The sequence below is a fragment of the Streptomyces herbicida genome (assembly GCF_032656585.1).
GTDB classification, from domain to species: domain Bacteria; phylum Actinomycetota; class Actinomycetes; order Streptomycetales; family Streptomycetaceae; genus Streptomyces; species Streptomyces herbicida.
On the sequence record NZ_JAUYWJ010000001.1, the window covers coordinates 456,824 to 681,243 of the forward strand.

The 224,420-nt window shown below is 70.8% G+C and carries 209 protein-coding genes, 2 tRNA genes, 8 pseudogenes and 1 riboswitch (2 of these 220 running past the window's edge); of the genes and pseudogenes, 129 read left to right on the forward strand and 90 right to left on the reverse strand.

Annotated features, from left to right (window positions below; all coding sequences use genetic code 11):
- The 5 genes from Q8A52_RS02030 to Q8A52_RS02050 all read left to right on the forward strand — a co-directional run.
- Window positions 1–324, forward strand: partial view of a hypothetical protein gene (locus Q8A52_RS02030; protein WP_316748093.1) — the 3' end only. 1,959 nt of this gene lie to the left of the window's left edge; the window shows 324 of its 2,283 coding nt (coding positions 1,960–2,283); its start codon lies beyond the left edge, outside the window; its stop codon occupies window positions 322–324.
- 137 nt (window positions 325–461) lie between these two features.
- Window positions 462–1,388 carry an ABC transporter ATP-binding protein gene (locus Q8A52_RS02035; protein ID WP_316748095.1) on the forward strand — a complete coding sequence of 309 codons (927 nt, stop codon included), beginning with the start codon at window positions 462–464 and terminating at the stop codon, window positions 1,386–1,388.
- On the forward strand, window positions 1,385–2,125 hold the full coding sequence (locus tag Q8A52_RS02040) for an ABC transporter permease (RefSeq protein WP_316748096.1): 741 nt from the start codon (window positions 1,385–1,387) through the stop codon (window positions 2,123–2,125). Before Q8A52_RS02035 ends, Q8A52_RS02040 begins: the two co-directional genes overlap by 4 nt.
- A gap of 5 nt (window positions 2,126–2,130) precedes the next feature.
- Window positions 2,131–3,327: a sensor histidine kinase gene (locus Q8A52_RS02045; protein ID WP_316748743.1), complete on the forward strand. Its 1,197-nt coding sequence runs from the start codon at window positions 2,131–2,133 to the stop codon at window positions 3,325–3,327.
- Window positions 3,324–3,938 (forward strand): response regulator transcription factor, encoded by a 615-nt coding sequence (locus Q8A52_RS02050; RefSeq protein ID WP_316748098.1) that lies wholly within the window; start codon window positions 3,324–3,326, stop codon window positions 3,936–3,938. Before Q8A52_RS02045 ends, Q8A52_RS02050 begins: the two co-directional genes overlap by 4 nt.
- A 170-nt stretch (window positions 3,939–4,108) precedes the next feature.
- Here Q8A52_RS02050 and Q8A52_RS02055 read toward each other — a convergent pair whose 3' ends face one another.
- Complete coding sequence (locus tag Q8A52_RS02055; protein WP_316748100.1) at window positions 4,109–4,960, reverse strand: transglutaminase-like domain-containing protein; 852 nt, start codon at window positions 4,958–4,960, stop codon at window positions 4,109–4,111.
- Between the two features lie 55 nt (window positions 4,961–5,015).
- Window positions 5,016–6,113, reverse strand: a complete 1,098-nt coding sequence (locus Q8A52_RS02060) for a GNAT family N-acetyltransferase (protein WP_316748102.1) — start codon at window positions 6,111–6,113, stop codon at window positions 5,016–5,018.
- Between the two features lie 140 nt (window positions 6,114–6,253).
- Here Q8A52_RS02060 and fdxA point away from each other — a divergent pair, with 140 nt between their 5' ends.
- Entirely contained in the window at window positions 6,254–6,574 is a 321-nt protein-coding gene (gene fdxA, locus Q8A52_RS02065) for a ferredoxin (RefSeq protein ID WP_263212261.1), read from the forward strand.
- A gap of 120 nt (window positions 6,575–6,694) precedes the next feature.
- Complete coding sequence (locus tag Q8A52_RS02070; RefSeq protein ID WP_316748106.1) at window positions 6,695–7,792, forward strand: bifunctional succinyldiaminopimelate transaminase/glutamate-prephenate aminotransferase; 1,098 nt, start codon at window positions 6,695–6,697, stop codon at window positions 7,790–7,792.
- Window positions 7,793–7,869: 77 nt separating this feature from the next.
- On the opposite strand, the gene Q8A52_RS02075 is transcribed toward Q8A52_RS02070, so the two are convergent.
- On the reverse strand, window positions 7,870–8,316 hold the full coding sequence (locus Q8A52_RS02075) for an ATP-binding protein (protein ID WP_316748108.1): 447 nt from the start codon (window positions 8,314–8,316) through the stop codon (window positions 7,870–7,872).
- 311 nt (window positions 8,317–8,627) lie between these two features.
- Entirely contained in the window at window positions 8,628–9,626 is a 999-nt protein-coding gene (locus Q8A52_RS02080) for a heavy metal transporter (protein ID WP_316748110.1), read from the reverse strand.
- Window positions 9,627–9,718: 92 nt separating this feature from the next.
- Between Q8A52_RS02080 and dapE the strand changes: the two genes are divergently transcribed.
- The 4 genes from dapE to Q8A52_RS02100 all read left to right on the forward strand — a co-directional run bounded on the left by dapE (window position 9,719) and on the right by Q8A52_RS02100 (window position 12,227).
- Window positions 9,719–10,795 (forward strand): succinyl-diaminopimelate desuccinylase, encoded by a 1,077-nt coding sequence (gene dapE / locus Q8A52_RS02085; RefSeq protein WP_316748112.1) that lies wholly within the window; start codon window positions 9,719–9,721, stop codon window positions 10,793–10,795.
- Window positions 10,796–10,909: 114 nt separating this feature from the next.
- Window positions 10,910–11,668, forward strand: a complete 759-nt coding sequence (locus Q8A52_RS02090) for an LOG family protein (protein ID WP_316748114.1) — start codon at window positions 10,910–10,912, stop codon at window positions 11,666–11,668.
- A 44-nt stretch (window positions 11,669–11,712) separates the two neighbouring features.
- Window positions 11,713–11,979 carry a type II toxin-antitoxin system prevent-host-death family antitoxin gene (locus Q8A52_RS02095; protein WP_316748116.1) on the forward strand — a complete coding sequence of 89 codons (267 nt, stop codon included), beginning with the start codon at window positions 11,713–11,715 and terminating at the stop codon, window positions 11,977–11,979.
- A complete protein-coding gene (locus Q8A52_RS02100) occupies window positions 11,976–12,227 on the forward strand; it encodes a type II toxin-antitoxin system RelE family toxin (RefSeq protein ID WP_316748118.1) in 252 nt (83 codons plus the stop codon). The genes Q8A52_RS02095 and Q8A52_RS02100 overlap by 4 nt, the downstream gene beginning before the upstream one ends.
- Window positions 12,228–12,261: 34 nt before the next feature.
- On the opposite strand, the gene folP is transcribed toward Q8A52_RS02100, so the two are convergent.
- Window positions 12,262–13,122 (reverse strand): dihydropteroate synthase, encoded by an 861-nt coding sequence (folP, locus tag Q8A52_RS02105; RefSeq protein WP_316748120.1) that lies wholly within the window; start codon window positions 13,120–13,122, stop codon window positions 12,262–12,264.
- 137 nt (window positions 13,123–13,259) lie between these two features.
- Between folP and Q8A52_RS02110 the strand changes: the two genes are divergently transcribed.
- Together Q8A52_RS02110 and Q8A52_RS02115 are read left to right on the forward strand one after the other, a co-directional pair.
- The gene (locus Q8A52_RS02110; protein WP_316748122.1) at window positions 13,260–13,616 is read left to right on the forward strand and encodes a DivIVA domain-containing protein; all 357 of its coding nucleotides are present in this window, start codon (window positions 13,260–13,262) and stop codon (window positions 13,614–13,616) included.
- A complete protein-coding gene (locus Q8A52_RS02115; RefSeq protein WP_316748124.1) occupies window positions 13,613–14,209 on the forward strand; it encodes a DNA-3-methyladenine glycosylase I in 597 nt (198 codons plus the stop codon). The genes Q8A52_RS02110 and Q8A52_RS02115 overlap by 4 nt, the downstream gene beginning before the upstream one ends.
- An 86-nt stretch (window positions 14,210–14,295) precedes the next feature.
- Here the strand turns inward: Q8A52_RS02115 and chcB are convergent, their stop codons facing one another.
- On the reverse strand, window positions 14,296–15,099 hold the full coding sequence (chcB, locus tag Q8A52_RS02120) for a 2-cyclohexenylcarbonyl CoA isomerase (RefSeq protein ID WP_316748125.1): 804 nt from the start codon (window positions 15,097–15,099) through the stop codon (window positions 14,296–14,298).
- A gap of 372 nt (window positions 15,100–15,471) precedes the next feature.
- Between chcB and Q8A52_RS02125 the strand changes: the two genes are divergently transcribed.
- Window positions 15,472–15,639 carry a DUF3117 domain-containing protein gene (locus Q8A52_RS02125; RefSeq protein ID WP_018544333.1) on the forward strand — a complete coding sequence of 56 codons (168 nt, stop codon included), beginning with the start codon at window positions 15,472–15,474 and terminating at the stop codon, window positions 15,637–15,639.
- 108 nt (window positions 15,640–15,747) lie between these two features.
- Here the strand turns inward: Q8A52_RS02125 and Q8A52_RS02130 are convergent, their stop codons facing one another.
- Window positions 15,748–16,446 (reverse strand): O-methyltransferase, encoded by a 699-nt coding sequence (locus Q8A52_RS02130; protein ID WP_316748745.1) that lies wholly within the window; start codon window positions 16,444–16,446, stop codon window positions 15,748–15,750.
- Between the two features lie 235 nt (window positions 16,447–16,681).
- Here Q8A52_RS02130 and sigE point away from each other — a divergent pair, with 235 nt between their 5' ends.
- From sigE to Q8A52_RS02155, 5 genes are all read left to right on the forward strand, one after another.
- Window positions 16,682–17,398 carry an RNA polymerase sigma factor SigE gene (gene sigE, locus Q8A52_RS02135; RefSeq protein ID WP_316748747.1) on the forward strand — a complete coding sequence of 239 codons (717 nt, stop codon included), beginning with the start codon at window positions 16,682–16,684 and terminating at the stop codon, window positions 17,396–17,398.
- Entirely contained in the window at window positions 17,395–18,366 is a 972-nt protein-coding gene (locus Q8A52_RS02140; protein WP_316748147.1) for an anti-sigma factor family protein, read from the forward strand. Before sigE ends, Q8A52_RS02140 begins: the two co-directional genes overlap by 4 nt.
- A 110-nt stretch (window positions 18,367–18,476) precedes the next feature.
- Complete coding sequence (locus Q8A52_RS02145) at window positions 18,477–20,270, forward strand: trypsin-like peptidase domain-containing protein (RefSeq protein ID WP_316748149.1); 1,794 nt, start codon at window positions 18,477–18,479, stop codon at window positions 20,268–20,270.
- 203 nt (window positions 20,271–20,473) lie between these two features.
- Window positions 20,474–20,917, forward strand: a complete 444-nt coding sequence (locus tag Q8A52_RS02150) for a sec-independent translocase (protein WP_316748151.1) — start codon at window positions 20,474–20,476, stop codon at window positions 20,915–20,917.
- Window positions 20,918–21,160: 243 nt separating this feature from the next.
- Complete coding sequence (locus tag Q8A52_RS02155; RefSeq protein ID WP_316748153.1) at window positions 21,161–21,832, forward strand: hypothetical protein; 672 nt, start codon at window positions 21,161–21,163, stop codon at window positions 21,830–21,832.
- A gap of 69 nt (window positions 21,833–21,901) precedes the next feature.
- On the opposite strand, the gene Q8A52_RS02160 is transcribed toward Q8A52_RS02155, so the two are convergent.
- The 3 genes from Q8A52_RS02160 to Q8A52_RS02170 are packed head-to-tail and all read right to left on the reverse strand — an operon-like array spanning window position 21,902 to window position 25,005.
- The gene (locus Q8A52_RS02160; RefSeq protein WP_316748154.1) at window positions 21,902–23,035 is read right to left on the reverse strand and encodes an Mrp/NBP35 family ATP-binding protein; all 1,134 of its coding nucleotides are present in this window, start codon (window positions 23,033–23,035) and stop codon (window positions 21,902–21,904) included.
- Between the two features lie 43 nt (window positions 23,036–23,078).
- On the reverse strand, window positions 23,079–23,684 hold the full coding sequence (locus tag Q8A52_RS02165) for a DUF1003 domain-containing protein (protein ID WP_316748156.1): 606 nt from the start codon (window positions 23,682–23,684) through the stop codon (window positions 23,079–23,081).
- A complete protein-coding gene (locus tag Q8A52_RS02170) occupies window positions 23,674–25,005 on the reverse strand; it encodes a magnesium transporter MgtE N-terminal domain-containing protein (RefSeq protein ID WP_316748158.1) in 1,332 nt (443 codons plus the stop codon). Before Q8A52_RS02170 ends, Q8A52_RS02165 begins: the two co-directional genes overlap by 11 nt.
- A 199-nt stretch (window positions 25,006–25,204) precedes the next feature.
- Here Q8A52_RS02170 and Q8A52_RS02175 point away from each other — a divergent pair, with 199 nt between their 5' ends.
- Entirely contained in the window at window positions 25,205–25,960 is a 756-nt protein-coding gene (locus tag Q8A52_RS02175) for a hypothetical protein (RefSeq protein ID WP_316748160.1), read from the forward strand.
- A 666-nt stretch (window positions 25,961–26,626) separates the two neighbouring features.
- On the opposite strand, the gene Q8A52_RS02180 is transcribed toward Q8A52_RS02175, so the two are convergent.
- Window positions 26,627–27,142 (reverse strand): hypothetical protein, encoded by a 516-nt coding sequence (locus Q8A52_RS02180; RefSeq protein WP_316748162.1) that lies wholly within the window; start codon window positions 27,140–27,142, stop codon window positions 26,627–26,629.
- A 40-nt stretch (window positions 27,143–27,182) separates the two neighbouring features.
- The gene (locus Q8A52_RS02185; protein ID WP_316748164.1) at window positions 27,183–28,316 is read right to left on the reverse strand and encodes a magnesium and cobalt transport protein CorA; all 1,134 of its coding nucleotides are present in this window, start codon (window positions 28,314–28,316) and stop codon (window positions 27,183–27,185) included.
- A 489-nt stretch (window positions 28,317–28,805) separates the two neighbouring features.
- Here Q8A52_RS02185 and Q8A52_RS02190 point away from each other — a divergent pair, with 489 nt between their 5' ends.
- The gene (locus Q8A52_RS02190) at window positions 28,806–29,390 is read left to right on the forward strand and encodes a suppressor of fused domain protein (RefSeq protein ID WP_316748166.1); all 585 of its coding nucleotides are present in this window, start codon (window positions 28,806–28,808) and stop codon (window positions 29,388–29,390) included.
- 51 nt (window positions 29,391–29,441) lie between these two features.
- Here Q8A52_RS02190 and Q8A52_RS02195 read toward each other — a convergent pair.
- Window positions 29,442–29,962: pseudogene (locus Q8A52_RS02195) on the reverse strand (MFS transporter); the annotation flags it as partial.
- 222 nt (window positions 29,963–30,184) lie between these two features.
- On the opposite strand from Q8A52_RS02195, the gene Q8A52_RS02200 reads away from it, so the two are divergent.
- The 3 genes from Q8A52_RS02200 to Q8A52_RS02210 all read left to right on the forward strand — a co-directional run bounded on the left by Q8A52_RS02200 (window position 30,185) and on the right by Q8A52_RS02210 (window position 32,456).
- Window positions 30,185–30,826, forward strand: coding sequence for a DUF6758 family protein (locus Q8A52_RS02200; RefSeq protein WP_316748169.1), 642 nt, complete (start codon window positions 30,185–30,187; stop codon window positions 30,824–30,826).
- Window positions 30,827–30,937: 111 nt separating this feature from the next.
- Window positions 30,938–31,795: a PHP domain-containing protein gene (locus Q8A52_RS02205; RefSeq protein WP_316748170.1), complete on the forward strand. Its 858-nt coding sequence runs from the start codon at window positions 30,938–30,940 to the stop codon at window positions 31,793–31,795.
- A 55-nt stretch (window positions 31,796–31,850) separates the two neighbouring features.
- The gene (locus Q8A52_RS02210; RefSeq protein ID WP_316748172.1) at window positions 31,851–32,456 is read left to right on the forward strand and encodes a MarC family protein; all 606 of its coding nucleotides are present in this window, start codon (window positions 31,851–31,853) and stop codon (window positions 32,454–32,456) included.
- A gap of 94 nt (window positions 32,457–32,550) precedes the next feature.
- On the opposite strand, the gene Q8A52_RS02215 is transcribed toward Q8A52_RS02210, so the two are convergent.
- The gene (locus tag Q8A52_RS02215; RefSeq protein ID WP_184968404.1) at window positions 32,551–32,703 is read right to left on the reverse strand and encodes a hypothetical protein; all 153 of its coding nucleotides are present in this window, start codon (window positions 32,701–32,703) and stop codon (window positions 32,551–32,553) included.
- A 171-nt stretch (window positions 32,704–32,874) separates the two neighbouring features.
- Between Q8A52_RS02215 and Q8A52_RS02220 the strand changes: the two genes are divergently transcribed.
- The gene (locus tag Q8A52_RS02220) at window positions 32,875–33,768 is read left to right on the forward strand and encodes an NYN domain-containing protein (protein WP_316748178.1); all 894 of its coding nucleotides are present in this window, start codon (window positions 32,875–32,877) and stop codon (window positions 33,766–33,768) included.
- Window positions 33,769–33,791: 23 nt separating this feature from the next.
- On the opposite strand, the gene Q8A52_RS02225 is transcribed toward Q8A52_RS02220, so the two are convergent.
- Both Q8A52_RS02225 and Q8A52_RS02230 read right to left on the reverse strand, forming a co-directional pair.
- Entirely contained in the window at window positions 33,792–34,673 is an 882-nt protein-coding gene (locus Q8A52_RS02225; RefSeq protein ID WP_316748180.1) for an alpha/beta fold hydrolase, read from the reverse strand.
- Window positions 34,674–34,791: 118 nt separating this feature from the next.
- The gene (locus Q8A52_RS02230) at window positions 34,792–37,305 is read right to left on the reverse strand and encodes a DEAD/DEAH box helicase (RefSeq protein WP_316748182.1); all 2,514 of its coding nucleotides are present in this window, start codon (window positions 37,303–37,305) and stop codon (window positions 34,792–34,794) included.
- 481 nt (window positions 37,306–37,786) lie between these two features.
- On the opposite strand from Q8A52_RS02230, the gene Q8A52_RS02235 reads away from it, so the two are divergent.
- Window positions 37,787–38,545: a ferritin-like fold-containing protein gene (locus Q8A52_RS02235; RefSeq protein WP_316748184.1), complete on the forward strand. Its 759-nt coding sequence runs from the start codon at window positions 37,787–37,789 to the stop codon at window positions 38,543–38,545.
- 142 nt (window positions 38,546–38,687) lie between these two features.
- On the opposite strand, the gene Q8A52_RS02240 is transcribed toward Q8A52_RS02235, so the two are convergent.
- The 4 genes from Q8A52_RS02240 to Q8A52_RS02255 form a co-directional block, all read right to left on the reverse strand.
- Window positions 38,688–38,957 (reverse strand): hypothetical protein, encoded by a 270-nt coding sequence (locus tag Q8A52_RS02240; RefSeq protein ID WP_316748186.1) that lies wholly within the window; start codon window positions 38,955–38,957, stop codon window positions 38,688–38,690.
- A gap of 186 nt (window positions 38,958–39,143) precedes the next feature.
- Entirely contained in the window at window positions 39,144–39,371 is a 228-nt protein-coding gene (locus tag Q8A52_RS02245) for a DUF3107 domain-containing protein (RefSeq protein WP_316748187.1), read from the reverse strand.
- Between the two features lie 234 nt (window positions 39,372–39,605).
- Window positions 39,606–40,250, reverse strand: a complete 645-nt coding sequence (locus Q8A52_RS02250; RefSeq protein ID WP_316748188.1) for a TetR/AcrR family transcriptional regulator — start codon at window positions 40,248–40,250, stop codon at window positions 39,606–39,608.
- A 170-nt stretch (window positions 40,251–40,420) separates the two neighbouring features.
- The gene (locus tag Q8A52_RS02255) at window positions 40,421–40,645 is read right to left on the reverse strand and encodes a hypothetical protein (RefSeq protein ID WP_316748189.1); all 225 of its coding nucleotides are present in this window, start codon (window positions 40,643–40,645) and stop codon (window positions 40,421–40,423) included.
- Between the two features lie 168 nt (window positions 40,646–40,813).
- Between Q8A52_RS02255 and Q8A52_RS02260 the strand changes: the two genes are divergently transcribed.
- The 7 genes from Q8A52_RS02260 to moeZ all read left to right on the forward strand — a co-directional run bounded on the left by Q8A52_RS02260 (window position 40,814) and on the right by moeZ (window position 49,686).
- Window positions 40,814–41,827, forward strand: a complete 1,014-nt coding sequence (locus Q8A52_RS02260) for an alpha/beta fold hydrolase (RefSeq protein WP_316748190.1) — start codon at window positions 40,814–40,816, stop codon at window positions 41,825–41,827.
- Window positions 41,828–41,835: 8 nt separating this feature from the next.
- Window positions 41,836–43,356, forward strand: a complete 1,521-nt coding sequence (locus Q8A52_RS02265) for a DUF3152 domain-containing protein (protein ID WP_316748191.1) — start codon at window positions 41,836–41,838, stop codon at window positions 43,354–43,356.
- Between the two features lie 217 nt (window positions 43,357–43,573).
- On the forward strand, window positions 43,574–45,247 hold the full coding sequence (locus Q8A52_RS02270) for a DUF3492 domain-containing protein (RefSeq protein ID WP_316748193.1): 1,674 nt from the start codon (window positions 43,574–43,576) through the stop codon (window positions 45,245–45,247).
- Window positions 45,244–46,554 (forward strand): hypothetical protein, encoded by a 1,311-nt coding sequence (locus tag Q8A52_RS02275; protein ID WP_316748195.1) that lies wholly within the window; start codon window positions 45,244–45,246, stop codon window positions 46,552–46,554. The genes Q8A52_RS02270 and Q8A52_RS02275 overlap by 4 nt, the downstream gene beginning before the upstream one ends.
- A 193-nt stretch (window positions 46,555–46,747) precedes the next feature.
- Window positions 46,748–47,704, forward strand: a complete 957-nt coding sequence (locus Q8A52_RS02280; protein ID WP_316748197.1) for an NAD-dependent epimerase/dehydratase family protein — start codon at window positions 46,748–46,750, stop codon at window positions 47,702–47,704.
- Window positions 47,692–48,444: a spherulation-specific family 4 protein gene (locus Q8A52_RS02285; RefSeq protein ID WP_316748199.1), complete on the forward strand. Its 753-nt coding sequence runs from the start codon at window positions 47,692–47,694 to the stop codon at window positions 48,442–48,444. The genes Q8A52_RS02280 and Q8A52_RS02285 overlap by 13 nt, the downstream gene beginning before the upstream one ends.
- A 63-nt stretch (window positions 48,445–48,507) precedes the next feature.
- A complete protein-coding gene (moeZ, locus tag Q8A52_RS02290; protein WP_316748200.1) occupies window positions 48,508–49,686 on the forward strand; it encodes an adenylyltransferase/sulfurtransferase MoeZ in 1,179 nt (392 codons plus the stop codon).
- A gap of 186 nt (window positions 49,687–49,872) precedes the next feature.
- Here moeZ and Q8A52_RS02295 read toward each other — a convergent pair whose 3' ends face one another.
- Complete coding sequence (locus tag Q8A52_RS02295; protein ID WP_316748202.1) at window positions 49,873–50,259, reverse strand: hypothetical protein; 387 nt, start codon at window positions 50,257–50,259, stop codon at window positions 49,873–49,875.
- 373 nt (window positions 50,260–50,632) lie between these two features.
- Between Q8A52_RS02295 and Q8A52_RS02300 the strand changes: the two genes are divergently transcribed.
- Window positions 50,633–51,640, forward strand: coding sequence for a DUF6414 family protein (locus Q8A52_RS02300; protein ID WP_316748204.1), 1,008 nt, complete (start codon window positions 50,633–50,635; stop codon window positions 51,638–51,640).
- An 865-nt stretch (window positions 51,641–52,505) separates the two neighbouring features.
- On the opposite strand, the gene Q8A52_RS02305 is transcribed toward Q8A52_RS02300, so the two are convergent.
- Window positions 52,506–52,898, reverse strand: a complete 393-nt coding sequence (locus Q8A52_RS02305; RefSeq protein WP_316748205.1) for a hypothetical protein — start codon at window positions 52,896–52,898, stop codon at window positions 52,506–52,508.
- 765 nt (window positions 52,899–53,663) lie between these two features.
- Between Q8A52_RS02305 and Q8A52_RS02310 the strand changes: the two genes are divergently transcribed.
- The gene (locus tag Q8A52_RS02310; protein ID WP_316748206.1) at window positions 53,664–54,518 is read left to right on the forward strand and encodes a nuclease-related domain-containing protein; all 855 of its coding nucleotides are present in this window, start codon (window positions 53,664–53,666) and stop codon (window positions 54,516–54,518) included.
- A gap of 4 nt (window positions 54,519–54,522) precedes the next feature.
- Here the strand turns inward: Q8A52_RS02310 and Q8A52_RS02315 are convergent, their stop codons facing one another.
- The gene (locus Q8A52_RS02315) at window positions 54,523–54,987 is read right to left on the reverse strand and encodes an NUDIX hydrolase (protein WP_316748207.1); all 465 of its coding nucleotides are present in this window, start codon (window positions 54,985–54,987) and stop codon (window positions 54,523–54,525) included.
- 18 nt (window positions 54,988–55,005) lie between these two features.
- Here Q8A52_RS02315 and Q8A52_RS02320 point away from each other — a divergent pair, with 18 nt between their 5' ends.
- The 14 genes and pseudogenes from Q8A52_RS02320 (at window position 55,006) to Q8A52_RS02385 (ending at window position 63,205) form a co-directional block, all read left to right on the forward strand.
- Entirely contained in the window at window positions 55,006–55,785 is a 780-nt protein-coding gene (locus Q8A52_RS02320) for a GntR family transcriptional regulator (protein WP_316748209.1), read from the forward strand.
- A gap of 139 nt (window positions 55,786–55,924) precedes the next feature.
- Window positions 55,925–56,282 (forward strand): annotated as a pseudogene (locus Q8A52_RS02325) (SCO3933 family regulatory protein).
- Between the two features lie 2 nt (window positions 56,283–56,284).
- Window positions 56,285–57,643 (forward strand): FtsK/SpoIIIE domain-containing protein, encoded by a 1,359-nt coding sequence (locus tag Q8A52_RS02330; RefSeq protein WP_316748211.1) that lies wholly within the window; start codon window positions 56,285–56,287, stop codon window positions 57,641–57,643.
- An 86-nt stretch (window positions 57,644–57,729) separates the two neighbouring features.
- On the forward strand, window positions 57,730–57,936 hold the full coding sequence (locus tag Q8A52_RS02335) for a hypothetical protein (protein ID WP_316748214.1): 207 nt from the start codon (window positions 57,730–57,732) through the stop codon (window positions 57,934–57,936).
- Window positions 57,936–58,583: a DUF2637 domain-containing protein gene (locus tag Q8A52_RS02340; protein WP_316748216.1), complete on the forward strand. Its 648-nt coding sequence runs from the start codon at window positions 57,936–57,938 to the stop codon at window positions 58,581–58,583. Before Q8A52_RS02335 ends, Q8A52_RS02340 begins: the two co-directional genes overlap by 1 nt.
- Before the next feature lie 20 nt (window positions 58,584–58,603).
- Window positions 58,604–58,789 (forward strand): hypothetical protein, encoded by a 186-nt coding sequence (locus tag Q8A52_RS02345; RefSeq protein WP_316748218.1) that lies wholly within the window; start codon window positions 58,604–58,606, stop codon window positions 58,787–58,789.
- A 6-nt stretch (window positions 58,790–58,795) separates the two neighbouring features.
- Window positions 58,796–58,987, forward strand: coding sequence for a mobile element transfer protein (locus tag Q8A52_RS02350; RefSeq protein ID WP_316748220.1), 192 nt, complete (start codon window positions 58,796–58,798; stop codon window positions 58,985–58,987).
- A gap of 13 nt (window positions 58,988–59,000) precedes the next feature.
- Window positions 59,001–59,156: a hypothetical protein gene (locus Q8A52_RS02355; RefSeq protein WP_316748222.1), complete on the forward strand. Its 156-nt coding sequence runs from the start codon at window positions 59,001–59,003 to the stop codon at window positions 59,154–59,156.
- 20 nt (window positions 59,157–59,176) lie between these two features.
- Window positions 59,177–59,485, forward strand: coding sequence for a SpdD-like protein (locus Q8A52_RS02360; RefSeq protein ID WP_316748224.1), 309 nt, complete (start codon window positions 59,177–59,179; stop codon window positions 59,483–59,485).
- A 94-nt stretch (window positions 59,486–59,579) separates the two neighbouring features.
- Window positions 59,580–60,131, forward strand: coding sequence for a GGDEF domain-containing protein (locus tag Q8A52_RS02365; RefSeq protein WP_316748227.1), 552 nt, complete (start codon window positions 59,580–59,582; stop codon window positions 60,129–60,131).
- A gap of 85 nt (window positions 60,132–60,216) precedes the next feature.
- On the forward strand, window positions 60,217–60,402 hold the full coding sequence (locus tag Q8A52_RS02370) for a hypothetical protein (RefSeq protein WP_316748229.1): 186 nt from the start codon (window positions 60,217–60,219) through the stop codon (window positions 60,400–60,402).
- Entirely contained in the window at window positions 60,395–61,771 is a 1,377-nt protein-coding gene (repSA, locus tag Q8A52_RS02375; protein ID WP_316748231.1) for a replication initiator protein RepSA, read from the forward strand. Before Q8A52_RS02370 ends, repSA begins: the two co-directional genes overlap by 8 nt.
- A 52-nt stretch (window positions 61,772–61,823) precedes the next feature.
- Window positions 61,824–61,970 carry a helix-turn-helix transcriptional regulator gene (locus Q8A52_RS02380; protein WP_316748749.1) on the forward strand — a complete coding sequence of 49 codons (147 nt, stop codon included), beginning with the start codon at window positions 61,824–61,826 and terminating at the stop codon, window positions 61,968–61,970.
- The gene (locus Q8A52_RS02385; protein ID WP_316748234.1) at window positions 61,970–63,205 is read left to right on the forward strand and encodes a tyrosine-type recombinase/integrase; all 1,236 of its coding nucleotides are present in this window, start codon (window positions 61,970–61,972) and stop codon (window positions 63,203–63,205) included. Before Q8A52_RS02380 ends, Q8A52_RS02385 begins: the two co-directional genes overlap by 1 nt.
- Before the next feature lie 145 nt (window positions 63,206–63,350).
- Here Q8A52_RS02385 and Q8A52_RS02390 read toward each other — a convergent pair whose 3' ends face one another.
- The 3 genes from Q8A52_RS02390 to Q8A52_RS02400 all read right to left on the reverse strand — a co-directional run bounded on the left by Q8A52_RS02390 (window position 63,351) and on the right by Q8A52_RS02400 (window position 69,383).
- On the reverse strand, window positions 63,351–64,895 hold the full coding sequence (locus tag Q8A52_RS02390) for an alpha/beta hydrolase (protein WP_316748236.1): 1,545 nt from the start codon (window positions 64,893–64,895) through the stop codon (window positions 63,351–63,353).
- A 133-nt stretch (window positions 64,896–65,028) separates the two neighbouring features.
- Window positions 65,029–66,567: an alpha/beta hydrolase gene (locus Q8A52_RS02395; protein WP_316748239.1), complete on the reverse strand. Its 1,539-nt coding sequence runs from the start codon at window positions 66,565–66,567 to the stop codon at window positions 65,029–65,031.
- A gap of 74 nt (window positions 66,568–66,641) precedes the next feature.
- Complete coding sequence (locus Q8A52_RS02400) at window positions 66,642–69,383, reverse strand: lysylphosphatidylglycerol synthase transmembrane domain-containing protein (RefSeq protein WP_316748241.1); 2,742 nt, start codon at window positions 69,381–69,383, stop codon at window positions 66,642–66,644.
- Between the two features lie 186 nt (window positions 69,384–69,569).
- Here Q8A52_RS02400 and Q8A52_RS02405 point away from each other — a divergent pair, with 186 nt between their 5' ends.
- The 5 genes from Q8A52_RS02405 to nudC all read left to right on the forward strand — a co-directional run bounded on the left by Q8A52_RS02405 (window position 69,570) and on the right by nudC (window position 79,850).
- A complete protein-coding gene (locus Q8A52_RS02405) occupies window positions 69,570–69,956 on the forward strand; it encodes an MGMT family protein (protein ID WP_316748243.1) in 387 nt (128 codons plus the stop codon).
- Window positions 69,957–70,214: 258 nt separating this feature from the next.
- Window positions 70,215–73,637, forward strand: coding sequence for an ATP-dependent helicase (locus tag Q8A52_RS02410; RefSeq protein WP_316748245.1), 3,423 nt, complete (start codon window positions 70,215–70,217; stop codon window positions 73,635–73,637).
- Between the two features lie 145 nt (window positions 73,638–73,782).
- Complete coding sequence (locus tag Q8A52_RS02415) at window positions 73,783–77,298, forward strand: ATP-dependent DNA helicase (protein WP_316748247.1); 3,516 nt, start codon at window positions 73,783–73,785, stop codon at window positions 77,296–77,298.
- Between the two features lie 47 nt (window positions 77,299–77,345).
- The gene (locus Q8A52_RS02420; RefSeq protein ID WP_316748249.1) at window positions 77,346–78,749 is read left to right on the forward strand and encodes a dipeptidase; all 1,404 of its coding nucleotides are present in this window, start codon (window positions 77,346–77,348) and stop codon (window positions 78,747–78,749) included.
- 156 nt (window positions 78,750–78,905) lie between these two features.
- A complete protein-coding gene (nudC, locus tag Q8A52_RS02425; RefSeq protein WP_316748251.1) occupies window positions 78,906–79,850 on the forward strand; it encodes an NAD(+) diphosphatase in 945 nt (314 codons plus the stop codon).
- A gap of 75 nt (window positions 79,851–79,925) precedes the next feature.
- Here nudC and Q8A52_RS02430 read toward each other — a convergent pair whose 3' ends face one another.
- Window positions 79,926–80,168 carry a mycoredoxin gene (locus tag Q8A52_RS02430; protein ID WP_263212324.1) on the reverse strand — a complete coding sequence of 81 codons (243 nt, stop codon included), beginning with the start codon at window positions 80,166–80,168 and terminating at the stop codon, window positions 79,926–79,928.
- 180 nt (window positions 80,169–80,348) lie between these two features.
- Between Q8A52_RS02430 and Q8A52_RS02435 the strand changes: the two genes are divergently transcribed.
- The 5 genes from Q8A52_RS02435 to Q8A52_RS02455 all read left to right on the forward strand — a co-directional run bounded on the left by Q8A52_RS02435 (window position 80,349) and on the right by Q8A52_RS02455 (window position 84,241).
- Window positions 80,349–82,544, forward strand: coding sequence for an ATP-dependent DNA helicase UvrD2 (locus Q8A52_RS02435; RefSeq protein WP_316748254.1), 2,196 nt, complete (start codon window positions 80,349–80,351; stop codon window positions 82,542–82,544).
- 164 nt (window positions 82,545–82,708) lie between these two features.
- A complete protein-coding gene (locus Q8A52_RS02440) occupies window positions 82,709–83,032 on the forward strand; it encodes a hypothetical protein (RefSeq protein ID WP_316748256.1) in 324 nt (107 codons plus the stop codon).
- Between the two features lie 175 nt (window positions 83,033–83,207).
- A complete protein-coding gene (locus Q8A52_RS02445) occupies window positions 83,208–83,576 on the forward strand; it encodes a WhiB family transcriptional regulator (RefSeq protein WP_316748257.1) in 369 nt (122 codons plus the stop codon).
- Entirely contained in the window at window positions 83,573–83,896 is a 324-nt protein-coding gene (locus tag Q8A52_RS02450; protein ID WP_316748258.1) for a hypothetical protein, read from the forward strand. The genes Q8A52_RS02445 and Q8A52_RS02450 overlap by 4 nt, the downstream gene beginning before the upstream one ends.
- 135 nt (window positions 83,897–84,031) lie before the next feature.
- A complete protein-coding gene (locus Q8A52_RS02455; RefSeq protein ID WP_316748260.1) occupies window positions 84,032–84,241 on the forward strand; it encodes a hypothetical protein in 210 nt (69 codons plus the stop codon).
- 6 nt (window positions 84,242–84,247) lie between these two features.
- Here the strand turns inward: Q8A52_RS02455 and Q8A52_RS02460 are convergent, their stop codons facing one another.
- Together Q8A52_RS02460 and Q8A52_RS02465 are read right to left on the reverse strand one after the other, a co-directional pair.
- Complete coding sequence (locus Q8A52_RS02460; protein WP_316748262.1) at window positions 84,248–85,609, reverse strand: ABC1 kinase family protein; 1,362 nt, start codon at window positions 85,607–85,609, stop codon at window positions 84,248–84,250.
- A complete protein-coding gene (locus tag Q8A52_RS02465) occupies window positions 85,602–86,816 on the reverse strand; it encodes a TOMM precursor leader peptide-binding protein (protein WP_316748264.1) in 1,215 nt (404 codons plus the stop codon). Before Q8A52_RS02465 ends, Q8A52_RS02460 begins: the two co-directional genes overlap by 8 nt.
- A gap of 225 nt (window positions 86,817–87,041) precedes the next feature.
- On the opposite strand from Q8A52_RS02465, the gene Q8A52_RS02470 reads away from it, so the two are divergent.
- The 4 genes from Q8A52_RS02470 to Q8A52_RS02485 all read left to right on the forward strand — a co-directional run bounded on the left by Q8A52_RS02470 (window position 87,042) and on the right by Q8A52_RS02485 (window position 90,941).
- A complete protein-coding gene (locus tag Q8A52_RS02470) occupies window positions 87,042–87,638 on the forward strand; it encodes a M48 metallopeptidase family protein (RefSeq protein WP_316748266.1) in 597 nt (198 codons plus the stop codon).
- Between the two features lie 137 nt (window positions 87,639–87,775).
- Complete coding sequence (locus Q8A52_RS02475; RefSeq protein ID WP_316748268.1) at window positions 87,776–89,473, forward strand: TerD family protein; 1,698 nt, start codon at window positions 87,776–87,778, stop codon at window positions 89,471–89,473.
- 11 nt (window positions 89,474–89,484) lie between these two features.
- Window positions 89,485–90,168, forward strand: coding sequence for an AIM24 family protein (locus Q8A52_RS02480; RefSeq protein WP_316748270.1), 684 nt, complete (start codon window positions 89,485–89,487; stop codon window positions 90,166–90,168).
- 17 nt (window positions 90,169–90,185) lie between these two features.
- Window positions 90,186–90,941 carry an AIM24 family protein gene (locus tag Q8A52_RS02485; protein ID WP_316748272.1) on the forward strand — a complete coding sequence of 252 codons (756 nt, stop codon included), beginning with the start codon at window positions 90,186–90,188 and terminating at the stop codon, window positions 90,939–90,941.
- Between the two features lie 58 nt (window positions 90,942–90,999).
- Here the strand turns inward: Q8A52_RS02485 and Q8A52_RS02490 are convergent, their stop codons facing one another.
- Together Q8A52_RS02490 and Q8A52_RS02495 are read right to left on the reverse strand one after the other, a co-directional pair.
- Window positions 91,000–91,527 carry an NUDIX hydrolase gene (locus Q8A52_RS02490; protein WP_316748274.1) on the reverse strand — a complete coding sequence of 176 codons (528 nt, stop codon included), beginning with the start codon at window positions 91,525–91,527 and terminating at the stop codon, window positions 91,000–91,002.
- A complete protein-coding gene (locus tag Q8A52_RS02495) occupies window positions 91,524–92,963 on the reverse strand; it encodes a zinc-dependent metalloprotease (protein WP_316748276.1) in 1,440 nt (479 codons plus the stop codon). Before Q8A52_RS02495 ends, Q8A52_RS02490 begins: the two co-directional genes overlap by 4 nt.
- Before the next feature lie 192 nt (window positions 92,964–93,155).
- Here Q8A52_RS02495 and Q8A52_RS02500 point away from each other — a divergent pair, with 192 nt between their 5' ends.
- The 3 genes from Q8A52_RS02500 to Q8A52_RS02510 all read left to right on the forward strand — a co-directional run bounded on the left by Q8A52_RS02500 (window position 93,156) and on the right by Q8A52_RS02510 (window position 96,365).
- Window positions 93,156–94,268: an SDR family oxidoreductase gene (locus Q8A52_RS02500; RefSeq protein ID WP_316748278.1), complete on the forward strand. Its 1,113-nt coding sequence runs from the start codon at window positions 93,156–93,158 to the stop codon at window positions 94,266–94,268.
- A 196-nt stretch (window positions 94,269–94,464) separates the two neighbouring features.
- Window positions 94,465–94,926 (forward strand): molybdenum cofactor biosynthesis protein MoaE, encoded by a 462-nt coding sequence (locus Q8A52_RS02505; RefSeq protein WP_316748281.1) that lies wholly within the window; start codon window positions 94,465–94,467, stop codon window positions 94,924–94,926.
- A 341-nt stretch (window positions 94,927–95,267) separates the two neighbouring features.
- Window positions 95,268–96,365: a YlbL family protein gene (locus Q8A52_RS02510; protein WP_316748282.1), complete on the forward strand. Its 1,098-nt coding sequence runs from the start codon at window positions 95,268–95,270 to the stop codon at window positions 96,363–96,365.
- 75 nt (window positions 96,366–96,440) lie between these two features.
- Here the strand turns inward: Q8A52_RS02510 and Q8A52_RS02515 are convergent, their stop codons facing one another.
- On the reverse strand, window positions 96,441–96,983 hold the full coding sequence (locus Q8A52_RS02515; protein WP_316748285.1) for a PPA1309 family protein: 543 nt from the start codon (window positions 96,981–96,983) through the stop codon (window positions 96,441–96,443).
- 143 nt (window positions 96,984–97,126) lie between these two features.
- Here Q8A52_RS02515 and Q8A52_RS02520 point away from each other — a divergent pair, with 143 nt between their 5' ends.
- From Q8A52_RS02520 to Q8A52_RS02535, 4 genes are all read left to right on the forward strand, one after another.
- Window positions 97,127–100,114 (forward strand): UPF0182 family membrane protein, encoded by a 2,988-nt coding sequence (locus Q8A52_RS02520; RefSeq protein ID WP_316748287.1) that lies wholly within the window; start codon window positions 97,127–97,129, stop codon window positions 100,112–100,114.
- Window positions 100,115–100,157: 43 nt separating this feature from the next.
- Window positions 100,158–100,231: transfer RNA gene (locus Q8A52_RS02525), tRNA-Met, on the forward strand.
- Between the two features lie 205 nt (window positions 100,232–100,436).
- Complete coding sequence (locus tag Q8A52_RS02530; protein WP_316748289.1) at window positions 100,437–102,305, forward strand: tetratricopeptide repeat protein; 1,869 nt, start codon at window positions 100,437–100,439, stop codon at window positions 102,303–102,305.
- A gap of 351 nt (window positions 102,306–102,656) precedes the next feature.
- Window positions 102,657–102,730, forward strand: a tRNA-Met gene (locus tag Q8A52_RS02535).
- 130 nt (window positions 102,731–102,860) lie between these two features.
- Here the strand turns inward: Q8A52_RS02535 and Q8A52_RS02540 are convergent.
- Entirely contained in the window at window positions 102,861–103,277 is a 417-nt protein-coding gene (locus tag Q8A52_RS02540) for a Fur family transcriptional regulator (RefSeq protein ID WP_316748291.1), read from the reverse strand.
- Window positions 103,278–103,403: 126 nt separating this feature from the next.
- Between Q8A52_RS02540 and Q8A52_RS02545 the strand changes: the two genes are divergently transcribed.
- Window positions 103,404–104,873, forward strand: coding sequence for a catalase (locus tag Q8A52_RS02545; protein ID WP_316748293.1), 1,470 nt, complete (start codon window positions 103,404–103,406; stop codon window positions 104,871–104,873).
- Between the two features lie 76 nt (window positions 104,874–104,949).
- Here the strand turns inward: Q8A52_RS02545 and Q8A52_RS02550 are convergent, their stop codons facing one another.
- A complete protein-coding gene (locus tag Q8A52_RS02550; protein WP_316748295.1) occupies window positions 104,950–105,345 on the reverse strand; it encodes a CBS domain-containing protein in 396 nt (131 codons plus the stop codon).
- A gap of 546 nt (window positions 105,346–105,891) precedes the next feature.
- On the opposite strand from Q8A52_RS02550, the pseudogene Q8A52_RS02555 reads away from it, so the two are divergent.
- Window positions 105,892–106,008: pseudogene (locus Q8A52_RS02555) on the forward strand (helix-turn-helix domain-containing protein); the annotation flags it as partial.
- A 203-nt stretch (window positions 106,009–106,211) separates the two neighbouring features.
- Here the strand turns inward: Q8A52_RS02555 and Q8A52_RS02560 are convergent.
- A complete protein-coding gene (locus Q8A52_RS02560) occupies window positions 106,212–106,694 on the reverse strand; it encodes a hypothetical protein (protein ID WP_316748296.1) in 483 nt (160 codons plus the stop codon).
- A 46-nt stretch (window positions 106,695–106,740) separates the two neighbouring features.
- Window positions 106,741–107,181 carry a hypothetical protein gene (locus Q8A52_RS02565; RefSeq protein WP_316748298.1) on the reverse strand — a complete coding sequence of 147 codons (441 nt, stop codon included), beginning with the start codon at window positions 107,179–107,181 and terminating at the stop codon, window positions 106,741–106,743.
- Window positions 107,182–107,491: 310 nt separating this feature from the next.
- Here Q8A52_RS02565 and Q8A52_RS02570 point away from each other — a divergent pair.
- Window positions 107,492–108,028: pseudogene (locus Q8A52_RS02570) on the forward strand (tyrosine-type recombinase/integrase); the annotation flags it as partial.
- A gap of 37 nt (window positions 108,029–108,065) precedes the next feature.
- Here the strand turns inward: Q8A52_RS02570 and hisN are convergent.
- Window positions 108,066–108,866: a histidinol-phosphatase gene (hisN, locus tag Q8A52_RS02575; RefSeq protein ID WP_316748300.1), complete on the reverse strand. Its 801-nt coding sequence runs from the start codon at window positions 108,864–108,866 to the stop codon at window positions 108,066–108,068.
- Between the two features lie 220 nt (window positions 108,867–109,086).
- Between hisN and Q8A52_RS02580 the strand changes: the two genes are divergently transcribed.
- Window positions 109,087–109,695: a TetR/AcrR family transcriptional regulator gene (locus tag Q8A52_RS02580; protein WP_316748302.1), complete on the forward strand. Its 609-nt coding sequence runs from the start codon at window positions 109,087–109,089 to the stop codon at window positions 109,693–109,695.
- 370 nt (window positions 109,696–110,065) lie between these two features.
- Here Q8A52_RS02580 and Q8A52_RS02585 read toward each other — a convergent pair whose 3' ends face one another.
- From Q8A52_RS02585 to Q8A52_RS02600, 4 genes are all read right to left on the reverse strand, one after another.
- Window positions 110,066–110,389, reverse strand: a complete 324-nt coding sequence (locus Q8A52_RS02585; protein WP_316748304.1) for a DMT family transporter — start codon at window positions 110,387–110,389, stop codon at window positions 110,066–110,068.
- 76 nt (window positions 110,390–110,465) lie between these two features.
- Window positions 110,466–111,476 (reverse strand): ribosome small subunit-dependent GTPase A, encoded by a 1,011-nt coding sequence (gene rsgA / locus Q8A52_RS02590; RefSeq protein ID WP_316748306.1) that lies wholly within the window; start codon window positions 111,474–111,476, stop codon window positions 110,466–110,468.
- Between the two features lie 13 nt (window positions 111,477–111,489).
- Window positions 111,490–112,815, reverse strand: coding sequence for a 3-phosphoshikimate 1-carboxyvinyltransferase (gene aroA, locus Q8A52_RS02595; protein ID WP_316748307.1), 1,326 nt, complete (start codon window positions 112,813–112,815; stop codon window positions 111,490–111,492).
- A 119-nt stretch (window positions 112,816–112,934) separates the two neighbouring features.
- On the reverse strand, window positions 112,935–113,657 hold the full coding sequence (locus Q8A52_RS02600) for a M50 family metallopeptidase (RefSeq protein WP_316748309.1): 723 nt from the start codon (window positions 113,655–113,657) through the stop codon (window positions 112,935–112,937).
- 102 nt (window positions 113,658–113,759) lie between these two features.
- On the opposite strand from Q8A52_RS02600, the gene Q8A52_RS02605 reads away from it, so the two are divergent.
- From Q8A52_RS02605 to Q8A52_RS02650, 10 genes are all read left to right on the forward strand, one after another.
- Window positions 113,760–114,575, forward strand: coding sequence for an SOS response-associated peptidase (locus Q8A52_RS02605; protein WP_316748311.1), 816 nt, complete (start codon window positions 113,760–113,762; stop codon window positions 114,573–114,575).
- A gap of 1 nt (window position 114,576) precedes the next feature.
- Complete coding sequence (locus tag Q8A52_RS02610; RefSeq protein ID WP_316748313.1) at window positions 114,577–115,203, forward strand: alpha/beta hydrolase family protein; 627 nt, start codon at window positions 114,577–114,579, stop codon at window positions 115,201–115,203.
- Between the two features lie 300 nt (window positions 115,204–115,503).
- The gene (sigR, locus tag Q8A52_RS02615; RefSeq protein WP_316748314.1) at window positions 115,504–116,187 is read left to right on the forward strand and encodes an RNA polymerase sigma factor SigR; all 684 of its coding nucleotides are present in this window, start codon (window positions 115,504–115,506) and stop codon (window positions 116,185–116,187) included.
- Window positions 116,184–116,495, forward strand: a complete 312-nt coding sequence (rsrA, locus tag Q8A52_RS02620) for a mycothiol system anti-sigma-R factor (protein WP_316748315.1) — start codon at window positions 116,184–116,186, stop codon at window positions 116,493–116,495. The genes sigR and rsrA overlap by 4 nt, the downstream gene beginning before the upstream one ends.
- 137 nt (window positions 116,496–116,632) lie before the next feature.
- Window positions 116,633–117,940, forward strand: a complete 1,308-nt coding sequence (locus Q8A52_RS02625) for an HD-GYP domain-containing protein (protein WP_316748317.1) — start codon at window positions 116,633–116,635, stop codon at window positions 117,938–117,940.
- On the forward strand, window positions 117,937–119,205 hold the full coding sequence (locus tag Q8A52_RS02630) for an HD-GYP domain-containing protein (RefSeq protein WP_316748319.1): 1,269 nt from the start codon (window positions 117,937–117,939) through the stop codon (window positions 119,203–119,205). The genes Q8A52_RS02625 and Q8A52_RS02630 overlap by 4 nt, the downstream gene beginning before the upstream one ends.
- A 111-nt stretch (window positions 119,206–119,316) precedes the next feature.
- The gene (locus Q8A52_RS02635) at window positions 119,317–120,297 is read left to right on the forward strand and encodes a hypothetical protein (protein WP_316748321.1); all 981 of its coding nucleotides are present in this window, start codon (window positions 119,317–119,319) and stop codon (window positions 120,295–120,297) included.
- 188 nt (window positions 120,298–120,485) lie between these two features.
- Window positions 120,486–121,136: a peptide deformylase gene (gene def, locus Q8A52_RS02640; protein ID WP_316748323.1), complete on the forward strand. Its 651-nt coding sequence runs from the start codon at window positions 120,486–120,488 to the stop codon at window positions 121,134–121,136.
- 295 nt (window positions 121,137–121,431) lie between these two features.
- Entirely contained in the window at window positions 121,432–122,517 is a 1,086-nt protein-coding gene (gene cyc1 / locus Q8A52_RS02645; RefSeq protein ID WP_316748751.1) for an epi-isozizaene synthase, read from the forward strand.
- Window positions 122,514–123,884 carry a bifunctional albaflavenone monooxygenase/terpene synthase gene (locus tag Q8A52_RS02650; RefSeq protein WP_316748325.1) on the forward strand — a complete coding sequence of 457 codons (1,371 nt, stop codon included), beginning with the start codon at window positions 122,514–122,516 and terminating at the stop codon, window positions 123,882–123,884. Before cyc1 ends, Q8A52_RS02650 begins: the two co-directional genes overlap by 4 nt.
- Before the next feature lie 21 nt (window positions 123,885–123,905).
- Here the strand turns inward: Q8A52_RS02650 and Q8A52_RS02655 are convergent, their stop codons facing one another.
- The 8 genes from Q8A52_RS02655 to Q8A52_RS02690 all read right to left on the reverse strand — a co-directional run bounded on the left by Q8A52_RS02655 (window position 123,906) and on the right by Q8A52_RS02690 (window position 132,418).
- Window positions 123,906–124,871, reverse strand: a complete 966-nt coding sequence (locus tag Q8A52_RS02655) for a helix-turn-helix domain-containing protein (RefSeq protein WP_316748327.1) — start codon at window positions 124,869–124,871, stop codon at window positions 123,906–123,908.
- Window positions 124,872–125,118: 247 nt separating this feature from the next.
- Window positions 125,119–126,132: a ribonucleotide-diphosphate reductase subunit beta gene (locus Q8A52_RS02660; protein WP_316748328.1), complete on the reverse strand. Its 1,014-nt coding sequence runs from the start codon at window positions 126,130–126,132 to the stop codon at window positions 125,119–125,121.
- Complete coding sequence (locus Q8A52_RS02665; RefSeq protein ID WP_316748330.1) at window positions 126,132–128,495, reverse strand: ribonucleoside-diphosphate reductase subunit alpha; 2,364 nt, start codon at window positions 128,493–128,495, stop codon at window positions 126,132–126,134. Before Q8A52_RS02665 ends, Q8A52_RS02660 begins: the two co-directional genes overlap by 1 nt.
- Before the next feature lie 125 nt (window positions 128,496–128,620).
- Window positions 128,621–128,758, reverse strand: a riboswitch (cobalamin riboswitch).
- Window positions 128,759–128,810: 52 nt separating this feature from the next.
- Complete coding sequence (locus Q8A52_RS02670) at window positions 128,811–129,317, reverse strand: GNAT family N-acetyltransferase (protein WP_316748332.1); 507 nt, start codon at window positions 129,315–129,317, stop codon at window positions 128,811–128,813.
- 74 nt (window positions 129,318–129,391) lie between these two features.
- Window positions 129,392–131,020 carry a monocarboxylate uptake permease MctP gene (gene mctP, locus Q8A52_RS02675; RefSeq protein WP_316748334.1) on the reverse strand — a complete coding sequence of 543 codons (1,629 nt, stop codon included), beginning with the start codon at window positions 131,018–131,020 and terminating at the stop codon, window positions 129,392–129,394.
- Window positions 131,017–131,289 (reverse strand): DUF3311 domain-containing protein, encoded by a 273-nt coding sequence (locus Q8A52_RS02680; RefSeq protein ID WP_316748335.1) that lies wholly within the window; start codon window positions 131,287–131,289, stop codon window positions 131,017–131,019. Before Q8A52_RS02680 ends, mctP begins: the two co-directional genes overlap by 4 nt.
- A gap of 140 nt (window positions 131,290–131,429) precedes the next feature.
- Window positions 131,430–131,564, reverse strand: a complete 135-nt coding sequence (locus Q8A52_RS02685; RefSeq protein WP_316748337.1) for a CstA-like transporter-associated (seleno)protein — start codon at window positions 131,562–131,564, stop codon at window positions 131,430–131,432.
- An 89-nt stretch (window positions 131,565–131,653) separates the two neighbouring features.
- Window positions 131,654–132,418 carry a GntR family transcriptional regulator gene (locus tag Q8A52_RS02690; protein ID WP_316748339.1) on the reverse strand — a complete coding sequence of 255 codons (765 nt, stop codon included), beginning with the start codon at window positions 132,416–132,418 and terminating at the stop codon, window positions 131,654–131,656.
- Window positions 132,419–132,855: 437 nt separating this feature from the next.
- Here Q8A52_RS02690 and Q8A52_RS02695 point away from each other — a divergent pair, with 437 nt between their 5' ends.
- From Q8A52_RS02695 to Q8A52_RS02710, 4 genes are all read left to right on the forward strand, one after another.
- On the forward strand, window positions 132,856–134,139 hold the full coding sequence (locus tag Q8A52_RS02695; RefSeq protein ID WP_316748341.1) for an extracellular solute-binding protein: 1,284 nt from the start codon (window positions 132,856–132,858) through the stop codon (window positions 134,137–134,139).
- A gap of 190 nt (window positions 134,140–134,329) precedes the next feature.
- Window positions 134,330–135,316 (forward strand): carbohydrate ABC transporter permease, encoded by a 987-nt coding sequence (locus tag Q8A52_RS02700; protein WP_316748343.1) that lies wholly within the window; start codon window positions 134,330–134,332, stop codon window positions 135,314–135,316.
- Window positions 135,313–136,155: a carbohydrate ABC transporter permease gene (locus Q8A52_RS02705; protein ID WP_316748345.1), complete on the forward strand. Its 843-nt coding sequence runs from the start codon at window positions 135,313–135,315 to the stop codon at window positions 136,153–136,155. Before Q8A52_RS02700 ends, Q8A52_RS02705 begins: the two co-directional genes overlap by 4 nt.
- A 9-nt stretch (window positions 136,156–136,164) precedes the next feature.
- Entirely contained in the window at window positions 136,165–137,670 is a 1,506-nt protein-coding gene (locus Q8A52_RS02710) for a glycoside hydrolase family 3 protein (RefSeq protein WP_316748347.1), read from the forward strand.
- Window positions 137,671–137,752: 82 nt separating this feature from the next.
- On the opposite strand, the gene nagB is transcribed toward Q8A52_RS02710, so the two are convergent.
- A complete protein-coding gene (gene nagB / locus Q8A52_RS02715) occupies window positions 137,753–138,538 on the reverse strand; it encodes a glucosamine-6-phosphate deaminase (protein ID WP_316748349.1) in 786 nt (261 codons plus the stop codon).
- Between the two features lie 266 nt (window positions 138,539–138,804).
- Window positions 138,805–138,978 (reverse strand): annotated as a pseudogene (locus Q8A52_RS02720) (SDR family NAD(P)-dependent oxidoreductase); the annotation flags it as partial.
- Between the two features lie 95 nt (window positions 138,979–139,073).
- Here Q8A52_RS02720 and Q8A52_RS02725 point away from each other — a divergent pair.
- The gene (locus tag Q8A52_RS02725) at window positions 139,074–139,706 is read left to right on the forward strand and encodes a TetR/AcrR family transcriptional regulator (protein ID WP_316748351.1); all 633 of its coding nucleotides are present in this window, start codon (window positions 139,074–139,076) and stop codon (window positions 139,704–139,706) included.
- Between the two features lie 346 nt (window positions 139,707–140,052).
- Complete coding sequence (locus Q8A52_RS02730) at window positions 140,053–141,519, forward strand: sensor histidine kinase (protein WP_316748753.1); 1,467 nt, start codon at window positions 140,053–140,055, stop codon at window positions 141,517–141,519.
- 433 nt (window positions 141,520–141,952) lie between these two features.
- On the opposite strand, the gene Q8A52_RS02735 is transcribed toward Q8A52_RS02730, so the two are convergent.
- A complete protein-coding gene (locus Q8A52_RS02735) occupies window positions 141,953–142,210 on the reverse strand; it encodes a WhiB family transcriptional regulator (RefSeq protein WP_003992873.1) in 258 nt (85 codons plus the stop codon).
- A gap of 319 nt (window positions 142,211–142,529) precedes the next feature.
- Complete coding sequence (locus tag Q8A52_RS02740) at window positions 142,530–143,498, reverse strand: diacylglycerol/lipid kinase family protein (protein ID WP_316748353.1); 969 nt, start codon at window positions 143,496–143,498, stop codon at window positions 142,530–142,532.
- A 116-nt stretch (window positions 143,499–143,614) separates the two neighbouring features.
- Here Q8A52_RS02740 and Q8A52_RS02745 point away from each other — a divergent pair, with 116 nt between their 5' ends.
- A complete protein-coding gene (locus tag Q8A52_RS02745) occupies window positions 143,615–144,070 on the forward strand; it encodes a hypothetical protein (RefSeq protein ID WP_316748355.1) in 456 nt (151 codons plus the stop codon).
- A gap of 290 nt (window positions 144,071–144,360) precedes the next feature.
- Here Q8A52_RS02745 and Q8A52_RS02750 read toward each other — a convergent pair whose 3' ends face one another.
- The 3 genes from Q8A52_RS02750 to Q8A52_RS02760 all read right to left on the reverse strand — a co-directional run bounded on the left by Q8A52_RS02750 (window position 144,361) and on the right by Q8A52_RS02760 (window position 146,412).
- On the reverse strand, window positions 144,361–145,491 hold the full coding sequence (locus Q8A52_RS02750; RefSeq protein WP_316748358.1) for an RNA polymerase sigma factor SigF: 1,131 nt from the start codon (window positions 145,489–145,491) through the stop codon (window positions 144,361–144,363).
- Complete coding sequence (locus Q8A52_RS02755; RefSeq protein ID WP_004925829.1) at window positions 145,488–145,901, reverse strand: ATP-binding protein; 414 nt, start codon at window positions 145,899–145,901, stop codon at window positions 145,488–145,490. The genes Q8A52_RS02750 and Q8A52_RS02755 overlap by 4 nt, the downstream gene beginning before the upstream one ends.
- 250 nt (window positions 145,902–146,151) lie before the next feature.
- Window positions 146,152–146,412: a UBP-type zinc finger domain-containing protein gene (locus Q8A52_RS02760; RefSeq protein WP_316748368.1), complete on the reverse strand. Its 261-nt coding sequence runs from the start codon at window positions 146,410–146,412 to the stop codon at window positions 146,152–146,154.
- Window positions 146,413–146,472: 60 nt separating this feature from the next.
- On the opposite strand from Q8A52_RS02760, the gene Q8A52_RS02765 reads away from it, so the two are divergent.
- Window positions 146,473–148,068, forward strand: a complete 1,596-nt coding sequence (locus tag Q8A52_RS02765; protein ID WP_316748369.1) for a Na+/H+ antiporter — start codon at window positions 146,473–146,475, stop codon at window positions 148,066–148,068.
- A gap of 13 nt (window positions 148,069–148,081) precedes the next feature.
- Here Q8A52_RS02765 and Q8A52_RS02770 read toward each other — a convergent pair whose 3' ends face one another.
- Complete coding sequence (locus Q8A52_RS02770; protein ID WP_316748372.1) at window positions 148,082–148,996, reverse strand: 1-aminocyclopropane-1-carboxylate deaminase/D-cysteine desulfhydrase; 915 nt, start codon at window positions 148,994–148,996, stop codon at window positions 148,082–148,084.
- 19 nt (window positions 148,997–149,015) lie between these two features.
- Window positions 149,016–149,474 (reverse strand): annotated as a pseudogene (locus tag Q8A52_RS02775) (N-acetylmuramoyl-L-alanine amidase); the annotation flags it as partial.
- 206 nt (window positions 149,475–149,680) lie between these two features.
- On the opposite strand from Q8A52_RS02775, the gene Q8A52_RS02780 reads away from it, so the two are divergent.
- The 3 genes from Q8A52_RS02780 (at window position 149,681) to Q8A52_RS02790 (ending at window position 153,232) form a co-directional block, all read left to right on the forward strand.
- Window positions 149,681–151,087, forward strand: a complete 1,407-nt coding sequence (locus tag Q8A52_RS02780; protein ID WP_316748374.1) for a family 2B encapsulin nanocompartment shell protein — start codon at window positions 149,681–149,683, stop codon at window positions 151,085–151,087.
- Between the two features lie 112 nt (window positions 151,088–151,199).
- On the forward strand, window positions 151,200–152,339 hold the full coding sequence (locus tag Q8A52_RS02785; protein WP_316748376.1) for a family 2 encapsulin nanocompartment cargo protein polyprenyl transferase: 1,140 nt from the start codon (window positions 151,200–151,202) through the stop codon (window positions 152,337–152,339).
- 305 nt (window positions 152,340–152,644) lie between these two features.
- Window positions 152,645–153,232: a GNAT family N-acetyltransferase gene (locus Q8A52_RS02790; protein WP_316748756.1), complete on the forward strand. Its 588-nt coding sequence runs from the start codon at window positions 152,645–152,647 to the stop codon at window positions 153,230–153,232.
- A gap of 9 nt (window positions 153,233–153,241) precedes the next feature.
- Here the strand turns inward: Q8A52_RS02790 and Q8A52_RS02795 are convergent, their stop codons facing one another.
- Window positions 153,242–153,832, reverse strand: a complete 591-nt coding sequence (locus tag Q8A52_RS02795; RefSeq protein ID WP_316748379.1) for a TetR/AcrR family transcriptional regulator — start codon at window positions 153,830–153,832, stop codon at window positions 153,242–153,244.
- Window positions 153,833–153,956: 124 nt separating this feature from the next.
- Between Q8A52_RS02795 and Q8A52_RS02800 the strand changes: the two genes are divergently transcribed.
- The 5 genes from Q8A52_RS02800 to Q8A52_RS02820 all read left to right on the forward strand — a co-directional run bounded on the left by Q8A52_RS02800 (window position 153,957) and on the right by Q8A52_RS02820 (window position 156,869).
- Window positions 153,957–154,541: a dihydrofolate reductase family protein gene (locus Q8A52_RS02800; RefSeq protein WP_316748381.1), complete on the forward strand. Its 585-nt coding sequence runs from the start codon at window positions 153,957–153,959 to the stop codon at window positions 154,539–154,541.
- 53 nt (window positions 154,542–154,594) lie between these two features.
- A complete protein-coding gene (locus tag Q8A52_RS02805) occupies window positions 154,595–154,792 on the forward strand; it encodes a hypothetical protein (protein WP_316748383.1) in 198 nt (65 codons plus the stop codon).
- An 84-nt stretch (window positions 154,793–154,876) separates the two neighbouring features.
- Window positions 154,877–155,293, forward strand: a complete 417-nt coding sequence (locus Q8A52_RS02810) for a YciI family protein (protein ID WP_316748385.1) — start codon at window positions 154,877–154,879, stop codon at window positions 155,291–155,293.
- Between the two features lie 25 nt (window positions 155,294–155,318).
- Entirely contained in the window at window positions 155,319–156,527 is a 1,209-nt protein-coding gene (locus Q8A52_RS02815; RefSeq protein WP_316748387.1) for an RNA polymerase sigma factor, read from the forward strand.
- 9 nt (window positions 156,528–156,536) lie between these two features.
- A complete protein-coding gene (locus Q8A52_RS02820) occupies window positions 156,537–156,869 on the forward strand; it encodes a DUF952 domain-containing protein (RefSeq protein ID WP_316748388.1) in 333 nt (110 codons plus the stop codon).
- 12 nt (window positions 156,870–156,881) lie between these two features.
- Here Q8A52_RS02820 and Q8A52_RS02825 read toward each other — a convergent pair whose 3' ends face one another.
- The 6 genes from Q8A52_RS02825 to Q8A52_RS02850 all read right to left on the reverse strand — a co-directional run bounded on the left by Q8A52_RS02825 (window position 156,882) and on the right by Q8A52_RS02850 (window position 161,648).
- On the reverse strand, window positions 156,882–157,658 hold the full coding sequence (locus Q8A52_RS02825) for a VOC family protein (RefSeq protein ID WP_316748390.1): 777 nt from the start codon (window positions 157,656–157,658) through the stop codon (window positions 156,882–156,884).
- A gap of 55 nt (window positions 157,659–157,713) precedes the next feature.
- Window positions 157,714–158,130, reverse strand: a complete 417-nt coding sequence (locus Q8A52_RS02830) for a VOC family protein (RefSeq protein ID WP_316748392.1) — start codon at window positions 158,128–158,130, stop codon at window positions 157,714–157,716.
- A gap of 37 nt (window positions 158,131–158,167) precedes the next feature.
- Entirely contained in the window at window positions 158,168–159,475 is a 1,308-nt protein-coding gene (locus Q8A52_RS02835) for a Clp protease N-terminal domain-containing protein (protein WP_316748394.1), read from the reverse strand.
- A complete protein-coding gene (locus tag Q8A52_RS02840) occupies window positions 159,465–160,787 on the reverse strand; it encodes a caspase family protein (protein ID WP_316748396.1) in 1,323 nt (440 codons plus the stop codon). Before Q8A52_RS02840 ends, Q8A52_RS02835 begins: the two co-directional genes overlap by 11 nt.
- A 1-nt stretch (window position 160,788) precedes the next feature.
- Entirely contained in the window at window positions 160,789–161,163 is a 375-nt protein-coding gene (locus Q8A52_RS02845; RefSeq protein WP_316748397.1) for an effector-associated constant component EACC1, read from the reverse strand.
- Between the two features lie 86 nt (window positions 161,164–161,249).
- On the reverse strand, window positions 161,250–161,648 hold the full coding sequence (locus Q8A52_RS02850; RefSeq protein WP_316748400.1) for a helix-turn-helix transcriptional regulator: 399 nt from the start codon (window positions 161,646–161,648) through the stop codon (window positions 161,250–161,252).
- A gap of 115 nt (window positions 161,649–161,763) precedes the next feature.
- Between Q8A52_RS02850 and Q8A52_RS02855 the strand changes: the two are divergent.
- Both Q8A52_RS02855 and Q8A52_RS02860 read left to right on the forward strand, forming a co-directional pair.
- Window positions 161,764–161,927: pseudogene (locus Q8A52_RS02855) on the forward strand (inorganic phosphate transporter); the annotation flags it as partial.
- 16 nt (window positions 161,928–161,943) lie between these two features.
- Window positions 161,944–162,129: pseudogene (locus Q8A52_RS02860) on the forward strand (polyphosphate kinase 2); the annotation flags it as partial.
- Between the two features lie 82 nt (window positions 162,130–162,211).
- Here Q8A52_RS02860 and sodN read toward each other — a convergent pair.
- The gene (gene sodN, locus Q8A52_RS02865; protein ID WP_020136639.1) at window positions 162,212–162,607 is read right to left on the reverse strand and encodes a superoxide dismutase, Ni; all 396 of its coding nucleotides are present in this window, start codon (window positions 162,605–162,607) and stop codon (window positions 162,212–162,214) included.
- 145 nt (window positions 162,608–162,752) lie between these two features.
- On the opposite strand from sodN, the gene sodX reads away from it, so the two are divergent.
- Window positions 162,753–163,187: a nickel-type superoxide dismutase maturation protease gene (sodX, locus tag Q8A52_RS02870; protein WP_316748758.1), complete on the forward strand. Its 435-nt coding sequence runs from the start codon at window positions 162,753–162,755 to the stop codon at window positions 163,185–163,187.
- On the opposite strand, the gene Q8A52_RS02875 is transcribed toward sodX, so the two are convergent.
- Window positions 163,091–163,720 carry a CGNR zinc finger domain-containing protein gene (locus tag Q8A52_RS02875; RefSeq protein ID WP_316748405.1) on the reverse strand — a complete coding sequence of 210 codons (630 nt, stop codon included), beginning with the start codon at window positions 163,718–163,720 and terminating at the stop codon, window positions 163,091–163,093. The genes sodX and Q8A52_RS02875 overlap by 97 nt on opposite strands.
- A gap of 103 nt (window positions 163,721–163,823) precedes the next feature.
- On the opposite strand from Q8A52_RS02875, the gene Q8A52_RS02880 reads away from it, so the two are divergent.
- Entirely contained in the window at window positions 163,824–164,594 is a 771-nt protein-coding gene (locus tag Q8A52_RS02880) for a class I SAM-dependent methyltransferase (protein ID WP_316748406.1), read from the forward strand.
- 118 nt (window positions 164,595–164,712) lie between these two features.
- Here the strand turns inward: Q8A52_RS02880 and Q8A52_RS02885 are convergent, their stop codons facing one another.
- From Q8A52_RS02885 to Q8A52_RS02895, 3 genes are read right to left on the reverse strand one after another with little or no spacing between them, the layout of a single operon-like run.
- Entirely contained in the window at window positions 164,713–165,513 is an 801-nt protein-coding gene (locus tag Q8A52_RS02885; RefSeq protein ID WP_316748407.1) for an amino acid ABC transporter ATP-binding protein, read from the reverse strand.
- The gene (locus Q8A52_RS02890) at window positions 165,510–166,439 is read right to left on the reverse strand and encodes an amino acid ABC transporter permease (protein WP_316748408.1); all 930 of its coding nucleotides are present in this window, start codon (window positions 166,437–166,439) and stop codon (window positions 165,510–165,512) included. The genes Q8A52_RS02885 and Q8A52_RS02890 overlap by 4 nt, the downstream gene beginning before the upstream one ends.
- Before the next feature lie 32 nt (window positions 166,440–166,471).
- A complete protein-coding gene (locus Q8A52_RS02895) occupies window positions 166,472–167,431 on the reverse strand; it encodes an ABC transporter substrate-binding protein (protein WP_316748410.1) in 960 nt (319 codons plus the stop codon).
- Window positions 167,432–167,986: 555 nt separating this feature from the next.
- Here Q8A52_RS02895 and Q8A52_RS02900 point away from each other — a divergent pair.
- The 4 genes from Q8A52_RS02900 to Q8A52_RS02915 all read left to right on the forward strand — a co-directional run bounded on the left by Q8A52_RS02900 (window position 167,987) and on the right by Q8A52_RS02915 (window position 171,267).
- Window positions 167,987–169,210 carry an NAD(P)-dependent malic enzyme gene (locus Q8A52_RS02900; protein ID WP_316748412.1) on the forward strand — a complete coding sequence of 408 codons (1,224 nt, stop codon included), beginning with the start codon at window positions 167,987–167,989 and terminating at the stop codon, window positions 169,208–169,210.
- Window positions 169,211–169,400: 190 nt separating this feature from the next.
- Window positions 169,401–170,366, forward strand: coding sequence for a zinc-binding dehydrogenase (locus Q8A52_RS02905; protein ID WP_316748414.1), 966 nt, complete (start codon window positions 169,401–169,403; stop codon window positions 170,364–170,366).
- Window positions 170,367–170,500: 134 nt separating this feature from the next.
- Window positions 170,501–170,710, forward strand: coding sequence for a helix-turn-helix domain-containing protein (locus Q8A52_RS02910; RefSeq protein ID WP_316748415.1), 210 nt, complete (start codon window positions 170,501–170,503; stop codon window positions 170,708–170,710).
- Complete coding sequence (locus Q8A52_RS02915) at window positions 170,710–171,267, forward strand: Clp protease N-terminal domain-containing protein (RefSeq protein ID WP_316748417.1); 558 nt, start codon at window positions 170,710–170,712, stop codon at window positions 171,265–171,267. Before Q8A52_RS02910 ends, Q8A52_RS02915 begins: the two co-directional genes overlap by 1 nt.
- Before the next feature lie 60 nt (window positions 171,268–171,327).
- Here Q8A52_RS02915 and Q8A52_RS02920 read toward each other — a convergent pair whose 3' ends face one another.
- Both Q8A52_RS02920 and Q8A52_RS02925 read right to left on the reverse strand, forming a co-directional pair.
- A complete protein-coding gene (locus Q8A52_RS02920; RefSeq protein ID WP_316748419.1) occupies window positions 171,328–172,410 on the reverse strand; it encodes a PadR family transcriptional regulator in 1,083 nt (360 codons plus the stop codon).
- A gap of 1 nt (window position 172,411) precedes the next feature.
- Window positions 172,412–173,476, reverse strand: coding sequence for a DUF4097 family beta strand repeat-containing protein (locus Q8A52_RS02925; protein ID WP_316748421.1), 1,065 nt, complete (start codon window positions 173,474–173,476; stop codon window positions 172,412–172,414).
- 152 nt (window positions 173,477–173,628) lie between these two features.
- On the opposite strand from Q8A52_RS02925, the gene Q8A52_RS02930 reads away from it, so the two are divergent.
- The gene (locus tag Q8A52_RS02930; protein ID WP_316748422.1) at window positions 173,629–174,486 is read left to right on the forward strand and encodes a hypothetical protein; all 858 of its coding nucleotides are present in this window, start codon (window positions 173,629–173,631) and stop codon (window positions 174,484–174,486) included.
- A 34-nt stretch (window positions 174,487–174,520) separates the two neighbouring features.
- Here Q8A52_RS02930 and Q8A52_RS02935 read toward each other — a convergent pair whose 3' ends face one another.
- Complete coding sequence (locus Q8A52_RS02935; protein WP_028420339.1) at window positions 174,521–174,700, reverse strand: DUF6104 family protein; 180 nt, start codon at window positions 174,698–174,700, stop codon at window positions 174,521–174,523.
- An 823-nt stretch (window positions 174,701–175,523) separates the two neighbouring features.
- On the opposite strand from Q8A52_RS02935, the gene Q8A52_RS48945 reads away from it, so the two are divergent.
- The 8 genes from Q8A52_RS48945 (at window position 175,524) to fxsT (ending at window position 189,165) form a co-directional block, all read left to right on the forward strand.
- Entirely contained in the window at window positions 175,524–176,303 is a 780-nt protein-coding gene (locus Q8A52_RS48945) for a CU044_2847 family protein (RefSeq protein ID WP_408649161.1), read from the forward strand.
- Window positions 176,300–178,429, forward strand: coding sequence for a VMAP-C domain-containing protein (locus Q8A52_RS02945; protein ID WP_316748424.1), 2,130 nt, complete (start codon window positions 176,300–176,302; stop codon window positions 178,427–178,429). The genes Q8A52_RS48945 and Q8A52_RS02945 overlap by 4 nt, the downstream gene beginning before the upstream one ends.
- A 111-nt stretch (window positions 178,430–178,540) precedes the next feature.
- Complete coding sequence (locus Q8A52_RS02950) at window positions 178,541–179,563, forward strand: AAA family ATPase (RefSeq protein WP_316748426.1); 1,023 nt, start codon at window positions 178,541–178,543, stop codon at window positions 179,561–179,563.
- Between the two features lie 7 nt (window positions 179,564–179,570).
- The gene (locus tag Q8A52_RS02955; protein ID WP_316748428.1) at window positions 179,571–182,972 is read left to right on the forward strand and encodes an SAV_2336 N-terminal domain-related protein; all 3,402 of its coding nucleotides are present in this window, start codon (window positions 179,571–179,573) and stop codon (window positions 182,970–182,972) included.
- A gap of 41 nt (window positions 182,973–183,013) precedes the next feature.
- Window positions 183,014–183,214: an FxSxx-COOH cyclophane-containing RiPP peptide gene (gene fxsA, locus Q8A52_RS02960; protein ID WP_316748430.1), complete on the forward strand. Its 201-nt coding sequence runs from the start codon at window positions 183,014–183,016 to the stop codon at window positions 183,212–183,214.
- A 139-nt stretch (window positions 183,215–183,353) separates the two neighbouring features.
- Window positions 183,354–184,550, forward strand: a complete 1,197-nt coding sequence (locus tag Q8A52_RS02965; protein ID WP_316748432.1) for an FxsB family cyclophane-forming radical SAM/SPASM peptide maturase — start codon at window positions 183,354–183,356, stop codon at window positions 184,548–184,550.
- Entirely contained in the window at window positions 184,550–186,013 is a 1,464-nt protein-coding gene (locus Q8A52_RS02970) for an aKG-HExxH-type peptide beta-hydroxylase (protein WP_316748760.1), read from the forward strand. Before Q8A52_RS02965 ends, Q8A52_RS02970 begins: the two co-directional genes overlap by 1 nt.
- Before the next feature lie 140 nt (window positions 186,014–186,153).
- Window positions 186,154–189,165 (forward strand): FxSxx-COOH system tetratricopeptide repeat protein, encoded by a 3,012-nt coding sequence (gene fxsT, locus Q8A52_RS02975; protein WP_316748434.1) that lies wholly within the window; start codon window positions 186,154–186,156, stop codon window positions 189,163–189,165.
- Window positions 189,166–189,251: 86 nt separating this feature from the next.
- Here the strand turns inward: fxsT and Q8A52_RS02980 are convergent, their stop codons facing one another.
- The 4 genes from Q8A52_RS02980 to Q8A52_RS02995 form a co-directional block, all read right to left on the reverse strand.
- Window positions 189,252–193,049, reverse strand: coding sequence for a multifunctional oxoglutarate decarboxylase/oxoglutarate dehydrogenase thiamine pyrophosphate-binding subunit/dihydrolipoyllysine-residue succinyltransferase subunit (locus tag Q8A52_RS02980; RefSeq protein WP_316748435.1), 3,798 nt, complete (start codon window positions 193,047–193,049; stop codon window positions 189,252–189,254).
- A gap of 281 nt (window positions 193,050–193,330) precedes the next feature.
- Window positions 193,331–194,440, reverse strand: coding sequence for a sensor histidine kinase (locus Q8A52_RS02985; protein ID WP_316748437.1), 1,110 nt, complete (start codon window positions 194,438–194,440; stop codon window positions 193,331–193,333).
- A complete protein-coding gene (locus Q8A52_RS02990) occupies window positions 194,437–195,177 on the reverse strand; it encodes a response regulator transcription factor (RefSeq protein ID WP_263212538.1) in 741 nt (246 codons plus the stop codon). Before Q8A52_RS02990 ends, Q8A52_RS02985 begins: the two co-directional genes overlap by 4 nt.
- 124 nt (window positions 195,178–195,301) lie before the next feature.
- Window positions 195,302–195,979 carry a spermidine synthase family protein gene (locus Q8A52_RS02995; protein ID WP_316748443.1) on the reverse strand — a complete coding sequence of 226 codons (678 nt, stop codon included), beginning with the start codon at window positions 195,977–195,979 and terminating at the stop codon, window positions 195,302–195,304.
- A gap of 222 nt (window positions 195,980–196,201) precedes the next feature.
- On the opposite strand from Q8A52_RS02995, the gene Q8A52_RS03000 reads away from it, so the two are divergent.
- From Q8A52_RS03000 to Q8A52_RS03010, 3 genes are all read left to right on the forward strand, one after another.
- Window positions 196,202–197,158: a rhomboid-like protein gene (locus Q8A52_RS03000; protein ID WP_408649162.1), complete on the forward strand. Its 957-nt coding sequence runs from the start codon at window positions 196,202–196,204 to the stop codon at window positions 197,156–197,158.
- A 233-nt stretch (window positions 197,159–197,391) separates the two neighbouring features.
- A complete protein-coding gene (gene lon, locus Q8A52_RS03005; protein WP_316748445.1) occupies window positions 197,392–199,830 on the forward strand; it encodes an endopeptidase La in 2,439 nt (812 codons plus the stop codon).
- A 213-nt stretch (window positions 199,831–200,043) separates the two neighbouring features.
- Complete coding sequence (locus tag Q8A52_RS03010) at window positions 200,044–202,122, forward strand: hypothetical protein (protein WP_316748447.1); 2,079 nt, start codon at window positions 200,044–200,046, stop codon at window positions 202,120–202,122.
- A gap of 81 nt (window positions 202,123–202,203) precedes the next feature.
- Here Q8A52_RS03010 and Q8A52_RS03015 read toward each other — a convergent pair whose 3' ends face one another.
- Entirely contained in the window at window positions 202,204–203,028 is an 825-nt protein-coding gene (locus tag Q8A52_RS03015) for a lysozyme (protein WP_316748449.1), read from the reverse strand.
- 219 nt (window positions 203,029–203,247) lie between these two features.
- Between Q8A52_RS03015 and Q8A52_RS03020 the strand changes: the two genes are divergently transcribed.
- Window positions 203,248–203,739: a MarR family winged helix-turn-helix transcriptional regulator gene (locus tag Q8A52_RS03020; protein ID WP_316748450.1), complete on the forward strand. Its 492-nt coding sequence runs from the start codon at window positions 203,248–203,250 to the stop codon at window positions 203,737–203,739.
- A 79-nt stretch (window positions 203,740–203,818) separates the two neighbouring features.
- Here Q8A52_RS03020 and Q8A52_RS03025 read toward each other — a convergent pair whose 3' ends face one another.
- Entirely contained in the window at window positions 203,819–204,607 is a 789-nt protein-coding gene (locus tag Q8A52_RS03025; RefSeq protein ID WP_316748452.1) for a protein phosphatase 2C domain-containing protein, read from the reverse strand.
- Between the two features lie 411 nt (window positions 204,608–205,018).
- Here Q8A52_RS03025 and Q8A52_RS03030 point away from each other — a divergent pair, with 411 nt between their 5' ends.
- Genes Q8A52_RS03030 through Q8A52_RS03050 form a run of 5 tightly spaced genes read left to right on the forward strand, consistent with a single transcriptional unit; the run spans window position 205,019 to window position 210,823 of the window.
- Window positions 205,019–207,982 carry a sensor histidine kinase gene (locus tag Q8A52_RS03030; RefSeq protein ID WP_408649163.1) on the forward strand — a complete coding sequence of 988 codons (2,964 nt, stop codon included), beginning with the start codon at window positions 205,019–205,021 and terminating at the stop codon, window positions 207,980–207,982.
- The gene (locus Q8A52_RS03035) at window positions 207,979–208,482 is read left to right on the forward strand and encodes a roadblock/LC7 domain-containing protein (protein WP_316748456.1); all 504 of its coding nucleotides are present in this window, start codon (window positions 207,979–207,981) and stop codon (window positions 208,480–208,482) included. Before Q8A52_RS03030 ends, Q8A52_RS03035 begins: the two co-directional genes overlap by 4 nt.
- Window positions 208,479–208,901 carry a DUF742 domain-containing protein gene (locus Q8A52_RS03040; RefSeq protein WP_316748458.1) on the forward strand — a complete coding sequence of 141 codons (423 nt, stop codon included), beginning with the start codon at window positions 208,479–208,481 and terminating at the stop codon, window positions 208,899–208,901. Before Q8A52_RS03035 ends, Q8A52_RS03040 begins: the two co-directional genes overlap by 4 nt.
- Window positions 208,882–209,529, forward strand: coding sequence for a GTP-binding protein (locus tag Q8A52_RS03045; RefSeq protein WP_316748460.1), 648 nt, complete (start codon window positions 208,882–208,884; stop codon window positions 209,527–209,529). Before Q8A52_RS03040 ends, Q8A52_RS03045 begins: the two co-directional genes overlap by 20 nt.
- 28 nt (window positions 209,530–209,557) lie before the next feature.
- A complete protein-coding gene (locus Q8A52_RS03050) occupies window positions 209,558–210,823 on the forward strand; it encodes a styrene monooxygenase/indole monooxygenase family protein (protein ID WP_316748462.1) in 1,266 nt (421 codons plus the stop codon).
- Here the strand turns inward: Q8A52_RS03050 and Q8A52_RS03055 are convergent.
- The 4 genes from Q8A52_RS03055 to Q8A52_RS03070 form a co-directional block, all read right to left on the reverse strand.
- Window positions 210,784–211,920, reverse strand: coding sequence for a C40 family peptidase (locus tag Q8A52_RS03055; protein WP_316748464.1), 1,137 nt, complete (start codon window positions 211,918–211,920; stop codon window positions 210,784–210,786). The genes Q8A52_RS03050 and Q8A52_RS03055 overlap by 40 nt on opposite strands.
- Window positions 211,921–212,032: 112 nt before the next feature.
- On the reverse strand, window positions 212,033–212,347 hold the full coding sequence (locus tag Q8A52_RS03060) for a hypothetical protein (protein ID WP_316748466.1): 315 nt from the start codon (window positions 212,345–212,347) through the stop codon (window positions 212,033–212,035).
- A gap of 10 nt (window positions 212,348–212,357) precedes the next feature.
- Window positions 212,358–213,011, reverse strand: a complete 654-nt coding sequence (locus tag Q8A52_RS03065; RefSeq protein WP_316748468.1) for a TetR/AcrR family transcriptional regulator — start codon at window positions 213,009–213,011, stop codon at window positions 212,358–212,360.
- Window positions 213,012–213,848: 837 nt separating this feature from the next.
- Complete coding sequence (locus Q8A52_RS03070; RefSeq protein ID WP_316748470.1) at window positions 213,849–214,787, reverse strand: AurF N-oxygenase family protein; 939 nt, start codon at window positions 214,785–214,787, stop codon at window positions 213,849–213,851.
- A 123-nt stretch (window positions 214,788–214,910) separates the two neighbouring features.
- Between Q8A52_RS03070 and Q8A52_RS03075 the strand changes: the two genes are divergently transcribed.
- Together Q8A52_RS03075 and Q8A52_RS03080 are read left to right on the forward strand one after the other, a co-directional pair.
- Window positions 214,911–216,017 carry a ferritin-like domain-containing protein gene (locus Q8A52_RS03075; RefSeq protein WP_316748472.1) on the forward strand — a complete coding sequence of 369 codons (1,107 nt, stop codon included), beginning with the start codon at window positions 214,911–214,913 and terminating at the stop codon, window positions 216,015–216,017.
- Window positions 216,018–216,129: 112 nt separating this feature from the next.
- Window positions 216,130–216,729 (forward strand): Uma2 family endonuclease, encoded by a 600-nt coding sequence (locus Q8A52_RS03080; protein WP_316748474.1) that lies wholly within the window; start codon window positions 216,130–216,132, stop codon window positions 216,727–216,729.
- Here Q8A52_RS03080 and Q8A52_RS03085 read toward each other — a convergent pair.
- From Q8A52_RS03085 to Q8A52_RS03110, 6 genes are all read right to left on the reverse strand, one after another.
- The gene (locus Q8A52_RS03085; protein ID WP_316748475.1) at window positions 216,726–217,235 is read right to left on the reverse strand and encodes a DUF3291 domain-containing protein; all 510 of its coding nucleotides are present in this window, start codon (window positions 217,233–217,235) and stop codon (window positions 216,726–216,728) included. The genes Q8A52_RS03080 and Q8A52_RS03085 overlap by 4 nt on opposite strands.
- 44 nt (window positions 217,236–217,279) lie before the next feature.
- Complete coding sequence (locus tag Q8A52_RS03090) at window positions 217,280–218,737, reverse strand: penicillin-binding transpeptidase domain-containing protein (RefSeq protein WP_316748476.1); 1,458 nt, start codon at window positions 218,735–218,737, stop codon at window positions 217,280–217,282.
- A complete protein-coding gene (locus Q8A52_RS03095) occupies window positions 218,734–220,095 on the reverse strand; it encodes an FtsW/RodA/SpoVE family cell cycle protein (protein ID WP_316748478.1) in 1,362 nt (453 codons plus the stop codon). Before Q8A52_RS03095 ends, Q8A52_RS03090 begins: the two co-directional genes overlap by 4 nt.
- A gap of 78 nt (window positions 220,096–220,173) precedes the next feature.
- Complete coding sequence (locus tag Q8A52_RS03100; RefSeq protein ID WP_316748479.1) at window positions 220,174–221,451, reverse strand: HAMP domain-containing sensor histidine kinase; 1,278 nt, start codon at window positions 221,449–221,451, stop codon at window positions 220,174–220,176.
- A complete protein-coding gene (locus Q8A52_RS03105; protein WP_316748481.1) occupies window positions 221,448–222,170 on the reverse strand; it encodes a hypothetical protein in 723 nt (240 codons plus the stop codon). The genes Q8A52_RS03100 and Q8A52_RS03105 overlap by 4 nt, the downstream gene beginning before the upstream one ends.
- 168 nt (window positions 222,171–222,338) lie before the next feature.
- Window positions 222,339–222,842: a protein-tyrosine phosphatase family protein gene (locus tag Q8A52_RS03110; RefSeq protein ID WP_316748483.1), complete on the reverse strand. Its 504-nt coding sequence runs from the start codon at window positions 222,840–222,842 to the stop codon at window positions 222,339–222,341.
- 100 nt (window positions 222,843–222,942) lie between these two features.
- Here Q8A52_RS03110 and Q8A52_RS03115 point away from each other — a divergent pair, with 100 nt between their 5' ends.
- The gene (locus Q8A52_RS03115) at window positions 222,943–223,746 is read left to right on the forward strand and encodes a nuclease-related domain-containing protein (protein ID WP_316748485.1); all 804 of its coding nucleotides are present in this window, start codon (window positions 222,943–222,945) and stop codon (window positions 223,744–223,746) included.
- Between the two features lie 107 nt (window positions 223,747–223,853).
- Here the strand turns inward: Q8A52_RS03115 and ligD are convergent, their stop codons facing one another.
- A protein-coding gene (ligD, locus tag Q8A52_RS03120) for a non-homologous end-joining DNA ligase (RefSeq protein ID WP_316748487.1) crosses the window boundary here: on the reverse strand, window positions 223,854–224,420 show its 3' portion. The gene runs 315 nt beyond the window's last position; 567 of the gene's 882 nt are visible here — the last part of the coding sequence; the start codon falls outside the window, past its right edge; the stop codon is at window positions 223,854–223,856.

The following is a 224,420-nucleotide window of genomic DNA, read 5'->3' on the forward strand; positions in this document are numbered from 1 at the left end:
CGCGAGATGAAGGCGTTCGCGGAGCCGGCGATGTCCGCCAAGGTCACCGTGCAGACGGACGCCGCGCACTCGGTCCCGATGAGCCCGCAGAACTCGCTGTGGAAGTTCCTCCGGGTGCAGGCGACACCCGACGGCAAGCTCACCGACTCCCCGGACCTGAATGCCCTGAAGCAGCTGTACGGTCAGGCGTTCGACGGGGTGCTCATCACCCGGGCCAACGGCAAGAAGACGGCCGTCACGCCCCAGGACGTGTACGGCGCCCTCCGCCAGGCACTGACGAGCAGGACCAACCGGATCGCGGTCATCGACACCACCCCGAACTAGTCCGGCCCGAAGAGGGGCGTCCGGTGTTCACCGGGCGCCCCTCCCGCATGTCACGGCGTCGGTATGACATCTGTCATCCGGCACTCAGGACCCCCGACACTGCCCGGCACCCGGCCCCCACGGCCACCATGGTCGCCATGACAACGACAGCGGTGACCACCGGCGCCCCGGTGGTCGGGTTCGACCAGGTGAGCAAGACCTACGGGAACGTGCGGGCGGTGGACGGGCTGTCGCTCACGCTGCACCCGGGGGAGACCGTCGCCCTCCTCGGTCCTAACGGCGCCGGCAAGTCCACCACCCTCGATCTGCTGCTCGGCCTCAAGCAGGCCGACGGCGGCACGGTGAGCGTCTTCGGCACGAGCCCGCGGGAGGCGATCGTCGCCGGGCGGGTCGGCGCCATGCTGCAGAGCGGCGGCCTGATGGACGAGGTCACGGTCACCGAACTGGTCAGGCTCGCCTGCGCTCTGCACCCGAGGCCGTACAAGGTCACCGATGTACTGGCCCGCGCCGGCATCTCCCAGATCGCCGACCGCAAGGTCAACAAGCTCTCCGGCGGCCAGGCCCAGCGCGTCCGCTTCGCCCTCGCCACCGCCGGCGACAGCGACCTGATCGTCCTGGACGAGCCGACCACCGGCATGGACGTCTCCGCCCGCCAGGCCTTCTGGGCCACCATGCGCGAACAGGCCGACCAGGGCCGTACGGTCCTCTTCGCCACCCACTACCTCGAAGAGGCCGACGCCATCGCGGACCGCGTCCTCGTCCTGCATCGCGGCCGGCTCCTCGCCGACGGCACCGCCGCCGAGATCAAGGCCAAGGCGGGTGCCCGCAGGGTCTCCTTCGACCTGGAGGGCGAGATCGACGAGTCGGCCCTGCGCGGGCTGCCCTTCCTGGCCTCGGTCAGCGTCTCCGGCCAGACCGTCCGCATCCAGTCCACCGACGCCGACGCCACGGTCCACGCCCTGTACGGCCTCGGTGTCTACCCCCGCAATCTCGAAGTCGCCGGGCTCGGCCTGGAGCAGGCGTTCGTCGCCATCACGGAGGCCGAGGAGGCCAAGCAGTCGTGAACTCACTCATCAAGCTGGAACTCGCCCGCGCCCTGCGCAACCGCAAGTTCCTGTTCTTCTCGGTGATCTACCCCTCCGCGCTGTTTCTGCTCATCGCGGGCAACGCCGACAGCAAGACCAAGATCGACGGCACCGGGCTCACCCTGCCGACGTACATGATGGTCTCCATGGCCTCCTTCGGCGCCCTGACCGCCGTCCTGATGGGCAACAGCGAGCGCATCGCCAAGGAGCGCGAGAGCGGCTGGGTACGGCAGCTGCGGCTGACCACCCTGCCGGGGCGCGGATACGTCCTCGCCAAGACCGCGAGCGCGGCCGTCGTCAGCCTTCCCTCCATCGTCATCGTCTTCGTCGTCGCCGCGGCCGTGAAGGACGTCCGGCTGGACGCCTGGCAGTGGCTCGCCCTCACCGGCGCCATCTGGGCCGGCAGCCTGGTCTTCGCCGCGCTCGGCGTCGCCATCGGCTACCTCGCCAGCGGGGACGCGGTCCGCCCGATCACGATGATCACCTACTTCGGCCTCTCGATGCTCGGCGGTCTGTGGATGCCCACCACGACCTTCCCGCAGTGGCTCCAGGACATCGCCAAGTGGCTGCCCACGCACGCGTACGCTGCCCTGGGGCGGTCGATCGAGCAGAGCCAGACCCCGCACGCCCAGGACATCGCCATCCTCGCCGTCTTCTTCGTCCTCTTCGCGGGAGGCGCGGCCTGGCTGTACCGGAAGGACACGCTGAAGGCGTGAGCGCCATGACGGAAGACCCGCTGACCGAGGAAGCCCGCCGGGAGCAGCTGATCCCCCTGGGACAGTCCCCCCGCAGCCGGCGCGACCTGTTCCTGCGCAAGATGCTGTGGATCGGCGTCTGGCTGGTCTTCCTCAGCGCCCCGGTCCACGACCTCGTCTCCGGGAAGCACACCACCACGGGCACCGTGGGCGGGTGGCTGGGCCTGGCGGTCTTCGTCGGGGTCTATCTGACCCTGGTCTTCCGGGACATGGGCAGCCCGGCCACCCCGGGGCGGGTCGGCGTCCTGATCGCCGTCCTCGGCGTCCTCGCGACCCTGCTGTCCTTCATGCTCGGCGCGCCCTGGCTCGCCCTGTACTGCTACGTCTCCGTCGCCTGCGGGGCGACCCTCCCCCTGCGGGCCGCCTGCTGGGCGATCCCGGGGACGGCGGGCGTGCTGCTGCTGGTCGGCCTGCACGTCGGCGAGCAGCACGCCCTGGACCTGCTGATCCTGGTGATCCTTATCGGGTTCGCCATGACCGGCGTCGTCCAACTCGTCCGTACCACCATCGAGTTGCGCAAGGCCCGCGCCACCGTCGCCCAACTGGCCGCCAACGAGGAGCGGCTGCGCCTGGCCCGGGACCTGCACGACCTGCTCGGCCACTCGCTCTCCCTCATCACGCTGAAGAGCGAACTGGCCGGGCGGATGCTCCCCGACCACCCCGACAAGGCGGCGCAGCAGGTCGCCGACATCGAACAGGTCAGCCGCCAGGCCCTGGTCGACGTGCGCGAGGCCGTCACCGGCTACCGGCGCCCCCGGCTGGCCGCCGAACTCGCCGGTGCCCAGGTCGCCCTGACCGCCGCCGGGGTCACCGCCGAGGTGCCCGCCGAGCCGGCCCTGAACGGCGTGCCCGAGGACGGCGAGTCCGCTCTCGCCTGGGCGCTGCGCGAGGCGGTCACCAACGTCGTACGGCACAGCGGCGCCGGACGCTGCACGGTGGAGCTCCTCAGACGCCAGACCCTGGACGGCCTCGTCCTCGAACTCTCCGTCGAGGACGACGGATCGGGAGGCTCGGGCAAGGGGCCCGGCAATGGCTTGACCGGTCTGACCGAGCGGCTGGAGAAGGTCGGCGGCACGCTCGAGGCGGGCCGGGTCAGGCATGGGTTCCGGCTGGTCGCCCGTGTGCCCACGGCCACCGGGGTGGACGTAGTATCCGGGGCATGAGCAGCACGATCAAGGTTCTCCTCGCCGAGGACCAGTCGATGGTCCGCGAGGCGCTGGCAGCCCTGCTCGGCCTCGAGGACGACATCGAGGTCGTCGCCCAGGTCTCGCGCGGCGACGAGGTGCTGGCGGCCGCCCGGCAGCACGGTGTGGACGTCGCCCTGCTCGACATCGAGATGCCCGGCTGCACGGGCATCGAGGCCGCGGCCCGGCTCCACAAGGAACTTCCCGCGGTCAAGCTGGTCGTGCTCACCACCTTCGGCCGCCCCGGCTATCTGCGCAGCGCCATGGAAGCGGGCGCCGACGCCTTCCTGGTCAAGGACGCCCCGGCCGCCCAACTCGCCGAGGCCGTCCGCAAGGTGCTGGCCGGCGAGCGGGTCATCGATCCCACGCTCGCCGCGGCCGCTCTGGCCGAGGGCGCCAACCCCCTCACCGACCGCGAACGCGAGGTCCTGCGCGCCGCGGCCGACGGCTCCACCAACGCCGAACTGGCGGCCGCCCTGCACCTGTCCCAGGGCACGGTCCGCAACTACCTCTCGACGGCGATCCAGAAGCTGGCTGTGCGGAACAGGGCGGAGGCGGTACGGACAGCGCGGGAGAAGGGCTGGCTGTAGCCCGCCGGGACAGGTCCTGGGGGGTGTCGTTTGGATCAGGCCGGCTATGACGGACGGTGCGGGTTCGCGGACCCGAGCGGGGTCATGGGGGCCCCTGCTCGAGCGCAGTCGAGAGCTTGGGGGAGTGCGTGCCAGACCCCGCGACGCCGGGATGATCCAAACGGCACCCCCTAGTTGAGCATGGACCGCGCCGTGTGCGCCTGACGCCGTACCCGCTGCGCGGTCGGTTCGTCCACCTCGGCCACCACCTCGGCGTACGCCTCCAGCTCCGCCGCCCCGGCGAGGAACTCGCCCCGCTGTACGAGGAGTTGCGCCCGCTCGTACCGCAACCGCGCCGGATGCGAAGGCAGCAGCAGGGACAGCTCCACCGCCCACAGCGCCACGTCCGACCGCTCCGGCCGGGCCGCGGCCCACGCCCGGATGTTGTTCAGGATCCGCAGGACGACCTCCAGCGGATCCGCGGGTACCAGCATGCCCGGATCCAGCGGAGCCCCCGTCGCCCCGACGACGAGCAGCTCGGCGTCCGTCCCCGTGAGCACCCGGCCCCCGTCGAAGGGATCGGCGAGCACCTGCTCCTCGGCCGCCCCGAACCCGACCACGAAGTGTCCCGGCAGCGCGACCCCGTACACCGGGGCGCCCGCCCGTCGCGCCACCTCCATCCACACCACCGACAGCAGGATCGGCAGCCCGCGCCGCCGCCGCAGCACCTCGTGCAGCAGCGAGGACTCCAGACGGTGGTAGTCCGCGGCCGAGCCGCGGAATTCGCAGCGGACGCCGAGCAGGTGGTGCAGCGCCGTCGCCCAGGCCAGGGGCCCGCCGGGCCGGAACGGCAGCTGTCCCGCCAGCCGGTCCAGCTCCATCTGCGCGGCGTCCATGCCCGCCTCGTCCAGCGAGCCGTCCGCCTCCGCGCCGAGCAGCAGACACAGCGCCGAGAGGTCGGGCCGCTCGGACCGGGCCTCCTCGGCGAACCGGTGCCGCAGCTCGGCCGACCGCTCCGGCGATGGGGGGTAAGGGGGACGCATAGCAGGCTCGTGCCCTTTCACGGTGATCCGTACCACCAACCGGCGGTGATCCGTATTACCGGCCGGCGCCGGAGGCACCCGGCTCGCGGTAGTGGTGATACGCGTGATGCGCCGCGAAGCCCATTTCGGCGTACAGCGCTCGAGCCGCCTCGTTGTTCTCCTCGACCTGCAGCCAGGCGGCCGAGGCACCCTCGGCCAGGGCCTGGCGGGCGAGCGCGGCCATCACGGCGCTGCCCAGGCCGCGTCTGCGCTGCTCAGGGGCCACTTCGACAGCCGCGAAGCCGGCCCACCGTCCGTCCACGACACACCGTCCGATCGCGGCCGGAGCACCCCCGCCCTCACCCGGGACGGTCGCGAACCACACCGACGGCCCACTGCCCAGCACCTTCAGGGCCACCTCGCTCACCCCCTTGCGCCGATACCGGGCCAGCCAAGTCTCGTCCGCCTGCCGGGACAGCACCACCTGGGCACCCTCTTCCCGGTCGGCCACCGGCGCCAGTGCGCCGATCCACAGTTCGGCGGTCACCTCGCGCACCCAGCCGCGCCGCTCCAGCTCCGCGCACAGCAGTTCCTGCGTGCCCTCGGCGCCGGTCGCGGTCTGGATGTACGCGGGCAGGCCGCGCTCGCCGTACCAGCGTCGTACGGCCTCCAGCGCCGCGTCGAGCGGAAGGCCGGGGTCGCCGAGCGGCAGCACGCTGTTGGCCCGCCGCGTGAAGCCCACCCGTCGCCCGGCCACCGCCCCCCACGGACGCTCCCCCAGAGCTGAACGCCTGGGGGGACCCCCATCGCGCGGAACCTCCTGCACTGCGGCCCGCAGCTCCCACTCGCCCAGCCGCTCGCTCTCCACCGGCCGCCAGGCCCGCGAGACGACATGCGCGAGCTCCTCGTAGGAGGCGGCGGGGCCCCGCCGACGCGCCGGGGCGGCCGGTACGACTTTGCCCGCGACCAGCGAGGATTCCAGAATCCGGACGGCCTCCCCGTTCTTGCGGGTGATCAGCAGCACACCCTTGTCCCATGATGTGAGAACACCCACCGTGTCGGTGAACTTCTCACCCCGTGTTCCAGGTTCGCTCAAGCGCCGTACGGAGACTCGTTTACCCACGTCAGCAGCGGTGATACGGACCTCGAGTCGCCCGGCGGCAGAGATTTCCACAGGTCGGTTCACCCCTCCTGTTCGGATCATGCCCAAGAACGGAGATACTAGGGGCGGGCATCGACGACGCCGCGCTCCCGCGCGCCAGGCGGCGGAGCCTACGGAGGCCCGCCAGCGCCCAATCGAGGAGGAACGACAGCGTGACCTACGTCATCGCGCAGCCTTGTGTCGACGTGAAGGACAAGGCGTGCATCGAAGAGTGCCCGGTCGACTGCATCTACGAGGGCCAGCGGTCCTTGTACATCCACCCGGACGAATGCGTCGACTGTGGTGCCTGTGAGCCGGTCTGCCCGGTCGAGGCGATCTTCTACGAGGACGACACTCCGGAGGAGTGGAAGGACTACTACAAGGCCAACGTCGAGTTCTTCGACGAGCTCGGCTCTCCCGGTGGCGCCAGCAAGCTGGGCCTGATCGAGCGCGACCACCCCCTCATCGCCGCGCTGCCGCCGCAGGCCGAGTAATCCGCAGGCGGCCGAGCAGCCCGCAGCGCGCCGCCTCGGTCCCGTACGGCCCGATCGCCTTGATCACCGCCGTACGGGACCGAGGCGTTTGCCGTACCGACGAAAGTGAGCCAGAACATCGTGTCCGCAGTCTCCGACCGTCTGCCCACCTTTCCCTGGGACAAGCTGGAGCCGTACAAGAAGACGGCCGCGGCCCACCCGGAGGGCATCGTCGACCTGTCCGTCGGCACCCCGGTCGACCCGGTCCCCGAGCTGATCCAGAAGGCCCTGATCGCCGCCGCCGACTCACCGGGCTACCCGACCGTCTGGGGCACGCCGGCACTGCGCGACGCGATCACGGGCTGGCTGGAGCGCCGCCTGGGCGCCCGGGAGGTCACCCACCGCCATGTCCTGCCGATCGTCGGCTCCAAGGAACTGGTGGCCTGGCTCCCCACCCAGCTGGGCCTCGGCCCCGGCGACCGGGTCGCGTACCCCCGTCTGGCCTACCCGACCTACGAGGTCGGCGCCCGCCTGGCCCGCGCCGAGTACGAGGTCTACGACGACCCGGCCGAGCTCGACCCCACGAACCTGAAGCTCCTCTGGCTGAACTCGCCGTCCAACCCCACGGGCCGGGTGCTGGGCAAGGACGAGCTCACCCGGATCGTCGCCTGGGCCCGCGAACACGGCGTCCTGCTGTTCTCCGACGAGTGCTACATCGAGCTGGGCTGGGAGGCCGACCCGGTCTCGGTCCTGCACCCGGACGTCAACGGCGGCTCTTACGAGGGCATCGTCTCGGTCCACTCGCTCTCCAAGCGGTCCAACCTGGCGGGCTACCGCGCGGCCTTCCTGGCCGGCGACCCGGCCGTCCTGGGCCCCCTCCTGGAGATCCGCAAGCACGGCGGAATGATGACCTCGGCGCCCACGCAGGCGGCGGTCGTCGCGGCCCTGTCCGACGACACCCACGTCCGCGAGCAGCGCGAACGCTACGCCGCCCGCCGCACGGCCCTGCGCGACGCCCTGCTGGCCCACGGCTTCCGCATCGAGCACAGCGAGGCCAGCCTGTACCTGTGGGCCACCCGGGACGAGTCCTGCTGGGACACGGTGGCCCGGCTGGCCGAGCGGGGCATCCTGGTCGCCCCCGGCGACTTCTACGGCACGGCGGGCGAGAAGTTCGTCCGCGTGGCCCTGACGGCGACGGACGAGCGCGTGGCGGCCGCGGTGGCGCGGCTGGCGAGCTAGCTCGGCCCGGAAAGCACGGCGCGAAGGGGCCCAGGGAAGTCTCCCTGGGCCCCTTCGCGCCGTCGACGCCGACGTGCCTAGCCGAGCGGCAGGCTGCTCACCGGCAGCGTGGACGTCGGCAGCCCGCCCTTGGTGAGGGAGTCCGTGGGCAGCCCGCCCTTGGTCGCGGTCCCGGCCGTGGCGCCGAGGACGTCCCCGGCGGATCCGGCCGCCCTTCCCGCGGCCTTCTGTGCGGCGGGCGCCACCTTCTTCACGGCCTTGCCGCCGGTCTTGCCCGCGGCCGGCACCGCCTGCTTGACCGCCTGGCCGCCCGCGTCGCCCGCGAGACCGGTGACGTGCTGCGTGGCACCGTCGGCCGTGTTGCCGACCTGCGACCCGTCCAGGGCGGTCAGGCCGCCGAGGTTCGGGGTGGCCGGCAGATCGGCGGCAGCGCTCGCGGAGCCGGCCGCACCGACCCCGGCGGCCGCTCCCGCTGCGACGAGCAGCGCGGCACGGGCGATCCGGCGGGTCAGGGGGAGGGACATGATGCTCCATTCGACGGGAGAGAACGTTGAAGTGTCCGACCGTGTCCGGCAGTTGATCTCCGGGCTCGGACGCAGTGACTACCGCTCGAAGCCCACGAAGGTTGCGGAGCCCAAAGGTAAAGAGTTGGCAACGCATCGCATTATCTGTTGTGGATAAAAACGGGCAAAAGTCACCCGCCGTACGGCTTCGCAGAATCCTTACGGCCCTTTGTTTCCAAGGGCCTTTGCGACCAGGAGAGTGACCGCACGAAAACCTGCGCACACCGCCGCGGCACCACCCGCCGGGTGACCCCCGCGAGTGAACCCCCGTACTACTGCCCGGTCACGATCCGAACGGACCCCGCCGACTTCTCCGCACCCGCGGTCCCCGTCGTACCGGCCGCGCGCCACTGGCTGTCCGTGCTCCCGGCGGACCACACCCGCCCCGCGTACGAGACCCGTGCGATGTGCAGCGCCGAGGAGTTGGCCACCGCCCAGTGGGCCAGCTGCCAGCCGCGCTCCCGCTCGGTCCGCCCGGTCCGGTCGGACTTCGAGCCGTCGGGCACCGGCACGGTCACGGTCCTGCCGTGCGCCTGGGTGGTCATGGTCGGGGACGGATCGGCCGGGGCCGCAGTGCTCACCTCGGCGCCGGCCACCTGGAGCGCGTCGCGCCCGAAGTCCCGTACCAGCGCGGCCCGTACGGCGTCCGGACCGGTCGCCGCCGCCTCGGCGGAGGTGCCCGTCGCGGGGCGTCCCTGGCAGGTCAGCGTGGCCGCCGACTGCCCGGTCAGGGCCGCGGCGAGCAGCTTGGCGTCCGGCTCGTGCTTGGCGTACGCCTCCGGGAAGCCGCTGCGCTGTACCCGCTGCGCGGCCACCGTGAGCGGGAGTTCCGTGTAGTCGGGCACCTTGGCCAGGTGCTCGTAGAAGATGCCCGCCGAGTAGGCCGGGTCCATGATCTGCTTCTCGGTGCCCCAGCCCTGCGAGGGCCGCTGCTGGAACAGGCCCAGCGAGTCCCGGTCGCCGTGCTCGATGTTGCGCAGCCCCGACTCCTGCAGCGAGGTCGCCAGCGCGATGGTCACGGCACGCTCGGGCATGCCGCGCCCGGTACCGACGGCGGCGATCGTCGCCGCGTTCACCGCCTGCTCGGGCGTGAACTCGTACGGGGTCTCGCCGCCTTCGGCCGAGATCACCTTGCAGCCCGGGGCTCCCGTGCCACCCGTGACGTACTGCACCACGAGATAGCCCGCGACGGCCAGCAGGACGACGAAGGCCGCGCCGAAGCGGAAGAGGCGGCCACGACGCTTGGGAGTAGTGGGGGACGGCTCTGGCACCCGTACAAGGTACTGGAGGCCTCCTGGGCCCGGGCGGCGGGTGGGGCGTCGGTGCGGTCCGGTCGGGCCGGGGGAGCGTTAGGGTCGTCACCATGGCCGACACGCTTGACCTCACGCTGGATGCCGCCGCGCTCACCGCGCAGCTGGTCGACTTCCCCTCGGAGAGCGGCACGGAGAAGCCCCTCGCCGACGCGATCGAGGCCGCCCTGCGTGCCCTGCCGCATCTGACCGTCGACCGGTACGGCAACAACGTCGTCGCCAGGACGCAGCTGGGCCGGGCGCAGCGGGTGATCCTGGCCGGCCACATCGACACGGTCCCGATCGCCGACAACGTCCCCTCGCGCCTCGACGCGGACGGCGTCCTGTGGGGCTGCGGCACCTGCGACATGAAGTCCGGCGTGGCCGTCCAGCTGCGCATCGCGGCCACCGTCCCCGCCCCGAACCGCGACCTGACCTTCGTCTTCTACGACAACGAGGAGGTCGCCGCCGACCTGAACGGCCTCAAGCACGTGGCCGAGGCGCACCCCGACTGGCTGGCGGGCGACTTCGCGGTGCTGCTGGAGCCCTCCGACGGCCAGGTCGAGGGCGGCTGCCAGGGCACCCTGCGGGTGCTGCTGAGGACGAAGGGCGAGCGGGCCCACTCGGCTCGCGGCTGGATGGGCTCCAACGCGATCCACGCGGCGGCCCCGATCCTGGCCCGTCTGGCGTCCTACGAACCGCGCTACCCGGTGATCGACGGCCTGGAGTACCGCGAGGGCCTGAACGCGGTGCGCGTCTCCGGCGGGGTGGCGGGCAACGTCATCCCCGACGAGTGCGTGGTGGCGGTCAACTTCCGCTATGCCCCGGACCGCTCCGAGGAGGAGGCGATCGCGCACGTGCACGAGGTCTTCGCGGACTGCGGCGTGGAGGAGTTCGTGGTGGACGACCACAGCGGCGGGGCGCTGCCCGGACTGTCCCACCCGGCCGCGGCGGCCTTCATCGAGGCGGTCGGGGGCACCCCGCAGCCGAAGTACGGCTGGACGGACGTCTCCCGTTTCTCCGCCCTGGGCATCCCGGCGGTCAACTACGGTCCCGGAAACCCTCACTTGGCGCACAAGAGGGACGAAAGGGTCGAAATCGCCAAGATCCTGGCGGGTGAAGAGCGCCTGCGAGCGTGGCTGACGAGCTGAGGCGTACGAAGGGCGTGGGCCCGGCGCTTCATTGCGGACATGCTCACGTCCCCCGTGCGTAACCCGGCTGGATCTACTCTGGCGTGGAAACACCTGCACGCGGAGGGAGCGCACATGGCTACTGGCAACCCCGAGGGCAAGAAGCAGCCACCGGAGGAGCAGCGCCTGGGGCCGGTCCTCCGGCGGCGGGGTCAGGTCACCGCGAGCACGACGGACCAGCGCCTGCTGGACGCGGGCGGCCCGTCCGACTGGGTCCACACGGACCCCTGGCGGGTCCTGCGGATCCAGTCGGAGTTCATCGAGGGCTTCGGCACCCTGGCCGAACTCCCGCCCGCGATCAGCGTGTTCGGCTCGGCGCGCACTCCGGTGGACTCGTCGGAGTACGACGCCGGTGTGCGGCTCGGCCGCGGGCTGGTGGAGGCCGGCTGGGCGGTGATCACCGGTGGCGGTCCCGGCGCGATGGAGGCGGCCAACAAGGGCGCCTGCGAGGCGGGCGGCACCTCGGTCGGCCTCGGCATCGAGCTGCCCTTCGAGCAGGGCCTCAACCCCTATGTCGACATCGGCCTCAACTTCCGGTACTTCTTCGTCCGGAAGATGATGTTCGTGAAGTACGCGCAGGGCTTCGTGGTGCTTCCCGGCGGCCTCGGCACCCTGGACGAACTCTTCGAGGCCCTCACCCTCGTGCAGACCCAGAAGGTCACGCGCTTCCCCATCGTCCTCTTCGGCAGCGAGTACTGGGGCGGACTGGTCACCTGGCTGAGAAGCACCGTGATCACCCAGGGCAAGGCCTCCGAGAAGGACCTGCTCCTCTTCCACGTCACGGACGACGTGGAGGAGGCGGTGGCACTGGTGTCGAAGGAGGCGGCGCGTTAGGTGCGGGCTCGAGGTGAAGTGTAATCTGGGTGTACAGTAGATTAATGTCTGCTACGTATCCCATCGCTGAGGCGAGGGGCAAGCTCGGCGAGCTTGCCCGCCGGGCTGCCCAGCATGAGCACATCACCTTGACAGACCGTGGCATCCCGACCGCCGTGCTCGTCTCTCCGGCGGAACTCGAAGACCTCGAGGATGCTCTGGCACTGGCCCGCCTCGAGCGTGACCGCGCTATGGGGCGCACCGAAGTCCCTGTCCCCCATGCCGAGGCTCGGCGGATACTCCTCGAAGCCGCGGGGAGGAGTACGGAGTGACCTGGGAGGTCCAGTGGGAGCCGGTGGCGCTCGACGAAGCCACCGGTTTCCTCAAGGACGACCCCCAGGGAGTGGACACCCTCCTTCAGGCGACCGACCAACTCGCCGAGGACCCCCGGCCTGAAGGTTCCAGGGCCTGGGGTACCCACCACCGCCGTCTCCACCGCGGCCCTTGGCGCATCCCGTACCGCGTCGACCCGGAGGCGCGGACCCTTCACATCGAACACATCGGGCGCGCGCTCGAGTGAGCGGCAGTGGGGCGTCAGCCCGGGCGGGGAGCGCCTACGCCAACCCCCTGCGCGCGACCGCCGGCGGGCGGTGGCCCGCGATCGACGCCACCATGTCCAGGACCTGCTTCGTCTCGGCCACCTCGTGCACCCGGTACACCTGAGCCCCGAGCCACGCGGACACCGCGGTCGTCGCCAGGGTCCCCAACACCCGCTCCTTCACGGGACGGTCCAACGTCTCCCCGACGAAGTCCTTGTTGGACAGCGACACCAGCACCGGCCACCCCGTGGCCACCATCTCGTCCAGCCGCCGGGTCGCCTCGAGACTGTGCCGCGTGTTCTTCCCGAAGTCGTGACCGGGATCGATCATCACCGACTCACGGGGCACGCCCAGCGCCACCGCACGTTCGGCCAGGCCCACGGTCACCCGGAGAATGTCGGCCACGACGTCGTCGTACGTCACCCGGTGCGGCCGGGTCCGCGGCTCCGCGCCGCCCGCATGCGTGCACACCAGCCCCACCCCGTACCGCGCCGCGACCTGAGCCAGCCCCGGATCGACCCCGCCCCAGGCGTCGTTCAGCAGGTCCGCCCCGGCCTCGCACACGGCCTCCCCGACCTCGGCCCGCCAGGTGTCCACACTGATGATCACGTCGGGGAACCGCCGCCGTACCTCGGCCACGAAGCCGACCGTCCGCCGCGCCTCCTCCTCGGCGGTCACCTCGTCCCCGGGCCCGGCTTTCACTCCGCCGATGTCGATGATCGCGGCTCCTTCGGCCACCGCCTGCTCCACGCGCGCGAGCGCCGGCTCGTCACGGAAGGTCGCCCCCTGGTCGTAGAAGGAGTCGGGGGTCCGGTTCACGATCGCCATGATCACCGGCTCGTGCGGCTCGAATTCCCGCCTGCCCAGCCTGAGCATCGCCTGTGACCTCTTCCAGTGAGTCCTGCTCGTGTCCCGCCCCGCGCCCGCCTGTGACCCTAACTGTCAGACTCGCATGGCACGATCGGAGCGAGAGACTTTCGAGACCGAGTACTACAGAGCGTGGGGACCCAGCGATGGTTATGTTCTTGTTCCTGGTCGTCGCGCTCGCCGTCGTGGTCGCCGCGGTGACACTCGCCGTGGTGGGCGGCGGCGAGGGCGCCACCGGCCCCCTGCCCGAGGTCGCGCCCGAGCGCCTCGAAGACTCGCTGCCCCCGGACCGCCCCGTCGGCCGCGCGGACGTGGAGAGCCTCCGCTTCCCGCTCGCCCCCCGCGGCTACCGCATGGCGGACGTGGACGACGCCCTCGGCCGCCTCGGCGCCGAACTCGCCGAGCGGGACGCCCGAATCGCCGACCTGGAGTCCGCGCTCGCCGGTGCCCAGGCCGCCGCGCACGTCCGGCTGGACAAGCCCGCGCAGGAGGACCAGCGGTGAGCGACGGCACCGCCGTGGCCGGCCCCGACGGCGCGCTGCGCTGCCCCTGGGCGCTGTCCACCGACGACTATGTGACGTACCACGACGAGGAGTGGGGCCGCCCCGTCCACGGCGACGACGCCCTCTACGAGCGCCTCAGTCTGGAGGCCTTCCAGTCGGGCCTGTCGTGGATCACGATCCTGCGCCGCCGCCCCGGCTTCCGGGCCGCCTTCGCCGACTTCAGGATCGAGAAGGTCGCGGTCTTCACGGACGACGACCGCGAACGCCTCCTGGTGGACCCCGGCATCATCCGCAATCGCGCCAAGGTCGACGCCACCCTCGCCAACGCGCGCGTGCTCGCGCAGTGGTCCCCGGGTGAGCTGGACAGCCTGATCTGGTCCCACGCCCCCGACCCGGCCGACCGCCCGGCTCCGAAGTCCCTCTCCGACATCCCCGCGGTCACCCCTGAGTCCACGGCCCTGTCCAAGGCCCTCAAGAAGCGGGGCCTGCGCTTCATAGGCCCGACGACGGCGTACGCGCTGATGCAGGCGTGCGGACTGGTCAACGACCACCTGGAAAGCTGCGCAAGCCGGAACAGCTCGTCCGGCGGTTGAGGGCGAGGCCGTTGCCGCTCAGGCGGAGGCGGGGGTCCGCGGACTGCGGCCCCCGGCACCCGCCCGTCTCGGCCGGCCGCCGTCCGTCACCGGCCCAGATACTTCGGCTTCTCCTTGTTCACGAACGCCTGCACCGCGATGGCGTGGTCCTCGGACCTGCCCGCACGGGTCTGCAGCTCGTCCTCCTTGTCCAGCGTCTCGTCCAGGGAGTGCGTGAGCCCGAAGGCGACCGACGCCTTGAGCGCCGCGTAGGCCACCGTCGGCCCGTCGGCCAGTTTCCGGGCGACCTCCTCGGCCTCGGTCCGCAGCTCGGCGGCCGGCACGAGCCGGTTGGCGATGCCGAGCTCGTACGCGTCCTGCGCGCTGATGTTGCGCGGGAAGAGCAGCAGGTCCGCGGCGCGCGCGGCGCCCACGACCCGCGGCAGCGTCCAGGAGATCCCGGAGTCGGCGGTCAGCGCCACCCCGGCGAACGACGTGTTGAAGGCCGCGGTGTCCGCCACCACCCGGTAGTCCGCCGCCAGCGCGAAGCCGAAGCCCGCCCCGGCCGCGACCCCGTTCACCGCCGCGACCACCGGCTTCGCGGCCCCCGCGAGGGCCCGCACGATCGGGTTGTAGTGCTCCTTCACCGTGGTCATCGTCTGCCCGGCCCCCGTCTCGCGGTCGGCCGCCAGCAGCCCGATGTGCTCCTTGAGGTCCTGGCCCACGCAGAACGCCCGGTCCCCGGCTGCGGTGAGCAGGATCGCCCGCACAGACCCGTCGCCCGCCGCCTCCTGTGCCGCGTCCCTCAGGGCGACCTTGGCCGCGATGTTCAGCGCGTTCATCGCCTCGGGGCGGTTCAGCGTGATCGTCGCGAGCCCGTCGGTCACCTCGTAGAGCACGGTGTCGGCCATGGCGCATCCCCTCTGCTGTGGCGGCTCTGACGTACCGCTCGGTACGCCGATGTCTGAAGGACAGCATGGCGGAGAACACCGTCCACCGGCCGGACCCGACGTGTGACCTGCGTCAAAGAAATCCGCCACGGTTTTCGTCGGCAGATGTCCGTGCGGTGGCGCAGTATCGCAGTCACATCGCCGAATTGAGTGGTTTTGCTCGCGCGCGTTGCCCAAGCGATGCCGACTGATGTTGGTCATCGGGTCCTGAGATGCGGGATAATGGCTTGGAAGCAATGTGTTCGATGCCGGTGTCGCGTGTCCCACACGGATGGCGCGTGCCCTCCAGGGCCGTCGGCAGACGATGAGCTGGTTTCAGGAAGGGGAACGAGCATGGCGGCCATGAAGCCGCGGACGGGCGATGGCCCGCTCGAGGTGACCAAGGAGGGGCGGGGCATCGTCATGCGCGTTCCGCTCGAAGGCGGCGGTCGGCTCGTCGTCGAGCTGACCCCTGACGAGGCCGAGGCGCTCGGCGACGCCCTCAAGAAGGTCGTCGTCTGACGCGCAAGCGACCACACCCTTTCAGCTGCCCCGGCGCCATAAGCGGTGCCGGGGCGGTTCCTTTCCCGGGCGTACGTCCCTCAACCGCACATACCGTCGGGCGCGCGGTCAGCGCTTGACGGCGCACAGCAGGCCGTCGCCCACCGGCAGCAGCGAGGGCACCAGTTCCTGGCTCTCCCGCACCGTCCGCAGCAGCTCGCGCAGCCGCAGCACCTCCGTGGGCTGCGGCCCCGAGTCCACCGTCCGGCCGTTGCCGAAGACGCCCTCGAAGACCACCACACCACCCGGCCGCAGCAGCCGCAACGATTCAGCGAGGTAGTCGAGGTACTCCAGGCGGTCGCCGTCGCAGAAGACGAGGTCGTAGCCGGCGTCCGCGAGCCGGGGCAGTACGTCCAGGGCGCGGCCCGGAATGAAGCGGGCCCGGTTGCTGGCGAAGCCGCAGGCGCGGAAGGCCTGCCGGGCGAACTGCTGGTGCTCCGGCTCGGGGTCCACGGTGGTCAGCACGCCGTCCGGCCGCATGCCGTGCAGCAGATGGATCCCCGACACCCCGCAGCCGGTGCCGATCTCCGCGACCGCCTTGGCGTCCACGGTGGCGGCGAGCAACCGCAGCGCGGCGCCCGTGCCGGGCGCCACCGAGCGCAGGCCCGCCTCCCGGGCCCGATCACGGGCCCAGCGAAGCGCGTCGTCCTCGGCGACAAAGGCGTCGGCGAACGCCCAGCTCGTCTGCCGGTTGCCGGTAATGACCCTCTCCTGTCCCCGTGGTTGCCTGGGCGTGACTGTATCCGTTGCCCCCGGGAACCCGCAGATGGGACCGGGCGTTTAAAGGGATGAGCGAGTGGTGGGGGGACCCGACGGGGGGTAAGGGATGGTTCAGGACGCCGAGCAAGTGCTGACGCAGCCGTATGAGCCGTATCAGCCCAGATCAAATTCTCGTAAAACCGCTTATCCGGAGCTAACGGGCGAGGTGGCTATGGTAGGGGCTCCACTGGACACCACCAGAGCCGACAGGGGAGGTGCGGCTGAGCCCGTGGATCGGGGAGGAGTGCTACGGCGCTTTCTCGGATCAGCAGGCAGGCCGAAATCCGTGAACGACACCGCTGCTGACCCCAGCCAAGCCGCTGGTTCCGCCGCCGGCCTTGCCCAGACCGCGACGTTCTCCACCGACGCGGACGCTCAGGCATGGACTCCGCCCACGTGGGAGGAGATCGTCAGCACGCACAGCGGCCGGGTCTACCGTCTGGCCTACCGCCTCACGGGCAACCAGCACGACGCCGAGGACCTCACCCAGGAGGTCTTCGTCCGTGTCTTCCGCTCCCTGTCGACCTACACGCCGGGCACCTTCGAGGGCTGGCTGCACCGCATCACCACGAACCTGTTCCTGGACATGGTCCGGCGCAAGCAGCGCATCCGCTTCGACTCCCTGGGCGAGGACGCGGCAGAGCGTCTGCCCAGCAAGGAGCCGACCCCGCAGCAGGTGTTCAACGACGCCCACTTCGACGCGGACGTCCAGCAGGCCCTCGACACCCTCGCGCCCGAGTTCCGCGCCGCGGTCGTCCTGTGCGACATCGAAGGACTGTCGTACGAGGAGATCGCCGCGACCCTCGGCGTGAAGCTGGGCACGGTCCGCTCCCGGATCCACCGCGGCCGCTCACAGCTGCGCAAGGCCCTCGCCCACCGCTCCCCGGAGGCCCGGGCCGCCGAGCGGCGCTCGTTCGTGGCCCGCGTGCCCGCACTGGGGGGAGGGGGCGCGCCCGCGTGAGTGGATCACGGCCCAAACCTGCCGAGGCACGCCTCGCAGAGCAGCACCTGGGAGACCGGCTCTCCGCCCTCGTGGACGGGGAACTCGGTCATGAGTCGCGCGACCGCGTCCTGGCCCACCTGGCCACTTGCGCCAAGTGCAAGGCGGAGGCGGACGCCCAGCGCCGGCTGAAGAACGTTTTCGCGGAGGCTGCCCCGCCGCCGCCGTCCGAGAGCTTCCTGGCCCGTCTCCAGGGACTCCCCGCGGGCGGCGACGATGACGACAGCGGGTCGCCGCTGGGCGGCACGGGCCTGTCCGGGCGCACCTCCGACACCGGGGTCTTCGGAGTGAGACGCCCCGACCGGTTCGAGTTCGGCTACGTCCCCGCCACCCACCCCGCACCCTCCGCCGCCGACCGCGGCTTCCGCATCCACCCCGTCGGCCGCCCCGACGCCGACCGGTCCGCCTCGCGCGGGCTGCGGTTCGCGTTCGTCGCGGCCGGGGCGGTGTCCCTGGCCGCGGTCGCGCTGGGCGGCGTGACCACGGGCATCCCGGGCGACACGGCGGCGGACGCCCGCGGTGGCTCCGGCAGCGGCAGCAATGTCACCCCGGCCCGCACCCAGGGCGGCGGACCCGCGTCGGCGCCCGACACCCAGCGCCGCCGTTCGGTCGGACCATTGCTCGCCCAGGGCACGCTGCTCGGGGAGACTCCCGTGGTACCGACCTCGATGTCCGCGCCTCTCGTGCCCGGGGTGCCGTCCCCCGCCGCCGGGCAGGGCCAGGACACCATGCACAAGCTGACCGCGCCCGTCGTGGCCGGCGCGGCCGCCATGTCCCCGTTGATACATCCACTCGGCACGACCCCGCCGGTCGCCCTGACCTCGTGGTCCTCGGCCCCCGAGGTCACCGGCCCCGGCATGCTCGCCGCACCCGTCCCCGACACCACCTCCGCTCCCACTCCCTCCTCCTCGTCCCGCACGGCCCCCTGACCGGCCTCTGCGCGCCGTCCCTCGAACCTGGTTGAATCCGGTGAGGGCCGTGCCCGCGGCGGAGTTTCCGGGCGCGGAGTCGACGTTCCGCGGCCAGCTGTGGGGAGAGCATGAACGAGGGGAAACCGACGAAGCCCGCCAAGGCGAAGTGGTGGAGTCGGCCTCGGCCGCAGGTTCCGGAGGCCGGGGACGCCACGGCCGCGGTTCCGGTGCCGGACGACAGCGAGGGCGACTTCGAACTGGCCCGCCCGGCGCCTCCCGCCGACGGCGACTTCGAGCTCGAGGCGCCCTCGTCTCGGGGTGCCGGGCCGGCCGTGCGGGACGCGGGTTCTCCCGGGCAGGGCGTAGTGGAGCGAGTCGACACACCGCCCGCGCTCGACGCCCAGCCCTCGGCCGAGCCCGCCTCGACTGCGCCCGAGCCCGGCACTCCCGCCGTACCGTCCGCCACCGACCGCCCCAGACCCCTGCACGACCCCGACCCGTACAGCACGCCGCCGTACGGCGAGCCGGGCCCCTGGGCACTCGCTCCGCCGGTCCAGCACCCGGCGACCGCACCGGTGCACGGCACGGAGATGCCCACGTCCGGCCCCGCGCCGGTGCCGCCGCACGCGGCACCGGTGCCTGCCCCGGCGGCCTCCGTGCCCCACGACGCGCCGCTCCCGTCCCCCGCGGCGCAGTCCGGCACCCCGCATCCGGACCCCTGGCACCGCTACGACCCCTGGTCCGCCCAGGCCTCCGCCCACGCCCCTCTCCAGCAGAACGGCGCCGCGGTCCCCACCGAGCAGCAGCGCCGCAAGCGGGCCAGGCGGGCCCTGGTCGGCGGGGCCCTGGTGCTCGCTCTCGTCTCCGGGGGCGTCGGCGGGGCCGTGGGGGCCTATCTGGAGCGCAACGGCGGTGTGGGGGGCATCCAGCTGCCTCAGTCGGGCGAGGTGCCGGCCGGGCGGGCGCCGGACAGCGTGGCCGGGATCGCCGCCCGTGCGCTGCCCAGCGTGGTCACTCTGCATGTGACCGGCACCAACGAGCAGGACACCGGCACGGGCTTCGTGCTCGACGCGCACGGCCACATCCTCACCAACAACCATGTCGTCGAGCCCGCCGCGTCGGGCGGCGAGATATCGGTGACCTTCAGCAGCGGGGACACCGCCAAGGCCAGGATCGTCGGCCGGGACACCGGCTACGACCTTGCCGTCGTGCAGGTGACCGGTGTGCACGGGCTCAAGCCCCTGCCGCTCGGCAACTCCGACAACGTCCGGGTCGGCGACCCCGTCGTCGCCATCGGCGCCCCCTTCGACCTCGCCAACACGGTCACCTCCGGCATCATCAGCGCCAAGGAGCGGCCCATCACGGCCGGCGGGGAGAACGAGGACGGGAGCGACGTGTCCTACGTCGACGCCCTGCAGACCGACGCGCCCATCAACCCCGGCAACTCGGGCGGACCCCTCCTCGACTCGCAGGCCCATGTCATCGGCATCAACTCCGCCATACGGTCCGCCGACAGCGGCTCGGACTCGGCAGACGGCCAGGCCGGCTCCATCGGCCTCGGCTTCGCCATCCCGGTCAACCAGGCCGGGCGGGTCGCCGAGGAACTGATCAACAAGGGGAAGGCGACCCACCCGGTCATCGGGATCACCCTCGACATGGGCTACACGGGCGACGGCGCCCGTATCGGCACCAAGGGCGCCAAGGGCTCAGCCGCGGTCACCACGGGCGGCCCCGGCGACCGGGCCGGACTCCGCTCGGGCGATGTCATCACCGAGGTGGATGGCCGGCCCGTCCACACCGGGGAGGAACTGATCGTGAAGACCCGGGCCCACCGCCCCGGCGACCGGCTGCGGCTGACCGTCGAGCGCGACGGCACGCACAGGTCGGTCTCGCTGGTGCTCGGATCGTCCGACCGCCACTGACAGAAACCTCACAGGTGAAGCCCGGCACATGGCCCCACAAGGCAAACAACGCCAAAAACCGGTGCGCTACACGCACTCGGACACCTCGGGACGGTACCGGTCGGACAGGTACGCCGGGTACCGTGGACCCGGCCCGGACCACGGAACACCAGTGACACAGACCGCCGAGGGCCGAGGACCGAGGACATCGCAAGGAGCTTCAGGTGTTCAATGACATAGGACCGCTCGAGCTGATCACGATCGTCGTGCTCGCCGTGCTCGTCTTCGGTCCGGACAAGCTCCCGAAGGTCATCCAGGACGTCATGCGTACGGTCCGGAAGATCCGAGAGTTCTCGGAGAGCGCCAAGCACGACATCCGCGCCGAGCTGGGCCCGGAGTTCAAGGACTTCGAGTTCGAGGACCTCAACCCCAAGACGTTCATCCGCAAGCAGCTGGACAACGACGAACTGGGGCTGAAGGAGATCCGCAACGGCTTCGACCTGAAGAAGGAGATGGCCGAGGTCACGGACGCGGTTCACAGCCGCGACACGGACTCCTCGTCCTCCTCGTCCTCGTCGTCCGCGTCCGGTGGCCGAATCGACATGACGAAGAAGCCCGAAGACCCCGCCAAGGACGAGCGCCCGCCCTTCGACGCGGACGCCACCTGACCGTCGTACGCCCGTGAACTGCGCGTCCCGGTGCGCCCCCGCGCCGGGACGTGACGCGTTTCATACCGCGCATGCGCCCCGTGCGGCGTGAACCGGCCGCGCGTACGACCCACGCGGCGGGCGGTTTCCCTGCTGCTCGTGGCGGTGTGGCTATGCTGCCGAGTTGTTGTGCGGACCGGACGAGTACGCCCGAAGGGGGGCGGGCCACCCCGGTCCGACGAGAGCGAGGAGGCGTCCGGGCACATGGAGACGACAAGTCGGGCAGTCGCGCAGGCTCCGGATGCGGAGGGTGGCCGGCAGGTCCCCTACGCCCGGCGTACGGTCGACGGCTACCTGCTGGCGCCCTTCCCGTGGTACGGCCTCGACGAGGCCTTCACGGGGCCGCGCTGGCTGATGCAGGTCGGTACGGCGGCCGACGGCGCCGTCGAGCACGGTTCGATCGGGCACGGGGACGAGCCCTCCGTGAAGAACGAGTACGCGGTCGGCTCCGCGACGGAGCCCCGGGAGAAGTTCGCCGTCGTGGTGACCGTCGCGGCGAACCCCTCCCGGCGCAGCGCGGACGGCACGGGCTTCCTGGAGGCCACCACGGTCTCTTCGGCGGCCTGGCTGGCCGGGGTGGGGCTCCTGTCCTTCACCTGGCCCGGCCAGATGGATCACAGCCTCCGTGACGACTGGCTGGAGCAGCAGACCGAGACGGCGTGGGTCCTCGCGGACGACCTCACCGGCCCGGACTGGTCGACCCTGTCCTTGCCGGTCGACGGCGTGCCGACTCCCTTCCACTACCGGGAGTCCGAATTCGGCTGGGTGCTCGCCGGGTCGACGCAGGAGGGGGTGCACGTGGGGGCGTACGGGAGAGGCATGAGCGCGTACGGCCTCGGCTTCGCCGTGATCAAGGACATCTCGGCGTACGCCTAGCCGACAGGGCCCAGCGAAAAGGGGCGCCGCAGCTTTGCGGCGCCCCTCGTCACAGGGCTGGAGAAGACCCTAGAACTTGTTCTTCGGGGTGATCCCCAGCGACAGCCCGGAAAGGCCGCGCTGGCGTCCGCCGAGCTTGCCCGCGATCGCCCGCAGTGCCGCGCCCGCCGCGGAGTCGGGGTCGGTCAGGACGACCGGCTTGCCCTCGTCGCCGCCCTCGCGCAGGCGGACGTCGATCGGGATGTTGCCGAGGACGGGGACGGTCGTGCCCGTGGTGCGGGACAGGCCGTCGGCCACCAGTTGGCCGCCGCCCGTGCCGAAGACGTCGACCATCTCGCCGCAGTGCGGGCAGGGCAGGCCGGACATGTTCTCGACCACACCGACGATCTTCTGGTGGGTCTGGACGGCGATGGAGCCGGCGCGCTCGGCGACCTCCGCGGCGGCCTGCTGCGGGGTCGTCACGACCAGGATCTCCGCGTTCGGGATCAGCTGGGCGACCGAGATGGCGATGTCGCCCGTGCCGGGCGGCAGGTCGAGCAGCAGCACGTCCAGGTCGCCCCAGTACACGTCGGCCAGGAACTGCTGGAGCGCGCGGTGGAGCATCGGACCGCGCCAGACGACCGGGGCGTTGCCCGGGGTGAACATGCCGATCGAGATGACCTTCACACCGTTCGCGGACGGCGGCATGATCATGTTCTCGACCTGGGTCGGACGGCCGTCCGCGCCCAGCATGCGCGGCACGCTGTGGCCGTAGATGTCGGCGTCGACCACGCCCACCTTCAGGCCGTCCGCGGCCATCGCCGCCGCCAGGTTCACCGTCACCGAGGACTTGCCGACGCCGCCCTTGCCGGAGGCGACCGCGTACACCCGGGTCAGGTTGCCCGGCTTGGCGAAGGGGACCTCGCGCTCGGCCTGGCCGCCGCGCAGGGCGCTGGCCAGCTCCTTGCGCTGCTCGTCGCTCATGACGTCCAGCGTGACGTCGACGCGGGTGACGCCCTCGACCCGGGAGACCGCGTCCGTCACGCGCTGCGTGATCGTCTCGCGCATCGGGCAGCCGGAGACCGTCAGGTACACGGTGACCGCGACCGCCCCGTCCGCTCCGATCTCCACCGACTTGACCATCCCCAGTTCGGTGATGGGGCGGTTGATCTCGGGGTCGTTCACCGTCGCCAGTGCCTCGCGCACCGCGTCTTCCGTAGCCATAAGGACGATGGTACGGCGATCCGAGGGGCGTCCGGGTAGTCCCTCAGCGGTCTTCTGCGTCACGCCCCGCCGACCGGTCTGTCCGTTCTGCCGGGAATACGGGGTGCCCGTCGTGGTGCCGCCGCTGCTCCAGGTCCTTGATGACGTCCTGCAGCTCGGAGCGGATCCAGTCGCGGGTCGCCACCTCGCCCAGGCCCATGCGCAGGGCGGCGATCTCCCGGGTGAGGTATTCGGTGTCCGCGATGGACCGCTCGTTCTGCTTGCGGTCCTGTTCGAGGTTGACGCGGTCGCGGTCGTCCTGCCGGTTCTGCGCGAGCAGGATCAGCGGGGCCGCGTAAGAGGCCTGGAGGGACAGCATCAGGGTCAGGAAGATGAAGGGGTAGTTGTCGAAGCGCAGGGCAGCAGGCGCGGTGATGTTCCACAGCACCCACAGCACGATGACGACCGTCATCCAGACGATGAAGCGTCCGGTGCCCAGGAAGCGCGCGATCTTCTCCGACAGCCGTCCGAAGGCCTCCGGGTCCCACTCGGGCATGATCCGGCGCCGCGGCGGCCGCGGCTGGTCGAGCCGGGGCGTGCGCGGCCGGGTGGCGGCGGTGGCGCCGACCGGGGTGCGCTCGCGGGCGGCGCTCTCGCGCTCAGGAACCATGCGCACTCGCCCCCTGGTCCGCTCCCGTTCCCTGGTCCGCTCCCGTTCCCTCTTCGGTCTCCTCGTCCAGGTGGAACTCCGTCTCGCGCCAGTCGTCGGGGAGCATGTGGTCCAGTACGTCGTCCACGGTCACCGCGCCGAGCAGTGACCCGGACTCGTCGACCACGGGCGCCGCCACCATGTCGTACGTGGCGAAGAACCCGGCGATGATCGGCAGGGTGGCCTCGGGGTCGAGCGTCTGCAGGTCGTCGTCGACCAGGGAGCTGACCAGGGTGTACGGCGGGTCGCGCAGCAGGCGCTGGAAGTGGACCGTGCCCAGGTACTTGCCGGTCGGTGTCTCGTCGGGCGGGCGGCAGACGTAGACCTGGGCGGCGAGGGCGGGGGACAGGTCCGGGTTGCGCACGCGGGCGAGTGCGTCGGCGACGGTCGCGTCCGGGCGCAGCACGATGGGCTCGGTGGTCATGAGGCCACCGGCGGTGTGTTCCTCGTACGACATCAGGCGCCGCATGTCGGCCGCGTCGGAGGGCTGCATCAGGCTCAGCAGCCGTTCCTTGTCGGCCTCCGGGAGCTCGGACAGCAGGTCGGCCGCGTCGTCCGGGTCCATGGCCTCGAGGACGTCCGCGGCGCGCTCCTCCTTCAGCTTGCCGAGGATCTCGATCTGGTCGTCCTCGGGGAGCTCCTCGAGGACATCGGCGAGGCGGTCGTCGTCGAGGGCGGCGGCGACCTCGGCGCGCCGCTTGGGGGAGAGGTGGTGCAGGACGTTGGCGAGGTCGGCGGGGCGCAGCTGCTCGAAGGTGGCGAGCAGGCTCTCGGCGCCCTGCCCGTGCTCCTCGAGGGAGAACCCGGTGACGGCGGACCACTCGACGGTGAGCGTCTCCCCCTTGGCGCGCCGGAAGGCGCTGCCCTTCTTCCCCTTGCGGACGAAGACCCGGTCGACCTCCCAGTCCCGGCGGGCCGGCAGCTGCTGCACGGACACGTCCAGGACGGTGACCTCCTCGTCGGTTTCGACGAGCTTGACGCGCCGGTCGAGCAGTTCTCCGAAGACGAGCCGCTCGGTGGGCCGGCGCTCGAAGCGGCGGACGTTGAGCACGCCGGTGGCGATGACCTCGCCGGACTCGATACTGGTCACCCGGGTCATGGGCAGGAAGATGCGGCGCCGGGTGGTCAGTTCCACGACCAGCCCGAGCAGCCGCGGGGGACGTCGTCCGACCCGGAGGATGACCACCAGGTCGCGCACGCGGCCCACCAGGTCTCCGTTCGGATCGAAGACGGGGACACCGGCGAGATGCGAGACGAAGATCCGGGGGGCGCCGGCTGCCATGACTGTGCTCCCTTTACGTACAGGAGTGCTGTGGATCGCGTTCCTTTCCCGAATTGCCCGCTCGGTGGGCTTCAGGCTAGCCCGTCCTGATCGGGCACGCCCTGGTGAGCGGTCCGGACGGACTGGCTCCGCCTGGCGGTGCGGCCCCGGGTACGCTGCGGTACGCCGCTCAGGACCCGTCAGAAAGGCAGCCCCACCTGTGACTGCGATTTCCCAGGGCCGTATCCGCCGCGCCGTGCTCGTGAGCGCGACGTGCGCACTGGTGATGACGGGAACGGCGGCGCTCGCGGCGTGCAACGAGGATCCGGACGCGGGCACCAACGGGGTGGGCAAGCTGTCCGCGGCGAAGATCCAGAGCAAGACCAAGGCGGCCGCGGATTCCGTGGACACGGTGCGGCTGTCCGGAACGGTCGTCACCCGCGGGCACACGTACCGGCTCGACATGCGCCTGAAGTCGCAGGGCGGCATCGGGTCGGTCACCTCGGAGGGGACGACCTTCCATGTCCTGCGGATCGGTTCGCAGCTGTATCTGAAGGCCGACGCGGACTTCTGGCGCCACGCGGACGACGCCGGCGGCAAGGGCGGGGACACGGCGGCCGCGGACAAGCTCGACGGCAAGTACGTGAAGGTGCCGCAGGGCGATCCCGCGTACAAGAAGTTCAGCGGCTTCACGGACAAGACCGTCCTCCTCGACGGCCTGCTGACCCTGCACGGCGCGCTGGCCACGGACGGGCACCGCGAACAGTCGGGCACCCGCACCATCCGCATCACCGGCGACAAGGGCTCCGGCGGCACGCTGGACGTCTCCCTGGAGGGCAAGCCGTACCCACTCCGCCTGGTCCGGGGCGGCGGCGCGGGGACACTCAGCTTCTCCGACTGGGGCAAGGACTTCGCTGTGACCCAACCCCCGAAGAACGAGACCGTCGACTACGGGAAGCAGCTTCCAACCTCGTAGGGCGGCAGGACCGGCACCGACCAAGTCGCACGACGACGGCGCTGCTTGAGCTTGCGCCGCTTTGTCAGGAGCTGCGGCTGGGGTCTGGGGTTCGCGTCGCTCATCAAGGCGGCGTGGAGGCCGAATGGGATCGGCGGGCGGCGCGCCGGACAGCACACCGGCATTCACGGGCCCGGGGGTTTGTCGGCGTCTTGGCCGCGGCGACGTTACTTCCGCTCGCGCCGCATTGTGACGAGCCGTGGGAGTGCGGCGGCGATCAGGCGGCGGGCGGTGGCCGGGGAGGGCGGGGGACCCGGGCCGGGCGGGCCTCGGGTAGCGGCGCCGCGGAGCCTGCGGGGTCCGGGGCGGGATGCCGTTGGGGAGCGCCGTTGTCGATCCCGCGGGCGCCGGGCGGTGCGTGCGGTGCTTGGGCCGAGGGGTGGTCGTCGCGTCGCCGCGGTGGCATTGCGAGCTCGCGTCGCTCACCGAGGCGGGCGCGGGAGGACGACGGGGACAGGTCGGCGGGCCAGGCAGCACACCGGCCTTCACACTCGGCGGTTGGCCGTCGCGTTGGTGCGGCGGTGCCAGTGCTTGCTTCGCTCTGCCGAGCCGCGAGCGGCCGGTAGGTACCGGTAGGTATCGGTCGCCGTCAGGCACAGCACCGGCGCTCACGGCCCGGCGGCGGAGTTACTTGCGCTTGCGTCGCTTTGTGAGGAGGCGGGGGAGTGCCGCGGGGATCGGGTGGCGGGTGGTGGCCGGGGACGACAGGGGGGCCTGGGCCAGGTTGGTGTCGGGGAGAGGGGTCGTGGAGCCCGTCGGGGTAAGGCGCAGCACCCGGCACTCGCGGGCCCAGCGGGCGGTCATCGCCTCGCCGTCCGGTGCGTTCAGGCGCTTGCCCTTGAGCTCGGCCACCGCGGCCTCCCACTCGGCGGAGCCGGACGGCAGCTCGGACACGGACGCCGTCCAGGAGACGAGCCGGCCGCCCTTGTCCTTGCTGCGCACGGTCACCTCGGCGGAGCCCCCGTCGGCCAGCCCGGGCAGCGGCTGCTCCCCGGGACCGTCACCGACCAGGCACACCGCACCCTCGTGCCACACGTGCCAGAGCGCACGGGCGGCCGGGGCGCCGGTGCCCTTGACCCAGATGAGGCCGGACTTCTTCGTGGCCTCCTCGACGAGGGCCTGGTCGAGCAGCTCGCTTGTCATGCGCTCAGCCTATCCGCGCGCCCCGCCGCCGCGGCCGCCCTCACAGCCAGCCGTTGCGCTTCAGCGTCCGGTGGATGCCCAGACACAGGACCACCGTGATGCCCATGATCACCGGGTAGCCGTACTTCCAGTGCAGCTCGGGCATGTACTTGAAGTTCATGCCGTACACCCCGCACACCATCGTCGGCACGGCGATGATCGCCGCCCAGGCCGTGATCTTGCGCATGTCCTCGTTCTGCGCGACCGAGGCCTGCGCGAGGTTGGCCTGGAGGATGGAGTTGAGAAGCTCGTCGAAGCCCAGCACCTGCTCCTGGACGCGGGCGAGGTGGTCGGCGACGTCCCGGAAGTACTTCTGGATGTCCGGGTCGACCAACCGCATCGGGCGCTCGCTCAGCAGCTGCATCGGCCGCAGGAGCGGCGAGACCGCGCGCTTGAACTCCAGCACCTCACGCTTGAGCTGGTAGATCCGCGCCGAGTCCACACCACGCGACACCCCGCCCTTGCGGCCGGGCGAGAAGACCTCGGTCTCCACCTCGTCGATGTCGTCCTGCACCGCGTCCGCGACCGCGATGTAGCCGTCGACGACGTGGTCGGCGATGGCGTGCAGCACGGCCGAGGGACCCTTGGCGAGCAACTCGGGGTCGTCCTCGAGGCGGTGGCGCAGCGCCCGCAGCGAGCCCTGCCCGCCGTGCCGGACGGTGATGAAGAAGTCCCGGCCGGTGAAGCACATGACCTCACCGGTCTCCACGACCTCGCTGTTGGCGGTCAGCCGGTCGTGCTCGACGTAGTGGATGGTCTTGAAGACGGTGAAGAGGGAGTCGTCATAGCGCTCCAGCTTCGGGCGCTGGTGCGCCTGCACCGCGTCCTCGACGGCCAGCGGGTGCAGCCCGAACTCGCTCGCGATACCGGCGAATTCCGCCTCGGTCGGCTCGTGCAGACCGATCCACACGAACCCGCCGTCACGGCGCACCAGCCGCATCGCCTCCTGCGGGGTCATCGGCTTGGCGCTCTCGATCCGGGCGCCGTCGCGGTAGACCGCGCAGTCGACGACGGCCGAGGGCGTCGAGGGGTCGCGAGTGGTGTCGTACGCGCCCGTGTCCATTCGCAGGCTGCTCTTGCGCAGCGAGGGACGGGAGGGACGGACCACGGCACGCAGGTCGCGGATCATCGACATGGCAGGCTCCTTCGCAACGAGCAGCGAGGCGCGCAAGGGCCGCTGCGGCGGGTGGAACTGCCCGGAATGGGGACGTCCGTGCTGCGTGATGTTTGGCACGTCCACAAAGCGGGGAGCACCGCTCCGTCGCGGTGGCGGGCTTCGCTGCTGATTCGGCTACTGATACAGGTCAGACAGATCAGGCAAAACGAAACGAAGTGCTCTTCCGTACGACGACTGGAACGCGCACGCATGCGAGAGGCGGCAGCCAGGCAGACGAGCCGAAGCAGCTAGTTCAACGGCAGGAAGAGCGGGTGGTACTGCACGGTCGACTTCGGTCCATCGCAGCCCCACCTCCTCCGGCCGGTCCCTCGTGAGGGAGTCTCGTCGGCGTCGGGACCCGATCGCGACGCTTCTGCGTGCTGTCCCGAACCACCGGCTCAGAGTATCAGCCGCCCATAGTGTCAAGGCGCGGCTTTGCCCGGTACTGACGAGTTCTATGCTCACCGCATGGTTGATGTTCTTCCTCTTGTCGAGGCGCGGTTGAGCACCACGTTCGGAGAACCGGACGCGCGCGCCGCGGTCACCTTTCTCGGTACGGACCGCCTCGAGGTGCTCCGTTTCCAGGAGGGCGACATCGTCCGCTACGCCACGCTCGGCATGTCCGCGCACCCCATGACGGATCCCACGGCAATGCTCGCCGACCCGGTCAAGGGACCCCGCGCCGAGCTGGTCCTGTCCGTCCGCGCCAGCCTCGCCGACACCGACAAGGTGCTCCGCCCGCTTGCCGTCCTCGGTGCGTCCCCGCAGGTGGAGGGCGTGGTCGTGGCTCCGGGTGCCTCCCTCGACGTGGGCGAACCCCTGTGGCCCGGAGCGCCGTTCACCTCGGTCCTGGTCGGTGAGCCGGGCGGGCTGGTCGAGGATCTGGAACTCGACGAGCCGATGGATCCCGTACGGTTCCTGCCGCTGCTCCCGATGACCCCGAACGAGGCCGCCTGGAAGCGCGTGCACGGCGCCCAGGCGCTGCAGGAGCGCTGGCTCGCGAGCGGAACGGATCTGCGGGATCCCGCCCGCCGATCCGTCCCGCTCGACTGACGCCGGACCTCGCGAGAGTGACCGATCTCACCAACGCAAGTCCGGAATCGGTCAGTTGGCAAAGTCCGTGACGCCGTCCTCGGTCGCGTGCGCGGTCGCCGGCTTCCCGGCCTCGTTCGTGAGGGCCTCGCGTCGTACGAGCACGACGAGCGCGCCCAGCACCGCGGCGACCGCCGCGACCACGAACGGGATGTGCGCGTCGGTCCACTCCTCGATCTTCGGCGCGAAACATGGCGCCGCGGCGGCCGCGAACCACCGCACGAAGTTGTGGCCCGCGCTCGCCACGGGGCGCGGCGCGTCCGACACGCCCAGGGCCAGTTCGGTGTAGACCGTGTTGTTCACGCCGATGCAGGCGCCGGACATGGATCGTGATCAGCGAGAAGACGGCGAGCAGCGCGCCCCGGGCGAAGAACACGGCCCCCGAGTGGTAGGGGGTCATGTTCAGCACGAACGGGGTGAAGGCCGGCACGGTGAAGAACGTGTAGTTGTAGAAGAACGCCGAGTCGGCCGGAGGCGAGTCCGCCGTGGCCCAGTGCCCTGATCGGATCCGGGACGGAGCTCTTGCGTGCGGGGACCGCTCGGGCTGCCGCAGGATGCCGCCCGCACCCGCGTCGAAGGCGTCCATGTTCTCTCCCATCCCGAGGGTCGCGACGAGGAGATGATTGCTATGCGCGCCCGGTAAATTAGCTCAACTAACTAATGAAAGATACATCTTGTTTCGTGTGGTGACCGGTTCCGTCCGGACGGGTGATCGTCCTTGACGTGGGGGAGCGGGGGTAGGACCGTGGGGCCCTATGAGGGGCGAACCCAGTTGCCCGAAGTGTGGTGGCCGGGTCAGGGCTCCCGGACTCTTCGCCGATTCGTGGCAGTGCGATGTGCACGGGACCGTGCATCCGGTGCAGCCCGTGATCCCGCCCAGCGTCGAGGCCCTCGGCGTGGTGGTGCACCGCACCCAGGTGCCGGTCTGGATGCCGTGGCCGCTGCCGGTGGGATGGCTGTTCACAGGCGTGGCCTGCGCGGGTGACGACCGCAGTGGCGGCCGGGCGACCGCGGTGGCCTGCTCGGGGCCCGGCCCGCTCGGCGGCATGGGCGAGATGATCCTGGTCGCCGAGGAGTTGGGGGTCGGTCTGGGTGCGCGCTACGCGGGCATCGACGGCCCGGACCCGGGGCCGTACATGAACGTCGAGAAGCCACCCCAGGCCAAGGTTCTGGCCGCCGGCCGTCCGACTCCGCTCTGGCATGTCACCGGCTCCCCGGACGACCGCGCCGTGTTCGCCGGCGAGGCGCGCGGGCTGTGGCTGTGGGCGGTGGTCTGGCCCGAGCAGACCGGTCTGCTGATGTACGACGAGCTGGTGCTGACCGATCTGCGGGATGCGGGCGCGGAGCTGGACCTGGTGCCGTGCGGTGCGCTGTCGCCGCGGCTGCTGCAACCCTGAGCGTTGCCTGTAGGGGGCGTATGGCGGGTGCGGGTGTGACAGGGCACCCTTGGACCCCGGCTATCCTTAGGTGTCCCCTTCCGTCCCGTCACCGCTTGGAGTGTCCGCGTCGTGCGCATCGATCTGCACTGCCACTCCACGGCCTCCGACGGCACGGACACCCCGGCCGAGCTCGTGCGCAAGGCCGCGGCGGCCGGTCTGGACGTCGTTGCGCTGACCGACCACGACACCACCCGCGGATACGCCGAGGCCCTCGCGGCGGTGCCGGCGGGGCTCACCCTCGTCACCGGCGCCGAACTCTCCTGCCGTGTCGACGGCGTCTCCATGCACATGCTGGCCTACCTCTTCGACCCCGAGGAGCCCGATCTGCTCGCCGAGCGCGAACTGGTCCGGGACGACCGGGTGCCGCGGGCCAAGGTCATGATCGCCAAGCTGAACGAGCTGGGCGTGCCGGTCACCTGGGAGCAGGTCTCACGGATCGCCGGCAACGGCTCCGTCGGGCGTCCGCATGTCGCCTCCGCGCTCGTCGAGCTCGGTGTCGTACCGACGGTGAGCGACGCGTTCACACCGCAGTGGCTGGCCGACGGCGGCCGGGCCTTCGTGGAGAAGCACGAGACCGACCCCTTCGAGGCGATCCGGCTCATCAAGGGTGCGGGCGGCGTCGCCGTCTTCGCGCACCCGGCCGCCGCCAAGCGCGGCCGCACGGTTCCCGAGCCCAGGATCGCGGAGCTGGCCGCGGCCGGTCTGGACGGCATCGAGGTCGACCACATGGACCACGACGCCGACGCCCGGACGCGTCTGCGCGGGCTCGCCGCCGACCTGGGGCTCCTGGTCACGGGGTCCTCGGACTACCACGGCAGTCGCAAGACCGTGGCGCTGGGCGAGTACACGACGGACCCCGAGGTGTACGGGGAGATCACGCGACGAGCCACCGGGGCGTTCCCGGTGCCGGGGACCGGCGGAGCCTGAGGCCCACCTCCTCACGCCCACCTTCACCCTCTTCACCGGCAAGGCTTGCTCACCCATGTTCGACGTCGCCGTCTTCGGTTCCCTCTTCCTCACCCTTTTTGTGATCATGGATCCCCCCGGGATCACCCCGATCTTCCTTGCGCTGACCGCCGGACGCCCCGGCAAGGTGCAGAAGCGGATGGCCTTCCAGGCCGTCTGCGTGGCCGGCGGTGTGATCACCGTCTTCGGGCTGCTCGGCCACCAGATCCTGAACTATCTGCATGTCTCCGTCCCGGCGCTGATGATCGCGGGCGGGCTGCTGCTTCTGCTCATCGCGCTGGACCTGCTCACCGGCAAGACGGACGAGCCCAAGCAGACCAAGGACGTCAACGTCGCGCTCGTACCGCTGGGCATGCCGCTGCTGGCCGGCCCGGGTGCGATCGTCTCCGTCATCCTGGCCGTGCAGAAGGCGGACAGCGTGGCCATGCAGATGTCGGTGTGGTCGGCGATCCTCGCGATACATGTCGTGCTGTGGCTGGTGATGCGCTACTCGCTGCTGATCATCCGGGTCATCAAGGACGGTGGCGTGGTCCTGGTGACGCGCCTCGCGGGCATGATGCTCTCCGCCATCGCCGTGCAGCAGATCATCAACGGGATGACACAGGTGATCAAGGGCGCGTGAGCCCCGGGCGCGCAGAGCCCGCATATGCGCAGAGCCCCCGTACGGCGTCGGTGCCGTACGGGGGCTCTGAAGCTTCAGCGGTGATCCGCGTCTGTTACGAGGCCGTGGTCTCGGCCGGTCGGATCCACAGGCGCTGGCCGATGGCGGCGGCCTGCTGGACGATCCGGTTGACGGAGGCGGCGTCCACAACGGTGCTGTCCACGGTCGTCCCGTCGACCTCGTCGAGTCGCATGATTTCGAAGCGCATGGCCTCTCCCTTCGTCTTGCTGTTCCGTCGTAGTCAACGGGCTGCGTGTTACAAACATTCCCTACGCTAATGAAATTTTTCGAACGGCTAATTACCAACTGGTAAGAGGGTGTCGCGAGACTGACCGGGACCGGTTGTGTTCGCAGCGTGACCGCCAGGACAATGGAGGCGATGAATGACGACCTCGCGGCCCTGCAGGCCCGCATCGACCGCACGAACGAGCTGCTGCAGCGCATGCTCGCCGAAGTGGCGAAGACGCCCTCGACCCATGCGATCTTCGTCGACGCGGGGTATCTGTACGCGGCCACGGGCCGACTGGTGGCCGGGACCGAGGACCGGCGCGCCTTCGACCTCGACGCCGAGGGCCTGATCGAGGCGCTCATCGACCGCGCCCGCACGATCTTCGCGGACAGCAGACTGCTGCGCGTCTACTGGTACGACGGCGCCCGGCGCCGCATCCACACGGCCGAGCAGCAGTCCATCGCCGAACTCCCGGACGTCAAGGTCCGCCTCGGCAACCTCAACGCCAACAACCAGCAGAAGGGCGTCGACTCGCTGATCCGCACCGATCTGGAGTCGCTCGCCCGCCACCGCGCCATCAGCGACGCGGCACTCATCGGCGGCGACGAGGACCTGGTGTCGGCGGTGGAGGCCGCGCAGGGTTACGGCGCGCGCGTCCATCTCTGGGGCATCGAGGCCCCGGAGGGCCGCAACCAGGCGGAGCCCCTGCTCTGGGAGGTCGACAGCCAGCGCACCTTCGACCTCGAGTTCTTCAAGCCGTACGTCTCCCGGCGCACCGCGCCCGCGTACGAGGCCACGGCCAACCGGCCGACCCGCGAGGACGTCCGCTTCGTCGGCGCCCAGATCGCCGCCAAGTGGCTGTCCGCCCGCGGCCGCGAGGCCCTCGTCGAGCTGCTGCCGGGCCACCCCTATCTACCCGGCTCCGTCGACCAGGACCTCCTCGTCGAGGCCGAGGGTCTGCTCCAGTACTCCCTGCGCGGCCAGGCGGACCTGCGCCGCGCGCTGCGGGACGGCTTCTGGGAGCACCTGCAGACGCAGTACTAGCCGTCCTGAACTAGCCGTCCTGACTAGCCCTCCTGTGCGACCCGGTCCCAGAAACCGGCGATCGCACGGGCGGTGGCGAGCGGCTGGTCGGTGTTGGGCGAGTGCTCCGCGCCCTCGACGACCGTCCGCCGGGCCCCGAGCCGTACTGCCATCTCGTCGAGGAGCGTCACCGGCCAGGTGTCGTCCAGCGCGCCCGACAGGACATGGAACGGCAGTGGTACGGCGGCGAGTTCGGCGACTCGGTCCGGCTCGGTGCACAACTGACGCCCCGTGGACAGGAGTTGGGCGGGCTTGTTGCCCAGCCAGCGGCGCCGCAGGTCCTCCCGGTCGTCGAGGCCGCCGTCGAGCTCGCCGGTCTCCGTCTCCTCCGGCGCCTCCATCGCCTGTATCGCGTCCCACACTTCGGCCATCGGCATCACGGCGAGGGCATCGCGCAGGAGCTTTACGCGCTGCTGCTGGGAGATGGAGATCTGCGCCGGCCCGGAGGCCATCAGGGTGAGCGACAGAAAGGGGGTGTGGTCGATGAGCACGGCGGCGCGCGAGATCTGCCCGCCGAGCGAGTGCCCCAGCAGATGCACGGGCGTGCCGAGCGCCTCCGCCTGGGCCAGCACGTCGCGTGCCAACTCTTCCTGCGCGTAGACCGATTCGTCGTGCTCCGGGCCGTCGGACTCGTACTGTCCGCGCCCGTCCACGGCGACGGTGCGGTACCCGCGCTCGGCCAGCGGCACATGCAGCGGGTTGAAGTCCTCCTTGCTTCCGGTGAAGCCGGGCAGCAGCAGCGCGACGCCCCTGGGCTCGACACCGGCGGCCACGGGAGCGTCGACGACGGCGAACTCACCTCGCGCGGTGCGCAGCAAGTACGCGCGGGCGCCGGTGGGCGGGACGAAGGTGGGAGGCCTGCTCATGAGCAGAGGCTATCGGGCGCCCGCCCGCCGCGGTGGGGCAGGGACGCCAACGGCCCGGTCCCACACGAGGTGGGCCGGGCCGTCAGGGTGTTTCTCGGGTAGCTGCCCGGTTGCCGGATCAGGCCTCCGGGGCCTCCACGGCCGCCGCGGCCTTGCGGGTCCGGCGCGCCCTGGGCTTCGCCTCGGCCGGGTCGCCGGTGGCTTCGGCGGTGGCGGCGGCCTTGCGGGTGCGGCGCGGCTTGGCCGCCGGCTCCTCGGTGGCCTGCGCCGGAATCCCGGCGCTCACCGCGGCGGCGGCCTTGCGGGTGCGGCGCACGGCTGCCTTGGCCTCCACACCGTCGACCACGTCCACGGCTGCCGTCGCCTTCCGGGTGCGGCGCGGCTTGGCCTCGGCCTCGACGGCCTCCGGCGCTTCCACGGCGGCCGTGGTGGCCTTGCGGGTGCGGCGGGGCTTGGCCTCGGTGCCTTCGGCCGTGTCCACGGCGGTTTCGGCGGTGGCGGCGGCCTTGCGGGTGCGGCGCGGCTTGGGCTCCGTCGCCTCGGCGGTCTCCACGGTCGCCTCGGGGGCGGCTGCGGTCTTCCGCGTGCGGCGGGGCTTGGCCTCGGTGCCTTCGGCCGTGTCCACGGCGGTTTCGGCGGTGGCGGCGGCCTTGCGGGTGCGGCGCGGCTTGGGCTCCGTCGCCTCGGCGGTCTCCACGGTCGCCTCGGGGGCGGCTGCGGTCTTCCGCGTGCGGCGGGGCTTCGCCTCGGTGGCCTCGGCCGTGTCGACCGCGGCCTCGGCCGCCTTGCGCGTACGACGGCGCGGCGCGGCCTCGACGGCCTCGGCGGCGGTCTCCGGCGCTTCCACAGCGGCCGTGGTGGCCTTGCGGGTGCGGCGGGGCTTGGCCTCGACGGCCTCGGCCGTGTCGACCGCGGCCTCGGCGGCGGCCGCCGGCTCCGCGGCCTTGCGGGTGCGGCGGCGCGGCTTCGTCTCCGGCGCCTCGGCGGGGGCCGTGACCACCGGCGCCTCGGGCTCGGTGGCGACCTCGGCCGTGCTCTCGGCCGGAGTCACCGTCTGCTCCGCCGACTTGCGGGTACGGCGGCGGCGCGGCTTCTCCGGGGTCTCGAGCGCGGCAGGCCCCTCCGCCGTGGTCACCGCGGCCTCGGCGGCCTCGGCCACCGGCGGCTGGGCGGCCTCGGCCACCGGCTGCTCCGCGAACGCCCCACCGCGGGTGCGGCGACGGCGGCGCGGGGTCCGGGTGGACGTCGGCTCCTCCGCCCCGACGGCCTCGGCGGCCGGCGACGCGGAGTCGACCGGCGTCGTACCGGCCGTGGAGTCCTGGGCCTCTCCGCCACGCGTACGGCGGCGACGACGCGGCGTACGCGCCGGACGCTCACGCTCGGCGGAACGGTCCTCGCCACGACCACCCCGGCCACCGCGACCGCGCGCACCGCGGCCACCGGTCTCGCCGAGGTCCTCCAACTCCTCCGCGTCCAGACCGGCGCGCGTACGCTCCGAGCGCGGCAGAACACCCTTGGTGCCCGCGGGGATGCCGAGGTCCTCGAAGAAGTGCGGGGAGGTGGAGTACGTCTCCACCGGGTCGTTGAAGCCCAGCTCCAGCGCCTTGTTGATCAGCTGCCAGCGCGGGATGTCGTCCCAGTCGACGAACGTGATCGCCGTACCCTTCGCACCCGCGCGGCCCGTACGGCCGACGCGGTGCAGATAGGTCTTCTCGTCCTCGGGGGACTGGTAGTTGATGACGTGCGTCACGCCCTCGACGTCGATGCCGCGCGCGGCGACGTCGGTGCAGACGAGGACGTCCACCTTGCCGTTGCGGAAGGCGCGCAGCGCCTGCTCGCGGGCGCCCTGGCCGAGGTCGCCGTGAACCGCGCCGGAGGCGAAGCCGCGGCGCTGGAGCTGCTCGGCGATGTCGGCCGCCGTGCGCTTGGTACGGCAGAAGATCATCGCCAGTGCGCGGCCGTCGGCCTGCAGTATGCGGGCGATCATCTCCGGCTTGTCCATGGAGTGCGCGCGGTAGACGAACTGCTTGATGTTCGCGACGGTCGCGCCCTCGTCGTCCGGCGCGGTGGCGCGGATGTGGGTGGGCTGCGACATGTACCGGCGCGCGAGGCCGATGACCGCGCCCGGCATGGTCGCCGAGAACAGCATGGTCTGACGCTTGGCCGGAAGCATGTTGATGATCTTCTCGACGTCGGGCAGGAAGCCCAGGTCGAGCATCTCGTCGGCCTCGTCGAGGACCAGGCACTTGACGTGGCTCAGGTTGAGCTTCTTCTGGCCCGCGAGGTCCAGGAGCCGGCCCGGGGTGCCGACGACCACGTCGACGCCCTTCTTCAGGGCCTCCACCTGGGGCTCGTAGGCCCGGCCGCCGTAGATCGCGGTGACGCGCACATTGCGCACCTTGCCCGCGGTCAGCAGGTCGTTGGTGACCTGCGTGCACAGCTCGCGCGTGGGGACGACGACGAGCGCCTGCGGGGCGTCGGTGAGGGATTCGGGGGCGGCGCGTCCGGCCTCCACGTCGGCGGGGACGGTCACGCGCTCGAGGAGCGGGAGGCCGAAGCCCAGCGTCTTGCCGGTGCCGGTCTTGGCCTGGCCGATGACGTCCGTGCCCGAGAGGGCGACGGGGAGCGTCATCTCCTGGATGGGGAAGGGGGTGATGATGCCGACGGCTTCCAGGGCCTCGGCGGTCTCGGGAAGGATCCCGAGTTCTCGGAACGTCGTAGTCAGGGTGCTGCCTCTTCTGTGAGTCGCGGCGCGAGGCGAGCGCGGGGGTCTTTGACGGACCGTGCCGGGGACGTCGGCTGCCTTACGGGCAAACCACTCGGGCAAGCCGTATGGCACGGGACCACTGTCGACGCTCTAGCGCTCGTACCGCTGAGGGTGTCCCTCCGGTTGTCGTACGCACAGTGCCGTACGGCCAGGAGGGCTGTCTGGTCGGAGCCGATCGGGCCACCGACCGGGCATCCTCATACGTGCGGCCTGTCGAGGTACGACGTACCAGCAGGCGCATTACCACCATACCCCGGAATCGCGCACACGCGATGGCCGAATTGGTCACGTAGTCGTCGTCACAGTGGTTGACCAGGGGCTTCCGAGTGGCGACGGGCGGGCTATTGTGCGCTTCATGACGAGCTCTGACAAGCCTGACAACGCCCCCGAGGGGGCCTCGCCCGAGGCCACCGGAGTCGCCGCCCAGGACTGGGCGAAGGCCTCCACCGACCCGCAGTACCGCGCCGCGGTCGTGGACCTGCTCGGCGCACTCGCCTACGGGGAGCTGGCGGCGTTCGAGCGGCTCGCGGAGGACGCCAAGCTGGCGCCCACGCTGGCCGACAAGGCGGAGCTGGCCAAGATGGCCTCGGCCGAGTTCCACCACTTCGAGCAGCTGCGGGACCGGCTCACCGAGATCGGCGAGGAACCCACTCGCGCCATGGAGCCCTTCGTCGCCGCCCTCGACGGCTTCCACAGGCAGACCGCGCCCTCGGACTGGCTGGAGGGCCTGGTCAAGGCGTATGTGGGCGACTCGATCGCCAGCGACTTCTACCGGGAGGTCGCGGCCCGCCTCGACTCCGACTCGCGCGAGCTCGTTCTGGCCGTCCTGGACGACACGGGACACGCCGGCTTCGCCGTCGAGAAGGTGCGCGCCGCGATCGACGCGGACCCGCGCGTGGGCGGCCGTCTCGCTCTGTGGGCGCGGCGTCTCATGGGTGAGGCGCTCTCGCAGTCCCAGCGGGTCGTCGCCGACCGGGACGCGCTGTCCACGATGCTCGTCGGCGGCGTCGCGGACGGCTTCGACCTCGCCGAGGTCGGCAGGATGTTCTCCCGTATCACCGAGGCGCACACCAAGCGGATGGCGGCGCTGGGGCTGGCGGCGTAGCCGCTTCACCCGAAGAGGCGGTAGCCGCTTCACCGGAAGAGGCAGGGGCGTCGGTGGACCGTCGGGCCGCGGGCCGGCCGTGGCCGGGCACGCGGTTCCCGCGCCCCGGGCGGGGTGCTGGCGCAGCGGCGCGGGTCAGGTCCTACGCCGGGGCTGATCGTCGGCGGAGTCTCCCGGCCGGGCGCAGCAGCAGCGACAGCGAGGCCGCGGAGACGACCGCCGCGCCGAGAAGGCTCAGCAGGACCGTGCCGGGGCCCAGCGCGCTGTGGGTGACGAAGTCACCGAAGAGGGCTCCGGCCACGCCCGTGCAGAACACCAGGGGACGGGCGGGCAGCCGGTGGGACAGACGGCGGACCGCCGCCCACGCGAGGACCGCGCCGAGCAGGGCTGAGCCGAGAGCTTCCAGGATCATTACGGGTCCCTCCCACACGGCCGGCCTGCGCTTCACAGTCGTAGCCCGTCATACCCGTGACCTGCGGAATGCAATCCTCCCCTGTGGGTGACTTGTGCTCCGCATGTGGGGCTCTTCCGCGCAGGAGTCGACACGGAAAGGGGCCCGACGGCGTACAGCCGTCGGGCCCCTTTCCGTCAGCTGTGACTACAGCGCGCTGAAGCCCACCTTGCGGACCGTCGGCTCGCCGAGCTCGACGTACGCCAGCCGGTCCGCCGGCACCAGCACCTTGCGGCCGCGCTCGTCCTCGAGGCTGAGCAGCTGCGTCTTGCCGGCCAGGGCCTCGGACACCACGCGCTCGATTTCCTCCGCACTCTGACCGCTCTCCAGAACGATCTCGCGGGGCGCGTGCTGCACGCCGATCTTGACCTCCACGGCTATGTCCCTCCGACGGTCAGTGAAGTGCGCGGACTTCCGCGCCGTACCCAGCACACATTAGCCCGGTGAGGGGACCTACACGCTGCGCGCAAGAACGCCAGGAGCGAACAGCGGCCGGGAACAATCCCGGCCGGCGGGCCCTCGCCCCTCGACGGCTCTGTTCGGTCGGTGGTCGTGTCCGGCCCGGTCAGCGGTTCTGTCCGGCCCGGTCAGCGGTTCTGTCCGGCCCGGTCAGTGGTTCTGTTCGGTCCCGTGCAGCGGGAAGCCGGCGATGCCCCGCCAGGCCAGCGAGGCCAGCAGCTGCACCGCCTGGTCCCGCGGGACACTGCGGTCGCTGTGCAGCCAGGAGCGCGCGACCACCTGGGCGAGGCCGCCGAGGCCGGAGGCCAGCAGCATCGACTCGGCGCGCGACAGGCCGGTGTCCTCCGCGATGACGTCGCAGATCGCTTCGGCGCACTCGTTGGTCACCTTGTCGACGCGCTCGCGTACCGCGGGCTCGTTCGTCAGGTCCGACTCGAAGACCAGGCGGAACGCGCCGCCGTCGTCCTCGACGTAGGCGAAGTAGGCGTCCATCGTCGCCCGAACGCGCTGCTTGTTGTCGGTCGTCGACTCCAGCGCGCCCCGGACAGCCTGGATCAGGGCGTCGCAGTGCTGGTCCAGCAGGGCCAGGTAGAGGTCGAGCTTGCCGGGGAAGTGCTGGTAGAGCACCGGCTTGCTGACGCCGGCGCGCTCGGCGATGTCGTCCATCGCGGCAGAGTGGTAGCCCTGTGCCACGAAGACTTCCTGGGCGGCGCCCAGCAGCTGGTTGCGTCGGGCACGGCGCGGAAGGCGAGTGCCCCGCGGGCGTGCCGCCTCTGTCTGCTCGATGGCTGTCACGCCGCCGCCTCCCAAAGTCGTCCACATGCGGTGTGCGCCGCGCGGCCATCGTACTTTTCGGTAACCGTGGTGTGCGCGGTGCGAGCGCAGAATTTCACGTACCGGACGGCGGCGAAAGCCCGTCGAAGGGCATCAAACGGGGCAGGTCACTCCCCGTGTCCTTTCCGGTGTCAACGGTAGTCGTCCTCGTCGAGGGACACGACACGCCTCTGTTCGAGGAGATCGGCCTCGTTCGCGACGGCCGGGTCGACGTTCTCCAGAGGGTCGTCCCGGTCCGGTGCGATGTCCGCGTGCTGTTCCGCGGCGTCGTTCTCGGGCGCCTCGACGTCGATCTCCGCGGCCTCGTCGTCGGCGAGTTCCTCGAAGACATCCGGATCGGTGGGGTCAAGGGCCATGGCGGGCTCCCTTCCGTGGAATGTTGTCCCTGGGATAAATCAGGGGCGACAAGCGGGTGCCCTCTGTAAGAGCGTAGGAGACACCCGATTCGGACGCTATGCGATTCGGGCCTGTTCTGTGACCGCGAACACACGATCCACTGCGTGATCGTCTCGTAACATTGCCGCATGTCTTCGACCGAGCTGCCGTTCGTGCCGGCCACCAGCGTGCTCCCGAAGGTGGCGCGCGTCAGGGTCGCGGAGGGCGAGCGACTCGGTTCTGTGACGCTTCCCGGTGTCACACTGTCCATTCGGTCGAGACCACCCGCGCGCGAGGGACTGCCGCCCGCGCTGTACGTCCACGGGCTCGGCGGTTCCTCGCAGAACTGGTCGTCGCTCATGGAGCGGCTGGACGGTGTCGTCGCCGGCGAGGCGGTCGACCTGCCGGGCTTCGGCGACTCCCCGCCGCCCGACGACGGCGACTACTCCATTACGGGACACGCGCGCGCGGTGATCCGCTATCTCGACGCCACCGGGCGCGGCCCGGTCCACCTCTTCGGGAACTCGCTCGGCGGCGCCGTCACCACCCGCATCTCCGCCGTGCGTCCCGATCTCGTACGGACGCTCACGCTCGTCTCGCCCGCGCTGCCCGAGCTGCGGGTGCAGCGGACCGCGCTGCCGACGGGGCTGTTGGGGGTGCCCGGAGTAGCCGCGCTGTTCACCCGGCTCACCAGGGAGTGGACGGCCGAGCAGCGGGTCCGCGGAGTCCTGGCGCTGTGCTACGGCGACCCCGGACGGGTGACGCCCGAGGCGTTCGGACACGCCGTGGACGAACTGGAGCGGCGGCTGCAACTGCCCTACTTCTGGGACGCGATGGCGCGCTCCGCGCGCGGGCTGGTCAACGCGTACACGCTGGGCGGGCAGCACGGGCTGTGGCGCCAGGCCGAGCGCGTCCTGGCCCCGACCCTCCTGATCTACGGCGGCCGCGACCAGCTCGTCGGCTACCGCATGGCCCAGCGGGCGGCCCGAGCCTTCCGCGACTCCCGCCTGCTCTCCCTGCCCGACGCCGGGCACGTCGCGATGATGGAGTACCCGGAGACGGTGGCCGCCGCGTTCCGTGGACTCCTCGCGGACCTGGGGGAGCCGGTGCCGGCCGCGGCCGACGGCGGATCCGGCGCAGTCGACGCGAGCGCGGGGAGCTGAGGGCCGACGTGGGACGCCACAGCCGTCGCGGGTCCTCCGCCAAGAGCGATGCCGCGGACATAGGGGGAAGGCGGGGCGCACGAGGCTCCGCCGGGGACGAGGGACGGCCGGGTGCGCCCGGTCCGGGGACCGGTCAAGTACCGCTGCCTGGGCAACGGCAGGCACCGGCGGGCGGGGGGAGCGGTTTCGCCGACGGTACGCCCGCTCGTGGGGTGCCGAGTTTTGCCGAGGGGACGCCGGCGCGTGGGGTGCCGCGTCTGCCTGATGGGACTTCGGCGCGTGGGGTGCCGCGTCTGCCCGACGGGACTCCCGCGCGCGGGGGGCCGCGTTTCCCGGACGGTACGCCCGCCCATGGCACCCCCCGCCTCCCCGACGGCGCCCCCCGATCGCGCGGCGGGCATCCCGAGCAGCGTGAGGCCGGTGGCGGGTGGGGTGAGTTGAGGGGGCGCGGCGGCGCGCCCGGAGCCGCTGCGGCGGGGCCCGGTGTGGCGGCGCCCGGCGTGGCCATACCGCGGCAGCGGCAGGCGGTGCCGGGCGTACCGCGGCAGGACTACCTCGACGCCTTCGACGCGGACGACGACGTCTTCACACCCCGGCCCGGAGCCGGTATCGGCGCCCAGCGCACCGAGTCGCCCACCCTCACCCCCGGCACGGCCCCGACAGCCCCCGAGCCCGACGCGGACGACGACGCGCCCCCGGCGGCCCCGTCCGGGGAGACGAAGAGCACCAAGGGCCGGGCGTTCACCGGCATCGCGGCCGCCGCCGTCACCACCGTGCTCGCGGTGATCGTGGCCGGCCAGGTCGCCGAGAGCCGCGACGACGCCGACGTGCGGTCGCAGTCGGCCACCGACCAGGCCCGCGCCGACCAGGACTCCACCTCGCGCGGCCACGGCCGGACCACCCCGTCCGCGGCGCCGAGTGTGGCGACGCTGACGTACGAGCAGAAGATGGGGGAGAAGTACCCGCTCAGTGCCACGCTCAAGGCCTCGGGGAAGTTCGAGGCCGTACCCGGCGTCGCCAAGGCGCCCGGCAAGGGGCAGAAGTACACCTACCGTGTGGACGTGGAGCAGGGGCTCGGCCTGGACGCCGAACTCTTCGCCCAGGCCGTGCAGAAGACGCTCAACGACAACCGCAGCTGGGCCCACGGCGGCACCCGAACCTTCGAGCGCATCTACTCCGGCAAGCCGGACTTCGTGATCACACTGGCCAGCCCCGGCACCACCGCGCAGTGGTGCGCCAAGTCCGGTCTCGACACGACGGAGGACAACGTGTCGTGCGACTCCGCCTCCACCGAGCGCGTGATGATCAACGCATACCGGTGGGCGCAGGGCAGCAAGACGTACGGGGACGAAATCCACGCCTACCGGCAGATGCTCATCAATCACGAGGTCGGCCACCGGCTGGGCTACGGCCATGTGAGCTGCGACAAGAACGGCGAGTTGGCCCCGGTCATGCAGCAGCAGACCAAGTTCCTGGACCACGACGGAATCCACTGCCTGCCCAACCCCTGGCCCTACCCCAAGAGTTGAGCAGGAGTCTCGCGCGCCGTGGTGTGACGTTCCGCGTTCGAACCACCTCTTAGCGCCAGCGAACGTCACTCGCACGGGAAAGTTACTCCCGTTCACCCCTTTTGGTGGCGCGATGGACAACCGTCCGTCGCGCCACCGTCATGTCCGCATACGTTCGTCCCGCTGCGAGCCGCCGGCGCAACGGCGGCTCCTCACACGGGAGATCGGGGGTGCGTTCGTGCGCATCGGACTGCTTACGGAGGGTGGCTATCCGTATCTGAGCGGTGATGCCAGGCTCTGGTGCGACCGGCTCGTGCGCGGGCTCGGGCAGCATGAGTTCGACATCTACGCGCTCAGCCGTAGCCGGCAACAGGAGGACGAGGGCTGGATCCCGCTTCCTCCGCAGGTCAGCCGGGTCCGCACGGCCCCGCTGTGGACCGCCGAGGACGACGGGGTGGTGCACGGGCGGCGCGCACGCCGGCGCTTTGCCGACTGCTACGGAGAGCTCGTCGCAGCGGTTTGCGCCGGGTCGGATGATCAGGCGGACCGTTTCGCCACTGCGTTGTACGGGCTTGCGGAACTGGCGCGTGACGAGGGCGGACTGGTCGGCGCGCTCCGCTCCGAAACCGCCCTGCGCGCGCTGGAACACGCCTGCCGCACACCCGGCGCACCGCGCACGGCGCGCGAGGCCCGCGTCCCGGACCTGCTCGCTGTCGCCGCGCACCTCGAGCGCAGCCTGCGCCCCCTGTCCCTCGACTGGTTCGAGGACGACGGCCTCGGCTCGGTCGACCTGTGCCATGCGACCGCCGGCGGCGCGGCGGCGCTGCCCGGACTGCTCGCCGGTCACTTCTCCGGCGTACCGCTGCTGGTGACCGAGTACGGCGTGCGCCTGCGCTCGCACTACCTCGCCTCTGCCGAGGCCGCTCCCGCCGTGCGCGCGCTGCTCGCCTCCTTCCACGGCAGGCTCGCCGCCGAGGTCTACACCCGGGCCGCGATCCTCACGCCGGGCAACGCGCACGCCCGCCGCTGGCAGGAACACTGCGGCGCGGACCGCACCAGGATCCGCACGGTCTACCCGGGCATGGAGGCGTCCCGCTTCGCGGAGGTGGGCGAGTCGGCCGACCACGCCGACCCGGGCACGCTGGTGTGGGTCGGCCGGGTTGAACCCGCCAAGGACCTGGTGTCCCTGCTGCACGCCTTCGCCGAGGTCCGCAAGGAGGAGCCCAAGGCACGGCTGCGCGTCGTCGGCGCGGCGGCGGGCGCCGAGGGCGAGGCGTACCTGGGCCACTGCCGGGCGCTCGCCGCGCAACTCTTCCCGGACGAGGCAGAGGGCGTGCATGCCGTCGGCGACAACCCGGTCTCCTTCGAGGAGATCGGCGAGCCCGACGCCCCGACCCTCGCCGACGTCTACGCCTCCGGCGCCGTGACCGTCCTCTCCAGCGTCGTCGAGGGCTTCCCGATCAGCCTGGTCGAGGCCATGTTCTGCGGCCGCGCGACGGTGTCCACGGACGTCGGCGCCGTGGTCGAGGTCATCGGCGGCACGGGACTCGTCGTGCCGCCGCGCAATCCGCGGGCGCTCGCCGAGGCGTGCGTGGCTCTGCTGCGCGATCCCGGGCGCCGTGGGCGCCTCGGCGCCGCCGCCCGTGCCCGGGCGCTCGAACTGTTCACCGTCGAGCAGAACATCACGGCATTTCACGGCATTTACCTGGAGATCCTCTCGCACTGCCCCGTCCGCCGGGTCGTCCTCGGTGAGGCCGGCGAACCCCTCCCGTTCGCCGTCCCGGCCGAGGCCCATCTCCCCGGGCGCTGGACCGGTTCCGCGTCCCACGTCCTGGCGCGCGGCGGTCCCGCCTGGGCCTCCGGCCCACCGGTGCGAGCCACCTCCCTGACGGCCACGGAGGGAGCCCGATGAGCGACCTGGGTGAACTGGACCGCCCCGGAACCCCGAGCAGCCCCCGCGCGTGGGACACGCGCTCGGAGGGGTGGCTCGCGGGGGAGGAGCCGGAGCCCGCTCCCGGAGACGGGCGTACACAGGACTCCTCGCGTCGGGCCGAACCGCCGGTGACGGCGGGCGGCAGAACCGGGGCGGGCACCAGCAGGAGCCGTGGACCCGCCCTCCGCCGGGGCGCCGCGGACCCCGTGAAGGCACTGATGCACCGTCACCGCGAGCTGTGCGAACGCGCGGTGGACCCGCTGGAGATCGCGGCGGGGCTGGAGGCGCACGGCGTCACCGACCGCACCGCCGCACGCTTCCGCCACCGCGACGTCTTCTCGCTCGCCGAGGAGATGTACGCGCGCGTGCCCCGCGACGACGACCCGCTCCCGCCCCCCGACCCCGCTGCCGCGCCCCGCGCGCGCGTCGACTGGGCCCTGCTCGCCCTGCTGCCCGGAGCGCTGAGCGCGGCGGTCGTGACCGCCCTGCACCTCACCCACGGCCGAACGCGCCTCGTGGCGGCCGCCGTGGGCGTCCTCGCCGTGACCCTCGGCGTGCGCGCGGCACTCCGCCGCGGCCCGCTCGCCACGCCACCCGACGGCCACATGTGGCGCACACCGGCACGCACGCGCGCGTCCGCCCACTGGCTCCTCGCCTACGCCCTCCTCGGCGACGGCCTGCTCCACGCCGTCCTGCACGGCGGTCCCGACGGGCCGCCCACCGGCGCTCCCGACGGCCCCTGGCCCCTGGCCACCGCACCGGTCCTGGCCCTCACCCTGGCCTGCGCCCCGGCGGCCTGGACCGCCCACCTCTTCGCCGCCCGAGTCCACCGAAGGCTCACGGCCAGCCGCGGCCTGGAGGAGTTCACCGCCGCCGCACAGCCGCTGCTGCTTGGCACGGTCGCCCTGTTCCTGAGCGCCCTCACGGGCCTGGCAGCCCTGTCCGGCACGGCCCTGCACGAGTCCATCGCTCTCCCGCAGGTCCTCACCCTGGGCGCCCTCCTCCTGCTCGCCCGCCTCCTCACCGTCCACCACCACGCGCACGCCCCGGCCCACGCCCTCACCGCCGCGGCCGCGGTCGAGGCGGCGGCCCTGGCCCTGGTCCTCGGCGGCCGGCTCCCCGGCTGCGCCTTCCTGGCGACCCCCCTCGAGACCCTCGTGGACACCTGGGGCGAGGGCAGCGTCCCCGCGCTCGCCTGCGGAACTGCCGCCCTGGCCCTGTTGCTCCACGCGGCCCGCACACTCACCCGCGCCTCGGCACACACGCCGACGGGAGAGCAGCGATGAGCGGTACGCCACAGCTGCCTTCGCGGCGGAGCCGCCCACCAGAACCCGGACCTTTTCCAGCCGCAGGCGCCCTGCTCAGCCGCCGGAGGCAACCGCACCATCCCTTCGAAGGAGAACACCAGATGACCACCTCCCGACCCGGAGCGCCCGGAGCCACCGGAGCAGCCGGAACGCACACCCCGGGAGCCGCACGATGAGGGTCCTGCTGATCGGAGCCAACGGCTACCTGGGCCGCTTCGTCGCCGACCGCCTGCTCGCCGACCCGGCCGTCCAGCTCACCGCGCTCGGCCGCGGCGACGACGCCGACGTCCGCTTCGACCTCGCGTCCGGCAGCCCCGGCGCACTCACCCGCTTCCTCGACGCGGTGCACCCCGGCGTCGTCGTCAACTGCGCCGGAGCCACCCGCGGCGGCGCCCGCGAACTCACCCGGCACAACACCGTCGCCGTCGCCACCGTCTGCGAGGCCCTGCGCCGCAGCGGCTGCGGCGCCCGGCTGGTGCAGATCGGCTGCAGCGCCGAGTACGGCCCCAGCCAGCCCGGCTCCTCCACGGCCGAGGACGCCGTCCCCCGCCCCGGCGGCCCGTACGGCGTCAGCAAACTCGCCGCCACCGAACTCGTGCTGGGCTCGGGTCTGGACGCCGTGGTCCTCCGCGTGTTCTCGCCCGCAGGACCCGGCACACCGGCCGGCTCCCCGCTCGGCCGCCTCGCCGAGGCGATGCGCCGCGCCATGCAGTCCGGCGACGGCGAGCTCAAGCTCGGCGGCCTGGGCGTCCAGCGCGACTTCGTCGACGTCCGCGACGTGGCCCGCGCCGTGCACGCGGCCTCGCTCTCCGCCGCGCAGGGCGTCATCAACATCGGTTCGGGCCGCGCCGTCCGCCTGCGTGATGCCGCCGCCGTTCTCGCCCGCGTCGCCGGATACGGCGGCGCCCTGCACGAACTCGACGGACCGCCCGGACCCCTGAGGGCCGCCATCGGCCACCCCCGCGCCGACTCCGACCACGCCCCAGTCGCATACCCGTACCCCGACGGCTGCGGCAGCTGGCAGCAGGCCGACGTGCGCACGGCACGCGACCGGCTCGGCTGGCGGCCCCGTATCAACCTCGAAGAGTCCCTCGCCGACATCTGGATGGAGGCGGCATGCCGCATCTGACCAGCACCAAACCTGGCACCGCGGGCACCGTCGTCCGCACCGGCTTCGGCATCCCCGGCTTTGCGCATCCCCTGGTCGCCCCGATGGAGTGGGGCGAACTCACCCGCCCGGGCACGCCCCTGCACTGGGTCGTCCTCAACGTGTCGGGCGGCGGTCCCGGCACGCGCCCCGATCCGCACTGCCTGGAAGCGGCCGGCCGGCTGCGCAACGCGGGCGTCCGTGTCCTCGGTCACCTGGACACAATCTACGGCGCCCGCGCCTACGCCGACCTGCTCTCGGACGCGCACCGCTACCTCGACTGGTACCGGGTCGACGGCTTCCTCCTCGACCGCTGCCCCGGCGAGCGCGCCGCGCTTCCCGAGGTCCGCCGCACCATCAACGGGCTTCGCGCCATCCGCGCCGACACCCACGTCGTCCTCGGCCACGGCACCCACCCCCACCCGGGCTACGCCGAGAACGCCGACCAGTTGGTGACCTTCTCCGGCTCCTGGGCCGACTACCGCTGGTCGCAGGTGGCCGAGTGGACCGGAGACCATCCGCCCGACCGCTTCTGCCACTTCGTGCACGGCGTGCCCCGCGGCCACCTCGACGAGGCGCTGCGCATCGCCCGCTGGCAGGGCGCGGCGACGATCTACTTCACCGACCGCACCGATCGCGGCGGTCGGGCCGACCCCTGGGAGACCATGCCCGGCTACTGGGACGAAATCGTCTCGCGGATCGGAACAGGTGTCTCGGAATGAAGAAGGCCATGGCAGTGTTACAGGGAGAACAACTGTAGTGATTGACCGACCAACGGAGTCCCCGTGTCGTTGCCACCCCTGGTCGAGCCAGCCTCTGAGCTCACCGTAGACGAGGTCCGCAGGTACTCCCGCCACCTGATCATCCCCGATGTCGGGATGGACGGGCAGAAGCGGCTGAAGAACGCCAAGGTGCTCTGTGTGGGCGCGGGCGGCCTGGGCTCGCCGGCGCTGATGTACCTGGCCGCGGCGGGCGTCGGCACGCTCGGCATCGTGGAGTTCGACGAGGTCGACGAGTCGAACCTGCAGCGCCAGATCATCCACAGCCAGTCCGACATCGGCCGTTCCAAGGCCGAGTCCGCCCGTGACAGTGTCAAGGGCATCAACCCGTACGTGAACGTGATCCTTCACGAGGAGCGGCTCGAGGCCGACAACGTGATGGACATCTTCAGCCAGTACGACCTGATCGTCGACGGCACGGACAACTTCGCGACCCGCTACCTGGTCAACGACGCCTGCGTGCTGCTCAACAAGCCGTACGTGTGGGGCTCCATCTACCGCTTCGACGGCCAGGCCTCCGTCTTCTGGTCCGAGCACGGCCCCTGCTACCGCTGCCTCTACCCGGAGCCCCCGCCGCCCGGCATGGTCCCCTCCTGCGCCGAGGGCGGCGTCCTGGGCGTGCTGTGCGCGTCGATCGGCTCCATCCAGGTCACCGAGGCGATCAAGGTCCTCACCGGCACGGGTGAGCCGCTGGTCGGCCGGCTGATGATCTACGACGCCCTGGAGATGCAGTACCGCCAGGTCAAGGTCCGCAAGGACCCGAACTGCGCGGTCTGCGGCGAGAACCCGACCGTCACCGAGCTCATCGACTACGAGGCCTTCTGCGGCGTCGTGTCCGAGGAGGCCCAGGAGGCGGCCGCCGGTTCGACGATCACTCCGAAGCAGCTCAAGGAGTGGATCGACGACGGCGAGAACATCGAGATCATCGACGTCCGTGAGATCAACGAGTACGAGATCGTCTCGATCCCCGGCGCCAGACTGATCCCGAAGAACGAGTTCCTCATGGGCACTGCCCTGGAGACCCTCCCGCAGGACAAGAAGATCGTCTTGCACTGCAAGACGGGTGTCCGCAGCGCCGAGGTCCTCGCCGTGCTGAAGTCCGCGGGCTTCGCGGACGCCGTGCACGTCGGCGGCGGCGTGATCGGCTGGGTCAACCAGATCGAGCCCCACAAGCCGGTCTACTGATCACGGACCTCGCCGACCAGCGAGGCTGAAGAAGCCCACGGCTCTGAGCTGCTCGGATGCCGTGGGCTTCTGTCGTTGTCGGTCGACGTTGGGCGCCTTCGCACGGCCCAGAGACGGCCCAGACCCCGCGCAGCCGCCGTCACACGGCTCGACCTTTGAGTCTGGAACGCGGCTAGCGGTTCCCTGCTACCAGCCTCCGCCGAACAAGGGTTGCAATGTGGCCGCTACACCTGACGTGACGGCGAGTATGCCGCCCAGGCTGGCCAGGGTGGTGGTCGCGTTCTGGAACAGCTCCTGTCGGAGCCGTGCCCACCGAGCCCTCCAGAAGATCATCTTGAGCTTCTGCCACTTGTGTTGGCGGAGGTGACAGCCCATGAGCGCGCCGTGGCTGTTGTTACGGCACGAGCCACCGCGTCCCTCGGCTCCGCACCAGACGGGCACGTTGAAGAAGAAGTAGAAGGCGCTGATCCCAGACAGGACAAGGAGCACGACCGGCCCGAAGTCGAAAGTCAGCCAGCCCGTGATGAGCACGGCAAAGACCACCCAACCCCAGTACTTTCCGAATCCCCTCATGCGCGCCGATGATCCAGTCGTGCTTGGACCGGGGGAGCGGCGCGGCGGGGGCGCACGGAAGCATCACCTCGGTGCGGCCAGCAGGGTTCGCGTCAGTGCTGTTACGCAGTTGGACACTCACCCAAGGTTGGCGGCCAGGAAGTCCCCGCAGGGTGGTTCGCCGCTAGGGACAGAGAGGGCCCAGCGCCCCAAGTACGAGGCGCACGTACCGAAAGGGAGGGCGCCAGTGTTACCGGGGGTGTGCGTGGGCTCCGTTCGGTGTGCTTTCGCCGGTGGCAGCCCCTTCGGCACTCGGTGTCAACATCTGTAATTACCCTGCAGCGTCACTGGTTCGGATATAGCATCACACTTCGAGCTCGATGAGGGGTGCCGCTTGATTTTGCGCGAGTTTTTGTATGTAGACACCGACAAGGTGCGGGCGATGCTGGCTCAGCTCGACGGTGGCGTTGCAGAAGAAGAGCGAGAAACGAGTACGCACGAGAAGAGGTCCACGGTCGGACCGCGAAGCTTCGCCCAGCATCTCCAAGTGGCCGGCAGTGAGAGGTACACTCAAAAATCCCTTGGTGATGCCCTATTTCCTATGCTGGAAGAAGCGTTGGAGTCTGAGAGTCTGCTCAAGGATGTTTCGGAAGAGGTGTCTGATTCATCCCAGTGGGCATCGGGGGCTATCAAAAAAGTCGCCCCACCTGGTTCGCTCGTTCGCATTACCGCCATGGGATCTCTCTTCGACACTCGATATGCAGCCACTGTCTTCTCGGCCTTCGCTTCTGTCGCGCTAGGCCTTCAAGGCATGGGTGTGGACTTGGGTCCTGCCGCGGTCAAGGCGCCCCCGGGCAAGGGGAAAAGCAGGGGTGGGCAGCAAGGGACTAAGCAGCCGAGGCCTGGTCAAGCGCAGTCCGAACGTCAACTAGAGGACTCGATCCCCGACTTTAAGGGAATCGGGGGGATTGATGGAGATTCACTCCGTGCGATTATCCGCATGGCAAGAGGAATCTTTGCTCCAGGTCTGCATGTCAACCTTTCGCCTGTCGAATCGGGAGGAGTGCTGATCGGTTCCCGTTTGCAGGAAGGGCGACAGTATCTGGATTCGGAAGCAGATATTCTCTTTGCGCGGTATGGGACAGAGCCGCAGGAGTGGACGCTAGTGGGCAGCGTGGGAAGCTATGGTCCTGAAGATACAACTGTGCCAGACTTTGATTTCTTCAATTCCGACGGGACCGTGAATAGGATTAGATTTGCGGGCAGCGTCAATGGCCTAATGAAAAACTTGGGAGGAATGGGGTTTATCGATCTTCCTCAGCATCCCGGTTTTTCTGTGATTCCGCTCGCTGTCTATCGAACAATTCCGCGCGTTGCCAACCTTGTTGCGGTGCGTGACTAGATAGGTGGCGAAGCCTCGATGGGTGGCCAGCCCCACGAGCGATCTTGAAAACCGTCGTGGCAGCGATGTCACTGTGGGTTCAAATCCCACCGCCTCCGCTCTGAGAGCAGTGCGAACAGCCCCTGACCTGGTTAGTTAGGTCGGGGCCGTTCTCGTGTCTCGCTCTCGTGAGTGCCCGTTGTCCTCCGTGGTTTCCCGCTGGACCGGGCACGCGAAGGGCACGGGCCCGTCGACCACCGCTTTAGGGGCGAGGTGGGGCGAGTTGAGGCCTGACCTGCGGGATACTGACTTCGGCACCTACTGGCTGCCGCCCCGTCGGCGACCGCGGTTCCCTGTGAGTCCCCGCCCCATCTGGCGCGGTTGTGGCACGGGGAAGAACGGCAGAACCGGTGTGAAGGTTCGAGCGGTTGGTGGCTGGGCCGGTTAGAGCAGCAGTGCCCAAACGCTCAACAAGCAGCCCCCCACGGCGATGCCTGTGTGAAGAGCCACCCACAGCATGAATAGACGCACTCTGAATAGCCGAGGGAACTTCGCTTGTTGATCGCGTTGGACCTCGGCCCACGCTGCACCTATAGAAACAGCGGGGTGCAGAGCGTCAAGCTTTTTCCGGAGGCTAACGGCCTGTGCATTGTGTAGAGCATTCCGCTCCCGGTACTTCATGCATGCTAATGCCCCGTACGACCCGAGCAACGTCATGGGAACCGTGACGACCAGGACTGAGGGTCGCAGACCTTGTTGTGCGATGAACCCCAGCCCGGCCGCTGCTACCAGAATCACGATGTTGGTCAGGACCGCGCGTTGGTTCTCCACCTGCCGCGCCTGGTCACACTGCGACTTCCAGAACTCAATAAGGACGTCACTGTCATCAGCCATGGCCCCCCCGATGCCCGTCTCCGCTTTGGTCCCCCTGGTAGCTGTAGCCAGGAGGTGGAAGTGTCAGGTCAGCTTCCGGAATCGACAGGCTCTCTCGCATCAGGAGGAGCATCTTAAGTTCAGCATCGTCGAACTTCTGCTGCCGTTCATAGAAGCTAGGGTCGTCGGGAGCATCGTGTACACCGTACTGACCCCACGACCAGGCGGCGCTGTAGGCAGCGGAAGCAGCAGCGGCTACGGCCCGATCGGCGTAGAACTGCAACTGTGCGAGCTTGGCGAAAGCATCAGACTGCCAGCCCTCTTTTAGCTCAGGCCCTTCTGTGAAGCCGTAGCAATGGTTGTAAGCGGTCCTGGCCAGAGCTTTTACCGCTTCATAGAACTCCACGTACGCCTGTCTGCGGTGCTCGAACGTACGGGCCTCGTCCTCACGAGCCCAGCTTTCGCGCTCACGCTGTCGCTCACGCTCCCAGGCGACTCTTTCGCGACGGTCTGACCAGCGCTGCGTGATCAAAGCACCAACGGTCCCTGCGACCAGCGTCGCTACGACACCGACACCAGCGACTACTAGCGGTACCCATAGGGGAGTTGAGGTCACTCCTCAATGGTCGCAGTCGTGACCTGGCCAAGTGCAGCATTCCCCGACAGTGACAGATCCTCCATGCCTCAACCCACTACTCACCCCAGCTCCCATCCCGTCTGCCGTCGACCCACACACCGTGGAGCGGGCGTGGTTCATGGCGTCCAGGTGGAGCGCGCCACTGTACGAACGACCTGGACGCCATGGGCCACGTCTGCTCGGCTCTGCCTGGGTCGACGGCAGGCGGGATGGGAGCTCCCCGCGCACGCCACCACTCGGCCGGCACACGCGAACGGCGCCCCCGCCATCTCGGAGCCTGAGAGCCCCCGCCGGAGGCATGTCTTTGGCCCGCGGGTGATTTCCTTGCTTCTGCCCGCTGCACGTAGCGCGCCGCCGGGCGCGGCCAGCCGGGGCGCAGACAGGAGGCAGGCCGCGCCGCAGAGGCGGCGCGCGCCCGCGCCGTGCGCGGGCCTTGATGAAGTAGGGAAAGTTCTATCCCGATCGCGCTCTTGTGGCCGGACGCTCCCGCTGTTGGCATGGCGGCATCGATGCTGCCGAGTCTCAGGGGGGACCATGGTCGAGCTGACAGTCACGCGCTGGAAGAGGCACGGTCACGACCGTCTGTACGCCAACCTTCCGGACGGCACAGCTGCCGGGTGGGCTGACTGCAAGACGGGTCAGATCACTGTTCTGCTCAGGCAGTACCAGGATGCCGTGATCGTCACGTTGCAGCGGCACTTACCCTGCCTGGGCCAGGCGCCGGCACCCGGGCCCAAGCCATCGCACCGGATCCCCGTCCTGCCGCCGCTGAGTCCAGACGACGACCTCGCCGCGAACCCTCCTGGCAAGGCCTTACAGAAGCGGCTCGCGACAGAGACTTCGGGGCTCGCGGCTCGGCTCATGGCCCGGCTCCTGCGACGCCCCGCCCCTGGGGACTCATGGCGCAAGGGCCTGGCTGGAGAGCGACGTGTGGGCGCCGAACTCGATCGACTCCGACGCCAAGGGTGGCGTGTGCTGCACTCCATACCGCTGCCCCGAGATGTGGACCTCGACCACCTGCTGATCGGGCCAGGTGGGGTGTTCAGCATCAACACGAAGCATCACCCGAAGAAGGCGGTCTGGGTCGGTGACGATGCCGTCAAGGTCAATCACGGGCCTGCGGAACCCTACGCCCGCAAGAGCCGGGCAGAGGCCCAGCGCGTACAACGAGTGCTTGAGCGCTACTGCGGCATTGCTGTGCCGGTGGAGCCGGTCTTGGTCTTCGTCGGCGTTACCGACCTGAAGGTGGTGGCCACGCAGCTGACGGTGAGGGTGTATCGCGAGCGGGAGGTTTCGGCCCTGGCTCCGCTCACCGGCAGGCTGTCCGTCGACCAGGTCGAGGAGATCTACAGCGTGGCCCGACACCGACAGGCATGGCTCGCAGCATGAGCCTTTAGGCGCTGAGGAGCCTTCGGCCGTCGTGGCTCCGTACGTGGGGGCCGGTGCCGTCCAACGCGTCCAGCAGGCGAATCGCGAAGACCTCGGACATGCACTCGCTGACCTCTTCGGGCGTGAGCCAGGAAACGGCCGTCGACTCGCTCGATGTGCGCTCGGTGCCGCCGGAGGGCTTGCAGCGAAAGACCAGAGCGACGATGCCGCGCGTCGTGTTCTTGTAGACCCCGGTGAGCTCGTCTACCTCGACGTGGATGCCCGTCTCCTCCAGGACTTCGCGGGCGACGCCCGCTTCTGGAGTCTCCTCAAGTTCGAGTACGCCGCCGGGGAGCTCCCAAGTGCCATTGTCGGCGCGGCGGATCGCCAGGAGGCGGCCGTCTTCGCGCACCACCACTCCAGCCACAGATACGGAGTGCAGCGGCATCGATGACCTTGCTTCCTGTGATGTACTCATGTACAGGAGCATAGGAGGCAGAGAAGGACTATGGGAACCGCAGTAGGAGGAGAGCGGTCCGTACCTCGGTACGTGCAGATCGCCGACGAGATCGTGCAGCAGATCCGGGCAGGCATCCTCAAGCCTGGTGAGATGGTGCCGAGTGAGTCAGAGCTCGTCGATCGCTACGGCGTCTCCGGCGGCACGATCCGAAAGGCCATGGTCGAGGTGCGCGCGAGCGGCCTGGTCGAGACCCGGCACGGCAAGGGCTCGATCGTGAAGGATCGGCCGCCGGTACGGCACCGCTCCTCCGATCGCTTCCGGCGCTCGCACCGGCAGGGCGGCAAGGCCGCGTACCTCGCCGAGTCCGCACAGTCCGGCGCTACGGCCAAGGTGAGCGTCCTCTACATCGGGCCGACAGAGGCCCCGGAGGATGCCGCCCAGCGATTGGGCGTCCCCGCCGGCACTCAGGTGCTCGCCCGGCGTCGGCTCTACTTCCGTAACGGCACGCCCGTGGAGACCGCGACGTCGTACCTCCCGTGGGACGTCGTGAAGGAGATCCCGGAGTTGTTTGCCGAGAACCCCGGCGGTGGTGGCATCTACGCCCGACTCGAAGACCACGGGCACGAGTTCGCCGAGTTCGTCGAGACCCTGCAGGCGCGTCCGGCCTCCAAGGCGGAGGCGTCCGAACTGGCGCTCAGCCCCGGTGCACCAGTGGTTCATCTGATCCGTGAGGCCCGTACGACCGAGGGTCTCGTGGTCGAGGTCTGCGACACGCTCATGGCCGCTGACCAGTTCGTTTTCGAGTACCGGATCCCCGCCGCCGACTGACGCGCGCTCAACTTCACGCAGCCCGTCGCGAGTTCGTCTTCGCGGCGGGTTGACTCATGTATAGGAGTCAGGCACTCTTCTTCATGTCACTCATATACATGAGTGACGGAGTCCAACCTCTATAGAGGAGTGATCTGCTGTGCGTCAGATTCCCGTCGACACCTCCACCCGCGACCGTGATGGTCGCCAAGACCCCGCAGCCCAAGGTCAAGGATCGCCGTACGGGCGAGATCGCCACCGACGCCGAGACCGGCGCGACGATGATGACCGTGGACGTGATGTTCGCGGCGAACGACGCGGTCGAGATCCTGTCCATCACCGTCCCGGAGCCGGGCATCTCCGGTGAGCTGGCCATGGGTACGCCGGTCGCGCTCACGGGCCTGATCGCCCGACCGTGGGAGAACGACTTCAACGGGCAGAAGCGGCACGGCATCGCCTTCCGCGCGGTCGCGGTCACCTCGCTCGCCGCCGCTGCCGCGAAGCCGAAGGCGGCCTGATCGTGACCGCGTTCACGGTCACGCTGGTGCTGGTCGTCGCCGCTGCGGGTCTCCTGCGGTGGCGGCGCCCCGCCTGGTACTGGATGACCTTCGGGGTCACCTTCGCCGCGCTGCGGGTCCTGGTCCGCTACGCCTCGGTCATGGACGCCTGCGGGCTGACGGTCCCGCCGTCCCGCTGGCGCCTGGCCTTGGCCCGGGCCGCCAACCGGCCCGTCCCCGAGTCCCGTCCGCCGCGGATCCTGCGGCTGCGCCCGACTCGGACCGGCCTGGTCCTGCGGCTCAAGCTCCGCCCCGGTCAGGACGCCTTCGACATCGCCGCCGCCTCGGACCGGCTGCGGCACTCGTTCGCGATGTACGGCGTCACCTCGCGTGAGCTGCGCTCCGGCGTGGTGGAGCTGCGGATGACCGGCTACGACGTGCTCAAGCGGGTGCAGATGCCCACCCAGACCGACACCATCCGCCCGATGCGGATCCCGGTCGCGCTGCGCGAGGACGGCGGCGTGCACTACCGCGACTACCGTGCCGTCCCGCACGCGCTCACCCTGGGCGCCACCGAGTCCGGCAAGTCCGTCTACCAGCGCAACCTGGTCGCCGGGCTCGCCCCGCACGACGTCGCCCTGGTCGGCATCGACTGCAAGCAGGGAGTTGAACTCTTCCCGCTGGCCCGCCGGTTCTCCGCGCTGGCCGACAACCCCGACACCGCGCTGGAACTGCTCGAAGCGCTCGTCACGCACATGGAGGAGGTCTATCAGCTCATCCGCGCCGAGCAGCGCATCAGCGTGATCGTGCCCGATGCGGAGATCGCCGCCGACATCTGGGACCTGCCCGAACGCCTGCGTCCGGTCCCGGTCGTGGTCCTGGTCGACGAGGTCGCCGAACTCGCCCTCTACGCCACCAAGGATGAGGAGAAACGCCGGGACCGGATCATCACTGCCCTCGTGCGGCTCGCCCAGCTCGGCCGCGCGGCCGGGATCTACCTCGAAATCTGCGGGCAGCGCTTCGGCTCCGAACTCGGCAAGGGCATCACCATGCTCCGCGCCCAACTCACTGGCCGCACTGCGCACCGGGTCAACGACGAATCCAGCGCCAATATGGCCTTCGGGGACATCTCCCCGGACGCCGTCCTCGCCGCCATCCAGATCCCGACCGACACGCCCGGCGTCGCCGTGACCGGTGATTCCTCCGGCGGCTGGGCCCGGATCCGTGCCCCGCACACTTCGCTGCGCGCGGCCGTGAACATCTGCAACCGGCACGCCGACCGCACCCCGGACCTGCCTGCCCTCGCGGCCTTCCGCCCGGCTGTCGCTCCGGTGCCGTCCGCCCGGGTGTCGCTATCCAAGACGGCCCCCGCCACGGTCTGACCCTCTCCCGCTTCTCCGGTCGGCGTGACCGCCTTCACGCCAGGTCCCTACCCCCGCCATGCCTCACGAAGGGAGGAAGCCCCGCTATGTGCCCCGATTGCGAGGACTTCGCCCGCACCGTCCGGATGCTCGGCCAGCTCGCCCTGTACGGCGACCCGGCCGGAGCCGACTCCGACTTCATCGAGATCGTCGGTACGTCCCTGGCGGCCTCGCTGCCCGCGCCGCCGCCGGGGACGTTCCCGCCCGGCTACGACCCCAACGGCGGCCCGCCCTACCCCGGCGGCGAGTCCTGATGGCCCGCCCCGCCCTGCGCGTCGACGCGGTCCTGGTCCAGGCCGTCATCGCCGGAGCCCTGTCCTTCGCCCACCTGCACGACCTTGCCGCAGCTGCCGGACAGGACGGATGGAAGGCATGGGCCTACCCGGTCAGTGTCGACCTGCTCCTGGTCGCCGCCTGGCGACGGCTGCGCTCGGACGGTCCGTCCCGGCTGGCCTGGTGCTGGTTCCTGATCGCCCTGGTCGCCTCGCTCGGCGCGAACATCGCCACCGCCGGATTCCTGAACCTGGCCGACCCGCCCGCCCTGCTCCGCCTCGGCATCGCTGGATGGCCCGCCCTCGCCTTCCTCGGCGGCACGCTCCTGGCCCACTCGGCCGGGGACCAGGTCCCGGTTCCGCCGGCACCCGCAGCCCCGGCCCCCGAACCGGCTCCAGAACGCGAGGCCGTCACGACGGACGACGACACCCCCGCTCTGCCGGTCGCCACTGCGGCATCTGCCCCGGCTCCGGCCGTGCCCGTCCCGGCCGCCCTGGTCGACCACGCTCGCAAGGTTGCCGAGGCACATCAGGCCCGCACCGGATCGCCGATCGACACCGACACCCTGCGCGCCCGGCTCGGTGTACCGCCGCAGCTCGCCGAAGCCATCGCCGCCCAACTCGCCTGACCAGAACGGAGGAGACAGAGATGACCTATGACCCCGCCAACCTGACGGTCGCCGACTACCTCGACGGAGCACGGGAGATGGCCGCCGCCGGACGCCCCTACCTCGCCTACCTGCTCGCCGAGGAAGCCGCACACCGCGTCGATGACCCGGCCATCGCCCTCAGCATCCGCGCTCAGTTCCCCGACCCCACCGCACACAAGGACTGATCAGACATGCCTGCCCGCGACCACTTCCACTCCGTGATGAGCATCGGCCCGGTGCAGATCGGCACCCACCGCGACCGCCACGGCCAGACCAAGCACGCCGCCGTATGCACCGCCGACCGCTGCGGCTGGTCCGCCGACTACTCCAGCCAGTCCGCGGCGCAGCTCGCCGCACGTACCCACCGCTGCCGCGTCCGCTAGGAGACCGCCCGCCATGCAGGTCCCGCTCTGGTTCGCCCTGCTCGTCGTCGGCTGGCTCGGCGTCAAGCTCATCCGCCCGCCCTGGTGGCTCGTCGCTGTGCTCCTCCTGGGCGGCTACCTCCTCGCCGACAGCCTCCTCGCCCCCGTGATCGACCCCGCCGTCAAGTAGCCACGGAAGGAAGACCGACCATGCTCCGGCCCAAGATCCCGACCATGCCCGTCCCCACGGGCATCGTCCTCCCGCCCGCACCCGTCACCGAGCAGACGGCCACGATCCACCAGCCTGCCGCCACCGCCCCGGCCGCGCCCTCCCGCCCCACCATCCAGCTCACGCCCGGCAGCGTGCTCGCCCTCGTCGGCGGCGGTACGGCCGTGGTCCTGGTCGTCGGCGCCGTCCTGGTCTCCATGCTCCTCGCGGTCGCCATCACCGGTGCATCCGTCGCCGTCTGCGCCCTGGTGATCCGCTCCCTGATCACCGCCGAAGCCAAACGCCGCTGACCGGGCTCCCGGGGCGACGCACAAGCCGCCAAGCACGCCGCCGCCTCCCAGACCGATCAGCCCGAGCCAACCGCCATCGTCAAGGAGAGAAGCCATGGATCTGCAGATAGCCGCAGGCATCGTGCCGTTACTCGGCTGGGCCGTGCACGGCGGCATCCTCACCCGCCGCCTCGCCAGCGCCCGCCGCGACCCGCTCACCGGCCTCCATACCCGCGCCGGATGGACTGCCCGTGCCGAATACCTCATCCGCCGGCACCCGACCACCGCCGTGCTTCTGATCGACCTCGACCACTTCAAGACCCTCAACGACACCCACGGCCACGCCGCCGGAGACGCCGCCCTCATCGCCACCGCTGACCGGCTGCACGCCTGGTGCGGACGCAATGGCACTGCCGGACGCCTGGGCGGTGACGAATTCGTCGCTGCCATCCGGCACCTGACCGCCTCCGACCTCGACGCGCTCACGTCCGCACTCCATCAGCCGCTGCACTACGACGGGGTGTCCCTGCCGCTCGCTGCCTCGGTCGGAATCTGCCCCATCGCCGAACTGCCGGTGCCGCTCCTGACAGAGGCACTCGCTGCCGCTGATGCGGCCATGTACGCGGCCAAGGGCCGCGGCCGCCGGGGCACGCACATCTCTCTCTGACCGGCCGCCGGGTGGCGCACAAGCCGCCAAGCACGCCGCCACCCGGGGCCGTTCCTTCCAACCGCAATCGAAAGGAACCACCATCATGGCCCGCCACACTCCGCCCCCGCCGAGGATCTGCCCGGCCTGCGACGGCTTCGCCTCCGCCGCCGTCACCCTCGGCGGCCGAGACCGTCACGGCCACCTGCGTACCATCACCGCGCACTGCCCGGCCTGCCACGGCACCGGCACCACTCGCCCCCGCCGCATCCGGGAGGGCGCCCGTGCCTGACACGCTGCTCGACCCGACCACCCTCCGCGATCTGCTCAGGGTGGCTTCGGCCCCCGACTACAACCGCTGGGAAGACCAGATCCGCCGCACCGGCGGCTGCGCCGACCCCATCCACCTGCGCGGTTGGATCCTCCACAAGGACAAGACCACCGGCGAGACCCTGCACCACTACAGCACCGAGAACGAGCCCGGCGGACGCCTCCGCCTCGCCTGCGGCAACCGCCGCGCCTCCCGCTGCCCCGCCTGCGCCTGGACGTACGCGGGCGACACCTACCACCTCATCCGCGCAGGCCTGGCCGGAGACGAGAGCCGCGACATCCCCACCACCGTCCGCGACCACCCCCGCGTCTTCGCCACCCTCACCGCCCCCTCCTTCGGCCCGGTCCACAATCGCCCCGACCTCGGCGTCTGCCGCTGCGGCACCCGCCACGCCGCCGACGACTCGGCGGTCGGTACAGCGCTCGATCCGGTGTCGTACGACTACGCGGGCGCCGTCCTCTTCAACAACCATGCGGGCGACCTGTGGATGCGATTCACCACCCGACTGCGCCGCGAGATCGCCGCCCGCGCTGGACTCACTCGCCGCGAACTGCCCAACCACGTTCGCGTCTCGTACGGCAAGGTCGCCGAGTTCCAGAAACGTGGTGCCCTTCACTTCCATGCCGTGATCCGCCTCGACGGTCCCGAGGGACCCGACACCCCACCGCCCGCCTGGGCCTCGGTCGATCTCCTCGCCGACGCCATCCGCGCCGCCGTCGGACACTCGTACACCTCGGTCTCGGTCCCGGCCGCCGACGGCCAGCCCACTCGCACCTTCCGCTGGGGCAAGCAACTCGACGTCCGGCCCGTGAAGGCCTTCGGAGACCGCTCAGACATCACCGAGCAAAAGGTGGCCTCCTACGTCGCCAAGTACGCCACCAAAGCAGCCGAGAACACCGGAACCCTCGACCGCCGCATCGGCGAACTCTCCGAACTCGACCGCTACCAGGTCCCGGACCACACCCGTCGCCTGATCGAAGCGTGCAAGACCCTCGATCCGCTGTACCCAGACCGCCGCCTCTGGGCCTGGGCCCACATGCTCGGCTTCCGCGGCCACTTCTCCTCCAAGTCCCGCCGCTACTCGACCACCCTCGGCGAACTCCGCCAGGCCCGCGCTGACTACCGCGCCGCCCAGGAGCACGCCGCCCTCGGCCTGGAGGGCCACGAGCCGGACACCGTACTGGTCCTCGCCGACTGGCAGTACGCCGGTCACGGCCACACCCCCGGCGAATCCGCGCTCGCCGCCACGATCGCCCGTGACCTCCAGCTCAACCGTGAAACCGCCCGCGAAGCCCTACGCGACGAGCCCATCCAGGAAAGGGAGTGGTGACGTGCCCTCTGAGCTGCCGAACCGCTTCCTTACGCCTGACGACCTGGTGGAGATGTTCGAGCTGCCCAGTGTCGAGACGGTCTACCAGTGGCGCCGCAAGCGCACGGGTCCCCGCGGCTTCCGAGTCGGCCGGCACCTTCGCTTCGATCCGAACGACGTGCGGGCCTGGGTCGACTCCCGGATCGGGGAGGCTGCCTGATGGCTGGACACATCCAGGACCGTTGGTTCCGCAGCGAGGTCGGCCCGGACGGCAAGACCCGTAGGGCCAAGACCGACCGCCACGGCAGCGGCATGCGCTACCGCGCTCGCTATATCGGTCCCGACGGTACGGAGAAAAGCAAGTCCTTCCCGGACCGACAGAAGAGGCTCGCTGAACAGTGGCTCGTTCAGATCGAGGCGGACATGTCGCGCGGACAGTACATCGATCCGCGTGCCGGTCGCCTGACTGTGAGGCAGCACGCTGAGCGGTGGCTCGCGTCGCTCACGATGGACCCTGGCACCTTTGTCGGCACAGAGATGCGCATTCGGCGGCACGTTCTGCCGTACCTAGGCAGTCGCACGCTCGGTGCGCTCCGTCCTACGCATATCCGTGAGTGGCTGCGGAAGCTGGAGGATGCGGGAGTGGCGCCCGCCTATCAGCGGGTCATCTTCGCGAACCTCGGCACCATGCTGACGGCGGCTGTCGACGACCGGCTCATAACGGACAACCCTTGCCGCTCGTCATCGGTACGGGCACCCAAGGCGGACGTGAGGCGAATCGTTCCTTGGTCGCGTGAGCGCGTTCTCGCGGTGCGTTCGGCGCTGCCGGAGCAGTACCGGCCCATGGTGGACGTGGCTGGCGGATGCGGCCTCCGTCAGGGCGAGGTGTTCGGGCTCGCCGTTGAAGACGTGGACTTCGTCGAGGGCCTGGTCCACGTCGTCCGCCAGGTGAAGCTCATCCACCACCGCCCGGTGTTCGCCCTGCCCAAGGGAGGCAAGACGCGTACGGTCCCTCTGCCTGAGAGCGTCGCCCGGTCCCTGGAGGAGCACATAACCCGGCATCCGCCCGTGGCCGTGACCCTGCCGTGGCGGACGGTCGACGGCTCGCCGGTCACGGCGTCCGTGTTCTTCCGCAGCGACAAGGGCGGTGAGGTGATCCGCAACGACTTCAACCGAGCAGCCTGGCGGCCCGCCCTGGATGCGGCTGGGGTACCGCGCGGGCGGGAGAACGGGATGCATGCGCTCAGGCACTTCTACGCGTCGGTCCTGCTGGACGCGGGGGAGAGCGTCAAGGCCGTGTCCGAGTACCTGGGGCACCACGATCCCGGCTTCACCCTCCGCACGTACACCCATCTCATGCCGAGCAGCGAGAAGCGCACACGCGAGGCAGTGAATCGGGCCTTCGGTGACGGCCCCAGCACCGATGACGGCCCCACGACGGCCCAAGAGGGGTGAGAGGGGGGAGAAACCGCAGGCCAATGCCTATGTGGACCTAATTGCCGGTCTATTAGACACACGCCTTCCCCGGTCCCGGAGGGGCTCGGCACCACCAGTGCCGGGCCCCTTTCCGCTGCCCGGGGCCCTGAGCCCGGCGTGGGCGCTACGAGCAGACCTTGCCGTCCTTGGGTACCGCCCCGTCGAGCAGATACGCGTTCACCGTCGAGTCGACGCAGTCGCTCCCGTTGCCGTACGCCCCGTGTCCCTCGCCCTTCCAGGTGAGTTCCACGCCGATGCCCTTGCCCAGCTCGTCCGCCATTCTGCGGGCGCCCTCGTACGGCGTCGCCGGGTCCCCGGTGTTGCCGACCAGCAGGATCGGCGCCGCACCCGGCGCACTGACCTCCGGGGTGTCGTACTGCCCTGCCACCGGCCAGTCGTGGCACCAGCCGGCCGTGTCCCAGCCCAGGAAGTCCCCGAACACCGGCGAGATCTTCTCGAACTCCGGCAGCAGCTTCTTCGTCTCCGTCAGCGTGGGCCGCTGCTTGTCGTCCAGGCACGATATGACCCGTTGTGCGTGGGCCGTTGTGCCGTAGTGCCCCGAGGAGTCGCGCTCGTTGTAGTTGTCGGCGAGCGACAGCAGCTTCGAGCCGTCACCCTGCTCGGCGGCCTTCAGGGCGCTGGTGAGCGTCGGCCAGCTGGCCTCGCTGTACAGCGGCAGGACGATTCCGGTGACCGCGAGCGTCTGTGTCAGCTTGCGCCCGGACGACGTCGGGAGCGGTTTGGCGTCGATCCCGTCCAGCAGGTTCACGATCTTCTGCGAGCCCTGCTTCGGGTCCTGGCCCGTGGACTTGAGGTAGTCGTCCAAAGCCCGCTGGAACCCCCTCGCCTGGTTCTCGGCGTGGCCCACCGAGTCGGCGCTCGGGTCGACCACCGCGTCCAGGATCAGCCGCCCCACGTTCTTGGGGAACAAGTGGGCGTACACACCGCCCAGTTCGGTGCCGTAGGAGATGCCGAAGTAGTGCATCTTCGCGTCGCCGAGGACCTGGCGCATCAAATCCATGTCGCGGGCCGTGTCGGTCGTCGACACATGCGCCATCAGCTTCCCGGCGGCCTTCTCGCAGCCCTTGCCGAAGTCGGTGGAGTCCCGGAAGTAGGCCTGCTCCTCGGCCGACGTGTCCGGGGTGGCGTCCACCGTCTCGGCGGACTGGATCTCCCGGTCGCCGCGGCAGCGGATGCCCTCGCTCGCCCCGACCCCGCGCGGGTCCCAGCTCACCAGGTCGTACCGCTGGCGCAGCTTGGAGACCGTGGCGGCGTAGTACGGCATCATGGACACGCCCGAGCCGCCCGGGCCGCCGAAGTTGAACAGCAGCGAGCCGATGTGGTCGCCCCCGGTGGCCTTGGCACGGATCAGCGCCAGACCGATCGTCTCGCCGTCCGGCTTCGCCCAGTCCAGCGGCACCTTCAGCGTGGCGCACTGCCAGTCGGCGCTCGGCGCCGGGGAGTCTCCCGTGGCCTTGCAGCCACCCCAGGTGAGCTTCTGTGCCGTGAGTGAGGCGGGCAGGGCGGCCGACGTGGCGGTCGGCGACGCCGACGGTGTATCGGACCGGCCCTTGCCCTCGTTCCCGCCTCCGCCGGACGATCCGCTGCTGCATCCGGCCAGCAGCACCGCTGCCGCGACCGTGGCGGTCCATCGTGCGAAACGCGACATGCACACCCCCCTCACGAGCTCCCCGCACGGAGCCGCGGGGAGCAGTCAGGCCATAGTAGGCGGATCAAGCCGAGCCCGTGCCAGCCTGTGGATAACCCTCTGACCTGCGACTTCTATCAGTAATCCCGATGCGTCAGGAGCAGACCGTCCCGGTCGGCGGCACCTTCCCATCCAGCAGATAGCCGTTCACCGCGTCCTGCACGCACTTGTTCTTGCTGTCGTACGCGCCGTGCCCCTGCCCCTTGTACGTCAGCTCCACGCCGACGCCCTTTCCCAGCGCGTCCACCATCTTCCGCGCGCCCTCGTACGGGGTCGCCGGGTCGCCGGTGTTGCCCACGACGAGGATCGGCGCCGCCCCGGGCGCACTCACGTCGGGATGGTCGGCGGCACCCGGCACCGCCCAGTCGGTGCAGCTGAGCATGCCCCAGGCCAGGAAGTCCCCGAACAGCGGGGAGGCGGAGCGGAACTGCGGCAGCCTCTGCTCCACGAAGTCGGCGGTGTACCGCGGCTTGTCATCGGCACAGTTGATGGCGGTGTTCGCCGCGGTGATGTTGCTGTACTCGCCGTTCTCGCTGCGGCCGTTCATCGAGTCGGACAGCAGCATGAGGATCTTGCCGTCGCCGTCGTAGGCCTGCTCGAGGCCCTCCGTGAGGTACTCCCAGAAGTCCTTGGAGTACAGGGACTGCGCGATGCCGTTGGTCGCGGCGGTCTGGGTCAGCTGGCGCGGGAAGATGCCCGGGATCGGCTTCTTGTCGAGGTCGCTGAGCAGCTTGGCGATGCGATCCTTGACGTCCTGCGGGGTGTCGCCGATCGGGCACTCGGTGGTTTTCGATGTGCAGTCCTCGGCGAAGTTGTCGAGCGCGAGCTGGAAGCCCTGGGCCTGCCCGAGCGAGCTCTGTTCGGGGTTCTGCGTGGGGTCGACGACCCCGTCGAAGACGGCCCGGCCCACGTTCTTGGGGAACAAGTGGGCGTAGACGCCGCCGAGTTCGGTGCCGTACGAGATGCCGAAGTAGTGCATCTTTTCGTCGCCGAGGACCTGACGCATGAGGTCCATGTCGCGGGCGGCGTCCGTGGTGCGCACGTGCGGCAGGACGCTCTTGGAGTTCTTCTCGCAGGCTCCGTTGAACTGCTTGGTGCGGTCCAGGAGCTGGGCGCGCTCGGCCGCGTCGTCGGGCGTCGCGTCCTGCTGGAAGTACTCGTCGAGCTGTGCGTCGCTCTTGCACTCGACCGGGTCGCTGCGGCCGACCCCGCGCGGGTCGAAGCTCACCAGGTCGTAGCGGGTGCGCAGCTTGGCGTAGTCCTCACCGAAGGCGGGCAACGTGGTGACGCCGGAGCCGCCGGGGCCGCCGAAGTTGAAGATCAGCGACCCGATCCGCTTGCTCGGGTCGCCGCTCGCCTTCGCCCGGATCAGCGCGAGGCCGATGGTCGCGCCCTTGGGGTTGTTCCAGTCGAGGGGCGCCTTCATGGTGGCGCACTGCCAGGTGCCGCCGTTCGGCAGCGGCGACGGGGGGCTGCCGCCGCCCTCCGCCGGGGACGGCGCCGGGCAGTCCTTCCAGTCCAGTTTCTGCGCGGTCAGGTCCCCGTTGCCGGAGCCGCTGCTACAGCCCGCCACCAGGGAGGACAGCAGTACGGCGACGGTCATGGCGGCGCGGATCCGGAAGGGCTTCGGCATGATCCCATCCTGGGGCGGCGCACGGTGGGGCGCTCGGGGCGCGGGCCGTACGAGGTACTCCCGCCAGCGTACGGCTACAAGGCGCCCTTGCGCGTCAGGTGGTTGAAGGCCAGCCAGCCCGGCAGCACCGGCAGCCACAGCGTCAGGAGCCGGAACAGCAGGACGGCCGGTGCGGCGACCTCCTTGGGCAGGCCGACGGCGATGAGGCCGACCGTCAGGGTCGCCTCCACGGCGCCCACGCCGCCCGGGGTCGGCGCCGCGGACCCGAGCGCGTTTCCGGCGAGGAAGACGACGGCGACGCTGGCGATGCTGAGCGAGGTGGAGTTGTCGCCGAAGGCCCGGATCGACGCGTCCAGGCACATCACGAAGCAGGCGGTGAGCAGGAGCATGCCGCCGATTCCGGTCACCAGCTTCTGCGGCCGCTGCAGCACGTCCAGCATGCGCGGCACCACACCCGCGAACAGCGACCTCACGCGCGTGACGACGAATTTCCGCAGGAACGGCACCGAGGTCACCACGAGCACGAGCACCGCCACCGTGAGCAGGCCGGCGATGACCGTCCGGGACGGCGACAGCGACGGGGTCTTCTCGGTGCCGGTCAGATAGCCGAAGGACAGCAGCATCAGGATGTGGCAGCCGAGGCCGAACAGCTGCGAGGCGCCGACGCTCGCCACCGCGAGGCCGGGCCGTACTCCCGCGCGCTGGAGGAAACGCGTGTTCAGAGCAACACCGCCGACCGCGGCCGGTGCCACGATCTTCACGAACGACCCGGCGACCTGCGCCGCCACGGTCCGCACGAACGGCACCCGCTCGGGCACGAACCCCAGCAGCGCCATGGCCGCCGCGACATAGCTGAGCGCCGAGAACAGCACCGCCGCGATCACCCAGCCCCACTGGGCCTGGGCGAAGAGGGTGCCGAACTCGATGTGCGTGAGCTGGGTCAGCAGGTAGTACGCGCCGATGGCGCCCGCGATGAAGCTGATCAGCGTGCGTGGCCGCACCCGCTCCAGGCGGGCCGGCTCCACGGGCGCCTGCGGCCTGATCAGCAGCACCTCGTGCCGGATCTGCGTCAGCAGATCCTCTTCGCGGGCCTCCTCCAGAGCCTCGTCGATGGCCCGTTTTTCGGCACGCTGTTCCGCGCGCACCGTCTTCTTGTCGGGCTTCTCGAGTACGGGTCCGCTGTCGTCCGAGCCCTCCTCCAGACGGGCCTGCTTGTCCTGCCGTGATGCCTCGAGGACCGCCTCGCGCTCCCGCTGCGCCCGCTCACGGGCCAGTTTTCGCAGCGTCGCGCGCGTGGAGCGGGTCAGGGCGATCGGCTGGAGCATCGGCAGGCAGTCGGCGACGGCGTCCGGGCCGAGGACGCGGACCGCGGAGGCCACGGCCCGCTCGGCGCCGACCCGCAGGCCGAGCGTGGTGACCAGCTGGGCAACGTCCATGCGCAGCAGTAGATCGCCGGCCGCGATCTCGCCACCGCGCAGATCGGTGAGGATCACCCTGCCGGAACGATCCACCACGATCGCGTCACCCGCCAGCCTGCGGTGCGCGATGCGCCGCGACTGCAGTGCCTGCACCTGGTGCCAGGTGTTGCGCAGCAGTTCGTCGGTGATCTCCTCGTCCGCCAGCGTGTCCAGCGTGCGCCCGCCGGTGTGCTCGTAGATGAGCATCACGGCGTCGGGGCCCAGCTCGGAGGTCGCGATGAGCTTGGGTGCGTTGGCGCCGGCCGCGATGGCCGCGTATGCGAGCAGCGCCTCCTGCTCCAGTGCCTGGCGCAGCGACTGCAGGCTGCTGCGGGTGGCGAAGCCACGCAGGGTCAGATTGCGCCAAGCGCGGTAGAAGAAGCCCTGCGCCTGCTGCTCCCGGTCGACCACCGTGACGTCGAGCGGCGGGCCGTCCTCCAGGGTGACGAAGTAGCGTCGGCCTCGGTCGCCGTTCTCCGTGTCCGCGGCCTCCTCGCGGGCCGCCGAGACGGGGTGGAACCCGACGTGCCGCAGGCCGGCCATCAGGGTCTGTCCCGTGGGGCGGACGTTGGGGGAGCCGACCGCGTACAGCGTCCCGTAGGCCACGGTCCAGCCGATCAGCACCGTCAGGATGATCGAGAACGGCGTCGTGTAACCGGTGACCAGCATCGAGAACGCGTCGAGCATCAGCACGATCCACAGCACGGCACGCCAGCGGGGCCGTCGGGACATGCCGACGGCTGTCATGTACGCGATGACGGGTGCCAGGTATCCGTGCACCGGGTCGGTCAGGGCGTGGATGTCACCGGGGGAGGGCTGGGTGAGCGCCTCCTGGATCGAGTCGGGGGCGGCCCTGGCCACCCATAGGTCGGTGGCGAGGGTCACTCCGTGTGCGAGGACCGCGGCGAGCACGCCGTCTGCGATGCGCAGCCCGTCCCGTTTGATCAGCCGCTCGATCGCGAACGCGACCGGCACCAGGAGGATCGCGATGCTCGACGCCAGCCCCGCGATCTTGATCAGCAGATCGGGCGCCTGGCCGGTGCCCTTGTTGATGTCCTGCTCGAGTCCCGAGGTCGTTCCGTGTGCGAACGCGGCGATCGCGAGCAGGACGACGACGGCGAGCACGCCCACCAGGAGCCGCATCAGGTCGGACGGGCGGTGCACGCGCGCGGGGAGCAGCGGTTCGTCGCCCTCGACCTCGTCGACGTGAGCGTCGTCCGGACCATCGGCCCGGTTCTGCGGATCCTTCGTGCGTGCGGCCTCTTCAGGGCTCTTTTCGTGCACGTCGGCGGCGTCCGGACGTGAAGGGACGGCAGAGCCGCCCTCCGCGCCTTCGGCGTGCACGCCCTGCTGCTTCATCGTCTCTTCTTGGTCTCGTATCACCAGTCACCGCCCGCACGATGGTGGCATGCCCCACCGGCACACGGGGGCATCAGGGTGCAAATGCGGGGGCGCACAGTCTGCCGGAAGCCCCGCTCCAGGGCGAGAGATGCGTCCGGTGCCGAGTGCGTCACGTTGTCGGTGGGGTGGGGCAGGATGGGGCGAATGAGCGAGGAGAACCTTCCCGAGGGCGCCCGGGCGGGAGGCACGGAAGCGCTGCCGGAGTACGCCGAGCGGGTTCTCGACGTCGCCGAGCAGATCCCGCCCGGTCGTGTCATGACGTACGGGGACGTCGCCGAGTGGCTGGAGGCGGGTGGTCCGCGCCAGGTCGGCCGTGTGATGGCCCTCTACGGGGGAGCCGTGCCGTGGTGGCGCGTCGTGCGCGCCGACGGGGTGCTGCTTCCGGGCCACGAGCTGCGGGCCCTCGACCACTATCGCGCGGAGGGCACCCCGCTGAAGGAGGCGAGCAGGGCCGCCGAGGGCCACCTGCCGCGGCTCGACATGCGACGTGCGCGGTGGGACGGCGACGAGGGCGCGGAGGGTCACACCTGACAGCTTCCGCCATCGGACCCCTGTGAGGGGAACCTGTGGCCCGTACGGGGGACACGAGGGACGTCCGTGGCATGCCGTACGTTCGTGAGGCGTGGGACGCGCGTGTCGCAAGAGCCGGGAGGGAAGAAGCGGAAGCCCCGCTTCCGTCCCGTTCGGCGGCGTAGCGTCGACGGAACGCGCCCCCCTCACCCCGCGGCCTCCCGCTCTGCACGCGCGGCGGCCCGACAACCAGTACGACCACCAGGACCGGCGAACCACGTGAGCTCCTCTTTCTCCACCAGACGCCTGCCGCACCCCCAGGTGCGGCAGGGGAACCGTGGCGCTTACCGACTGGTGCGTACCCCGCCGACCGAACAGGATCCCCCTCGACTTGACGCCGCCCAGCGCGCGGTGGTTGACCACCGGTCCGGTCCGTTGCTCGTTCTCGCAGGTCCCGGCACCGGCAAGACCACCACGCTCGTGGAGTCCGTGGCCGCGCGGATCGCCCGCGGCGGGGACCCCGCACGGATCCTCGTGCTGACGTTCAGCCGCAAGGCGGCCGTCGAACTCCGCGACCGCATGGCCCTGCGCATGGGGGCGGCCCGGGCGCCCCGGGCGACCACGTTCCACTCGTACTGCTATGCCCTGGTCCGCGCCCACCAGGACAGCGACCTGTTCGTGGAGCCGCTGCGGCTGCTCTCCGGCCCCGAGCAGGACGTCACCGTCCGCGAGCTGCTCGCGGGCGAGCCCGACCTGGAGCGGCTCGGCCTCACGCACGTGCGCTGGCCGGACGAGCTGCGTGCCTGCCTGACCACCCGCGGCTTCGCCGACGAGGTCCGCGCGGTGCTCGCCCGCAGCCGGGAACTGGGCCTGGGCCCCGACGCCCTGGACGCCTTCGCCCGCCGGATCGGGCGTCCCGACTGGCGGGCCGCCGCCGCCTTCCTCGCCGAGTACCTCGACGTGCTCGACATGCAGGGCGTGCTCGACTACGCGGAACTCGTCCACCGCGCGGTGCTGCTGGGCCGCCGCCCCGAGGCCGCGGCCCGGCTCGCCGCGCAGTACGACGCCGTGTACGTCGACGAGTACCAGGACACCGACCCGGCTCAGGTGCGCCTGCTGCACGCCCTGGCCGGCGGCGGCCGCACCCTGGTCGCCTTCGGTGACCCCGACCAGTCGATCTACGCGTTCCGGGGCGCGGACGTGAACGGCATCCTCGACTTCCCGGCGGCCTTCCCGCGCGCGGACGGCCTTCCGGCTCCGGTCGAGGTCCTGCGGACCTCTCGCCGCTCCGGCGCCGCCCTGCTGGCCGCCACCCGTCTGGTGACCCAGCGCATGCCGCTGACCCGCCTGCCCGCCGACAAGGTGCGCGCCCATCGTGAGCTCGTCCCGGCCCGGGACGGCGGCCGAGTCGAGGTGTACACGTATCCCACGGCCGGTACGGAGCTGGACAACGTCGCCGACATCCTCCGCAGGGCGCACCTGGAGGACGGCGTTCCCTGGGGCGAGATGGCCGTCCTGGTGCGTGCCGGATCCCGCACCATCCCGACGGTCCGCCGCGCCCTCACGGCCGCAGGCGTCCCCCTGGACATCGACGGTGACGACCTGCCCCTGCGCCACGAGCCGGCGGTGGCACCGCTGCTCACGGCGCTCCGGGCGGTGGCGACGGCGGAGGCGGCACGGGGCGTACGGGGCAACGCCGAGGCATCCGCGCCAAGGGGCGACGCCGAGGCGCCCGCAGAGACCGCAGAGACCGTGGAGACCGTGGAGACCGTGGAGACCGACGGGCAGTCCGCCGAACGATCCGCCGAGGACCCGGCTCCGGACACCTCCTGGCTCACCACCGAGACCGCCCTGACCCTGCTCACCTCCCCCCTCGCCGGCATGGACGCGGCCGACCTGCGCCGTCTCGGCCGGGCCCTGCGTGAGGAGGAGCGCGCGGCAGGCAACCCGCTGCCGCCGCCCTCGGACGAACTGCTCGCCCAGGCCCTCGCCGAGCCCGAGCGCCTGGTCGCGCACGACCCCGTGTACGCCCGCGGCGCCCAGCGGCTCGGCGCGCTGCTCAGGAAGGCAAGGGAGTGCCTCGCGGGCGGCGGTACGGCCGAGGAGGCGCTGTGGGAGCTGTGGCAGGGCACTCCATGGCCCGCCCGTCTGGAACGGGCCGCGCGGCGTGGTGGCGCGGCCGGCCGCAACGCCGACCGTGACCTGGATGCCGTGTGCGCCCTGTTCGCGACAGCCGCGCGCGCGGAGGAGCGCACCGGCGGCCGGGGCGCCCTGAACTTCCTGGAGGAGATCGAGGCCGAGGACATCGCCGCCGACACGCTCACCCGGCGTGCCGTACGGCCCGACGCCGTCCGTCTGATGACCGCGCACCGCTCCAAGGGCCTGGAGTGGCGCCTGGTCGTGGTCGCCGGCGTCCAGGAGGGCCTCTGGCCGGACCTGCGCCGCCGCGGCTCCCTCCTTGAGGCCGACCGCATCGGCCGCGACGGACTCGCCGAACCGCTCACCCCCGGCGCCCTGCTCGCCGAGGAGCGCCGCCTCTTCTACGTCGCCGCCACGCGCGCGCGTGAACGCCTCGTCGTCACCGCGGTGAAGGCGCCCGCGGACGACGGCGACCAGCCCTCCCGTTTCCTCACGGAACTCGGCGTCGAGCCGCGGGACGTCACCGGCCGTCCCCGCCGTCCGCTGGCCGTGGCCGCGCTCGTCGCCGAGCTGCGTGCCACGACCGTCGACCCGCGCGCCTCCGCCCCCCTCCGCGAGGCCGCCGCCCGCCGCTTGGCCAGGCTTGCGGCGCTCGCCGACGAGGACGGCCGCCCACTGGTCCCCTCGGCGCATCCCTACCGCTGGTGGGGGATGTTCGAGCCGACCGAGAGCAAGGTGCCGCTGCGCAACCGCGATCAGCCCGTGGTCCTGTCCGGCAGCGCCCTGGACCAGCTCGCCAACACCTGCGCCCTCCAGTGGTTCCTGGGGCGCGAGGTGAAGGCCGACGCGCCCGCCACCGCTGCCCAGGGCTTCGGCAACGTCGTGCACGTCCTCGCCGACGAGGTCGCCTCCGGACGCACCCCCGCCGACCTCGCCGTCCTCATGGAGCGCCTGGAGTCGGTGTGGAACGCGCTCGCCTTCGACGCGCCCTGGAAGTCGGCGCAGGAGATGGAGCACGCGCGCGTGGCGCTCGAACGCTTCCTGAAGTGGCATGTGCTGGACCGCACCGGGCGCACACCCGTGGCGAGCGAGCACGACTTCGACGTCACGCTCGAAGCGGGCGACTACGAAGTGCGCATCCGCGGCCAGATGGACCGCGTGGAGAGGGACAGCGAGGGACGCGCGTACGTCGTGGACTTCAAGACCGGCAAGCAGCCGGTCAGCGCGGCGGAGGTGGCCCGCCATCCGCAGCTGGCCGTCTACCAGTTGGCCGTCGGCGCGGGAGCCGTGGACGACGCCTTCGACGGCGTACGCCCCGAAGCGGGCGGCGCCGAACTCGTGCAGCTGCGCCAGGGCGCGGCCAAGCGCGACGGCGGCGAAACCCTGCCCAAGGTGCAGGCTCAGGAGCCGCAGGAGGGGGAGTGGGTCGGCGACCTATTGGCCACCGCCGCCGGAAAGGTCCTCGACGAGCGGTTCACGCCGAGCACCGGCCAGCACTGCACCCACTGTGCGTTCCGGGCGTCGTGCAGCGCGCGGCCGGAGGGGCGGCACGTGGTCGAGTAGCGGGTGACACGCGGTCGGTCAGTCGGCGTGACGTGTTCGGGCAGCGGGCGTGACGCATCGCACCACCCGCGCCGACCTGCGTCTCTCCTCGTCCCGTCGGCCGATCGGGCATCCGCTGTCAGTGCCCGCCGCTAGCCTCTCCGACATGCCCGCCCGAATCACCGACCCCGAGCAGCTCAAGGAGCTCCTCGGCATCCCGTTCACCCCGGAGCAGACGGCCTGCATCATCGCGCCGCCCGCCCCGCAGGTGATCGTGGCCGGCGCCGGATCGGGCAAGACCACGGTGATGGCGGCACGGGTGGTGTGGCTGGTCGGCACCGGACAGGTCGCCCCGGAACAGGTCCTCGGTCTGACCTTCACCAACAAGGCCGCCGGTGAACTCGCCGAACGCGTCCGCAAGGCACTGGTCAAGGCCGGTGTCACCGACCCCGACGTGATCGACCCGGACAACCCGCCCGGCGAACCGGTGATCTCCACGTACCACGCCTTCGCGGGCCGCCTCCTGACCGACCACGGCCTGCGCATCGGACTGGAGCCCACGTCCCGGCTGCTGGCCGACGCCACCCGCTACCAGCTCGCCGCACGCGTACTGCGCGACGCCCCCGGCCCCTACCCGGCGCTGACCCGCTCCTTCGCCGACCTGGTCAGCGACCTGCTCGCCCTCGACTCCGAACTCGCCGAACACCTGGTACGCCCCGAGGACCTGCGCGCCTGGGACGCCGACCTGCTGGGCAGCCTGGAGGGCGCCAGGCTCACCAACTCCGACCTGCGCAAGGTCCCCGAGACGGCCGCCGCCCGCCGTGAACTCGTCGAACTCGTCGTGCGCTACCGAGCCTCCAAGCGCGAGCGTGACCTGCTCGACTTCGGCGACCAGATCGCCCTCTCGGCAGCCCTCGCCCGGATCCCCGAGGTGGGCCGCGTGCTGCGCGACGAGTTCCGCGTGGTGCTCCTCGACGAGTACCAGGACACCTCGGTGGCCCAACGCGTCCTGCTGGCCGGTCTCTTCGGCGAGGGCACGGGCCACCCGGTGACCGCCGTGGGCGACCCCTGCCAGGCGATCTACGGCTGGCGCGGCGCCTCCGTGGCCAACCTCGACGACTTCCCCGAGCACTTCGCCGACGGCGAGGGCCGACCCGCCACCCGTCAGGCACTCAGCGAGAACCGCCGCAGCGGCGGCCTCCTCCTCGACCTCGCCAACGGCCTCGCCGAGCCGCTGCGCGCCATGCACGCGGGCGTGGAGGCCCTCCGCCCGGCCCCCGGCGCGGAACGCGACGGCATGGTCCGCTGCGCCCTGCTGCCCACCCACGCCGAGGAGATCGGCTGGATCGCCGACTCCATCGCCCACCTCGTACACACCGGCAAGGCGCCCGGCGAGATCGCCGTCCTGTGCCGCACGGCCACCGACTTCGCCGAGATCCAGGGCGCGCTCGTCGCCCGCGACATCCCCGTCGAGGTCGTCGGTCTCTCCGGGCTGCTGCACCTGCCCGAGGTCGCCGACCTCGTCGCCGTCTGCGAGGTCCTCCAGGACCCCGGCGCCAATGCCTCCCTGGTCCGTCTGCTGACCGGCCCGCGCTGGCGCATCGGCCCCCGCGACCTCGCCCTCCTCGGGCGGCGCGCCCGGCTTCTCGTGGCCCACGCGCGCGTGGGCGCGGACGACGACCCGGACCGCCGGCTCGCCGAGGCCGTCGAGGGGGTCGACCCGTCCGAGGTGATATCGCTCGCGGACGCCCTCGACACGTTCCTGGAGACACCCCTCAACGGCGCCGACGCCGAGGGGGACGACGACGGGCTGCCGTTCTCCCCGGACGCACGGGTGCGCTTCGCCCGCCTGGCCACAGAACTGCGCGAACTGCGCCGCTCGCTGGCCGACCCGCTGATGGACGTCCTGCACCGCGTCCTCGCCGTCACCGGCCTGGAGGTGGAGCTGGCGGCGTCACCGCACGCGCTCGCCGCCCGCCGCCGCGAGACCCTGTCGAACTTCCTGGACATCGCCGCGTCCTTCGCCGCGAACGACGGCGAGGCCACCCTCCTGGCCTTCCTCGGCTTCCTGCGCACCGCCGCCCAGTACGAGAAGGGCCTCGACAACGCCCTTCCCGGCGGGGAGAACACTGTCAAGGTGCTCACCGCGCACAAGTCCAAGGGCCTCGAGTGGGAGGTCGTCGCCGTGCCCGGCCTCGTCACCGGCACGTTCCCCAGCACACAGGGCCGCGAGAAGTGGACCTCCCAGGCCAAGGTGCTGCCGCACGCGCTGCGCGGCGATGCTGACACGCTGCCCGACATCGAGGCCTGGAACTCCCGGGGGATGAAGGCCTTCCACGAGGCGATGAAGGAACACCAGCACACCGAGGAGCTCCGCCTCGGCTACGTCACCTTCACCCGCCCCCGTTCCCTTCTCCTCGGCTCCGGCCACTGGTGGGGACCCACCCAGAAGAAGCCCCGCGGACCCTCCGACTTCCTGCTGGCCCTGCACGACCACTGCGCCGCCGGGTACGGCGAGATCGAGGCCTGGGCGGACGAGCCCGCGGAGGACGAGGAGAACCCGGCCCTGCACCGGGCGACCGCCGACCAGGTCTGGCCGCTGCCCCTGGACGCCGCCGCGCTGGCCCGCCGCCGCGCCGCCGCCGAGACCGTACTCGCCCACCTGGAAGACCTCGCCACCCACCAGGACAGCCACCCGGCGGCCACCCACGACCCCGACACCTACGACGACCCGGACTGGCCCCTGCCACCGGACGACGAGGCGCCCTACGAGGACCCGTTCTTCGAGGACGACCCCGAGGACTGGGAGTCCTGGAGCACGGACGGCCCCGCCGTCCCGCACCAGGCCGGCCCGAGCGAGCGGCCGGCCGTTCGCCTGCCCGAGCCGGAGCCCGAGCAGAAGCCCGAGCCCGAGCCCGAGCCGGAGCCGGAGCCGCGGCGGGAGACGGACCCGGAGCGCACGCCCTTCACTCCCGAAGAAGCCCGCGCCATCGCCTCCTGGGACCGCGACCTCGACGCGCTCACCGGAGAGCTCCTGCGCGCCCGCCGGAGCGTCACGGACGTCGTCCTGCCGGCCACGCTGACCGCGACCCAGCTGCTGCGCCTGGCCGAGGACCCGGACGGTCTCGCGCAGGAACTCGCGCGCCCCATGCCGCGCCCTCCGCAACCGGCCGCGCGTCGAGGCACCCGATTCCACGCCTGGGTGGAGGCCCGGTTCGAAGAACTGACGCTGCCCATGCTGGAGCCCGAGGACCTGCCCGGCAGCGAGGCCGAGATCACCGACGAACGCGATCTCGAAGCGCTCAAGGACGCTTTCGAACGCACCGAGTACGCCCACCGCACACCCCACCGCGTCGAGGCCCCCTTCCAGCTCGCCCTCGCGGGCCGCGTCGTACGGGGCCGTATCGACGCCGTCTACAAGAACGGCGACGGGGACGACGCGACGTACGAGATCGTCGACTGGAAGACCAGCCGCGGCCGCGCTGCCGACCCGCTGCAGCTCGCGGTCTACCGGCTCGCCTGGGCCGAGCAGCAGGGCGTGCCGCCGGAATCGGTCACGGCCACTTTCGTGTACGTCCGCAGCGGAGAGGTCGTACGGCCGGACGGCCTGCCGGACCGGGCCGCCCTCGAGCGGCTGCTCCTGGGGGAGCCGGAGTGGCACTCGGGCGGACCCCCAGTGTGACGAACCGCCCGATCAGAATGTCCGCACGGGCCGATAGGCTCGTGGACATGAGCCAGACCCCGGACAGCGCCGTCCGTACGTACATCGAGCAGCACCGCGCCGCCTTCCTCGACGACCTCGCCGCATGGCTGCGCATCCCCTCCGTGTCGGCCCAGCCCGACCACGCTCCCGATGTCCGGCGCAGCGCCGACTGGCTCGCCGCCAAGTTCAAGGAGACCGGCTTCCCGGTCGCCGAGGTCTGGGAGACGCCGGGCGCCCCGGCCGTCTTCGCCGAGTGGCCCGCAGAAGACCCCGAGGCCCCCACGGTCCTCGTCTACGGCCACCACGACGTGCAGCCCGCCGCCCGCGAGGACGGCTGGGACAGCGAGCCCTTCGAGCCCGTCGTCCGCGGGAACCGTCTCTACGCGCGCGGGGCGGCCGACGACAAGGGCCAGGTGTTCTTCCACACACTCGGCGTCCGCGCCCACCTCGCCGCAACCGGCCGTACCGCCCCGGCCGTCAACCTGAAACTCCTGATCGAGGGCGAGGAGGAATCCGGCTCCCCGCACTTCCGGTCCCTCGTCGAGGAGCGCGCCGGCCGGCTGTCCGCCGACGCCGTGATCGTCTCCGACACCGGCATGTGGTCCGAGGACACCCCGACGGTGTGCACCGGCATGCGCGGCCTCGCCGAGTGCGAGATCCGGCTCCACGGCCCCGAGCAGGACATCCACTCGGGCTCCTTCGGCGGTGCCGTGCCCAACCCGGCGACCGCGGCCGCCCGCCTCGTCGCGGCCCTGCACGACGAGCACGCACGCGTGGCGGTCCCCGGTTTCTACGACGGCATCGTCGAGCTCACCGACCGCGAGCGCGAACTCTTCGCCGAGCTGCCCTTCGACGAGCGGCAGTGGCTGCGCACCGCCAAGTCCCACGCCACCCACGGCGAGGCCGGACACACCACCCTGGAACGCATCTGGGCACGCCCCACCGCCGAGGTCAACGGAATCGGCGGCGGCTACCAGGGCCCCGGCAGCAAGACGATCATCCCGTCCTCGGCCATGGTGAAGCTCTCCTTCCGGCTGGTCGCCGGCCAGGACCCCGACCACATCGAGAAGGCCGTCCGCGCCTGGGCCGCCGAGCAGGTGCCCGCCGGAATCCGCCTCGAGATCACCTTCGGGTCGGCCACGCGCCCGTGCCTGACCCCGCTCGACCACCCCGCCCTGCAGTCGGTGGCCCGTGCCATGGGCCGCGCCTTCGAGGGGCCGGTCCGCTTCACCCGCGAGGGCGGCTCCGGACCTGCCGCGGACCTGCAGGAGGTCCTCGGCACGCCCGTCCTGTTCCTGGGCATCTCCGTCCCCTCCGACGGCTGGCACGCCCCGAACGAGAAGGTCGAGCTCGACCTCCTCCTCAAGGGCGTCGAGACCTCCGCGTATCTCTGGGGCGATCTCGCGGAGAGCTGGCGCCATGCGCCCTGACCGACCCGCCCCGAACGGAGCGGTACCGCGCGCGGGGCACACTGGAGGGAGCGCCCCGCCCGTCCTGCCCGCACCCGGCCCGGTCCCCTCCTGCCCTTCGTCCTGCTGAACCGCCCGCCGAAACAAACCGTTCCACTGGGGGAGTTGCAAGCACCCGTGACCACCTGGACCGACCACACCGCCGACCGACCCGTCTCGCTCACCGCCCCGAGCGGCATCGACCGCGCCGCCCACCACCGGCTCGACGAGGCCTGGCTCGCGGCGGCATGGAGCCACCCCACGACCCGCTGTTTCGTGGTCTCCGGCGGCCAGGTCCTCATCGACGAGACGGCGGACGGCCGGACCGAACTCGTGATGACCCCCTCCTTCGAGGCTCCGCTCACCGAGGCGCACCGCTACTTCCTGGGCACCGACGAGGACGGCATCAGCTACTTCGCGCTCCAGAAGGACGCCCTGCCCGGCCGCATCGACCAGTCCGCCCGCCCGGCGGGTCTGCGCGAGGCCGGTCTGCTGCTGTCGCCGCGGGACGCGGGCCTCATGGTGCACGCGGTCGGCCTGGAGAACTGGCAGCGCACCCACCGCTTCTGCTCCCGCTGCGGCGAGCGCACCGTCATCGCCGCGGCCGGCCACATCCGCCGCTGCCCGGCCTGCGGCGCCGAGCACTATCCGCGCACCGACCCCGCCGTGATCATGGCTGTGACCGACGAGGACGACCGCATTCTGCTGGGTCGGCAGGTCCACTGGCCCGAGGGTCGCTTCTCGACGCTCGCCGGCTTCGTCGAGCCCGGCGAGTCCATCGAGCAGGCGGTGCGCCGAGAGGTCTTCGAGGAAGCCGGCATCACCGTCGGCCAGGTCGAGTACGTCGCCAGCCAGCCCTGGCCGTTCCCGTCCAGCCTCATGCTCGGCTTCCTGGCCCGCGCCACCTCGACCGACGTGAATGTCGACGGCGACGAGATCCACGAGGCCCGCTGGTTCTCCCGCGAGGAATTGCACACCGCGTTCGAGTCGGGCGAGGTGCTGCCCCCGTACGGCATCTCGATCGCGGCCCGCCTGATCGAGCTCTGGTACGGCAAGCCGCTGCCGACGCGGAGCTCCATCTGACGAGATCCACGAAGAAGGCGGCTCCTGAGACATCTCAGGAGCCGCCTTCTCAGTACAGCGTCAGCCGTGCAACGGTCACACGCCGATCTTCTGCTTCACCTGCGCGAGCGAGGGATTCGTCAGCGTCGAGCCGTCGGCGAAGCGCACCGTGGGGACCGTCTGGTTTCCGCCATTGGCCTTCTCCACGAACGCCGCGGACTCCGGGTCCTGCTCGATGTTGATCTCGGTGTACGCGATGCCCTCGCGGTCCAGCTGGCTCTTCAGCCGGCGGCAGTAGCCGCACCACGTGGTGCTGTACATCGTCACAGTGCCCTGCATCTCGCTCGCGCTCCTCTGGCAGCTCGGGGAAGGTCGTCCAGCACAGGAACGTACGCGACCGGGCCGCCATTCCCGCCAGGGGTATGCGGGGACGTGACGCCTGCCGCATTCGTACGACTGCAGGGACTTCCCTGTGGACAACCGGCACAGCCGTCTCCGGCGACCTGGCAGCATGGCCATGTGACAGCAGCAACGCACTCCTCCCTCTTCCCGCCGGTACCGGACACGGCCGACGCGGTGCTCGAAGGGCTCGACCCCGAGCAGCGCGAGGTGGCCACCGCCCTGCACGGACCGGTGTGCGTGCTGGCCGGCGCCGGCACGGGCAAGACACGGGCGATCACCCACCGCATTGCCTACGGAGTGCGCGCCGGTGTCCTCCAGCCCTCCAGCGTGCTCGCCGTCACCTTCACCAACCGCGCCGCGGGCGAGATGCGCGGCCGCCTGCGCCAGCTCGGCGCCCAGGGCGTCCAGGCCCGCACGTTCCACTCCGCCGCGCTGCGCCAGCTGCAGTACTTCTGGCCGAAAGCGATCGGTGGCTCCATGCCCCGGCTCGTCGACCGCAAGATCCAGCTCGTCGCGGACGCGGCCGCCGCCTGCCGGATCCGCCTCGACCGCGGCGAGCTGCGAGACGTCACCGCCGAGATCGAATGGTCCAAGGTCACCCAGACCGTCCCCGCCGACTATCCGCTCGCCGCCGTGAAGGCCGGTCGCGAGGCCCCGCGCGACCCGGCCGAGATCGCCCAGCTCTATTCGGTCTACGAGGACCTCAAGCGTGACCGCGCCGTCATCGACTTCGAGGACGTCCTGCTGCTGACCGTCGCCGTCCTGCAGGACCGGCACGACATCGCCGACCAAGTCCGCTCCCAGTACCAGCACTTCGTGGTCGACGAGTACCAGGACGTCAGCCCCCTCCAGCAGCGACTGCTCGAGCTCTGGCTCGGCGACCGGGACAGCCTGTGCGTCGTCGGTGACGCCAGCCAGACGATCTACTCGTTCACGGGAGCAACCCCCGACCACCTCATCGACTTCCGCACCCGCCACCCCGGCGCCACCGTCGTCAAGCTCGTCCGCGACTACCGCTCCACCCCCCAGGTGGTCCACCTCGCCAACGGCCTGCTCGCCCAGGCCCGCGGCCGAGCCGCCGACCACCGTCTCGAACTGGTCTCCCAGCGAGCCCCGGGCCCCGATCCCGTCTTCAGCGAATACACGGACGAGCCCGCCGAGGCCGAAGGCGCCGCCCGCCGGATCCGGGAACTCATCGACGCCGGCGTGCCGGCCGCCGAGATCGCCATTCTGTTCCGCACGAACTCCCAGTCCGAGACCTACGAGCAGGCCCTCGCCGACGCCGGAGTCTCCTACCAGCTGCGCGGCGCCGAGCGGTTCTTCGACCGCCCCGAGGTGCGCAAGGCCGGCGTGGCACTGCGCGGCGCGGCCCGTTTCGGCGGCAACGACTCCCTCCTGGACGACGCCGTGACCCTGCCCTCCCAGGTGCGCGCCGTCCTGTCGGGCGAGGGCTGGACCACCGAGCCGCCGGCCGGCTCCGGGGCCGTCCGGGAACGCTGGGAGTCACTGGCCGCCCTGGTCAACCTCGCCCACGACTTCGTGGCCGCCCGACCCGACGCCACCCTGAGCGACTTCGTCGCCGAGCTCGACGAGCGCGCGGGCGCCCAACACGCCCCCACCGTCCAGGGCGTCACCCTGGCCTCACTGCACTCCGCCAAGGGCCTGGAGTGGGACGTGGTCTTCCTGGTCGGCATCGCCGAGGGCATGATGCCGATCACCTACGCAAAGACCGACGAGCAGATCGAGGAGGAACGCCGACTGCTCTATGTCGGCGTGACCCGCGCCAGAGAACGGCTCAATGTCTCCTGGGCCCTGGCTCGAGCGCCCGGCGGACGTCCGAGCCGCCGCCCCAGCCGTTTCCTCGACGGACTGCGCCCCGGCTCCACCGCCACCATGGGCCGCTCGGCCGCCGGAACGTCGGGAGGCGTCGAACGCGGCTCCACGAGTGGCACCGTGGCGGCTCCCCGTCGTACCCAGCGCACCCCCGCTCGCTGCCGAGTCTGCGGCCGGACGCTCACGGACGCGGGCGAGATGAAACTGATGCGCTGCGAGGACTGCCCCTCCGACATGGACGAGGGGATCTACGAGCGGCTGCGCGAGTGGCGCGCGGACCAGGCCCGGCGCAGCGGGCAGCCCGCCTTCTGCGTCTTCACCGACAAGACGCTGATGGCCATCGCTGAGGCTGTCCCCGAAGACGACGGCGAACTGGCCCGCATCCCCGGTGTCGGCGTGCGTAAACTCAACCGCTACGGAGCCGAAGTTCTGGCCATCTGCGCGGGCCGGGAAGTCGTGGGAGGCGACGAGCGCGACTGATACGAACTCGTCGAAAAAATAGTTTGCGCATGCCCCAGCAATCCCCATAGGTTCTAGGCACGGAAACCGCGGCCTTCTCGGAGGCCCTGATTCCGTGTTGTACTTGCATATCCGAACGGACTGGCTCACCCCAGTCCCAGAGACGCCGAGAGGAGGCGAGTCCAGTGATCAGCATCAACACCAGCTCTGTCAGCACGGTCAAAATGACCGATCGCTCGGCCGTCTCCCTGTGCATGCTCGGCGCCTCGAACCCGGGCACCGGTCTGTCCGGCATTCGTGCCGCGCGTCCGGCGTCCTCCTCCGTTTCTCTCGCGGGTCTTCCCGTCCGTGAGCGCAGCGAGCGACCGATCAAGGCACTGGAAGCAGTAGTGGCACAGGCCAAGGCCTATGCCTTTACGGCGGCCGGTGCCGGATTCCGGAAGCAGACGAAGCAGCACCACCTGATGTGGGCCTTCCGTGGGCCAGAACCCTGGAGTGATCCAGCCTGATCGCCGATCAGGCCGGCGCCTTCAGGGCCGCGGAACCCCATCCGGGATCCGCGGCCCTTCTGTTTTCCCCGAACGGGGACGACGGAGCGAAGGAGCCTCGGGACAAGAAAAGAACCCGGTACCAGCCGCCACCCGGTCCAACCGGACCGGAACGACCAGACGAGGAAGACGAACCGTGCAACTCGAAGCGCACGCCCCGTCCGTACCGCCTTCCGAAACGATCCCCCCGCCCGGCCTCACGGAGGACCCCACCTTGACCCCGCTCACTGCGCTCACCGCGCTCGACGACGCCATCGAGAACCTCGGCGTACCCGTCCCCTGCCGCTCCTACGACCCGGAGGTCTTCTTCGCCGAGTCGCCGGCCGACGTCGAGTACGCCAAGTCCCTCTGCCGCACCTGCCCGCTGATCGAGGCCTGCCTCGCCGGCGCCAAGGAGCGTCGTGAGCCCTGGGGCGTCTGGGGTGGCGAGCTGTTCGTCCAGGGCGTCGTCGTCGCCCGGAAGCGGCCGCGTGGTCGCCCGCGCAAGAACCCGGTCACGGCATGAACACCGCAGGAACGATCGACCGCCCCCTCACGCACGACCCCAAGAAGCAGGCCCCGATGAAGCCGTCCACCAGCGAGCCCGCAGGCTCCGCAACCACAGACTTCACCACCACCGGCGCGACCGACTCGCGTCAGAACAGGACCCGAGAGATGCAACTCATCCCAGAAGCCCTGGCTCGTGCGCATATGCACGACCGGCTGCACGAGGCCGAGCGGGAACGCCGGGCCCTGCGCCTGGCGTCCGCTCGCCGGATGCAGCGCCGGGCCGAGCGCGCCTCGATGCGCGCCCGCCGTGCGCTCGCCATGGCCGTCATGCAGTAACCCACCACACCTGAAGCGGTGGCCTCCCGGGAACGGGAGGCGATAGCTCCCCGCGGGGGCCGGTCCGTCCGAACGGACCGGCCCCCGCGGTGCGTTTACGCGCACATTGTCCGGTCACGGCGTTATCGTCACCAGGTGACGAGTCGTCCCGGAGACAGTGACCACGGCGGCTCCCCCGCGGAGCCCCCTTTCCTGGTGTGCGCCCGCTGCGGCGCCCGGGCCGAGGCCCCGCAGCCCACCTGGACCTTCTCCGTGGAGAACGGCGTGCGTCAGTACTTCTGCGACGCCTGTGCCCGGGAGAACCTCAGAGCGATCGAGGGCCGGCTGGACTCGGCCTGGTGGTGACGGCTTTCAGGCGCCCGCCGCCGAGTCGTCCGCCTCCCCCGGCACGAAGCCCGGCAGCCACTCCTCCAGTTCCTGGCGCAGCCGGACCGTCGCGCCCAGCTGGCACAGGACGCCGATGGTGCTCAGGGTCACCCGATGTATCAGGAGGTACGCGGGAGGCAGGTTGAGTTGTTTGCCCAGTTGGTAGGCGGGAGAGCGGGGGTCCGCGACGCGGGCCGCCTGGCTGCGCATCCAGGTGCGGGTGAAAGTGAACTCGTCCACCAAGGCCGGCTCGATGATCGGCAGTAGGTAGTCGAGGACCGCGTCCGGGTCCAGCTCTATGGACGACTTGACGAACCCCTCGGCGCACAGCAGCTCGTAGACCGCCTCGGCCTCGCCGATCAGGGTCATGCGCAGGGAGTCGCCGATCGGCGTCGGCAGGCCTCCGGGGAGGCGGTCGACGGTGCCGAAGTCGAGGACGCCCAGGCGCCAGTCGTCCTCGCCGTCCGGGCCGCCGGGAAGCAGGCGGAAGTTGCCCGGGTGCGGATCGGCGTGCAGCAGACCGGTGCGCGCCGGGCCCGAGAAGAGGAAGCGGGCCAGGAGCTGGCCGGCGCGGTTGCGTTGTTCCGTCGTGCCGCCCGCGATCACCTCCGAGAGCGGGATCCCGTCGATCCACTCCGTGACCAGGATCTGGTCGCACTGGTGGACCACCGCGGGGACCAGGACGTCGGGGTCGTCCTGGAACTCGTCCGCGTGCACCTGCTGGGCCTGGGCCTCCAGGCCGTAGTCGAGCTCCTCCGAGACACGGTCCCGGAGCTCGGCGATCAGCGGCTTGATATCCATGCCCGGGATGAGCGGCCCCAACAGCCGGGCGAAACGGCTCAGTTGGGTCAGGTCGGAGAGGAGGGCCTCGCCGGCTCCGGGGTACTGCACCTTGACCGCCACCTCGCGGCCGTCGTGCCACACTCCCCGGTGCACCTGTCCGATCGAGGCTGCCGCGGACGGCTTGTCCTCGAACTCCAGGAACAGATCCCGCCAGTCCGCGCCCAGCCGCTCCTCGAGCGCGAGGTGCACCGTGCGGGTGGGCATCGGCGGGGCCGCGTCCTGGAGTTTGGTCAGAGCGGCGCGGTAGGGGCCCGCGACCTCCTCGGGCAGCGCAGACTCGAAGACGGACAGAGCCTGTCCGAACTTCATCGCACCGCCCTTCAGCTCGCCGAGCACTTTGAACAACTGCTCCGCCGTGCGCTGTTGCAGCTCGCGGCCGACGATCTCCGCGGACTCGCCCACGATCCGCTTGCCCAGGCCCCAGGTCGCCCGGCCGGCGAAGCCGAGCGGGAGCGCGGCGAGCTTGGCGGTCCGGGTGACCGCCTTCCGGGGAAGATCAGACATGCGCCCTCCAAGTCCCAGCCGGCCGAACCGCGTCTGCCTTGCGTGGCTGCTCCGCCGACGGCCGTTGCCTCGCCATTGTCTCGTGCTCTTCCCCATTCGTTGAGGTGTGTTCCCCCATACCTCTCTCCGCGGCTCCGCACGGGCATGCGGGATGCGGCCAGACCGGTCGCGCATGCCAGTGGAGACCCGGCAGGGAGACCTCCCATCGGGCGCCCGTGCTCGACGGCGACTCACCGTCCAGGAAGGCGAGCGCGTGGGCGGCGGCGAGTCCGGCGACGGTCGTCGCCAGCGTCAGATCGCACGCACCCACCCGGCGTGCCCTGCCGGAGCGCCACTGCGCGACCAGGCGGGGCCAGGCCGGATCCCGGTCCGTGCGGTCCTGCTGCAGACAGCCGGCGCAGCCGGTCCCGCCCGGCAGGACGAAGGGCCCGACGACACCGGTTCCCTCCACGACACCCGCGTAGAGATGGGGGGTTCCGGCACTCATCAGCGCCTCGGCGGAGGACGGGTCGGGTGTGTGGACGGACACGTCGTCCCTGGGGGCGAGGATCACCAGGGAGAAGCCGGGGTCCTCGGCGCCGGACGGTGCAGGGCGGCTTCGGCGGGGTGCGCGGTCCGGCGCCGCTCTGCGGACCGCCTGGCGCGCCGCCTCGTTCCTGCGCTCGCCGACCGACTCCGGTGGCAGTCCGCCCGGTGCCACGTCCCACGGCTCGACGTGGCCGATGTCACGCACCTCCACCCCACCGACCCCCGCCCCGGACAGCAGCGCGGCCAGCACACAGCCGACCCGGCCCGCACCCCTCACCTGCACGCGCAGGGAGCGGCGGGCCGCCATGCGGCCGATCGCGCCGCCCGGTTCGGACGTCATGAGAGACAGCGACGCCAGATCGGGGCGCAGCCGGTCGAGAACGTCCGTCTTCTCCCGCAGCGCATCGGCCCCAGGGCCGCCGCCCCGGGCGTCGTCGAGCAGGCCCGAGCGCGACAGCCGCTCCACGAGGGCGTCGACATGGCCGTCCGGCAGCTCCATGCGGTGTCCCTCTTCGCGCAGGAGCGGAAGCCCGCGTGTGCCGTTGAGCAGGTCCAGGAAGCTGCCCGTCGCCGTGTCCATCGGACCGAGAGTCATCGCGTGCGCCGGAGTCATCCCGAACTGCACGGTATTGAGGTCGCGCCAGCCGCGCCTGAGCGCGGGCTTCACCATCGGATGCATGGCAGATCCCCCGTTGCGTCAGAAAAATCCCGGAACATCCCTGTTCGCCGGGGAACCGGTCGCGTTCCGCCGACAAGTGCCAGCATGCCCGGTGGCGCGGGGCGGCGCCGAAAGTTGTCCACAGGCGGTGGGTTTTCGTCGTACAAATCAAACGCATGTGGGGGATCGGCATCGAACCGTCCCGGAGCCGGGACTTCACGCGCATGCAGCGGGTAACGTCGGGGCGTGCCCGCCGACCCCCTGCACCGCGCCGGAAAGCCACAGCGCAGCACGACGAGCCTGCCGCCGAGCGGCTCGGGGGCGAGCGCGATCGAGGTTCGCAGGAGTGCCCGGCGACGCCGGACGGTCTCCGCGTACCGCGAGGGCGATCGCACCGTCGTGCTGATCCCCGCCCGGATGTCCGAGGCGGAGGAGCAACGCTGGGTGACCGTCATGCTCGACAAACTCGCTGCCCAGGAGAGCAAGCGGGTGCTGGGCGACGCCGAACTGGCCGAGCGGGCCCAGCGGCTGTCGGACCAGTACTTCGACGGCCGGGCCCGGCCCACCTCTGTGCGCTGGGTCACAAATCAGAACACGCGCTGGGGGTCGTGCACCCCGGCCGAGGGCAGCATTCGCCTCTCGCACCGGTTGCAGGGCATGCCGGAGTACGTGGTCGACTACGTGCTGTGCCATGAGCTCGCGCATCTGCTGGTGCCCGGGCATGGGCCACGCTTCTGGCGGCTGTTGGAGGCGTACCCGCGGACCGAGCGGGCCCGCGGCTATCTCGAAGGTGTGGTTGCGGCGGGGCGTTTGCCTCATTTGCCCGATGTGCGCGGTGAGTGACCTGCCCGGCGGGCGGGGCGTCCTACGCCGCTGAGCGCGGTTGTGTACCGGGTCTGTACCGACGTCGTCCGGTGTCCGGTTTTGCCGTTAGCCTGGCGCGACGCACTCACATTCGGGATGGGGGACGGTCGTTACGTATGGCCAGGGAATTCCAACGCGGCCACAAGGCCAGGATCAGTGACCTCACCGCGGGCACGGATCTGTACGTAGGCGTGCAGATTTCCGCCCCCGGACTGACCTTCGACATCAGCTGCTTCGGCCTCGACGCCGACGAACGTCTCTCGGACGACCGGTACTTCGTCTTCTTCAACCAGCCGAAGTCCCCCGAGGAGTCCATCCAGCTGCTGGGTACCCAGGCGGGCGACACGGAGTCCTTCCGGATCACGCTGGACAGGATCCCGCCGCAGATCCAGAAGCTGTCGTTCACGGCGACCATCGACGGCGCCGGGCAGATGTCGCAGATCAACCCCGGATATGTCCGCATCGTCGCCGGCGGTGAGGAGGTGGCCCGGTACTCCTTCAGCGGCTCGGAGTTCTCCACCGAGCGGGCCGTGATGCTGGGCGACTTCTATCTGAAGGACGTGTGGCGGTTCGCCGCCGTCGGCCAGGGCTTCGACGGCGGTCTCGAGGCGCTGCTGAAGAACTTCGGCGGCGAGGTCCTCGAAGAGGAGGCACCCGCGGCCCCGCAGCAGCCGCAGACCGGCGCCGCTCCGGGCTTCGCCGCGCCCGCCCAGGCAGCGGCCCCTCCCGCGTTCGGTGCCCCGACCGCCCAGGCTCCCGCGCCCGCTCCGACCCCTCCTCCCGCACCGGCACCGGCCCCCGCTCCACAGGGATTCACACCGCCGCCGGGAACCACGCCGCCCGTGCCCAACGTGCACGCCGCGCCGACCCTCATCGCCCCCCTGGCCCCGCCCGCCGGCGGCACGGTGCCTCCTCCGGCCCCGGCGCCCGCCCCCTACGGCCAGCCCCAGCCGGCGTACGGACAGCCGCCCGCTCCGAACGCCCCCATGCCCCCCGGCTACGGCCAGCCCCCGGCGCCGCAGGCCCCTGCGCCGCCCCCCGGCTACGGCCAGCCGACCCCGCCCCCGGGCTACGGTCAGCAGCCGCCGTTCGGGCAGGTCCCCGGCCAGCAGCCCGCCCCCTACGGAGTGCCGCAGGGCGCTCCCCAGGGCGGCGCCGGTGTGACCGCCGCGCTCCAGCAGTTCAAGGAGACGCCCACCGGGCAGCGCTGGACGCAGCAGAACAAGAAGCTGATCCGGGTCGACCTCGGCATCGGCGGCCAGCCCGTACTCGCCCGCCAGGGCAGCATGGTGCTCTACCAGGGCAAGGTCGACTTCAGCTACAAGGGCGCCGGCTTCGCCGGCCGGATCGTGGGCAACGCGACCGGCCAGGAGATGCAGCTGATGCGCTGTACCGGCCAGGGCCAGGTGTTCCTCGCCGAGAACTCCACCCACCTGCACCCCGTCGAGCTCCAGGGCGACGCGATCTGCGTCTCCGCGGAGAATGTCCTCGCCTTCGACGAGAGCCTCCAGTACGAGGTCCGCCGCGTCGAGGGCCACGGCATCCCCGGGGGCGCGCTGTTCACGATGCAGTTCCAGGGGACCGGCACGATCGTCGTGAAGACGCACGGCACGCCCGTCGTCCTGCCGGTGACGCCCACCACGTTCGCCGACTGCAACGCGGTGGTCGCGTGGTCCGCCGCCTCCCAGGTGATCGTCTCCAGCCAGGTCCGGATGCGCCGCAACGCCTATCCGGGCGACACCGGAGAGAGCGTCAACCTCCAGTTCCGGGGAGCACCCGGCAACTTCATCGTCGTCCAGCCGTACGAGGTCTGAGGGAGCCCGTCATGAACCAGCCACCACTTGCGGGCTACGCCCCCGCACCTGTCACCGCCCGCATGGAGAACCACGGCAACCACATGCTGAAGGTCGCCATGCAGACCGGGAACGACCTCCTCGCGCGCGTGGGGTCGATGGTCGCCTACGAGGGCTTCGTCCAGTACGAGCCCAACCCGCCGGCCGTGCGCCAGATCGCACGCGACTGGATCACCGGCGAGGGCGCCCCCCTGATGAAGTGCTCCGGCGACGGCCTGCTCTACCTCGCCGACTACGGGGCGAACGTCGTCGTGATCAACCTCAACGGCGACGGCATCTCCGTCAACGCCACCAATCTGCTCGCCTTCGACGCCCACCTCACCTGGGGCGTGGAGCGGGTCAAGGGGCTGGCGAAGTTCGCCGGACAGGGTCTGTGGAACACGAAGATCTCCGGTCAGGGCTGGGTGGCCCTGACCTCGCGCGGCAAGCCGATCGTCGTCGACTGCGGTGGCGGTGAGGACGAGACGTACGTCGACCCCGACGCGCTCGTCGCCTGGTCCCCGAACCTCAAGGTGAAGGGCAAGCGCAGCTTCAAGGCGCAGTCGCTGATCGGCCGGGGCAGCGGTGAGGCCTTCCAGATGGCCTTCTCCGGCCAGGGGATCGTCGTCGTCCAGCCCAGCGAGGACAGCACCGACCGCCTCCGGATCCGGGGCTGAGGGGGATCAGAGACACCATGCAGAGCCCGCTTTTCGCCTTCAACGACTCACAGGCCCAGGAGCGCTACAGCCTGCAGAACAAGCAGATGCTGCGCGTCGTCCTGGAGGGACACGACGACATCCTCGCCCGCAAGGGCACCATGGTCGCCTACCAGGGCCTCGTCGAGTTCGATGCCGAGTACCAGAGCAACAACCAGGCACGCGCGCGTGCCTACACCGGCGAGGGCCTCAACCTGATGCGCTGCCACGGGCAGGGCACGGTCTACCTCGCCAACCTCGCCCAGCACATCCACGTGGTGGACGTGGAGCAGGACGGGCTGACCGTCGACAGCAGCTATGTCCTGGCCATGGACTCCTCGCTGCACCACGAGGTCATCGCCGTCGACAGCCTGTACGGCATCTCCGGCTCCGGGAAGTACCAGCTCAACATCACCGGTCGCGGCAAGGTCGCCCTGATGACCTCCGGTGCGCCGCTGATGATGCAGGTCACGCCCGACAAGTACGTCAACTGCGACGCCGACGCGATCGTCGCCTGGTCCACCGGGCTGCGTGTGCAGATGCAGGCCCAGACGCACTCCTCCGGTGTGTGGCGGCGGCGCGGCAACACCGGCGAGGGCTGGGAGCTGAGCTTCATGGGCAGCGGCTTCGCGCTCGTCCAGCCCAGCGAGCTGCTGCCGCCGCAGAACGCGGTGATCGGCCAGGGCCTCGCCGCGCAGTTCGGCATGGGGCAGCACGGGGCGCGAGCGCAGAACCAGGGCAACGTCTGGAGCTGAGCGTCCAGTAAGCCAACGTAAGGGGCGGCCGCCCAAGCGGTCGCCCCTTACATGTGGCTCAAGCACCGAGCCTGGCGCGCGTCGCCTCCAGCAGCCGTACGACCGAGTCGTCGGCGACCTCCGCCACCTCGTCGTAGCCGAACCAGCGCACGTCCAGCGACTCGTCGCTGACGGCGTGCTCGGCGTCGCGCGGGGCGAGGACCGCGTACTGGACGTCGAAGTGCCAGTGGCACGGTGCGGGGATCGGATGCCGGTCCAGGCGGACCGGACCGCCCGGAAGCAGCGTCAGACCCCGGATGCCGGACTCCTCGGTCGCCTCACGCAGCGCCGCCGCCTCCAGTGTGGCGTCGCCCGGCTCGCAGTGGCCGCCCATCTGCAGCCACATGCGCAGCTTCCGGTGCAGCGTGAGCAGCACACGGCCGTGCTCCGGGTCGATCACCAGGGCGCTCGCCGTGATGTGGCCCGCATGGCAGGCCTTCCACATGCCGTCCGGATGTGCCGCCAAGTGGTCCAGGTAGGACTGGCACAGCTCTTCCTGGCCCTCGAAGCCCTTCAGCACGAGGACCGCGTTGTCGTGCAGGCTCACTCGGCGTCGTCGCCCTTGTCGTCCTCGGTGTCCTTCTTCAGGTTCGGCTTTTCGCCGGAGCCGCCCGCCGCCTCACCGAGGATCTTGTCCAGCTCGGAGAAGTCGAGCTGCTCGCGGTGTACGAAGCCGTCCGGGTCGTCCAGGTCGGTGGCCGTCGGCAGCATGTCCGGGTGGGCCCACAGGGCGTCCCGGCCGTCGACCCCGCGGGCGTCGGTGAGCGAGGCCCACAGGCGGGAGGCGTCGCGCAGCCGGCGCGGGCGCAGCTCCAGGCCGATCAGCGTGGCGAACGTCTGCTCGGCCGGGCCGCCCGTGGCGCGGCGGCGGCGCAGCGTCTCGCGCAGGGCGTCGGCGGACGACAGACGCGGCTTCGCGGCCGCGTGGACCACCGCGTCGACCCAGCCCTCGACGAGCGCCAGAGCCGTCTCCAGACGGGCCAGAGCGGCCTTCTGCTCGGGCGTGTCCTCCGGCTGGAACATGCCCTGCTGGAGCGCGTCCTGCAGCTGCTCCGGGTTCTGCGGGTCGAACTGGCCGACGACGTCCTCCAGCTTGGCCGTGTCGACCTTGATCCCGCGCGCGTACCCGTCGACCGCGCCGAACAGATGCGAGCGCAGCCACGGCACATGCGCGAACAGGCGCTGGTGGGCGGCCTCGCGCAGGGCGAGGTAGAGCCGCACCTCGTCCTTCGCCACGCCCAGGTCCTTGCCGAGCGCCTCGATGTTCACCGGCAGCAGGGCGGCCCTGCCCGCCGGGCCGAGCGGCAGCCCGATGTCGGTCGAGCCGACGACCTCGCCCGCGAGCACGCCCACGGCCTGCCCGATCTGCGTGCCGAACATGGCACCGCCCATCGAGCGCATCATGCCGATCAGCGGGCCGGCCATGGCCTGCATCTCCTCCGGCAGGACGTCGCCCATCGCCGCGCCGACGCGCTCCGCGACCGGGTCGACGAGCTCCTTCCACGCGGGCAGGGTCGCCTCGACCCACTCCGCGCGCGACCACGCGACCGCGGAGCCGGCACCGGACGGCAGGGACGTCGCGTCGTCCAGCCACAGGTCGGCCAGGCGGACGGCCTCCTCGACCGCGGTGCGCTCGGCCGGGCCGATGCTCGGGTCCTTGACGCCGTCCTGCGTGCCCTGGGAGACCGTCTGGCGGGCGATCTGCTTGGCCATGTCCCAGTTCACCGGGCCGCCCTCGTAGGAGAGCATCTGGCCCAGCTGCTGGAACGCGGCGCCCAGGTCGGTGGGGTTCAGTGAACCGAACATGGCAGCGAGCGGATTGTCCGCACCCGGGCCGCCGAAGCCGCCGGCTCCGGGCAGCCCGAAACCGAACGGGTTGTCCGGTCCCTGCCCACCACCGCTCTGCTGGTCCTTCTTCTTGCCCTCGTCGCCGTCTTCCGGCTCCTCCGGCGGAAGGCCGAATCCGAATGGGGTGTCACTCACGGGGTTCCTCGGCTGGTAAGGCCGCCGGTTCTCTCCGGCGGCGCGGCTGCCCGACAACACCACCCAGCGTAGACACCCGGGCCCGTTCGGGCCTCGGTGCTTCGCCGACTCTTGGCCTGCGGCAGGATGGATGCCACCTGGTACGTACGCGTCACTCGCGCCCGTACTGAAGACAACCGCTGGAGACGCCCGGTGAGTTCCCCAGATCCGCAGGTTCGCGGAGCGCGAAACCATTCCACCCCTCCCGCGGTGCGCGGGCCCGTTGTCGCGGTCACCGGTGCCGCGACCGGGGTCGGCGCGCTGCTGACCGAGCGGCTCGCCGCGTCCGACGCGATCAAGCAGGTCGTCGCCATCGACGAGCGGCGCGGGGAGTGCGCGGGGGCGCAGTGGCACATTCTCGACGTGCGGGATCCGGCCATCGCGGACAAGCTGCGGGGCGCGGACGTGGTGGTTCACCTGGCGCTCGACCTCGACCTGGGGAGTGACGCTGCCGCCCGGACGGCCTACAACGTTCGGGGGACGCAGACCGTGCTGACCGCCGCGGCGGCGGCAGGGGTGCACCGTGTGGTGCTGTGCACGTCGTCGATGGTCTACGGGGCGCTGCCGGACAACGAGCTGCCGCTGTCGGAGGACGCGGAGCTGCGGGCGACGGCCGAGGCCACCGGTGTGGGGGACCTGCTGGAGATCGAGCGGCTCGCGCGGCGCGCTCCGCGGGCGCATCCGGGGCTCAACGTCACCGTGGTGCGGCCCGCGGTGCTGGTCGGGGGCACCGACACCGCGCTGACCAGGTACTTCGAGTCGCCTCGGCTGCTTGTCGTAGCCGGGTCGCGGCCCGCTTGGCAGTTCTGCCACGTCGAGGACCTGTGCAGTGCTCTGGAGTACGCGGTTCTGGAGAAGGTCGACGGTGAGCTGGCCGTCGGCTGCGACGGGTGGCTGGAGCAGGAGGAGGTCGAGGAGCTCACCGGGATCCGGCGGATGGAGCTGCCGTCGGCCGTCGCGCTGGGTGCGGCGGCACGGTTGCACCGGATCGGGCTCACTCCGTCCCCGGCCGGAGACCTGGCTTACACGATGTACCCCTGGGTGGTGAGCGGGAGCCGGCTGCACGACGCCGGGTGGCGGCCGCGGTGGACCAACGAGGAGGTGCTCGCGGAGCTGCTGGAGGAGGTGTCCGGGCGGCACACGGTCGCCGGGCGGCGGCTCGGACGCAAGGACGCCACGGCCGCGGGTGCGGCGGGGGCGACGGTGGCTCTGCTGGGCGCTGCCGCTGTGGTCCGGCGGGCTCGGAAGGCTCGGCGGCGGCTGTGAGCCAAGGGGCTCTGTCCCCTCGGCCGAGCCAGGGGGCTCCCGTCCCCCGCTCCCTGGACCGGCGGGAAGCCGGCCGAGAAGGACCCGCGGGAATCCGGCCGAGAAGCGGCTCTGTAGGACACTCCAAATCGCCCCACGCGCGTGCCTGATGAAAGCCGCATTCCGTGTCGTCGGAGGCATGCGGCACGATGGAGGCATGGCACCCACGAACGATCACCCCGGCGAGCAGGCGGCTCACGAGCCCATCAAGCTGATCGCCATCCGCGAGACCGCGCTCTCCGTGGACGAGGTTTTCCGGGCCGTCGGGGACGACGCGGCGGGCGGCATCGCGCTCTTCGTGGGGACCGTGCGCAATCACGACGGCGGGGCCGACGTGGACGAGCTCGGGTACTCGTGCCACCCCAGTGCCGAGGCCGAGATGCGGAAGATCGCCGAGAAGGTGGTCGCGGAGTTCCCGGTGCGGGCGCTGGCCGCCGTCCACCGTGTGGGGGACCTCGGGGTCGGGGATCTCGCCGTCGTCGTCGCGGTCGCGTGTCCGCACCGGGGCGAGGCCTTCGAGGCCTGCCGGAAGCTGATCGACGACCTCAAGCACGAAGTGCCCATCTGGAAGCACCAGAAGTTCTCCGACGGGACCGAGGAGTGGGTCGGGGCCTGCTGAATTCACCCCGCTGTTCTCCGGTTGCGTAACCACACCCCCGGCGTGAGCGTTGTCAGTGCGGATGGTTAATCTGCTGATCAGTCAGTCGCGGACGCTCATAGGGGTCGGGAGGTCGGCATGGCGGCGCTCGCCTGGTTGCTTATTCCGCTTGTCGCTGCGATAGGCGCCGGTCTGTGGGGAAGTTGGGCCAACCGGACCCGGAAGGCCCGCAGCGACGGCCCGGAACTCGACGGGTACGCCCGGTTCCGCGAGGCCATGGAGAGGTCCCACTCCAGTACCTGAGGCATGTGACGGGGGTGCCCTGACGGTGTGCTGACAGACGCGTCCCGTACTGTCGAGACATGCCACGCCGCACCGCGACGATGCTCGCCTCCACCCTGATGCTGATCGCGCTCCTGTGCGCGGGAGTGCTCATCCCCGTGCCGTACTCGGAGATGTCCCCCGGGCCGACCGTGAACACCCTCGGGGACCATGACGGCGAGCCGGTGCTGCAGGTCTCCGGGCACAAGACCTACGCCACCTCCGGGCATCTCAACATGACCACCGTGCGGGTCACCAGCGCCGACTACAAGATGAACCTCGTCGAGGCCGTCTACGGCTGGCTGGCACATGACAACAAGGTGGTGCCGCACGACACGCTCTACCCGGACGGCAAGACGGAGGAGCAGTCCACCCAGGAGAACGCCGAGGAATTCAGCCAGTCCCAGGAGAGCGCCAAGGTCGCCGCCCTGAAGGAGCTCGGCATCCCCGTGAAGTCCTGGGTGATCGTCTCGACGGTGGTCAAGAACTCCCCGGCCGAGGGCAAGCTGCACGCCGGTGACGTGATCAAGGCCGTCGACGGCACGGCGATCAAGCAGCCGTCCGAGGTCGCGAAGCTGGTGACCAAGCACACGCCCGGCCAGGACGTCGTCTTCACCGTCGTCCCGGCCAAGGAGCAGGCCGCCGCCGAGAAGGCGAACAAGCCGGCGACCAGGACCCAGGACGTCACGATCACCACCACGACGTCCAGCGACAATGGCGCCAAGCGCGCCATCGTCGGGATCTCCGCCGGGACGGACCACACCTTTCCGTTCACCATCGACATCAAGCTCGCCGACGTCGGCGGGCCCAGCGCCGGGCTGATGTTCTCGCTCGGCATCTACGACAAGCTCACCCCGGGCAGCCTCACCGGCGGCAAGTTCGTCGCCGGCACCGGCACCATCGACGACGAGGGCACCGTCGGGCCGATCGGAGGCATCGAGATGAAGACCGTCGGCGCGCGCAGCAAGGGCGCCCAGTACTTCCTCACGCCCGCCGAGAACTGCGCGGCCGCCGCGAAGGACACCCCGAGCGGTCTCACCCTCGTCAAGGTGAAGACCATCAACGATGCCCTCGGCGCCCTCAAGGACATCCGCAGCGGCGACACCGCGGCCCTGCCGAAGTGCACCACCAAGGGCTGACCGCCGGCACCCGCACACGGCTGGGGGCGCTCCTCGTCACGAGGGGCGCCCCCAGTGCCGTACCGGAGGAGGACTTCAGTCCTCGAACGTCGCCTTCAGAGCCTCAGCCAGACCGGGCACCAGGTCGGGGCCGGTGAGAACCTCCGTCGGGGTGTCCTTCTCGCGCAGCCGCACCGCGGATTCGCGGGTGCCGTCGCGCAGGACGGCGACCGTCATCCGGACCTCCTGGCGCTCGGGATGGCTCGCCACCCACTTGGCCAGCTTCGCCTCGCTCATGCCCTGCGGGACTTGGGCCTCGGCGGACGGGGGAAGCATCAGGCGCTCGACCGTGAGCGCGCAGCCGGCCACCGCGTCGGGCCAGGCGATGGTGCCGAGGAACTCGTCGAGCGCCTTGCCCGTTGGAATCTCGTCCTGCTCGATCGGGGTGAGACCGGTGGTCCCGGACTCGTCCTGCAGGCCCAGCTGGGCCGCGAGGACAGGTTCCTGGGCCCGTAGCCGTGCGGTGTCTACGAGGGCGAAGAGGCGAGCGGGCTGGTCCCAGCCGAGGCCGGAGGCGTACTCGTCGATCTCGAGTACGGCCCGGGTGAGCGGGCTCGCTGCCATGGGAGTGTTGGACATGGTCACAATCCTGCCTCGTTCCCGGCCGGAATCGGGAACCGAGTAAACGGTGAGTAAGTTGCATAGATGTGGGCCCACGATCACGGGGGGCCACGGACGGTCCACGAACACGAGGGCCTGACGGATCAACAGCGAACTTCGAGGTGCGCACCTTGGCTTTCCAGATGCCGGACCGCGGCGGGGGCCCGACGGGGCCGCGGATCAGAGTGGGCCGCCCGTCCCGGCGCGCCCGCAGCCTGCTCATGACACTGGGCGTCCTTGCCGTCCTCGGCATGGCGTTCACCATGTTCGCGGGCTTCTGGACGGACTGGCTGTGGTACCGCTCGGTGCACTACTCGTCGGTGTTCACCACCACGCTGTGGACCAAGATCGGGCTCTTCTCCGTCTTCGGCCTGCTGATGGCGGCCGCGGTCGGCTTCAACATCTGGCTCGCGCACCGGCTGCGGCCCCCGCTGAGCGCCATGTCCACCGAGCAGCAGAGCCTCGACCGCTACCGGATGGGCATCGCGCCGTACAAGACGTGGCTGCTGCTCGGCATCACCGCGCTGGTGGGCCTGATCGCAGGCGCCTCCGCGGCGGGTCAGTGGCGGACCTGGCTGATGTGGGTCAACGGCGTGCCCTTCCACCAGAAGGACCCGCAGTTCCACCTCGACGTCTCCTTCTACGCCTTCGATCTTCCCTGGTACCGCTTCCTGCTGGGCTTCGGCTTCGCCACCGCGATCCTGTCCCTGATCGCCGCCGCGCTGACCCACTACCTGTACGGCGGGCTGCGTGTCACCAGCCCGGGCGCCCGTGCCACGGCCGCGGCCACTGGGCATCTGTCGGTGCTCCTCGGCATCTTCGTCGCCCTGAAGGCGGTCGCCTACTGGCTCGACCGGTACGGACTCGCCGTCAAGTCCAGTGACTTCAAGGCGACCGGAAACTGGACGGGCCTGAGGTACGTCGACGCGAACGCCTATCTCCCGGCCAAGACGATCCTGTTCTTCATCGCCGTCATCTGCGCGCTGCTGTTCTTCGCCACCCTGTGGCGGCGCACCTGGCAGCTGCCCGTCATCGGCTTCGGCCTGATGGTGCTCTCGGCGATCCTCATCGGCGGCCTGTACCCGGCCATCGTCCAGAAGTTCCAGGTCCAGCCCAACGAGCAGGCCAAGGAAGCCCCGTACGTCCAGAAGAACCTCAAGGCGACCCGTGAGGCGTACGGCATCGACGACGCCCAGGTCACCGAGTACGAGGGCAAGAGCAAGACCACGGACAAGACGAGGCTGCGCGACGACGTCGACGACGCCGCGAGCATCCGGATCATGGACCCGAACATCGTCTCGCCGACGTTCCAGCAGCTCCAGCAGATGCGGAACTACTACGGGTTCCCGACCAACCTCGACGTCGACCGGTACCCCACCAACGACGGCAAGGACCAGGACACCGTCATCGGTCTGCGCGAGCTGAACCTCGACGGCATTCCGAAGAACAACTGGATCAACGACCACTTCCGCTACACCCACGGTTACGGCGTGGTCGCCGCCAAGGGCACCGAGGCCGACTCCGAGGGCCGCCCGGTCTTCACCGAGTCCGACCTGCCGTCCCAGGGCGACCTGCCGACGTACCAGCAGCGGATCTACTACGGCGAGAAGACCAACACGTACTCGATCGTCGGCGGTCCCCAGAAGGAGATCGACTACTCCGACGACAACGGCGAGAAGACCACCAGCTACAAGGCGAAGAGCGGGGTCAACCTCTCCAACCCGATCAACCGGGCCGCGTACGCGGTGGCTTTCAACGAGCCGCAGATCCTCTACTCCGGCGCGATCGGCGAGGGCTCGCGGATCCTTTACAACCGCACGCCCAAGGAGCGCGTCGAGGCGGTCGCCCCCTGGCTGACCATCGACGGCGACGCCTACCCGGCGGTCGTGGACGGTCACATCCAGTGGATCGTGGACGCGTACACGACGACGAACGGCTATCCGTACGCCTCCCGTACGACCCTGGGCGATACGACGGCCGACTCGCTGACCGCCACCAACAACTCCCGTGCGGTGGTGGCCCAGCAGAACCAGGTCAACTACATCCGCAACTCGGTGAAGGCGACGGTCGACGCGTACACCGGCGAGGTCAAGCTCTACCAGTGGGACACCAAGGACCCGGTGCTGAAGACCTGGATGAAGGCCTTCCCCGGCACGGTGAAGCCGAAGACGGCCATCTCCGAGTCGCTGCTGGCCCATCTGCGGTACCCGCAGGACCTGTTCAAGGTCCAGCGCGAGCTGCTCACCCGCTACCACGTGACGGACGCGCAGACGTTCCTGACCGGCAGCGAGGTGTGGCAGGTGCCGGACGACCCGACCAACAAGTCGGGCAACGCGGTGCCGCCGTACTACCTGAGCATGAAGATGCCAGGGCAGACGTCGCAGGCGTTCTCACTGTCCACGACGTTCACCCCGAACGGGCGTGACAACCTCAGCGCCTTCATGTCGATCGACGCCGAGGCCGGCACGCCCGACTACGGCAAGATCAGAATCCTGAAACTGCCGACGAGCACAACGGTCAACGGGCCCAAACAGGTTCAGAGCCAGTTCAACTCCGAACAGGACATCGCCTCGGCCATCAGCCTGCTGAGCCGCGGGCATTCGAGCGTGGAGTACGGCAACCTGCTGGCGGTGCCGCTCGACGGCGGACTGCTCTACGTGGAGCCCGTCTATGTGCGCGGCGGCGGACTCAAGTACCCGCTGCTGCGGAAGGTACTGGTGAGCTACGGCACCAGCTACGCCTTCGAGGACACACTCGACCAGGCCCTCAACAAGGTCTTCGGAGTGAGGGGTTCGACCAGTACGCCACCGGACACCGGCACCGGCAACCCGCCGCCGTCCGGCAATCCGACGGTCCAACAGGCTTTGAGCGACGCCCAGAAGGCCTTCGACGCGGGGCAGGAAGCCCTGAAGAAGGGGGACTGGGAGGCGTACGGCAAGGCGCAGAAGGATCTGCAGGACGCGCTGCAGCGAGCCGAGGACGCCCAGTCCAAGGCCGACAAGACCGGCGGCGGCAACAACGCCGGGAAGACGGGCAGCAGTCCGACTCCGGGCGGTAGTCCGAGTCCGAGCGGCAGTCCGAGCCCGAGCGGCAGCCCGAGCAGCGGCTGATCAATTCTTCATCCCGTGCCGTGATACGGTTGCCTCACAACGGCGCGGGGTGGAGCAGCTCGGTAGCTCGCTGGGCTCATAACCCAGAGGTCGCAGGTTCAAATCCTGTCCCCGCTACTGAAGTCGAAGGCCCGGATCCTTTCAGGATCCGGGCCTTCGTGGTGTGCGAACGCATGTGCCGGTCGGCGGTGTCGCCGTGCCGCCGTGGGGACTTGGCCCGCGTGTGTTTGACTTGTCTCTCTGTGGGCATGTCGACAAAACGCTGAAGTGACCTCCCGGGCTGCGGTATACCGGGTGTACCGAGGTTGCAGGTGGTGCGACGATGGACGTTATGGGGGACAAGGCAACTCTGTTGGAGACCGGGCGTTTTGCGCAGACTTCTGACCATGCGCAGCCTTCTGACGTGGTGGAGCCTTCCGACTTGGTGCAGTCTTCCGGCCGTGACGAGGCCGGCGAGGCTGCCGAGGAGGCACGTCAGCGGCTTGCCGTGGAGGCCGGTGACGTCGAGGCGATGAGCGTCCTCGGGGCCATGCTGCTGCGCCGTGGAGATCTCGACGGAGCCGAGCCCCTTCTGCGTGCCGCCACCGCCGCCGGCGACCGCGCCGCCGCCAACAACCTCGGTGTCCTTCTGCATCAGCGCGGCTATGCCGAGGAGGCCGCAGGATGGTGGCGGATCGCCGCCGTCGCCGGTTCCGCGGCCGCCGCGCACGCGCTGGGCCGCCACCACCGCGAGCGCGGGGACGAGCCCGCCGCCGAGTACTGGCTGCGGCAGTCCGCCGAGCAGGGGCACGCGCTGGGTGCGTACGCGCTGGCCGACCTGCTGGAGCACCGTGGGGCCGCGGGGGCCGAGCAGTGGATGCGGGCCGCGGCCGAGCGGGGGCATCGTGAGGCGGCGTACCGGGTGGCTCGCGCGCTTGATCGCAGGGCCGGGTCGGAAGGGGACGGCGGGGCTGACAACGGTGTCGCGTCCGCCCTCCTGGAAGAGGCCGAGCAGTGGTACCGGCAGGCTGCCGCGCGCGGGCACCGGCGGGCCGCGCTGCAGCTCGGGGCGATCCTGGAGAAGCGGGGCGAACTCAAGGAGGCCGGGCGCTGGTATCTGACCTCCGCCAAGGACGGGGAGGCGCGGGCCGCCTGTGCGCTCGGGTTCCTGCTGCGCGACGCGGGCGACACCGAGAGTGCCGCCGTGTGGTGGCTGCGGGCCGCGCAGGACGGTGACGGCAACGCGGCGAACGCGCTGGGCGCGCTGCACGCCGAGCGCGGGGAGACGCAGACCGCCGAGCGGTGGTACCGAGCGGCCATGGACGCCGGGGACGACAACGGGGCGTACAACCTCGGGCTGCTCTGCGCCGAGCAGGGGCGGACCGGGCAGGCCGAGCAGTGGTACCGGCGAGCCGCGTACGCCGGGCACCGGGAGGCGGCGAACGCGCTCGCGATCCTGCTGCTGCAGGGGGGCGACACGACCGGCGCCGAGCCGTGGTTCTCCAAGGCGGCCGAGGCGGGGAGCGTGGACGCCGCGTTCAACCTGGGGATCCTGTACGCCGGGCGGGGCACCGAGGAGGACGCCGTGGTCGCGCTGCGGTGGTACGAGCGTGCGGCTGCCGCCGGGCACACGGAGGCGGCCTTGCAGGTCGGGATGGCGCGACTGCGGGACGGGGACGAGCGGGAGGCCGAGCGGCATCTGCGGTGTGCCGCGGGCGGGGGGAGCGCGGAGGCCGCGTACCGGCTGGCGACCGTGCTGGACGCGCGGCGGCCGGCGGCGTCCGCGCATGAGCTCGGGGAGTCGGTGCACGAGAAGGCCGAGTGCGAGGAGTGGTACGAGCGGGCGGCTTCTCAGGGGCATCGGCGGGCGCAGGTGCGGGTCGGGATGCTGGCCGCGGCGCGCGGAGACGTCGTGGAGGCGGCGCGGTGGTACCGGTCGGCTGCTGAGGCCGGCTCCCGGAACGGGGCGTTCAATCTCGGGCTGCTGCTGGCGCGGGAGGGAAGCGAGCCGGAGGCGGCGGTGTGGTGGACGCGGGCCGCTGACGCGGGGCACGGGCGGGCGGCACTTCGGCTTGCCCTCGTCTACGCGCGTCGGGGGGAGCTGGCGGAGGGGCAGCGGTGGGCCGACCGGGCGGTGTCGCTGGGGCCGGAGGAGGTCACCGAGCGGGCGGCGCGGTTGCGGGATGCGTTGCGGGAGGAGTTGTCGGCGTGACGCTGCGCTGAGCTTGGGCGACATCTTTGCCCACCCGCCCACCCGGCTCGGTTGGTCGGCGTGTTGCCGTCCTGCCGGGGCCCCGCCCGGGACCCCGGCGGGGCTGGGTCCCCTGTGCCCCTGTGTGTCCGGCTCGGTTGGCCGGCGTGTTGCCGTCCTGCCGGGGCTCCGCCCCGGGACCCTGGCGGGGGCTGCGTCCCCCGCACCCCCCCCGCGCCCGGCTCAGTGGGCTGAGGGCACCGATCCCCTGGGGTTCCGCCCCAGGCCCCCGGCCCGCTGGGCTCCGCCCCTGCCCCCCGGACAAGCAATTTGCCTCCCTCCGCGTCCTTGACGTAGTGTTGCGTTCACCGACGCGGGGTGGAGCAGCTCGGTAGCTCGCTGGGCTCATAACCCAGAGGTCGCAGGTTCAAATCCTGTCCCCGCTACTGAAGGCCGAAGGGCCCGGATCATTCGATCCGGGCCCTTCGGCGTTTGTGGTGCCGCCTGGTTGGCATTGCGCGCAGTGAGCAGCACTGAGCCCCGGCAATCATGGTGCCGGGGCTCAGGGCGTGGGCGTCAGGCCGATGCGCAGTTCGGGCAGGTGCCGCGGTACGTCACCTCGACGTCCGAGACCGTGAAGCCGAAGCGCTCCGAGTCGGGGAGGTCGGTGAGCGGGTTGCCGGTCGGGTGGACGTCGCGGATCGCGCCGCACTGGGCGCAGACCAGGTGGTGGTGCGGCCTGTGCGCGTTCGGGTCGTACCGCTTGGCGCGCTTGTCCGTGGAGACCTCGAGCACCTCACCGAGGGTGACCAGCTCACCCAGGGTGTTGTAGACGGTCGCACGGGAGATCTCGGGCAGCTTGGCCACGGCCCGGGCATGCACCTCGTCGGCCGTCAGGTGGACGTGTTCGCCGTCGAGAACCTCGGCCACGACGCGCCGCTGTGCGGTCATCCGCCATCCGCGTCCGCGCAGCCGTTCCAGAAGGTCGCTCATGAGGACCAGCCTAACAGCAGGGGGACCCAAGTCCCGAACAGGTGTGAGTTTGGAGGCCTGCTTGACTTAGACATTGTCTATTATAAGATCGAGCCTGGCTTTAGCCAAGGGACAGAACGGCAAGGAATGGCGCAGGAGGCGTACGTGACGCAGGGACCGCTTACGACGGAGGCCGGTGCTCCGGTCGCCGACAACCAGAACAGCGAGACCGCGGGCGTCGGCGGCCCCGTCCTCGTCCAGGACCAGCTGTTTCTGGAGAAGCTGGCCCACTTCAATCGCGAGCGCATCCCGGAGCGGGTGGTGCATGCCCGGGGCGCGGGTGCGTACGGCACCTTCACGGTGACCGCCGACGTCACGCCGTACACACGCGCCGCGTTCCTCTCCGAGGTCGGCAAGCAGACCGAGGTCTTCCTGAGGTTCTCGACCGTGGCCGGCAATCTGGGTGCCGCGGACGCGGTGCGTGATCCGCGCGGTTTCGCGGTCAAGTTCTATACGGAAGAGGGCAACTACGACCTCGTCGGCAACAACACCCCGGTGTTCTTCATCAAGGACGCCGTCAAGTTCCCGGACTTCATCCACACCCAGAAGCGCGACCCGTACACGGGCTCGCAGGAGGCCGACAACGTGTGGGACTTCTGGGGGCTTTCCCCCGAGTCCACGCACCAGGTGACCTGGCTGTTCGGCGACCGCGGCATCCCGGCGTCGTACCGCCACATGAACGGCTACGGCTCGCACACCTTCCAGTGGAACAACGAGGCCGGCGAGGTCTTCTGGGTCAAGTACCACTTCAAGACCGACCAGGGGATCAAGAACCTCACCCAGGCCGAGGCCAACCGGATCGCCGGTGAGGACCCGGACTCGCACCAGCGCGATCTGCGCCGGGCCGTCGAGCGGGGCGACTTCCCGGCCTGGACCGTGCAGGTGCAGATCATGCCGGCGGCGGACGCGGCGACGTACCGCTTCAACCCCTTCGACCTCACCAAGGTGTGGCCGCACGCGGACTACCCGCCGATCGAGATCGGCAAGCTGGAGCTCAACCGCAACCCGGAGAACATCTTCGCCGAGGTCGAGCAGAGCATCTTCTCGCCCGCGCACTTCGTACCGGGCATCGGTCCCTCGCCCGACAAGATGCTCCAGGGCCGCCTCTTCGCCTACGGCGACGCCCACCGCTACCGCGTCGGCATCAACGCCGACCACCTGCCGGTGAACCGCCCGCACGCTACCGAGGCGCGCACCAACGCCCGTGACGGCTTCCTGTACGACGGCCGCCACGGCGGTGCGAAGAACTACGAGCCCAACAGCTTCGGCGGGCCGTTCCAGACGGACCGTCCGCTGTGGCAGTCCACCCCGGTGGTCGGCGCGACCGGCAACCATGCCGCCCCCGTGCACGCCGAGGACGACGACTTCGTCCAGGCGGGCAACCTCTACCGTCTGATGTCCGAGGACGAGAAGGGCCGGCTGATCGAGAACCTGGCGGGCTTCATCGCCAAGGTCTCGCGTGACGACATCGCCGAGCGGGCGATCGGCAACTTCCGCCGGGCGGACGGTGACTTCGGCAAGCGGCTGGAAGCCGCGGTCCAGGCCCTGCGCGGCTGACACAGCAGTACCGCGTCGCTTGCCGTGGCGGCGGGCCGGATCCCCGGGAGGTCGGGGTCCGGCCCGTTTCGCGTGTTCAGAGTGCCGGTGCGGGCTCCCGCGCGGGTGCCCAGCAGCGGATGATGTCGCGGACGGAGACGATTCCGGCGGGCTCGCCGTGGTCGAGGACGATGAGGTGCCGGAAGCCGCCGTGCGCCATGGCGCGGGCCGCCTCCTCCAGGGTCCAGCTGGGGGTGGCGAACACGACGTTGTTGGTGGTGTGGGCGTGGGTGCGCTCCGTGTCCGGGTTCTGGCCCAGGCCGACGGAGTTGAGGATGTCGCGCTCGGTGAGGATGCCGATGCCGCCGGCGTCGGGGTCGAGCACGATGGCGGCGCCCACCCGGCGGGCGGACATCAGGGCGGCGGCTTGTCGGAGGGTGTGTGCCGGGCCGATGGTGAGGACCACCGTGCTCATGGCGTCGCGAACGAGCATGGTCTGGAGCCACCTCCTACGAATCACTGACATAGTTCAGGGATTCACAAGTTCACAAGTGAGGGTGTCTTCAGAGTGGCAGGTAAAGCGGAGGTCAACAAGAGGGCGCGCGCAGCCAGTTGAGGGCGTGCGTGATCACCTCGTGCTGCTCAGTAGCGCTGGTAATGAACACCCCCTCGGTGGGGTGCGGCATCGCGCCGCACCCCGCCGAAGAGCTGCGGGGTCGCTGTCCCTGCCTGTCGTCGTTGGTCGTCGCCGATTGCCGTCGGACGGCCCACAGACGGCCCGGCCGAGCGGAACTCCTGGCCGTCATCTCCTAGACGGCGAGCAGAGCGGCGAGAAGCAAAGCCGCTATCGCAGAGAAGACCCGCGGCTTCCTCCAGCCAGGCCCTGAAGCCTGGCGGGTGAGTTCCCAAGCGCACACGAGGCCGCCACCAAGGCCAAGCGTGCTCCTCAGCAGGAAAACGGCGGTCTGCATGGGGGGCCTCCGGGTGCGTTCGAAACCGACGTGAAGGCTACCCCGGGGCCCCGGCGGCGGTTCCGCGGGTGACCGGCCAGTTCGAGCAGAGATACCGGGCTGTCCTGGCGGTACTGGCGGGTGCGACGGTGACGGAAGTCGCCGCGTCGCTTGGTGTGTCCCGGCAGACGGTCAGCGGCTGGAAGGGCTCTGCCAGTCTCTGACGTGCTGCTTCCTGTTGGCTGGAAGGAACTTGAAGACACGTATCGCTTGAACTGAGCCGTTCCATCCGACGCGGTTCGGCGTGGACCGTTGGGCTGCTCTGAGGCAGTCACAGACTCTTGTCTTGCTGCCCGTCAGGGTGGCCTGACGGGCAGCACGGCCTCAGACGTGTAGTGATCGTCAAAGTTCAGAGCGATTCAGACGCCCTGGGCGACTCCTCCTGCGCGGGTGCACCGCGGCCGATCGTCATGGACCAGCGCACGGCTGAGGGCGCCTCGACGGACACGACGCCACTACGGTCCACCCCGCCAATGGCCACTTGGTTGTACGTGGTGCTGACCTCTCCGGCGAGGCACTCCAGGGGGAATGAGACGTGCACGGACCGCACCGCGACCTTGATCTTCCCCGCGCCTTGGCAACGCACCGCGACGATCAGCGCGTCCCCTTTCTTGCCCTTGCGGAATTCGATACTCGCGTTCCCGTTAGTCACGCTCTGGCGGCCGGCGAGCGTCTCGTCGTCGTCCAGCTCCGGCGGCTTCTGTACTGGGGGCTGTGTGGTGCTCGGGCTGGCCGTTACCGTTGCCGAACCCGGCTCAGATGAACGCGTGGGCTGCGAAGGCCCCTTGGTGTCGGAATGATCCGAAGTGCAAGCGGCGACGGGAGAGAGCATTGCGGCACAGGCGATGCTCAGTCCTACAAGGGTTCGGCGGGACACGTCAGTCCTCCCAGATGGCCCAGCCGACACGATGCGGCGTGTAGATGGTCACGTTCTTCTTGCTGCCCTTGCCGCAGTTGACGTATGTGTACTGGCTGTACCCGTAGCTCTTCAGGCGGTAGACGCCGTAGCGGGCGTAAGTGGTCTTGTGCGCGGGCGTGTCCACGCTGATGGTGTTGCCGATCTTGGCGGTGAGGGACGCGGAGACGTTCACGCCGAACTTGCCCTCGATCTCGACGGCGGCCGCGTCGCCGCTCACCTTGAGTTCGCCGCTGAAGGCGATACCCACAGTGCCGGATACTTCGGAAACGAACGTGGACTTGGCCGTGCGCGACGTGCCGTTGTGATTGGCCTGTTCGGCTCCCACGCCCTTGTGGTAGTCCTTGTTCTTGCTGGTGGGGTAGTAGTACCAGCCCTGCTCGCAACCACGACTGTCCGGCATGTTGTTCGCGTGGTCGGCGGCGTCGGAGGGTGCAGGGGCAGCGGTGCCGGGGGCGCCTTCGGTGAGATCCGACTCTTCCGGCTCGGCGGGGGGGGGGGGGGTCGTAGCGACGGTGTCGGTCGGGGCAAGTGCCGAGTCGTCTGCAAGCGCCGGTCCCCCGTCGGCGAGGACGGCTGTGACGATGGCCGGAACGAGTAGAGCTCGGCGGCATCTTTAGTCATCACGTCCAAGACGAGACGAACCCCATGCTCGATGCCGTAGTCCATGGCGGCCTGCATGAGGCGTTCACCGATGGCGTGCTTCCTAGCTCCTTGAGGGAGTCGTTCACGTCGTTCGGCAGGTCAAGCTCATCGCCGGTCGGCAGGTGTTCGCGCTGCCCAAGGGCGGCAAGACGCGCACCGTCCCGTTGCCTGAGCGTGTGGCGCGGTCGCTTGAAGGCCACATCGCGCAGCACCCGCCTACGGCTGTGACTCTCCCGTGGCGATCGGTCGACGGCTCGCCGGCCACTGCTTGCCTGCTCTTCGCCAACATCGAGGGGCGCGCGGTCAACCGCGTCGTCTTCAACCGCGTGGCGTGGCGGCCGGCCCTCGACGCCGTGGGCATCCCGCGCGCCCGGGAGAACGGGATGCACGCCCTGAGGCACTTCTACGCGTCCGTGCTCCTGGACGCGGGGGAGAACATCAAGGCTCTGTCGGAGTACCTCTGGCACCACGACCCTGGCTTCACGCTGCGGACGTACACCCACCTGATGCCCAGCAGCGAGAAGCGGACCCGTGAGGCGGTGAACCGGGCCTTCGAGGGCGGCCCGGACACCGATGACGGCCCCACGACGACCCAGGGGGACTGACGAGGGTGGAAACTCTCAGGTCAAGCCGCGTGCTGCGTCAGTAGCGCTGGTTGAGATACCCCAGCAACTCGTCGTGGAGCAGACCGTTCGACGCGGCTGCGTTGCCGCTGTGCGGGCCGGGGCGGGCGTCGAGGCCGGTGAAGGTGCCGCCGGCCTCCGTGACGACGATCGCGGTGGCGGCCATGTCCCACAGGGACAGCTCGGGTTCGGCGCAGATGTCCACCGAACCCTCGGCGACCATCATGTAGGGCCAGAAGTCGCCGTACGCGCGCGTGCGCCAGACCTCGCGGGTGAGGTCGAGGAAGCCGTTCAGCCGGCCCTGCTCCTCCCAGCCGCTCAGCGAGGAGTACGCGAACGAGGCGTCCGAGAGCTTGGAGACGCCAGAGACGTGGATACGGCTCGCCGAGGACAGGCTGCGGCCGGTGAAGGCGCCGTGGCCCTTCGCGGCCCACCAGCGGCGGCCGAGGGCGGGGGCGGAGACGACGCCGACGACGGGCTGGAAACCGCCCTCGCCCGCCTCCGTCAGGGAGATCAGGGTGGCCCAGACGGGGACGCCGCGTACATAGTTCTTGGTGCCGTCGATCGGGTCGATCACCCAGCGGCGGGGGCCTGTGCCCTCGATGCCGTACTCCTCGCCCAGGATCGCGTCCCGGGGGCGGGCGCGCTGGAGCTGTCCGCGGATGAGTTCCTCGGCGGCCTTGTCCGCTTCGCTCACCGGGGTCATGTCCGGCTTGGTCTCGACCTTGAGGTCGAGTGACTTGAAGCGGTCCATGGTGGCGGCGTCGGCCGCGTCCGCGAGGACGTGGGCGAGGCGGAGGTCGTCGAGGTAGTCCGGCATGGGACGAACGGTATCCGCCGGGTCGCCGCACGGCTACAGGGGACCGTTCCGCAAGACATCCCGAACGTGTCCGGGACTGTTGTGCAAGGACATCCCGACCGCGGCCAGGGGCGCCCCGCGTGCAGTGGCCGAAGGGCGCCCCTGGGTGCCTTCGTGAACCCTTGACAGTGCCTTCGTGCGCGTCAAATCTGGGCGCAGAGCTGCTCGCCCCAGGGAGGCGATGATGCCTGCAGCGCGGGAATCCCTACTGGACGCCGCGTACACGGCGCTTGCGCGTCGGCCGTGGTCCACCGTGCGGATGGTGGACGTGGCCGCGGCGGCCGGGGTGTCCCGGCAGACGCTGTACAACGAGTTCGGGAGCAAGGAGGGGCTGGCCAGGGCGCTGGTCCGCAGGGAGGCCGACGGGTATCTCGCGGGGGTGGAACGCGCCCTCGCGAGTTACTCCGAACCCCGGGACCGGCTGACCGCCACCGCCGAGTGGACCGCCTCGGCCGCCCGGGAGAACGCCCTTGTGCGCGCCATGCTCACCGGTTGCTGGAGCGAGCGTCTGCCCACGCCGACCCTTTCCGCCGTGCCTTCCTCCTCGGCCGTACCGGCACAGCGCCGGGCGGACGGCCCGCTGCCGTCGCCCGGGGACTTCGTGCAGATCGTGCGGGACCGGGCGGTGGCGGTGCTCGCCGGACCCGGTGGTGCGCGGGCCGACGGCGGTGAGCTCGCCCGGTCCTGTGAACTCGTCGTACGCCTCGCCCTGTCCTTCGTGGCCGCGCCGCCGGGGGAGGGCGGGATCGCCGAGCTGGTGCGGGGGGCTCTGCACCGGCAGTTGGTGTGACCGTTCCCCGCCGTCCCCCGAACCTGCCTCGGCGGCAAGGGCGTTCGGGAGCGAGCGGTACGACCGGTACGCCGTCTAGCTAGGGCCTGTCCGGCGGATCATGCCGCAGACGCGGGGTCTGGCACGCCCTCCCCCAAGCTCTGCGAGCAGGGGGGACCCCAGGCGTTGTCGTCGGTTGCCGACTCCCCCAAGTTCTCGACTTCGCTCGAGCAGGGGGGACCCCCATCGCGTCGACGCCCTCCTCCGCCTTGCAGCTGGACGCTCCCCCAAGCTCTCGGCTGCGCTCGAGCAGGGGGCACCCCCATGACCCCGCTCACCAGCGCTAACGAGGCGCCGTTGCTTTTCTGCGACCTGATCCGCCGGACAGGCCCTAGTGGGCCGACCCCGACAGCTGCAGGCCGATCACGCCGAGGATGACGAGGCTGATCGAGACGATCTTCAGTGTCGACACCAGGTCGCCGAGGAAGACCATGCCGTAGATCGCGGTGCCCGCCGCGCCGATGCCGGTCCACACCGCGTAGGCGGGGCCCACGTCCAGCTTCTTCAGGGAGAGGGTGAGCAGGCCGAAGCTGCCGAGGGCGAAGACGCAGAACGCGATCGTGGGCCACAGGCGGGTGAAGCCGTGGGAGAGCTTGAGGCAGACGGCGAAACCGGTCTCCAGCATTCCGGCCACGATGACCAGCAGCCACGCCATGTGCTGTCCTCTCGTATGTCCGGCTCGGTGCGATTATGCACTTACCGGACTCGCGTAAAGGCAAACAACGCGGTGGTCAGTCGCCCTCCTTGCGCTCCCGCGTCGCCAGCAGCCGGCGCAGCGAATAGAGCCGCGCCGGGTCCGCGTGGCCCTCGGCCACCCACTCGTCCAGCGCGCAGTCCGGCTCGTCGTGACTGCATGCGCGCGGGCAGCCCTCGGTGCCCGGCTCCAGGTCCGGGAAGGCGTGGATGACCCGGGACGGGTCGATGTGCGCAAGGCCGAAGGAGCGCAAGCCCGGGGTGTCGACGACCCAGCCCTCCGAGCCGGTGAGCGGCAGCGCGAGCGCTGAGGTCGTGGTGTGGCGACCACGGCCCGTCACCGCGTTCACCCGGCCCGTCGTACGGCGGCGGTCCTCCGGGACGAGTGCGTTGACCAGAGTCGTCTTGCCCACGCCCGAGTGGCCCACGAACGCCGTGATCTTGCCGTCGAGGTGCTCGCGGACTCGGTCGGCCGCGTCGCCGTTCTCCAGCTCCTCACGGCTGGTGACGACGTAGGGGATGTCCAGGTCGCCGTAGAGCTCCAGCAGCTTGTCCGGCGGGGCCAGGTCCGACTTGGTCATCACCAGGAGGGGGTCGAGGCCGCCGTCGTAGGCCGCGACCAGACAGCGGTCGATCAGGCGGGGGCGCGGCTCCGGGTCGGCCAGGGCCGTGACGATGGCCAGCTGGTCGGCGTTGGCGACGACCACGCGCTCGTACGGATCGTCGTCGTCGGCGGTCCGGCGCAGGACCGAGGAGCGCTCCTGGATGCGGACGATACGGGCGAGGGTGTCCTTCTTCCCGGACAGATCGCCGACGAGGGCCACCCGGTCGCCGACCACCGCCGCCTTGCGGCCCAGTTCACGGGCCTTCATCGCCATGATCGCCGTGTCGTCGACGAGGCAGGTCAGACGGCCCCGGTCCACGGTGAGGACCATGCCCTCGGCCGCGTCCTCGTGTTTCGGGCGGATGTTCGTGCGAGGCCGGTTGCCCTTGCGGTTCGGGCGGCTGCGGATGTCGTCCTCGTCGGTGTGCTTGCCGTAGCGGCGCATGGCGGTGAGTCCCCTACGCCCTGTCGCTCCCGAGCATCCCGGTCCACATCTCGGGGAAGTCCGGCAGCGTCTTCGCCGTGGTCGCCACGTTCTCGATCTGTACGCCCTCGACCGCCAGGCCGATGATCGCGCCGGCGGTGGCCATGCGGTGGTCCTCGTAGGTGTGGAAGACGCCGTGGTGCAGCCGGCGCGGGCGGATGTGCAGGCCGTCGGCCGTCTCGGTGACATCGCCGCCGAGCTCGTTGATCTCCTTGGTGAGCGCGGCCAGCCGGTCCGTCTCGTGCAGGCGCAGATGGGCCACGCCCCGCAGGGTGGAGGGGGAGTCCGCGAGGGCGGCGACCGCCGCGATGCCCGGGGTCAGCTCGCCCACGTCGCTCAGGTCGACATCGATGCCGTGAATGGCACCCGAACCGGTGAACTCCAGCCCGTACTCGGTCAGTTCGCAGGAACCGCCCATCTCGGTGAAGATCTCGCGCAGCCGGTCACCCGGCTGGGTCGTCCGGGACGGCCAGTCCGGGACGAGCACCTTGCCGCCGGTGACCAGGGCCGCCGCCAGGAACGGCTGGGCGTTGGACAGATCCGGCTCGATGGTCAGGTCGCGGCCGAGCAGGGCACCCGGGGTGACCCGCCACACGTTCGGCTCGCCGCCCGACTCCGGGGTGTCCACCTGGGCACCGACCGCGCGCAGCATGTCCACGGTCATCCGGATGTGCGGCATGGAGGGCAGCGAGGCACCGATGTGGCGGACCTCGACGCCGAGGTTGAAGCGCGGCCCGGACAGCAGCAGCGCGGACACGAACTGTGACGAGGAGGAGGCGTCGATCGACACCGGGCCGCCGTCCAGCGCACCCCCGCCGTGCACGGTCAGCGGCAGCGCTCCCCGGCCGTCGTCGTCGATCCGGGCGCCGAGCACGCGCAGCGCGTCGATCACGCCGTTCAGGGGGCGCTCGTACGACCGGGGGTCGCCGTCGAAGCGGACGGGCCCGTCGGCCAGCGCGGCGACCGGCGGCAGGAAGCGCATGACCGTGCCGGCGTTGCCGACGTCGACCGTGGCCGGGCCGTGCAGGCCGGTGGGGAGGACGCGCCAGGCCTCGCCGGAGCCGTCGGGGCCCACGCCTTCTTCGATGCCGACGCCCATGGCGCGCAGGGCACCGGCCATCAGCAGCGTGTCGCGCGATCGCAGGGGGCGGCGCAGCCAGCCGGGCTCGGAGGCGAGGGCGGCGAGCACCAGGGCGCGGTTGGTGACGGACTTGGACCCGGGCACGTGGACCGTCGCGTCGACGGCTCCGCTCGCGTGCGGGGCGGGCCAGAGGGCGGTGTGCGCGGGGTTCGGGGCCATAGGGCCACTTTATAAGGAGGCTGTGGTTCGGGTGCGGCGACGCCGGGGCCGGTGGCGCCCGCGCGGCGGCGCAGTGAACCGACCCGGCGCCGCGCTTCTGCGCTGTTCGGGGCGCCTTCTCAGCCCTCCAGCAGCCAGCTGCCCCCGCCGATCAGCGAGGACAGCGACACCGCGTGGAACAGGAACAGCCACAGCCCCGCGGGGACGTGCGTCAGGCGGGACAGCTGGTCCGCGTCCGAGTCGCCCGCCCCACCGCGTGAACGCTTGGCCTGGAGTTCGAAGGCCGGGCGCACGCCGCCGAACAGCAGAAACCACACCACCGCGTACGCGAACGCCGCCTGCACCTGGGGGCCGGCCAGCCAGGACACCAGCAGGAAGGCGGCGCCCGTGACGATCACGGTCAGCGCCCCGTAGGCGTTCCGGATCATGACCAGCATGGCGACGAGCAGGACGGTCGCCGCCCAGAGCAGCATCGTGATGTGCCCGGCGGCGAGCAGCGCGGCGCCGCCCAGGCCCAGCAGCGGGGGAGCCGTGTAGCCGGCCGCCGCGGTGAGGATCATGCCCGGACCGGTCGGCTTGCCCCGGCTCACGGTGAGGCCGCTGGTGTCGGAGTGCAGGCGTATGCCCGTCAGCTGCCGGCCGGTGAGCAGCGCCACCAGGCCGTGGCCGCCCTCGTGGGCGATGGTGATGGCGTTGCGGGAGACGCGCCACATGGTGTGCGGTACGACCGCGGCGAGCGCGGCGACCAGGGTGGCGATCACCACCCACAGATCGGGGTCGGGCTGGGTGCCGAAGAGACGGTCCCAGAGGTCGGGCAGCGCGGTGGCGGCGGTGCTGTCCATGTGTGCTGTAGCTCCCTCTGGTCGGGTCGAAAGGGGTCGGCGCGTAGCGCCGTCGTCGGGGGTGGTGGTCGGGCGACGGGTGGGCCTGGCAGTGTGGCACGTATGTGCGGACGGTATGCATCCAGTCGTAGGCCCGAGGATCTCGCAGGAATCTTTGAGATCGAGAAGTGGGAGCCCGAAGAGACCTTGGAGCCGGATTACAACGTGGCTCCGACCAAAGAGGTCTACGCCGTCCTCGACCGCCCTGTGAAGGACGCCGAAGACCCGCGGCCGGTTCGCCAGTTGCGCAGGCTGAAGTGGGGACTGGTGCCGTCCTGGGCCAAGACCCCCGAGGGCGGCGCCCGGATGATCAACGCGCGTGCGGAGACCGTGCACGAGAAGCCCGCGTACCGTCGCGCCTTCACGGCCCGGCGCTGCATCATCCCCGCCGACGGCTACTACGAGTGGGTCACCGGCCGGCAGGAGCGGGACCTGGAGGTCGAGGGGAAGAAGAAGCGCCCGCGCAAGCAGCCGTACTTCGTGCTGCCCGCCGACGGCTCGGTCTTCGCGATGGCCGGGCTGTACGAGTTCTGGCGCGACCGGACCCTCCCCGAGGACCACCCCCAGGCCTGGTGGGTCACCTGTTCCGTGATCACCACGGAGGCGGAGACGACCCCCCTGGCCGTCGCCCCGGCCGAGGGACCGTTCTCGCTCGCCGAGATCCACCCCCGGATGCCGCTGATGCTCACCGCGGACCGCTGGGACACCTGGCTGGACCCCTCGCGCACGGACCCCGAGGACCTGCGCTCCCTGCTGGAGCCGCCCCCGGCCGGACTGATGCGCGCGTACCCGGTTTCCACGGCCGTCAGCAATGTCCGCAACAACGGCCCGGAGCTGCTGAAGGAGCTGGAGGGGCCGGAAGCGGGCACACTCTTCTAGCGTGATCGAGATTGTCGAGACCGAAGCCGGGACCGCCCGCATCACCTGGCACCGGGCGAAGAAGGCGCGGCTGGTGCTGGCCGCGAGTCATGGGGCGGGCGGTGGCATCGAGGCCCGGGACCTGCAGGCGCTCGCCCGGGTGCTCCCGGAGCACGGCGTGACCGTGGCCCTCGTCGAGCAGCCCTGGCGGGTCGCGGGCAAGAAGCTGGCTCCGGCGCCGAAGACCCTGGACACCGGCTGGCGCGGCATCTGGCCCGCGCTGGCCGGGATGGAGCTGCCGGTGATCTCCGGCGGCCGGAGCGCGGGCGCCCGGGTGGCCTGCCGCACCGCCACGGAGCTGGGCGCGCACGCCGTGCTCGCGCTGAGCTTCCCGCTGCACCCGCCGGGCAGGCCCGAGAAGTCCCGCGCCGACGAATTGCTCGGCGCCGGGGTGCCCACCCTCGTCGTACAGGGCGGGAACGATCCCTTCGGCAGGCCGGACGAGTTTCCCGAGGGGGCGTACGAGCTGATCGAGGTGGCGTACGGCGATCATGGCTTCGCGGTCCCCAAGCGCGCGGAGATCACACAGGAGCGGGCCCTGGAGATCATCACCGACGGTGTCGTCCAGTGGGTCGCGTCACTCGGGTAACCCGCGGGAATGCCGGGGCCGGGACAACTGTTGTGGCGGACAGAAGTGCTGAACCACCAGCACCGACCTGTACGAGAGGAAGTCCGCCGCATGGGTTCGACCATCTGCCCTCCCGTCGCCCACCACCACCCTGTGGACGGGCTTCGCCCGGCAGAGTCTGATTCGAGCCGCCCTGAGCTGGACTGGACGGTGCTGCACGCGGCCAAGACCGCACCTATTCGAGCGGCGGCAGGCACGGGTGGTGTTCTATCCTCCGAAACGAGTGGGACCGGTTTCGGTCCCGCCCGGGATCTTGAGGAGGTGGGTCCGGTCACTGGGACCGACGCAGGGACCGACAACGGCCAGGCGGAGCTGCCCGAGGGCCAGGGCATGAGCGCGGAGTCGACCGCGGAGCGCAGCGCGCGCTTCGAGCGGGACGCGCTCGAATTCCTCGACCAGATGTACTCCGCCGCGCTGCGCATGACGCGCAATCCGGCCGATGCCGAGGACCTGGTGCAGGAGACGTACGCCAAGGCGTACGCGTCCTTCCACCAGTTCCGCGAGGGCACCAACCTCAAGGCGTGGCTGTACCGGATCCTCACCAACACCTTCATCAACTCGTACCGCAAGAAGCAGCGCGAGCCCCAGCGCAGCGCGGCCGAGGAGATCGAGGACTGGCAGCTCGCCCGTGCCGAGTCGCACATGTCGACCGGTCTGCGCTCCGCCGAGTCGCAGGCGCTCGACCACCTGCCCGACTCGGACGTCAAGGAAGCACTGCAGGCGATCCCCGAGGAATTCCGCATCGCCGTCTATCTCGCGGACGTAGAGGGCTTTGCGTACAAGGAGATCGCGGACATCATGGGGACACCCATCGGTACGGTGATGTCCCGGCTGCACCGGGGCCGCCGTCAACTGCGCGGCATGCTGGAGGACTACGCGCGCGAGCGCGGACTGGTCCCGGCGGGCGCCGGAGAGTCGAACGAAGCGAAAGGCTCGGGCTCATGAGCTGCGGAGAGCCGCACGAGACGGACTGCAGTGAGGTCCTCGATCATCTCTATGAGTTCCTCGACAGTGAGATGCCGGACGTCGATCGCGACAAGTTCCAGCAGCACTTCAAGGAGTGCTCGCCGTGCCTGGAGAAGTACGGCCTCGAGCAGGCCGTGAAGAAGCTGGTCAAGCGGTGCTGCGGGCATGACGACGTGCCCAGCGACCTGCGCGCCAAGGTCATGGGTCGGATCGACCTGATCCGTTCCGGCCAGGCCGTGCCGGAGCACGACGTGACCGCCGCGCCGGCCACGCCCCAGGAGTCCTGACCCCGCGCCCGGACACCGTGTCCTGATCTTGGGGACATCACCCGAATGTGCTAATCCGCGGGTCATCGGCCCGCGGACCCCCTGGCCCCCGTCCTAGGCTCCGAAGCCTGGGCAGGCACGGTCGGGGGAGGGGTGTCATGGAGGTGGTTCCGGCACGGGCACGCGTGTACGTGGCCTGTGTCGCCCTTCTCGCTCTGTTCTGTGTGCTGTCGCTGCCCGGAACCCACTCACCCTGGTGGGTGATCGCGCTGCTCGCCGCGCTGTACGCGGCCTGTGAGCACGTCGCGCGGCGCCGGTTCGCGGGCACCTTCCACCCCGTCCTGCTCGCCGGGGCCTTTCTGCTGCCCCCGCCCGCCGCCGCGCTCGTACCGCTGCCGGCCGCCCTGCTCTCCCACGGCGGACAGCCGTCCACCCCGCTCCGGCGCATCTGGCGGGGCGCCCAGTCGGCGCTGGCGGTGTGGGGCGCCTCCCGGGTGCACTGGGCGCTGGGCGGGCGGGACGCGGTCGTGGCTTCGCACTTCCCCTATGTACTCGTGCCCGCCGGGGCGGCCGTGCTGGTCTTCTGCCTGGTGCTGGCCGCGCTCGACGGCGGGATCCTCGCCCTCGTCGAGCGGGTGCCGGCCCGGCGGGCCTGGCGGGGGCTGCTGTCGCGCTCGCTCGCGCCGATCGCGGCGCACGGGCTGGCCGGACTGATGATGGCCGTGCTGTGGCGCAGCCCGTACGGTCCCGTCGCCGCGCTGCTCGTGCTGCTGCCGATGTGCGTGTCCTGGTGGGTGTTCGCCCAGTACCACCGGGAGCGGGCCGCCCACCAGGCCACCATCCGCGCGCTGGTGCAGGCGGTCGACATCAAGGACGGGTACACCCGGGGCCACAGTGAGCGGGTCGGACAGGCCTCCGTGATGATCGCCCGTGAACTGGGCATGGACGACGAGCGCGTCGAGGTGCTGCGCTTCGCCGGGATCCTGCACGACGTGGGGAAGCTGGGCGTCCCGACCCGGCTGCTCCGCAAGGACGGGCCGCTCACCCCCGAGGAGCGGCGGGTCATCGAACTGCATCCCGAGTACGGGCACGAGGTGGTGCGGGGCATCTCCTTCCTCGGCGAGGCACGCGCGGCGATCCTGCACCACCACGAGCGGCTCGACGGGAGCGGCTATCCGTACGGGCTGGCCGGCGGGCAGATCCCGGAGTGTGCGCGGGTGGTCGCCGTCGCCGACGCCTTCGACGCCATGACGTCCACGCGGTCCTACCGCAGGGCCCGGCCGGTCGCGACGGCACTGGAGGAGCTGGAGCGGTGCGCGGGGGCCCAGTTCGACCCCAAGATGGTCGCCGCGCTGGCGCGGGCGCTGGCCCGGCACGGCTGGCATCCCGCCGTCACCGCCGACGAGACACAGCACGCGGCGTCCCCGCCCGAACCCGTCCCGAGCCGGCCCGGAGCCCGGCGATGACGCCGCTCCGCCTGATATCCGGTTCCGCCGGAGTCCTCGCCCTCGTCTCCCTGGCCGTCACCCTATGGACCGGCATCGGCGACCGGGGAGTCGCCCTCTGCTTCGGTCTCCTCATAGCCGTCGGCGAGCTCTCGCTCCCCCAGGCTCTCGGCTCCGGCCGAGCGGCGGGGACCGCCGTGACCGGCGCGCGCGTGCGGGAGGCCGCGCCCGTCGGTGCCGCCGGAGCGCTGTCCTACGCCCTGCTCGGCGAGGTCGCCGGCCGCCCCGCCCAGCACGGCGCCGCGCAGGTCGTCACGGTCGTCCTGGCAGCTTCCCTGCTCGGCAGCGTGCCGCACATCTGGCAAGGTCGCAGCCCCACCCTCGACCATCTGGCCCGCCGCGTCCTGACCGTCGGCTTCGCCGCCGTCTGCTTCCAACGCCTCTACAACCAGGGCGTGTTCGGCTCCTGGGGCGGACCGGCCTACGCCCTGCTGGTGCTCGCCCTCCTCGTGCTCACCGCCCTGTGCGACGCGCTCCTGGCGGCCGCACAGGCGCATTCCCGCACACGGTGGCCGTTCGGCCCGCTGCTCAGGGACGAGCTGCGGGGGCTGCTCGGGATCGGGTCCGCCGTGTGCGCCACGGGCGCGGTGATGGCGCTGGCGGTCGCCGTCGCCGGACTGTGGGCACTGCCCGTGTTCTGCCTGCCGCTGCTGCTCACCCAGCTTTCCCTGCGCCGGTACGCGGCCGTTCGGGCCACCTACCGGCAGACCATCGCCTCCCTCGCCCGGGCCACCGAGGTCGCCGGGTACACCCCGGCCGGGCACGCCTGGCGCGTCGCCGCGCTCAGCGGGGCCGTCGGCCGGGACCTGGGGCTGTCCGGGACCGAGCTGACCGTGCTGGAGTACGCTGCCCTGATGCACGACATCGGCCAGCTCAGCCTGGTCGACCCGGTGCCGGCCGGGGCCACCGCCGGGCTGCCCCCGGAGGAGCAGCGGCGCATAGCGCTCCTCGGCGGGGCCGTCGTACGGCAGACCGGGGTGGACGCGGCCGTTGCCGTGGTCGTGGAGCGGCAGGCCGACCCCTACCGGGAGCAGCCGGTGGCCGCGCGGATCGTACGGGCCGTCAACGCCTACGAGGAGATGGCCCGGGAGGCGGGGCCCGGCGGACCGCTCAAGGCCCTGGAGGAGCTGCGGCTGGGTACGGCCGGGGACTATGCGCCCGAGGTGGTGGAGTCGCTTGCCCGGGTGCTCTCCCGGGACTGTCTGACCCTTCCTCTTCCTGGGTAACCCATGGGTAATGAGCGCCCTTCCTGCCGTACGTGGTTGGATGCGAGGGAGAGGGTGTCCGGGGGCACAAGCCAGCCCACTTTGCGGAACTGGAACTGGCAGGCGGGAATTGTGAGGATCTTCGGCAAGGGACGGCACCGGCCCTCCGCCTCTTGGCGGCAGGCCACAGATCGCGCGTTCACGCTGATCGGCGACGGCCGGTACGAGGACGCGGGCGAGCTGCTGACGCGCGCCGCCGACCTGGAGCCCTGGCTGTCGGAGTCCTGGTTCAACCTCGCCCTGCTGCACAAGTTCCGGCACGACTGGGAGCAGGCCCGGGCCGCCGGCCTCAGGGCCGTGGCGCTGCTCGACCGGGAGACCGGGGCACCCGACTGGTGGAACGTCGGCATCGCCGCCACCGCCCTGCAGGACTGGCCGCTGGCCCGGCGGGCCTGGCAGGCCTACGGGCTGCGGGTGCCGGGCGGAGCCGCCGTCTCCGGGGAGCCGCTCGGCATGGAGCTGGGCAGCGCGGCCGTACGGCTGTCGCCCGAGGGCGAGGCCGAGGTCGTGTGGGGACGCAGGCTCGATCCGGCGCGGGTCGAGGTGCTGTCCATTCCGCTTCCCTCGTCCGGGCGACGCTGGGGCGAGGTCGTACTGCACGACGGGGTGCCCCACGGTGAGCGGACCACGGCCACCGGGCACGCGTTCCCGGTCTTCGACGAGATCGAGCTGTGGGCCCCGTCGCCCGTCCCCACCTGGGTGGTCCTGCTGGAGGCCGCGACCGAGGCCGACCGGGACGCGCTGGAGCAGCTGGCCGCCGACGCGGGCTTCGCCGCGGAGGACTGGTCGTCGTCCGTGCGGCTGCTGTGCCGAATGTGCTCGGAGTCGCGCATGCCGTCCGACGAGGGCGACGGCATCCATCTCGACCCGCACGACCACAGCGAACCCGGTCACCCGGGCCCGCTGGGCCACCGCACCGACGGGCAGCTGTGGGTGCCGGAGCGGGAGTGCGGGGTGGCTGCGCCGGCTTCGCTGGTGAGGGGGTTGCTGGACGGGTGGGTTGCGGACAGCCCGGACTCCAGGGACTGGCGGGATCTCGAAGAGGTTTGCTAGGGGGCGTCGCCGACCGCGGGTTCGTTGTGGCTGGTCGCTCCCCAAGTTCTCGGCTTCGCTCGAACAGGGGGGACCCCCATCGCGGCGGAGCCGCCTATCGACGCTGCCCGCGCCCCTTCGGGGGCGCGGCCCCCGTACCCTGTATCAGCAAGTTCACCCCCCTGTTTTTGAGGAAGGCATCGTCGGTCATGGCGCAGCAGGACACCGATCAGCAGCACGCGGGCGTGCTCCCCGTGGACGACGAGGGCTTCGTCATCGACACCGAGGACACGGAGGAGCGCGAGAACGCCTGGCGTGAGCGTGGCACCTCGCGGCCGATCACGGTTGTCGGGAACCCGGTGCTGCACAAGGAGTGCAAGGACGTCACCGAGTTCGGCGAGGAGCTCGACCGGCTGGTCGCGGACATGTTCGCCAGCCAGCGCACCGCCGAGGGCGTGGGCCTGGCCGCCAACCAGATCGGCGTCGACCTGAAGGTCTTCGTCTACGACTGCCAGGACGACGAGGGCGTCCGGCACGTCGGCGTGGTGTGCAACCCGAAGCTGGTCGACCTGCCCGCCGACAAGCGCCGCCTGGACGACAGCAACGAGGGCTGCCTGTCCGTGCCGACCGCCTACGCGCCGCTCGCCCGCCCGGACTACGCCGAGGTGACCGGGCAGGACGAGAAGGGCAACCCGATCAAGGTCCGCGGCACCGGCTACTTCGCGCGGTGTTTGCAGCACGAGACCGACCACCTGTACGGCTACCTCTACATCGACCGCCTCTCCAAGCGCGAGCGCAAGGACGCGCTGCGGCAGATGGCCGAGAACGAGCCGCGCTACCCCGTCGTCGCCAACGACTGAGGCCCGCGACCACCTCTGTGACGCCTGGTCAGGAACTTTCCTGACCGGGCGTCGTTCGTTTGTGCCCGGCTTCGCACCGTCTGTGCGTCGCACATTCGATCCTTTGTGCGCATCTAGCAATCCGCAATCAGTCACACAAGGGGGGATTCTCGGCACCGTGGGGTAGTGAGTGAAGCAAATCCGTTCCCAGAGCGGTCAGTTGTAGGGCTGAATGGGAAGTGCGGGGATACGCGACGGCGCACGCCCGGCACGGCGAGAGGGGCGTGTGCTCCTGGCGGCTGAGAGGGGTTTGTTCGTGCATGCTTTCCCACACAGCACCACATGGATGCCGACGGCGGTCGCGGTCCCGCCGACGCTGGCTCTGCCATTGATCGAGTCGGCGTTTCCCCGGCAACTCCATCCGTATTGGCCGCGACTACAGGAGAAGACCCGCCTCTGGCTCCTGGAAAAACGGCTCATGCCGGCGGACAAGGTGAAGGAATATGCCGACGGCCTTTGCTACACCGACCTCATGGCGGGCTACTACATAGGCGCCCCCGACGACGTACTGCAGGCCATCGCCGACTACAGCGCGTGGTTCTTCGTCTGGGACGACCGCCACGACCGCGACATCGTCCACGGCCGGACCGCCGACTGGCGGCGGCTCAGGTTACGCCTGCACGCGGCCCTCGACTCTCCCAGGCACCACGAGTCCCATCCGGACCCTGTGGTGGCGGGATTCGCGGACAGCGTGCGGCGGTTGTACTCGTTCCTGCCCCGGACCTGGAACGCCCGGTTCGCCCGGCACTTCCACGCGGTGATCGAAGCGTACGACCGGGAGTTCCGCAACCGCATCAGGGGACACGTTCCCGGGGTGGAGGAATACCTCGCCCTGCGGCGTCTGACCTTCGCACACTGGATATGGACGGACCTGCTGGAGCCGAGCGCCGGCTGTGAACTCCCGGACGCCGTGCGGAAACACCCGGCATATCGCCGCCCGGCACTGCTGAGCCAGGAATTCGCCGCCTGGTACAACGACCTCTGCTCACTCCCGAAGGAAATCGCGGGAGACGAGGTCCACAATCTCGGAATCAGTCTCATCACCCATCAGGGACTGACTCTGGAAGACGCAGTCGTGGAACTCCGGCGGCGCGTCGAGAGATGTATGGCGGAATTCCTCGAGGCGGAAAGGATCGCCCTGCGGTTCGCCGACCGGCTCGACGACGGCACCGTGCCGGGAAAGGAACTCGGCGCCGCCGTCCGGTCCTGCCTCTGCAATATGCGGAACTGGTTCAGTTCCGTCTACTGGTTCCACCACGAGTCCGGCCGGTACATGGTCGACAGCTGGGACGACCGGTCCACGCCCCCGTACGTCAACAACGAAGCGGCAGGTGAGAAATGACCGTAGAGTCGGTGAAGCCCGCGGCACCCGAGGTGCCCGAGCTGAGTGAGCCGCCCTTCGCCGGGGGTGGTGTCCCGGTCCTCGGCCACGGCTGGAGGCTGGTCCGTGACCCGCTGGCCTTCATGTCCCGGCTGCGCGACCACGGTGACGTCGTACGGCTGAGGCTCGGCCCGAAGACGGTGTACGCCGTCACCACCCCCTCGCTCACCGGCGCCCTGGCGCTGAGTCCCGACTACAAGATCGACGGGCCGCTGTGGGAGTCCCTCGAAGGCCTGCTCGGCAAGGAGGGCGTGGCCACCGCGAACGGCCCCCGGCACCGGCGCCAACGGCGCACCATCCAGCCCGCGTTCAGGCTCGACGCCATACCCGCGTACGGGCCGGTCATGGAGGAGGAGGCGCATGGGCTGACCGAGCGCTGGCGGCCCGGCGAGACCGTCGACTGCACCTCCGAGTCCTTCCGGGTCGCCGTGCGGATCGCGGCCCGCTGTCTGCTGCGCGGCGAGTACATGGACGAGCGCGCCGAGCGGCTGTGCGTCGCGCTCGCGACCGTCTTCCGCGGTATGTACCGCCGGATGGTCGTCCCGCTCGGACCGCTCTACCGGCTGCCGCTGCCGGCCAACCGGAAATTCAACCGGGCCCTGGCCGATTTGCATCTGCTCGTCGACGAGATCGTCGCCGAGCGCCGGACGTCTGGTCAAAAGCCGGACGATTTGCTGACGGCATTGCTGGCGGCGAAGGACGAGAATGGCGAGCCCATCGGGGAACAGGAGATCCACGACCAGGTCGTCGCGATACTCACCCCCGGAAGCGAAACGGTCGCCTCCACGATCATGTGGCTGCTCCAGGTGCTCGCCGAACATCCGGAACATGCCGAGAAGGTACGTACCGAGGTCGAATCCGTGACCGGCGGCCGACCCGTCGGATTCGAGGACGTACGGAAGCTCACGCACACCAACAATGTCGTCGTCGAGGCGATGCGTTTGCGTCCCGCCGTATGGATATTGACGCGGCGCGCGGTGACCGACACCGCGCTCGGCGGCTATCGCATTCCGGCCGGGGCGGACATCGTCTACAGTCCGTTCGCCATCCAGCGCGACGGCCGGTCCTACGCGCACAACCTCGACTTCGATCCCGACCGCTGGTTGCCGGAACGCGCCAAGGACGTACCGAAATATGCCATGAGCCCGTTCAGCGTGGGCAACCGCAAGTGCCCCAGCGACCACTTCTCCATGGCCCAGCTGACCCTGATCACGGCGGCGCTGTCGGCGAGGTACCGCTTCGAACAGGTCGACGGGTCGAACGACGCGACCCGCGTGGGCATCACGCTCCGTCCGAACCGGCTGCTGCTGAAGCCCGTGCCATGGTGAGACGCCCGTGCCGGTGCGCGCTCAGGCGGCCTGCGGGCCCCGGAACGCGCGCCGGTAGGCGTTCGGGGTGGTCCCCAGGGCCCGCACGAACTGGTGGCGCAGCGCCGCCGCGGTGCCGAACCCGGTCCGCGCGGCGACGGCGTCCACCGTCTCGTCCGTGCCCTCCAGCAACTCCTGTGCCCGCAGTACGCGTTGGCGCAGGATCCAGCGGTAGGGCGTGGTGCCCGTCTCCTGCTGGAAGCGGCGCGCGAAGGTGCGCGGTGCCATGAGGGCGCGGGCGGCCAGCTGCTCGACGGTCACCTCCTCGTCGAGGTGCTGCTCCATCCACACCAGTACCTCGCCCACCGTGTCGCACGAGTCCCGGGGCAGCGGACGTTCGATGTACTGCGCCTGTCCGCCGTCCCGGTGCGGCGGCACCACCATCCGCCGGGCGATCTTGTTGGCGACCTCCGGCCCCTGTTCCTTGCGCACGATGTGCAGACAGGCGTCGATCCCGGCCGCGGTGCCGGCGGAGGTGATCACCGGGTCCTCGTCGACGTACAGGACGTCCGGTTCGACGCGGGTGCGCGGGAAGCGCCGGGCGAGCGCGTCCGCGTGCCGCCAGTGCGCGGCACAGCGCCGCCCGTCCAGCAGCCCGGCGGCGCCCAGCACGAAGACGCCGGAGCACACGCTGAGCACGCGGGCGCCCCGGTCCACGGCCCGGCGCAGGGCGGCGAGCAGCTCGGGCGGATAGTCACGCCCGACGTTCGCGTCCGAGGCCGGTACGGCGATCAGATCGGCCTCCTCCAGCCGGTCGAGGCCGTACGGCGTGGAGACGGTGAGTCCGCCGACATGGGTACCCAGCGCCGGACCCTCCGCCGAGACCACGGCGAAGTCGTACACCGGCAGCCCCTCGTCGCTGCGGTCGAGGCCGAACACCTCGCAGACGACGCCGAGCTCGAAGGGATGCACACCGTCGAGCAGGACGGTGGCCACGTTCCTCAGCATGCGTCCAGTGTGCCTCGGAAGTGGCAGTAATTCGAGGGTGTGCGGCAGTCCTGCCACTGTTTGTAAGGAGCATTCGGCGCGACAGTGGTGACATGACTACAGCGCAGACAGAAGCCCTGATCGGAATGACCGTCGCCCTCGGGATCCTGGTCCTCCTGGCCCTCCCCTCACTGATCGGCATCGTGCGCGACCGGCGCATCGACCGACAGCTCAGGGAGGCCCAGGAGGTCGGGAAGGCAGGACGGGATCAGAAGTCCTCGTCCAGGTCGACGGTGCCCTCCACCGCCACCTGGTACGCCGACGGACGCCGCTCGAAGAAGTTGGTCAGCTCCTGAACCCCCTGAAGCTCCATGAAGGAGAAGGGGTTCTCGGAGCCGTACACCGGAGCGAAGCCGAGGCGGCTCAGCCGCTGGTCGGCGACGCACTCCAGGTACTGCCGCATCGACTCGGTGTTCATGCCCGGGAGGCCGTCACCGCACAGGTCGCGCGCGAACTGCAGCTCGGCCGTGACGGCCTCCCCCAGCATGTCGGTGACCTGCTGCTGAAGCCGGTCGTCGAAGAGGTCCGGCTCCTCCTTGCGGACGGTGTCCACCACCTCGAAGGCGAAGGACATGTGCATGGTCTCGTCGCGGAACACCCAGTTGGTGCCGGTGGCCAGACCGTGCAGCAGACCCCGGCTGCGGAGCCAGTAGACGTAGGCGAAGGCGCCGTAGAAGAACAGGCCCTCGATGCACGCGGCGAAGCAGATGAGGTTGAGCAGGAAGCGCCGGCGGTCGGCCTTCGTCTCCAGGCGCTCCAGCTTCTCCACCGAGTCCATCCACTTGAAGCAGAACTCGGCCTTCTCGCGGATGGACGGGATGTTCTCCACGGCCGCGAAGGCGGCGGCACGGTCCTCCGGGTCGGGGAGGTAGGTGTCCAGCAGCGTCAGATAGAACTGGACGTGCACCGCCTCCTCGAAGAGCTGCCGGCTCAGATAGAGCCGCGCCTCGGGGGAGTTGATGTGCTTGTAGAGGGTCAGCACCAGGTTGTTGGCCACGATCGAGTCGCCCGTCGCGAAGAACGCGACCAGACGCCCGATCAGATGCTGCTCACCCGGGGTCAGCTTCGCGAGGTCGGCGACGTCCGAGTGGAGGTCGACCTCCTCCACGGTCCAGGTGTTCTTGATGGCGTCCCGGTAGCGCTCGTAGAAGTCCGGGTAGCGCATCGGGCGCAGAGTCAGCTCGAAGCCCGGGTCGAGCAGGTTGGTGTTACGGCTGGACATTACTGGCAGGCCTCGCAGGACTCGGGGTTCTCAAGGGAGCAGGCGACGGCATCGGGGTCGGCGGCCTGCTGCACGGGGATGGGGGTCTGGGTCTGCGCCCGGGCGGCGCGGGCGATGCGGGTCGCCGGGCGGGAGCGCAGGTAGTACGTCGTCTTCAGGCCCTGCTTCCAGGCGTACGCGTACATCGAGGAGAGCTTGCCGATCGTCGGCGTCTCCAGGAACAGGTTCAGGGACTGCGACTGGTCCAGGAACGGGGTGCGAGCCGCGGCCATGTCGATCAGGCCGCGCTGCGGGATCTCCCACGCCGTGCGGTACAGCGCCCGCACGTCGGCCGGGATCCACGCGAAGTCCTGCACCGAGCCGTTGGAGTCGCGCAGCGCCTCACGGGTGCGCGCGTCCCAGACGCCCAGCTCCTTGAGGTCCCGCACCAGGTAGGAGTTGACCTGCAGGAACTCGCCGGACAGTGTCTCGCGCTTGAACAGGTTGGAGACCTGCGGCTCGATGCACTCGTACACGCCCGCGATGGAGGCGATGGTGGCGGTCGGGGCGATCGCCAGCAGCAGCGAGTTGCGCATGCCGACCGCGGCGATCCGCTCGCGCAGGGCCGCCCAGCGCTCGGGCCAGGTCAGCTCGGCGTCGTAGTGGTCGGGGTGCAGGACACCCCGGGCGGTCCGGGTCTTCTCCCAGGCCGGCAGCGCGCCGTTGCGCTCGGCGAGGTCGGCGGAGGCCTCGTACGCGGCGAGCATGATGCGCTCGGCGATGCGGGTGGACAGGGCGCGCGCACCGGCCGAGTCGAACGGCAGCCGCAGCTTGAAGAAGACGTCCTGCAGACCCATCGCGCCGAGGCCGACGGGACGCCACTTGGCGTTGGACCGGCCGGCCTGCTCGGTCGGGTAGAAGTTGATGTCGACGACACGGTCGAGGAAGGTGACGGCCGTGCGGACGGTCTCGTCCAGCCGCTGCCAGTCGATGTCCCCGTTGCTCACGAAGGCGCCGAGGTTGACCGAGCCCAGGTTGCAGACCGCCGTCTCGCCGTCGTCCGTGACCTCCAGGATCTCCGTGCAGAGGTTGGAGGAGTGGACGACGTGGCCCGGCTCGGCCGTCTGGTTGGCGGTGCGGTTGGCGGCGTCCTTGAAGGTCATCCAGCCGTTGCCGGTCTGCGCCAGGGTGCGCATCATGCGGCCGTAGAGGTCACGGGCGGGGACGGTCTTCTTCGCGAGCCCGTCCGCCTCCGCCTTGTGGTACGCGGCGTCGAACTCCGCGCCCCACAGGTCGACCAGCTCCGGCACGTCCGACGGGGAGAACAGCGACCACTGCTCGTCGGCGTTGACCCGGCGCATGAACTCGTCCGGGATCCAGTGCGCGAGGTTGAGGTTGTGCGTACGGCGGGCGTCCTCACCGGTGTTGTCGCGCAGCTCCAGGAACTCCTCGATGTCGGAGTGCCAGGTCTCCAGGTAGACCGCGGCCGCGCCCTTGCGCCGGCCGCCCTGGTTCACGGCGGCGACGGAGGCGTCGAGGGTCTTCAGGAACGGGACGATGCCGTTGGAGTGCCCGTTGGTGCCGCGGATCAGCGAACCGCGGCTGCGGATGCGGGAGTACGACAGCCCGATGCCGCCGGCGTGCTTCGAGAGGCGTGCCACCTGGTGGTAGCGGTCGTAGATGGAGTCCAGCTCGTCCAGCGGGGAGTCGAGGAGGTAGCAGGACGACATCTGGGGGTGCCGCGTGCCGGAGTTGAAGAGCGTGGGGGAGGAGGGCAGGTAGTCGAGCCGGCTCATGAGCCCGTAGAGCGCGGCGACTTCGTCGACGGAGCGGGAGGTGTCGTCCTCGGCCAGACCCGCGGCGACCCGCAGCATGAAGTGCTGGGGCGTCTCGACGACCTTGCGGGTGATGGGGTGGCGCAGCAGGTAGCGGCTGTGCAGGGTGCGCAGGCCGAAGTAGCCGAAGCGGTCGTCGCCGGCCGCGTCCACCAGCGCGTCGAGCCGCTCGGCGTGCAGCCGCACGAACGCGGCGGTGCGGTCGGCGATCAGCCCCTCGCGGTGCCCCACGGCGACGGACCCGGTGAAGGACGTCACGCCCTGCGAGGCGGCCTCGGCGCGGATGGAGAGGGTCAGCAGCCGGGCGGCCAGCCGGGAGTAGGCCGGGTCCTCGGAGATGAGGCCGGCGGCCGCCTCCGTGGCCAGCTCGCGCAGCTCCGTCTCGTCCGCCCGGGCGGAGCGGCCGCGCAGCGCTGCGGCGGCGACCCGGCCGGGGTCGGCGTCGGGCAGATCGGCGGTCAGCTCGGTCAGGGTCCGCAGCAGCGCGGTACCGGGACCGTCGGTCTCCAGGCCTGTCGCTGACGCCGGTTCGGCTGGCGCGATGGTCACGTGGGGCTCTCCCTGGCTCGGCACGGGGGCCTGACGCGGGGCAGGGGGCAGCACACGAGCGCACGCGGCGTCGCGTCCACCGGCCCACTCCACGAGGCCCGGACGTCGGGGCACCCGGACCGGGTGGCCAGGGCGCACTGTCGGCAGGTCCTCGGACTGACGCGAGCGCGCTTCGCCCGTGGGCGGATACGCGCAAGTACACCGTTGCGGGACAGTTCCGGATTCGCACCGGATTCCCCTGCGGCGACAGCGAGCATGAGCATACATCTAGTGCCGGGCTGCCGTGTCACCCCCAGATGTTGTGTCGTGGCGGTATCAGAGCGTCAACTCGTAGGTGACGAGAGTGATGTCGTCGAGGTGGGGGAGGGGATTCCAGTCCCGCTCGGGTGTGCGGACGAAGCCCATGCGTTCGTAGATGCGATGGGCGGCCTGCATGGAGTGCTGGGTGGACAGCACGATCCGTTCGCAGCCCGGCGTGGCCCGTGCGCGATCGACGCAGGCGCGCACCAGGGCTTCCCCGACGCCGCGGCAGCGCGCCGCGTGGGCGACCGCGAGCATCCGTATCTCGGCCTCTCCGGCACGGGCGATGTCGGCCATGGGCCCGCCTGCCGGCACGAAGGTGACGCCGCCGAGCACTTCGCCGTCCGCCACGGCGGCCAGCACCTCCGCGGCGGCCGCGCGCTTGGCCACGTCCCTGAGCTCGCGGAGGTACCCGTCGCTTTCCCCGAAGTCGAGGAGGCCGTCCTGGAGATAGGCCTGGGCGGTGATCTCGCCCAGGGTGCCGTACTCGTCCGGAGCCGTCCGCCTGATCTCGATGTCCATGGGACCGAGTGTGCAGGACGGGTACGACAAAGGGCCGCCGGAATTTCTCCGACGGCCCGTCCTCGTCCGCGTCCTCAGTGGCCGGCGCCCGCGGTCGCCGGCGGCAGTTCCACCTCGACGCCCGGGTCGCCGGCGTCCGCCGTGTAGTCCTCCGGGCTGGTCTCGTCGACGCCCTCCGGGGCCTTCAGCGCCTTCAGGGCGAAGGTCAGCACCACCGTGACGGCCACATTGAGCACGAAGGCGGTGAGGCCGATGTAGCCGATTTCCCCGATGCCCGGGATCTCCTTGGCCGAGCCGCCGAAGTGCTGCTGCGTCGGCGAGGCGACGCCGTACGCGGCGACGGTGCCGTACACCATGCCGACCGCCCAGCCCGCGAGCAGCGCCCAGCGGTGGAACCAGCGGGTGAACAGGCCGCCGACCAGGGCCGGGAAGGTCTGCAGGATCCATATGCCGCCGAGCAGCTGGAAATTGATGGCGACCGTCTTGTCCATCGTCAGGACGAAGACCAGCGCGCCCACCTTCACCAGCAGGGAGACCAGCTTGGAGACCTTGGTCTCCTGCGCGGCCGTGGCGTCCGGCTTGATGAAGTCCTTGTAGATGTTGCGGGTGAACAGGTTCGCGGCCGCGATGGACATGATGGCCGCGGGGACGAGGGCGCCGATGCCGATCGCCGCGAAGGCCACGCCCGCGAACCAGTCCGGGAACATGTTCTCGAACAGCTGCGGGATGGCCAGCTGGCCGTTCTGCACCTTGACGCCCGCCGCGATCGCCATGAAGCCCAGCAGGGCAAGCAGGCCGAGCATGAGGGAGTACAGCGGCAGGATCGTGGTGTTGCGGCGGATCACCTCACGGCTCTTCGAGGAGAGCGTCGCGGTGATCGAGTGCGGGTACATGAAGAGCGCGAGCGCGGAGCCCAGTGCCAGCGTGGCGTACGTCCACTGGCCGGCCTCGGGTGGGGTGAGGGCGCCGCGCGGCTTGCCGGTCGCCGGGTTGACCTGGCTGTACGCCTCGCCCGCCTTCGTGAAGATCTCGTCGAAGCCGCCCAGCTTGATCGGGATGTAGATGATCGCCACCGCGATGACGATGTAGATCAGCGTGTCTTTCACGAACGCGATCAGGGCGGGCGCCCGCAGGCCCGAGGAGTAGGTGTACGCGGCCAGCACACCGAAGGCGATCAGCAGCGGCAGGTCCTTCACGAACCAGTTGGTGCTCTCGCCGCCGCCGACGCCCATCACGTCGAGGACGGCCTGGATGCCGACCAGTTGGAGCGCGATGTACGGCATCGTCGCCAGGATTCCGGTGACCGCCACCGCCAGTGACAGACCCTTCGAGCCGAAGCGGCCGCGCACGAAGTCCGAGGTCGTCACATAGCCGTGCCGGTGGGACACCGACCACAGGCGCGGGAGGAACGTGAAGATCAGCGGGTAGACGAGGATGGTGTACGGCACGGCGAAGAAGCCGGCCGCGCCCGCCGCGTAGATCGCCGCCGGTACGGCGACGAAGGTGTACGCCGTGTACAGGTCGCCGCCGAGCAGGAACCAGGTGATCCAGGTGCCGAAGGAGCGTCCGCCCAGGCCCCATTCGTCGAGGCTGTGCTCGTTCTCGGCCTTGCGCCAGCGCGCGGCCAGGAAGCCCATGACCGTGACGGCCAGGAAGAAGAGGACGAAGACGCCGAGCGCGACACCGTTCACGCCGTCCTTCACTTCGACGCACCCCCGCTCCGCCGGGCCGCCGCGCGGGCGCGCTGGTCACGCTGCCACAGCTGGTACGCGGTCATCGTGAGCGCGGTGGAGATGACCACCCACAGCATCTGGTACCAGTAGAAGAACGGGATCCCGATGAACGCGGGGTCCGTCTTGGCATAGGAGCCGACCCACAGCATCGCCACGAAGGGCGCGATCAGACACAGGGCGATGACGACGCGCAAGGGCGTCACCACCGCCGCTCCGGTCACATCCGAGGCATCCGACATCTTGCGACTCCGTCCCCTCGCTGAGCACCACTGATCACCATCGATCACATGTGTAATGCGCAGGCAATCTAGGCGACGCCGTCACACAAGTGGAAGACCTCATCCTCATATCGGCATGTCGATTCTGTGCAGAAGCCGCCTCAGCCGCAGCGGATTTCCTGCCGGGGGTCCGACTCCTGACGGTCCGTACGCATCCGTTCGAACGCACTCCGGGACGGCACCTCCGCCTCCGGGTGGTGCGCCTCCCTCAGGGTGGAGAGCGCCGGGCGGCGCACATGAACGCTGAGCAGGAGCAGTGGGTGCGCTACACCGCCCGCGCTGCCTCAAGTGGCTCGAATATGAGGTCGTTCGAGCCCTGTGGCCATCACTCCGCGGGCCGCTTGAGGCGGGCCACGAACTTGTAGCGGTCGCCGCGGTAGACCGACCGCACCCATTCCACCGGCCTGCCCTCCCGGTCCAGGGAGTGGCGGGAGAGCATCAGCATCGGGAGGCCCACGTCGGTGCCGAGCAGGCCCGCCTCGCGCGGGGTGGCCAGGGAGGTCTCGATGGTCTCCTCGGCCTCCGCGAGGTGCACGTCGTAGACCTCGGCGAGCGCGGTGTAGAGGGATGTGTACTTGACGAGCGATCTGCGCAGCGCCGGGAAGCGCTTCGCCGAGAGGTGGGTCGTCTCGATGGCCATCGGCTCGCCGTTGGCCATGCGCAGCCGTTCGATGCGCAGCACCCGCCCGCCGGCCGTGATGTCGAGCAGCTCGGCGAGCCGGTCGTCCGCGGTGATGTAGCCGATGTCCAGCAGCTGCGAGGTCGGCTCCAGCCCCTGGGCGCGCATGTCCTCCGTGTAGGAGGTGAGTTGCAGCGCCTGGGAGACCTTCGGCTTGGCGACGAAGGTGCCCTTGCCCTGGATGCGCTCCAGCCGGCCCTCGACGACCAGCTCCTGGAGGGCCTGGCGGACAGTGGTGCGCGAGGTGTCGAATTCGGCCGCGAGCGTGCGCTCCGGCGGGACCGGCGTGCCCGGCGGCAGCGTCTCCGTCATGTCGAGCAGGTGCTTCTTCAAGCGGTAGTACTTGGGCACACGCGCGGTACGGACGGTCGCCCCAGCCTCGTTCTCCGCACTGCTGACGTCGGTGCTCATGCTCTGCCTTCCCGGCTCCGTATGCCGAAGCGACCGACATTCCATCGGTCCCGGCTCACATCGTGGCACGGCTTCGTGTGACAGGGGTCCACCCGCACGCTCCGTGATCTCCCTGTATACCTTTGCGCCCCCCGTTGGTCTAGTCCATCGGGAGTTCCGGTCTCAGTGGTCCACCGGAAGTGGTCCGTCCGATCTGTCGCTTGCGGAATGAAAGGTCCCTGCATATCTCGGTCCCATCACGGACGCCCGGAGCCTGCTTGAACACCCTTGACAGGCCTATTGGTCTGGGCCAAGCTCCGGGTACTGGTCTACACCATTGGTCCAGGTCCCGGCCCCATGGGCGGTACGAAGTGTGGCGTCTCCGGCATGATCCGCCGAGCAGGCCCGGCTCGCCGCGGGGAGGCAGGGGGGTTTGTGGCATCCCTGAGGAGGGTGGCGTGAAGCGCAAGCTGATAGCCGCGATCGGTATCGCGGGCATGGTCGTCTCCATCGCGGCGTGTGGCAGTGACAAGAAGGACGACGGCAAGGCACAGGGGTCGGACGCCAAGGAGCTGACCGTCTGGCTCACCGTGGACGCCCAGAACAACTGGCCCAACCTGGTCAAGGCGGCCGACGCCGCCGTGCAGAAGAAGCACCCCGGCATCAAGATCAAGCACGAGTACTACGGCTGGCCGGACAAGAACACCAAGCTGGACGCCGTCCTCGCCACCGACAAGGCCCCCGACGTCGTCGAGATGGGCAACACCGAGATGCTGGGCTACATGGTCAAGGGCGCCTTCGCACCCGTCGACCCCGCGCAGTTCGGCAACTCCTCCGCCTGGCTGGACGGCCTCAAGGCCTCCGTGACGTACGACGGCAAGACCTACGGCGTGCCGTACTACGCCGGCGGCCGGGTCGGCACCTGGCGCAAGGACATCGCCGCCGCCTCCGGCATCAAGGCGCCCCCGAAGACCTACACCGAGCTGACCTCCGACCTGGACAAGATTCAGAAGAAGCAGGGCGCCAAGTTCAACGCCTGGTACCAGCCCACCCGTGACTGGTACGCGGCCATGTCCTTCGTCTACGACGCCGGCGGCTCCATCGCCGTCGAGTCCGGCGGCCAGTGGAAGGCGAACCTCTCCTCGCCCGAATCCCTCAAGGGCCTCAACGAGTTCAAGACCATCCTCGACAAGTACATGCACGGCGACAAGACCAAGGACGAGTCCGACCGCTACATCGTCTACGGCCAGGGCAAGTCGGACCTGATCTTCGGTGCCGCGTGGGAGGGCGCGACCGCGGCCGACCCGAAGAACGACAAGACCGGCAAGCTCAAGGACGACCTCGAGAACTTCGTGATGCCCGGCCCGTCCGGCAAGAACCTGCCGGTCTTCCTGGGCGGCTCCGACCTCGCCGTCCCGGTGAAGTCCAAGGCCCAGGGCGTCGCCGCCGAGTGGATCAACGCCTTCACCGGTCCCGAGGGCCAGAAGGGTCTGATGGCCAAGGGCAACCTGCCCAACAACAAGACGGACCTCGCCACCCTGAAGAACGACCCGGCGACCGTCGTCCCGGCCACCGCAGCCGAGTCCAACTGGTTCGTCCCGATGGCCCCCGGCTGGGGCCAGGTCGAGAAGGCCCAGGTCCTGCAGACCATGCTGCAGAACATCGGCACCGGCAAGAAGTCGGTCGAGGCCGCCGCGAAGGACGCGGACGCTGCGATCGACAAGGTCATCAACACCAAGTGACCTGGGGCCTGTCTTCCGGATCGGGCCGGCTCCGGCCGACCGAGCTCTCAGGCCGAGCCGAGCGGGGTCTGGTGCGTGCCAGGGCCCGCGACCCCGGCAAGATCCGGAACGCAGGCCCCGGGCGCGGGGCCCTGTCCGCCGACAGGGCCCTGCTTCTCGTACGACCCGAGGGACCGCTGAGGAGCGCGCGATGAGTGCCGCAGACACGACCACCCCCGCCAAGGTACCGCCGCCGCGGCAGGCGCCGCCACCGGACGTCCCGCAACGGCCACGCGGAAAGCGGACGACGGGCGGGGCGGCCACCCCCTGGCTGCTGCTCGCGCCGTGTCTGCTGATCCTCGCCCTGGTGATGGGGTATCCGCTGGTCCGGCTGGTCACCCTGTCCTTCCAGGAGTTCGGGCAGTCCCAGCTGTGGGGCTTCAAACCGGCCGAGTCGGTCGGGTTCGCCAACTTCTCCAAGGTGCTGGGCGACGGCGAGTTCTGGCAGGTCGTCGTGCGCACGGTGGTGTTCGCGGTCGGCTCGGTCGTCTTCACCATGGTCCTCGGCATGCTGGTCGCCCTGCTGCTCCAGCGGGTCTCCGGCTGGGTGAAGACCCTGGTCAACATCGCGCTGGTGGCCAGCTGGGGCATGCCCGTCATCGTCGCCACCACGGTCTTCAAGTGGCTCTTCGACGCCGACTACGGCGTCCTCAACGCCGTGCTGAGCAAGCTCCCGGGAGTCGACCTGATCGGCCACAACTGGTTCGCGAGCGGGCCCGAGGGGCTGGCCGTGATCATGCTCCTGGTGGTCTGGGGAGCGGTCCCCTTCGTGGTCATCACGCTCAGCGCCGGTCTCACCCAGGTCCCCAAGGAGCTGGAGGAGGCGGCCCGGCTGGACGGCGCGGGCGCCTGGGGCGTCTTCCGGTATGTCACCCTGCCCATCCTCAAGCCGATCATCGTGATGCTCACGACCCTGTCGGTCATCTGGGACATGGGCGTCTTCCCGCAGGTCTTCGTGATGCGCAACGGCCACCCGGAGGCCGAGTTCCAGCTCCTCACCACCTACTCCTACGACCGCGCCTTCGTGGTCAACGACTATGCGCAGGGCTCGGCGATCGCCCTGATCACCGTGGTGCTGCTGCTCGCCGTGGTCGCCGTCTACATGCGTCAGATGCTGAAGATCGGAGAGGTCGAATGAGTGCCCTCGCTGCCCAGGCACGCCGGAGGCCGAGGTTCGGCTGGAACCTCCTCGGTCTGCTCGTCTTCGCCGTCGCGGGCTTCCCCGTCTACTGGATGGTCAACACGGCGTTCAAACCCGCGAAGGACGCCATCGACCCGGATCCGAGCCTGCTGCCCACGGGCCTCACGCTCGGCAACTTCCGCCGGGCACTGGACATCGCCGACTTCTGGGGCCCGGTCGGCCGCAGCCTGATCGTGTCCCTGACCGTGGTGGCGATCGGCATCGTCGTGGGCATGCTGGCCGCGCTCGCCATCTCCCGGTTCGCCTTCCGCGGCCGCAAGATCGTGATCGTGGGCATCCTGGCGGTGCAGATGGTGCCGCTGGTCGCCATGATCATCCCGGTCTTCCTGCTGCTGAACGACCTGGACCAGTACGACAAGCTCTCCGGCCTGGTCATCACCTATCTGACCTTCATCCTCCCCTTCACGGTGTGGACGCTGCGCGGATTCATCGTCAACATCCCCAGGGAGCTGGAGGAGGCCGCGATGGTGGACGGCTGCTCCCGCACCGGCGCCTTCATCCGCGTCGTCTTCCCCCTTCTCGCCCCCGGCATGGTCGCCACCTCGGTCTACGGCTTCATCCAGGCCTGGAACGAGTACCTGTACGCCCTGATGCTGCTCAGCCAGGAGCACCAGACCGCGACCGTGTGGCTCGGCAACTTCACCACCAAGCACGGCACCGAATACGCCCCGATGATGGCCGGATCCACGATGATGGCCGTGCCGATCGTCGTCCTCTTCCTCCTCGTCCAGCGCAAGATGGCCGCGGGCCTGACCGCGGGCGCCGTGAAGGGATAACGCCACTCGATGACGACATTCGCCAGCGGTACCACTGCGTCCAATTCGAAGGACGGCCTGACGCGCGACGCCCTCACCGTCCTCCAGCCCGGCTTCCCCGGCACCACGGCCCCCGACTGGCTGCTGCGCCGCCTCGGGGAAGGCCTGGCGTCCGTGGGCCTGTTCGGCCGCAACATCGCCTCGCCGGAGCAACTGTCCGCCCTGACCGCCCAGTTGCGGGCGGAACGGGACGACGTCCTGGTCGCGATCGACGAGGAGGGCGGAGACGTGACCCGCCTGGAGGTGCGGACCGGTTCCTCCTTCCCCGGCAACCACGCCCTGGGCGCGGTCGACGATGTCGAGCTGACCCGGGAGGTGGCCCTCGAACTCGGCCGCCGCCTCGCGGCCTGCGGGGTCAACCTCAACTGGGCTCCGTCCGCGGACGTGAACTCCAACCCGGCCAACCCGGTCATCGGCGTACGCTCCTTCGGCGCCGACACCGACCTGGTCGCCCGGCACACGGCGGCCTATGTCACCGGCCTGCAGTCCGCCGGAGTCGCGGCCTGCACCAAGCACTTCCCCGGCCACGGCGACACGGCCGTCGACTCCCACCACGCGCTGCCCCGCATCGACGCGGACGCCACGCTGCTGGCCTCCCGCGAACTGGCCCCCTTCCGCGCCGCGATCGAGGCCGGCACCCAGGCCGTGATGAGCGCCCACATCCTGGTCCCGGCCCTGGACCCGGACCACCCGGCGACCCTGTCCCACCGGGTGCTCACCGAACTGCTGCGCGGCGAGCTCGGCTACGACGGCCTGATCGTCACCGACGGCATGGAGATGCAGGCCATCGCCGCCACCTACGGCATCGAACGCGGCAGCATCCTCGCCATCGCCGCGGGCGCCGACGCCATCTGCGTGGGCGGCGGCCTCGCCGACGACGAGACGGTACGGCGCCTGCGGGACGCCCTCGTCACGGCGGTCCGCTCCGGCGAACTCCCCGAGGAACGCCTCGCGGACGCGGCGAACCGGGTACGCGCTCTCGCGCACTGGACGGCGACGGCCCCCACCGACGAGCCCACCGGCACCGCACGGGCCGACGTCGGCCTCGTCGCCGCCCGACGCGCGCTCACCGTCACCCGCACCGACTCGTACGCGCCCCCGGCCTCGGCCCCCTACGTCGCGGCCTTCACCCCCGTCACGAACATCGCCGTCGGTGACGAGACCCCCTGGGGCGTCGCCGCGGAGCTGGGCCGCCTGCTGCCCGGCACGGAGACGGGGAGCTTCACGGGGGAGGACGCGGCATCCGCGGCGCTGGTCGCGGCGGGCGACCGCCGCATCGTCGCCGTCGTCCGCGACGAGCACCGGCACCCGTGGATGGCCGCGGCCCTCGGCGCCCTCCTGGCGGCCCGCCCGGACACGATCGTGGTCGAGATGGGCGTCCCCCAGTCCCCGCCACGCGGCGCCCTGCACATCGCCACGCACGGAGCGGCCCGGGTCTGCGGCCGCGCGGCGGCGGAGGTCATCGCGGGCGCGTAGCCCCGCTGGGCACCCTGCCCACATGACCGGAAGGCGCCGGACTCCGCGGGGGAGTCCGGCGCCTTCCGGCATGCCCGAGAGGTCAGATCCCCTGCCAGTCCGGCTTGTTGGCGTACGTGTGCCGGAAGTAGTCCGCCAGCTTCAGCTTGGACGCGGCCGCCTCGTCGACGACCACGGTCGCGTGCGGGTGCAGCTGAAGGGCGGAGGCCGGGCAGACCGCGGCCACCGGTCCCTCCACGGTCGCGGCGACCGCGTCCGCCTTGCCCTCCCCGGTGGCGAGCAGCACCAGGTGCCGAGCCTCCAGGATCGTGCCTATGCCCTGGGTGATGACATGGTGCGGCACCTGCTCGATGTCGCCGTCGAAGAAGCGCGCGTTGTCGATCCGGGTCTGCTCGGTCAGCGTCTTGATCCGTGTGCGCGAGGCGAGCGAGGAGCACGGCTCGTTGAACCCGATGTGCCCGTCGGTCCCGATCCCGAGCAGTTGCAGGTCCACCCCGCCGGCCTCGGCGAGCGCCCTGTCGTACGCCTCGCACGCCGCCTGCACGTCAGTGGCCGTGCCGTCCGGCCCCATGAACGCGGCCATCTGGATCCCGAGCGGCTCCAGCACCTCCCGCCGCAGTACCGAGCGGTAGGACTCCGGGTGCTCCGCGGGCAGCCCCACGTACTCGTCGAGCTGTGCGATCCGGGCCCGCGAGGTGTCCACCGCACCGGACCGCACCTTGGCCGTCAGCGCCTGGTAGATGGGCAGCGGGGTCGAGCCGGTGGCCACGCCGAGCAGCGCTTCGGGCTTGCGCCGCAGCAACTGGGCCATGGCCTCGGCGATCAGCTCGCCACCCGCCGCGGCGTCCGGAACGATGACAACTTCCACGCTGGGCCTGCCGTTCTGGAGAGGGCTGGAAGGTCTATGTGGTTTAGACCAATCTAACACCCACCTCGCACGGACGGCGCCCCTCTCCAAGGGGTGAAATAGGACCCGTCGACGTTCCGACACCGATCCGGCAGCGATCCACAGTGCCCCGCGCGCCCCGGGAGGACTCACCATGACCGTCACGACTCCGGACCCCCTCGTCGACCGCCCGGGCCGGATCATGGCCCGCGAGATGGCCGAACAGCCCGCCGTGCTCCGCAGGATCATGCCGTGCCGCCCGCCTCCTCGATCGCGGCGACTGTCTTCTCGGCCGCCTGCTCGTCGCGCCCGTAGTGCACCGCGACCCGGGCTCCGTCCCGCCCCAACCGCTCGGCGATGCCGCGTCCGATTCCCCTGCTCGCCCCCGTGACAAGTGCCGTCCTGCCGCTGAACACACCCATGTCGGCGCCCCTCCACATTTTTCTAGTGGTCGCTACAGAAAAGACCGTACAACATCCCTCCGACATTTCTCTAGGGTCCGCTATAAAATACCCCCATGGTGCGTAGCGAGGAGACGAAACCGCAGGCCGGGACGGCTACGAAGGTGCGCGGCCGCCCCCGCTCCTTCGATCGCGAGACGGCGCTGGAGAAGGCCGTCATGGCCTTCTGGGAGCGCGGCTACGAGGCGACCTCCGTCTCCGACCTCACCCGGATCATGGGCATCGGCGCTCCGAGCCTGTATGCGGCCTTCGGGGACAAGCGCTCCCTGTTCGAGGAGGTGGTGCGGGTCTACGCCGGGTCCTACGGCTCGTTCACGCGCCGTGCCCTGGACGAGGAGGCGACGGCTCGCGCCGCGGTGGAGCGGCTGCTGCGCGAGGCGGCCGTGGAGTTCACCGACCCCGGCCATCCGTACGGGTGCCTGGTGACCCATGCCGCCACCAACTGCACGACCCCCGAGGTCGAGGAGACACTGCGGCGCCAGCGCAACGCCAACGTGGCCGCCCTCGAGAGCCGCATAAAAGCCGACGTCGCGACCGGTGAGCTGCCGAAGGGGACCGACGCCGGCGCGCTCGCCCGCCATGCGGCCGCCGTCTTCCAGGGCATGTCCCAGCAGGCGCGCGACGGCGCGAGCCGTGAGGAACTCGAGGCCGTTGCCGAAATTGCCATGGCCATCTGGCCCCGCAGCTGACCCGGGCGGGCTAGGCTGCAATCCGTCAACTGTGAACAGCCTCCAACGCATGGACACACAACGTGGTCTAGTCCACAATGCGTAGGGCGACTGCGTGCGGTATGACCGCGACGCAGCCACACTCTTCCGTCTTCCCCGCACAGGAGGGCGGACCGAGGATCCGGAGCTCTCTGCCCTGACTGCCCCGGTTCCTCATCCTTCGGCCGACCGGGACCGCACACCCCACGGCCGATACTGCTCCGGGCTGCGGTGCCGGGAGGGTTGAGGGTCCCTCCCAGGCGCCGCGGCCCGCGGGTGTTTTTCGGCCGTGCACAAATGCCCGGGTACGCTCGCACACGTGCCCTCCATGAACGAACTCGTACGCCAGCACACCGCCCTCGACGACTCCGATCTCGAGTGGCTCCACCTGCTGGTCTCGGAGTGGCAACTGCTCTCCGACCTGTCCTTCGCCGACCTGGTCCTGTGGGTTCCCACTCTCGACGGCACGCGGTACGTCTCGGTCGCCCAGATGCGGCCCAACACCGGCCCCACCTCCTACCAGGACGACATGGTCGGCCACCTCGTCCCGCGAGGCCGCCGCCCCATGCTGGACGCGGCGCTCGACGAGGGCCGGATCGTGCGCGAGGGCGACCCGGAGTGGCGCGAGGAGGTCCCCGTACGGGTCGAGTCCATCCCCGTACGGCGGGAGGGGCGGGTCCTCGGAGTCATCGCCCGCAACACCAATCTGCTCACCGTCCGGACCCCGAGCCGGCTGGAGCTGACCTATCTCCAGAGCGCGTCAGACCTCGCGCAGATGATCGCGGCCGGGTCCTTTCCCTTCCCCAATCAGCAGGTCGACATGGACGCCTCGCCGCGCGTCGGCGACGGCCTGATCCGGGTCGACGCGGACGGCATCGTCCAGTACGCCTCGCCGAACGCCCTGTCCGCCTATCACCGCATGGGCCTCGCCTCCGATCTCGTCGGCCATCACCTGGGCACGACCACCGCCGAACTCGCGCCGACCCGGGGTCCGGTGGACGAGGCGCTGGCCAAGGTCGCCAGCGGCTGGGCGCCCCGGGAGTTCGAGATCGAGGCGAACGACGGGGTGATCCAGTTCCGGGCGATCCCGCTCAAGCCCAAGGGCACCCGCATCGGTTCGCTGGTGCTGCTCCGGGACGTCACCGAACTGCGCCGCCGCGAACGGGAGTTGATCACCAAGGACGCGACCATCCGGGAGATCCACCACCGGGTGAAGAACAACCTCCAGACGGTCGCCGCCCTGCTCCGCCTCCAGGCCCGGCGCATCGAGTCCGACCGGGGCCGGGAGGCGTTGGAGGAGGCCGTCCGGCGGGTCGGCTCGATCGCGATCGTGCACGAGACGCTGTCCCAGAACCTGGACGAGCGCGTGGAGTTCGACGAGATCGCCGACCGGGTGCTCGCGATGGTCGCCGAGATCTCACCCGGCAAGGTCACCGGCCGGCGCAGCGGCATCTTCGGTGTGCTCGACGCCGAGGTCGCGACCCCGCTGTCGATGGTTCTGACCGAAATCCTGCAGAACGCCCTCGAACACGGCTTCCGGGACGGCGACACCGGCACGGTAGAGGTCTCGGCGGTCCGCGGCGGCACCAGCAAGGAGGCCCGACTCCTCGTCACCGTCCAGGACGACGGCGTCGGCCTGCCCGAGGGGTTCGACCCGCAGACCGCGGGCAACCTGGGCCTGCAGATCGTACGAACCCTGGTCGAGGGCGAGTTGGGCGGAACGTTCGACATGGTTCCGGCGCCGGGGCGGGGGACACGGGTGATCCTGGACATTCCGGTACGAGCGCATAAGTAAGGCGCAAGTGAGGTGCAAGTAGGGGGTATTGGGCCGTGGGTGTCGAGGAGTTCGGGAGTTCGAGGAGAGCGACTGGATCTGGCTGCACACGCAGCCGACCGCGTTCGTCGCGGTGGTTCTCGTCGAGCGTTACGGGGGAGCGCGGAAAGCCGTGCCGGACAATTCCGCCCCCGAAGGCTGGATGCGGGTCTTGGGCACGTCGGCAGTGACCAAATGCCGTACCAGGTCGCTTCGATGGTGCTTGTGCCCGGGACGGTAAACACCCCGGACAGCAAAGAGCCCCGGACCTTTGGTCAGGTCCGAGGCCAGTGCTCGCTGCTGCTCTTCTACTACTAAGCGCATCGGGGGTACTGCGCGCTGCGGCTCGGGGGCGGGAGATGCGTACTCGCTGTACGCGCCGCCAAGCTCAGGCTGTCAGAGCGGGGTGGGTGTGTCAGGCGGAGGCCTGACGGGCCCGGTTGCGGGCGGCGCGGCGCTTCATGGCGCGGCGCTCGTCCTCGCTGAGACCACCCCAGACGCCGGAGTCCTGGCCGGACTCAAGCGCCCACTGCAGGCACTGCTCGATAACGGGGCAGCGACGGCAGACGGCCTTGGCTTCCTCGATCTGCAGCAGCGCAGGACCGGTGTTGCCGATGGGGAAGAAGAGCTCGGGGTCTTCCTCGCGGCAAACGGCGTTGTGACGCCAGTCCATGGCTGCTACCTCTCCTTGGTATTACGTGCTGGTTGCTTGTGAATGTGAACGCTTTCACGAATCCCTCAACAAGTGAAGGGCCGACTGCCAGGTTCACTGGCGTGGTCCTGTGGTTTGAAGAGGGGTTCTGGTGATCAGTGGAGGCCGGTGTTGCGGGCCGTCCCGATCGCCACGTAGAGACTCGCAAACCTCAGCGGCGGATACAACCCCTTCCGGAAAGTTTTTTTTGATTCCTCGGTGTCGACTGGGTCACAGCCGTACTTCCATGGGGTGGATCCTGGCCTAAACGTTCGAGTGAAAGGACTTTTGCCTGTTCCGCTCACACAATCACACGCAGTGCGCGGCGTACGCCTGTGAACGTCACGCTCGTACGCAGCCCGAGGTGGTCTCCGTCCATCTGGAGGGGCAGTGGCACCTTCGAATGCAAGGTGAACTGGTCCAGGTCGTGCAGCGAGGTGGCATGCCTGCCATGAGGGCCGCGCTCGGGGGACGAAGTGAGCAACTGCGTGCCATACCGGGCAACCGCGGCCGTGGACAGACGGCTGAGACCGAGTACGTCGATGCCTTTATCGAACGAGGCCTTAGGAGACGTGTACATAGGGCGATTGCCGAGATAGGTCCAAGGAGACGTGTTCGAGACTATCGCCACGACGAGATCGGTCACCGGGTCGGCGCCGGGCCGCTCGAGCGTGATCGCGCCGTGCCGCCGGTGCTGCTCGCCGAGGAACTGCCGGACGACCTGACGCACGTAGAGCGCGTGGGTGGACTTCCGGCCGCGCTCGCGCTGCTGCTCGACGCGGCCGACGACGCCGGCGTCGAAACCGAGGCCGGCGTTGAAGGTGAACCAGCGGGCCGGAACGGCCTCGTCATCCGTGCCGGGAGTGCCCGACGTGAGTCCCAGGCCGACGACGCGCTCCCGTTCCTCGCGCAGCGCGTCCAGCAGGGCGCCGGTGGCCTCCACGGGGTCGTTGGGCAGGCCCAGGGCACGGGCGAAGACATTGGTGGAGCCGCCGGGGACCACGGCGAGGCCGGGGAGGCGCTCGGGATCGGGGCCGTCGTGGAGGAGGCCGTTGACGACCTCGTTGACGGTGCCGTCGCCGCCGAGGGCTACCACCAGGTCTATGTCGTCACTCTCGGCGGCCTGGCGGCCGAGGTCGCGTGCGTGGCCGCGGTACTCGGTGGTGACCGCCTCCAGCTTCATCTCGCTCGCCAGGGCGTGGATGAGCACGTCACGCCTACGTGCGCTTGTGGTGGTTGCCGCCGGATTGACCACGAGAAGTGCACGCATGGGTTGCAGCGTACCTACTGGGTGGTACTGGGCCCAGACCGAGGTAGGGATCAGGTAAGAGAGAGGGCCGTGAGCCTGGACACCTGGGGCCGTGGGGCGAGGGCTACCCTTCTGGGGTGAGCAGCGAGCAGACCCCCTCCACGGACACCACGGAAGCCGACGGCCCCCGCCCGCGACGCCTGACGTACGCGGCGGCGCTGGCCGCGCTGGAAGGCGCCGCGCTGCTGATCGGGGGCGTGTGGATGCTCGTGCTCGGTGTCACCGGCGATCCGGACGACCGGCAGCAGGCGGTGACCGGGGGCGTCACGCTGATCGTCCTCGCCCTGCTTCCGCTGCTCGCCGCGCGCGGCCTTTTGCTGCGGCGCAGCTGGAGCCGCGGCCCCGCCGTGATCACCCAGATCATGGCCCTGCCCGTGGCCTACAGCCTCCTGCAGGCCGACAGCATGGCCATCCCGGCGGGCATCGCCCTGGCCGTGGTCGCGGTGGCGTCCCTGGTCCTCCTGGTGAACCCGGCGACGACCCAGGCCCTGGGAATCCGGGGGCCGGGGCGCTCGGAGGAGCCGAAGGGGTAGCCCTGGCCGGCGGCCGACGGGGGTTTCCCGTCGGGGCCGGTGCCGCGAGTGAGCGTGTTCGGCGAGGCGAGCGCTGCCTGGTCGCCCGGGGAGGTTCCCGGTGATCGGGGCGAAGCCAGGGAGCCCCTCCGCCGGGCACCGGGCAGGTCGGCGTGGGTGCCCCCGAAGGGGTTGGCGGCGGGTGGCGACGGGGCGAGCCGGCGTTGGGTGTGCAGCTCGCGTCACCTTGTCGTCGCCGCGTCCTCCAGTGCCCGGTGTTACCGGCGGGTGCCCCCGCGGCCCGTCGGCCGTTACTCCTCCACCAGCAGCTTTTCCCGGAGTTGGGCCAGGGTTCGGGCCAGTAGGCGGGAGACGTGCATCTGGGAGATGCCCACCTCCTGGGCGATCTGGGACTGGGTCATGTTGCCGAAGAAGCGGAGCAGAAGGATTCGCTTCTCGCGGGGCGGGAGGTCCTCCAGGAGCGGCTTGAGGGACTCGCGGTACTCCACGCCCTCCAGGGCCTCGTCCTCCGCGCCGAGGGTGTCGGCGACTGCCGGGGACTCGTCGTCGGTGTCGGGGACGTCCAGGGAGAGGGTGGAGTAGGCGTTGGCCGACTCCAGGCCCTCCAGGACCTCCTCCTCCGAGATGGCGAGCTTCTCGGCGAGTTCGTGGACCGTGGGGGAGCGTCCGTGCTGCTGGGAGAGCTCGGCCGTGGCCGTGGTCAGCGCCAGGCGCAGCTCCTGGAGACGGCGCGGGACGCGGACCGCCCAGCCCTTGTCCCGGAAGTGCCGCTTGATCTCGCCGACGACCGTCGGGGTGGCGTACGTGGAGAACTCCACGCCGCGATCCGGGTCGAAGCGGTCCACCGACTTGATCAGACCGATGGTGGCGACCTGGGTGAGGTCGTCCAGCGGCTCACCGCGGTTGCGGAACCGGCGAGCGAGGTGCTCGACGAGCGGCAGGTGCATGCGGACCAGCCGGTTGCGCAGATCCGCGTACTCGGGGCTGCCCTCCTTCAGCTTGCGCAGTTCGACGAACATCGCGCGCGCTCCGCTGCGGTCCTGCGGGTCGTGATGCGCACCCTGCAGACCCGGTACACCCTGCGCGCCCGGCTCGTCGTCCCGTTCGTGCTCGCTCATCGTCCCGCCCGTCGCCCTTCCCCGAGCCCTCGCCTCCTCCCCCACTCTCGGCTTCGCCCGAGCGGGGGCACCCCCATGGATCGGGGACACGCCCCCGTTCCGCCCTGCCGGAGACGCGCTCTGCACGGCACCTTCGAAGCCGGCCTCAGCGGAGTCGTCCTCCGGATGCGGCCTGGCCTGCTCGGGGATGCCGTCGATGCCGTCAGTCATGCGTCGAGATCCGTCCGCAGAGCCTGCGCCCTCGACCGGCAGCTCCCGTGTGCCGCGCTCTTCGTCCCGCACCGGCCCGTCCCCGTTCCTCACGCCGGCCCGGGTCCCGCGCCGCGCTGTTTGTAGAGGCTGATCGACACGGTCTTGTCCTCGTCGACGGCCGAGGAGACCTTGCCCGCCAGGGCCGACAGCACGGTCCAGGCGAAGGTGTCCCGCGAGGGTGCGTGACCGTCCGTCGTCGGGGCCGACACCGTGACCTCCAGCGAGTCGTCGACGAGCCGGAAGACACAGCTGAGCACCGAGCCGGGCACGGCCTGCTGGAGCAGGATCGCGCAGGCCTCGTCCACGGCGATGCGCAGGTCCTCGATCTCGTCCAGGGTGAAGTCCAAGCGGGCGGCGAGACCGGCCGTGGCCGTCCGCAGCACCGACAGGTAGGCACCCGCAGCCGGCAGCCGGACTTCCACGAAGTCCTGGGTCGCGGGCTCGCCTGCGATCTGGGACACCCTCACCTCCATGGTGGTACAAGCTTTTCGGGGCCGAGGGTCGCCCCTCGGGGTAACGCACTACGTGGTTCAGCGGTGACGCTATCGCGCTCCGAACTTTTCTGTCCCCGGGACCCCGACCCCCTGGCGTCACTCACAGTAAAGCTGTGGATACGCTCCGTGTCTAGAGGGTCCGCGGGCCCAAATGGGAAGAGCGCGCGCCGGGTTGACGTACCCAGACGTCAGACCGTCGAACCGTCCGGATCCAGGGTCACACGAGTACGTGGTCGACGAAGCACCACCGCCAGTTCTCCCCGGGCTCGAAGGTCCGCATCACGGGGTGACCGGACTGCTCGTGGTGCTGCGTCGCGTGTCTCCCCGGTGAGGAGTCGCAGCAGCCGACGTGGCCACAGCTCAGGCACAACCGCAGCTGCACCGGGTGCGTACCGCTCGCGAGACACTCCGGACAGGTCTCGTTCTGCGGCTCCGGGTCGGGGTGCGGCAGCGCGTCGGCATGCGTGCACTGTTTCATGATTGCCAGGTTACGACGGGCGTGCGGGTGGCCGCGCGAAAAAAGAGGGCGGGCGAGGACATGGACGTGATGCCGCTGCTGTTGCTGGTGGCGGGCAGTGCGGCGGTCGCAGCCGCGGCCCGGCGCACCCCGGTGCCGGCGCCGCTGCTACTGGTCGCGGTCGGCCTGGCCGTCTCGTACCTGCCCGGGGTGCCCGACTACACCCTCGACCCCGAGGTCGTACTCCCGCTCCTGCTGCCCCCGCTCCTGTACACCTCGGCCACCGACAGCTCGTACCTGGACCTGCGCGCACAGCTGCGTCCGGTGGCGCTGCTGTCGGTCGGGTACGTGCTCTTCGCGACCTTCGTGGTCGGCTGGGCCGTCTATCAGATCGTCCCGGGAATGCCGCTGACCGCGGCGCTGGTGCTGGGCGCGGTGGTCGCGCCGCCGGACGCGGTGGCGGCGACGGCGGTCGCGCGCCGGGTGGGGCTGCCCTCCCGCATCACGACGATCCTCCAGGGCGAGTCCCTGCTGAACGACGCCACCGCGATCACCGCCTACAAGGTGGCCCTGGCCGCCGCCGTCGGCGAGGCCGCCGGCTGGGCCGGGGGGATCCGCGAGTTCCTGATCGCGGCGGTCGGCGGCGTCGGGGTCGGTCTGGTGCTGATGGCCCCCATCCACTGGCTGCGCACGCACCTGAAGGAGCCGCTGCTCCAGAACACGCTCTCCCTGCTGATCCCGTTCGTCGCGTACGGCGTCGCCGAGCAGTTGCACGCCTCCGGCGTCCTCGCGGTCGTGGTCGTCGCCCTCTACCTGGGGCACCGCGCGTGGGAGGTCGACTTCGCCACCCGGCTCCAGGAGGAGGCGGTGTGGAAGATGGTCGCCTTCATCCTGGAGTCGGCGGTCTTCGCGCTCATCGGACTGCAGCTGCCCGTCGTTCTCAAGGGCCTCGGCCAGTACGAGGGCATGCGGGCCATCTGGTATGCGGTGGCCGTCTTCCTGGTGGTCGTCGTGGCCCGGTTCGTCTGGGTCTATCCTGCGGCCTTCCTGCCACGGATGCTGTCGGCGCGGGTCAGGGAGCGCGAGGCGAACCCCACCTGGAAGGGTGCGATGGTCACCTCGTGGGCCGGCATGCGCGGGGTGGTGTCCCTGGCCATCGCCTTCTCCATCCCGCCCACGATGCACGGCGGCCACCCCTTCCCGCAGCGCAACCTGATCCTGTTCCTGACCTTCACCACGGTCATCGGGACGCTGGTTCTGCAGGGCCTGACACTGCCCCCGCTGATCCGCCTGCTGAAGTTCCCCAGCCGTGACGCGCAGGCCGAGACGCTCGCCGAGGCCAACGCGCAGGCGCAGGCCTCCCGGGCCGCCGAGCAGCGCCTCGACGAGCTCCTCTCCGACGAGCGCAACGCCCTGCCGCCGCCGCTCGCCGACCGCCTCCGCATAGTCCTGGAGCGCCGCCGCAACGCGGTCTGGGAGCGGCTCGGCCAGGTCAACCCCGTCACCGGCGAGACGGTCGACGACACCTACCGGCGGCTGTCCCGGGAGATGATCAGCGCCGAGCGCGAGGTGTTCGTCAGGCTGCGCGACCACCGCTACATCGACGACGAGATGCTCCGCACCCTGCTGCGCAGGCTGGACCTGGAGGAGGCGGCGGCCTACCGGGAAGCGGCCTAGAGCGGGCCGGGCCCTAGCGTTCGGGGAAGGGGCGGCCGGTGACGACCGCCGCCACGGCCGTCCCGCGCGGGAAGGCGCCGGCGTCGGCCAGGGTGACAAGTCCGTACAGCAACTTGGCGACATAGAGACGCTCGACGGGCAGCCCGTGCCGGTCCTCGAAGTCCTCGGCGAAGGCGTCGAGCGCGGGGGTGGTGCGGGCGTAGCCGCCGAAGTGGAAGCGGTCGTCGACGGACCAGGTGCCGAGACGGGTGCCGAAGGCCCGCTCCTGCAGGGCCTGTATGCCGGCGGTCAGGAAGCCGCCCTTGAGGACGGCGATGCCGAGAGCGCGCTGCTCCGGGGCGAGTCCGGCGGCGAGACCGGCCAGTGTGCCGCCGGTGCCGCAGGCGAGGGCGACGACGTCGGCCAGGCCGTGCAGTTCCTCGCCGAGGGCCAGGCAGCCGCGCACGGCTTCGGCGTTGCTGCCGCCCTCCGGGACGACGTGCGCGTCCTCGGCGCCGGCCGCGCGCAGGACGGCGTCCAGGGTCTCGGGCTCCGCTTTGCGTCGATAGGTCGTCCTGTCGACGAAGTGCAGCCGCATGCCATCGGCCGCGCAGCGGGCGAGGGAGGGGTTGAGGGAGCGGTCGGCCAGCTCCTGGCCGCGGACCACGCCGACCGTGGACAGACCGAGCAGACGGCCCGCGGCGGCCGTGGCCCGCAGGTGGTTGGAGTACGCCCCGCCGAAGGTGAGCACCGCGCGTCCCGCCGCCGCCTCGATGTTCGGCATGAGCTTGCGCCACTTGTTGCCGATCAGCTCGGGGTGGACCAGGTCGTCACGCTTGAGGAGGAGACGCACGCCGTGGCGTTCGAAGCGGTCGTCCTCGATCTCCTGGAGCGGTGAGGGGAGCCGGGGGCACAGGGCGGCGGGATCGGGGGTGTCGGCGCTGGTCACCCGGCCATTGTCGCCCGCCCGGCCCGGCGGTGGGCGGGCCGGGCGGCGGCGTGGGCCGGCTCAGTCGCTCTCCGAGCTCTGGACCCGGCCCGTCGTCCGGCCGCGCCCCGATCCGGGTCCGCAGCGAGGCCATGGTGAACCCCTGGGGGTCGGTCTTGCCGGGCTGCCGCTCGAGGTGGCGGCAGACCGCCGCGGCCGCCCGCTCGAGCGCCTCCAGCCGGACCTCGGGCCGGGGGTCGTCCTCGTCGCCGAGGCTCTCGCACTCGAAGCCGCAGAAGTGCCGGTTGCCGTCGGCGGCCGCCTCGCTGTCCGGCGGCAGCCTCCGCTCCTCGATCACCGCGCGCGGCACGTCGTCGCCGGATCCCGCATGGCCGGCGCGGCCGTGGCCGACGAGGTAAAGCGTGCCGTCCTTGCTGATCACACCGTGGCACAACGGGCCCGGCAGGCGTGCACGCCTCCTTCGGCTGTACTCCGGGGTCACTGGTGGCGGCCGCGGCGGCCGAGTGCCGTCAAGGGCCGCATCGGTGACGGCACTGGACAGGATCCCTCTGTCTGCCCAGTCATACGATGATCCATTCCCGCTCTTTCGGGTAATTGAGCGGATACGTCCCGTGAGGAAGGCTGGCTCCGAGACCGATGCCCGGCGCAGTTCGGCGCTCGGCATGACCGGGAGGGCGTTTCCTTATGTCGGTAGGCGAAGAGGTCCGCACGGATCAGGGCAAGCCGCAGCAGTCCCTGGACACGGCTGCCGCGCGGAACCTGGCCACCACCACCAAGTCCGCACCTCAGATGCAGGAGATCAGCTCCCGCTGGCTGCTGCGGACGCTGCCATGGGTGAACGTGCACGGCGGCACGTACCGGGTGAACCGGCGACTGACGTACGCGGTCGGCGACGGCCGCATCACCTTCGTGAAGACCGGCGACCGTGTCGAGGTCATCCCGGCCGAGCTCGGCGAGCTGCCGGCCCTGCGCTCGTACGAGGACGGGGAGGTGCTGTCGGAGCTTGCCCAGCGCTGCCGGCAGCGGGACTTCGCACCGGGCGAGGTCATCGCCTCCTTCGGCAGCCGGACCGACGAGGTGTACCTGCTGGCCCACGGCAGGGTCGAGAAGGTCGGCACCGGTCCGTACGGCGACGACGCGGTCCTCGGTGTCCTCGCCGACGGGGCGTACTTCGGGGAGCAGGCGCTGCTCGACCCGGACGCCATCTGGGAGTACACGGCCCGCGCCGACACCGCCTGCACCGTGCTGATCCTGTCCCGCGAGCACTTCGAGCAGGTCGCCGAGCGCGCCGACTCGCTGCGCGAGCACCTCCAGCAGCTGCGCTCGATCCCCGAGCAGCGCACCAACAAGTACGGCGAGAAGGCGGTCGATCTCGCCGCCGGCCACAGCGGCGAGCCGGACATCCCGCACACCTTCGTCGACTACGAGGCCAGGCCGCGCGAGTACGAACTGAGCATCGCCCAGACCGTGCTGCGCATCCACACGCGCGTGGCCGACCTCTACAACCAGCCCATGAACCAGACCGAACAGCAGCTCCGGCTGACGGTCGAGGCGTTGAAGGAGCGTCAGGAGCACGAGCTCATCAACAACCGTGAGTTCGGACTGCTGAACAACTGCGAGTACGACCAGCGGCTCCAGCCGCACGACGGCGTACCCAGCCCGGACGACATGGACGAGCTGCTCAGCCGGCGGCGCGGTACCAAGCTCTTCCTGGCCCACCCCCGCGCGATCTCCGCGTTCGGCCGTGAGCTCAACAAGCGGGGACTCGTCCCGGAGACCGTCGAGATCGGCGGCAACCGCATCCCCACCTGGCGTGGGGTGCCGATCTACCCGTGCAACAAGATCCCGGTCACCCCGGAGCGTACGACGTCGATCATCGCCATGCGTACGGGCGAGGACGAGCAGGGCGTCATCGGGCTGCGGCAGGCCGGGATCCCGGACGAGATCGAGCCGAGCCTGTCCGTCCGCTTCATGGGCATCAACGAACAGGCCATCATCAATTACCTGGTCACGGCCTACTACTCGGCAGCGGTCCTGGTCCCGGACGCGCTCGGCGTGCTGGAGAACGTCGAGATCGGTCGCTGGAGGTGACGTTTCCGCACTTCGCGGCCGTGTCCCCGCCCCTCGGGGCGGGTAGGTCCTCCGGGTACGCGCTCAGTCGGAGCGGAAGCGCCACCGTCCGCCGACGCCGCGAGGGGGACCCATGGCCGAGTTCGTGACGGAGACGAAGCAGCGGCCCGCCGGGGCACCGCAGGCCGGTGAGTCGCTGGAGTCACGCCGGCGGCGAAGGCCCGCAGGGGTGGGCGGTCCGGGCCCGCTCGACGGGCACGAGGCGGCGGTGATCCTGGACCGGGCCCGGGCGTCGGTCGGCCCCCAACTGCGCGCGGCCGTCGAGTCGCTGCCCGGCTCGATGCGCCGGATCGCGCTCTACCACTTCGGATGGGAGCACGCGGACGGCAGCCCGGCGGCGGGCAACGCGGGCAAGGCGATCAGACCCGCGCTGGTCCTCGCCGCGGCCTCCGCGCTGGGCGGACCGGGCGCGCGGGCGACCGCCGTACGGGCCGCAGTGGCGGTGGAGCTGGTCCACAACTTCACGCTGCTGCACGACGACGTGATGGACCGGGACACCTCCCGCAGACACCGGCCCACGGTGTGGACCGTGTTCGGCGACGCCGACGCGATCCTTGCCGGGGACGCCCTCCAGGCGCTGGCGCTCAAGCTGCTCGCCGAGGACCTGCACCCGGCCTCCGGGGCGGCCGCCGCACGGCTCGCCGACTGCGTCGTCGAGTTGTGCGCGGGCCAGCACGCGGACACGGCCCTGGAGAAGCGCGGCCCCACCGAGGTCACCCTCGACGAGGTGCTCGCCATGGCCGAGGCCAAGACCGGCGCGCTCCTCGGGTGCGCCTGTGCCCTCGGCGCGCTGTACGCGGGGGCCGGGGAGGGAGAGGTGGCGGCGCTGGACGCGTTCGGGCGGCAGGCCGGGCTCTCCTTCCAGCTGATCGACGATGTGATCGGCATATGGGGCGACCCCAGCCGCACCGGCAAGCCGGCCGGTGCGGATCTCGCCGCGCGCAAGAAATCGCTGCCGGTGGTCGCGGCGCTCGCCTCCGGCACCCCGGCGGCGGCCGAGCTCGCCGAGCTGTATGGACGGCCGTACGACGAGAAGGACCTGGAGCGGACGGCGCTGGCCGTGGAGCGGGCGGGCGGCCGTGACTGGGCGCAGGCCCAGGCGGCCGACCGGATGAGCCGGGCGGTGCAGGAGCTGGCCGGAGCGGTCCCCGATCCGGAATCGGCGGGTGGCCTGCTCGCGCTGGCCGAGTTCGTGACCCGGCGCAGCAGTTGAGGCCGACGCCCGTCGGCACCCGATGACCCCGGAGCCTCCGGGGCCGTGCGGCTCCTGACTCCGCATGGTCACCTGGGGGCTCCGGCCCGGCGGGTCCCGCACATCCCCACGGCGTGCGGGGCCCGCCGTTCCCAGCAACCCGCCGTCTCGCCGGTTTCACAGGAACCCGGCGTCCCGCCGCATCCCCGGAACCCGCCGCATCCCCGGAACCCGCCGAACCCCCGGAACCCGCCGTATCCCTGGAACCCGGCAGGCTCGGCGTCCGTTGATCGACCGTCGGCCTGTGTGCGGGAGGCGGGGTGGAGATGGACGTGGCGATCCGGGCGGCGGGTGAGGGCGACCGCGAGTCCGTGGTCCGGTTGCTGGACGTGGCCTTCCAGGACGATCCGGTCAGCGGCTGGATCTTCCCGGGTGCGGAGTACCGCCGTGCGACGCATCCGCGCCTGATGGCCGAGTTCACCGACGTCGTGCTCCACGAGGGCCGGATCGACGTCACCGAGGACGGCTCGGCGTGCGCGCTGTGGCTGGCCGTGCCGGAGGACGACCACCCCGACGACGAGGCCGCGGCCCGGCTCATGGAGGCGGTCGACCCGGACAACGCACGCCTCGACGTGATTGCCCGGCTGACCGCCGGAGTCCACCCCCGCGGCCGCGCCCATGAATACCTCTGGATGATCGCCGTGACCCCGGAGCGCCAAGGCCGCGGCACAGGCACCGCACTCCTCGGGTCCGCCCTCGACCGCTGCGACCGGGAGGCCCGGCCTGCGTACCTGGAGGCGAGCAACGCCCGCAGCCGCAGGCTGTACGAGCGCCTGGGCTTCGTCACCCGCGACCCCCTCGTCCTGCCCGACGGCCCGCCGATGTGGCCGATGTGGCGCGAGCCGCGCGGCTGAGCCGCGGGCCTACCGCGTGGGCACGATGGTCGCCACCAACCGCTCGACGAGTCCGTCGGGGACGTCCACCCCGGGCAGTACGCCGTCCAGGACGCCCGGCAGCGTCAGGTGTTCCAGGATCAGGCCGAGCATCGCGAGATAGAGCACGGCGACGGTCTCGTCGCCGCCGGGCAGGCCGGCCTGCCGGTGGAACTCCACGCCGTACTCCAGATCCCCGCGCACCGACCTGGTGAAGGAGTCGCGGAGCTCCGGGCGCCGGGTGGCCTCCAGACGCATTTCCAGCAGCGCGAGATAGCCCGTGCGGTCCCGGGTCACGCGCCGCATGAGGTCGCGCATCAGGGCCGTGACCAGAGCGCGGTCCCTGGGCGCCCGCAGCAGCGCGGTGAGCACCTCGGGGTCGGGTGCGAGCCGGGTGTGCAGCCGGGTGTCGATCTGCCGGAGCAGGTCGTCGCGCCCGGTGAAGTAGTTCGAGGCGGTGCCCACCGGCACTCCGGCCCCGGCGTCCACCGCGCGGAACGTCAGCCCGCGCGCCCCTTCGCGCGCGAGCACCTCGATCCCGGCGTCCACCAGGGCGGCCCGGCGCTCCGGATTGCCCGCCATGCGGAATCACCTCTCCCACTTGTCCCGGTCTCCGTCCCGTGCCGGAAACACCCTTGCAACCACTACAACTGCAGTACTACAACTGGAGTGGTCACCACAGCGCAGCCTACGAAAAGAGACCCGCTTGCGAAAGCTCACCTACTTCGTCGCCTGCTCCATCGACGGCTTCATCGGCGACCCGGGCGGCGACGCCTCGTCCATGTTCGCTTTCCTGGACGAGGAGTTCCTCGGGTTCCTGACCTCGACCTACCCTGAAACCATCGCGGCCCAGGGTCGGGAGCAACTCGGCCTCAAGGACGCCGGGAACAGGCACTTCGACACCGTGATCCAGGGCCACGGAAGCTACCGGCTCGCCCTCGACATCGGCGTCACCAGCCCCTACGGGCACCTGCGCGAGTACGTCGCCTCCCGCAGTCTCGGCACCTCGCCCGACCCCAATGTGACGGTGATCGACGACGATGTGGTTTCCGCCGTCCGCGAGTTGAAGGCCGAGGACGGCGAACTCGGCATCTGGCTCTGCGGCGGCTCCCGGATCGCCGGCGAACTGCTCGACGAGATCGACGAGATCGTCATCAAGACCTACCCCCAGGTGTACGGCTCCGGAATGCCGATGTTCGGCAGCGGCTTCGCCGTCACCGACTTCGGTCTGGAGTCCGTGCGCACGTTCGAGAACGGGGTGCTCGTGCGGACGTACAGCAGAAAGCGCTGAGCGCCTCCGCACAAGGGGACGCGCCGTACCCCGGCCCGCCCTACCCTGAGGACATGGACAGCGAAGAACACGTCTGTCCCGTCTGCGGGCAGCCCGTCGAAACCGTCGTCCGGCGGCACAAGACGCTGGGCGCCTGGGTCCCGGTGTGGGGTCCCGGCCCCTGCCACAACCCCGACTGCGAGGCCTGCGTCGACCCCGCCGTCGAGCCCCGGCAGCAGGAGCCCGATCAATCCGCCGCGAAAAAATCCTGAGCCCGTGTCGAGAATCCCGGCCCGGCTCCGACGTCCCCGTGAAAGCCGCCCGCAGTGGGTGGCGAGAGCCGAAGGAGCGGACCGATGAAGTACCTGGTGATGGTGCAGGGCACGCAGGCGGACTACGAGGGCATGCGCGGCAAGACGTCCGAGCACGCCCCGACCTGGACCGAAGAGGAACTCCAGGCCATGTACGCCTACATGGGCGCGATCAACGACGACCTCGCGGAGTCCGGCGAAATGATCGACGGCCAGGGACTGGCCGAGCCCGCGAAGACCCGGCTGGTCGGCCGGGCCCCCGACGGCAGCACGGTGATCACCGACGGCCCGTACAGCGAGACCAAGGAGCTGATGGCCGGCTACTGGGTCCTGGAGTGCGAGAGCCTGGAGCGGGTCACGGAGATCGCCGAGCGCGTCAGCCGCTGCCCCGGCCCCAAGGGCCAGACCGACTACCCGGTGGTGATCCGGCCCATCATGGACGGCGCCGGGGACATCTGCTGAGCCGTATCGACGGCACGAACACGGCATGAACGGCACGACCGAGACCGAGGACCTGCTGCGCCGCCATGCGCCGCAGGTCCTCGGTGCGCTGGTCAGACGGTACGGACACTTCGACGCCGCCGAGGACGCCGTACAGGAGGCGCTCCTCGCGGCCGCCCGGCAGTGGCCGTCCGCCGGGGTGCCCGGCAATCCGCGCGGCTGGCTGATCAGGGTCGCGGCGCGGCGGCTCGCCGACACCCTGCGCGCCGACGAGGCCCGCCGGGCCCGGGAGGAGCGGGTGGCTCAGCTGTCCGCCCGGGTGACCGTCCCGGACCGGGCGCCCCGTGAGGACGACACGCTCTCCCTGCTCTTCCTGTGCTGCCATCCGGAGCTGACCCCGCCCGCGCAGATCGCGCTCACCCTGCGCGCGGTCGGCGGTCTGACCACGGTGGAGATCGCCCGTGCGTATCTGGTCCCCGAGGCGACGATGGCCCAGCGCATCAGCCGGGCCAAGCAGAAGGTGCGCTCGGCCTGCTTCGGGCGGCCGGACAACTGGGCGCTGCGCCTGCCCGCCGTTCTGCACACGCTGTACCTGATCTTCAACGAGGGCTACACGGCCACCTCCGGCACGAGCCTCCAGCGCCGGGACCTGGCAGGCGAGGCGATCCGTCTGACCCGCACCGTCCACCGCCTCCTGCCCGACGACGGCGAGGTGGCGGGCCTGCTCGCCCTGATGCTGCTCACCGACGCCCGACGCGAGGCGCGCACCGGCCCGCACGGCGAGCTCGTCCCCCTCGACGAACAGGACCGCGACCGCTGGGACCGGGCGGCGATCCAGGAGGGCGTCGCCCTCGTCACCCGGGCGCTGTCCCGGGGACCGGCCGGGCCGTACGGGCTGCGCGCGGCGATCGCCGCCGTACACGACGAGGCGCCGTCCGCCGACGTCACGGACTGGCGGGAGATCCTCGGCCTGTACGACCTCCTGGTCCGCCTGGTCCCCGGTCCCGTCGAGCGCCTCAACCGTGCGGTGGCCGTGGCCATGGTGCACGGCCCGCGCGCCGCCCTGGCCGAACTGGAGGCACTGGAGGGTGAGTTGGGCGGCAGTCACCGGCTGGACGCGGTCCGGGGGCACCTTCTGGAGCGCGCGGGCGAGTACGCGGCCGCCCGGGCCGCCTACGAAGCGGCGGCCGCCCGCACCTTGAGCCTGCCGGAACAGCGGTATCTGCAGTCGCGGGCGGCGCGACTGACGCCGTAGCGTGGCCGCATGCCGAAACTGCCCTACATCCTCCACATCACCGAGCGCTCCCTGTGGGACGCGGCCCGCGAGCGCGGCACCTATGAGATCTCCACCCGCGGTCGCACTCTCCAGGAGCAGGGCTTCATCCACTTCTCCACCCGCGACCAGCTCCCGCGCGTGGCGTCCTTCGTGTACGGCTCCTACGAAGGCCCGGACGACCTGGTGGTCCTGGTCGTGGACCCCGCCCTGGTCGGCGTACCCGTGAAGTACGAGGCCATGGAGCCGGGCGGCGAGGAGTTCCCGCACGTGTACGGCCCCGTCCCGGTCGCCGCCGTGGTGGACGTGGAGCCCTGGGGGTGACGCAGGCAGGGCTCACCCCGCTTGTCCCGCCCGCCTCTGGGCGTCCCTGACCGACGGCGACGGCAGCGCGCCCGTCTCCGGGTCACGTGCGGTCAGGCAGTACGTGCCGCCCGCCGGGTCGCGCATCACCGTCCAGTGGGTGCCGCGGGAGACGGGCGTGGCCCCCAGTTCCTCGTGCCGGGCGCGGGTCGCCTCGATGTCCGCGCAGGCCAGGTCGAGGTGCGCGGAGGCGGGCCGCTCGTCGCCGAGGCGCTGCAGGAGCACGCGGACGGGCAGCCCGGACGGCGGCCTGAGCACCCGGAACTCCGGGAGCGAGCCGGTCAGCAGGTCCCAGCCCGTCAGCCCCGCCCAGAAGGCGGCCTCGGCCTCGTACACGGACGGCGCGATGTCGAGGCACACCTGGTCGAGCCGGCTGCCCGCCACCACCGGCGGGCGCGCCGACTCCCCGTGCCACGGCACCGCGCAGAACAACTGCCCGGCGGGCGACCGCAGTACGGCCCACCCCTCGTGCCCGGCGACCACCTCGGCGCCGAGCTTTTCGGCCGACGTCACGAACTCCGGTACGTCCTCCACCGAGAAGTCCAGATGCGCGCCGCCCTCACCGGAGACGACCCCCTGGACCTTCACACAGGCGTCGGTGCCGTCCTCGGGCACGAGCGTCACGAACTCCTGCCGATCGCCCCGGAGTTCGGACAGCCGGGTGCCGGTGACCGCGGTCCAGAAGGCGCGGGTCCCGGCGAGGCGTGCGGCGGGGCGGTCGACGAAGGCGTAGGTCCAGCGGATTGTCATGGGGCGATCGTAGGCACGGCGGCCCCGCGCACCACCTGCCCGCTCAGTTGTCCGCTCACTTGTCCGCGCGCTCCATGAACCGCAGCATGTTCCCGGCCGGGTCCCGGAACGCGCAGTCACGCACCCCGTACGGCTGGTCCATCGGCTCCTGGAGTACATCCGCACCGGATGCCTCGACCCGGGCGTACAGGGCGTCGCAGTCGGTCGTGGTGAAGATGACCCCGCGCAGCATGCCCTTGGCGAGCAGCTCGGCCATTGCCTGCCGGTCGGCGGGGGAGGCGTCCGGGTTGGCGCCGGGCGGCTCCAGCACGATCTCCACGTCCGGCTGGAGCGGCGAGCCGACGGTGACCCACCGCATGCCCTCGAAGCCCACGTCGTTGCGGACTTCCATACCGAGCACGTCGACGTAGAAGGCGAGGGCCTTGTCGTGGTCGTCGACGGCGATGAAGCACTGTTTGAGTTTCAGGTCCATGGCCTCACGCTAGGGCGGTTGCCCGGGCCGTGCCCGTTCAACTCATGGACCAGACGGAAGGGTCGTGCTCGGCGGGGGTGGTGAGCCGGCGGGGCGGGGTCTGGATGCCGGAGTAGGCGGCGAGCGCCTGGGAAACGTCGGCGTCGGTGACTTCCAGGGACTGGTCCGGGGGCGCGTCCGAGCGTGCGGCCCGGATCCGGGCCAGGGCTCCGGCCTCGTCCAGCAGGTCGATGGCGGCGCCCGGAAGGGATTGGTCGGGTACGTGATCGTGGGCGAGGGAGGCCGCGGCCGCCAGCGCGTCGTCGGTGAAGGTGACGTTGTGGTGGATCTCCAGGCGTCGGCGTTCCGTGCGGAGGATTTCCCGTACGCCCTCGGCGGACGGCTCCTCGATGAGCACCGGCTGGATCAGCCGGTCGAGGCCGGTGTTCGGGTCCCGCCGTTCGTATTCGGACCGGCCGCAGTCACCGAAGACGAAGACCCGCGGTGCGTCCAGCAGGGGGCGGAAGAGGCCGAGGGGGGTTGTGGTGCGATCGGGCAGGTAGAGGGGCGTGAGGGCGCCGTTGAGGAAGAGGACGAGGTGGGTGTTGTCCCTGACCTCGGTGAGCAGCTCGGCGATCAGGGCACCGCCCCGGGCCCGGTGCTGTGGGTCGGCAAGTACGGCGCCGAGATCGAGGGCGCGTACCGTGCGGCCTCGCAATGGATCCGGCACATGTTCCTGAGCGATCGCTCGGGCGACGCCGGCAGCCACGGCATGCTTGCCGACGCCCGGATCGCCGATCAGCAGGGGGACCTTGCGGTGGTGCCGGGTGAGGACCTGGACGACCCGGTCGATCTCACGGGAGCGGCCGATGGCGGGGCCCGTTTGGCCGGTCAGGTCGCGGGTGACGTTGTCGAGGATGGTGCGCGACGAGGCGGGGCGCTCGATCAGCTGCCGCCGGTGATCCAGGTCCACGCCGTTGCTGTGGAGGACGTCCACCACGGTGCCGCTCCCCTGGGAGATCAGCGCGAGCAAGAGGTGCGGCGGCTCCACGGTCGTGGCTCCGAGGCCGACGGCCTTGTGCGTCGCGAGTTCGAGTACGGACTTGGTCTCCGCGTCGAGCGGCAGGTATCCCTCCCGCCGGGTCGCCCCGGTACCGAGTGCCTCCTTCATCGCGGCAGCCATCCGCTCGGCCGGGGCGCCGAGGAGGTGTTCGATCTCCGTAGTGTCGCCGAACTGCTCATCGAGCATGGCCAGCAGGAGGTGCCCCGGTGACACCGACTGGTGACCGAGCCGGTGGGCACAGTCGGCGGCGTCATACACGATTTGCTTCGCCCGCCGACCGAACCGCCGGTCGTCAAGAATCATCTCCGGCCCCCTCCACCCCCACCAGATCCTCCTGGGCCCTGCGCGTATGAGGATGCTCCACCCCCAGCACGCGCTCCCGCTCCACCACCAGCTGCCGCAGCAGCGCCAGCGCCTCGTCCCGCCCACCCGTCAGGGCGAGATTGCGGGCCAGGATGTGCCGCGTCCGCAGGGTGTGCGGATGTTCCGCGCCCAGGACCCGGCCCCGGTCGGCGAGCAGCACCCTCAGCATCCCGATGGCCTCCTCCCGGTGCCCCGCCTCGCCCAGGTTCACCGCGAGGAACTGCCGGGTGCGGAGCGTGTCCTCGTGGTCGGGCCCGAGCAGCCTCAGCTGGTCGGCGAGGAGCTGCCGGAGCAGCCCCGCGGCCTGCACCGGGGTGCCCGCGCCACCCAGGCTGTGCGCGTAGGACTGGCGGGTGCGCAGGGTGTCGGCGTGCTCGGGGCCGAGGATCCGGGTCTGTTCGTCGAGGATCTTCCGGAGCTCCTCCGCCGCGCCCTTCCAGTCCCCGGCCTTGCCCTGCTCGACCGCGGCGACCTGCCGTCGGCGCAGTTCGGGTCCGGCGGTCGCGGCGAAGGCACGGTTGATGGTGAGGGCGATCTCGTGCGCGGTCCCCGCGGCACGGTTGAGCGGCGTGGGCAGGCCCTCGGCCTCCATGATCGCCCGGAGCCGTCGGTAGAGGTCGTCGATCGTGAGCAGCTCGGGCCCGCCGACCACCCCCTCGCGCAGCAGCCGCATGAGACGCCCGGAGAACGCGGTGTGCTCCTCCTCCGGCAGCGCGAGGGCGACCTGGTCGCGCTGCGCCGAGGTCAGCACGTAGGTGCCCGCCACCGCGAGCTGACCGAGCCGCTCGGCGTCGTCGCCCCCGGCCAGGGAGTCGCCCAGGGCACGGCCGGAGAAACAGCAGTCGAGGACCACCAGCTTGGTCCCGGCCGGACTGTCGAGCACGGCGTCGCGCAGCTTCTCGTACTCCAGGGAGTTGAACTCGGGCGCGGCCCACTCGCTGTCGGGCAGCGCCAGGTACAGGTCGTGCCGTCGGCCGCCGACCAGGCCGTGGCCTGCGTAGTAGACGAGGAGCAGGTCCTCCGCCTCGGCCACGGCCGTCCGCAGCCGTCCGCCGACCGTGCGCAGGTCGCCGTCGTCGAGCAGGACGGTGCAGTGGCTGTCCGGGACCAGCCCGTAGTACTGGTCGGTGAGGAGCCCGGCCAGGTCGGTGAGGGTGCGGTGGACGGAAGGGAGGTCGGGCAGGCCCGGGTCGGAGTAGCGGCTCGCGCCGATCAGTACGACCCGGGAGCGGTGGGAGTCGGGAAGGCGCACGTCACTCCCGTACGTCCTGGTCCGGCCCTTCCGCGAGGATCCGCCGCAGTAGGCCTTCCAGGTCCTCGCTCCGCACCCGCTTGGCGTCGATCTCGACGCCGGAGCCGTCCTCGCGCCGTACCTCCAGGCGTACGTCGCTGCGCCGTGGCTGGGTGATCCAGGCGCGCAGGCAGGAGGCGAGCACGGTGAGCGGGCCGCCGGCGCCGAGGAGCACGGTCACCGTGTCGAGCGTGGTGCCCAGCTGCCCGGGCTCGGGGCTCGCGCCGTCGAGGCGGACCTTCCCGGCGAGCGTCGGCTCGCCCCTGAGCCAGTCCGTGAGGGACTCGATGTCCGCGATCGGGTCCCGGCTCAGGACGGATATGCGTGCAGTCGCCACGGTTCCCCCGGCTCTCATCAAAGACCTTGACGGGCAACGCTGTTGAGAGATCTCAGTGTAGGGCCCGTGGGGCGGGAGCGGCCGGGTCAGTAGGGGCGGCGACGCGGACGGGTGAAGGTGCGGGCGACACAGGACGGGATCACCGCACTCTCCTCGTGCGACCGGGCCCGGTAGGCGCTCGGGGTCTCGCCGACCAGTTCCGTGAAGCGGGAGCTGAAGGAGCCGAGCGAGGTACAGCCGACGGCGAGGCAGACCTCCGTGACGCTGAGGTCCCCGCGGCGCAGCAGGGTTTTGGCCCGCTCGATGCGACGGGTCATCAGATAGCTGTACGGCGTCTCGCCGTACGCCTCGCGGAAGCTGCGCTGGAAGTGGCCCGGGGACATCAGTGCGGTGCGCGCGAGCTCGGCGATGTCGAGCGGCTCGGCGTACTCGCGGTCCATGCGGTCGCGGGCCCGCCGCAGCCGTACCAGGTCCTCGATGGTCACCCCTTCAGCTTCGCACAGGAACCCACAGCCGGGTCCCCCGACTTCGACGGACCCTTCGCCCCCGGTTCGTCTCGCATTGGCCTCGCGCTTGTCGCGGCCCGGGAAGGGCCGGGGCATGGACCACATCACGTTTCTGGTGGCGGTCGTCATCATCACGGCGCTTGCGTCGACTTCACCAACGGATTCCACGACACGGCGAACGCGATGGCCACGTCCATCGCCACGCGTGCGCTCACAACGCGCAGCGCGGTCCTCGGGGCGATCCTGTGCAACCTTCTCACCTGGCCGGCCGGGGAAGAGCAACGACAAGAAACGGGCCCGTGCCGAGGCCATGCGCAGCGTGCCGGCCCGCTTCGGTTACGCCGACAAGGACGAGGAGGTCGTCGGCACCCCCGACCCGCGGATCGTGGGCGCGGCGGCGGGCCTGCTGGAGGCGGGGGAGGACGACGGAGCGGATGACGGAGCGGACCGCGGCCGCTGACGGGACGGCGAAGGGGCCCGGCCGGATGTCCGGCAGGGCCCCCTCACAACCGCTCCGGAAAAACCGAGAGCCTGATACAGGATCAGGCCTTCTTGGTCTCCCAGAAGATCTTGTCGATCTGGGCGATGTAGTCCAGAGCCTTCTGACCGGTCGCCGGGTCGGTGGACGCCTTGGCGGCCGAGAGGGCCTTCAGGGTGTCGTTGACCAGCTGGTGCAGCTCCGGGTACTTCTCGAAGTGCGGGGGCTTGAAGTAGTCGCTCCAGAGCACCGAGACGTGGTGCTTCGCGAGCTCGGCACGCTGCTCCTTGATGACCGTGGCACGCGCCTGGAAGTGCGGGTCGTCGTTGGCGGCCATCTTCTCCTGGACGGCCTTCACCGACTCCGCCTCGATGCGGGCCTGGGCCGGGTCGTACACACCGCAGGGCAGGTCGCAGTGTGCGCTGACCTTGACCTTGGGGGCAAACAGGCGGGAAAGCATGGAGCATTCCTTCCTCGTGATCGTCTTCTCAGGTGGGACATTACTCCCTGGAGGACGGGTTTTCGCGAGTGCCCCCTTGGGCTTAGGACAAAAGTCCAGGGTCAGACTGAGACTGGTGGAGGAACGGACCGGGGAGGTGCCGGGGATGCCGGAGCTGTCGCAGGAGACCGAGCGGGGGAGGGCCGTCACGCCCTTCGGACTGGCCGAGGTGACCGGGCCGTCCATGGTGCCCACGCTCCACCACGGGGACCAGCTCGTGGTGCAGTACGGCGCCCGGATCAGGCCCGGTGACGTCGTGGTCCTGCGCCACCCGTTCCAGCAGGACCTGCTCGTCGTCAAGCGGGCCGCGGAGCGGCGCGAGGGCGGCTGGTGGGTGCTCGGGGACAATCCGTACGCCGGAGGGGACAGCACCGACTACGGGACCGTGCCGGAGGACCTGATCCTCGGCCGGGTCCGGCTGCGGTTCCGGCCGCTCCGTCCCGGTCAGCGCTCGCCGCTCGCGCTGGTGCGCTGGGCGCTCTCGGCCGCCAGGCCCGTCCTGTCCGGCCGGTCGGCCTCCAGGCGCTTGCGGGCCCGGTAGGCGGCCACGTTGGCGCGCGTCGCGCAGCGGTCGGAACAGTAGCGCCGGGAGCGGTTCGTCGACGTGTCCAGGTAGGCGTTGCGGCAGGGGGGCGCCTGGCACAGGCCCAGGCGGTCCACGCCGTACTCGGTCAGATGGAACGCGAGGCCCATCGCCGCGATCGCCGCGTACCCCGCAGTCGCGTTCGACGGGTGGTCGGCGAGGTGCATGTGCCACAGCGGGCGGCCGTCGTCGTCCCGGAAGTCGTGCCCGGAGATCTGCGGGCTCACCGGGAACTCCAGCAGGAGCGAGTTCAGCAGGTCCACCGCGAGCGTCTCGTCGCCCTTGTCGGCCGCCTCGAAGACCGCGCGCAGCCGGGCCCGTACGGAGCGGAAGCGCGTGACGTCCGCGTCGGTGGCGCGACGGGCCGCGGACTGGTTGCCGCCGAACAGATCGCGGACGGCCTCGACCGAGGTCAGGTTGTCCTTGCCCCGGGCCGGTTCCTCGCTGTTGACGAGACGGACGGCGTAATCCGAGTAATAGGCCAGTTCCACTTGTAGTCCTTACGGAGGGCGCTCTATGGTCGTGGGGTGCGGTCGGGTAATAGACGGTCGCGCTTACAGGGTATTACGTGATCTCACGGGGTGGAGGAGTGCGATGACGGACGCACACATGGCGACCGCCGGCGCGGACTGGCCGGCCTGGCAGGAGAGCTGGGACCGGCAGCAGGAGTGGTACATGCCGGACCGCGAGGAACGCTTCCGGATCATGCTCGACATGGTCGAGGCCCTCGTCGGGACCGCACCCCGCGTGCTGGACCTGGCCTGCGGCACGGGCACCGTCACCGCGCGCCTGCTGCACAGGTTCCCGCAGGCCGGCAGCACCGGCGTCGATCTCGACCCGGCCCTCCTCGCCATCGCCGAGGGCACCTTCGCCGGGGACGAGCGGGTCGGCTTCGTGACCGCCGACCTCAAGGACCCGGACTGGCCCGCGAAGCTGCGGTACGACTCGTACGACGCCGTCCTGACCGCCACGGCCCTGCACTGGCTGCACAGCGAACCCCTCGCGGCCCTCTACGGTCAGGTCGCGGAGCTCGTCCGCGACGGCGGTGTCTTCATGAACGTGGACCACATGATCGACGAGTCCACGCCCCGGATCAACGCCGCCGAGCGCGCCAGGCGTCACGCCCGTATGGATCAGGCCAAGCGGGACGGCTCCCTCGACTGGGCCGACTGGTGGCAGCTGGCCGCCAAGGACCCGGTCCTCGCCGAGCCGACCGCCCGGCGCTTCGAGATCTACGGTGAGCACGCCGACGGCGACATGCCCTCGGCCGCCTGGCACGCGCGCGTGCTGCGCGAGAAGGGCTTCGCCGAGGCCCGGCCGGTGTGGTGCTCGCCTTCGGACACGCTGCTTCTCGCGCTCAAGTAGGCGACGGGCGGGCAGGGCGACACGCAGGCTCCATGGCACGGAGAAGGGCGGTACGGGAATCCCGTACCGCCCTTCTCGCGGCGGAGCGTCAGAGGACCTCAGAGAGCGTCAGAGAGCGTCAGAGGACCTTGGACAGGAACGACTTCGTCCGGTCGTGCTGCGGGTTCGTCAGGACGTCGCGGGGGTGGCCGGACTCGACCACCAGGCCGTCGTCCATGAACACCAGCGAGTCGCCCACCTCACGCGCGAAGCCCATCTCGTGCGTGACGACGATCATCGTCATACCGTCCTCGGCCAGGTCCCGCATCACATCGAGGACCTCGCCGACCAGCTCCGGGTCGAGGGCCGAGGTGGGCTCGTCGAAGAGCATCAGCTTCGGCTGCATCGCCAGCGCGCGGGCGATGGCGACACGCTGCTGCTGACCACCGGAGAGCTGCGCCGGGTAGTGGCCCTTGCGGTCGCCGAGGCCCACCCGGTCCAGCAGCCGCTCGGCCCGCTCCCGGGCGACGGCCTTGGTCTCGCCCTTGACCTGGACCGGAGCCTCCATGACGTTCTCCAGAGCCGTCATGTGCGGGAAGAGGTTGAAGCGCTGGAACACCATGCCGATGTCCCGTCGCTGCGCGGCGACCTCCTTTTCCCTCAGCTCGTAGAGCTTGTCGCCCTTCTGCCGGTAGCCGACCAGGTCGCCGTCGACGTACAGCCGGCCGGCGCTGATCTTCTCCAGGTGGTTGATGCACCGCAGGAAGGTGGACTTGCCGGAACCGGACGGGCCGATCAGGCAGAACACCTCGCGCGGGTTCACCACCAGGTCGATGCCCTTGAGGATGTGCGCCAGACCGAAGGACTTGTGCACGCCCTCGGCCTTGACCATCGGCGCACCGCTCGTCGGCTGTGCGATGTCCTTGCTCAGACCGGTCATCGGGCCACCTCCGGGCGGCGGAAAGAACCGAACAGTCGGAGGTTCTTCTTCAGACGCTGGAACGGGGTCGGCGGCAGGTTCCGCGTCGAGCCGCGGGCGTAACGGCGCTCGAGGTAGTACTGACCGACGCTGAAGACGCTGGTGAGGATCAGGTACCAGATCGACGCGACGAAGTACATCTCGACGACCGCCAGCGAGGTGCTGGAGATGTCCGTGGCGCGCTTGATCACTTCATTGAACTGTACCGCGTAGGCCAGCGACGAGGTCTTCAGCATGTTGATGAACTCGTTGCCGGTCGGCGGCACGATCACCCGCATCGCCTGCGGCAGGACCACCCGGCGCAGTGTCTTGCCGCTGGTCATGCCGAGCGCGTGCGACGCCTCCGTCTGCCCCAGGTCGACCGACTGGATGCCGGCCCGGACGATCTCCGACATGTATGCGGCCTCGTTCAGACCGAGGCCCAGCAGCGCCGCCAGGAACGGCGTCATGACCTGGTTCATCTCGTCCTTGTAGAACCCCAGGTTGAGGATGGGGAACACGAGGGAGAGGTTGTACCAGAGCAGCAGCTGCACCAGCACCGGAGTGCCGCGGAAGAACCAGATGTAAAGCCACGCCACGGTGCTGGTCACCGGGTTCGACGACATCCGCATCACCGCGAGGATGACGCCGAGCACGAGGCCCAGCACCATCGCGAGCACCGAGATGTACAGCGTGTGCCAGACGCCGGACAGGATGGTGGCATCCGTCAGGTAGTCCGGGATGATGCTGTAGTTGATGTTCGCGTTGGAGAACGCGACACCGATCAGCACCAGGACGGCGACGACGCCGATGCCCGCCACCCAGCGGCCGTAGTGGCGCACCGGGATCGCCTTGATCTGCTCCGGCGGCACCGTTGACGCCGGAATCTTGTCGACCTTGTCAGTCACAGGGACAGCCCTTCAGTCTTGCTCGGGGCTGCTCAGGAGCCGCCGTTGATCTTCGCCTCGGTGACCGCGCCCTGCGAGACGTTCCACTTCTCGAGGATCTTCTGGTACTCGCCGCTCTTGATGATCGCCGCCATGGCGGCCTGCAGCGCGTCGCGCAGCTGGGTGTCCTTCTTGCCGACCGCGATGCCGTACGGACCGGCCTCGATCTGGTCGCCGACGACCTCGAAGTCCTTGCCACCGCCGGAGGTCTTGGCGTTGTAGGCCGCGACGGGGAAGTCGTTCAGGTCCGCGACGGACGCGCCCTGCTTCAGACGGAGCAGCGCCTCGGGGTCGGTGTCGAAGGTCTGCAGCGTGATGGCCTTCTTGCCGTCCTTCTTACACTTGGTGCTCTGCGCCTTGGCGATGCCCTCGGACGTGGTGCCGCGCTGCAGGGCCACGACCTTGCCGCACAGGTCGTCCAGGGACTTGATGCCCTTCGGGTTGCCCTTCTGGACGAGGATCGAGGTGCCGGCGGTGAAGTAGTCGACGAAGTCGACGCCGTTGCCGACCTTCTTGCCGGAGTCGGAGTCGATGCCGTTCTGGCGGTCCTTGGTGTCGTTCATCGCCGACATGATGACGTTGGAGCGGCCGCCCTGCAGGCCCACGATGAGCTGGTCGAACTTGCCGTTCGTGAACTGGAACTTCACGCCCAGCTGCTTGCCGAGGGCGTCCGCGATGTCAGGGTCGATACCGACGGCCTTGCCGTTCTCCATGTACTCGACCGGCGGGTAGGCGATGTCGGAGCCCACCTTGATGACGCCCGCCTTCTTGATGTCCGCGGGGAGCTTGTCGGCGAGCGGCGCCGAAGCGGAGGACGTGGTGGAACCGCCGTCGCTGCCCTTGTCCGTCTGGTCACCGCAGCCGGTGAGGATCAGGGCGCCAGCGACCGCGATCGCACCGACCGCAGCAGTCCGGGTGCGGGCGGTCGTACGACGGGTGGAGCTTGCGGTCATGGTTGGTTCCTCCGGCGGAAGGGGTGGAGATTGCCGTTAGGTCGACGAGAACACACACCTGGGGGTGTCGCGACCTCGTGGGTTTACGGCATCTTGCCATTCGGACTGCGCTATTCAGGGGACTCGCTATGTCAAAATCGGATAACGGGTGACCCCCGAACCGCGTCAGGTCGGCACATTAGGCCGGACTGTCTGCGGGAATCCCCGGTACCGGCCGAAATTCCTTCGGTGCATCTCACCATGTGGTCGGTGCTTGCCCGGGCGTTCGCCGACGTGTGCAGGGCGCTCCATCTCGCCTCGACGTCGCCTCGATGTCATCAGGACGTGACCTTCTAGTCCCGTGATGTGACCTTGCACCTAATGGACTCGTCGTCGGCCCTGTCCGTCGGGTAAGAAGGTTCTTTACACCCCTCATCCGGGGCTCAGGGCGCGTGTGCGGCGCGCCCGTCGTGCACGACCCGTACGTATCAGGCAATCGGGTCGTATGCGGTCCCGCCCACTCTTCACCAGGAGTGGTCAACCCTCAAACCATGAATATTTAAGGGGTAAAACGAAGTGGCAGCGGAGATCGTCAATCCTCGCAGCGACAACAGTACGGAGCAGGACGGCGGGGCCGAGCCCCTCGATTCCTTCGATCCGGCGTTCGCGCTGCACCGCGGCGGCAAGATGGCTGTGCAGGCCACCGTGCCGCTGCGTGACAAGGACGACCTGTCCCTCGCGTACACGCCCGGCGTCGCGCGCGTGTGCACCGCGATCGCGGAGCAGCCGGAGCTGGTCAACGACTACACGTGGAAGTCGTCCGTCGTCGCGGTCGTGACCGACGGTACGGCCGTCCTCGGACTCGGGGACATCGGCCCCGAGGCCTCCCTTCCGGTGATGGAAGGGAAGGCGATCCTTTTCAAGCAGTTCGGCGGCGTGGACGCCGTCCCGATCGCGCTCGACTGCACCGGCGTCGACGAGATCGTGGAGACCGTCGTCCGGCTGGCCCCGTCCTTCGGCGGGGTGAACCTGGAAGACATCTCGGCACCGCGGTGCTTCGAGATCGAGCGCAAGCTCCAGGAGCGGCTGGACATCCCGGTCTTCCACGACGACCAGCACGGTACGGCGGTCGTGACCCTGGCGGCGCTGCGGAACGCGGCGCGGCTGAGCGGGCGCTCGATCGGTGATCTGCGTGCGGTGATCTCGGGTGCCGGCGCGGCCGGTGTCGCCATCGCCAAGATGCTGGTCGAGGCCGGTATCGGTGATGTCGCGGTGGCCGACCGCAAGGGCGTCGTGTCGGCCGACCGTGAGGACCTGACGTCCGTCAAGCGTGAGCTCGCCGGGTTCACCAACAAGGCGGGCATCAGCGGTTCGCTCGAGGACGCGCTGGCCGGCGCCGACGTCTTCATCGGCGTCTCCGGCGGTACGGTCCCCGAGGCCGCGGTGGCCTCCATGGCCGAGGGTGCCTTCGTCTTCGCCATGGCCAACCCCAACCCCGAGGTGCACCCCGACGTCGCGCACAAGTACGCGGCGGTCGTCGCCACCGGGCGGTCGGACTTCCCGAACCAGATCAACAACGTGCTGGCGTTCCCCGGGATCTTCGCGGGCGCGCTCCAGGTGCGGGCCTCCCGGATCACCGAGGGGATGAAGATCGCGGCGGCCGAGGCGCTGGCCGCGGTGGTCGGCGACGATCTTGCCGCCGACTATGTCATTCCGTCGCCGTTCGACGAGCGGGTTGCTCCGGCGGTGACCGCGGCGGTTGCGGCTGCCGCGCGGGCCGAGGGTGTTGCCCGTCGGTGACGCTTGGAATGGCCCCGTCCGTTCGGGCGGGGCCATTTTTTTGCACACGCGTCCGGCCGTCCGGGTGATTTCGAGGGTGTTGTCGCCCTGGGGGTGTCGCCCCCCGGACCCCCGCGCCGCTGCGCAAGAGGGCATGTGTCACAGCGGGCCGTGGTTCCGTCCGACTGATCGGCAACCTATCGTCGAGCCCATGTTCGCTGTCTACGCCGCCCGAATCGACCGCGACCAGCCGCTCTCCGGCCTTGAGTTGGGGGAGCGCCCGGCCCCCGAGGCCCGCCCCGGCTGGAGCACCGTCAACGTCAGGGCCGCTTCCCTCAACCATCACGACCTCTGGTCCCTCCGGGGCGTCGGCCTCCCGGAGGAACGGCTGCCGATGATCCTCGGCTGCGACGCCGCCGGCGTCGACGAGGACGGCAACGAGGTCGTCCTGCACTCCGTCATCGGCCAGAGCGGCCACGGCGTCGGCCCCGACGAGCCCCGCTCGATCCTCACCGAGCGCTACCAGGGCACCTTCGCCGAGCAGGTCGCCGTACCGACCTGGAACATCCTGCCCAAGCCCAAGGAGCTCTCCTTCGAGGAGGCCGCCTGCCTGCCCACGGCCTGGCTGACGGCGTACCGGATGCTCTTCACCAACGCGGGGGTGCGTCCCGGGGACTCCGTCCTCGTCCAGGGCGCCGGCGGCGGTGTCGCCACGGCCGCGATCGTGCTCGGCAAGGCGGCGGGGCTCAGGGTCTTCGCCACCAGCCGTGACGAGGCGAAGCGCAAGCGGGCCCTGGAACTCGGCGCCGTGGAGGCGGTCGAGTCGGGGGCGCGGCTGCCCCAGAGGGTGGACGCCGTCATCGAGACCGTCGGCGCCGCCACCTGGTCCCACTCGGTGAAGTCGCTGCGCCCGGGCGGCACCGTCGTCATCTCCGGTGCCACGAGCGGCGACCGTCCCTCGCACGCCGAGCTGACCCGCATCTTCTTCCTGGAACTGAAGGTCGTCGGCTCCACCATGGGCACCAAGGACGAGCTGGAGGACCTGCTCTCCTTCTGCGCCGCCACGGGTGTGCGTCCCGTGATCGACGAGGTCCTCCCGCTCGACCGCGCCCGCGAGGGCTTCGAGCGGCTGGAGTCCGGTGACCAGTTCGGGAAGATCGTGCTCACCAGCAGCTGATCCTCGAGCAGCTGATCGTCGCCGCAGTGCTCTGACTGTCGCCCCTGTACGACGGCCGGTCCGGTTTCCGGGCCGGCCGTCGGTATGTGTCAATCATGGTTGACATGAGGCCCCTGTCAACTTAGGTTGACATCATGACCGAAGCAACGGATCTCGCCGAGCGGGCGGGTGACCGCGATCCGCGGATCGGACTGCGTGCCGTCGCCGCATTGCGCAGGCTGCTGGAGCAGCTGGAGACGGTGCAGGTGCGCAGTGCGCGCAACCAGGGCTGGTCGTGGCAGGAGATCGCCGCCGAACTCGGCGTCAGCAGGCAGGCCGTGCACAAGAAGTACGGGAGGCAGTGATGTTCGAACGGTTCACAAAGGATGCCCGTGCCGCCGTGCAAGGTGCGGTCGCGCATGCCGAGCGGCTGAGCGACGAACGAGTCGAGGAGTCCCATCTTCTGCTCGCCCTTCTCGAACGGGAGGGCAGTCGAGGATCGTTCGCCCTGGCGTCGCTCGGGCTGTCGGCGGGGCGGCGGGAGGGGGTGGTGCGAGCGCTGGCCGAGGCCCGGCGCCGCGGCGGGCTCTCCCGGGCCGACGCGGACGCGCTGTCGGGGCTGGGGATCGACCTCTCGGAGATCGTGTCCCGGGTGGAAGAGGCCCATGGGGAGGGGGTCTTGGCGGCCGGTCGGAAGGGATCTTCCGGGCGGCGGCCGTTCAGTCCGGGTGCCAAGGATCTGCTGACCCGGTCCCTGCGCGTCGCCCTCGGCCACCGCGAGCGCCACATCGGCGACGAGCACTTCCTCCTCGCCCTGACCTCGTGTCCGGGTGTGGCCGCCGAGGCACTCGCCGAGCACGGCGTGACGCACGAGTCGCTGACCCGCGTGCTGTACGGCGGGGGAGAGGCGAAGGCGGGCTGACGGCCGCCGCCCCCGGCAGCGTGCCCGCCCCTCGCGTTGGGCGCGCTGCCGGGCAGGCGCTCAGACCTTCGGCCCGCGCAGTATCGCGCCGATGTGCGCCGCCGCCGTCGACAGATGGCGCCGGGCGTCACGGAGCTGGTCGGCCGTGACGCCGTGGTCGCGGGCGGCATCGCGGATGTCGTCCCGGAAGCGGTCGAGGAGACGGTCCAGATCGCGGACCGGGTCACCGGTGGCGTCCTCGTGGGCCCAAGCCGGTTCATAGCCGGCCGGGAAGTCCTCGGGGGTCTGCGTGTACTCCGGCTCCGCAGCGGACTTGCCAGTGGCGGCACCGGCACCGGCCCCGGCCCCTGTTCCGGGCCGTCCGAATCGCAGGTCCTTGCCGAACTCCTTCCCGAAGTCCTTCCCGAACTCGCCGAACTCCTTGGTGAGTTCGGTCAGGCCCTCACGCACCCCCGTCGGCCAGTCGCCCCGCGCGAAGTGGTCCTGCACATGCTCCTGGACCCGCCGGGCGATGCGCTGCATCTCCTCCTGCGCCTGGGCCCGGGCCCGATTCTGCGCCTCCTGGGCCTGGCGGCGGGCGCGCTGGGCCTCCTCGCGGGCGCGGCGGCTCTCGTCCTTGGCGCGCCGGGCCTGCTCCTTCCACTCCTGCTTGACGCGGCGCATCTCCTCCTTGGCCGCCCGCCAGGCTTCCTTGTCGCCCACGTCGCCGTAGTCCCCGTGGGGGCCGTGCTCCCCGGTGCCGGTCCAGGTGCCGTGCCGGGCCTCGGTGGCGGCCGCGCGCACCTCACGGCGCAGGTCGCCCGCCGCCCCGCGCACGTCGGCCCGGATCTCGGCGGCGAGTTCCGCGACCGACTCGCGGATCTCCAGCTCCAGGTCGGCCAGTTCACCGCTGCGGTCGGCCAGTTCGGCGCGGCCGGCGTCCGTGATGGCGTACACCTTGCGGCCGCCCTCGGTGGTGTGCGTGACCAGGCCCTCGGCCTCCAGCTTGGCCAGGCGCGGGTAGACGGTGCCCGCCGACGGTGCGTACAGCCCCTGGAAGCGCTCCTCGAGCAGGCGGATCACCTCGTAGCCGTGGCGCGGGGCCTCGTCCAGCAGCTTGAGCAGGTAGAGGCGGAGGCGGCCGTGGGCGAAGACGGGAGGCATGTCAGAGCACCTTCTTGTCGGTCGTGCCGTCGGCCGGGGCGTCGTCGCTCGCGTCGTCGTCCGGGCCGGAAACGGAATTCTCCCCCAGGTCGCCCCGTGTTTCGGCCGCCGGGGCGGTCACCGGGTCGGTCGGCGCGTCCGGCACGGTCTCGGCCGCCGTACCGTCCGTCGAACGGTCCGCCGTCCCCTCGGTCACGGCCTCGGAGGCGAACTCGACCTCCTTGACCGGCGGTTCGGTGTCCCAAGTCTCGTCCTCGTCCTCCCTCGGGGGGCGGCGCAGCAGGGCGATCGAGCCGGAGACCGTGGTGGCCCTGAGCCTGCCGGTGCCCGCGCCGAGGCGGCCGGTGATCTTGTGCGCGCCCCACTGGCCGTGGACCCGCAGGCCGTCGAAGGCGTTGGAGATGGTGCCGCTCGCCGTGTTCGCCTCGACCTCGGCGTCCGCCGGGTGCGGGAGCCTTATGGCGATCTCGCCGGAGACGCTGGTCAGTCTGACGTCCGTCGGGCCGTCCGGGTCGAGGTCGATGATCATTGAGCCGCTCACCGAGTCGGCGCGCACGGAGGAGCCCGAGCCCTCGACGACGGTCAGGTCGCCGGAGACGGAGTTGAATCGCAGGTCGCCGGTGACGGCCTGGGCCTCCAGGTTTCCGGACACCGTGCTCGCGCGGACCGGGCCGGAGAGAGCGACCAGTGTCGTGTCGCCCGTGACGCCCTTGATCTCCGAGTGGCCGCGGATTCCCGAGACGACGGCGCCGGCGCCGACCACTCCGACCTCCACGCGGGTCTGCGCGGGGACCGCCAGGGAGACGACCGCGCTGCGCCGCCAGCCCTTGCGGTCGAGCCACTTGAGGAAGCCCTTCCAGGGCAGGTCCTCGTACGCCACCGTGAGCGTGCCGCCCTCCTGGGTGACCACCAGGGGTGGGCCCTCCATGTCCGAGATCTCCAGACGCGCGGAACCCTCGTCCGTGCCCATGACGTTGACCGTTCCGTTGACGATGCGTACGTGCAGCTCGCTCACCGGATCGTCGAAGGTGAGCTTCGTGGGCTCGGCGACGGACCACTCGGACATGGTGCTGACCTCCTTCACGGGACGCGACACGCCATATCGCGTCTTCCGTAAAACACGATATATCGCGGCCATGGAAAGTCAAGACACTCGTTCGCGTGATCGTCGCTGCCTCATATCAGGCGTGACGTGGCTGAATTGCCTAGCGTGTGACCATGTCGACGGATGGGTTTCGGGCCGGTTCACGGGGCGCTCCCGCCCCCGGTGCCCTGCTGCTCTGCCGGGCGGCACCGGATTCCGTCGCCCCGGCCGCCAACCTGCTGCGCGAGCGGATGCTGCTCACCGGGGCCGGCGACGAATGGAGCGTGCTCGTACCCGAGGGCACCCCGTGGCTCCACGCCGGTGAGCCGGTCGACCGTGTCGTGAACGGCTGGGCCGCGGCGCTGGCCGTCGGTTCGGCCTGGCCCGTGCTCGCGCTGTGGTGGGACGCCGACCGCGCCGGGTTCACCCTCGCCTCCGGCTTCCGCCGTCCCGTCGGTTACGTCTGGCTGGCCAACGGCACCCCGGCGGGGGAGGACGAGGCGATGAGTACCTTCGCCGCGCGGGTGGGACTCGATCCCGTACTGGACGTGGAGCCCCTCGGCCGGCTGACCGAGACGGACTCCGAGACGGACGGCCGCGCCCGGCTGCGCGGGCTGCTCGCCGTACTCACGCGCGCGGGGGTGGCTCTGCCCGCCGGTGTGCTCCCAGGCGAACCCGCCGACCGGCTCCGCGAGGCCGCCCTCGCCCCGGCCGACGTGCGGCGGATCGAGGGACTGGGGGTCGTGGCGGGCTGGCGGGAGGCGGTGCGTGCCGAGCTCGAGGTGGTGGAGCGGGGGCGGCTGGCGCCGTGGCTGCCGTGGGCCGGGGATCCGCAGGCCCGTGCGCTCGCCCTGGCCCAGGTGGTGGTGGGCCTGCCGGTCATGGTGTGGGGTGTACGGCGACGCAGTGGAGGGTGGGTCGTCGCGGGGGCGCTGCTGGTGACGCACGGGGCGCTGGGGCTCGCGTACGAGCTGGTACGCCCGCGCGACTGACCAGGGCCCCGCGCGGGATGCCCCCGTCGGCTCCCTACTCGTCGTCCTCGTCGTCCAGGCGGGCCAGCCACGTCGCCAGGCGCTCCACCGGGACCTCGAAGTCGGGGTTGAGATCGACGAACGTACGGAGCTGCTCGGCGAGCCACTCGAAGGTGATCTCCTCCTCGCCGCGCCGCTTCTCCAGTTCTTCGATGCCTCGGTCGGTGAAGTACATGGATGGTGCTCCGTGGTCAGTGCGGGGTGGGCCAGGGGATCCCCGCAGGAAGAAGGGGTGCGGTCTGCCCCTGCGTGGAGCCACGACAGGGACGGACAAGAAAAGGATAGGCGCACGGAACAGGGCCCCCGTGGGCCGCATGTCCTCTTGCCGTGGGCCTTCCGGACCTGGTGGGAGGGGTTGGGCGGGCTGTACGAGGGCCGGCGCACAGCGACACCGGGGTTCCGGGGTCACTGGGTTCCGGGGTCACTGCGGCGGCACACCGGACACGCCCACGACGGGTTGGCGGTGCGCTTCGTGAACTCGTCATGGCGGTGACCGGCCTGCCGACGGCAACCGCCTTGCGAGAAGGGCTCATTGACATCGGGCCTACTTCCCGGCGGGCCTGCGCCCGCAGGGGGCCACGTGCTTGGCCCAACGGTTCCAGGGAGGCCACGTCGTCCTGCCGCGCTCGCCGCAGGCCGACGACCGGCTCACCGGAGGGGCCGTCGTGACCGGCCTCATCTGGTGGACCCGGCCGCGAGGGCCGTTGGCGGCTGCTGGTGCGGGAGGAGCAGTTTTCGGCCTCGGTTCGGCGAAGGGGTAGGGGCCGCCTGCCGGGGGAAGGACTCTTTCCCTGCGGGAAAGGTGAGGTCTTCCGATACGGGCAGTGAGGCCTTGCCGTACGAGCAGAACGGGAAACAGCGAGGAGCAGGGGCGTAGGGAGCGCACGGCCTGACAGGGTTCGGGCTGGCCTCTCGCGCCGCGGACACCCTGGGGCCGGCCTGCCTGCGGGCACCGGCACGGGTCGACGGGGGAACGGGGTATTCGTATGGGACAGGAAGTGACGCGGGTAGCGCGCATCGAGCTGCCGGACGGCACGCCCGTGTGGGCCCGGATATCGGGGGCCGAGGAGCTGGCCGTGCCGTCGGGGGAGCTGTCGTACACGGACACCGGGTTCGCCGAGCGGGTGGAGGCGAGTGTCGAGAGCCTGCACTCGCTCGTCACCGGTGTCGCACGGTCGCTGGCCGGTCCGCTGCGCGCGGTACGGCCGGACGAGGTGAGCGTCGAGTTCGGGATCGAGCTGACCGCGAAGGCCGGCAAGGTCGTGGGACTGCTTGCGGACGGCGAGGCCAAGGCCGGCATCACCGTGACCCTGACCTGGAACGGCGGCGGCCCACCGGATCCGTCGTCCCCGGACCCTGCACCGGACCCGACCCCGGCCCCCGGCGCAGACCCCACGCCCCCCGGCGCTGCTCCGGCCCCGGCATCCTCGGGCCCCGCCCCGGCTCCCGCTTCGGGCTCGCCCTCGGCGTCCTCGGGCCCCGCCCCGGCTCCCGCTTCGGGCTCGCCCTCGGCGCCCTCGGGCCCCGCCCCGGCTCCCGCTTCGGGCTCGCCCTCGGCGTCCTCGGGCCCCGCCCCGGCTCCCGCTTCGCGCTCGGCCTCGGCGTCCGCGCGCCCCGCCCCACCCCCGGCCCTCAACGCACACCCCGGCCATCCCAACACCCCCGCCTCCGGCAGCAACCTCCCACCCAGCCCCGGCGACAGCCACCGCGCGGGCGCGTCCACCGGCGCCCCGGTGCACGGGGGCGCCCGGGTGGCCGTCGGTGGGGGCGGGGTATGACCGATCGGCACGACGGGGGCGCATCGGGTGGGTTTCATGCCGCCCACCATGCTCTGCGTGAACTCGTCATGGCGGCGACGGTGCGCATTCATCGCACAGGTGTCGGGTATGCCCTGGACGAGCCCGGCACCTTCCTCGGCAGTGGCTTCTTCATCGCGCCGAACTGGGTTCTGACCTGCGCACACGTGGTGGACGGAGGGGAGGGCGGCGAAGTGTCGGTGGTCTATGAGACCGGACCGGGCCAGGGACCGTCCGCCGTTCCCGGACGGGTCGCGGCGACCCTGCCCGAGCACCTCGAACGCCGGGTGCCCGGCAGCTGGCCCGCCCCGGACCTCGCGCTGGTCCGGCTCCGTGAACCCGTCGACCACGACTGCGTGTACGTCTCCGAGCGGCCGACGGCGCACTACGGCGAGGGCCGGGTGTTCTACGCGGGCTGGACCGTGACCGGAGGCCAGCTGCAGATCCTGGACGGGTTCCTCTCCGTGCAGGGAACCATCGGCGGCTGGTCGGCGGGGGTGCAGATGCGGCTCGGGCAGAACGACCTGCCGCCCGGTGTCTCGGGCGGCCCCGTGATCGACCCGGTGCGCGGTGAGGTCATCGGCGTACTGAAGTCCCGCGCCGACCACGGCACGGGCGGCACCTCCACGGGGATCGAGCGCCTGCGGACGTTACAGGTGCCGCCGGACGGGGTGCGGACCGAGCACGACGACGTCTACCAGGCCGTCTTTCACGCCCACGACCGCTACCACCGCGACCGGCAGCAGCCCTCCGACTCCCGCCGCCCCACCTGGGCCGACGTGCAGGGAGAGCTCGGCAGCCGCCCCGGCCGCACGCTGGGTCCGGACGAGCGCAGCGAGCTGCTCGGCCGGCTCGCCGACCTGCCGCCTCCCGCCACCACCCGCGGTCTGCTCGACATACTCGACTCCCTGCCGAACTTCCGGTTCCCGTCCTTGATGCCCGCGCCGCGCGGCTGGCGCGACGGCCTCGGCATGCTGTACGAGAACGCCCGCCAGGACGGCGAGCTGAAACTCGTCCTCGACTACGCGATGCAGGCCATGTGCGCCGAGCGTCCCGCCACGCCCAGCATGCTGGATGCCGAACAGGCTCTGTGGGACTGGGTGAAGAAGGCGTCGACGGGGCTCGACATCGGCTACCGCAACGCCCTGGCCCGGCAGCGCGCCAAGTGGCTGGGGCTGCGCCGCCGTCCCGCGACCGCGCAGGTCCCCGCCCCGACGTCACCGGTGGAGGAGCTCCGGGAGCACCCCCGGGACGCCGGGCCCGGACTGTCCGTGCTGCTCGAAGTGCTGCCGAGGGGCTGGGAGCCCGACCGCTGCGACTGGTCGGTCTGCGTGGCCCGCCCCGACGGCGACGTGACCCGTCTCCACGAGGCCGAGCGCACCCCGCTGGACGACCTCCCGGCGCAGGTCACCGCTCCGCTCGCCGAGGCCTTCCGCCGCTGCGACGAGCCGGGGCGGCCGGCGGCCCTGCACGCGGCCCTGCCGCACCAGCTGCTCGGGCTGGCCGTGGACGACTGGCGGCTGCGGCCGGACGGCCCCCCGCTGGGCGAGCAGCGCCCGGTCGTCGTGCGCTGCTCCGACCGCGACCAGCTGCCCGGTGACGGCGAGTTCGGGACGTCCGGCCCCGAGTGGGGCGAGGACGCCGACGAGGACGACGAGCGCCTGGACCGCTGGCACCGGCTGCACGCACGTGACGCGCAGGCCGAAGTCCTCGACTGCGACGACGGAGTGCGCGAGCCGGTGCCGACCGTGGACGAACTGCGCAGCCTCGGGCCCCGTACGGTCCCGGTGCTGTGCCGCTACGGCGACCGGCGCTACGAGGACGACGGCGCCGCGCTCGGCCGGATCGTGCACGCCGGCTTCGGCGTGGTCCTGTGGCGTCGCTGGCGCAGCCAACCGGACGCCGTGTGCGGCGAGTTCCACCGCGGAGCCAAACAGGTCGTCGACGACGGGGACGGCGCGGCGTTCCTGCCGGACCTGGTGCACCGGCTCCGGGTGAATCTCCGCGCGGGTCTCGTCGAGGCCTACTGGGCCCACGGCATTGCGCTGTTGTACGACGATCCGCACCAACCTCTGCCCGGAACAGGCGATCTGCTGGAGGCCCCCTGATGCGACGCGCCCCGTGCGCCCTCCGGCCCCTTACCAGCTTTCCCGTGGGTCGATACCGTGATGCACGTTCGACGGCTGCCGTGGTGAACGAGTGACGACGAGGACCGGACCATGACCGATTCCAGTGAGTGGCTCATCTACCGAGGCGCCGGGGAACCCCACGACGGAATGAGCCGGTTGCCTCCCCCGCCGCCCTGGCGGGACTTCGCCGGCCGGGACGCGGCGGGCGACGGCGACGGCTCCCAGGACCGCAGACTGGGCGCGCACCGGCATCTGGCGGAGCTGCACCGGCCCGGGGCCGAGGAGCTCGAGATGATCAACGCGGCGCTGTATCTGCGCCGCCCCCTCCTCGTCACCGGCAGCCCCGGCGCGGGCAAGAGCACGCTGGCCCATTCCGTGGCGTACGAGCTGGGCCTCGGCGACGTCCTGCGCTGGTCCATCGTCAGCCGCTCCACGCTGCAGGACGGCCTGTACCACTACGACGCCATCGCCCGGCTGCAGGATGTCCAGATCGCCGCGCAGGGCGGGTTCGGCGCGGCGGCCGGCAGCCCCGGAGCGGTCGAGGCCATCGGCAGCTACATCCGTCTCGGCCCGCTCGGCACCGCCCTGCTGCCCTCCGACACCCCGCGCGTGCTGCTCATCGACGAGCTCGACAAGAGCGACATCGATCTGCCCAACGACCTGCTGAACGTCCTGGAGGAGGGCGAGTTCGAGATCCCCGAGCTGGAGCGCCTCGCCGACCGGCTGCCCGACGGCGAGGCCGAGGTGCTCACCGCCGACGGCACCAAGGTCCGCGTCCGCGACGGCCGGGTGCGCTGCCGGGCCTTCCCGTTCGTGGTCCTCACCAGCAACGGGGAACGGGACTTCCCGGCCCCGCTGATGCGCCGCTGCATCCACCTCGAACTCGGACGCCCCGACCACAACAGGCTCGCCACCTTCGTCCGCGCCCACCTCGGCGACGAGGCGGCGCGCGCGGGCGACGACCTGATCAGCCGTTTCCTCGAGCGCTCCCGCAGTGAACTCCTCGCCGCCGACCAGCTGCTGAACGCGATCTATCTCACCGACGCGGCGGCCCCGCCCAGCCGTGACCGCCTCGCCGACCTGCTCATCCAGCGACTCGACCGCCCGAGGTGAGGCGCTGATGCCCGACGCAGCGGCGCGACACGGCCCCGTCCACCCCGGCCGCGGCCCCGAGGACGGGCCCCCGGGCGCGCCCGAAGCCGTGGGTTCCGCCGTGCCCGGCGGCGACCCGGTCGCCGAACTGATCGTCCGGCTCCGGGAGATCGGCCTGGAACCGGACGCCGAAGGGCTGTGCGACGCCCTGTGGCTGGCCGAGCGGACCCGTCCGACGCATGCCGCCGAGCCCGACGACCGGGCCACCCCACGGGGAGGCCCGCCCGCGGGGTACGGCGGTGAGCGGACTTCCCCGGACCGGGCCACCGTCACGGACCGGCACCAGGTCCCGGACGGTGCCCCCGCGCCGCCGGAGCCACAGGAGTACGACGCGGGCGCCGACCGCCGTGTGGCCCTGTATCCCCTGCCGTTCTCCAGTGCCCCGCCCCAGGGCGGTCCGGGGCGGGCGGCACCGCTGCCCGTCGGGGTACCCGCTGCCCCGGCCTTTCCCGCTCCACTCGAACTCCAGCGCGCTTTAAGGCCGTTGCAGGGCTACCGGAGCCCGGCTCCACCGCTGCGCTCGACGTTGGACGAGACGGCGACGGCGGAGCTGAGCGCGCGGGCGGGCGGACTCGTCATTCCCGTGTTCCGGGCCGTGCGCCGGGCCGACGCGCGGCTCCAGCTGGTGATGGACGCCTCGTCGTCCATGCGGGTGTGGGACCGCATGTTCACCGAACTGGAGCAGGTCTTCGCGCAGCTGGGCGCCTTCTGGGACATCGAGGTCACTCATCTGCACCAGGGTCCGGACGGCGAGCCGGCCGTCAGCCGCAGCCCCGAGCCCCATGCCGGCCCGCTGCACTCCGCCGACCGGCTCAGCGATCCCACAGGACGCCGCGTCACCCTGCTGGTCAGCGACTGCGCAGGGCCCCTGTGGCGCTCAGGCCAAGCCCACCGGCTGCTCCACCATCTCTCCCGGCAGGCCCCGGCCGCCGTGCTCCAGCCATTGCCCCAGCGCATGTGGAACCGCACCCGACTCCCCGTTCTCTACGGCGAGTTGATGCGCGGCGAGAGCCTGGGCGGCGCCACCGCGCTGCGGGTGCGCACCCACGCCGGAACGCCCACGGAGGCCCGCCGCGGTGAGCTGCCCGTGCCCGTGCTGCCGCCGGAGCCGGTGGCCCTGGGAGCCTGGGCGCGGCTGCTGTCCGGGGCCGGCACCGGGCCCGTGGCCGGCGCCGTCGGCTGGGTGCGGGCCGACCAGCCGCCCGCGTCGGCGGGCCGTCCCGGGCGCCGTGCGTCCCCGCTCGAACTGGTCAGCAGGTTCCGCTCCACGGCCTCCCCGGCCGCGGGACGCCTCGCCGTCCACCTGGCGGCCGCCCCGCTCTGCCTGCCCGTGATGCAGCTGGTGCAGCGGACCATGATGCCCGGTTCCGGTCCCTCCGAACTGGCCGAGGTGCTGCTCAGCGGCCTGCTGGCGCGGGCCCGCGAGGAGCACGCCCAGGACGGCGTCCTGTGGTACGAGTTCGCGGCGGGCGTACAGGAGTCGCTGCTGTCGTCGCTGGGACGGGACGAGGCCATGCTGGTGCTGAAGCACTGCTCGGAGTACATCGAGCAGCGCTTCGGCAAGGGCGGCCCCAACTTCCCGGCCCTGGCCCTCGCCCAGCTCGGCAACGGCGGAGGGGGACGCCCGTACGCGTCCGGTGCCGGATACCCGGCCGAGAACGGCGACAACGGCGCCGCGGCTCCGGTCCCGCAGCCCTTCGCCGAGGTCGCCGCGCGGGTCCTGGAGCGGTTCATGCCGCTGCCGGAGCAGTTCGCCCTGTACGGCAGCCGGGAGCGGGAGCACCCGGACCAGAACCGCCCCGCGCACCCGGCCGTCCTCCGGGCCCGCACGCTGGTCGAGCGGTTCGACCGCGAGGGCATGGTGCAGGACCTCATCGACGCCGTTCAGCTGCTGCGCGGCGCCACCGAGCACGAGCGGCCCGCAGGCCGGGACTTCGAGCTGTGGGCCGAGTACGCCCACTGCGTCCTGCGGCTGTGGGAGATGCAGGGCGGCGCGGAGCTGCTGCGCGAGGCGGAGACGGCCGCCGAGCGCGCGGCCGCCCATCCCCGCGCGGTTCGCGAACGGGCCGTACTGGCACGGGTGTTGCGGGCTGCGGCGACGGACCGCAGGCGCCACGGGGACCAGCGCGCCGCGCTCGACCTGCTGCGCCGTGCCGACCGTGAGTACGCCGTTGCGTGCGGGGCGCCCGACCTGGACGAGGCGGAGGCGCTGCGGCTCACGCTGGAACGGGTGGGTGCCCTGGAGGCGCAGTGGCGGCTCGGCGGCGACAGTGCCCTGCTCCAGGGTGCGGTCGGCATGCTGGAGGCCTTCGCCGACGCCTGGCCCGACCGCCGTCGTCGCCCGCCCGAACTCCCCCTCGCGCACGGCCGTATCCTGCTGCGGCTGTCAGGAGAGACGCCCGACCGGGAACAGGCCCGCCGGTACGCGGAGCAGAGCGCGCAGTCACTGCGCAGTGCCCTGGAGCAGGACGCCGAGGCCGGCGAAGGGCTCCCGCGCGTCAGGGTCCTCCTCGACCTGGTGGACGCGCTCCTGGTGTCGGGCGGAGCACTGGACGAGGCGCAGGCGCGTGTCGAGGAGGCGCTGTCCCTCACCCGTGAACAGAGTCCGCGCTCGGCCCTGTTGGTGCGTGCCGGACGCATCGCCGCGGCCCGGTACGACGAGTCGGGCGATCCGCGTGAACTCCAGGAGGCGGCCCGGCACTTCGAGCAGGCCGCCCAGCGCATGCCCCGGGACGAGTCGGCCCATGCCGATGTGCTCGCCGAGTGGGGCGAAGTACTGCTGCGCCGGGCCGCGCTGGAGAGGGGGTTCTCCGCCCAGGAGCCCCTGTCCCGGGCGATCCGGGTCCTGCGGGACTGCCGTACGGAGACACCCGCGGGCAGCGCCCTGCTGGCCGGCCGTCTCCTCCTGCTGGGCCGCGCGCTGATGCTCAGGTTCCGGTCCCGCGGCGACCGCGTCGATCTGCGTGAGGCCGAACATCTCCTCGGCCTCGCGGCGGCCGGCGCCGACGATCCGCTGCTGGCCGCGCGGTGCTGGCTGGAACTGGGGCAGGTCCAGTTCGAGGCGTACCAGAGTCTGGGCCGCCCGGCACGGCTGGACGAGGCGGTCGACGCGTTCCGGTCGGCCGCGGAGGCGGTCCGGCAGGCGGAGCAGAACGCGGAGACGGACCGTCGCCGTCAGGAATCAGTCGAACTGGGCGCGCAGGCACACCACTGGCGGGGTATGACCTACGAGGCGGCCACGCGTCCGCGCGCCGCCCGCGAGGCCTACCGGGCGGCCCGGGCGGAGTGGTCGAAGCTGCCGGACGACCACGTGACCACGAATGAGCCGACGGCCGGGCAGACGGCACAGCGGCTGGCAGACCTGGAGTGACCCGGTCGTGGCGGGACGCCACGCGATGAAAGGGGGATGGGATGGACGTACGGGAAGAGTCGCAGCGGCAAGGGACCATGCACCGGACCGAGGCGGAGGAGGCGCTTCCGGATCTGTCGGAGCTCAGTCTCTCGGAGCTGAGGACCATTCAGCACCCGGTGCTGCGCGAGGTGGTGGAGGATCTGCGCGAGCGGTCCACGCGGCCGAGCGAGATGCTCTGGGGCTTCAACAGTGCGCTCTGAAAACATGTAACGCCGGTCATTTTCACCATTGAATCGGTCAACGTCGAACGATCTGCGTTTGTGGGGATCACCGGCCAGGGAAGCCGGTTCCGTACGAGCGGGGGCTCGCGGCGCGGACGTACGGCATGGGGGTGCTGGAGTGTCTGGAGAGGGCGCACCCGATCCGGCAGCGGCACGCCGCATCCCCTTCCGGCAGTTCGTCGTGAAGGTGCACGGCCGCTGCAACCTCGCCTGCCGCTACTGCTACCTCTACGAGGGCCCGGACCGGACCTGGCGCGACCGTCCCGCCGCGGCGCCCCCCGGCGTGCTGGACCGCGCCGCCTCCCGCATCGCCGAACACGCACGGGCCCACGGCCTGACCGACCTCTCCCTCGTCCTGCACGGGGGAGAGCCGCTGCTGGCCGGTGTGGCCACGCTCGCCCGGTTCACCGGTCTGGTACGCGACCGGGTCCCGCCCGGCTGCGCAGTCCACGCCACCGTCCAGACCAACGCCACGCTGCTGACGGAGGAGCGCCTCGCGGTCCTGGCCCGCCACCGCATCCGCGTCGGCATCAGCCTCGACGGGGGGCTGCCCGCGCACAACCTGCTCCGGGTCCGCCCTTCCGGGCGGCCGTCGTGGCCCGATGCCTCGCGCGGTGCCCGTCTCGTCGCCGCCCGCTTCCCGGAGTCGTACGCCGGAATCCTCGCGGTCGTGGATCCCACCCTGGATCCGGTGGAGATGTACGAGTCCCTGGTCGCCCTGGGCCCGCCGGCCCTCGACCTGCTGCTGCCGCACGGGAACTGGTCGACTCCGCCGCCGTACTGGAACGACTCGGGCACCGTGTACGGCACCTGGCTGTGCGCGGTCTTCGACCGCTGGTGGCAGGCGGGGCGGAGAGAGACACGGGTACGGCTCTTCGAGGAGTGCCTCGCGCTGCTGCTCGGCCTGCCGGCGGCCACGGAGTCGCTCGGTCTCACCCCCTTCGACGCCGTGGTGGTGGAGACCGACGGATCGATCGAACAGGTCGACTCGCTGAAGTCCGCGTACGACGGCGCCGCACGCACCGGCCTCGACATCCACCGGCACAGCTTCGACGACGCGCTGCGGCACCCCGCGGTGGCGGCCCGGCAGGCGGGCGCCGAGTCGCTGGCCGCGACCTGCCGGACCTGCCCGCTCCTGAACGTCTGCGGCGGCGGCCAGTACGCCCACCGCTACCGCGCCGGGCACGGCTTCACCAACCCCTCCGTGTACTGCGCCGACCTGCAGCGCCTCATCCGCCATGTGGCGGGCCGGCTCAGCGCGGACACGGTGCGGGCCGCCCCGTCCGCTGCCTCTCGGGAAGGGGGCGTCCCGTGATGCTTCCGGAGATCCCGGACCGGGTCCTCCTGGAACTCGGCCGCACCGAAGGCGGTCCCGAGGCCCTCGCGTTCCTGGCCCGTGACCAGGACACCCGTCGGCTGCTCCTGCTGCGCGCGGTGCTCGACGCGGTCGCGGGAGCCGACCCGGCGCTGTGCCCCGCCGGCGTCAGGAGGCGGCTCCTGGAGGACTGGGCGCTGCTGGAGGCGGCGGATGCGGCCGCTGCGACGGACGAGCCGGTGGGAGGCACGGCGCTCCCGGACGGCCCGACGGGTTCACCCGCCCGCGTCCGCCTTCTCGCCCCGCTGGTCGGCGCATGGGCCCAGCACTGTCTCCGCGCGCTCGGCACGGACCCCGCACTGCCGGGCGCGCCGCAGCGGGCCCGCGAACTCGGGCACGACCTGGGCCACTTCAGCGCACTGGCCGCCGCCGCCGCGGCCCGCGCCCGGCTCTCCTTCGCCGTACGGCTCACCGCCCGGGACGGACTGCTCGTACTGCCCTCCCTCGGGGCCCTGCGCACGGCGGAGACGACGGACACGCCGATTGAAGTGGTCCACCGGAACGGGCGGTTGACCATCCGTCAGCGCGGCGCGGCGGATGCCGTCGTCCATGTGGAACGAGGCACGGGAGCCTGGTCCGGCGCCGCCGCCTGGACCCCCGCCTACGCACTGCCCGGCCTCACGACCGGCGCCCCGCCCACCCCGCTGGACGACCTCGACCCGTACCGATGGGTGCAGGACGGTGTCCACCACCGGGGGCTGAGCGGTCCGGCCACCCTCGACGACGGGGAGCGCAAGCGCTGGCTGCACTCCTGGTCGGGGACCGCGGTGGAACTCCGGCTGGGCGGCGAGCAGCGCCTCCTGGAGGCCGTCCGCCTGCTGCGCTGCCTGGTCCCGCTCGCCGCGCCGCCCGGCTCGGAACCCGGCGACTGCACGGGCACCTGCAGCGGCACCCGGCGCGAGGCCTTCGGCGCCGTGCTCAGCAGCGCCCCGCACAGCCCGACGGTCCTGGCCGCGACCCTGGTGCACGAGCTTCAGCACACCAAACTCGTCGCGCTCGGCGAGGCGGTCACCCTCCACCGGGCCGATGGGCGGAAACGGTACTTCGCCCCATGGCGCACCGACCCGCGTCCCTACGACGGTCTGCTGCAGGGCACCTACTCGCACCTGGCGCTGGCCGATTTCTTCCAGCGCCGGGCGCTCACCCTCACCCGGCCGGCCGACCGGGAGGCGGCCTGGGCCGAACACGCCCGCTGCCGCGAACAGGTGGGTGCGGCGCTGCCCGCGCTCGTCGGATCGCCGGACCTGACCGTGCCCGGACGCCGGTTCGTCGACCAGATGGTGGCCGTGTACGAACGGCTCGGCGAGCATCCCGCTCCCCGTGGCCACACCGTACGGGCGCAGGCCTACGTGGCCGCGGCCCGCGGCTTGTTCTCGACCCGTCGAACTCCGCCAACTGGGTGAAAAATGTTGCCAGTTCGGGTGAAGATCGTTGCGCTTGCGGGAAGAGATGCGACCGAGGAGCGCGAGTACGACGGATACCTGTCAGCGCCTATCGCGGTGCCGCGCCGAGGTTCTAACATTACGTGCGGGGAGGCCGCTGCATGTCTGTAGTTCGTAGGCCGGTCGGGGCAGCCGACAAGGGGACCGCGAAGCCTACTGTCACGATCAGCTTCGCGGGTTTCAACCGGGCCTGGGCGGCCTGGATCGCGGACCGGCTGGAGCGGCGTGGCCTCCGAGTCGTGTACATGCGCTGGGACTCCCCCGCCGAGGTCCCGCTGGTGGACCTGCTGCGTGACCTGAAACTCGCCGAGGGCCGGATCCTCATCCTGGTCAGCGAGTGGTACTTCCAACTCGGGCCGCGCACCCACGAGGAGTGGAACGCGGCGCTGCGTGAGGTCGTGGCCCCCGACCCGTCCCGGTTCGCCGCCGTCTCCATCACCACCGCGTCCGTACCCACAGCCACCACCGTGCTCGCCCCGGCGCAGCTGACCAACATGGGCGCCGACGAGGCCGAACGGCGCCTGCTCGACCGGCTCGGCCTGCCGACCGACCCGGCGCAGGCGCCGGCCGAGGGCGAACGGCGCGGACCGCGCTTCCCGGCGTCCATGCCCGAGGTGTGGGGCGGCGTGCCGCGGCGCAACACCCGTTTCACCGGACGCGAGCCGTTCCTGAACGACGCCTACCACCTGCTGCAGGGCTCCGAACCGGGGGCCGGCGTCCTCACCCTGCACGGCATGTCCGGCGTCGGCAAGACACAGCTCGCCGCCGAGTACGTCTACCGTTTCGGCTCCGAGTACGACGTGGTGTGGTGGGTCAACGCCGAGGGTCGGGTGACCTACCGCCGGCTGATGGCCGAACTCGCCCCCAAGCTCGGCCTGTCCACCGGCGCCGAGTACGGCGAGCGCCTGCGCGCCGTACGTGACTCGCTGCGCCGCGGCGACCCCTACGCCCGCTGGCTGCTGATCCTGGACGGCGCCGACGAACCCGACCAGATCTGGGACCTCGTCCCCACCGGGCCGGGCCACGTCCTGATCACCTCGCGCAACCCCGAGTGGGGCGAGCACAACAGCAAACTGCTGGAGGTGCCCGTCTACGCCCGCGACGAGTCGGTGGCCTTCGTCCGCCGCCGCGCGCCCAGGCTGAGCGAGGAGGACGCCGACCAGCTGGCCGAGGCGCTGGAGGACCTGCCGCTGCTGCTCGACCAGACCGCCGGCTGGCTCAACGACTCCGACCTGTCGGTGGAGGACTACATCGCGCTCCTGGAGGGCGGCATCGACCAGGACGTGGTCAAGGTCTCCGCGGACTTCCCCGTCGCGTTCCAGACAGCCTGGTCGATACTGCTGAACAAACTCCGCGAGACCGTCCCGGAATCGGTCGACCTGCTGCGTCTGTGCACCTTCTTCGCGCCCGGCTTCATCCCCGTACGACTCCTGCGGGAGATGCCGCTCGAGGAACTGCCCGAACAGATCGCCGGGTTGCTCAACGACCCGCTCCTGTGGAACAAGGCGATCAACCAGCTCCGCCAGTACTCCGTCGTGCGCCTGGAGTCGCACGAGGCGGCCGGCGACGAGTCGGTCTCCTCGGGCGAGTCGCTGTATCTGCACCGCATGGTGCACCAGATCGTGCACAAGGACATGCCCGACGAGGACCGGCGCGAGTTCATCGACGTGGTCCGCAGAGCCCTGGCCGCCGCCGATCCCGGACGGGCCACGGACACCCGCCTGTGGGACGAGTACGCGGAGATCGTGCCGCACCTCAAGCACGCGGATGTCCTGAACAGCAAGGACCGGACCGTGCAGAACCTGGTCCTCAACTGTCTGCGCTACATGTACTTCACGGGCGAGTACCAGTCCGGCATGAAGCTCGGCGAGCGCGCCATGAACGCGTGGAAGTCGCTGCTCGGTGACACTCATCCGCGGATCTGGGAGCTGACCTACCACTACGCCAACCTGCTGCGCGCGGCCGGCGAGTACCGGCGCACCGAGGCCATCGAGCGCATCGCCGTCGACCACCTGCGGGTGGAGCGCGGCGAGCAGGACCTGGACTATCTGCGCGCGGCCAACGGCCTGGGCGCCGACCTGTGGGGCCTCGGGCGCTACGGCGAGGCGCGGGAGCTGTACGAGTGGCTCTACCCGGCCTACCGCGACCTGCTCGGCGAACAGGACTCGCGGACCCTCAACGCCCTGAACAACCTGGGCTTCGCGCTGCGGCTGCTCGGCCGCTACGAGGAGAGCCTGGAGATCGACCGGCGGACCATGGAGGCGCGCCGTCAGCTGCTGAAGAACCGTCACCCGTGGACGCTCTTCTCCGAGATCCACTACGCGACCAATCTGCGGCTGCTGGGGCGCTACACCGAGGCGGAGTCCGTCCAGGCGAAGAACGTGCGCGAGTACCGCCTCGTGATGGGCGCCGAGAACCCGCAGACCCTGCTGGCCGAGCACAATCTCGCCCTGTGCCTCTACCGCATCGGCGACCGCGGCAAGGCGGGGCCGATGTTCACCCGCGTACTGGAGCGCTACGAGCGCAAGCTCGGCGAGAAGGATCCGCAGACGCTGGCCGCGGCCATCAGCCACAGCTGCTTCGCCCGCGAGCACGGCGACATCGACCAGGCACGGGAGACCAGCGAGTACGTCATCGCGCGCTACGAGGCCATGCACGACGAAGGACATCCGTTCCTCGCCGGAGCCCGCACCAACCACGCGCTCATCCTGCGCAGCGTCGGCGAACGCGACCAGGCCCACGCCCTGATCGAGGCTGCGATGGCCGACATGACCGCGGCCGTGGGGGAGAACCACCCCTGGACCGTGGGCTGCGCCGTCAACGCCTCCGCCCTGCGCAACCTGGTCGGGGACACGGAGTCCGCGGCCGGACTCAGCAAGTCCGCCGCCCTGCGCGCCACCGAGATCCTCGGCCGCACCCACCCCCTGGCCCTGTCGGCCCGCATCGCCCACGCCGCCGATCTGCGCGGGCTGGGCAACCGCCGGGAGGCCGAGAAGACGGAGCAGGAGGCGCTGTCCGACCTGGCCGCCACGCTGGGGCCCCAGCACGTCCACACCCTGTCGGCACGCGCCCGCAACCGGCCCTACTGGGACTTCGAGCCCCAGGTGTCGTGAGCGGCCCGGCACCCAGGCCATGACCGAAGGGCCCGGCCCCGGAGTTCTCTCCGGGGCCGGGCCCTTTCGCTGCCGTGTCGCGAGACCTACGCCTCGAACACCTCACGGACCAGCTGCTCTTGCTCGGCCTGGTGCCGCTTCGCGGAACCCACCGCAGGGGACGAGCCGTGCGGACGCGAGATACGGCGCAGACGCTCGCCGTGCGGGACGTCCGGGCCGACCGCCAGGTCCAGGTGGTCGATCAGGTTCAGGGCGATGAACGGCCAGGCGCCCTGGTTGGCCGGCTCCTCCTGGACCCACAGGTACTTCTCGGCGTTCGGGTACTTGTTGACCTCCGCCTGGAGCTCCGCACCCGGCAGCGGGTACAGGCGCTCGATGCGGATAATCGCCGTCTGGGCAGCCGCAGCGTCCGTGACACCGCGCTTCTGCCGCTCGGCCTCCAGGTCGTAGTACACCTTGCCGGCGCAGAAGACGACCTTGCGGACCGCGGCCGGGTCGACCGACGCGTCGGAGATGACGGGGCGGAACTCGCCGGTGGTGAACTCCTCCGCCTTCGAGGCCGCCGCCTTGAGGCGCAGCATCGACTTCGGGGTGAAGACGACCAGCGGCTTGTGGTGCGGGTTGTGCACCTGCCACCGCAGGAGGTGGAAGTAGTTCGACGGGAGCGTCGGCATCGCGACCGTCATGTTGTTCTGCGCGCACAGCTGCAGGAAGCGCTCCGGGCGGGCGGACGAGTGGTCCGGGCCCTGGCCCTCGTAGCCGTGCGGGAGGAGCAGGGTGACGCCGGACGTCTGGCCCCACTTCTGCTCCGCCGAGGAGATGAACTCGTCCACGACCGTCTGGGCGCCGTTGACGAAGTCGCCGAACTGCGCCTCCCACATCACGAGCGCGTCGGGGCGGGCCAGCGAGTAGCCGTACTCGAAGCCCATCGCCGCGTACTCGGACAGCAGGGAGTTGTAGACGTTCAGGCGGGCCTGGTCGTCGGAGAGGTAGAGGAGCGGGGTGAAGTCCTCGCCCGTCTCGCGGTCGATGATCACCGCGTGGCGCTGGCCGAAGGTGCCGCGCTGGGAGTCCTGGCCCGCCAGGCGGACCGGGGTGCCCTCCAGGAGCAGCGAGCCGATGGCCAGGGTCTCGCCCATGCCCCAGTCGATCGTGCCGTCCTCGACCATCGCCGCCCGGCGCTGCAGCTGGGGCAGCAGACGCGGGTGGACGGTGATGTGGTCGGGGACGTTGACCTGGGACTCGGCGATCCGCTTGACGACCTCGGCGGAGACGGCCGTCGGCACCGCGACCGGGAAGCCGTCCTGCGGCGCCTGCGCCTCGACGGTGAGCGGCTGGGACGTGGCCTCGCGAACCTCCGTGAAGACCTTCTCCAGCTGGCCCTGGTAGTCCTGCAGGGCCTGCTCGGCCTCTTCCAGGGTGATGTCGCCGCGACCGATGAGGGACTCGGTGTAGAGCTTGCGCACCGAGCGCTTCTTGTCGATCAGGTCGTACATCAGCGGCTGGGTGAAGGCCGGGTTGTCCGACTCGTTGTGACCGCGGCGGCGGTAGCAGATGAGGTCGATCACCACGTCCTTGTTGAACGCCTGGCGGAACTCGAAGGCCAGGCGCGCGACGCGCACCACAGCCTCCGGGTCGTCGCCGTTCACGTGGAAGATCGGGGCCTCGATCATGCGGGCCACGTCCGTCGCGTACATGGAGGAACGCGAGGACTCGGGGGCCGCGGTGAAGCCGACCTGGTTGTTGATGACGACGTGGACCGTGCCGCCGGTGCGGTAGCCGCGCAGCTGCGACATGTTCAGGGTCTCGGCCACCACGCCCTGGCCCGCGAAGGCCGCGTCGCCGTGGATCGCCACCGGCAGGACCGTGAAGTCCGTGCCGCCCTTGTTGATGATGTCCTGCTTGGCGCGCGCGACGCCCTCCAGGACCGGGTCCACCGCCTCCAGGTGGGAGGGGTTCGCGACCAGGGAGACCTTGATCTGCTCGCCGTCCAGGCCCGTGAAGGTGCCCTCGGCGCCCAGGTGGTACTTCACGTCACCGGAGCCGTGCATCGACTTCGGGTCGAGGTTGCCCTCGAACTCGCGGAAGATCTGCGCGTACGACTTGCCGACGATGTTGGCGAGGACGTTCAGTCGGCCGCGGTGGGCCATGCCGATGACGACCTCGTCCAGACGGGACTCGGCCGCCGAGTCCAGCACCGCGTCGAGCAGCGGGATGACGGACTCGCCGCCCTCCAGGGAGAAGCGCTTCTGGCCGACGTACTTCGTCTGCAGGAAGGTCTCGAAGGCCTCCGCCGCGTTCAGCCGGCGCAGGATGCGCAGCTGCTCCTCGCGCTCCGGCTTGGAGTGCGGGCGCTCCACCCGGTCCTGGATCCACTTGCGCTGCTTGGGGTCCTGGATGTGCATGAACTCGATGCCGGTGGTGCGGCAGTACGAGTCGCGCAGCACGCCGAGGATGTCGCGCAGCTTCATCATCGACTTGCCGGCGAAGCCGCCGACGGCGAACTCGCGCTCCAGGTCCCACAGGGTGAGGCCGTGCTCGACGATGTCGAGGTCGGGGTGCTTGCGCTGGCGGTACTCCAGCGGGTCGGTGTCGGCCATGACGTGGCCGCGGACCCGGTAGGAGTGGATCAGCTCGAAGACGCGCGCGGCCTTGGTGACGTCGTCGTCGTGCGAGGCGTCGATGTCCTTGAGCCAGCGGACCGGCTCGTAGGGGATGCGCAGCGACTCGAAGATGGCGTCGTAGAAGCCGTTCTCGCCGAGCAGCAGGTTGGCGACCTGGCGGAGGAACTCGCCGGAGGCGGCGCCCTGGATCACCCGGTGGTCGTAGGTCGACGTGAGCGTCATGACCTTCGAGATGCCGAGCTTGTTCAGGGTGTCCTGGCTGGTGCCCTGGAACTCCGCCGGGTAGTCCATGGAGCCGACGCCCATGATCACGGACTGGCCGGGCATCAGACGCGGGACGGAGTGGACGGTGCCGAGGCCGCCGGGGTTGGTCAGGGAGACCGTGACACCGGTGAAGTCGTCCATCGTCAGCTTGCCGTCGCGGGCGCGGCGGACGATGTCCTCGTAGGCCTGCCAGAACTCGAAGAAGTTCAGGGTCTCGGCCTTCTTGATGGCGGCCACGACGAGCTGGCGGTCGCCGTTCGGCTTGACCAGGTCGATGGCCAGGCCGAGGTTGACGTGCGCCGGCTTGACGAGGGTCGGCTTGCCGTCCTTCTCGCCGAACGACCAGTTCATCGACGGCATGGCCTTGATGGCCTGCACCATCGCGAAGCCGATGAGGTGCGTGAAGGAGATCTTCCCGCCCCGCGCCCGCTTCAGGTGGTTGTTGATGACGATGCGGTTGTCGAACAGCAGCTTCACCGGGACCGCGCGGACCGAGGTGGCCGTCGGCAGCTCCAGCGAGGCGTTCATGTTCTTGGCGACCGCGGCGGAGGGGCCGCGCAGCGTCACGTACTCGGGGCCCTCGGGCGCCTCGGTGGCGGGCGCGGCCTTCGCGGCCGGCTTCGCGGCAGGGGCCGCGGCGGCGGGCTTCGGCGCGGCGGGCGCCGGAGCGGCGGCGGCCGGCTTCGGGGCCGCGGGCGCCGGAGCGGCGGGCGCGGCCGGGGCTACCGGAGCCGCGGGCCGGGACGGAGCGGCCGTCGTGGTGGTCGCTGCGGCCCCCGCGGCCGCAGTACCCGACGGAGCCTGGGCGGCAGCGACGCCCGGCTTGTAGTCGGCGAAGAAGTCCCACCAGGCTCGGTCTACCGAATTCGGGTCCTGGAGGTACTGCTGATAGATCTCGTCGACGAGCCACTCGTTGGGACCGAACGCAGCAGCGGGGTTCTTCCCGGCTTGGTCGTCGGTCGAGATGCTCGAGTTACTGGGGGACTGTGGCGACACGGCGGCAACCGCCCTCTTCCGCTTCACAAGGTGATGGACAGCGGAAATAAAGGCTACGCCTCCCTGAGGGTGAAGGTCAGGTCGGGCCCGTTCATCGTCGCGTAAGTCACATCAGAAAGCGCGTTTCGGGGGTTGATATGGCGGGAAACAAGCGTGGTTCGCCTGCGGAAGGTACGCGTGGGCCAGGGCCTCGGCGCCCCACAGGCGCGGGCCGTCCCTGATCACACGTGTCCGTCAGTGGGGACGCTCGTGGATCTTGTCGCTCCGGTTCGAACTTTACGTCAACTTGGCACGGATCGCTCTCCCGGAAGGGTGACGAGAATCCGGCAGCCTCGCTCGGATTCGGCCACTCCGATCCGGCCGCCGTGCAGATCCACCGCCCAGCGGGCGATCGCCAGCCCCAGACCCGTACCGCCGTCGCTGCCCGGACCGTGCGGGCGGCTGACGGCTCCCCGGTTGAAGCGTTCGAAGACCTTGTGCCACTCCGACCTCGGGATGCCGGGGCCCTCGTCCAGGACCTCCAGCTGAAGCGACTCCGGCTGCGGCCCGCGCCGCGCCTTCACCGTGACCCGGCCGTGCGGCGGGCTGTGCTTGACCGCGTTGTCGATCAGATTGGCCACGACCTGGTGGATGCGCTCCGGGTCCGCGTGCGCGGTCAGCTCGGGCGGGGAGACATCCAGGTGCAGATGGACGTCCGTCCGCGTGTGGTTCCCGGAGCCCGACGCCATGCCCCCGCGCGCGGAGGCGACCATGTTGGCCTCCTTGAGCACGCCGGAGAGGTACGGCCACACCTCGAAACGCCGCTTCCGCAGCGGTACGACGCCGTTGTCCAGCCGGGACAGGTCCAGCAGCGTCTCCACCAGCCGCCCGAGCCGCTCGGTCTGCTTGAGCGCCGTACGCATGGTCTCGGTGTCCGGCTCGGCGATGCCGTCCACGACGTTCTCGAGAACGGCCCGCAGGGCCGCGATGGGCGTGCGCAGCTCGTGCGAGACGTTCGCCACCAGCTCCTTGCGCTGGCTGTCCTGGGCCTCCAGCTCGTCGGCCATGACATTGATCGTCCCGGCCAGGTCGCCCAGTTCGTCCCGGCGGTTCTCACGCACCCGGCGCGTGTAGTCGCCGTGGGAGATCGACCGGGCCACCGCGTTCATCTCGTCGAGCGGCGAGGTGAGTGAATGCGCCACGAACTGCGTTATCAACAGTGTGGCGATCATCGAGAAGACCGTGATGAAGCGAAGCTCCGTCTTGGTGTGCACCGCGATCATCGACAGACCCGTGGTGATCAGCACCGAGATGACGACGAGCGCGCCGAGCTTGGTCTTGATCGAGAACGGACGTACGCCGCCCCAGGGCTCCTCCCCGGGGCTTCTCCGTGCGGCCGGCCCGTCGCTCATGGCGTCGGGGTCTCCAGGGCGTAGCCCACGCCGTGCACCGTGCGGATCCGCTCGGCGCCGATCTTCCGGCGCAGCGCCTTGATGTGGCTGTCGACGGTCCGGGTGCCGGAGGCGTCCGCCCAGTCCCACACCTCGGCCAGGAGCTGCTCACGGGAGAGCACCGCGCGCGGGGTGTTCGCCAGGCAGACCAGGAGGTCGAACTCGGTGGGCGTGAGGTGGACGTCCTCGCTGCGCACCCGCACCCGGCGCTGCGCGTGGTCGATCTCCAGTTCGCCGAGGCGCAGGATGCCGGAGCGCGGCGTGGCCGCGGCGATGGCCGCCCGCTCCACGCGGCGCAGCAGCACGTGCACCCGCGCGGCCAGCTCCCGCATCGAGAACGGCTTGGTCATGTAGTCGTCGGCGCCGACGCCGAGCCCGACCAGCATGTCGGTCTCGTCGTCGCGCGCGGTGAGCATCAGCACCGGCACCGGGCGCTGGGCCTGCACACGGCGGCAGACCTCCAGGCCGTCGAAGCCGGGCAGCATGATGTCGAGGATCAGCAGGTCGGGCTGCCAGGCCTCGGCGGTGTCGACCGCGGAAGGACCGTCGGCCGCGGTTTGCACCAGGAATCCCTCGGCGCGGAGTCGGGCCGCGATGGCGTCCACGATCGTCGGGTCGTCCTCGATCACCAGCACCCGGCGCTGTGCGCCCGGAGTAGCCGCCGCCGTACCGCTGTGCGAGGTGTGTGTCTGCTCCATCGCCCGCCCCTGAGTGTGCTTTCCGGAACCAGTGGGGTGGTTCCTCGGTCTGCGCATGGTTTGCGATTGACGCTTGAATGATCCGCGTCAGGGAAGCACATTACGGGGACCGGAGGCACCGTCGCTATCCAGGGCGTACGGCGAGGTGCACAGCGTCCGGAACGCCCCGGGCAACGGGGATCTCTTCGGTACGCACCTGTTGGAACCCGGCATTCCGCAAGGTTCCCTCGAAATCCGGAGAGGGCTGTGCCGACCATACGGCGAGTACCCCTCCGGGTGCCAACGCCCTTGCGCAGCTTGCCAGTCCGGCCGGTGAGTAGAGGCCGTCGTTGTCCTCGGTCACGGTCCAGCCGGGCCCGTTGTCGATGTCCAGGCACAGGGCGTCGTACGTGGCGGAAGTCTCATTGACGTGCATCAAGAGGTCGGCTTCGACGATCTCCGTGCGCGGGTCGTCGAGTGCGGCGGCCGACAGCCCGGACAGCGGGCCCTCCCGGTGCCAGCCGATCACGGCGGGCTCGCGCTCGACCACGGTGATCCGCCCCCAGCGGGGATCGGCCGCGGCATGTGCGAGCGAGAACCCTACGCCGAGGCCGCCGATCAGCACGTCCGGTTCCGGCCGCCCGTCCAGGGCGTCGTACGCGGCGTCGACGAGCAGCCGCTCCGAGCGCCCGTCGGAGGTGTCCATGAGAAAGCACCCGTTGGCGATGATCTGCAGTAACCCGCCGTGTCTGCGCAGCACCACCTCCCCGTGCGGGCCCTCGCGACGGTCCAGGACTACGGGAGTGTCGTACGTGGCGGCCATACGCCCATCCTGCACGAACACGGCTTTGCGGCCACGGAAATTACGGATGGCGGCAGGCCGGCGCACATCACTCGTTCGAGCGCTTCCGCTTCTGTCGGGACCCCGGTGTGAGTCGAGCGGTTTCTCAGAAGATCCTGTGAATCGGGGCCTTGCGTGGCGTCGGTCATAGACAGAGGCCTGTGCGGCACGAAGGGTGGGGCGGGACGGAAGGAGCGCCACACCGTGGAACCGACCGCGACGGCCGGCACGACGGCCTCGCCCACGCCCCCGGGCATGCCTCTTCCCGACGACGGCGCCCTGTCGCCCACCGGGCTCGGCGACCTGCTGGACGGCATGCCGCGCCAGCGCGGTGCCATGGCGGACGGTGCGGCCCTCGGCGCCCCAGCGGCGGCCACCCCGCCGGACGTGCCCTTTCGGCCCCGGCCCGATGACCGGGTGACCACCGCGCCGGTCCCCGCGCAGGCCTTCCCCGCCCCCCACCGCCTCCTCGCTCGGCGGCTGCGTGCCCTCCACCCGTGGCGGCTGCTGCCCACCCCCACGGGAACGCCGTTCACCTTCGCCTACGCGGCCGTGCTCGCCGTCACCTCGCTGATCGCCGCCGACGCCGCCCCCGGGCTGGTGCACAGCCTCTACCAGGCCTCCAGCACGGATGTCGCGCACCTGGTGCGGACACCCGTGCAGGTCCTGCTGGTGAGCGCGCTGTGGATCGCCGGCGGGGTCGTGTCGCCGTACGCCATGTGCTTCCTGGTCGTCCTCACCGCGCTGGAGCGGCGCATAGGCGCACTGGGCGCGGCCACGGTCTTTCTGCTCGGGCACGTGCTCGCCACCCTGGCGACCGAGGTCCCCGTCGGGATCGCGGTCGTGGCGGGACACCTGCCCGGCAGCTCCCTGCACCGCCTGGACTACGGCATCAGCTTCGGCGTCGCCGCCAGCACGGGCGCCCTGGCCGGACTGCTCACCCCCTGGCTGCGCTGGCCGGTCGTCGCGCTGTTCGGCGGCATGCTCCTGCAGGACCTGATCGCGTACACGGACCCGATGACCAACTGGGGCCACCTGATCTCGCTGGCCATAGGCATCGCCATGTGGCCCACGATCCGCCGCCGGCAGCGAGCCCGGGCCGTGCGGTCGGTCCGGCCCACGCACGTGGCCCGGGCGGTGGAGCAGGCCCGGTCCGCGTAGCCCCTCCGGGCGGCCGCCGGGCACCGCGCCGGACGCGGTGTCCCGACTCGGTGCGCCCGCGCCGGTGCGGTGCCGTGTCCTCCCCCACGGGCATAACCGCGCACCGCCCCCCGTTTCCGCTGGTAGTGCACGGTGATCCGGTGATCGCTCAGAGCGAACGCAGCCATGGGAACATCCGGGAGCTCCCGTGCATTGAGTCGGCATAGCTCAACTTGACTGCCGAAGGGGAGATCATGGCTGCTGAGTCCACGGCGTTCACACCGCTCACTCTGCCTGTGCTGCCGCTCGACGACGAGGTCGTGCTGCCCGGGATGGTGGTACCGCTGGACCTGAACGACGCCGATGTACGCGCCGCGGTGGAGGCCGCGCAGGCCGCCGCCCGGACGGAGCCCGGAAAGCCGAAGGTCCTTCTGGTGCCGCGCATCGACGGGACGTACCCGGGCACCGGTGTGCTCGGCACCGTCGAGCAGGTCGGCCGGCTGGCGGACGGTGACCCGGGCGCGCTGATCCGCGGCCGCAGCCGGGTGAGGATCGGCGCCGGGACCACCGGACCGGGCGCTGCGCTGTGGGTCGAGGGCACGCGCGTCGACGAGAAGGTGCCCGAGCCGCTGCCGGGCCACGTCGTCGAACTGGTCAAGGAATACAAGGCGCTGGCCACCGCCTGGCTGCGCAAGCGCGGCGCCTGGCAGGTCGTCGACCGTGTCCAGGCCATCGACGACGTTTCCGCGCTCGCCGACAACTCCGGCTACTCACCGTTCCTGAGCACCGAACAGAAGGTCGAACTGCTCGAGACGGCCGACCCGGTGGCCCGCCTCAAGCTCGCCGCCCAGCAACTGCGCGACCACCTCGCCGAGCAGGACGTCGCCGAGACCATCGCCAAGGACGTCCAGGAGGGCGTCGACAAGCAGCAGCGCGAGTTCCTGCTCCGCCGTCAGCTGGAGGCGGTCCGCAAGGAGCTGCGCGAGCTGAACGGCGAGAACGGCAAGGACTCCGCCGAGGAGTCGGACGACTACCGCGCCCGCGTCGAGGCCGCCGACCTGCCCGAGAAGGTCCGCGAGGCGGCCCTCAAGGAGGTCGACAAGCTGGAGCGGTCCAGCGACCAGTCGCCCGAGGGCTCCTGGATCCGGACCTGGCTCGACACCGTCCTGGAACTGCCGTGGAACGAGCGAACCGATGACACCGGCGCGTACGACATCCAGGGCGCGAAGGCCGTCCTCGACGCCGAACACGCGGGCCTGGAGGACGTGAAGGAGCGGATCACCGAGTACCTGGCGGTGCGCAAGCGCCGTACCGACCGCGGACTCGGCGTGATCGGCGGCCGGCGCGGAGGTGCCGTACTGGCCCTGGTCGGACCGCCCGGCGTCGGCAAGACGAGCCTCGGCGAGAGCGTCGCGCACGCCATGGGCCGCAAGTTCGTCCGCGTCGCCCTCGGCGGCGTCCGCGACGAGGCCGAGATCCGCGGCCACCGCCGTACGTACGTCGGGGCGCTGCCCGGCCGGATCGTGCGCGCGATCAAGGAGGCCGGGTCGATGAACCCGGTGGTCCTGCTGGACGAGATCGACAAGGTGGGGTCCGACTTCCGGGGCGACCCGGCGGCCGCCCTGCTGGAGGTCCTCGACCCGGCCCAGAACCACACCTTCCGGGACCACTACCTGGAGGTGGAACTGGACCTGTCGGACGTCGTCTTCCTCGCCACCGCCAACGTCCTGGAGGCCATCCCGGAGGCCCTGCTCGACCGTATGGAGCTGGTCCGCCTGGACGGCTACACCGAGGACGAGAAGGTCGTCATCGCCCGTGACCACCTGCTCCCGCGCCAGCTGGAGCGGGCGGGGCTCGGCAAGGACGAGGTGGACCTCGACGAGAGCGCGCTGCGCAAGCTGGCCGGTGAGTACACGCGGGAGGCGGGCGTCCGCAACCTCGAGCGGTCCATCGCCCGGCTGCTGCGCAAGGTCGCGGCCCAGCACGAACTGGGCGAGCGCGAGCTGCCGTTCACCGTCAAGGACGAGGACCTGCGGGCCCTGATCGGCCGGCCGCACCACGTGCCCGAGTCCGCCCAGGACCCGGCGGAGCGCCGCACGGCGGTCCCCGGCGTGGCGACGGGCCTCGCGGTGACCGGCGCCGGTGGAGACGTCCTGTTCGTGGAGGCCTCCCTCGCCGACCCGGAGACGGGTGCGGCGGGGCTGACCCTGACGGGCCAGCTGGGCGACGTGATGAAGGAGTCGGCGCAGATCGCGCTGAGCTTCCTGCGCAGCCACGGTGCCGAGCTGGAGCTGCCGGTGGCCGATCTGAAGGACCGGGGCGTGCACATCCACTTCCCGGCGGGCGCGGTCCCCAAGGACGGCCCGAGCGCCGGCATCACGATGACCACGGCCCTGGCCTCGCTCCTGTCCGGACGCCTGGTGCGTACGGACGTGGCGATGACCGGTGAGGTCTCGCTGACCGGCCGGGTCCTCCCGATCGGCGGCGTGAAGCAGAAGCTGCTGGCCGCGCAACGGGCCGGGGTCACGACCGTGATCATCCCCAAGCGCAACGAGCCCGACCTGGACGACGTCCCGTCGGAGGTGCTGGACAAGCTCGACGTCCACGCCGTCACGGACGTCCGCCAGGTCCTGGAACTGGCCCTGTCGCCGGCCACGAACGGCGCGGCGCCGGAGGTTCCGGTGGCGGCGTGACGGACGCCATCGGATGAAGGAAAGGCCCGGGCCCCGTGAGGGAGGCCCGGGCCTTTTCGACGCACCATGGCGAGGTCAACCCCGCACCAACACAAGGTGAAATATTTCCGAGTGCCAGATGTACAACTCTTCAACCCCCTCCTCGGTCGAACTGGCGAACAACGGCTTTTGACAGACCGTGTGCAATCCCGTGGGGGGAACGCCTTGTCCTTGATGATTCGTCGGTTGTGCGGGGTCCTGCGGGTACGCGGGACGACCGACCTGCTCCTCGTGCTCGTGCTCGGTGCCGGCTTCGCGGCGCTGCCCGTCTTCGCGTTGCTGCCGTCGGTCGGAGGGTTCGCCGTGGCGTCGGCCGTGACCTACGTGGTGGACGAGGTGGTGCACACCCGGGCGCCCGGCTTCGTCCGCCGGCTGGCGACGCTTCAGCTCAACCGCACCCTGCGGTTCGCGATCCGCACGGTGATGCTGCTCGCGCTGGCCGGCCGGACGGACGCGCCGGACCGGGTGCTGGTCGCCGCGCTGGCCGTCTTCAGCGCGCACTTCGCGCTGGTGATGCTGTACTCGGCCGCACACCACGCCATCCGGCTGCGGCGGGTGCTGCCGCTGGTGGTGCGCAACCTCGACCTCAGCGCACTTGACGTCCCGCGCCGCCCGTCCGCCGTCCTCTACCGGCGCTTCCTGCGCAAGCTGCTCCACCTCGACGTGCCGGCCCACGCGGGACTGCTCGCAGCGCTGGCGGCCGGGGTCTGGTATCCGGCGGGCGTCGGCTTCGCACTGACGACCGGGCTGTCCGTGGCGGCCGTGGCGGCCCTGCTGGGGCAGTACCGCCGGGTCCGCCGCATGCCCGCCCGGGACGCTGTGTTCGCCGAGGTCAACCGGCAGCTGGCGGCATACCGGCCCGAGGTCGCCCTGTACTTCAGCTTCGCCTCGGTGTCCCGGGACTTCATGTACCAGGTCAACATGTGGATCGACACGCTGGAGCGGCTCGACCTGCGCCCGGTGATCGTCCTGCGCGAGCGGGCCTCGTTCCGCCACCTCAGCCGCACCTGGATCCCGGTGGTCTGCGTGCCCAAGGCCGACGACCTGGCCGAGCTGGAGCTGTCCGGCGTCCGCGTCGTGCTGTATCCCGGCAACGCGGGCAAGAACGTGCACATGCTGCGCATCGCCGAGGCCAAGCACGTGTTCATCGGCCACGGCGACAGCGACAAGCTCGCGAGCAGCAACCGGGTCAGCAAGGTGTACGACGAGATCTGGGTGGCCGGCCGGGCGGGCCGGGACCGCTACCGGCGGGTGCGGCACGCCATCAGCGACAAGGCCATCGTCGAGGTGGGCCGGCCCCAGCTGGCCCCGATCCGGCTGCACGCCGACCACACGCCGGGCCCGGTGCCGACCGTGCTCTACGCCCCCACCTGGGAGGGCTGGAGCGACGACGACTGCCACACCTCGCTGATCCCGATGGGCGTGGCCCTGGTCGAGCGCCTCCTCACGGAGAACGTGCGCGTCCTCTACAAGCCGCACCCGCTCACCGGGAAGCGCTCGCCGGAGGCGGCCGAGGCGGACCGGGCCGTCCGGGAGCTGCTGCGGGCCGACAACGAGCGGCGCGAGGCCGCGGAGGCGGAGGCCGCCGTCACCGCCGCCGCGCCCCGCCTGCGGGAGATCAGGGCCCGGCTCGACGAACTGGCCGGCCGGCACGACGGTGACGACGCCCAGCAGATCCGTGACGCGCGGCTCCCCGACCGGGACGGCGCCGCCGAGTGGCGGGAACTGCACGCCGAGTGGCACCGCCTGTACTGGGAGAGCCGCGGCCCGATCCGGCACCACGTCGTCCTCAAGCAGCTGCCGACGCTCTACGAGTGCTTCAACCAGGCGGACATCCTCATCAGCGACGTCTCCTCCGTGGTCGCCGACTTCGTCGCCGGTCTCAAGCCGTACGTCCTGACCAACGCCCACGACCTGCCCGACGAGGAGTTCCGGGCCGCGTACACCACCGCCGGGGGCGCCTATCTGCTCGACCGCGCGTGCGCGCGGCTGCCGGAGATCCTGCGCTCGGTCCGCGAGCCGCGGCACGACCCGATGGCCGCGGAGCGCCGCACCCTCAAGGAGTACGTCCTGGGCCCGGACCATCCGACCTCGCTGGAGCGGTTCAACGCCGCCGTCAACGCCTTGGCCGAGCGGGCCGCGGTGGAGCGCGAGACGGACCGCGCGGCGGGAGCCGCGGAGCCGGTGTTCCCGCAGCAGCGGACGGCCCCGGCCGACGACGCGCCCCGGGACCCGACCGGCCTGGTCGGCTGAGCGGCACCCGGCCGCCCGCACGGAGCACCGGAGCACCGGGTCGGCGTGCCTCGCGTCGACCCGGTGCTCCGGTGTGCGTGGTCAGCCGTTGGCGAGCGCCACCACCCGGTCCAGGGCCCCGTTGAACTTGTCGTGGTCCCCGACCGTCGGTCCGGAGGAGGTGTACTGCCACATCGTGTAGTACGACCATCCGGCGGGCAGCGTCCCGACGTCCGAGGCGTACCGGGCGATCCACAGCGGGTTGTTCGACGCGAAGCCGCCGTAGTTGCCGGTGCACTGGGTCCACCAGCTGGTGGCCGTGTAGATCACGGCGTCCCGGCCGGTGCGCGCCCTGTAGGTGTTCAGGAAGTCGGCGATCCAGCTCACCATCCCGGCGGCCGACTTCCCGTAGCAGGTCGCGCCGTACGGGTTCCACTCGATGTCCAGGGCGCCGGGCAGGGTCCTGCCGTCCCTGGACCAGCCGCCGCCGTGGCTGACGAAGTAGTTGGCCTGGGTCGCGCCGCTGGTCGTGTCCGGGGTGGCGAAGTGGTACGCCCCGCGGATCATGCCGACGTTGTACGAGCCGTTGTACTGCTGGGCGAAGTACGGGTTGGTGTAGTACGTGCCTTCCGTCGCCTTCGTGTAGGCCCATCGGACGCCGCTGTTCCACAGCGTGGACCAGGCGACGTTGCCCTGGTAGCCGGCGACGTCGACGCCCTCGGTCTGGGCGGCGGCACCGGCGCTGGGCGTGCCGTCCCGGCCGTCGTGGGCCAGGACGCCCATGCCCATGTACGCCGAGCCGCGGGCGGGGGTGGTCGCGGCGTCGGCGGTGGAGAGCGGGAGGGTGAGGGAGAGCGCCGCCAGGAGCACGGCCACCAGGGCCGTGAGGGGGCGCGGGCGGATCGGACCGGATCTGTGCACGGGCATGACGTGCCTCCGAGGATGGGGTGGGGGTTCCGCGGATGACCCACTGGCGTGGGCATGCCATTAGTTGCCTGTTAAGGAAACTACGCACGTAGACGGGCAGGTGGAAAGGGGGTCCGGAGGCTGCCGTTGGTCTACGCCTGCGAAATACTGACGGAGCTGCGGCAACGGCGGCGTTTGACAGAAACTTTCAGGACCGCGAAACCGATCAGGGGTGCTGACGTGCACGAGGACGGAAACGGCGGCGGACATCACGCAGCCGGACAGGTGACACCCAGTGGTGCAGACCAGGAGTTCCTGGCTCTGGAACGCGAGTTGACTGTGTTGCTGCGGCGTGCCCGCGCCAATCAGGGTGAGATGGCCCGCGAGGTCCACCCCGACCTGGAGTCCGCCGCGTACGGCCTCCTGGTCCGCCTCGACGAGCACGGCCGCCAGCGCGCCACGGAACTCGCCGGCTACATCGGCGTCGGCAAGGCCACCATGTCCCGCCAGCTGCGCGCCCTGGAGGAGCTCGGCCTGATCGCCCGCGAGCCGGACCCCGCGGACGGCCGTGCCTGGCTGGTGGCCCTTACCGCCGAGGGCCGCGGCCGGGTCGGCAAGGTCCGCGAGGCCCGCCGCGCCCGCTACGTCAGCCAGCTCGCCCACTGGGACCGGCAGGAGGTCGCGGAACTGGCGCGACTGCTGCACGAGTTGAACGGCGTCATGGAGAGGTAGGGCGAACGGCCCCGTCCCGGACCCGCACCGGACCCGTCCCGGAAGGCGCGGGCATCCCGGCGGGGCGCGGAGCCGCCTCTCACAGCTCCACGTACACCACCGTCGCGTCGTCGTGCGTCTTGCTCCGCCGCAGGAACGCCCGCTCCTCCCGGTCCGCCTCCTCCAGCGCCCGTACGCGCTCCACCAGCGCCCGCGCGCCCTCCTTCCGTACGACGGTGAAACAGTCCCTCCAGTCGCCCTCGCGGAACTTCTCCACCCAGCGGGTCGCTCCGTCGGTGAGGGCGGCCAGGGCGCGGACCCCGTCGCGCGGGAGCGTGCCCGTCACCGCCCGGGAGGCGACCGAGGGGTCGGCGGCGGCCGTGAAGAAGCCGCCCTCCTTGTTGCGGACCGTGGCGTCGGCGACGGCGTCGCTCGCCAGGGACGCGCGGGACAGCCGGGAGAGGCGGTCGTCCAGGACGGGGGTGACCGTGCCGTCGGGGGACTCCAGGAGCAGGGTGGAGTCGGACAGGACCAGGTACTCGACGCTGTCCGCGGACCAGCGGGCCAGGACCACCGTCGCCTGGGGTGTACGCGGGTGAGAAAGGTCACAGGTGGCCGCGTGGGATTCCGCGGTGCGGGCGATCGCGGCGGAAAGGATCTCCGGCAGCGTCAGATCTGGGTCGGAAACGGTCAGTTCGGTCAGGGATCCGCCGAGTCGCGCGGTGAACCAGGGGACGGAATGGAGACAGCCCGTACCGCTGTCCGGCGGTGTCACCCCGTCCAGGACGATCACGCAACCCCCCTGCCCGTAGGCCGGTAGTCCGACACCGGCGAAGTCCTCGTTGGGACGGGCCGCGCTGCCGGGCTCCGATACGACTTCAGTACGCATTCGGCCAGTCTGCACGAGGCCTTCACAGTGTTCGCCAAAGGCTGGCAACGCTCCCGGAATTGACACGGCCGCGCAGGTCAGACGCCTGGTTTGGGGTGGAATGGCGCACTCCGAGAAGGCGTGTCGGCGAATCCTGCCAAAGCCTGCGGCCCGCGTCCAACCGGCCCGCCGGTAATCACCCCCGCACACGTGGCGGCAACTTGCCCGCCAACTCCCCTCCGATGTTCACTCCTTCGGGTGGCCGGTCAGGTGATGCACGACCACTGCCCACCGGCGCTGGGAGGGTCGGGGACCGATGGGGGCGTCCCGCGCGCGAGCTGAAGCCGAGCCGAGCCCGGGGGAGGGTGAACGCATTGCTCGGCACCGGAACGGCGGGGTGGCACCCGGGCCCATGGGTAGACGAGTTCAGGAATGCGAGCATCGGTGCAGAAGAAGCGGTCTCGGGGCACAGGCAGGCAGACGGCCTCCGAAGGGGGCGCCGAGCGCACTCCTGTCGGCACCGGCCGTCCGACCCACGTACGCAACCGGCTGATCGTCGCGGTGGCCGTGGTGGCCGCCGCCGTCGCCGGGGCCGGAGCCCCGTCCGTCCTCGCCGCCTCCGGGCAACTGAGTGACTCCCAGGATCTGGTGACCCTCGCCGGGCGCACCCAGGACGCGCTCGCCCTCGCCCACTCGCTCGCCGACGAGCGCGACGAGGTCACCTCCTACGTCGCGGCCGGCCGCCCCAAGTCCAAGGCGCCCTCCGAGCAGCGCAGCGCCCGTGTCGACCGGCAGGTGGAGGACCTGCGCGCCGACACCGACACGCCCGACTGGATGCGCACGGACCTGGACGGCATCGCGGCTGTGCGCAGGGCCGCGCTCACCGGCAGGAGCACGGCGCTGGAGGCGCACCAGGCCTACTCGGCCGCGATCAACGAGCTGCACCGGCTCGCCGAGGACCTGGCCGAGCAGATGCCCCCACGGGCCGGCTCCGGCGCGTACGCGCTCGCCGAGCTGGACTCCGCCGTCCAGCAGTCCGCCGCCGCCCGAGGACTGCTCCTCGCGGCCCTCAACGTGCCGAGCACCACCCAGACGGTCATCAACCCCGTCACGGGCCTGCCCAGCACGACCTCCACCACCTCCGCCGCCGACAAGAAGCAGCGCGACGCCCTCAGCGCCGCGGCCCAGCAGGCCCGGCTGCGCTCCGACGCAGCCCTCGACGGCTTCCGCGACGCCGCGCCCAAGTCGGCGGTCGACTCGTACGACTCGACGGTCACCGGCCCCGAGGTGAACTCCGCCGACAAGTACCTCGCCACGCTCACCGACCAGCCGACGCTCTCCGACAGCGACCTCGGCGTCAGCACCAAGAGGCTGGACGCCGCCCTGTCCGCCCGCGTCGACCAGATGCGCGGTGCCGAGGCAGCCCTCTACGACCACCGCACGAAGGACCTCGCCCAGCTGCGCGACGACGACGTCACCGCCTGGGAGATCCGCATCGCCGTCCTCGGCGCCCTGATGCTGGTCGCCGTCGGCATCGCGACCGCCATGGCCCGCACCCTGACCCGCCCGCTCTCGGTGCTGCGCCGGGGCTCGGCCCGGCTGGCCGAGTCCGAGAACCCGGCCGCCGAGGAACCCGTCAAGTTCACCGGCCGCAACGACGAGTTCGCCCAGGTCGTCCGCTCGGTCAACGCCCTGCACGCGCACGCCGCCGCCCTCCACGAGCGCATCGCCACCCTCGAGTCCGACCGCAAGCACCTGGTCGGCCAGCGCCAGAAGATGGCCGACGCGCGCGAGGAACTGCGCGCCGAACTCGCCGACGCGGCGGCCCAGCTGGAGCGGCTGCGGGCCAGCATCGGCGGCACCTTCGTCAACCTGGCCCTGCGCACCCTCGGCCTCGTCGAGCGGCAGCTGGGCGTCATCGAGGGTCTGGAGGAGCGCGAACAGGACCCCGAGCGGCTCTCCACGCTCTTCAAGCTCGACCACTTCGCCACGGTCATGCGCCGGCACAGCGAGAACCTCCTGGTCCTCGCCGGTACCGAGCACGTCCAGCAGCACCACGGCCCGGTCCCGCTGGTGGACGTCGTACGGGCCGCGGTCAGCGAGATCGAGCGCTACGAGCGGGTCCGTATCGCCGCGCTTCCCCCGCACGCGCACGTGGCCGGCTTCGCGGCCGACGACCTTTCCCATCTGCTGGCCGAGCTGATGGAGAACGCCACCTCGTTCTCCCCGCCCGACGTGCACGTCGAGGTCTCCGGCTGGCTGCTGGAGAGCGGTGAGGTCATGCTCTCCGTGCAGGACGAGGGCATCGGCATGACCGACGAGCGCCTGGCCCGCTTCAACTCCCGGCTCGCCGAGTTCGACCCGGACTCCCCGTACGAGCAGGAGGGCGAGGAAGGCCTGGGCCTCGGCCTGTACGTCGTCGCCCGCCTCGCCCACCGGCACGGCGCCCGCGTCCAGCTGCGGGAGCAGAAGCAGGGCGGCATCGCGGCGGTCGTCGTCCTCCCCGGCGCGCTGCTGGCCCAGGCTCCGGCCACGGCGGTCCCGCCGACCGCGACCGTGTCCGGCGGCACCCACACCTTCTCCCTGCCCGGCGCCGACGCCGAGGTCAACTCCAACGTGCTGCACGGGCGAGCCAAGGACGCCGATCCGCTGGTGGCGCTGGCGGAGCAGGCCGCACGGGAAACGTCAGACGAGAAGCCGGCCACGGCCGAGACCTCGGCCCGGACCTCCGCCGAGGCCCCGGCCCGGACCTCCGCCGAGACGTCGGCGCGGACTCCTGCCGAGGACCCGGCCCAGACCTCCGCCGAGGACCCGGCCCAGAACTTCGCCGAGGACCCGGCCCGGACCTCCGCCGAGGAACCGGCCCGGATCTCCGCCGAGACGTCGGCGCGGACTCCCGCCGAGGACCCGGCCCGGACCTCCGCCGAGATCCCGGCCGAGAGTCCCGCCGAGACCACGATGGAGCTGCTGGCCCCGGTGCCCGTCACCGACCCGTACGCCATCGGACCGGACGCGCACGAGCGGACTCCCGACGAGGCCGCCGTCCCCGCACCGGCGGCGGAAACCACGGAAGCGGCGGGGGCCGCGGAAGAGGAAGCGCCGGCACAGGCGGCGGCGGGAGCCGCGGACATCGAGGACGAGGTCACCAGCAAGGGCCTCCCCAAGCGCACCCCGAAGATCACCGCCCCGGACCGCGCCCCGCGCCAGCGGACCGGCTCCGTCGACGCCGAGGCACTCCGCCGGCGTCTCGGCGGCTTCCGCCGGGGGGCGGAATCGGGCCGCCGGGACGTGGAGGCGGAGATCGCCGCAGAGACGGCCCAGAACGAGCGGCCGGACGCAGCACCAGCACACGCCGGAGAATTCACGGGGGGCACTGTCGAGGAGGCAAGCAGTTGACCGCGCCCAGTACCTTCGGACTGAGCAGTGAGGCCCGCAACCTGCACTGGCTGCTGACGAACCTCGTCGAGGAGGTGCCGGGCATCCAGTCGGTCGCCGTGGTCTCCTCCGACGGCCTGCTCCTGCTCTCCTCGGACCCCGGACGCAACTTCCAGGCCAGGGAAGCCCGCACCGAGCGGCGGACCGGCCCCCGGGGCTCCTCGGCCGACCTCGCCACCATCGTCTCGGGCATCGGCAGCCTCACCATCGGCGCCGCCCGGCTGATGGAGTTCGGCGGGGTCAAGCACACGATGGTCGCGATGGACGAGGGCAGCCTCTTCGTGATGTCGATCAGCGACGGCTCGCTGCTCGGCGTGCACGGCTCCGCGGACTGCGACATGAGCGTCGTGGCGTACCACATGGCGCTCTTCGTCGGGCGGGCCGGCCACGTCCTGACGCCCGAACTCCGCAGCGAGCTCCGAAAATCGCTGGAGTCCCAGGCGCCGGGGAGCGCCCGATGAGCAGCTCCCCGAAGCAGCGGCAGCTCCCGGTCCGCGGCGACCGCAAGCCCGCCCGGGTCCGCCCCTACTCGCTCACCGGCGGCCGCACCCGCTTCGGCCATGTCCTCCTCGTGGAGACGTTCGTGGCCAGCACGGCGGCACTGGAGGCCCCCGAGGAGCGCAAGGAACTGACGAACGGTTCGCTCAACACCCGGGTCATGCCGGAGATGCGAGCCATCGTCGAACTGTGCCGCCGTATGCGTACGGTGGCCGAGATCGCCGCGCTGCTGCAGATGCCGCTCGGCGTGGTCCGCGTCCTCCTGAGCGATCTCGCGGACCAGGGAAAGATCCGTGTGTACGGAACCGGCACCGGCCACGGGGTGGGCCGCCCGGACCGCGCTCTGCTGGAAAGGGTGCTGAGTGGACTCCGTCGTCTCTGACGCCGCTCCTGGCGTCGCTCCCCTCGTCGGCCTCGACGAACCCGACGAGGATCTGAAGTCCTGGCAGACGGACCGCACCCGAGCCCCGATAGCCACGAAGATAGTCGTGGCGGGCGGCTTCGGCGTCGGCAAGACGACGCTGGTCACCGCCGTCTCGGAGATCACGCCCCTGCAGACCGAGGCGCTGATGACCGAGGCGAGCGAGGCCACCGACGACCTCACCGCCACGCCCGGCAAGCTCACCACCACCGTGGCCATGGACTTCGGCCGCATCACGCTCGACGACGACCTGGTGCTCTACCTGTTCGGCACGCCGGGTCAGCAGCGGTTCTGGTTCATGTGGGACGACCTGGTGCGCGGCGCGATCGGCGCCGTCGTGCTGGCCGACACCCGCCGCCTCAAGGACTGCTTCCCCGCGCTGGACTACTTCGAGAGCTGCGGCCTGCCGTACGTCGTCGCGGTCAACCACTTCGACGGCAGCGAGCTGTTCGAACCGGAGGACGTTCGCGAGGCGTTGACGATCCCCGCGCGCATCCCTGTAATGATCATGGATGCGCGCCGCCGGATCTCGGTGATCGAGACCCTCCTGGCCCTCGTCGCCCACGCGCTCGAGGAAACCCCCGAGTAGCCCCCAAGCCGTAGGAGGCACCACCCGTATGCGCAAGATACTCGTCGTGGGAGCCGGCCAGTCCGGTCTCCAGCTCGCCCTCGGACTCCAGTCGCACGGGTACGAGGTCACCCTGATGTCGAACCGGACCGCGGACGAGATCCGCTCCGGCCGGGTCATGTCGACGCAGTGCATGTTCGACACGGCACTGCAGCACGAGCGCGATCTCCAGCTGAACTTCTGGGAGTCCCAGGCCCCGAAGATCGAAGGACTCGGTGTCTCGGTAGCGGCCCCCGGCTCCTGGAGCGAGGGCCCCGCGGCCCGCGCGATCGACTGGGTCGGCAGGCTCGACGGGTACGCGCAGTCGGTCGACCAGCGGGTGAAGATGGCCGGCTGGATGGAGACCTTCGCCCAGCGCGGCGGCCAGCTGGTCATCCACGGCGCGGCGGTCTCCGACCTCGACTACTTCTCCCGCGCCTACGACCTGGTGCTGGTCTCCGCGGGCAAGGGCGAGCTGGTCTCCATGTTCGGCCGGGACGCGTCCCGCTCGCCGTACAGCGAGCCGCAGCGCGCGCTGGCGGTGGCCTACGTCCACGGCCTGGGCCCGCGCCCCGAGCACCCCGAGTTCGACGCGGTCCGCTGCAACCTGGTCCCCGGCGTCGGCGAGCTGTTCATCATGCCGACCCTGACCACGTCCGGCCGCGCGGACATCCTGTTCTGGGAAGGCATACCCGGCGGCCCGCTGGACGTGTTCAACGGCGTCAAGGACCCGGCGGAGCACCTCTCCCTGACCCTGGAACTCATGGAGAAGTTCACGCCCTGGGAGCACGAGAGGGCCAAGGGCGTCGAGCTGACGGACGCGGGCGGCACCCTCGCCGGCCGTTACGCCCCCACCGTCCGCAACCCCATCGGCCGCCTCCCCGGCGGGGGCCTCGTGCTGGGTGTCGCGGACGTCGTCGTCGCCAACGACCCGATCACCGGCCAGGGCTCCAACTCGGCGTCCAAGTGCGCCGCCTCGTACCTCGCCTCGATCCTCGAGCAGGGCGAGAAGGAGTTCGACGAGGTCTGGATGCAGCAGACGTTCGACCGCTACTGGAACACGGCCCAGCACGTGACCAAGTGGACGAACGCCATGCTGGCCCCGCCGCCGGAGCACATCCTCAACCTGATCGGAGCGGCGGGCCAGCTCCAGCCGGTCGCCGACCGCTTCGCCAACGCGTTCAACGACCCGGCCGACTTCGAGAACTTCTTCTACGAGCCGGAGAAGACCGAGGCTTACCTCGCCGCCGTGGCCGGAGCGGCGGCAGGGGCGTAACCCTGGTCGGCCCCCTTCAGGGCACCGCGGGGGAGCTTCGGCGGCGTGTAGCGCGGCAGGGGCTCCCCGCCCGGATCGGGGCGTACGGCGCCGAGCACCGGGTTGGCCGCGATCGGCGACACCTTGATCTTGGCGCCGGGCCGCGGTGCCTGTACGACCCTTCCGTCGCCGAGGTAGAGGGCGACGTGCGTGGCCTGGGGGAAGTACACGACCAGGTCACCGGGCCGCAGCTCGCGCAACGGAACGTGCCGCAGATGGGCCCACTGCTCCTGGCTGGTCCGGGGGATGGGCGTCCCGGCGTGCTCCCAGGCCTGGGAGGTCAGTCCCGAGCAGTCGTACGCCGCCGGGCCCTCGGCGCCCCACTGGTACGGCTTCCCGAGCTGGGCCACCGCATAGCGCACGGCCTCCTCGCCCCCCTTCGAAGGGGCCCGCACGCTGCTGAGGGCACCGGACGCCATGACCTTCTGCTGCGCCCCGGCGATCCCGTTCCGCTCGAACTCCGCGAGCGCGGCGAGCTGGTCGCTGCTGAGCGAGGCGAGCAGTTCCTCGACCTCGCCGAGCCGTGAGCGCACATCGTCCCGCTGCTTCTTCTGCCGCTCGGCGAGGCTGAGCTGCCGGTCGAGGGCCTTGCGGGCCTCCCTCGCCAGCTCCTCCTTCTTCTTCTCGCTCCCCAAGAGCCGCCCCACCGTCTCGGCCCGCTCCCGTGACAACTGCCCGATGACATGTCCCGCGTCGAGCGCGTGCTGCGGGTCGTCGGCGAGGAGAAGGCGAACGTACGGGGAGATACCGGTGCTGCCCTGATACTGCTGCCGGGCCAGCCGTCCGGCCGCGCTGCGACTGCCGAGCAGGGCGAGCCGGGCACGGGCGAGTTCGCCGTCCAACCGCTCCACCCGGGCGCGCTGCTTCTTCAGCTTCTCCCCGGTGGCGTTGTAGGTCTCGGTGGCCTGTTCGGCCTGCCGGTACAGCCGCTGAAGGTCCGTCAGCAGCTGGGACACCGGGCGCTGCGGGCCGGGCGCGGCCGCCGCGGGGACGGGCGCGAGCACGGCCTGGGCAGCCACCGCGGCCGTACAAGCCAGGCGCAGAAACCTTTCTGACACGTCGTCACCTCCGGACCGGGGAGGGCGGGCCTTCCGCTTCTCTCCGCACCGTGAGAAATAGACGTGGTTGTGCGGGTCGCGCGTGGAACGTAGGCGGTTCGGTGCAACGGCTTCACCCGTGGGTGTCATCCGGATTGCCCGACGGCGTGGCGTCTGGCGAGGTGTCGGGTTTCGACCAGGGCCACTTGAGCCTGCCGCTCTTCTTGCCCTCCGGGTCGTACTCGTACTTCCACGACTGAACCAGCCCGAGCCGCTTGCTGTGCCCCCGGGGCACGCGGCGGTAGACGAGGACGGTGGGCCTGCCGCCGTGCGCGTCCGGGACCGGGATGCGGTACGTCTTCGGGGGGTGGCCGGTGGGTCCCACCAGCACGGGGAGCACGCGCCCGTCCATGGGCCCGCCCTCGAAGGGGGTGTCCTGTGTCTTCACGGCACCAGTTTCAGCCATTCTCCGACAGCGCTGCGACGAGCGCCGCCGTCTGCGGGTCGCGGCCGGCGGTGACCGTGAGGACGGCCACGAACTGCTCGACCAGCCAGTCGCGGAGCTCATCGGCAGGCGGCTGCTTGTCCTCGTCGAGCCAGATCAGGGAGGCCGCCTCCACGGCCGTGATCCACATCCGGACGGTCATACGCAGCCGCGGCCCCGGGTCCCTGACCCCGAGGTGGCTGAGGATGTGCTCGGCGGCGGCCCGGCGCACGCCGTCCACGATGGCGGTGGTCCGCGAGGTCTCGACCACGCTGCCGCCCTGGAGCAGGGCGCTGAAGCCGGCGTCGTGCTCGTCGACGAAGGTGAGGTAGCGGTCCAGGGCGCGGGCGAGGCGGGGGAGGAGGGCGCCCTCGCGGGGCTCGTCGAAGCACTGCTGGAGCTCTTCGGCGGCGGACCTGAGCGCAGCCTCGTACAGCTGCTGCTTGCCGCCCGGGAAGTACCGGTAGACCAGCGGCCGCGAGACTCCGGCCGCCTCCGCCACGTCGTCCAGGGAGACCTCCTCGGGCGCGCGATGCGCGAAGAGGGACAGCGCGGCGTCGAGCAACTGACTGCGGCGCTCCTCGACGCTGAGCCGTCGGTAGGCGGGGGTGGAGGCCTGCGGGGTCATGACGGGCAGACTAATCGCTCCCAGCCCTTACGGCTGCGGCACACCCAGGTCGACGCCCCTGACCCAGCGCCGCGCTGTGGCGAGTTTCGGCGGGCGCCGGGGGCGCCGTTGGGCAGGCGACGGTCCAGCCCGGAGACTGCCACACCCGTCGGCCGGCGCCGCGGGGTACACCGACGTCGTTCGGGCCGTGGTGATGTGCGGGTCCGCCGCGCGGCCGTCGGCGGTTTCGGGCTGGTGTTGGGGGGTCGGGGTCGGGCGATGTCCGCGCAGCGCCCGAACGACCGCCAAACCGTCGGTCGGCGCCGTGGAGTACGCCGACTTCGTTCGGCCTGCGGGGATGCGCCACTCCCGTCGCGTCGCGGGCGGTGGCTTCGGGCGGAGTGTCGGGGGGTGGGGGTGGTCTCGGGCGAGCGGGCGGTACGAGTGCCGCGGCCGTCGGTTGGGGTTACGGGCACGCCGGGGTCTTCCAAGCCGTGCCATCCGCGGCTTCCGTCGCGGGCCGGTGTCGGGGCCGGGCGGTGTCAGGCGGGTGGTCGGGGTGACTGCCGTGGTCGTGGGGCGAGGTCCGGTTGTGCCCCGGGTGTCGTGCGGGCTGGGTCGATCTTTGGTCGGCCGTGTGGCCCGTGGTGGTTTCGGGCCGGTGTGGGGCTGGGGGCATGTCAGGCGGGGTGGTCCGGGTGACCACCGCCGACGTGGGGCGACGCCCCGTAGTGCCCTCGGCGTGCGGGCTGTGCCGCTCTGTGGTTCGGCCGCGTGGCCGACAGCGGCTCCTGGCCGGGCGCGGCCGTCGGACGGCGTCCCGCGGTGCCGTCTGCCGTCCAGGTCGGCCGGGCGATGTCAGGCGAGCAAGCCGGACGAGCGCCAGAGCCGTCGGCCGACGCCCCGCAGTACCCCGATGTCGTCCAGGAAGTCCGTCAGCCGCTTCGCTCCCGTCTGCATCACCTCGCGGCGGTGGCCGCTGGCCTTCACCTGGGCCATCGCCTCCCGCTTGTCCAGGCCCACGTTCGTGTAGACCTCGGGGTTCACGAAAGCCACGGAGAAGATGCGGGCGAACTCGCCGGAGGTGACCCGGGTGAACTCCTGGGACCACCTGGGAGCCGTCAGCATCTGGCGGCGCAGCTCCTCGCGGGCGTAGCGGACGTGACGGGCCTCCTCGACCACGTGGATACGGGTCACCCCGCGGACGAGGGGCTGGACCCGCTCGTCGGGAAACGTCAGCCGCTGCATCCAGTCGAGGACCTCCTCACCCAGCAGCGTGGCGGTGAAGGAGCCCGGCGTGGTGGAGATCGTCTTGAAGACGCGGCCCAGCGCAAGGTGGGCCGGGCTCACCGGATACCAGGGCGCGTCACCCCGGGAGATCAGCCGGGCGAACATCTTGGAGTGCCGGCACTCGTCCTCGATCTCGGTCAGCGCGTACCGGACGTGCGCGCTCGTCGCCGCCTTGTCGTAGATGTGCCGCACCAGCAGCTGCATCAGGATGATCTCGAACCAGATGCCCAGCGAGGCCAGCGCCGCCGACTCGTGCTGGGAGAGCAGGATCCGCTGCTCCTCGCTCATCCGCTTCCACAGCGCAGTGCCGTACAGCGACACCAGCTCCGGCGGCCAGAACCACTTGCCCTCCTCGAAGGGCGCGTCCCAGTCCAGCTCCTTGTCGGGGTCGAAGGAGTGCTTGGCGGAAGAGACGAGCAGCCGCTCGGCCACCTGCTCGCGGTCCTTGAGCAGGCCCAGCGCGTCGCGCAGTCCCTCGACCGCGTCGGCTTCCGTCAGGGTCGTCATAACTCCCTCACCTCGTTACCCGGGGGTACCTCCGTCGACAATTATGAGACTGCTTGTCAGCAAGAGCGTCAATCCCTTGCGCATGACTTGTTGACTCGCCGTCTACGTGTGAGCCTGCGAGGTATGCCGACCAACGATCTGTACGCCAAGCACCCGGGAGACCCCCACTGGCAGGTGCCCGCGACCGGAGCGGCCCGGTTCAGCTGGGAGTACGACGAAGGACGTGACCGTCTGCTCGCCCTGTACCAGAAGGGCAAGGACAAGCAGTGGGACGGGCAGAAGCGGATCGACTGGCACTTGGAGGTCGATCCGTACGACCCGCTCGGCACCCCCGACGAGGCGATGTCCCTCTACGGCAGCAAGTACTGGGCGAAGCTCACCGACAAGGACAAGGGCCTGCTGCGGCAGCACTACGCCTCCTGGCAGTTCAGCCAGTTCCTGCACGGCGAACAGGGCGCGATGATCTGCGCGGCGCGGATCGTGGAGTCCGTTCCCGACCTGGACGCCAAGTTCTACTCCGCGACCCAGACGATGGACGAGGCCCGGCACGCCGAGATCTACGGCCGTTTCCTGCACGAGAAGATCGGGATGCTCTACCCGATCAACGACAACCTCCAGGCCCTGCTCGGCGACACCCTCCGCGACAGCCGCTGGGACATGCCCTACCTCGGCATGCAGGTCCTCATCGAGGGGCTCGCGCTGGCCGCCTTCGGCATGATCCGGGACACCACCGACAAGCCGCTGCCCAAGCAGATCCTGGCCTACGTCATGCAGGACGAGGCCCGGCACGTGGCCTTCGGCCGCATGGCGCTGCGCGACTACTACAAGCAGCTCACCGACGCCGAGCTCCGTGAGCGCGAGGAGTTCGTCATCGAGGGCTGCTATCTGATGCGCGACCGGCTGCGCGGGGTCGAGGTCCTGGAGAACTTCGGCATCCCGAAGGCGGAGGCCGAGGAGCTCAGCGAGCGCTCCGAGTTCCTCCAGCTCTTCCGCAAGCTGCTGTTCAGCCGCATCGTGCCCTGCGTCAAGGACATCGGCCTGTGGGGCGAGCGCCTCCAGCAGGCCTATGTCGACATGGGCGTGCTGGAGATGGGCGACTCCAACCTGGACCTGCTGATGGCCCAGGACGAGGAGATCGCCGAACAACTGGACGCGGAGCGGTTCGCCGTGGAGGAGCGGGAGCGGGTCGCGGAGGTGGAGGAGGCGATCGAACGGGGTGCGCACGCCTGACTCAGTCGAGCGTCAACGATACGTTGCGCGATCACTCGAGCGACGGGCGAATCGGCAAATTCCCCTGGGTACGCTGACCGTGCCAGGCAGACTCTGGCGTATGGGAGCGATCATGAGCGCCGCACGTGACTACGGGCTGGACGACGACTACGAGTGGCCTCGTCCGCCGGAGGGCGGCTGGACGGCGGACGACCTCGACAAGCTTCCCAATCTTCCTCCGCACACGGAGCTGATCGACGGGAGTCTTGTCTTCGTGAGTCCGCAGACCAGTTTCGACTCACGTGCCATGCGCTTGCTGGAGCACACTCTGCTGGATCAGGTGCCGGACGAGCTGGACGTCATCCGCGAGATGACCATCAAGCTCAACAAGCGCAACCGTCCGGAGCCCGACGTCATCGTCTTCCGTGCGGGGGCCGACACCGGTCCGAAGCAGACCTGGTATCGGCCGGAAGACGTCGTGATCGCTGTCGAGGTCGTGTCGGAGGACTCGGAGGACCGAGACCGGGAGGTCAAGCCACGGAAGTACGCGCACGCGGGCATTCCGCACTACTGGCGCGTTGAGGAGAACGAGGGCCTTCCGGTGGTCTACGTCTACGAACTCGACCCCGCGACCCAGACCTACGGCCTGACCGGAATCTTCCACGACAAGCTTGAGTTGACCGTCCCTTTCCCCATCGAGATCGACCTCACCGCGACCAACCGCCGCCGCTAGACACCGCAGCCCAGCCCCTCCGGCACCGCACCGAGCTCCGGCGCCGACGCCCCCGCCGGGAACGACGTGCGGAGCGTGAAGGCGTACGGCGTCGGGCCGTTGGCGCGCAGATGCAGCAACCGCTCCTCCGCCTCCCCCACCGTCGGCCGATGCCCCGCCGGCACCCACCACAGCGTCGCCATCGCCTCCTCGACCCGCTCGAACCACTCCCGCCGCCGGGCCAGCAACTCCCTGTGCTGTCCCTGATACATGAACGCCGTGAGCGCGTTCGTGTCCCGCCACACCGACATGTTGATGACCAGCCACTCGTCCCCGAGCACGGGGATGTCGGTCGCGTTGCCGGAGTCGCTCTGCAGTCGCCAGACGAACCCGTCGGCGGCGTCCGCCACGGCGTTCACGGGGTCGAGGGCATCGACGAAGTACTTCAACTCGGGTGAATCCAGAGGGAACTTGAGGCGGGCGATATTGACCTGGGCGAGTTCGTACGCGGCTGCGGATGAGGTCATGACCGAACGGTAGGTCGGGACACCGGCCCGCGGTACCCCCCGTCTCACGAGTCGAGAACCGCCTGCATCACCGCCTTCGCGATCGGTGCCGCGTCCCCGCCCCCGCTGATGTCCCCGCGGTCCGCCGCCGCGTCCTCCACCACCACGGCCACCGCCACCTTCGGCTCCATCTGGTCGTCGCGCTGCGCCCACGACACGAACCAGGCGTACGGCACACCGGAGTTGCCGATGCCGTGCTGGGCGGTGCCGGTCTTGCCGCCCACCGTGGCACCGGGGATCGCGGCGTTCGCGCCGGTGCCCTCCCGCACCACGTCCGTCATCAACTCCCGCATCCGCACGGCGGTCGCCGGGTTCATCGCCTGGCGGATCGGACGGGCACCGGTCGTCGCGACCGTCTCGCCGCCTTTGCGGACGGTCCGCTCGACCAGGTACGGCGTCCGCACCTGCCCGCCGTTGGCGACGGCCGCCGCGACCATCGCCATCTGGAGCGGCGTGGCCCGCGTGTTGTACTGGCCGATCGAGGACAGGGCCAGCTGCGCCCTGTCCACATGGGTGTCGAAGGTGCTCCGCGCGACGGAGAAGGGGATCCTCAGGCCGGCGTCGTTGAAGCCGAAGGCCTGGGCCGTCGAGGCCATCGCGTCGAGCCCCACGTCCACGCCCAGCTTCGCGAACACCGTGTTGCACGACCACTCGAACGCGGCCCGCACCGAGGTGTCCTCGCAGCCGTCGGACTCGTTCGTCAGCCGTGTCCTCGTACCGGGCAGCGTGTAGGGGTCGGGGGAGTCGGTGGGCGTGTCCAGGTCGCTGAGGACCCCCGCGTCCAGCGCCGCCGCCGCGGTGACCACCTTGAAGGTGGAACCCGGCGGATAGGTCTGCCGTACGGCCCGGTTGAGCATCGGCTGCTCCGGGTCGTCGTTGAGCCGCGCCCAGGCCGAGGTCACCGGCTCGCCGTTCCCGGACAGCTCGGCGGGGTCGTACGAGGGGGTGGACACCAGCGCCAGGATCCGGCCGGTCGACGGCTCGACGGCCGCCACCGCGCCCTTGCGCGCCCCGAGCCCCCGGTACGCCGCCTCCTGTGCGGCCCGGTTGAGCGTCGTGACGACGTCCCCGGGCCGGTTCCGCGCGCGCGTGACGTCGTTCCACAGAGGAAACGGCGACAGCATCGGGTCGGTGCCGGACAGGATGCCGTCGTCGGCGTGCTCCAGGAATGTCGTGCCGTACACCTGTGAGGCGAACCCGGTCACCGGGGCGTACAACGGCCCGTTCTGGTAAGTCCGTTCGTGGCGGAGCTGCTCGCCGGTGTCCTTGGAGCCGGTGACCGGGATGCCGTCGACCAGGATGTCGCCGCGCGGTTGGCCGTAACGGGCGATCGCGGCACGGCGGTTGGCCGCGTTCTCGTCGTAGGAGGGCGCCTGGACGACCTGCACGCGGGCGGAGTTGACGAGCAGCGCCACCATCAGCAGGGCGCAGAACGCGGCGGCGTGCCGCATGTACTTGGTCACGGGGCCACCCGGCCGTCGTACTGGCTGCGGGCCGAGTCGCTCACCCGGATCAGCAGAGCCACGATCGCCCAGTTGGTGACGACCGAGGAGCCGCCCTGCGCCAGGAACGGCATCGCCATGCCGGTCAGCGGGATCAGACCGGTCACCCCGCCCGCGATCACGAACACCTGCAGCGCCACGATCGAGGCGAGACCGAGGGCGAGCAGACGGCCGAAGGGGTCGCGCAACGCGAGCCCGGCCCGGTAGCCGCGCTCCACCAGGAGGCCGTAGAGGACGAAGATCGCCGACAGGCCGGCCAGGCCCAGCTCCTCGCCCGCCGTCGCCAGGATGAAGTCCGACTTGGCCGCGAAGCCGATCAGGATGGAGTGGCCGAGGCCCAGCCCGGCGCCGAGGACCCCGCCCGCCGCGAAGGCGAACAGGGACTGGGCGAGCTGGTTGGGGCCAAGGCCCGCCTCGATCGTGGCGAACGGGTGCAGCCAGTCCTGGACCCTGCTGTGCACATGCGGTTCCAGCCAGCCGACGGCGACCGCGCCGAGCACCGCGAGCAGCAGGCCGACCGCGATCCAGCCGGTGCGGCCGGTGGCCACGTACAGCAGGACGACGAACAGGCCGAAGAAGAGCAGCGAGGTGCCGAGGTCCCGCTCGAGGACGAGGACGCCCACACTGATCAGCCAGATGGCGAGGATCGGGCCGAGGACCCGGCCGGTGGGCAGTTGCACGAACCAGATCCGGCGGCCCGCGTAGGCGAGCGCGTTGCGGTTGGCCGCCAGGTACGCGGCGAAGAACACCGCGAGGAGCACCTTCGCGAACTCGCCCGGCTGGATGGAGAATCCGGCGAACAGGATCCAGATGTGGGCGCCGTTCACGGCCGGGAACAGAATCGGCACCATGAGCAGGGCGAGGGCCGTGACCACGCTGACGTACGCATAGCGCTGGAGCACCCGGTGGTCGCGCAGCAGCAGTACCACCACGATGAACAGGGCCACGCCGAGCGTGGACCAGACGAGTTGCGTGGGGGCGGCCCGGTCGCCGGGCGTCTCCAGGTCGAGCCGGTAGATGAGGACCAGACCGAGGCCGTTGAGCAGCACGCCGATGGGCAGCGGGAGGGGATCGGCGTACGGGGCCCGGAAGCGGACCGCGATGTGCGCGAGCAGGGCGAGCACGCCGAGCCCGGCGCCGTAGCCGACGGCACCGGGCGGGACGGTGCCCGTCTTCGCCAGGCCGACGTCGCAGTAGCCGTACACGGACAGCAGTACGGCCAGCACGATCAGGGCGAGTTCGATGCCGCGGCGCCGGGGGAGACGTACATCGGGCGCGGGGGCCTGCCTCGCCGCAACGGTGGTTCCGGCCTTCGTCATGTCCGGAACTTACCTAAATGGGGCGTCTTGCGCGCCCTGTGGCCGACGCCAGCGTGGCGAGCCCCGCCCACGGTCCCGTCACATCGACTCGGACGCCCCCGGAGCGGCCGCCGGCGGTGCCGGCGGCAGCGTCAGCGTGGCCACCGCGCCGTCGTCGAGGGCGTTGGCGAAGGTCAGCCGGGCGCCGAGCACCTCCGCCTGGCCCAGGGCGATGGTCAGCCCGAGCCCATGGCCCCTTGCCCCGCCCTCGGTGCGGAAGCGCTGCGGTCCGTGCTCCACCAGGTAGTCCGGATAACCGTCCCCGTGGTCCCGCACGACCACGACCGGACCGTCCACCGTCAGCACCACCGGGCCCCGCCCGTGTTTGTGCGCGTTCGCCACGAGGTTCCCGAGCACCCGCTCCAGCCGCCGCCGGTCGGTCTCCACCAGGGCGTCGCGTACGACCTTCACCTCGGTGTCGGTGCCCGACCCTCGCACTACCCGCCGGGCCAGCGCGCCCAGTTCCTCCGTGTCCAGGTCCAGCCGCTCCCGCCCGGTGTCGAGCCGGGAGATCTCCAGCAGGTCCTCGGTGAGCGTGCGCAGGGCCGCCACCCGGTCCCGGACCAGCTCCGTCGGCCGGCCCGGCGGCAGCAGCTCGGCCGCCGCGTGCAGCCCGGTCAGCGGGGTGCGCAGCTCGTGCGCCACGTCCGCGGTGAACCGCTGCTCGCTCAGCAGCTTGCTCTGCAGCGAGGACGCCATCGAGTCCAGCGCGGCGGCGACCGCGGCCACCTCGTCGTGGGAGCGGGCCACGTCCTTCGTACGCGGGTCGTTCACACGCGCGTCCAGGTCGCCCGCGCTGATCCGCCGGGCCACCCGCGCCGTGCCGTGCAGCCGCCGGGTCACCCGGGTCACCGCGAACGCGCCGATCAGCAGGGTCACCGTGATCGCCAGCCCCGACGACCACAGGATCGACCGGTCGAGCCCGGCGATCGTGCGGGCCTGCTGCGAGTAGTCGACCTCGACTGCCAGCGCCCGGTCGCCGTCGGCGGGACCGGCCGCCCACATCGTGGGGCGCCCGTGGTGGATCGCGACCATCGTGCCCCGGGCCCCGGCCACCGCCAGCGCCCGCAGCGGCTCCGGCAGCCCGGCGGGGTCCACACCGGCTCCCGGCAGCAGCGCGTCCCCGGCCTGGTACGCCCTGGTCGCGTCCGCCAGCCGGTCCAGCGCCTGGTCCCGGGCCTGGCCGACGGTCTGGTCGGTCACCGAGACATGCACCAGGACACCGAGCAGTGCGGCCAGCGCACAGCACATCACCGCGATGAACGCGGCGGACTTCACCGCGAGCGTCCCGGCCCACTGGGGCAGGCTCATCCTCATCGCCTGCTCGCGGAGGGGGAGGCGGACGGGGTGGGCGACGCCTTCCGCCGGCCGGTGCGCAGGAACTCGTCGCGCGTGAACACCATCGCGTGCTGGCTCTGGTCCCACTCCCAGGTCGTGCGGTACTCGTAGCCGGTGATCCCGGCCGGAGAGCGGACGATCACGGCCCGTCCGGCGAGCTCGACCCCGATGATCGCGTCGTTGTCGGCCATGACCTGGACCAGCCGGTCCCCTTCGAAGGCGTAGACGCGCACCGCGGTCTGGTTGGTCGGGAACAGCCGGAAGCCCAGCGTCATGTCCTCCCGGCCGTCGCCGGTCAGGTCCCGGTAGTACGCCTTCAGCAGCGGGCACCGGCTGCGGTTCCCGCCCTTCGCGCACTCGTCCATCCGCACGGCTGTCTCGTGGTACGGGCCCTTGGGGTCGTAGTCGTCCGGGTGCGCGGCGATCTCCGCCCGTACGACGGCGACCGGATCGACCTTGCGGATGTCCCGGCCGGGATCGGTGAAGCCCTTCACCACCTCGGTCGACCCCTCGTCGTACTCATAGGCCGGGCTGGACGCCGGCCGCAGATCCGGCCAGAGCTTCACGGGGCTGATCGCGGTCGGGGTCGCACCGGCGCGTCGCAGCCCGCCCGTGTCGCCGCAGGCTGCCGCCGTCGCCGCGAGAAGGCCGACGGCGACGGCGGACAGAGCGGTGCGCGCGGGACGGCTGAAAGGCACGGTACTCCTGTGGCTCGGATCGATCGGTGCCGCCGTACACCCTATTCGTCCGGAGAAACGGTTATCCCGCTACTTGGCGGTCTCGGTGACAGGCTCCGCTACTCGGCGGCAGATTCCGCTGGTCGGTGGCAGGCTCCGCCGGCCGGCGGGCTCAGCGGCAGGGGTTCGCTACTCGGCCAGTTCCTCCAGGAGCCGGACGGTCGGCAGGCCGGTGCGCAGGTAGTCGACGAACAGCTCGTTGTGCAGGGCCCAGGGGGAGCGGCGGCTGCGGATGAGCCGGATGGCGTCCTCCGCGGAGTGCCCCCGGTCGACCAGGGCGTGCGCGACCACCAGCCCCGAGCGGTTGTAGCCGCTGTAACACCGCACGAGGACACTCCGCCCCGCGTCCAGCGCGTCACCCGCGGCCCGGGCCAGCCGCATGACACCGGCGAGCTGGGTGCCGTCCAGCGGACCGTCCGGTATCGGCCACACATGGTGCTCCACACCGGGGTCCGGACCGTGCCCCGGCAGCATCAGCAAGGTCTGCACAAGATCGAACTCGTCCCGGACGACGGCGAGCTCCAGCCCCGTGGGCCCCTTGAACTCGTGCCCGCCCATCCACAGACCGGGCACGATCTCGCTCCACGGGCTGTCCGGAGCCGGAACGTCGGGTTGCTTCCTGCGGGTCCGCAACGGCGCCTCCCCAGCTGCCCCTCCCAACCGGTCTCAAAGGTAGCCGGGTTCTTGCCCCTGAAGCACCCCTCCTGTTCCCATGGTCGAGGGGTGATGGCACATGAGCGGACTGCGCGTCGTGCCGACCTGGCGGCACGGCCAGGAACGGCTGTACGTCTGCCTCACGGACGGAAGGAACATCGCCTGGTACGACCGTGAGGCGGCCCGGGTCAACCTGCTCAGCGAGGAGAGCAGGGAGGACGTCATGGAGGTGCTGGGCCCCTTCCTGGCCGGCCCGGTGACGGTGGGCCCGCCCCCAATCCCGACACCGGCGGAGCTCGCCCGCCTCTCGCTCCACCCCGACGACGACCTGGCCCCGAACCGCCCCGGCGAGGCCCTCCTGGTGGCCCTGGACCGGGACCCGGCCCCGCCCCACCGCCTCCGCCCGGACCCGCGCCGCCGGGCCCTGCTGGCCGAGCAGGCCGTGGGCGAGGTCCTGGACCGCCTGGACGGCGCGGGCTGGCACGCACTGCACTCGGTCCCCCTGCCCGGCGGCGACCGCATCCACCATCTGCTCATCGGCCCCGGCGGGCTCTTCGTCCTGCACGCTCTCTACGCCCGAAAGCAGCGGGTCCTCGTGGCCGACCCCATGGTCGCCCTGGGCCGCCGCGAGCCGCGCCCGCTCCTGCGCCGCGTCCGCGCCGACGCCGACCGGGCGTCGTACGCCCTGACGGCCGAGGTCCGCCCGGTCCTGGCCCTGGCGGGCCCGGCGACCCTCTCCGTCACGGCCCCGCTCCGCGAGATCCGCGTCCTGCGGGACACCGAGCTGGCGGGGCTGGCCCGGCTCGGGGGTGTGCTGAAGCCGGCGGATGTGGAGGCGTTGCATGCGATGGCCCGGGACCGGAACACGTGGTTGAGGGTGTGAGGACCGCTCGACGGCTCGACCGCTCGACGGCTCGGCTGCGGGCAGTTGGGCCGGTGAGGTGAGTACCACCTCACGGTGAGGTGAGTACCTCACGGCGAGTGCGGTGTTCACGGCAGCGGACTCGCGCGCCCCGCATCCAGCAGCGGCGCCATCAGATCCCCGAAGTCCTGCAGCCGCGGCGCGATGTCCCCCGCCTGGAACACCAGCCGCCCCGCGTCCCGGCACTCCTCGACCTCCTCCCACGTCACCGGCGTGGAAACGGCCGGCTCACGTCGCGCCCGAAGGGTGTACGGAGCCGCCGTGGTCTTCCGCGCGGCGTTCTGGCTCCAGTCCACGAACACCTTTCCGGGCCGCAGACTCCGCGTCATCCGGTGCACCACCAGCCGCGGCATCGCCCGCTCCGCCTCCACGGCCAGCCCCTTGGCGTACTCCGACGCCTGCTCCGACGACACCCCCCGCACCGCCGCGAGCAGATGCAGCCCCTTCGACCCGGACGTCTTCGCATACGCCTCGACCCCGTCGCCGGCCAGCCGCTCCCGCAGCCACAGCGCGACCTCGCAGCAGTGCACGATCGTCGCCGGAGCCCCGGGATCGAGGTCGAAGACGAGCCGGTCCGCCTCCCCCGGCGCCTCGATCACCCACTGGGGCGTGTGGAACTCGGTGACGAGGTTCGA

What these genes read in the sequence shown, in the direction of transcription:
- Q8A52_RS02035 (WP_316748095.1), top strand. Translation starts at nt 462, where the DNA reads ATGACAACGACAGCGGTGACCACCGGCGCCCCGGTGGTCGGGTTCGAC.
- Q8A52_RS02045 (WP_316748743.1), top strand. Translation starts at nt 2,131, where the DNA reads ATGACGGAAGACCCGCTGACCGAGGAAGCCCGCCGGGAGCAGCTGATC.
- Q8A52_RS02050 (WP_316748098.1), top strand. Translation starts at nt 3,324, where the DNA reads ATGAGCAGCACGATCAAGGTTCTCCTCGCCGAGGACCAGTCGATGGTC.
- Q8A52_RS02055 (WP_316748100.1), bottom strand. Translation starts at nt 4,960, where the DNA reads ATGCGTCCCCCTTACCCCCCATCGCCGGAGCGGTCGGCCGAGCTGCGG.
- Q8A52_RS02075 (WP_316748108.1), bottom strand. Translation starts at nt 8,316, where the DNA reads ATGTCCCTCCCCCTGACCCGCCGGATCGCCCGTGCCGCGCTGCTCGTC.
- dapE (WP_316748112.1), top strand. Translation starts at nt 9,719, where the DNA reads ATGGCCGACACGCTTGACCTCACGCTGGATGCCGCCGCGCTCACCGCG.
- Q8A52_RS02090 (WP_316748114.1), top strand. Translation starts at nt 10,910, where the DNA reads ATGGCTACTGGCAACCCCGAGGGCAAGAAGCAGCCACCGGAGGAGCAG.
- Q8A52_RS02095 (WP_316748116.1), top strand. Translation starts at nt 11,713, where the DNA reads ATGTCTGCTACGTATCCCATCGCTGAGGCGAGGGGCAAGCTCGGCGAG.
- folP (WP_316748120.1), bottom strand. Translation starts at nt 13,122, where the DNA reads ATGCTCAGGCTGGGCAGGCGGGAATTCGAGCCGCACGAGCCGGTGATC.
- Q8A52_RS02110 (WP_316748122.1), top strand. Translation starts at nt 13,260, where the DNA reads ATGGTTATGTTCTTGTTCCTGGTCGTCGCGCTCGCCGTCGTGGTCGCC.
- chcB (WP_316748125.1), bottom strand. Translation starts at nt 15,099, where the DNA reads ATGGCCGACACCGTGCTCTACGAGGTGACCGACGGGCTCGCGACGATC.
- Q8A52_RS02125 (WP_018544333.1), top strand. Translation starts at nt 15,472, where the DNA reads ATGGCGGCCATGAAGCCGCGGACGGGCGATGGCCCGCTCGAGGTGACC.
- Q8A52_RS02145 (WP_316748149.1), top strand. Translation starts at nt 18,477, where the DNA reads ATGAACGAGGGGAAACCGACGAAGCCCGCCAAGGCGAAGTGGTGGAGT.
- Q8A52_RS02155 (WP_316748153.1), top strand. Translation starts at nt 21,161, where the DNA reads ATGGAGACGACAAGTCGGGCAGTCGCGCAGGCTCCGGATGCGGAGGGT.
- Q8A52_RS02160 (WP_316748154.1), bottom strand. Translation starts at nt 23,035, where the DNA reads ATGGCTACGGAAGACGCGGTGCGCGAGGCACTGGCGACGGTGAACGAC.
- Q8A52_RS02165 (WP_316748156.1), bottom strand. Translation starts at nt 23,684, where the DNA reads ATGGTTCCTGAGCGCGAGAGCGCCGCCCGCGAGCGCACCCCGGTCGGC.
- Q8A52_RS02170 (WP_316748158.1), bottom strand. Translation starts at nt 25,005, where the DNA reads ATGGCAGCCGGCGCCCCCCGGATCTTCGTCTCGCATCTCGCCGGTGTC.
- Q8A52_RS02180 (WP_316748162.1), bottom strand. Translation starts at nt 27,142, where the DNA reads ATGACAAGCGAGCTGCTCGACCAGGCCCTCGTCGAGGAGGCCACGAAG.
- Q8A52_RS02185 (WP_316748164.1), bottom strand. Translation starts at nt 28,316, where the DNA reads ATGTCGATGATCCGCGACCTGCGTGCCGTGGTCCGTCCCTCCCGTCCC.
- Q8A52_RS02190 (WP_316748166.1), top strand. Translation starts at nt 28,806, where the DNA reads ATGGTTGATGTTCTTCCTCTTGTCGAGGCGCGGTTGAGCACCACGTTC.
- Q8A52_RS02200 (WP_316748169.1), top strand. Translation starts at nt 30,185, where the DNA reads ATGAGGGGCGAACCCAGTTGCCCGAAGTGTGGTGGCCGGGTCAGGGCT.
- Q8A52_RS02210 (WP_316748172.1), top strand. Translation starts at nt 31,851, where the DNA reads ATGTTCGACGTCGCCGTCTTCGGTTCCCTCTTCCTCACCCTTTTTGTG.
- Q8A52_RS02215 (WP_184968404.1), bottom strand. Translation starts at nt 32,703, where the DNA reads ATGCGCTTCGAAATCATGCGACTCGACGAGGTCGACGGGACGACCGTG.
- Q8A52_RS02220 (WP_316748178.1), top strand. Translation starts at nt 32,875, where the DNA reads ATGAATGACGACCTCGCGGCCCTGCAGGCCCGCATCGACCGCACGAAC.
- Q8A52_RS02225 (WP_316748180.1), bottom strand. Translation starts at nt 34,673, where the DNA reads ATGAGCAGGCCTCCCACCTTCGTCCCGCCCACCGGCGCCCGCGCGTAC.
- Q8A52_RS02230 (WP_316748182.1), bottom strand. Translation starts at nt 37,305, where the DNA reads ATGACGCTCCCCGTCGCCCTCTCGGGCACGGACGTCATCGGCCAGGCC.
- Q8A52_RS02240 (WP_316748186.1), bottom strand. Translation starts at nt 38,957, where the DNA reads ATGATCCTGGAAGCTCTCGGCTCAGCCCTGCTCGGCGCGGTCCTCGCG.
- Q8A52_RS02255 (WP_316748189.1), bottom strand. Translation starts at nt 40,645, where the DNA reads ATGGCCCTTGACCCCACCGATCCGGATGTCTTCGAGGAACTCGCCGAC.
- Q8A52_RS02260 (WP_316748190.1), top strand. Translation starts at nt 40,814, where the DNA reads ATGTCTTCGACCGAGCTGCCGTTCGTGCCGGCCACCAGCGTGCTCCCG.
- Q8A52_RS02275 (WP_316748195.1), top strand. Translation starts at nt 45,244, where the DNA reads ATGAGCGACCTGGGTGAACTGGACCGCCCCGGAACCCCGAGCAGCCCC.
- Q8A52_RS02280 (WP_316748197.1), top strand. Translation starts at nt 46,748, where the DNA reads ATGAGGGTCCTGCTGATCGGAGCCAACGGCTACCTGGGCCGCTTCGTC.
- Q8A52_RS02285 (WP_316748199.1), top strand. Translation starts at nt 47,692, where the DNA reads ATGCCGCATCTGACCAGCACCAAACCTGGCACCGCGGGCACCGTCGTC.
- Q8A52_RS02295 (WP_316748202.1), bottom strand. Translation starts at nt 50,259, where the DNA reads ATGAGGGGATTCGGAAAGTACTGGGGTTGGGTGGTCTTTGCCGTGCTC.
- Q8A52_RS02310 (WP_316748206.1), top strand. Translation starts at nt 53,664, where the DNA reads ATGGTCGAGCTGACAGTCACGCGCTGGAAGAGGCACGGTCACGACCGT.
- Q8A52_RS02315 (WP_316748207.1), bottom strand. Translation starts at nt 54,987, where the DNA reads ATGCTCCTGTACATGAGTACATCACAGGAAGCAAGGTCATCGATGCCG.
- Q8A52_RS02320 (WP_316748209.1), top strand. Translation starts at nt 55,006, where the DNA reads ATGGGAACCGCAGTAGGAGGAGAGCGGTCCGTACCTCGGTACGTGCAG.
- Q8A52_RS02335 (WP_316748214.1), top strand. Translation starts at nt 57,730, where the DNA reads ATGTGCCCCGATTGCGAGGACTTCGCCCGCACCGTCCGGATGCTCGGC.
- Q8A52_RS02340 (WP_316748216.1), top strand. Translation starts at nt 57,936, where the DNA reads ATGGCCCGCCCCGCCCTGCGCGTCGACGCGGTCCTGGTCCAGGCCGTC.
- Q8A52_RS02345 (WP_316748218.1), top strand. Translation starts at nt 58,604, where the DNA reads ATGACCTATGACCCCGCCAACCTGACGGTCGCCGACTACCTCGACGGA.
- Q8A52_RS02350 (WP_316748220.1), top strand. Translation starts at nt 58,796, where the DNA reads ATGCCTGCCCGCGACCACTTCCACTCCGTGATGAGCATCGGCCCGGTG.
- Q8A52_RS02355 (WP_316748222.1), top strand. Translation starts at nt 59,001, where the DNA reads ATGCAGGTCCCGCTCTGGTTCGCCCTGCTCGTCGTCGGCTGGCTCGGC.
- Q8A52_RS02360 (WP_316748224.1), top strand. Translation starts at nt 59,177, where the DNA reads ATGCTCCGGCCCAAGATCCCGACCATGCCCGTCCCCACGGGCATCGTC.
- Q8A52_RS02365 (WP_316748227.1), top strand. Translation starts at nt 59,580, where the DNA reads ATGGATCTGCAGATAGCCGCAGGCATCGTGCCGTTACTCGGCTGGGCC.
- Q8A52_RS02370 (WP_316748229.1), top strand. Translation starts at nt 60,217, where the DNA reads ATGGCCCGCCACACTCCGCCCCCGCCGAGGATCTGCCCGGCCTGCGAC.
- Q8A52_RS02380 (WP_316748749.1), top strand. Translation starts at nt 61,824, where the DNA reads ATGTTCGAGCTGCCCAGTGTCGAGACGGTCTACCAGTGGCGCCGCAAG.
- Q8A52_RS02385 (WP_316748234.1), top strand. Translation starts at nt 61,970, where the DNA reads ATGGCTGGACACATCCAGGACCGTTGGTTCCGCAGCGAGGTCGGCCCG.
- Q8A52_RS02390 (WP_316748236.1), bottom strand. Translation starts at nt 64,895, where the DNA reads ATGTCGCGTTTCGCACGATGGACCGCCACGGTCGCGGCAGCGGTGCTG.
- Q8A52_RS02395 (WP_316748239.1), bottom strand. Translation starts at nt 66,567, where the DNA reads ATGCCGAAGCCCTTCCGGATCCGCGCCGCCATGACCGTCGCCGTACTG.
- Q8A52_RS02400 (WP_316748241.1), bottom strand. Translation starts at nt 69,383, where the DNA reads ATGAAGCAGCAGGGCGTGCACGCCGAAGGCGCGGAGGGCGGCTCTGCC.
- Q8A52_RS02405 (WP_316748243.1), top strand. Translation starts at nt 69,570, where the DNA reads ATGAGCGAGGAGAACCTTCCCGAGGGCGCCCGGGCGGGAGGCACGGAA.
- Q8A52_RS02415 (WP_316748247.1), top strand. Translation starts at nt 73,783, where the DNA reads ATGCCCGCCCGAATCACCGACCCCGAGCAGCTCAAGGAGCTCCTCGGC.
- Q8A52_RS02420 (WP_316748249.1), top strand. Translation starts at nt 77,346, where the DNA reads ATGAGCCAGACCCCGGACAGCGCCGTCCGTACGTACATCGAGCAGCAC.
- Q8A52_RS02430 (WP_263212324.1), bottom strand. Translation starts at nt 80,168, where the DNA reads ATGCAGGGCACTGTGACGATGTACAGCACCACGTGGTGCGGCTACTGC.
- Q8A52_RS02450 (WP_316748258.1), top strand. Translation starts at nt 83,573, where the DNA reads ATGAACACCGCAGGAACGATCGACCGCCCCCTCACGCACGACCCCAAG.
- Q8A52_RS02460 (WP_316748262.1), bottom strand. Translation starts at nt 85,609, where the DNA reads ATGTCTGATCTTCCCCGGAAGGCGGTCACCCGGACCGCCAAGCTCGCC.
- Q8A52_RS02465 (WP_316748264.1), bottom strand. Translation starts at nt 86,816, where the DNA reads ATGCATCCGATGGTGAAGCCCGCGCTCAGGCGCGGCTGGCGCGACCTC.
- Q8A52_RS02475 (WP_316748268.1), top strand. Translation starts at nt 87,776, where the DNA reads ATGGCCAGGGAATTCCAACGCGGCCACAAGGCCAGGATCAGTGACCTC.
- Q8A52_RS02480 (WP_316748270.1), top strand. Translation starts at nt 89,485, where the DNA reads ATGAACCAGCCACCACTTGCGGGCTACGCCCCCGCACCTGTCACCGCC.
- Q8A52_RS02485 (WP_316748272.1), top strand. Translation starts at nt 90,186, where the DNA reads ATGCAGAGCCCGCTTTTCGCCTTCAACGACTCACAGGCCCAGGAGCGC.
- Q8A52_RS02505 (WP_316748281.1), top strand. Translation starts at nt 94,465, where the DNA reads ATGGCACCCACGAACGATCACCCCGGCGAGCAGGCGGCTCACGAGCCC.
- Q8A52_RS02510 (WP_316748282.1), top strand. Translation starts at nt 95,268, where the DNA reads ATGCCACGCCGCACCGCGACGATGCTCGCCTCCACCCTGATGCTGATC.
- Q8A52_RS02515 (WP_316748285.1), bottom strand. Translation starts at nt 96,983, where the DNA reads ATGTCCAACACTCCCATGGCAGCGAGCCCGCTCACCCGGGCCGTACTC.
- Q8A52_RS02530 (WP_316748289.1), top strand. Translation starts at nt 100,437, where the DNA reads ATGGACGTTATGGGGGACAAGGCAACTCTGTTGGAGACCGGGCGTTTT.
- Q8A52_RS02540 (WP_316748291.1), bottom strand. Translation starts at nt 103,277, where the DNA reads ATGAGCGACCTTCTGGAACGGCTGCGCGGACGCGGATGGCGGATGACC.
- Q8A52_RS02545 (WP_316748293.1), top strand. Translation starts at nt 103,404, where the DNA reads ATGGCGCAGGAGGCGTACGTGACGCAGGGACCGCTTACGACGGAGGCC.
- Q8A52_RS02550 (WP_316748295.1), bottom strand. Translation starts at nt 105,345, where the DNA reads ATGCTCGTTCGCGACGCCATGAGCACGGTGGTCCTCACCATCGGCCCG.
- Q8A52_RS02560 (WP_316748296.1), bottom strand. Translation starts at nt 106,694, where the DNA reads ATGCTCTCTCCCGTCGCCGCTTGCACTTCGGATCATTCCGACACCAAG.
- Q8A52_RS02565 (WP_316748298.1), bottom strand. Translation starts at nt 107,181, where the DNA reads ATGCCGGACAGTCGTGGTTGCGAGCAGGGCTGGTACTACTACCCCACC.
- hisN (WP_316748300.1), bottom strand. Translation starts at nt 108,866, where the DNA reads ATGCCGGACTACCTCGACGACCTCCGCCTCGCCCACGTCCTCGCGGAC.
- Q8A52_RS02580 (WP_316748302.1), top strand. Translation starts at nt 109,087, where the DNA reads ATGATGCCTGCAGCGCGGGAATCCCTACTGGACGCCGCGTACACGGCG.
- Q8A52_RS02585 (WP_316748304.1), bottom strand. Translation starts at nt 110,389, where the DNA reads ATGGCGTGGCTGCTGGTCATCGTGGCCGGAATGCTGGAGACCGGTTTC.
- rsgA (WP_316748306.1), bottom strand. Translation starts at nt 111,476, where the DNA reads ATGCGCCGCTACGGCAAGCACACCGACGAGGACGACATCCGCAGCCGC.
- aroA (WP_316748307.1), bottom strand. Translation starts at nt 112,815, where the DNA reads ATGGCCCCGAACCCCGCGCACACCGCCCTCTGGCCCGCCCCGCACGCG.
- Q8A52_RS02600 (WP_316748309.1), bottom strand. Translation starts at nt 113,657, where the DNA reads ATGGACAGCACCGCCGCCACCGCGCTGCCCGACCTCTGGGACCGTCTC.
- Q8A52_RS02605 (WP_316748311.1), top strand. Translation starts at nt 113,760, where the DNA reads ATGTGCGGACGGTATGCATCCAGTCGTAGGCCCGAGGATCTCGCAGGA.
- rsrA (WP_316748315.1), top strand. Translation starts at nt 116,184, where the DNA reads ATGAGCTGCGGAGAGCCGCACGAGACGGACTGCAGTGAGGTCCTCGAT.
- Q8A52_RS02625 (WP_316748317.1), top strand. Translation starts at nt 116,633, where the DNA reads ATGGAGGTGGTTCCGGCACGGGCACGCGTGTACGTGGCCTGTGTCGCC.
- Q8A52_RS02630 (WP_316748319.1), top strand. Translation starts at nt 117,937, where the DNA reads ATGACGCCGCTCCGCCTGATATCCGGTTCCGCCGGAGTCCTCGCCCTC.
- def (WP_316748323.1), top strand. Translation starts at nt 120,486, where the DNA reads ATGGCGCAGCAGGACACCGATCAGCAGCACGCGGGCGTGCTCCCCGTG.
- Q8A52_RS02650 (WP_316748325.1), top strand. Translation starts at nt 122,514, where the DNA reads ATGACCGTAGAGTCGGTGAAGCCCGCGGCACCCGAGGTGCCCGAGCTG.
- Q8A52_RS02655 (WP_316748327.1), bottom strand. Translation starts at nt 124,871, where the DNA reads ATGCTGAGGAACGTGGCCACCGTCCTGCTCGACGGTGTGCATCCCTTC.
- Q8A52_RS02660 (WP_316748328.1), bottom strand. Translation starts at nt 126,132, where the DNA reads ATGTCCAGCCGTAACACCAACCTGCTCGACCCGGGCTTCGAGCTGACT.
- Q8A52_RS02670 (WP_316748332.1), bottom strand. Translation starts at nt 129,317, where the DNA reads ATGGACATCGAGATCAGGCGGACGGCTCCGGACGAGTACGGCACCCTG.
- Q8A52_RS02680 (WP_316748335.1), bottom strand. Translation starts at nt 131,289, where the DNA reads ATGTCGGATGCCTCGGATGTGACCGGAGCGGCGGTGGTGACGCCCTTG.
- Q8A52_RS02690 (WP_316748339.1), bottom strand. Translation starts at nt 132,418, where the DNA reads ATGAGCACCGACGTCAGCAGTGCGGAGAACGAGGCTGGGGCGACCGTC.
- Q8A52_RS02700 (WP_316748343.1), top strand. Translation starts at nt 134,330, where the DNA reads ATGAGTGCCGCAGACACGACCACCCCCGCCAAGGTACCGCCGCCGCGG.
- Q8A52_RS02705 (WP_316748345.1), top strand. Translation starts at nt 135,313, where the DNA reads ATGAGTGCCCTCGCTGCCCAGGCACGCCGGAGGCCGAGGTTCGGCTGG.
- Q8A52_RS02710 (WP_316748347.1), top strand. Translation starts at nt 136,165, where the DNA reads ATGACGACATTCGCCAGCGGTACCACTGCGTCCAATTCGAAGGACGGC.
- Q8A52_RS02725 (WP_316748351.1), top strand. Translation starts at nt 139,074, where the DNA reads ATGGTGCGTAGCGAGGAGACGAAACCGCAGGCCGGGACGGCTACGAAG.
- Q8A52_RS02730 (WP_316748753.1), top strand. Translation starts at nt 140,053, where the DNA reads ATGAACGAACTCGTACGCCAGCACACCGCCCTCGACGACTCCGATCTC.
- Q8A52_RS02735 (WP_003992873.1), bottom strand. Translation starts at nt 142,210, where the DNA reads ATGGACTGGCGTCACAACGCCGTTTGCCGCGAGGAAGACCCCGAGCTC.
- Q8A52_RS02740 (WP_316748353.1), bottom strand. Translation starts at nt 143,498, where the DNA reads ATGCGTGCACTTCTCGTGGTCAATCCGGCGGCAACCACCACAAGCGCA.
- Q8A52_RS02760 (WP_316748368.1), bottom strand. Translation starts at nt 146,412, where the DNA reads ATGAAACAGTGCACGCATGCCGACGCGCTGCCGCACCCCGACCCGGAG.
- Q8A52_RS02765 (WP_316748369.1), top strand. Translation starts at nt 146,473, where the DNA reads ATGGACGTGATGCCGCTGCTGTTGCTGGTGGCGGGCAGTGCGGCGGTC.
- Q8A52_RS02780 (WP_316748374.1), top strand. Translation starts at nt 149,681, where the DNA reads ATGTCGGTAGGCGAAGAGGTCCGCACGGATCAGGGCAAGCCGCAGCAG.
- Q8A52_RS02785 (WP_316748376.1), top strand. Translation starts at nt 151,200, where the DNA reads ATGGCCGAGTTCGTGACGGAGACGAAGCAGCGGCCCGCCGGGGCACCG.
- Q8A52_RS02790 (WP_316748756.1), top strand. Translation starts at nt 152,645, where the DNA reads ATGGACGTGGCGATCCGGGCGGCGGGTGAGGGCGACCGCGAGTCCGTG.
- Q8A52_RS02795 (WP_316748379.1), bottom strand. Translation starts at nt 153,832, where the DNA reads ATGGCGGGCAATCCGGAGCGCCGGGCCGCCCTGGTGGACGCCGGGATC.
- Q8A52_RS02805 (WP_316748383.1), top strand. Translation starts at nt 154,595, where the DNA reads ATGGACAGCGAAGAACACGTCTGTCCCGTCTGCGGGCAGCCCGTCGAA.
- Q8A52_RS02810 (WP_316748385.1), top strand. Translation starts at nt 154,877, where the DNA reads ATGAAGTACCTGGTGATGGTGCAGGGCACGCAGGCGGACTACGAGGGC.
- Q8A52_RS02815 (WP_316748387.1), top strand. Translation starts at nt 155,319, where the DNA reads ATGAACGGCACGACCGAGACCGAGGACCTGCTGCGCCGCCATGCGCCG.
- Q8A52_RS02820 (WP_316748388.1), top strand. Translation starts at nt 156,537, where the DNA reads ATGCCGAAACTGCCCTACATCCTCCACATCACCGAGCGCTCCCTGTGG.
- Q8A52_RS02825 (WP_316748390.1), bottom strand. Translation starts at nt 157,658, where the DNA reads ATGACAATCCGCTGGACCTACGCCTTCGTCGACCGCCCCGCCGCACGC.
- Q8A52_RS02830 (WP_316748392.1), bottom strand. Translation starts at nt 158,130, where the DNA reads ATGGACCTGAAACTCAAACAGTGCTTCATCGCCGTCGACGACCACGAC.
- Q8A52_RS02835 (WP_316748394.1), bottom strand. Translation starts at nt 159,475, where the DNA reads ATGATTCTTGACGACCGGCGGTTCGGTCGGCGGGCGAAGCAAATCGTG.
- sodN (WP_020136639.1), bottom strand. Translation starts at nt 162,607, where the DNA reads ATGCTTTCCCGCCTGTTTGCCCCCAAGGTCAAGGTCAGCGCACACTGC.
- sodX (WP_316748758.1), top strand. Translation starts at nt 162,753, where the DNA reads ATGCCGGAGCTGTCGCAGGAGACCGAGCGGGGGAGGGCCGTCACGCCC.
- Q8A52_RS02880 (WP_316748406.1), top strand. Translation starts at nt 163,824, where the DNA reads ATGACGGACGCACACATGGCGACCGCCGGCGCGGACTGGCCGGCCTGG.
- Q8A52_RS02885 (WP_316748407.1), bottom strand. Translation starts at nt 165,513, where the DNA reads ATGACCGGTCTGAGCAAGGACATCGCACAGCCGACGAGCGGTGCGCCG.
- Q8A52_RS02895 (WP_316748410.1), bottom strand. Translation starts at nt 167,431, where the DNA reads ATGACCGCAAGCTCCACCCGTCGTACGACCGCCCGCACCCGGACTGCT.
- Q8A52_RS02905 (WP_316748414.1), top strand. Translation starts at nt 169,401, where the DNA reads ATGTTCGCTGTCTACGCCGCCCGAATCGACCGCGACCAGCCGCTCTCC.
- Q8A52_RS02910 (WP_316748415.1), top strand. Translation starts at nt 170,501, where the DNA reads ATGACCGAAGCAACGGATCTCGCCGAGCGGGCGGGTGACCGCGATCCG.
- Q8A52_RS02915 (WP_316748417.1), top strand. Translation starts at nt 170,710, where the DNA reads ATGTTCGAACGGTTCACAAAGGATGCCCGTGCCGCCGTGCAAGGTGCG.
- Q8A52_RS02920 (WP_316748419.1), bottom strand. Translation starts at nt 172,410, where the DNA reads ATGCCTCCCGTCTTCGCCCACGGCCGCCTCCGCCTCTACCTGCTCAAG.
- Q8A52_RS02925 (WP_316748421.1), bottom strand. Translation starts at nt 173,476, where the DNA reads ATGTCCGAGTGGTCCGTCGCCGAGCCCACGAAGCTCACCTTCGACGAT.
- Q8A52_RS02930 (WP_316748422.1), top strand. Translation starts at nt 173,629, where the DNA reads ATGTCGACGGATGGGTTTCGGGCCGGTTCACGGGGCGCTCCCGCCCCC.
- Q8A52_RS02935 (WP_028420339.1), bottom strand. Translation starts at nt 174,700, where the DNA reads ATGTACTTCACCGACCGAGGCATCGAAGAACTGGAGAAGCGGCGCGGC.
- Q8A52_RS02945 (WP_316748424.1), top strand. Translation starts at nt 176,300, where the DNA reads ATGACCGATCGGCACGACGGGGGCGCATCGGGTGGGTTTCATGCCGCC.
- Q8A52_RS02950 (WP_316748426.1), top strand. Translation starts at nt 178,541, where the DNA reads ATGACCGATTCCAGTGAGTGGCTCATCTACCGAGGCGCCGGGGAACCC.
- Q8A52_RS02955 (WP_316748428.1), top strand. Translation starts at nt 179,571, where the DNA reads ATGCCCGACGCAGCGGCGCGACACGGCCCCGTCCACCCCGGCCGCGGC.
- fxsA (WP_316748430.1), top strand. Translation starts at nt 183,014, where the DNA reads ATGGACGTACGGGAAGAGTCGCAGCGGCAAGGGACCATGCACCGGACC.
- Q8A52_RS02970 (WP_316748760.1), top strand. Translation starts at nt 184,550, where the DNA reads ATGCTTCCGGAGATCCCGGACCGGGTCCTCCTGGAACTCGGCCGCACC.
- fxsT (WP_316748434.1), top strand. Translation starts at nt 186,154, where the DNA reads ATGTCTGTAGTTCGTAGGCCGGTCGGGGCAGCCGACAAGGGGACCGCG.
- Q8A52_RS02985 (WP_316748437.1), bottom strand. Translation starts at nt 194,440, where the DNA reads ATGAGCGACGGGCCGGCCGCACGGAGAAGCCCCGGGGAGGAGCCCTGG.
- Q8A52_RS02990 (WP_263212538.1), bottom strand. Translation starts at nt 195,177, where the DNA reads ATGGAGCAGACACACACCTCGCACAGCGGTACGGCGGCGGCTACTCCG.
- Q8A52_RS02995 (WP_316748443.1), bottom strand. Translation starts at nt 195,979, where the DNA reads ATGGCCGCCACGTACGACACTCCCGTAGTCCTGGACCGTCGCGAGGGC.
- lon (WP_316748445.1), top strand. Translation starts at nt 197,392, where the DNA reads ATGGCTGCTGAGTCCACGGCGTTCACACCGCTCACTCTGCCTGTGCTG.
- Q8A52_RS03010 (WP_316748447.1), top strand. Translation starts at nt 200,044, where the DNA reads ATGATTCGTCGGTTGTGCGGGGTCCTGCGGGTACGCGGGACGACCGAC.
- Q8A52_RS03015 (WP_316748449.1), bottom strand. Translation starts at nt 203,028, where the DNA reads ATGCCCGTGCACAGATCCGGTCCGATCCGCCCGCGCCCCCTCACGGCC.
- Q8A52_RS03025 (WP_316748452.1), bottom strand. Translation starts at nt 204,607, where the DNA reads ATGCGTACTGAAGTCGTATCGGAGCCCGGCAGCGCGGCCCGTCCCAAC.
- Q8A52_RS03030 (WP_408649163.1), top strand. Translation starts at nt 205,019, where the DNA reads ATGCGAGCATCGGTGCAGAAGAAGCGGTCTCGGGGCACAGGCAGGCAG.
- Q8A52_RS03040 (WP_316748458.1), top strand. Translation starts at nt 208,479, where the DNA reads ATGAGCAGCTCCCCGAAGCAGCGGCAGCTCCCGGTCCGCGGCGACCGC.
- Q8A52_RS03050 (WP_316748462.1), top strand. Translation starts at nt 209,558, where the DNA reads ATGCGCAAGATACTCGTCGTGGGAGCCGGCCAGTCCGGTCTCCAGCTC.
- Q8A52_RS03065 (WP_316748468.1), bottom strand. Translation starts at nt 213,011, where the DNA reads ATGACCCCGCAGGCCTCCACCCCCGCCTACCGACGGCTCAGCGTCGAG.
- Q8A52_RS03070 (WP_316748470.1), bottom strand. Translation starts at nt 214,787, where the DNA reads ATGACGACCCTGACGGAAGCCGACGCGGTCGAGGGACTGCGCGACGCG.
- Q8A52_RS03075 (WP_316748472.1), top strand. Translation starts at nt 214,911, where the DNA reads ATGCCGACCAACGATCTGTACGCCAAGCACCCGGGAGACCCCCACTGG.
- Q8A52_RS03080 (WP_316748474.1), top strand. Translation starts at nt 216,130, where the DNA reads ATGAGCGCCGCACGTGACTACGGGCTGGACGACGACTACGAGTGGCCT.
- Q8A52_RS03085 (WP_316748475.1), bottom strand. Translation starts at nt 217,235, where the DNA reads ATGACCTCATCCGCAGCCGCGTACGAACTCGCCCAGGTCAATATCGCC.
- Q8A52_RS03095 (WP_316748478.1), bottom strand. Translation starts at nt 220,095, where the DNA reads ATGACGAAGGCCGGAACCACCGTTGCGGCGAGGCAGGCCCCCGCGCCC.
- Q8A52_RS03100 (WP_316748479.1), bottom strand. Translation starts at nt 221,451, where the DNA reads ATGAGGATGAGCCTGCCCCAGTGGGCCGGGACGCTCGCGGTGAAGTCC.
- Q8A52_RS03115 (WP_316748485.1), top strand. Translation starts at nt 222,943, where the DNA reads ATGAGCGGACTGCGCGTCGTGCCGACCTGGCGGCACGGCCAGGAACGG.